This window comes from Dissulfuribacter thermophilus (assembly GCF_001687335.1).
Lineage (GTDB): Bacteria > Desulfobacterota > Dissulfuribacteria > Dissulfuribacterales > Dissulfuribacteraceae > Dissulfuribacter > Dissulfuribacter thermophilus.
Genome location: NZ_MAGO01000001.1, coordinates 173015 through 403700 on the forward strand (window position 1 = coordinate 173015; position 230686 = coordinate 403700).

Below are 230686 nucleotides of genomic sequence, written 5' to 3' on the forward strand. Positions count from 1 at the left end.
TATCAAGAATGCCATGTGCTTTTTAAAGATTGCAAAAGAATTAGACATCGAGCCGTGTAGTGCCCTTCCTATTGGAACTAAGGATGGGACACTATGTGAAAAGGTATTGTGGCATATAAACAATGTTTACCATGAAAATGTTGAGCTCTTAAAAGAACTTAGCTTTACTGATGATGACAAACAGAAGACAGAAATAATTGCTCAGATCAAAAGGAATCTTTCTACTCTTAGAGACCTATTTGACGGTATAAGGATGGAAAAAAGCCTCCTTGATACTGTTATAAGAATATTTAGAGAAGAAATTAAAAGACTCAAAAAGCTATCACAGCAAGAACTTCTATTGGAGACAGGCCTTTCAAAAGACGAGTTAGAGGAGACTGAAAAGGACTTTATTGATGGATTGTCCAATGCCACTTCAGCAAAAAGGCATCTAATACAATCGAATTTGAGATTGGTTGTTAGTATTGCAAAAAGATATGCTCACAGGGGACTTCATCTCTCTGACCTTATTCAAGAAGGTAATATAGGGCTCATGAAGGCCGTAGAAAAGTTTGAATATAGGCGCGGTTACAAGTTTAGTACCTATGCTACTTGGTGGATAAGACAGGCAATTACCAGGGCCATTGCTGATCAGTCTAGAATTATTAGGATACCAGTTCATATGATAGAGACTATGAACAAGGTATTGAGGACTATGAGGGAGATACATCATGAGACTGGACAGGAGCCAGATCTGGCTGAGGTCGCTGAGCTTGTGGGATTAACAAAGGAAAAGGTAGAGCAGATATTAAAAATTGCCAAGGATCCAGTAAGTCTTGAAACTCCTATTAATGATGAAGATGATTCATATCTAATAGATTTTATAGAGGATGAGGAGACTCCTACCCCAGATGAATGGGCAATTAGGATGAATCTTATGGAGCAAATGAGGATAGCACTGGCCACCTTGACTCCAAGAGAGGAAAAGGTCATTCGAATGCGCTTTGGAATAGGGGAAAAAGCCAATCATACCTTGGAGGAAGTGGGTAAGAACTTTTCTGTTACCCGAGAGCGCATTCGTCAAATAGAGGCAAAGGCCCTAAAGAAGCTCAGACATCCAATTCGTGGTAAGGACTTAAAAAACTTCATAGAAAAATGATGTATTTGCTCACAGGGCACCGCATCTACTGCGTTGTCGGGCATTCGACGTACAAGGAGTACTCCTTCATGCCCTTCGCCTTGTATCTGAGGCAATACTACATGACACCACATTTTGCTAATTTACCGTGAAAATACCCGTTGGGGTAATGCGCCTAATATAACAGGTAGAAGGCAGAAGGTAGAAGGAAGCCCTGCATGTAAAAAAGCCAGAGCCCCTACCTTCTACCTCTATTCAGCTTCTGCCTTCTACCTTCTACCTATTCTTATTTTCATCCACGAGGGTGACGAACCAGGTCGTCATGAAGGTTTGGGATGATTGTTTGGTCATGCATATAAATCTATTCTGGTCCCACTTTCGGTTTTTTCATCAGATGAAGTTTGCATTTTGTCTGGATTATTTAATTGATTCATCTCTTTCATAATTTTAACCATGGCTTCTATAGCTTTGGCGGCTGCTAGGACTGCAACGCGTCTGTCCTGGGCAGATGGATGGGCTGGAGCCAAAGCAGCATGCTGGACTGCGTACATCTTTTGGAGCGTTTTTCTTGGGTTGGCTTCTTCAGATACGTCAATAGAGACCTCTCCTGCAACTGCATATCTTTTCCCATCTGGTCCCATTTTATATTCAAACGTCGCTCCTCCTCTAACATAAATGCCACCTGCGGCAATGTGGGCCATTTCGTGTTGTTTGACTTCTCGATCTCTTTGCTTGAGCTTGAAGAGTTCTTGAATCTCTTGAGGAGATAGTTTTTCTCTTTGAAAAACTGAGGCTTTTTTTTGAGAGGCAGATTCTGTCTGAATTTTATTTTTTGATTCTACGTTTTTTAGGCCAACTTGTCCACTTTCTTTATTGGCAGCACTTAGGGAAGAGGGATCTGTCTTGTCTTTTTCCCTCATTATCTGTTGGGAAAAATAGAGATTTGGGAAAGAACTAGAATTTAATGCACCAATTTTCATTTGTATCTTCAAGAGAGACTTTAAATTTTCTAGTCCTTTTTTCGTCAATATTTTGTGTCAACTTTAAAAATGATGTTTAAATGTACATTCTTTCTGCCTTCTACCTGTTATATTAGGCGCATTACCCCAACGGGTATTTTCACGGTAAAAATAATGCTATTTTAAAAGGCTACTTAATTTGATACGATGAAGGCCTGGGGGAATCCTGACTTTTCAAGCTTATATTCAAGTCTCTTGGCCTGATTTAATGAAGTGCCTCCAAAAATTTGGACTCCATATAGAAGTCCATGATGAGACCATCGTTTTAAAATTATTACACGGGCGTATTGTCGAGACAGCCTTTTTTTCAGTCTTATTGCATTTTGTTTATTTTTAAAGGCACCGACTTGTATGTAAAAGTTTCCATGTTTTAAGTCAGGGATGTGTTTAAAATGAGGAGGCCTCCCTACCCTACTCTTAGTTCCTTCACCAAGTGCTGTCACTCTAACTTTTGCAACTCCAGGTCCGACCAAGCCGATAGCCTTTGCAGCAGTATAACTCAGGTCTATAATGCGATTTTTTACAAATGGTCCCCGGTCATTTATCCTTACAATAGTTTTCTTGCCATTTTCAAGGTTTTCCACAAGGCAGTACGTTCCTAGAGGAAGAGTCTTGTGGGCAGCAGTGTAGGCATACATATTGTACATTTCGCCACTTGATGTGGGCCTTCCGTGAAAATTTCTTCCATACCAGGATGCATAGCCAACCTTGCTATAGCCTACTGATGTTGGTAGCGGATAGTAAATGCGTCCTCCAACCACGTAGGGCTGTTGGGTTGGAGGGAGTCCTGGATACCTAGGGGGTTTGGGTCCAGCACAGGACCACAGAAGGTTTATGATGCTTACTATGCAAAAAAGCCTTAATATGGTAGAAGTCTTAGAAAAAATTTTCATGGTATGCCAGTGAGAAAAATATATTTAGACTATAATGCCACTACTCCAGTATCTAGTAAAGCCAAAGAGGCTGCTTTAATTGCAATGCAGGAGGCCTGGGCAAATCCGGGTTGTGGTCATGAGGCAGGTCAAAAGGCAAAAGAATTGGTTGAAGACGCCAGAGGCAAGCTTGCTTCTTTAATAGGGGCGAAATCTAAAGAGATTGTATTTTTAAGTGGAGGAACTGAGGCAAATAATACAGTAGTCCTTTCCATTTTTCCTAATCTGAGACAAACGAGAGGCCATTTTATAACGTCACAAATTGAACACCCATCAGTTCTAAATCCTGCTATTAGACTCCTTGAAATGGGATTTGACTGTACATTTTTGAGAGTGGATAAAAACGGTGTCGTTGATCCTGATGATGTAAAAAAGGCTATAAGGCCTGATACTTGTCTGATATCTATAATGCTTTCAAATAATGAGCTGGGAACAATTGAGCCTATAGAAGAGATTTCAAGAATTACTCGTGAAAGAGGGATACTTTTTCATACAGATGCATCCCAAGCTATTGGGAAAATACAAGTAGATGTCAATCACCTTGGCGTAGATTATCTTACTATTGCAGGTCACAAGTTTTATGCCCCAAAAGGGATTGGAGCGCTATATGTGAGGGATGGCGCCCCCTTCTTTTCGTTGTTTTACGGCGGCGGCCAGGAGGGTGGCAGGAGGCCAGGGACTGAGCCGGTACCACTCATTGCAGCGCTTGGAGAGGCGGCACATGAGGCAAGGGTGCTTCTTCCAGAAGAAATCCGAAGGATAAGGGCTCTTAGAGATACATTTTTTGATCTTCTAAAAGAGAAGGTCTCTACTGATTTGACCAATAACGTGGATCTCAATAGGTGCCTTCCGAATACTCTGAGTGTGAGATTTAAGGGGGTAAATGGAAAACATCTCCTAGCTGCTTCAAAATTGGTGTTAGCTACAACAGGAGCAGCATGTCATGCGCAAAATGATTCTATTTCTCATGTTTTGTCCTCTATAGGACTTGGAGTAGAGGAGGCAAAGGGCACTATTCGTTTCTCGCTAGGACGCTATACCACAAAAGAAGACGTGGAACTTGCAGCTATGGATATAGCCAGTGCAGTAGTTAAAGTTTTGAGTGTTGAGTTTTGAGTTAAAGGAAGAAAATCATTTAAATTTTTTTTGCGCCCCTTGCGCCGTGCATAATTTGGGATAATCCAAGGAAAGGAGTCTCAGTTAGTCACATGGAATTTATAGACTTAAAGAGGCAGTATGCTGCCTATAAAAACGAAATTAACGTTTCTATACAGGAAATACTTGATAAAAGCCGTTTTATCCTCGGAGAACCAGTAAGTGCACTTGAGGAAAAACTCTCTCGATATGTGGGACAAAAGGGTGCTGTAGGAGTAGCCTCAGGTACAGACGGGCTTCTCTTGAGCCTTATGGCACTTGATGTGAGGGCCGGAGATATAGTGATTACTACCCCTTTTACCTTCATTGCTACTGCTGAGGTCATAAGTTTTCTGGGGGCTAGACCTGTTTTTTCAGACATTGATCCTGAAACATTTAATCTTGATGTTGAAAAGTTGGTCCAGACAATAGAAGAGCTCAAAAGTAAAAATAAAAAGCCCAAGGGAATAATAGCGGTAAGTCTTTATGGACAGTGTCCAGATATGGATGAATTGGTGGGTCTTTCAGAAGAAAATGAACTCTTTTTAATAGAAGATGCATGTCAATCCTTTGGGGCTAAATACAAAGGACATCTGTCCTGTGGCCTTACCCCAATTTCAGTGACTTCATTTTTCCCTGCAAAACCACTGGGATGTTACGGCGATGGGGGAATGGTCTTTGCCAAAAATGACGCTATATTGGAGAGGATTGAGTCTCTGAGGAACCATGGGCAAAAAAAGAGGTATCTTCATGAAGAGATAGGCCTTAATTCCAGACTTGATGCCCTGCAGGCAGCGATTCTTCTGGTGAAGTTTAAGTACTTTGAGGAAGAAATAGAAAATAGAAATAAGGCAGCGTGCATATACAATGAGCTGATAAAAGGTACTGGCCTTCCTATTTCTGTACCAGTGGTAAGACCTGACAGGACCAGTGTTTTTGCCCAATACACCATCCGAATTCCAGGGGGGAAAAGAGATAGGGTAAGAGATGTATTGGCCCAAAAAGGCATTCCTACAGCTATCCATTATCCAATTCCTCTTCACCTTCAACCATGTTTTGCAGGACTTGGTTATAAGGAGGGGGCCTTCCCAGAGGCAGAAAGGGCTTCAAAAGAGGTGTTGAGTCTTCCCATGCATCCTTTTATTACAAAAGAGGAACAGGAACAGATAGTGGAAGCAATTAAAGAAGCTTTAACATGAGCGTAAAAAATAGATTGTTAAAAAATACAGTAAAATGGTAAAATTCACTTTTCACCTAAATCCTGCACGGTAAAAGGGGGCAAAAATGATTTTTAAACATTATATTAGCCAGTTGCTTGACAAAAGCCATAGATTTAACCTTCATTGTTTAGGTGAAAGCAGAACTCGTTTGTTTTTGCCCCCATTTGCCGCCCTTCGGGATTGGCGATTTTGCTCGGGTCTCTTTGTTGCTCCTGGCTCGAAGTACCTAAGTACGTCTTCGCCCCTCGCGCCTCGATATCAAAGGGCAAACTCGCCAATTGCAGGATTTAGGTTTCATATGAAACCGGTTTTTGCCGGTGTGCCTCAGATTGGCATACAGGATTTAGGTAACATGCCCTGTGGGGTGGACTAAATGAAAGGAGCATATAAGCAATGATAGAACGCTACTCACGGCCTGAAATGACAAGGATTTGGAGTCAGGAGAATAAATATAAGACCTGGCTCGAGGTAGAGTGTCTTGCAGCAGAGGCCTGGGCAGAGCTTGGGGTTATACCTAAAGAGGCGGCTAAGGCCATACGGGAAAAGGCATCTTTTGATCCCAAGCGTATTGAGGAAATAGAAGAGACCACCCGTCATGATGTAATTGCATTTTTGACTAATGTTGCAGAGTACGTTGGGAAGGATGCTCGCTATCTCCACTGGGGACTTACATCCTCTGATATGCTGGATACTGCCATGGCAGTAATCATGACTCAGGCAATGGATCTCATTTTGAAGGATGTAGATGAACTCCTAGAAGTTATAAAGAAGCGGGCTTTTGAACACAAGGACACAGTGATGATAGGTAGATCCCACGGCATTCATGCCGAACCTATCACATTTGGTCTGAAACTCGCTGTCTGGTATGATGAAATGCGCAGGAATAAGGAACGCCTCAAGAGTGCCAGAGAACGTATTGCATATGGCAAGATATCCGGGGCTGTTGGTACCTTTGCCAATGTGGATCCCAGGGTAGAGGCCTATGTATGTGAAAAACTCGGGCTTAAGCCAGCTCCTGCCAGTACCCAGGTAATTCAAAGAGACAGGTATGCAGAGGTTTTTTGCGCCCTTGCCATTCTAGCAAGTTCAGTTGAGAAGATTGCTGTAGAGATAAGACATTTACAAAGGACTGAAGTACTTGAGGCAGAGGAATATTTTAGACCTGGCCAGAAGGGTTCTTCTGCAATGCCCCACAAGAGAAATCCGATACTTACAGAGAACCTGACAGGGCTTGCCCGTCTAGTGCGCTCATACAGTCTGCCAGCCCTTGAAAATGTGGCTTTATGGCATGAGAGAGATATAAGTCATTCTTCAGTGGAGCGTGTAATAGGCCCAGATGCATTCATAGCTGCAGACTTTATGCTTGCTAGGTTAAAAGGCGTTTTGGAAAAACTAGTGGTATATCCTGAACGCATGAAAAAGAACCTAGAGCTCTTAAAGGGACTTATTTTCTCCCAACAGGTACTTCTTGTACTTACACAAAAGGGGATTTCTAGGGAAGAGGCATATCACCTGGTGCAGAGAAATGCCATGAAGGTATGGGAAGGTGATGGAGATTTTAAGTCAAAGCTCCTCGAAGACCAAGAACTTATGAATCATCTTTCAAAAGAGGAGATTGAGGAGATCTTTGATCTACGCTATCATCTTAAACATGTAGACACTATCTTTAGCCGAGTTTTTGGATAGTAAGTACTGGTGGGGGGATTTTATTTAATCCCCCCTTTTTCATCATTGCAATCTAGTCTTTGTCCATTGTCAGTTGCCCAGTGCCATTAAGGTCCAGGAGTTCCCAATGTACCTTAAGCCCGGTTTCAGGGTGCACGTAGGTGCCTCCGCTTGGAGGAACAGAAAAGGTTATTGGCAGTGGCCAGTCAACAGCGTTGTTGTCTATTATGATACCAAAAACACCACCAAATGATGCATCAGCACTGCCCATGGCTCGTATGTTAGGCTCAAGCCAACTGCCGTCAAAAGAGATCGTCTGTCCAGAAATACCTAGAGTCCCCTGCCAGGTACCGCTATAAGGAATGTTGATTGGGTAGGGACCAATAGGCGTTGACACGGAAGTTTTTATTGAGCCAGAAAATTGTCCTGATGCCGTTCCGGTAATGGTTCCACTAGAGGAAGATGCCCTCCAACTCCCGGATACACTGCCTGTGGTAGGTATTGTATCAGAAAGACTTATTGGGACCTTTATTTCTTGACCCAAGATGGAAGTGGTTACTGTACCACTTACAGAATATTTTATTTGGGCAGTAAATGTCCCGCTTACAGAACCGCTTACTTCAACATCTGGTGCTCCCAATAGCTCTAGTTTGATCACCCCATCAAATGGGAGACCACCATCTGAGGTTGGGATTCGACCATGGACTGGTGCACTGAATCGAATTCCATCTCCTTGTTCCATTGCAAATACTATTGGCTGGGATAGTATTTCACCTTCCATATCTCCCCAACTACCAGTAAGTTGCCCGCTAGATGGATCATAGGCCACTTTGAAAACCCCACTTATTCCTTCTGCTCCAAAGGTGCCTTTTGCTGAGGCTACTAAATTGCCATTTTTGTCAATATTAGCATTCCAGGAGCCGTTGACGTTTCCGTTTACTGATCTACTAGTTCCGTCTGGCATCTTAACTGTGCCAATGAAAACGCCCCCTATTGTACCTTGTAGACTGGATGCATCTGGTGCAAGCACAACAATTTCCAGTGTCTCCTGACTCTGTTGTCCAGACGAATCGGTTACTGTGACTGTGACATGATAGGTGCCCGGTTTATCAAAAATGTGGGTCGAATGATTGACATCAGTAGTATTGTCTACTTGTCCATTTCCATCCCAGTCCCAGTTCCATGTAAGTTTGTCAGTGCCGCTGGCACGACAGGTCACAGTTACCTCAAGAGGAGCATGTCCGGAATATGTATCTGCGCTACACGGTTCAATGGCTGGGGCATTAGCGCTAGTTGACGCCATAATGGATAAAATGCTAGCCGGTTTCTCAAAAGTTCTAACGAAGAATACTAGAGGACCATGGAGAACCTTGGCATTTTGTGAGATTTTTCGGTCGTTAAGATAGAATGATATGTTTCCCTCTTCATCCCATTCTATCTTATAATTTGCACAGAATAGGTCCTCATGCGGAGACTCTCCTTCTATGTATGAGCATGAATCTCCCACACAGGTCTGGATGGCATTTTGATTTTCCCATCTTGTCTGAAATACAGCCTCTCTAAAAATGCCTCCATTGTAGGGCTTGCCTAAGCCAAACATGTTGTAACCATAACGTGTTACAGGTAGGCAACCATTCCATTCAATGGAAGCAGGTGGTGAAAATAGCCTTTTACTAATTAAAAAATCATAGTCTATTTTTGACCCACCTTGCCCGTTGTTGTTATAGTTACCGTCGTTATCTGTGTCACTTTGGTCGTAACCTTTATAATCTCCTATTTTTATTCCTTTGACTGTAAATTCGGCGCTACCCCTTACCTCCCAATCAGACTCGGACTGTACGTCTAAAAGAAGCTTTGCCTCTACAGTTGAAAAAAACAATAGGCTTACTGATAGTAGCAAAAGAATGGTATATTTTTTCTGTGAGACCATTGTCCATTTTTTAGTTTTTTTCATTTTTTCTGTCTCCTCCTTTAAACCATAAATTCATTTAGACAAGATGCCTTCTAAGCTTAAGGCGGCATATAGAAACGAATTTTCAGCAATTGAGTTGAATGGAGAAAAGATCAACATAGCTTTATTTTTAGTATGCTCTAATGAATGATAATGTCAAAAATATTTTCCTTGGTTTAAAAAAATATATCGACAACAATTGACAAAAAAATTAAAAAAAATATTCAGATTATGATGATCTCGATAGTCGATACAATATTTCGATGAATAGGAATGGTAAGTATATGGTGATATTATTTAAAGTCTAATCTAAAAAAATTTTAATTAACGACTCAAAAAAAAGAGAAGCAGTGATAGCGGGCTATTCACGCTCTCAAATGAAAAGCTCTTGGGTTCAGATGCCCAAATACTAGGACTAGCCTTAGGTGGAATGTCTTGAGGCAGAGGCCTGGGCAGAGCTTGGGGTTATGCCTAAAGAGGTGGCTAAGGCCATACGTTTTTAGTCATATCTTAACAGAAGAGATTGAGGAGATCTTTGATCTAGGCTATCATCTTGAACATATAGACACTATCTTTTAGCAAATTTTTTGCTAAAAATATTGAGACCTGAATCCTAAATGTCATAGATATGTCAAAAATGGTAGGATTTAGGAGATATAATTTGTTATGAAATGTTGGTGTGGAGTTTATTATGATAAAAGAGGATTTGTCTTTTGACGAAAAACGAAAAAGGTTGATGGAGATATTAAAGGAGCGTTCTTATAGAGAGGGTGATTTTACTCTGACTTCTGGTAAGAAGAGTCCCTACTATATTGATTGCAAAACCACTACCCTTTTGCCTGAAGGGGCGTATCTTACTGGAATGCTTTTTTTAGAAATGCTTATGAACAAGGGACAAAAGGTGGAAGCAGTTGGGGGAATGACCCTCGGTGCTGATCCCTTGGTGACTTCAGTTTCCGTCCTTAGTTTTTTAAAAGGTTTTCCCTTGCCTGCCCTTATAATTAGGAAAAAGCCCAAGGGACATGGCACTAGTGCCTGGATCGAGGGGACAGACAATGTGCCTCCAGGTTCCAAAGTAGCGCTCCTAGAGGATGTGGTTACAACAGGTGGGACTCTACTGACTTCTGCAAAAAGGCTCCAGGATGCTGGCTACCTTGTAACTAGAGTGCTTTGTTTGGTCGATAGAGAAGAAGGTGGAAAAGAGGCATTGGAGGCCTCAGGTTTCCATCTTGAATCTATCATTACGAGAAAGGAGTTGAGTGAACTATGAGAGAAAAGGTTCAAGAAGCACTGGATAAAGTGAGACCCATGCTTCAAAGAGATGGTGGAGACGTGGAACTTGTAGATGTGGATGAAGAGATGGGAATTGTGCAGGTGAGACTTACTGGTGCGTGTAAAGGATGCGCCATGAGCCAGATGACTCTTAGGATGGGTATTGAAAGGTTTTTAGTCCAAGAGGTCCCAGGAGTCCGTGGGGTAGAGGCCGTTCCTTAAGGCTCAGTGGTGATACGGAAGGCCCTTTTCAATGGTTAATGCCCTGTAGACCTGCTCTAATAGAATTACCCTTGCCATTTCATGGGTAAAGGTCATTGGAGACAGGGATAGTATAAAATCGCCCTTGTCCTTGGTAGCAGGGCTTAATCCGTATGGGCCTCCCAGCAAAAAGACGATGTGATTTGGAGGTTGAGTGAGCCTTTGGGAAATGAATTTAGAAAAGGCCTCGCTATTGAAACTACGTCCTCTTTCGTCGAGTATTACACAAAAAGAGTCCCTGGGGATTGCATCTACTATAGAGGCCTCCCTAGACCTTCCATCTCTTTTAGTGTCTTTAAGAGTATGGACGTCTATTTTTACAAAGTGTTTTATTTTTTTGAGGTAAATCTCAATTCCATTTTTAATCCATGGTTCTTTAGTCTTTCCTACCCAGAGAAAGGAAATTTTTGCCATGACTTACTCCAAGATTCAAAGTGAGTTGTTTAGAAGCCTACCAAAGATCGATGAACTTTCAAAGAATGCTCCACCTTCCTGCCCTCATCAGGTGGCTGTGCGTGCTGCTAGACTAGTTGTTGAAGAATTGAGAGAGCTAATAAAAACTGCCCCGCAAGAGGCGAAGAAGAAATTAGAGAGGGCAAATGTTGAGGATCTTTATCTCTCTCGAGTGAGGCAGTTACTCACGCCTTCACTCAGACCAGTGATAAACGCCACAGGAGTTGTGATACACACGAATCTTGGACGATCTCTTATTCCAAAGGAGATCCTGGAGGAGATGGCCGAGATAGGCTCCCGGTATTCAAACCTAGAGTTTGATCTTGAGAAGGGTGTTAGGGGCTCGCGATATGTTCATGTAGAAGATATCTTATGTGAAATTACCGGAGCTCCTGCTGCTCTTGTAGTTAACAATAATGCCGCAGCGGTTCTTCTGGTGCTTTCTACCTTTGCCAAAGGTAAGGAAGTAGTGGTCTCGAGGAGCGAATTAGTTGAAATCGGAGGCTCTTTCAGGATACCAGACGTAATGAAGCAAAGTGGTGCCATACTTAGAGAAGTCGGTGCCACAAATAGGACTCATCTTAGGGATTTTGAAGACAATATTTGTGAAGACACAGCCTTACTTTTGAAAGTACACCAATCAAATTTTAAAATATTAGGATTTACAAAGTCTGTTAGCGTTAAAGAACTCAGACTACTAGCTGACAAATACGGATTATTGGTGTTTGAAGACCTTGGAAGTGGTTCTTTTGTCGATTTTTCAAAATATGGAATGGAATACGAACCTACAGTTCAAGAGGCATTGAGGGCAGGCGCTGACATTGTAAGTTTTAGTGGCGATAAGCTACTTGGAGGCCCTCAAGCAGGGATCATTCTGGGTTCTGAAGAAGTTATAGCACAGATTAGGAAAAATCCATTGAATCGTGCCTTAAGAATTGACAAATTTACGCTTGCCGCCCTAGAAGGGATTTTAAGACTATATAGGGATGAGGAAAAAGCACGGGCTATTATCCCCACCCTTCGTATGTTGACAGAGGCGCCAGACATTACAAAAAAGAGGGCCACAAGGCTTTTAAGGAGGCTAAGGAGGACTAAAAACAAAGGACTTCGTTTTACTCTTATTCCTTCCATTGGCAGGGTTGGGGGAGGCGCATTGCCTCTTCAAGAACTTCCCTCATACGGGGTGAGAGTGGAAACCGTAGAAGATCAGGGATTGAGCCCACACGAGCTAGAAGAATCTTTACGCTATTTGGACCCTCCAATTATTGCCAGGATAGATGAAAACGGACTCATCCTCGATGCCAAGACTCTCCTTGATGGAGATATTCCTATTATTGAAAAGGTCTTTAGAAGACTATGATGCTCCAACAATCTGATTTATGGCGGCTTGGCCCTGAAATTTTAAAAGAGCTTTGGCAGTCCTTTTCCTTTAAAGAAGGGGCCTGGTATCAGTTTGAAGATCTCGAGGTAGTAGTCCAGGAATCCTTCCCACGGACGAGTTACAAAAGGGCATATGAGAATCTTTTGGAGGGGCGTCCTGTATGGGACAGAGTAAATAATACTGTATGGGTACCCGTAGGCCAGTTCAATGGCAGCAATCTTGTGGGGGTTTTGACTCTAAAAGGAGTAGAACGGACCGTATCTCCAGAAGAAGACTCTAGGTGGCTACCTGTCTTGAGTCAGCTGGTAGATAATCTTTACATGAACAAAAAACAAAAGAGTATTCAGACAAACCATGGGGAGGTTCCACTCTATCTGAAGCTCTGGCTTTGGGCACTGAGGAGGGGGGAACACGAGAAGATCTTTCCTTTTATTCTTTATGTATCAGGAACAGATGTTCGAAGTATAAAACTTTCTAAAATTTTTAAAGAAATTAACTACTTGGGTGGAAATGATCATGAGGCATGGTGGGCAGTATCTGGCTCTCAAGACAAAGGAGCTCTTTATTTTGAGAAGCTTTCAAAGGCAGGAGCAAAGAGGGCCTTTTTATTCGAGATTGAAGTCTTCTTAAGTGAAGAAAGATCAATAGATGAGGAGTTTTCAAGGCTTAATAAGATATCAAAGCGCTTAGCTTTGAGGATGCTTAGCACATTTGGCATAGATGATCTTCTAAAACGGTCTGGCATAGGAGATGACGTAGAGTTCCTAAATGCTTTGGAAAAATTGTCACGCCTTCGAGGCTATTCTAGGATATATGGGGTCTATGGACCAGGATTTAGAGATGAAGACAAAGATGGTCTGAGGTCGATCTTTAGAGGCGAGTCAGTCTTTTTCTTTCTTAAAGAAGATGGGCCTTCTAGGAACTCATTAAATGATGTTGATGAAGCAAACGTCTTTTTTGAAACATCAAAAGAGACCCTCTTCAAGATCAAAGTAAATATTTTTCAGGCCCTATTTTGGACTGCATTGCATGGAAGTCTATTAAAAGAAGGTTCTTTTTTCCAAACAGATTCTGTGACCTTTCAGCTTGCAGGAGATGAATGTTTTGCTCTGGGAGATTTAAAAGCAGCCCAATATTACTATAAAAAGACTGTGAGACTTAATGAACAAAATGTAGAGGCATGGAACAGCCTTGGGGTGTGTTATGCCCGTTTAGGAAGGAAGAAGATGGCTGAGAGGGCCTTTGAAGAGGCCATAAAGCGTGCTCCTTCCGATTGCATGGGCTACTATAATCTTGGGGAGATCTTTTTGACTCGAGGGGAAATTGAAAAGGCTATTGAGGTGTTGGCAAGAGCCCATGAACTCTGTAGAGATGAAGAGGCAATCTCCACCAGATATCTTGAGGCCTTGATTGAAAATTATGATGATAGCGAGGCATCGAGGTTACTGAGTGAAATTAAAGCTAATTTAAACAATACAAAGATACCTTTTAGAATAGAGAGGGCCCTTGCCCGGGCAGAATTTCTTTTAGGGGACTTAAAGGCCGCATCAGTTAGGGCGAGAAGGGTTCTGTCTTCAAGATCAACAGATCCCGAGGCATTATTTATTGTGGCGTTTGCCCTTTTCGCCCTTGAGGGCGAAAAAGATGCAGCTTATAAGTTGTTACGTCCTATTAAATTGTCAAATTTTTCCTCGAATAGAATGCGAAGTAAGTACATTGATTTTTTACGAATAGACGTCCTACCCTCCCAGAAGGGAGGGGATTTAAAGTAGCTATGCCGTTAGCTGATGCGGCATTACCTCAAGACATCTTGCTGGTTCCTGTTTTCGTGAAAATACCCCTCTCATTCTGTACAGGGCCGATAAAAATTTACCTTGAAAATACCCGTTGGGATAATTCGTCTAATATAACAGGTAGAAGGCAGAAGGTAGAAGGAAGAAGTAATCCCTGCCTGTACAAAAGCCAGAGGCTAAAGGGCGAAGACGCTATAAAAAGTTCAAGGTCCAAACTTCTCTTCCTTCAACTCAAAACTCAACACTTTTATACGGGGGTGACGAATTCGTTCGTCATGAAAGTTTGGGATGTAAAAGACAGAATAGGTATATTTTTAAATTAGGATGGGGGCTTAGTTGTGAATTCATTCAGCAAAATAGGAGCGCCTGTAATGAATCCCTGTATATAGTCAACGCCAGTTTCTTCTAATAACCTTAGACAGAGTTCGTCTTCTACAAATTTAGCAACGGTCTTTTTTCCAAGGACATGGGCGACGTCGTTGATGGCCTTTACGACTGCGCGGTCAAGGCTATCAAAGCCTATATCTCTTACAATAGGTCCGTCTATCTTTACCAGGTCTATGGGTAATTCCTTTAAGTATGAAAAGGATGAAAATCTTGCACCAAAATCGTCTAGTGCTGTCAGGCATCCGAGTTTTTTAAGACCATGAAGAAAACGTTTTATGGCCGCCAAATCGGAAAATACCGTTGTCTCTGTGATTTCAAAAACAAGTGTCTCTGGACTAATTAAAAAACCTTGGATTGTTTCTTCGATAACCTTTAGTAGGCCTTCATCATTAATAGCCTGTGCAGACAGATTGATTGAAAGGCGATTTATCTTTTTTTTCGCCTCAGAGTCCACTAGTAGTTTTATAGCATTTTTTATGACCCAGATGTCTATGTCTTTCATGAGTCCAAAACGTTCTGCTGCCGGAATAAAACCACCTGGCATAATGATATGCCCTCGTTCGTCTTTCATACGCAAAAGAACTTCATGGGCATAGATCTCTTTAGACTTTACGTGGACTATTGGTTGAATGGCCAAGAGAAAGGCCTCTTTTTTGAGGGCAGTTTTAATCCTGTTGGACCAATTTATGTCAATTTTGACATGGTCCATTTGATCTTTACTTTCGAGATTAAAGATTTTGACTGTATTTCTGCCTGCCTGCTTAGCTAGGTGACATGCAAAATCTGCTCTACTGAGAACATCTTCAGAATTTTTGCAGTCAGGAGTAATCAATGCGATCCCGATGGAACAACCGATATTTATTTGTTTTCCATTGTATGAGAATACGTAGTCCATGATCCTTTGATGAAAGGACCTTGCAGCAGACTTGGCTCCCTCTTCATCACAATCATATAGTAGTATGGTAAATTCATCCCCTCCAAACCTTGAAGCCAAGCCACTGGAAAAACGGGCAAGCATATCTCCTTTTCTGGTTCTTTCCCTTAAAAGGTCTGCCACCTCTTTTAAGAGCTTGTCTCCAGCGCTGTGGCCAAAGGTATCATTCACAAATTTGAATCTATCTAGATCGATGTACAGTACTGCACCAGAGGGCCTCTGAGACCTTTTAGTCCGTTCGACCAATCTCTCGAGTTCATCGATGAAGTGTTTTCTATTGTAAAGTCCTGTCAGTGGATCCCTTTGAGCCATATAGGTGAGCTTTTCAATAAAGGCCTTTTTCTCTGTAATGTCACTGACGAGAGCAGTCAGACAAGGAACACCATCGAGATTGGTCAGACGTATTTTTGCCTCTATAGGGAATTCGCGTCCTTGGCTGTCTATGCCAATTGCTTCCTTTTCTCTATCATGATGATTCTTGAGAAAATCAAAATAGTCGATGGAATTGGTTTTTTCTAACTGATATTCTACTTCAGGAAAGCGAATATATTTAGTTAGTTGAGTGCCTAACATGTCCTTTTCTTTGCACTTAAACAGTTCTTCTGCCGCTCTGTTGACACTCAAAATTTCTCCATTGCTACCAAAGGTAACAATGCCTTCGGCAACAGAGTTTAGTATGGTTTCAAGCCTCTCTTTTATGGATTTTATCTCTAGATTGTCCGCCTCAAGTATCGCTACCTTTTTAACCTGTTTGATTGTGCTGAGGCTCAAATTGGTTATGAGAAACACGAAAATGCCACCACATCCGAATACCGTGGCAACTAGGAGATGGGTTGCAGTAGCCGTGGCGTCTAAAAAGGAGATTATGAAGGCAAAATAGCCTGAAATAAAAAACAAAATTAGGCAAAAAAGGATTGTCCATCTGTTTTTTCCAGTTTGGATTTCTTTACATATTTTTTTTGTGTTGATTGCTCCCAGGACGAGGAAGATGAGTCCAAGGAGGGTCGATATAAAAATGAGTAGAGTCAGAATAAAATTCTCCTATTTTTTTCTACTTTTCTCTTTGTAAAAAAGATATCGGAAATTTTCTTAAAACACTTTAATCTCCTAATTCCATGTTACAGTCACTTGACAACTTAAATTTTGGCTATTAGATGAATACGAAATTCAGTATTTGGGGGAGCATAAATGAAAGAGGTAAGACTACATGGAAGAGGAGGTCAGGGCGGAGTGACCTCTGCAGAGCTTGTAGCCATTGCTGCCATTGAAGAGGGAAAGTACGCACAGGCCTTCCCCAGTTTCGGGCCAGAAAGAAGGGGGGCTCCTGTAGCTGCCTTCATCAGGGTAAGCGATGAGCCTATTAGAACAAGGGAAAAGGTTTATCATCCAGATATCGTCCTTGTTCTAGATGCCGCTCTTCCCTCAATAGTAAATGTCCAAGCAGGGATGAAGGAAGACGGTATTACGATCTTGAATTCTCATATGAGTGAAAAGGAAATTCGCGAGAAATTTGGCCTTAAGGGAAGGCTTGCTGTTGTAGATGCAAACAAGATTGCAATGGAAGTATTGGGGCTTCCGATTACCAACACTACTATGCTTGGGGCACTTTTAAAGGCTACAGGTATAGTTAGTGTTGAGCCTCTTGAGGCAGCTTTAGAGAAGCGTTTTGGTAGGCTCGCAGAAAAAAATAAGGTTGCCATGAAAAGGGCAATAGAAGAAACAGTTGTAATAGATTAACCGGATTTGAGAAGGAGAAGAATCATGGCTGTGCAAGACGCCATAATAGGCTGGAAGACTATAACACACGGGTGCCATGTGTTAGAGCCTGGCAGCACCAAGAATTTTCGTACTGGGGACTGGAGGTCCATGCGGCCAGTCACGGACAAGGAGAAGTGTATCAAGTGTGGATTGTGCTATATATTCTGTCCGGACATGTGTTACTGCCAGACAGAGGAGGGGTACTTTGAGGCTGACATGGATTACTGCAAGGGATGTGGCATCTGCGCCAATGAGTGCCCTAAAGATGCCATAACCATGGTCCCTGAAGAGGAGGAATAAGATGGCTAAACGTGTTGGTGTAGAAGTATCCATTGCAGTGGCAGAGGCGGTCAAGCTCGCCCAGGCAGAGGTGATAGCTGCATATCCAATTACTCCTCAGACTCACATTGTGGAGCATCTTTCAGAGTTGGTTGCAGATGGAGAACTAGACGCAGAATTCATACCAGTGGAGTCTGAGCATGCTGCACTCAGTACATGCTGTGGTTCAGTAGCAGCAGGGGCGAGGACCTACACTGCCACAAGTTCACAGGGACTCATGCTAATGAGTGAGGTGCTCTATGTGGCATCAGGCATGAGGCTTCCTATAGTTATGACAGTTGCTAACAGGGCACTTTCTGCTCCTATTAGTATTTGGAATGACCATCAAGATATTATGATCCAAAGGGATAGCGGTTGGATCCAGACCTTTGCTGAAAATGGCCAGGAAGCCGTGGATCTTACTATTCACGCATTCAGGGTGGCAGAAGATCGAAAGGTCTCTCTCCCTATAATCGTAAATATTGACGGGTTTACTTTGAGTCACGTGATTGAGCCTATTGAGATCCCAGATCAGGAAGATGTGGATAGATATTTACCACCATTTAAACCTAAATATAAGCTCGATCCTAGAAAACCAATTTCTATGGGCCCTGTAGGAATACCAGAAGTCTATACAGAGGCTAGAATGGCCCATGACCAGGCAATTAGAAATGCAAAGAGATGGATTGTAAAGGCCTGGGATGAGTTTGAGGAAGTATTTGGCAGACGTTATAACCCCGTTGAAGAATACAGGACCGAAGACGCTGAAATCCTTCTTGTTACCATGGGAAGTATTTCTGAAACTGCTATGACGGCAGTGGATAAGATGCGTGAAGAGGGTAAGAAGGTTGGTCTCTTGAGGATCAGATTGTGGAGACCATTCCCAGGGCCTGAATTCAGGAAGGCGGCCAAGGGTGCCAAGGTCCTGGCTGTTATTGATAGGACACTTGCCCCAGGGGCAGCCAGTGGGCCTGTCTGTGAGGAATTGAAGGCGGTGTTCTATAAAGTCCCAGGAGCCCCCAAGATCTTTAACTTCATAGCTGGTCTTGGTGGCAGGGATGTAACGGTTGAACGTTTTGAAGAGATAGTGGATAAGGCTGCTTTCTATGCAAAGAAGCGGCCCAAAGAACTCTATGAAGTGATTGGAGTGCGTGAAAAATGATACCTGAATTCGAAAAATTCAAAGGTTTTTCAGCAAAGAGATTGCCTAAAGAAGAAGGAATTGCCCCAGGGCACAGAGGGTGTCAGGGGTGTGGAGAGGTTCTGGCCTTAAGGATGGTCATGAAGGCCCTTGGAAAAGACATCATTGTATGCAGTGCCACAGGTTGTATGGAGATTATCACCTCTCCTTATCCTCAGAGCGCATGGAATGTACCATGGATCCACATTGCATTTGAAAATGCTGCCGCAGTTGCCTCTGGTGTGGAATCAGCCCTTAAGGTTTTGAAGCGCAAAGGTAAACTCTCAAAGAAACATATAGATGTAGTTGCAATTGGTGGTGACGGGGCTACAGGTGATATCGGACTTCAGTGGATTTCCGGTGCCTTTGAAAGGGGGCACGATATGGTCTATGTATGCCTTGACAATGAGGCCTACATGAACACTGGAGTGCAGCGCTCTGGGTGTACACCCTATGGTGCAATGACCACTACAAGCCCTCCAGGCAAACAGAGTATTGGGCAGGTCACCTGGAAGAAGAATATACCGCAAATCATGGTAGCCCATAATATACCCTATGTGGCCACAGCAAGCCCGGCTTACTATCTTGATCTAATGAACAAGATCAAGAAGGCAGCAATGGTAAAAGGTCCTGCATATGTGCATATTTACGCCCCATGTCCAACTGGTTGGGGTTCTAAAGGAGAGAAATCTGTTGAATATGCACGTCTTGCTGTAGAGACCAAGGTATTTCCACTTTACGAGGTGATCGAAGGAAAATATATTGTGAGCAGAAAGATCACCAAGCCAAAGCCAGTCTCTGAATACTTGAAGGGACAAAGGCGTTTTCGCCACTTGACAGAAGAGAATATTGAATATATTCAAAAGAGGGTGGATGAGGAATACGAGAAGATCCTTAGACTTGCAGAACTGCCATAAATAAGAATATGAAATTTTCATCCACATAATGGATGCATTACTTTCAAGGCCTCCCCAAAAGGGAGGCTTTTTTTTGGTAAGAAGTAGGTAGAGTACAGAAAAACGGGTGCTCTGTAACCGTTTAGTAATGATTTTTTTTTAGGGTGTATTTTAGCGGGGTGCAAACATGAAGCATCTTCTTGGAATAAGGCAGCTTGAAAGAGAAGAAATAGAGGCAATTCTCAGGCAGGCAGAGGCCTTTAAAGAGGTACTCGAACGGCCAATAAAAAAGGTGCCAACCCTCAGAGGAAAGACAGTAGTTAACCTATTTTTTGAACCAAGCACCAGGACGAAACTATCCTTTGAAATGGCTGCAAAGAGGTTGAGTGCAGATACTGTATCTATTTCTAAGTCCATGAGCAGTATTGAAAAAGGGGAAGATCTAATAGATACAGTAAAAAATATCAAGGCAATGAAGACCGATTGTTTTGTGATAAGGCATCCTGCTACTGGTGCAGCACATATGATAGCTCGGTATACAGGTTGCCCGGTAATCAACGCAGGTGATGGCATCAATGAACATCCTACTCAGGCCCTTCTCGACTGTTTTACCATAAAAGAACACTTTGGAGGCTTTAAAGGGCTAAGGATTGCCATTCTTGGGGATATTTTTCACAGCAGGGTTGCCCATTCAGACATCATGGCCCTCAAAAAACTTGGAGCTGAATGTGTTGTTGCAGGACCTGGCACCATGTTGCCCCCGCATATTGAGGTACTGGGAGCAAAAGTTGAATATAGTGTAAAAAAGGCTGTTAAAGGTGCTGATTGCATAATCTGCCTCAGGATTCAGAGGGAGCGCCAGGGGGGAATTCCACTTTTTCCATCTGTCCGAGAATACGCCAACTTCTTTGGCCTTTATCCAGAAGTCCTAGAATTTGCAAAAGAGCAAGCTGTGATCATGCATCCAGGACCAATCAATAGAGGAGTTGAACTTGATCCTCAGCTCGCTGATAGTTCGAGATCTCTCATATTAGACCAGGTGACAGCAGGGGTAGCAGTTAGAATGGCAGTACTTATGATGCTACTGTCGGCAAGAGAAACACTATAGAAGTTTTGAGTGTTGAGTTTTGAATTGAGGGAATAAAAGCAATTTTATAAGTTTTGAGTTTTGACTACGCAATGGAGAACCAAGAAAGATGCTTACAGTCTTTTTGACCAATTGTAGGATAATTGATCCGTATAACCATAAAGATGAAATTGGTTCGATATACATCAAGGATGGAAAGATTGAGGGCGTTGGTCCTGATGTGCCTGAGCCTGAACAATGTCCCAAGCTCGATCTAAAGGGCAAATGGGTTTCCCCAGGACTTATTGATATCCATTGCCATCTTAGAGAGCCTGGAGAGGAATACAAGGAGACCATTGATACAGGCACAATGAGTGCAGTGGCAGGTGGATTTACCACTATATGCCCTATGCCCAATACAAAGCCTCCAAATGATTGCGCAGCTATAACGCGTTTTATTTTGGATAGGGCAAGAGCAGTTGACAGGGCCAGAGTTCTTCCCATAGCAGCCATAACAAAGGGACAGAAAGGAGAGGAAATCACAGAGTTCGGAGACCTTATTTCCAATGGAGCAGTGGCTTTTTCAGATGATGGTGTCCCAGTTAAGAGGGCCAACGTAATGCGCCTAGCCCTTGAGTATTCTCTCAACTTCGATTGTGTCATCATATCGCATTCAGAGGAACTAGAACTTGCTGGCAACGGGGTTATCAATGAAGGGAAGATGTCAATCCTCCTGGGGTTGAGAGGAATACCAAATGCAGCTGAGGATATTTTCGTCTATAGAGATATCCGTCTTGCAGAGACCACCAATGGCAGGCTCCACATAGCTCATGTTAGCACAAAAGAGGCTGTAAAGATCATAAGGGAGGCCAAGGAACGCGGGGTAAAGGTGACATGCGAGACAGCACCCCATTATTTTTCTCTCACTGAAGATGCAGTGGATGGCTACAATACCCTTGCCAAGATGAATCCACCTTTACGGACTGAAGAGGATCGACTTGCTATAATTGAGGGACTCAAAGATGGAACAATAGATTGTATAGCTACAGACCATGCTCCCCATAGCATCCTTGAGAAAGAGTGTGAATTTGAGAGGGCAGCAAATGGCATAATAGGTCTTGAGACTGCGCTGCCTCTGGGGATTGAACTGGTTAGGAATGGCCAACTTTCCCCTCTTAAACTCATTAGTCTATTTACCAAAGGCCCATCAATGGTACTAAACCTCGATTTTAAGGGGTTCAAGGTAGGAGAAATTGCAGACCTAGTAATAATAGATCCAGAAAGGGAGTTTACAGTCACTCCCGAAAGCCTCTATTCAAGGAGTCATAATACTCCATTTCTGGGAAGGCAGCTCAAGGGAAGAGCTATTGCCACAGTTTATCACGGAAAGTGTTCTTTTGACTTGGATGGTATGCTGTCATCATGCGAGAGAAGATCTTAATCGTAGATGATGACAAGAGCCTGAGGGAATTTCTAGAGATATTCCTTGCTAGTGAGGGCTTTAAAACAGAGGCCTGCCATGACGGGATGACTGCCCTCTCTATACTCGAAAAAGGTGGAATAGACGTTGTTTTATCAGACATTAAGATGCCTGGTATGGATGGGGTCAGCCTCTTAAAGGAGATCAAGGCCAAGTGGCCTAAGATCCCTGTAATACTCATCACTGCCTTTGCATCTCTAGATTCGGCAATAGAGGCCATGAAAGAAGGGGCATGGGATTATGTTACTAAACCCTTCCAAATAGACGAACTAAAGGAGATCATTGAAAGGGCCATAGCATCAAAAGAATCGGACACAACATATTCCGAAGAAAGTGAACCTCAGATAGACGAACATCCATATAGGCTTGGGCGAATGATAGCAAAGAGCCCTGCCATGAAGAAGATCTTTGATCTTATTCCTAAGATTGCCTCAAGTCCTTCTAGTGTCTTGATTACAGGAGAGAGTGGTACTGGAAAGGAGTTGGTTGCCAGAGCAATCCATAATTTTGGTGCTAGGAAAGACAAACCATTTGTAGTGGTAAATTGTGGGGGAATACCAGAGACGCTCTTAGAAAGTGAACTGTTTGGTTATGTAAAGGGGGCCTTCACCGGAGCCAATAGTGACAAAGAAGGGCTTTTCCTCAGGGGCCACAGGGGAACTGTATTCCTCGATGAAGTGGGGGAATTACCCCCTACTCTACAGGTAAAGCTCTTGAGGGTACTCCAGGAAAAGAGCTTTTCTCCCCTTGGAAGCACTATTGAAAAAAAAGTCGATGTTAGGATTGTGGCGGCAACAAACAGGGATTTAGAAAAAGAGGTCATAGAGGGTAGGTTTAGGGAAGACCTCTATTACAGATTAAATGTGATTCACATACACATTCCACCTTTGAGAGAGAGACCAGAAGATATACCGATTCTAGTCCAGTATTTTTTGGAAAAATACAGCAGGGAGCAAGGAAAGCCTGTTCAGGGGATCTCAAGATATGCGATGGAGGCCCTAAAGAATTATCCTTTCCCTGGAAATGTCAGGGAATTGGAAAATATAGTGGAGAGGAGTGTGGCACTCTCTCCTACAAATCTCATCCTTCCAGAGAGCCTCAACCTTGCCAGATTTAAAGAGGGAAAAAAGGAAGACACAATACCAGAGGACCCAGAGGAAATTTTGGGCCTGATTTCAATTCCTGAAGGAGGAGTGGATCTGGAAAGGCTCATGGACTGTCTTGAAAGGCATCTTCTTAAGCAGGCCCTTGATAAGGCCGGAGGTTCGAAACAAAAGGCCTCCAAACTCCTTGGTATTAACCTACGTTCTCTTCGATACAGACTCGGGAAACATGGCCTCTTATAATATCTCCCCTCGCCTATTCCATGCCCTTACAGGTGGAAGACTTTTAATACTTTTGATACTCCTTATTGGAACCCTATTTTTTGAAGGATTCGGTCATGAATTACCAACAGGATCTATTTACAAGTTTTCTCTGCTACTTGCATTTGCCTTTTCAGTAACTGCGATTGTTACCATCTGGTATAAAAAAAAGAGGCTTTCATTACCATTTGTATATGCATATATCTTTACTGATCTGCTGATTGTTGCAGGTGTGGTATATCTTACAGGTGGGACACAAAGTCCTTTGACATTTCTTTTCATGCTGGTCATCTTATCGTCCTGTTTTTTTGAATACCATCTAGGACCAAACATTTCAGCTATTGCTGCTACCATAATTTTCATATTGCTTGGGGCCATTGATGCAAAGCGTTTGATGGCCCCAGATGTACTAGCCTTTACATTTTTTACCAATATGGCAGCATTTTGGCTGGCGGCCCTCCTCGGGTCTATCTTGGCAAAGAGGCTTTTGGCTTCGAGAGAAGAGGTAGACAGACTCAAGGCCATACAAGATACAGTGCTGGATTCTCTCTCTTCTGGTCTCATTTTAATCGATGCTGATGGGACAATAATTTTTGTAAATAAGGCTGCTTTAAATATATTGAATGGTGTAATCAAAGTTCAGGTTGGAATGAAGTTGAGATCTAATTGGCATGAGTTGTGGAGACTCAAGGAAGATGCAGAAAAGGATGGATATTTGACCAGGTATGAGTTGACCCTTTCAACTCAACATGGGGAAAAAAAGATTATTGGTATGTCAATCTTTCCTCTATTAAGGCACAACTCCATGGAAGGGGATGAAGGGCAGTACCTAGATACCCTGGGCTATGGATTCATATTTCAGGATATAACTCAATTAAAGGAGCAAGAGCAACGTCTTCAGAGAATGGACAGGCTTGCAGCCCTGGGCCAGATGGCAGCAGGTCTGGCCCACGAGTTGAGAAATCCCTTAGCCTCCATGTCTGGAGCGGCCCAATTCCTTGCAAAAAAGGGGCATATGGATGAAAATTCAAAGAGATTATTGGAAATTATTCAAAGAGAGGCGGAAAGGCTCGATTCCATCGCTGAATCATTTCTTTTATATGCACGTCCTGAAAGGGTTTCCAACGAGGCGGATTCAGACATTGTGGTGGTAATAGAAGAGGTGTTGTCTCTACTTGAGCGAAAGAAGGGACTTCCTGAGGTCATTGTTGAAACAGAATTCAAGGTAAAACAAAGGGTTGCTGTCCCCCAAGGGGCTTTAAAACAGGTTGTTCTAAATCTTCTAATGAACGCCTATGAGGCAATGGGGGAAGATGGAGGCAGGATAAGGATCAGCGCAAGGCACCGCCAGGACAGAGACGATGTTGAACTCATTATAGAAGATTCGGGTTCAGGCATAGAAGAAAAGGATCTTCAAAGGATTTTTGATCCCTTTTATTCCACAAAGCCCAAGGGTACTGGGTTGGGGCTTGCCATTGTGCATAGCTTAGTCACATCCTGGGGCGGGGAAATAGATGTATGGTCTCAAAAGGGCGAGGGCACAAGATTCACCATAACTCTCCCAATGAGCGCCTCACTCGTGGTCCTGTAACTTTCTCTGTGTAACTTGACATAAAGAAAGTCTTCTAACATTATTAGAATAAATAGGTTTGAAAGCAAAATCCTATAGTTTATTTGATCTGTATTAGATTTTTCAATAGCTAAATTGAGAAGAATATTCTGCAACTGGTAAATTTAGCAATTGAAGCATTCCAGATATAAGGAGATCTAAAAAAATGACTGAAAAGATTTTGGATTGCAGAGGACTGTCTTGTCCAAAACCTGTATTGGAGACAAAAGATGCACTTGACACTATAGAGCCTGGTTCAGATACAGTGTTAACAGTCATAGTAGATAACGAGGCAGCAAAGGGAAATGTAAAGCGATTTGCAGAGAGCCAAGGGTGTGAAGTTGAGATTAAAGAGGAAGGAGAAAGACAGTTTAGACTGTTTATAAAAAAGGGAGAAAAATTCAAGAAGACCCCTTTTGAGATTTCATGTGATACCTCCCCTACCCTGGCATCGTCTGCAGTAGTCTTTTCTTCTGATGTTTTGGGCCATGGTGACGAAGATCTGGGCAAAACCTTGATTGACGCATTTTGCCATACCCTTTTAGAGATAAAACCACTGCCCAGTTTTATAGTCTGTTACAATCGAGGGGTCTATCTAGCAGTTCAAAGCTCTATCGTCTTGGATGCATTGAGGGAATTTGAGAGAAAAGGAGTGGAGATCCTGGTGTGCGGCACATGTCTAAGACATTATGGCCTTGAAAAAGATCTGGGAGTGGGCAAGGTTTCGAATATGTTTGAAATACTCGAGGCATTATCAAAGGTCTCTAAGGTCATAAATCCGTGACGGGTACCACATTTAAATTTTTTGCAGCAGTCCCTCCTGGGCTTGAAGATATCGCAAATGCCGAGATTAAGGCCCTTGTAAAAGATACAAACATAGTCCCTGGAGGGGTTGAATTTGCCGGAGATTTAAGGCTACTTTTTAAGGCTAACCTCCTTTTAAGGGTCCCTTCAAGAATCCTTTTGAGGGTGGCCCGTTTCAGAGTAAAGGATTTTAATAGTCTTATTTCAGGAGTTTCTAAGTACCCATGGGAAATCTATCTTACCCATGGGGTTTCAATAAAAATCAGGGTTACTTCTAAAAAGTCCAGGCTTTGGCACTCTGACGCAGTTAAGGAGAGGATACAAAGGGGCATAGAAAGGCGACTCAAGCGCACGATAAAACTAATTGATAATCAGGAACAAATTGAGCCATGGCGTTATCAGTTGATTGTCTGTCGGTTAAATAGAGATATTTGTAGCTTAAAGGTCGATACCTCTGGAGACTTTCTTTTTCACCGAGGATACAAGCTCATCCACGGGCCTGCCCCTTTGAGAGAAAACCTCGCTGCAGCCATTATTAAGGCATCCAAATGGGATAAATTGTCTCCTTTCCTTGATCCATTCGCTGGATCTGGGACAATTCCAATTGAGGCAGCCCTTATAGCCCATGATATCCCTCCAGGACTGAACAGGAGTTATCCTTTTGAGCGCTGGAAGATCTTTGATAGCAGTCTCTGGAAAGGTGTAAAAAAAGAAGTTATTGGCCATATAAAAGACATTGCAGGTGACCCAAAAATAATAGCCCAGGACGTCGATGAAAAAATGCTAAAGGCGCTCAGAGAAAATGCACGTAAGGCACTGGGAGCCTATTGTAGTAATCTTGGAGATATGCTTGAGGTACGAAAGGCCTCCTTTGAAAAGACACTTCCCCCTGTAAAAGGACCTGGTTGGATAGTCACAAATCCTCCCTTTGGAAAAAGGCTTTTTAGCGAAAGAGATGAGAGTAAATTTCTTCTTTCCATAAAGGAACACCTATTAAGACATTATAAGGGTTGGAAAGTCTTTTTACTCGTACCCTCAGAGTATGAGAGACTATTAAATAATAGCCTGGAAAGGCCCCTACGATTTAGACATGGAGGGCTTAAGGTGTCTCTTGTGCAGTTGACATCCTCTCCCCAATAGACCAGCACTCTACTTACCTAATATTTTGAGGCAAAAGTCTGCGATCTTGTCTACTTCATCAAAGGAAAAACTTGGATTAAAGGCAGGGGCCTCTTCATCTGTAACTAAGGCCCTGACGTTTGCTATTTTGTGGAAAAGATAGCCCTCGCTTATTCCCTTTCGATGAACCTCTATCTTGGGGATATGGTCTATGAATTTGAATCCTTCCAAGAGCATTGCTTCTACCTGGAAAATTTGCCCAATTTTTTCTAGATAATCAGCTTCCTTTTCGAGAAAGATCGAGACACCATCTTTTGCAACGATGGCATGAGGGAATAAACCGTCTCTTTTAAATTTTCCGGAATCAGTGTTTCCCGATTCTAGTTCTAGGAGTGAGTGCTTAGTACTCTTTACAATCCCGATCCTGATCCCCTTATCTTTGAGTATCCTCGAAATCGTTCTCAACAGAGTGGTCTTGCCGGAGTTATGAAAACCTACGAATGAAAGGCAGGGAATATTACCAGACACCTCTTAGACCTTCTTCCCTTCTTATTTTGTCCAATCTTCTCTCGAGGTCTATACGCCATTCTGCATGGATTCTGGCCGCAGGTGGAGTGATTAGTTCAGGGAGGCCGTAAACAAGCCTGTTTGCTGCGTGGCTCGCTTCTATTACTGCCTCTATAGACCTTGCCCCAAATTTGTATTTTGCTATTAGGAGCCTTAAAAGTAGGCCCGAGGTCTTTCTCGCTGCCTTTTTCCAGTGGCTATTCATTTGGTGAGCGATTATGAAGGCGCGCTTTAATAGCAGGCGTCTGAGCTCTCTGAGTTCTTCTTCCGAAGCTGAATCCCTTAAAAGTTCATCTGGAATATCAATGCCTTCAATATCCAGTACAACTCTAAGCCTGCTCATAAAGTCTGGGACCTTTAGGGTCTTCATCATCTGGACCGCTTTTTTGTCTTCCTGTACCAGTAGTTTTTCCATGGACTCCCAGGATTCCTTGACTCCGCCAGCAAAGACAAAGACGCTTCTTCCGATGTACCTAGGGATGCCGTGGACAAAGGTGACACCGTCTTGCATACTGGGTAGGAAATAACGCAGATAACCAAATTCATTGCCATCATATCTACAGTCAAATTCGTCCCAGAAGGCAATGGGTACCTTGCCCTTGGCCACTGACGCCCTAACCAAGTCGATGGCAGAGTTGATTTCCTCAGGTCCAGAGAACTGGGTTAGATTGAATTCAAAGAATTCAAACGGATTGTGCTCGAATCGTTTTGATATTACTCGTGCGACCTCTTTTACGGCAAAAGATTTACCTGAGCCTGGCGGTCCAAATACGCCTATACAGAGTGGCCTTTTTACTTCTTCTCTTGTTACATAGTTGTCCATCACCCTTTGAAGGGTTATAACCGGGGCAATTTCCACAGGGTCAGTAGTTCTTAAGTTCCCCACCTGAAAAAGTCTAAGCCCCTCAAAACCTTTATCTCTATTTACTTCCTCCTTTAGGTGTTTAAGAACAGATAGAATAACTCCAATGTATCCTAGCCTTTCCTCAAGATTCTTTTCAGGGACTCCATATGGACACGATGGCTGTATTTCAAAAAAGGTTCGAATAGCGGCCTTCCTATCAGATGTCCAATCTTGACTTGAAACTGCGCTTAGCACCTCGTCAAAATCGCTTCTTATGTAAGAGAGTTCAAAAAAGGCAGGGTCAATCTTTGTTTCTAACAAGGAACAGGGTATCCCCCCTGGATAAGTGGATGAAAAATCCATGTTTGGAAATTCTAATTCGTCGGAGAAGTAGTAGCCATATTGTTCGAGGAGATTCCAATTATTTAGTACGCGTTTTGAAAAATCAAAGAAATAACTCCTATTAAAGGGTATCGTGTCCATTGCAAGGGCATCTACAGTAAGCATTGAGACTATCAAGGTGTCGTAACAGGGCACAGAGCCGTAGCGATGCATTTTCCCTATGCCAGGAAGTGTTCCATCTCTGTGTCTAAATAGGGCTGTATTTGGACCGAGATAGAGAAGCCCGTCAGGAAACATTTCAACAATAATGTGGCATTTGAAGCGTCCTGTCTTCTTGTCCCACAGGCCGACCTCTTCGGATTTTAAGGCCCTGATGGTCATGGCAACAATGGACTCCCATACCACGGCGCTGTCCATTTCCATGCGGGTGGTCTCGAGGTCGTTTAATCTGCAAAAGAGAACGAAATTTTTCCCAAAGGTCTTTGCCCACTTTTCCCAATGGGCTGCACTAATTCCAAGGGCGAAGACCCAGGCCTTAGGACTGAATTTTTTAAGCTCTTGAGCAACTTGAGGTGGATTACCGCTGTCATCTATTATTATAAAGCCATTTGCCTTGGTAAGTTCTTCTTTTTTTATTTCATTTATGGAAAAGGTCTCTGGTTTAGAGGTCCTTCCACCAGGAGGCAGGATCTGATGTACCATAAACCAGCCATGGTTTTTATTTCCAGGGATATCTTTTAGCTTTTTGAAGATTTGAAAGACCTGTCTGTCCTCTCCATAAGTGTAGGTATGAATCTTGGGGGCAAGGCCGGACGGAGTGAGAAATGACGATAACCAAGTGAGGCACTGTTCCAAGCGCCCTTCTTCTTTGGTGACACGTCCTGCAAGCAGTTCAATAAAATCACCAGGATCATAACCATACGAAGGCAGGCTACCCTGGGATAAAAGGCTTACCTCTTTGATGGGAAGGTTTGTTATAGAAGCCCGCGAGCCAATAAGTATTATTTTTTTTTCTTTCATAAGGTGAGATGACCCTGAAATTAATTTTTGGCCAATAATTATAAAAAAATAATAGCATCTTGTGTTATTCTTACAAGGAAAAATACATTACACAGTTTAAAGTATGCATTACCACAGAATGCATTGACCTTGAATGGGGATTTCACACGTGGTAAGAAACAAGATTAATTGGGATTTCTTTTTATATAGGGGGCACTATGGAATTTGAAGCTGTTATAGGTTTGGAGGTACACTGTCAGCTACGTACTAAGAGCAAGATATTTTGTTCCTGCTCTGCAGACTTCGGAGCACCGCCCAATACTCATACATGTCCGGTGTGTCTAGGGATGCCAGGAGTCCTTCCTGTGCTGAATAAAAAGGTGGTAGAATTTGCCTTAAGGTTAGCCCTAGCAACTAACTGTACTATAAACCGTAGGAATATCTTCGCGAGAAAACACTACTTTTATCCGGATCTACCGAAAGGATATCAAATCTCCCAGTTTGAGGCCCCAATAGCCGAACACGGATGGATAGAAATAGAAACGGAAAAGTTGGGTAAGAGAAGGATTGGGATTACCAGAATCCACATGGAAGAAGACGCTGGAAAGCTCATTCATGACGATGCAAGACCTGTTAGCTACGTAGACCTCAATAGGACAGGGACACCTCTCCTTGAGATAGTCAGTGAACCAGACATCCGCACGCCAGAAGAGGCAGGAGAATATCTGAAGCGATTGAGAGAGCTTGTGCGTTACCTTGGGATAAGTGACGGAAACATGGAAGAGGGAAGTCTTAGGTGTGATGCCAATATATCCCTGCGTCCAAAAGGTGAGACAAAGCTTGGTACAAAGGCCGAATTAAAGAATATGAATTCATTCCGTCATGTCCAAAGGGCCCTTGAATACGAGATCAGAAGGCAGACAGGCCTTCTGTTGGACGGTAAGGAAGTGGTTCAGGAAACCAGGCTCTGGGACGAAGCAAGAGGCGTTACTCTGCCAATGCGCGGTAAGGAAGAGGCCCATGACTATCGCTATTTCCCTGATCCAGATCTAGTTCCCGTAGAAATAGATGAGGAATGGATAGATAATGTAAGAGCTGGGCTCCCAGAACTTCCCCATGAGAAGCGTACGAGATTCGTAGAAGAATATGGTCTTGGAATAGATGATGCCAAGGTCTTAACATCTTCACGGGAACTTGCAGATTACTTTGAGGAGTGTGTTAAGGGCTTTAATCAGCCTAAAAAAGTGGCAAACTGGATAATGGTTGAGCTCATGAAATTTCTCAATCAGGATGGTATTGAGATTCAAGACTGCAAAGTCAGACCAAATCACCTTTCTGAGCTATTGAGCCTTGTAGATTCTGGTGCCATCAGTGGAAAGATGGCCAAAGATATTTTGGAAAAAGTTTATAAAACGGGAACTTCACCCAAGGAGATAGTGGAGACCGAGGGGCTTAGTCAGGTAAGCGACGAGGATACCTTAAGAACGGTATGTAACGAGGTGTTGACAGAGAATCCAAAAGAGGTGGAAAAATACAAGGCTGGAAAGACGAAGGTCCTAGGCTTTTTAGTTGGTCAGGTTATGAGGAAGACCAAGGGGAAGGCAAATCCCAAGAAGGTAAATGAACTCTTGGTAGAATTATTGAAATAGAGGTTATGAAAGATCCAATTTCAGTACTGAAAGAAAAGGGTGGTTCTTCTATCTCTCCCTTGAGATGGGAAGGTGGAGTTTTAAGGCTTATTGATCAGCGGTTAGTCCCCTATGAAACCAAGTGGTTAGACCTTAAATCGTGGGAGGAAGTTCGAGATGCCATAAGAGACATGGTGGTGCGGGGTGCACCAGCCATTGGCATCACAGCTGCTTTTGGTATGGCCCTTTGCGCTATTGGATTCGAGGGTGATGGAGGCGATGAACTTTTAGAGGTTTTGGAAGAGGCTGGCAGGGGATTGAATGATGCTCGTCCAACTGCAGTAAACCTCTCATGGGCAGTCAAAAGGATGCTCAATGCGGCTCAAAGCGCCAAAGATGCTGGTCATTCCGTAATGGAAATCAAGGGCCTTTTAGAGAAAGAGGCCATAAATATCTGGATGGAAGATGTGATTTCCAATCTCGAAATGGGGAAATTCGGTGCACAACTTATTAAAGATGGCTCCACTATTCTTACACACTGCAATGCTGGTGCCCTTGCCACAGGTGGCTATGGCACTGCACTGGGGGTAGTGAGGTATGCTCACTTTTCAGGTAAGCGCATAAAGGTACTTGCAGATGAGACGCGGCCTTGGCTTCAGGGGATCAGACTTACAGCATGGGAGCTCTTGGAAGACGGGATAGAGGTAGAGGTGATTTGCGATAATGCTGCAGGCTTCTTCATGAAAAGAGGAGAGGTAGACTGTGTAGTGGTAGGGGCAGACAGGATTGCCCTGAATGGAGATGTTGCAAACAAGATTGGTACCTATTCTGTGGCTGAACTTGCAAAAGCGAATTCCATTCCCTTTTATGTTGCAGCACCTTTTTCAACTATCGATATTTCCACAAGAAGCGGTGAAGACATCCCGATTGAAGAGCGTAGCTCAATTGAAGTGACAACCATTAAAGGTATAACCCTTGGTCCAGAAAACGTCATTGCAAGGAACCCGGTTTTTGACGTTACACCCAATGAGCTTATAACAGCCATTATAACTGATAGGGGGATCCTTAGCCCTCCGTACGAAGATGCAATTGAGCGGTGTTTACGAAAATCCTCTTAAGGTCTTTGTAGAAACTGTCCAGAACTGTTTTGACGCTCATACAGCAGCGGTTTTTGTCAATACTGGCCATGATACTCTTAAACTTTTGGCGTATTCGAGTCTAAGCGACAAGATTATCTCCGAGGCTTTTATAAAAAGTGGCCAAGGTCTAGTTGGGTGGTGTTTTAGGCACAAAAAATTCATACATGCAACAGATTTCAGCCGTGACACTCGTACCCTAGGTTTATACAAAACAGATGTTGGCATAAAGTCCTTTATGGCTGCTCCCATAGGTTCGGCAAAAGGGGTAATCATGGTGGATTCCAAGGGCCAGTATGCATTCTCTGAAAAAAAACAGGGCCAGTTTAAGTCCTTTGCCAATCTATCAGAAAATCTCGTAGATGCCTTTTTCCATGAACAGAGATTAGGGTATCTAAATCGTTTTTTAGAGAACTATTTTTTGCTTAAGGGCCCTCCTTCTAGGATTTTAGAAGCACTTTTAAATATTACAGACCTTGAGATTGCCCTGATGATTAGGTTGAGAGGACATCATATTGGAGTGGAGTATTCACTCCCTCAAGGCATCCTGCGTATAAATGAAGCCCTCTACAGGGATGTAAGGGCCTTTGGAGCATGGTTGTTTAAACACAAAAAGCCTGTTGTAACCAACAGATTTAAGGCATTGACGAGGTTGGAACACCTTAAGGGATTAGGGCCAACTCTTCTGGGACTGTTGACCGAGCCTGATGCAGACGGGATTAATGCATGGGTACTTTCTGGGAAAAAACACCTTTTGGGATGGCCCAAGGGGCTGGAGCAGGTTCTGTGTGATGTTATAAAAGTTTTCGAATAAACTTTAGTTGCTCATCTTTTTTCTTTCTTCCTATGGAAGTCAAGGTCCAATCAATTGATGAAAAAGACTCTCTTCTACATATTTATTTGAACGTGTTTTGCGATAATATATATATGAAGGAGGAGGTACGGGGTAAGTCACTTAAAGGGGCACCAGCAGGTATCATATAATTAGAAACTGTCCTGTAAGCGCTTACAGGGAGTCCCAAATACGAGGGGTATGGCATGATGAGCCTACTTTGAGGAGGATCCCTCGTCGCCGACTGTTAAGAAGAACCAGACCCCCTGTGGATACTTATGCATGAGGAAGGTATACAATGGGATTGTTACGGTCGATAGTGAGAAAAGATCTTGCCATGGATCTTGGGACTGCAAATACCTTGGTCTATGTGGCAGGAGATGGAATTGTCCTAAATGAACCCACATGTATTGAAATAGATCATGAGGGAACTCCAGTTTGTTTTGGGGAAAATGCCTATGAACGTCTGGGCAAGACCCCAGATGGACAAAGGGTGATCCGTCCCTTAAAGCACGGAGTGATCAATGATTTTGAGGCAGCAACTGCACTTGTCCGAAATTTTATTAAAAAGGCAAAGGGTAAGAAGGGAATTCTTCCTCCCAGAGTATTGATTAGTGTCCCATCAAAGATGACGCAACTTGAAAAGCGCTCTGTTTTAGAGGCTGCCAGAGCTGCGGATATCAAGGATCCGTATCTTATTGAGGAGACTATGGCAGCAGCAATAGGGGCCGGACTAGAGGTGTTCGAGACTCATCCCAGGATGGTTGTGGATATTGGCGGCGGGACTACTGAGGTGGCAGTGATTGAACGAGGAGGTTTTGTGGAAAGTGATTCCATTAGAATTGCAGGAGATGAAATGGATGAAGCAATCAAAAGATTCATGAAGCAAACCTTGGGGATTCACATTGGCTCACGAAGTGCAGAGAGGATAAAGTGTGAACTAGGCACTGCAGTGTCCGATGTCTCATGGGATGAATCTATCAGTACTGTTACAGGAAAGGATTTGAATACAGGACTCCCCAAAATCATCTCCATAAGTGCAGCAGATTTGCGCCCTGCCCTTTTGCCCATATTAGATGAGATAGCCTATTTTATCCGAGATTTTATAGGAATATTACCTGAAAGAGTTCGAGACATTATTAAAACAGATGGTTTTCTATTGACTGGAGGAGGGACTCTGCTCAAGGGGATAGACAGATACCTTGCACAAGAGACAGGAATGCCTGTGTGCCACGCCCCTCAGCCTCTGTTGACAGTAGCAAAAGGGGCGGGCCTGGCAATAGAGAACTTGAAAATCTACAGGGGCGTATTTTCAAATTAGCCCCTGTTTATCCCAAATTATGCACTGCGAAAGGGGGCAAAAATGTTTTTTCTTTTTTTTAAACCGTGTGGTTTCTGCATCAATAAATGTTACCGTGAAAATACCCTTTGGGTAATTCGCTAATATAACAGGTAGAAGGAAGACGGTAGAAGGAAGAAGCAAGCCCTGCCTGTACAAAAGCCAGAGGCCGAAAGGCGAAGACATCAAAAAAAGTTAACTCAAAACTTAAAACTCAAAACTCAACAGTTCTGAAGTGCTCAACACTTTTAAAAAGCTTCTGCCTTCTACCTTCTTCCTATTCTCATTTTCATCCACGCGGGTGACGAATTCCGTCGTCACGATCATTTGGGTTTATGTGTTTATGGAGGCGCCTATATATGGCGCCGTTTACCTTCTTTATCCTTAATGCGCCCTTATTTCATCCTGACAGGGCGATGGAAGTGAGAACAAATCCGGTGCCTCTGCAGGGCTAGGTCCTTTAAACAGGCTCTTAGGATCATCGAGCTTCAGGGCCTCTAAAAGGACCTCATCCATGTGTTCCACAAGGACGATTTCTAGGCTTCTAGTGATCTTTTGCGGAATTTCCTTTAAATCCTTTTCGTTTTCTTTTGGAACTAGGACCTTTTTGATTCCCATTCGCCTTGCAGCAAGGAGTTTTTCCTTGAGCCCGCCTATGGCAAGTACTCGTCCCCTAAGAGTGATCTCTCCTGTCATGGCCACTTCGTGCCTTACAGGTATTTTCAAGAGTGCCGAGGTAATGGCAGTGGCTATTGTGATTCCGGCACTCGGGCCATCTTTTGGTATGGCTCCCTCTGGTACATGTACATGAATGTCTACTTTTTGATAAAAGTCCCAGGGGAGATCAAACTGGCAGGCCCTTGCCCGTACGTAACTCATTGCGGCTTGAGCTGATTCTTGCATCACATCACCGAGTTTTCCAGTGATGGTCAGATGGCCTTTTCCAGGCATCACTGCAGACTCTATGTGGAGCACAGTGCCTCCAGTTTCCGTCCAGGCAAGCCCAGTGGCCACACCAACTAGATCTTGGTCTTCTGTCTCCCTATTCTTGTATTTGGGCACTCCCAGGTATTTTTGGAGTGAAGTCTGGTTTATACGTTGGCTCCAATTCTCTTGTTTTTCTTTGTTCTTGACGAATTCTTTTGCAACTTTTCTGAGAATAGACGCAATGGCACGTTCCAGACTTCTAACTCCAGCCTCTCTTGTATAGGAGCGAATTATTTCGAGGAGGGCTCCCTGGCTGAATTGAACCTGATCGGGTTTCAGTCCATGGGCTTCCAACTGCCTTGGAATGAGATAGCCCTTGGCAATTTCCAGCTTTTCCTCCTCGGTATAGCCTGGGATTTCTATTATTTCCATTCTATCTTGAAGGGGTAGGGGTATGGTGTGTAGGGCATTGGCAGTAGTTATAAACAGTACCTCTGAAAGGTCATAATCCAGATCGAGGTAATGGTCGTTAAAGGCATAGTTCTGCTCTGGGTCAAGTACCTCCAATAGGGCAGCAGCAGGATCGCCTCTAAAATCAGCGCTCATCTTGTCCACTTCGTCTAGACAGAATACAGGATTGCTACTTTTGGCCTTTCTGAGGGACTGGATGATTTTACCTGGCATTGCCCCTATGTAGGTACGCCTGTGGCCGCGTATCTCGGCCTCATCTCTTACGCCACCTAGGGAAAGTCGGACAAAGTTTCTCCCCAGTGCCCGTGCAACTGAGCGGGCAAGGGAGGTTTTACCAACTCCTGGAGGGCCAACTAGACACAGTATTGGCCCCTTCATCTTTTTTACTAGACTTTGAACCGCTAGATATTCGAGTATTCGTTCTTTTGGCTTTTCTAGGCCGTAGTGGTCTTCATTGAGTATGCGTTCGGCCTCTTTAATATCGTGTTTATCCTTGGTTTTGTCGTACCAGGGAAGGGCCAAGATCCAATCAATATAGTTTCTTACTACAGTGGCCTCTGCAGACATTGGGGCCATGAGTTTTAACTTTTTAAATTCTTGCCTTACCTTCTGGGCCGCTTCCTTTGGAAGCCTTTTTTTCTTTATTCGGCGTTCAAGTTCTTGAAGATCGTTCTGGGCATCGTCTTTTTGCCCCATTTCCTTTTGAATGGCGCGGATCTGCTCATTGAGGTAGTAGTCCCTCTGATTCTTCTCCATCTGTTTTTTGACCCGCTCTTTTATGCGCTGCTCCACCTGAATAATCTGGGTCTCGTTGCGCATCATAGTGTAGAGGCGTTCCAGACGCTTCCCTGGCTGTGTAATCTCGAGGATCTGCTGCTTGTCGCTCACCTTAAGGGGAATGTGGCCCGCAATGGTATCAGCAAGCCTGTCTGGGTCAGATATGGAGGATATGGACAGGGCTACCTCAGGAGGGATCTTTTTGTTGAGTTTTACATATTCATCAAAGGCCTCAATGGTCATTCTGATGAGGGCCTCTACCTCTGGACCATGGGCCTCAACCCTGGGAAGTGGTTCTACTTCCACTGCAAAATATTCATCTTCAGGGAGAAATCGTAGAATTTTCGCTCGTCTCTGACCCTCGATCAAGGCCTTTACTGTACCATCTGGAAGGCGAAGGAGTTGAAGGATTGTGCCAATGGTGCCGATCTGATAGATGTCTTTTGGCTTTGGATCATCTATCTTGGCATCCTTTTGAGCTGCTAGAAAGATCTCGTGTTTTTCAGCCATGGCCTTTTCAATGGCCTGGACACTTTTTTCTCTACCCACAAAAAGTGGGGCCACCATATTGGGAAAAATGACTATATCTCTAAGGGGTAAAAGTGGTGCAATAATACTTTCCTGGTGTTCTTTCATGGGAAACTATGCGAGTTTTAGGGCTCGCCAGCCCATAGAATTTTTCACCTAAATTCTGCAAACCCAAAGGGTGCTGAATGTGAGTAATCTTTTGGAATATCAAATTCATTTGATTTTAGGATACTAATATAGTTAGCATAAAAACAGTTTTGCCAACCCCTCAAAAACAGGAGACTAAGATGCCTTAGCCTGTTCTTCCTGTTCAAAGAGGAGTATTGGCTCAGCCTTATTCTCTATGACGTCCTCACTAATAATACATTCCTTTACTCCTTCCATAGAAGGCAATTCATACATCAGATCCAACATGGCCTCTTCAAGAATGGCCCTAAGGCCTCTCGCACCTGTCTTTCTCTTCAGTGCTTCTCTTGCAATGGCACGTATTGCACCGTCAGTAAAATTGAGATCAATACCGTCCATTGCAAAAAGCTTTTGAAATTGCTTTATAATTGCGTTTTTGGGCTCTTGGAGAATACGGACTAGGGCCTCTTCATCAAGCTCTTCCAGGGTGGCTACTACTGGTATCCTTCCAACCAGCTCAGGTATGAGACCGTACTTTATTAGGTCTTCGGGCTGGACATGGGTCAATACTTCACCCAGAGTCATGTCTCTAGCACCCTGTACGTCCGCCCCAAATCCTATGGAGCGTTTTCCTAGCCTTGATTTCACGATTGAGTCAAGGCCTACAAATGCTCCACCTGCAATAAACAGTATATTTGTTGTGTCGATTTTGACGTATTCCTGCTGTGGGTGTTTCCTCCCACCTTTCGGAGGGACATTACATAAGGTCCCTTCTATAATCTTTAGGAGAGCCTGTTGGACTCCTTCTCCTGAAACGTCCCTTGTTATGGATGGGCTGTCGCTCTTTCTGGCTATTTTGTCGATTTCATCGATATAGACGATTCCACGGGAGGCAAGCTCTACATCATAATCTGCAGCCTGAAGGAGGTTCAAAATAATGTTTTCTACATCCTCACCAACATATCCTGCCTCTGTAAGGGTTGTTGCGTCAGCAATGGCGAATGGAACGTTTAATATCTTTGCAAGAGTCTGTGCAAGAAGTGTCTTTCCACTCCCTGTGGGACCGATGAGGAGTATGTTGGACTTTTGGAGTTCCACGTCTTCCATGTCAACTGAGCTATCAATTCTCTTATAGTGATTGTGAACGGCAACGCTCAGGATCTTTTTGGCCTGCTCCTGGCCAATCACGTATTCATCTAAAAGGGCCTTAATTTCAGAGGGCTTCAAGATGTAACCGGACTGAGTATCATCTTCGCGTTCTTCATCCTCTGCGATTATGTCGTTACAGAGCTCAACACATTCGTCACAGATGTATACGCTTGGCCCTGCTATGAGTTTTTTAACTTCCTGGTGCCCTTTCCCACAGAATGAGCACTTGAGTTTTTTCAAAAGTTCTAAATCTTGGTCGTTTTGGTTCATATTTAGTTGTCCTCCTGGACTTCTCTTTTTTCTATGACATGGTCTACAATGCCATAGGCTTTGGCCTCGTCACCACCCATGAAGAAGTCCCTTTCGGTATCTTTCTGAATGCGGTCAATTGGTTGCCCTGTATGTTTAGAAAGAATCTCGTTCAAACGCTCTCTCAGTCTTAGTATCTCTTTTGCGTGAATATCAATATCTGTAGCCTGTCCCTGAAATCCACCCATTGGTTGGTGAATGAGAATTCTAGCATTGGGGAGGGAATAGCGTTTGCCCTTTGCTCCAGCTGCCAAAAGGAGTGCTCCCATACTTGCAGCCTGCCCAAGGCACAGGGTTGAGACATCGGGTTTTATGTACTGGATGGTGTCATAAATAGCGAGTCCCGCTGTCACTACCCCACCTGGGGAATTAATATACAGAGTTATGTCTCTTTTAGGGTCTTCTGCCTCCAAAAAGAGGAGTTGAGCGATAATGAGGTTTGCCACCTCATCGTCAATGGCGGTGCCAAGGAATATGATGCGCTCCTTGAGGAGCCTTGAATATATGTCATAGGCCCTCTCACCGCGAGAGCTCTGTTCAATGACCATTGGAATTAAAGGCATTTATTTTTCCTCCTCCACAATTTCCGCATGTTCCAATAAAAAGTCAATAGTATTTTTTGCCCTAAGTTTCGGTAACACATACTCTGAAATAGCAGCTCTTATCTGATTTGGGTCAAGATTTCTATATTCCGGGGCCACTTCCATATAACGCATGAGTTCCTCGTTCGAGACAGTGATGTCCTCCTTGTCTGCGATCTTATCGAGCACTATTTCCATTTTCACCTGGCGCTCAGCATCTTCTCGCATCTTTTCCTTTAATCTTTCTTCGCTCATCCCTGTGCTCTGAAGGTCCATTCCCCTCTCATTGAGGTGAGAAATCACGTTGTCTACCATCTGGACAAGCTTTTTTTCCACAAGGCTCTCAGGCAGCGGGAAATCCACTTCGCTTAAAAGCTTGTCAATCAGCTGTTGTCTGATGGCCCTTTCCTGAGCCTCTTTTTTGTCCTGTTCCAGCTGATTTCTCATCCGTTCCCTTAAATCATCAATGGTCTTGTATTGGGGACCAAACTTTTGGGCAAATTCATCGTCAAGTTCAGGGAGGATTCTCTTTTTGATTTCCTTTACTGTAACTTTATATGTAATGGTCTTTCCTGCTACATTTTCATTTAGGGCGTCTTCTGGATAGGTTACTTCAATCTCTTTTTCCACACCTTTTTCTGTGCCTATGAGCTTGGTTTCAAATTCCTCATTGAAATAGCCTGAACCTACTTCTAGATAGTAATTTTCCTCTTTTAGGCCTTCTACGGGCTCTCCTTCAAAAAATCCCTCGAAATCGACGATAACAAGATCACCCTCTTGTACTGGTCGATCCTCTTCAAGGGATTCAACGGAGCCAAAGTGTTTTCTAAGGGCCTCCATCTGCTCGTCTACTTCTTCTTCTGTCACCTCATATGGTGGCTTTTCGAGCTTTATGCCCTTATATTCTGGAAGGTCGAATTCTGGCCAAAGGTCAAGTAGTGCAGAATAGCTAAAGGGTTCGCCTTCTTTTAGATCCCCGGCATTTTCAAGCCTTGGTTCGGTGATGAGTTTAACGTCTAGCTCTTCAAGGGCCTTTGGAAAGGTCTCTCTAATAAGGCTTTCTAAGACTTCTTCTCTGATGGAGTCTCCATGATACCTTTGAATTAAAGACTTGGGAGCCTTCCCCTTCCTGAAACCCTTAATTTTTACGTGCCTTCCAATTTTCTTGCACGCTTTGTCAAACTCAAGAGCTACTTGCTCTCCAGGTATTTCTACCTGGAGCTTTTTTTGAACAGGGGTTACATCTTCAACTGTTACCTTCATATCTCTTTCCTCTTACACTTTGGGATTTGTATTTGGAATATGTCTTCCCTGGCGGGTCACCTAAGGGACATGTACCATTAAAATGGTGCGAGAGGCGAGAGTCGAACTCGCACGGGTTACCCCACTGGATCCTAAGTCCAGCGCGTCTACCAATTCCGCCACTCTCGCACATCCTGAGAAAATCTAATCTAGGCAAAATTGTACGTCAAGATGTTCTACTACCTTGACTCCATCCTTGTCCATAATTAGAGTCATCCATTGATCATGCTCCGGGAGCTAATCCTCGAAAATTTTGTATTAATTAAACGGGCTCACATCTTCTTAGATGATGGGCTTACCGTATTTACAGGTGAGACAGGGGCCGGTAAAAGCCTTCTCGTCAGGGCTGTGAAGCTCCTTTTGGGTGAAAGACAGGTACCTGGCCTCATATATCCTGGGGCAGAACGTGCAGTTTTACAGGCAATATTTGATCCTCCCCTATGGCTAAGGGAACTAATGGAAGAGTTTGGCCTTTCAACTGATGAAGGGCTCATAATAAAACGTATATTTTCTAGGAAAACAAAGGCTCGCACCTATGTAAATGGTCATGCTATGACCCTTTATGAATTAAAGCAGTTGACTGGCGGACTTTTAAGTATAGCAGGACAGCACGAATATCAGGGACTGTTGAAGAGAGGGAGCTATATTGGATGGCTTGATCGTTTTGCGGGCCTTATCGATGAGCGAAAAAGGCTAAACAAGATCTATGAAGATTTGAGGGCATTAGAGGAGGAGGAAAGAAGGCTTTATTCTAGGATAGGCGATTTGCAGGCTCGAAAAGAAATTTTAGAGGCGGAGCTTGGAGAGATAGAAGAAATCGATCCAAAAGAGGGTGAAGAAGAGGTAATTTTGAGGGAACTAGAGTTGCTTCGTTCATCTTCAACCCTTAAAGAGCTTGGACAAGCCGCATACGCAAAACTGTATTCATCCCGTGGCTCTTGTGAGGAGCTTCTATCTGAGGCAATGGATGCCATTTCGAAGATGTCCAGTATTGATTCGAGGTTAAATGAAATTTCCAAGCGTCTTGACTCTGCCCTCACAGAGATTCGTGAGGTGGCCTATGAGATTAGAGACTATACAGATGACATAACAGGTGACCCGCAGAGGATCGATGAGCTTGAGTCAAGGTTACAGAGGCTTAGGAAGCTGCTTTTGAAGCACGGGCCCACAGTCGAGGATTGTCTGAGGAAAAAGGAGCAGATAAAGGCACAGCTAAGTGCCCTAAACAGCCCCAAGGCCTTCATGGCCGAAATTAAAGCGAGGTTAGAGGAAAAGAGAAAAGAACTTTTAGATGCGGCATTGAACCTTTCCGAGATGCGAAAAGATGCGGCAAGGCAGTTTGAAAGTGCTGTGAATAGAGAGCTGGAAGGTCTCTTCATCCATGATTGTTTGTTTAGCATCCGGATTGAGACCCCAGATGAACCTTCATATAAAGACGTTGGACCGGACGGTATGGACAAGGTGTTTTTTTGTTTCAGGCCAAACCCAGGACTTTCTCCGAGACCCTTAAATGAAATTGCCTCAGGAGGAGAGCTATCCAGGGTTATGTTGGCTTTGAGGGTTGCTCTTTCAGGTAGATTAGAAGGTACAACTATTTTGTTTGATGAAATAGATGCGGGCATTGGGGGGGAGACAGCCAATTTCGTGGGAGAAAAGTTGAGGTCCCTTGGCGAGGCTATGCAGGTACTGTGTGTTTCGCATTTTCCCCAGGTCGCATCAAGGGCAAGTGGGCATTTTGTAGTCAAAAAAATACAGGATAGTAATCAAACATGGACTGAAATTTTCGAGGTGAGAGGCGAAACGAGGGTCCAGGAGATTGCAAGAATGCTAGGGGGAAGTGGGCCTGAGGCACTGGGATATGCCAGATCTCTTTTAGATATGGGGGATAAAGAGTGAAGCGTAGAGGACTTGTACTATTTTCTGGAGGACTAGACAGTATATTGGCCTCAAAGGTCTTAGAGGCCCAGGGAATAGAAGTAATTTGCATAAAATTTATCACTCCTTTTTTTGGTCAGCGGGCATTGAAAGACCCAGAGCGAGAAAAGGCTCGGGTAAAGGAAAAGTATGGTCTTACATTAGAGCTGATTGATATAAGCCAAGAATTCATCGAGATGCTGCATGACCCATCCCATGGATATGGTAAATATCTAAACCCGTGTCTCGATTGCAAGATCCTAATGGTAAGAAAGGCGGTTTCTCTTTTAGAAGACTTTGGAGCATCATTTGTTGCAACAGGTGAGGTCATAGGGCAAAGGCCCATGAGTCAGAGAAGGGACGCCATGAGGATCGTCGAAAGGGATGCCTGTGCAGATGGCCTACTTTTAAGACCTCTATGTGCAAAACACATGCGCCCCACCAAGGCAGAAATTGAGGGGATTGTAGACAGGTCCAGGCTGCTCGGTATCTCTGGCAGGGGAAGAAAGGAGCAGATGCGTCTTGCCGAGACCTTTGGCATTAAAGACTATCCAACCCCTGCAGGAGGGTGCTTACTTGCAGATCCAATCCTTTCAGGCCGTTTCAAGGAGATCATGGATAGATATAGGGATCCTGATACCAATGATTTTCTACTTGCCCAGACAGGTAGGCACTTCTTCCTAGAAGACGGCTCTTGGTTGGTAGTTGGTAGAAATCAGGGAGAAAATCGGCAGATAGAGGCGTTGTCTAGAAAGGACGATATAATAATTAAAGCGAAGAATGCGCCAGGACCAACGGCCTTATGGAGAAACTATAAAGACAAGGCCTCAAAAGAGGAGGTATTGGCGATTTTCCGAAGATATGTAAAAAAGGCCCCAGAAGATCTGTGTATAGTGATGAATGTTTTGTCGGCTGAGGCTAGAGAGGATGATAGCAATCTCGGGCATGAGCAATAGGCTGAATTCGTCCGGTGAGTCGGCTGAATTGATGGTAATTTAACCCTATTTTGGGATTTACAGGGTCCAAAAATTCCTTTAAGATGCGCAAGTCCAAACTTTCATTTGATAAATTATTCTAGATAATATTTTGGGAGACCTCCATGCTTGATGTTATAAGGCGAAATGCTGGCTCATGGCTGCTCAAAATAATTCTTGGGGCCATTGTGGTTGTTTTTGTGTTTTGGGGGATAGGATCATTTAGGTCTCAGAGGATGAGTGTAATTGCCAAGGTAAATGGTGAAGACATCCTCCAAGAACAATATCAACAGGCATATGCTCAAGCTATTGAAAGATACAGTAAGATGTTTGGGGGGAGTATCCCCGCAGGACTTCTAAAGCAGCTTAACATCAAAAAACAGGTCCTTGATTCTCTTATAGATGATGCGCTGGTGCGTCAGGCTGCGAGTGATGTAGGGATTAGGGTGAGCGAAGAGGAGATAAGGAGGGTCATACTCTCATTTCCCAACTTTAAAAGAAACGGCGTTTTTGACAAAAAGCTCTATGATCTGGCATTGAGGGAGGCGCATCTGACTCCTATCGCCTTCGAAGGGCTGATCCGGCAGCAGCTCATTACAGATAAGCTGAGAGAAATGTTGTTTTCTGGGATTATAGTTCCAGATGCAGAGGTAGCAGAATACTATAGATTCCAGAACGAAGAAATAAATGCCGAATTCGTAAAAATCCCCTCCTCCAGTTGTGAAGATGATGTGAATGTTACTGATCAGGCATTGAAGGGTTGGTTTGAAGAAAATAAGGCCAGATACGAGACTAAACCCAAAATCAAGATTAGATATGTGGAATTTTCTCGCGACGAGGTGTTGAAGGGGGTAACGGTTACGCCAGATGCCATACAGTCCTATTATGAAACTCATAAAAAGGATTATGAGGTTAAGGAAAGAAGGCGTGCAAGACATATACTCATAAAGGTTCCACCTGGGGCAGATAATGCAACGACTGCAAAAAAGAGGGAAAAGGCCCTGGAGATACTGAAAAAGGCCAAGGCTGGAGAAGATTTTGCCGAATTGGCCAAAAAGTATTCTGAGGATCCTGGCACTGCAAAGTCCGGAGGAGACCTTGGCTTCTTTACAAAGGGTATGATGGTCAAACCCTTTGAGGAAAAAGTGTTTTCCATGAAGGAAGGGGAGATAGCCGGGCCAATTCGGACTCAGTTCGGATTTCATGTGGTTAAATTGGAAAAGGTGGAGCCATCAAGGGTTAAGAGTCTTGAAGAGGTAAAGGAAGAAATAGAGAAGAAGTTAAAAGACCAGAAGGCCAATGACATTCTCTGGGAGATGGCCAATAAGGCTTATGATGAAATAATTGGTCTTGGTGGTCTTGATGTATATGCCAAGGGTGCAAATATAGAGTTAAAAGAAACAGGACTTTTTTCAAAGGATGCTCCTCCACCATTGGTAGGGTTTTCGCAACAAGTGTTAAATTCGCTTTTTGCTCTTGATAAGGGAGAGTTGAGTTCCCTTCTGGAGGTGCCAAAAGGGATAATAATTGCGGAAGTCGTTGAAAAGCGGCCTCCGGAGATCCCAGAGTTTGACACCATAAAATCGCAGGTGAGAAGGGACTTTGTCAGGGAAAAGGCCCAAGTCGTCTGTGAAGAGAAGGCAAAGGATCTGTTGGCAAAGGCCAAGTCCGAGGGGCTTGAAAAGGCAGCCAAATCCATGGGGTTAGAGGTAGAGGAGACCGGCTTTTTTAAGCGTTCAGGTCTGGCAAAGGCAAAGGGGGTTCCTAGGTCTGTGGCAAAGGCAGCTCTGGCCCTTTATGAAGATAAGCCCCTTTGTGAAGAGCCTATGAAGGTCCAAGACGAATTTTATGTCTTTGCCTTTAAGGAGAGAAAGGCTGTGGATATGTCTGGACTCGACAGCCAAAAAGATCAGATTAGACAGACATTGCTGAATAAGAAGAAGAGCGAGGCCTTTAGCCAATGGCTCAATCATCAAAGGCAAAAGGCTGAGATTGAGATTTTGAGGAACCTTTAGGTCAATCCTTGACAGTTAATTTTTCGGAGTGTATGAAACGACACCCTTTAATTAGAAAAGGAGAGAAGTGGAGATGAAGCGTACATTTCAACCAAGCAATATCAAACGTAAGCGTACCCACGGATTCAGAAAGAGAATGAGTACCAGGGCTGGAAGAAAGGTCTTGGCAAGGCGTAGAGCAAAGGGACGCCATAGACTTACGGTCTAATCCTTGAATCGCCAGACCCTTAGGCCCTGGGAGCGAATTCGAAATAGCGCGGATTTTACCAGGTGTTTTAAGGCTGGAAAGCGTAAGAGGCTTCCAGGGCTTACGGTTGTGTATGCACCAAATTCCAGAGGCTACAGGCGAATAGGATTAAGCGTGGGAAGGCGCATTGGGCCAGCAGTTAAGAGGAACAGGGTTAAGAGGATACTACGGGAAATATTTAGGCGAAATAAGACGATCTTCCCAGACGGCTACGATTTCGTCTTTGTGCCCAGAGAGGACTTTTTAGAGATTAAATGGGAAGAACATATTCGGCATTTAAGAGATGCATTTTACTCTTCATAAGTGCATATAGATGGTTTATAAGCCCAATACTACCAAAAAGTTGTAGGTTCTATCCCACATGTTCTCAATATGCCATGGAGGCAATAGAGACCTTTGGCATAGGCAAAGGTCTCTATTTGGCTATTAAGCGGCTTTTAAGATGCCATCCCTGGAGCCTCGGTGGCTTCGACCCAGTGCCCTTACCCCCAAAAAAAATAAGTAAAAAGAGGAAACAGAAGACTGGATATGGAGTGGAGAGCATTTTTAGCAATTACACTTTCAATTTTTGTTTTATTGGCCTTTCAGGTCTTTTTTCCAGAACAACAAAATGCGACGGCACCTCAAGGGAATAAGGCTAACACAGAACTAGCGCAAAAAGCCCCTTCTAAAGTCGAACATCACACAAATGGGGCGATGAAACAAGAATCCATAGGGACCCGCACCCGTAAGCCCCTTCGTCAACCTAAGGACGTAGTTATTGAAACAGATCTTTATAAGGCAGTCTTTACTGAGGAAGGTGGGGCTGTAAAGGCATTTTATCTCAAAAAATATAGGGAAACCGTAGAAAAGGATTCACCACCTGTAAATTTGGTTAATGCCGTTCCACCAGTTTTACCCCTTGCAATTGGCTTTACTGGTAAAACCTCAGGGTCCTTTGAGCCAATATTCATGGATGCCCAAAAGGGAGAGGATACCCTCACGTTTATAGGGGAAATCGAAGGCGGCACCAAGGTCAAAGAGGTCTTCAAGTTTAAGAAAGATTCGTATTGGATAGATCTTGAAATTGAAGTGCTGGGACAAGGTAAGGATTTTCCAGTAATTGCACTTTCGAACAGGCCGGTATTGAAGAGTTCACGTTATAGCTTTCAGGGTATCTCCTATTACGGAAAAGACGGACTTCAAGAGGTCAAGCTAGATAAGGGCGAGACCAAAACATATCATGGGCCAATTAAATGGTTGGGGATAGGGGATAAGTATTTCATGGCAAGCGTCATCCCCCTAACCCCTGAGGTCCCAGAATGGCAAGTAAGCATGAGCCTGATTGAAGGCGATGGATTAAGTACTGCCTGGCTTTCTCCAAGGTTCGCTGGCAAGGCACCGCAAAAGCTCAGCCTAGGACTCTACTTTGGGCCAAAGGAGATAGATGTCCTAAAGGCCGTGGACCATAGTCTAGCAGAGGCAATAAATTTTGGGTGGTTTGACGTCCTGGCAAAGCCCCTACTCTACTTTCTCAAATTCCTCTATAAATTTACGCACAACTACGGTGTAGCCATAATAATCGTCACAGTGCTAATTAAGATTGCCTTCTGGCCCCTTGCCCACAAGAGCGCAAAGGCCATGAAGACCATGCAAAAACTGCAGCCAAGGCTTCAAAAGCTTAAGGAAAAGTACGGCGATGATAAAGAGCGTTTGAATAAGGAACTCTTACAGCTCTACAAGACATACAAGATAAACCCCATGAGCGGCTGCCTTCCAATGCTACTTCAGCTACCCGTGTTTTTCGCTCTCTATAAAGTCCTTTTGCAGGCAATTGAGTTGCGCCATGCTCCATTCATGCTCTGGATAAATGATCTTTCTGCACCAGATAGGTTAATGATACCCGGCGTTGACATACCGATGGTGCACGGGATCCCGGTCCTCACCATTCTCATGGGAGTCTCTATGTGGGGGCAACAAAAAATGAGCCCTGCATCTCTTGATCCAACCCAGGCAAAGATGATGCAGTTTTTGCCGGTGATCTTTACCTTCATGTTTTTGACATTTCCATCAGGATTGGTGCTTTACTGGTTGGTGAACAACATTCTTTCAGTAGCGCAACAGTACTACATAAACAAGTTTACTGATTAATGAAGCGGGACAAATTGCTAAAGAGGAGTTTAGGGCAATGGAGACACAAAAAATCTTCGAGGGAAAGACCGTTGATCATGCTATTGAAGATGCATGTAAATACTTTAACTGTACCAGAGATGCACTAGATGTAGAAATCATAACAAAGGGATCAACTGGAATCTTTGGAATAGGAGGAAGAAAGGCCCAAATCAAGGTCACATACAAGGCGCCAGAAGAGCCAATAATAGATCTTGAGGAAAAAATAGAGGCTGAGAAAGAGATCCAAGAGGATCAAACTGAGAAGGAGGCCTTTAGTGTAAGCGGCGTTGAAGAGGATGTAAAAGCAGAAGATGCAGGCCAAAAAGATGCCGAGCCTTTGATGGAAGAGGCTCGTAACATACTTGAAGAACTCATCTCAAGGTCCAACATCCAGGGAAAAGTCAAGGTCCACATGGATCCCTCCACTGGACCCTATTTAAATGTCGAAAGTGATGAACTCTCGTTAATTATAGGGAAGAATGGGCAAAACCTTAATGCGTACAAATTTATCGTCAATTTAATATTGAAGAGACGCCATCCAGATTGTCCCAATATCGAGGTCGATGCGCAAGGCTATCTAGAAAAACGTAGGGCTGCAATAGAGAATACGGCCAGGCGCATGGCAGAGAAGGCCAAAAAGATTGGCAGATCCGTATCTCTTGACCCCATGAACGCCAAAGAAAGGCGAATTGTGCACCTTGCAATCAAGAAGATAAAGGGGGTAACCACGAAGAGCGTTGGAGAAGGGGCCTCTAGGCGGGTAGTGATAGTGCCTCAAAGGAGGCGTAGCGGTTCTAGGTCCAGATCGAGGCAAAGGACCATGAATAAATCAAACTATCCTAGAGGCAGGAGACATTGACTTGTCCCTGCTTGAGAGGGAAAAGGACACAATCTGCGCTATTGCAACTCCGGTTGGTCCTGGCGGTATAGGGATTGTCAGGATAAGCGGGGCAGATGCATCCAAAATCCTGAAAAACGTCTTCAAACCTAAGAGAAATATAACGGATTTTGAATCCCATAGGCTTTACTATGGACACGTCCAGGATCCTCATTCCCATGAGATCATAGATGAGTGCATGGCCGTTCTCATGCGTGCCCCGCATAGTTACACCAGGGAAGACGTGGTGGAACTCCAGAGTCACAGCGGCCATGCAGTCCTAAAGCGGATCCTAGACCTTGCCATAGCCCAGGGGGCAAGACTTGCAGAACCAGGTGAGTTCACCAAAAGGGCATTTATAAATGGAAGGATAGACCTTGCCCAGGCAGAGGCCCTGATGGACCTCATTAATGCCCAGACAGAGGAAGAAAGAAGGCTGGCTGTCTCCACCCTCATGGGAAAGGAGGATTCTGAGACTGAGAGGATTCGAAACGTACTCCTAGAACTTCTCGCCCACCTGGAGGTGGCCATTGATTTTCCAGATGAAGACGTAGAAATTCTAGACGAAGGGCATTTGGCCTCAAGGCTGGAAAACGATGTCCTTACTCCAATAAGACAGCTTATTCAATCATATGAGCAGGGTCGAATCCTCAGAGAAGGTGCCCTCGTGGTCTTTGGCGGAAGACCAAATGTGGGAAAATCCAGTATATTCAATGCAATCCTTGGAATGGGCCGCGTTATAGTAAGCCCTATCCCAGGTACCACAAGGGATATTATTGAAGAGGCGGTGGATATCGAGGGGCTTAGGATTGTACTTGTAGATACAGCCGGTATAAGGGCAAAGGAAAAGGTGGGTGAGGATACAGGTGTAGACATAGTTGAGGCCCAGGGGATTGAGCTTTCTTTGAGCAGGCTAAAGGATGCCAATCTTGTATTGGTAGTGTTCGACCTTTCTGAAGACTTAAAAGATGAGGACTTTGAGGTCTTCTCTTATCTACCGGAAGATGCGCCATTTCTCGTGGTATTTAACAAGGCCGATCTTGTAGATGATCCAGAGGGCCGTTTTAAGAAAATGGAAGAGGTCCTGGCATCAATGTTCCCGTCTTATGCAAATAAGAGAGGTTCTATTCTAGTCTCAGCTCAGACTGGTCTTGGACTAAAGGAACTTAAAAAGGCCCTTTTTAAGGCAATTATTGGGGAAGAGGGATCGACTTTAAAGAGGCATGGATTTATCCCCAATCTCAGGCAGAAGGAGTGCCTAGAAAGGGCATTTGCCTTTGCAGAGAGGGCAAAGGAGGGCCTTGATAAGGGAAGGCCCCTTGAAGTGGTTGCAATGGACGTTAGAGACGTCCTAAGGGCCTTTGAGGAGGTAACGGGTAGAGGCATTGAAGGGGATCTTTTAGATAAGATTTTTTCCAACTTTTGCCTTGGGAAATAGCTAAGAAGTGTTGAGTGTTGAGTTTTGACTTTTGAGCATTTCAGAAGTTTTGAGTTATGAGTTTTGAGTTTTGAGTTGAACGAAGAATGATTCAAGGTTCTATGTCCAAGGTTGGAAACATAAAAATTGAACTTTAATCATTGGAATTGGCATATTTTGACAAGGCCTTAGCGGGAGGACTGAATATGGCAAAGCGCTCGGATTATGCCTCTTTTCTGGATTCGCTTACAAAGGGTGCAGGCAAGATCCTTAGAGAACTATTCGGTACCGGAGTGGGTGTTAGACACAAGGGAGAGATAGACCTTGTTACAGAGGCAGATACAAGGAGCGAGGAGTATCTCCTCAAAAGGATCGAAAAGGAAGATCCCCAGGCAAAGGTCTTGAGCGAGGAATTTCACAGTGCCTATGAAGAAGCGAAACATGGAGATGTGGGCCCTGACCTAGGGGACTGTTGGATAATCGATCCCCTTGACGGAACCACTAATTTTGCCCATGGATTTCCGTGGTTCGCAGTGTCTCTTTGCAGATACGAGGCTGGACGTCCGGCAGCCGGCGCGGTTTATCTACCAATGCAAGACGAGCTCTTTTTGGCAGAGGCAGGAAAAGGTGCTTTTCTCAATGGTGCACCAATAAAGGTTTCAAAGGAAAATATCCTTCAAAATGCGCTGTTTGCCACAGGTTTTCCCTACGATATCCATCAGGCCCCAACTCTTGTCATGGAGGCGCTTAAGGTCATGATAACAAGGGTCCAGGGTGTGAGGAGAGCCGGGGCCGCAGCCATTGATATGGCATATGTTGCCTGTGGAAGATTTGACGGTTTTTGGGAACAAAAGCTAAAGCCATGGGATACTGCGGCAGGAATGCTCATTTGTGAAGAGGCAGGCGGTAGGGTTTCTACCTTTTCCCTCAAATCCTATAATCCCTTTGTTCCAGAGGTCCTTGCTACTAATGGCAAAGTTCATGAGGCTGCTGCTCAGATCCTCAAGGATTACTCCATTCTTGAGCAAGAAAAGGCTTTGAGGCCGAAGCCGAGGAATCCTGTCCCCACAGTGGACATAATTATAAGGATCGGCAGTGAGGAAAACATAGTGTTGATTGAGCGAAAGAATCCCCCTCATGGATGGGCGTTACCTGGGGGATTTGTGGACTATGGCGAGAGCCTCGAAGAGGCTGCAAAGAGAGAGGCCTTTGAAGAGACAGGACTCAGGGTTCAGCTCAAGGGCCAGTTTCGTACCTATTCTGATCCAACAAGGGATTTACGTCTGCACACCATATCTACTGTGTTTATCGCAGATGCCGAAGGAGATCCAAAAGGTGGAGATGACGCCAAGAATGCGAGGATTTTTAATATAAAGGAGCTTCCTTCACCTCTATGTTTTGATCATGACAAGATCTTAAAGGACTATAAAGAGAGCATTTGTTAGCACGTCAGGTGAAACGCTCCTGAAACCTGATCTTTGCCGAGTTCCTTAAAGAGTTGATTAAAGACCTTTACTGCTTCAGCGGTGGGAAAAGCGCGACATTCAATTCCAAGAGAATTGAGCTCTTCCATAACCGTGGATGGAATCTTCATAACTCCATATGCCCCTAAGCCCACTATGAGAAGCTTGGGCATTGCTTCAGTGATGTCTTTTATGTCCTCAAGGCATAGACTATGGCCTTCTTTTCGCCACCAATTGGGGTGTATTTCCCCTCTTATTATCTTCAGGTCACTGGTATAGGTGTGGCCTTGAATCGTCATTCTTCCAAAGCTATAAGATTCGATGATCATAATCCCAGATTATGCACTTCAAATGCCTGATAAAAGAATTTTTTCTGAATAATTTAATAGTTACCTGCATCTTTTTTAGTTGGTGCCTTCACCCAAGAGGTGGAACTCTATCAATCAATTTAATCTCAGACATTTGAAGCCGCAAGGGGCTCGCAATTTTACCGAATCTGCTGCGTTGTCGGGAACTTGAAGTACCCTATAGTACGTCTGCGTACCCTCCGCCTCGCATCTTCGGCAAACTTGCGAGCTGCGTAATCTGGGATAATGGACCTCCGTTATCAATTGTCTAAGGGGCTTCTTACTCCTAAAATATTCTTTTTTGCCACATGAGTGTAAATCATCGTTGTCTGAACGCTTTTGTGCCCAAGGAGTTCCTGAACCGTTCGGATGTCATAACCATCCTCTAGGAGATGGGTGGCAAAGCTGTGTCTGAGCGTATGTACTGTTGCATTCTTTGTAATTCCAGAGGATTTTAGTGCCTGTTTGAAAGAACGTTGGACGCCAGTAGGATTAATATGGTGTCTTCTAATAACAAGCGAAAGAGGGTCGACAGAAAGCCTTTGAGATGGAAAGATCCAGAACCACGCCCATTCCTTGCCGGCCTCAGGGTATTTTCGTTCTAGGGCATCAGGCATTTTTACTCCAGCAATACTGTTCTGCCTATCGCTTTTATATAGTTTTTTTACAGTTTTAAGGTGAGATTTCAAATCTTCCAAAATGGCTTCTGGGAGCAACGTGATTCTGTCTTTACCCCCCTTCCCTTCCCTAACATTTATAATCCGTCTTTCTTCGTCAATATCTTTAACCCTTAATCTAATCGCTTCATTGAGCCTAAGGCCCCCTCCATACATGATCCTTCCAATAAGGCCGTAAACCCCTTTCAAATTATTGAGGACCAATTGCACTTCGGTCTTTGTTAATACCACCGGTAGCCTACGCCTTTCTTTTGCTCTAACCGCATCGATATATGGTTCGATTTCCCTATCGAGAACATGGCGGAAGAGGAATACAAGGGCATGCAATGCCTGGTTTTGGGTGGAACCTGCAATTCTTTTTTCAACAACTAAATAGGTGAGGAAGTCCTGAACATCTGTGCCGCTAATTTCATCTACTGGTTTCTTCGAAAAAAGCTTAAACCTATCAATCCATGCTAAATAGGCCTGTTCAGTCCTATATGATCTCCTTTTAAGGCGCAATTTATGTTTCATCTCTTCAACAGTTTTATCCCATTCATTGGACGCAATAATTTTATTTGCCTCTGCTTTGTTAAGCTGTGAAAGAAAATAGTTATATAACTTAATCGCTTCATCTGCCTGTCTAATCTGTTATTCACTAAATTTAGAGGAGATTTTTTTAGAAACCTTTCTTTTTGTGCTGAGGATAAAGAAACGCTGGGTTCAATTTTTGAAAATTTTAGGGCGTTTTCTACCCAAAGTACTAATGTAGATATTGAATAGTAATAATAATGATAAAAATTTTATATTTATACAGATAATATTATAAATATAAGAGTGAAAAATAAGAAACTAACAACAAGTTTGAATTTATAAGAGAAAAATAAACTTTTTATTGTATTAATTAAATTAGTTTCATTATCCATCTAATAATAGCCATAGACGAATGCTTGATTATTTAAAAATTATGATACTCAAAAAAATATTAATTCTAGCAGGAGATGGGAATATCTAATAAACAATATGTTAGCCCCTTAATACAGCTTTGATAATGTCTCTTAAAGAAAAAATCATCGCCAGATGTGTTAAAGATTATGCTGGCAATGAGCCAATTATTGATGTAGGTAGTATCTTCCTAAAATTATTACTCTTTGAGTCATTTATTTTAGATTCTATTAGATTAAAAGAATTTAAAGTCTTAGTTGAGGCAATTGGCATTGAGCAAACATTACTTCTTCTTGATTCAGGAATATTGAAAATCAATTGTGATCCATTAACTATCGGCCAGACTGGTCAAGCAGGAATCCTAGAGAAACGTAAAAAAAAAGGAATATTACCTTTGGGATCATTTTCTCTCGATCTAATACAGATGGCTGATAAAAAAGCATTTATTAGCGACTGTTTACGAAATATACGTCCAAGAATTTTTGTTTCACGAAAGGACTTCAAAAAATTAAAATTAGCTATAGTAAACAAACTGATTGTTACGCCTTCTGGAATAGGGAAGGATGCATTAATCGGTATTAGAACAGATCTGTTAGGAAATGCAAATCTTATTCGAAAATCTATTTCTCTATCAATACTTTCCCATCTCAACAAAAAAATACCCCCGGATTCTTTATCTGTTAAAGTAGAACAGATAGATGACAATGATTATAGGCTTGAGTCTAATCTTGAAAAGAATTTAATGCTCTCAAAAGTAGATGCTCATAAGATTCTCGAACGTGGGATTTTGGGCATAGGTGGCCTCAATCTAAAAATCGCTACAATGAAACATTTTGATGCCTTGACTGGTTTTAAAGAGCAAGAAGTATATCTTTTTGATGAGAAATTAAAATTTTTATTTAATCGAGTGTTTCCTCATGAGTTTGAGAGACGATTCACAAGTTTGCTTTCCATAGTTGATCTGCCAAATTTCGACGGAGTAGGAACAGAATTTACCATAAATATAGAAAAATTTTTGAAGATAAGAGACTCTCAAGAATGCAAAGAATTTAGGTCATGGCTAATAAATTTGGATCAAATTGATGAAAAAGAAATTAAAGAGAGAATTTTATCACTAAGAGCAAAAGTTTCTAGGCTCATAAGCTCGAAAACTGGCACAACAGTCAAGACTCTCGTAATCTCTGGAATAGGCCTTATTCCTGCACCTGCGGCTTCTTTTATAGGCTTAGGCTTAGATTTTTTGAGTTCATTTATAGCGGACAAATTTTTTAAAAAAGATGGAGTTGCCACATTTATTGGCCAGCAATATCCATCTATTTTTATGGAAAAACAATAAGTTATGGCTAACAATTGGGTCCACCTGACCGCCATTCCGCTGCGGGCTTCGCCCTTGCGTCTTGTTGGCAAGTGACCCTCGTCGTTGAGGCTGTAGAAAAATCCTTAAGCGCGCTAGATTATTGCATTTTTTTTCTGGGAGGTGTGGTATATAACTGTTAATGACATTGAGTAAAGGATTGACTAATGGCGCGTTTTAAGAAGTATTCATATAAGCAAGGTAAGTTTATTCCTATACATTTCGAGAAGCAAATTCTTCCAGGTACTTTTGAATATGTACTCCATTATTTGATTGATAATGAAGTAGACCTTTCTGTATTCATACAGCGCTATAAGAATGATGAAGTGGGTGCGCTGCCTATGATCCAGCTATTCTGCTCAAGATTATTTTGTCTGCATATTCTAAAGGAATAGTTTCCAGCAGGAAAATAGCCCAGTGTTGTCGAGAGAATGTAATCTTCATGGCCCTATCTGCTGATACAAGACCTCATTTTACCACCATAGCCAATTTCATCTCTTCACTGGATCAAGAAGTGGTCCAGTTGTTCCGTGACATTCTCCTTGTATGTGACGAGATGGGACTAGTGGGTAAAGAGATGTTTGCACTGGATGGGTGCAAACTTCCATCCAATGCATCAAAAGAGTGGAGCGGTACCAGGGCTGACTTTGAGAAGAAGTGTAAGAAGTTGGAACATGCCATCCAGGCCATGATAGACAACCACAGGGAACTGGACCTGAAAGAGACAGACCATGAGCTTATCTCTCGTGAGAAAAAGTACATAGAAAGCCTTAAAAAGCAGGTAAAGAAGATAAGGGACTGGATGGATAACAATGATGACAAGCCAGGCAGAGGTGGAGGAATAAGGAAGAGCAATATACCCAGATTATGCATTTTAAATGCCTTAGAAAGGGATTTTTTCTGAATAATTCAATAGTTAGCTGCAACTTATCCAGTTCGTTCTTTCACCAAAAAGGTACGGCTTCATCCGGTGTTTATATCTCAGGCGTTTGAAGCTGCAAGGGGCTCGCAATTTTACCGAATCTGCTGCGTTGTCGGGAACTTGAAGTACCCTATAGTACGTTTGCGTACCCTCCGCCTCACATCTTCGGCAAACTTGCGAGCTGCATAATCTGGGATATAAACGACAACGAAAGTGCAAAGATGAAGACCTCTAAGGGAGTGATTCAGGGTTACAATGGCCTGGCCATGGTAGATGCCAAGCATCAGGTGATAGTACATGCAGAGGCCTTTGGAGATGGGCAGGAGCAACACCTGTTGGAGCCCATGATAGAAGGGACCAGCAAGCACCTTTAAGGTGCTGTCTTCTGATAAAGATATTTTTAAAAAAGCAAAGTTGACTGCTGATGCTGGATTTCACACAAAGAAGAACATGGAGATGGTCTTCAGCCAGGGGATAGACGCCTATATAGCAGACAGACATTTTCGCAAACGAGATCCCAGGTTCAGGGATCGAAATCGTTTCAAACAAATAGCTCGAAAGGAGAGAAAATCCCGCTGGTTCACGTCCAGAGATTTTATTTTTGATATGGAGCAACAGATCTGTATTTGTCCTGCCTGGAAACATCTTTATGTAAAGAACAAGAATTTTGTAACTAGAAATGGTTACAAGGCCATAGCCTTTATGGGTAAAAAGACCGAATGCAGGGTCTGTAAGCTTCGTGAGCGATGTCTGCGATATCCAGACAGGACCGAGATTCGGCAGGTACACTTTTTTATGGCAAGGAGAATAGTGCAGGCAGCACCTTCATAGAAAAGATGAAGGGGAAGATAGATTAAAGTCGTGGCCGTTTGTTTACAGCAAGCGCATAGGTACAGTGGAACCGGTATTTGCTCACATCTGTTCAGTGCTTGGTCTTAACCGTTTTACCCTCAGAGGCAAGCGCAAGTAAATACCCAATGGCTTTTTTACTGCATAGTGTACAATACCGTCAAAATTCACCGATATGCACCTGGATTTACTTGATAGGAATATCTTGAACATGAAATGAGGTTGGTATAAAAAAGGAAAAATAAGGATGGAGTTGGGTTCCTCACGGTTCCCACCATTATTTCTGTAACTAGATTTTTTGAGGGGAATAGATGCCCAGAATGGAATCAGGCTGAAATTTATATTTTTATACAGACTTGTTAGGTGAAAGATGAATTATAAGATGATGACAGATTTAGAACTTTTGAAACTTAGTATTCCAGATAGGTACTTTAAATATTCAAAAGCCTATGGTAGTGCTGCGAAAATTCTTGCAGAAAGAATAGTCAAAGATAAGGATCAAGCAACTTGGCCGAACGCCGCTGTAATATTGATGCTCACAGCTCATTCTGTAGAGCTATTTCTCAAAGGCGCCATATTAAAAAAAGATTCAAAAGCCGACCGAAAGATAAGGCATCATCATATTGAGTCTCTATATGAGATGTATTGCGAGATATATAAAGATGAAAAATATAGTTTTAATTTGCCATTTAAAACTGAGTACTTGGGTATGTCTCAAGCGGAAATAGATGTGTTGAAAAAAAATAGAAATAAAAAAAATAGAAATAAATATTCAGAACCGAGTGTATTATACAGGTACCCAACTGCATCAGGTGAGAGCGAATGGGAAGGTGTATATGCATTTGAGGCTTCCTCTTTCTTTTCTAAGATATGTCAATTATTAGAAGATATTCATAGGTTGAGAAAATCTTTCACATAACAAATCGCTATCTTTAGGCTAAATTTGTCACGCCTCGCCTGAGAGGTATACAGAGTTTACATAAATATCTTTCTTTCAAGTCCGAGGGTGAGATGGTTCCAAACTGTCGATGCCACCATGTTTCGTCGGTCATGCCCCTTGGGGTTGGGTAGGTATTGCCATACTTTATCGGGCATGTTGGGAACTCCCGGGCTCAGTGACATGTTGTCCTCTTTATGGTTCTTCTGTCTCGCTGGAAGTATAGAGGCCATTTTCCCATATTTTCTTCACTGATCTATAGCCACTAGCCCAAAGGCGATGGTCCTTTTTCAGGACTGGTCTAATTCATCAAAACTCAATGAGTTAATAAAAAAAACTCCTGATTGTTTAAAATGGTCTTTAAACCGCATTAATTTGGGTTTAATAGTGTTTTTGAAAGGAAAGAAGTCATGGATAGTTCCCGCAGGAAATTTCTCGCACACTCCATTGAAAAAGACAAAAAAATGCCTTTTCTTCCACTTCACATGGCCCACGTTGGGGCATGATTATAGACCTGAGAAAATGCATAGGTTGCCAGGCATGCACGGTGGCCTGTGCCATGGAGAACCAGGTTCCGTTTACCCATTTTCGTACTATCGTTTCCACTTACGAGATAGACACGGATGGGATTGCGCAACGGGCCACCCTCCCCAGGCTGTGTAATCACTGTGAAAACCCACCCTGCGTCCAGGTATGTCCGACTCAGGCCACATACCAGCGGCCAGACGGCATTGTTGTGGTGGACAACACTGTGTGTGTCGGTTGCGGTTACTGCATCCAGGCCTGTCCCTACGATGCCAGGTTCATTAACCCTCAGACGCGTACAGCAGACAAGTGCAACTTTTGTATCCAGCGAGTCGATGCCGGGCTCTTGACCGCCTGTGTGGAGACCTGTGTTGGGGGCGCTCGGATTTTCGGAGATCTGAACGATTCCGATAGCGATATCTCCCGGCTGTTGCGAGAGTACCCAACTCAGGTATTGAAGCCGGCCATGGGTACTAATCCGAGGGTCTTCTACATCGGTCTGGAGGCCTGGTTACAGGCCAAGGTGGTTGGCGAACAGGCCCCGTGGTCCAGAGAAAAACTGCTGGCGGATGTTAAAAATGCAGATGCAAATCTTTGAAATCATAAATGTGACCCGTGAAATAGTCTGGGGTATCGGCGACACGCACTACTTCTTCATGATAGGGGCCAGTGCGGGAGCCCTTTTTCTAGCCTCGCTGTATCACGTCTTTCGTATTGAACGATACAGAGATTCTGCTTCTACTGGGTTGGTTGTAGCCCTGTCACTGGGACTGGCTGCCCCTCTGAACCTTATTGTCAACCTCTATCAGCCGGGTCGTTTCTATTCATTTCTCTATCACACCCATGTCACCTCACCCATGTCATGGGGGACATTCATCCTCTCGTTTTACCTGCTCTCGCTTATCATCTATTCGTGGTGTGTCTTTCGCAAGAAGAGTTTTGAAATCAACCGATGGACAGGAGCGGTGGCGCTTCTTTCCGCCATAGTAGTCATAACCTATACCGGGGTTGAAGTAGCCGCTGTCAGGGCTGTTCCTCTCTGGCATTCGATAATGGTCCCTATTCTGTATCTTTGCACCTCGCTTGTCAGCGCCATCGGGCTGACTGTGCTGGTTTGGCGGGCCGAAGGCGGGATGAAGGACAAAAGCTCTGGAAAGGCCTTGGGTAATCTCTTGCTCTGGTCCCTGCTGGCCGTTTTCTTTTTGCAGATTGTCTGGATCGTTGTGGAAATCGGATTCGGCACTCGTGACGCCCGCATAGCTGGTCAGTATCTCCTTCGCGAGCACTGGATCGCCTTTCTGGTCTCAGGGATGGGCGTGACTGTTGTCTTGCCCGCATTACTGCTTGTTCCAGTTCGGCTGCGGCAGGCGGCAAGAGGCCTTGTGCCGGCATCTCTTCTGGCAGTGCTAGGCGCCTGGTTGTTCCGCTGGAATGTGGTGGTAACCGGGCAGGAAGTCCCAAAAACGTCGGCTGGATTTTACCATTATTTTCCGGCGATTACGGGCCACGATAGCATAACAGAGGTCGTGGCCAATATGGCCTTTGCCTTTTTTCTACTCATTGTCCTGACCTGGCTTGTCCCGGTTGGAAGAGATAACAGGATAAAACACACGGAAATAGAAGAATCATGAAAGTATCCAGACGTAATCTTTTAAAGGGCATAGGGGCAGCTGGTGCCCTGGGTGTCTTCAGCGCCGGCTACAAGGGACCACTGCAATATATCACCAGAGGTTGGTGGGCCGGTGAAAGGCCTCGTAACGCTCTCAGCGGAAATGCCCCTGAACCGGAATTTCGGGTGGATAGTAAGACCGGAAAGGTCATTGTCAATCCAGATCAGTATGTTGCCAACACTGTCTGCGTTGGATGTACAAGCCTGTGTGGCGTTAGGGTGCGGGTGGATAAAAAGACCGGGAGGGTCCTGAGGGTAACAGGCAATCCGTATCATGTCCTTGCGGCATCTCCTGCTCTCCCCTATGAGACTCCAATAATAGAAAGTTACCTCTCTATTAGCAGGTATCGTAACAGTGGGCTCAGGTATCGTGCCACTGCCTGCGGCCGGGGAAATGCGGTGTTGGATAAACTCTATGACCCGTACCGTATCCGGACGCCGCTCAAACGCGTAGGCCCAAGGGGCAGTGGTCGCTGGAAACCCATTTCATTCGAACAACTAGTAAGGGAAGTAGTAGAGGGTGGAGACCTCTTTGGTGAAGGCCAGGTAGATGGCCTGCGGGCCATACGCGACCTGGAAAACCCCATAGACCCGGAGGCCCCTGAACTGGGCCCCAGAGCCAACCAACTGGCGTTCATAGCGGGCTTTCACGAAGGGCGTCTGCCCCTTGCCAAGCGTTTCATCATGTCCTCCTTTGGCAGTATCAACTTTACCGAACATGGGGGCAACTGTGGTCTGAGCATGCGGACCGGTTATGCTGCCCTGCTTGGAGACTGGGACAAGTATCCTCATCTGAAACCCGATTTTCGGAATACTCGCTTTCTCTTGAGCATAGGCACGGCCCCAGCCAACGCTGGAAATCCCTTTCAGCACCAGGGCAAACTGGTCGCCGAGGGACGTAGTGACGGTGATCTCACCTACGTAGTCGTGGACCCGGTGCTGACGAATACCAACAGTTTGACCACAGGGAAACGCAGTCGCTGGATACCTATCAATCCGGGCACGGATGGGGCGTTGGTTATGGGCATGATAAGGTGGATACTGGAAAAACGGCGCTACAATGCCGCCTTTCTAAGCCAACCGGGTGCCAGGGCTGCAGAAAATGCTGGTGAGGCGAGTTGGAGTAATGCCACCCACCTGGTCGTGGGGGATCCAACTGATGAGGACTACGGTAGATTTCTGCCAGCTCATCGGCTCGGGTTGGCTGATGCGAACAGACACGACGTCTTTACGGTCATTGATAAGGCAAGCGGAAGGCCCGTGGCCCATGACAATGCCTCTTCTCCGGCCGTGCTTTTTTATAAGGGCACTGTGGTGGATATGTCGGGTCGGTCTGTGGCAGTAAAGAGCAGTCTCCAACTCCTATTGGAAGAGGCGCAAAGGCACAGTCTGGACGAATACAGTGCTGCCTGCGGTACCCCGGTGGAGACGATCATTGGCCTGGCAGAGGAATTCACATCATACGGACGCCATGCTGTAGCAGACTGTCACGGAGGCACCATGCACAGCAACGGTTTTTACACTGCCTATGCCATCGTGATGCTCAATGCCCTGATAGGAAATCTTAACTGGAAGGGTGGCACCAGTGTGGGCGGAGGCCGCTACGCAGCAGTGAGTCGAGGTCCACGTTATAATATGGTGGACTTCCCAGGTAAGGTAAAGGCACGGGGCGTACGGATTAGCCGCCGAGGCTTCCGTTATGAGGACACCACTGAGTTCAAGCGAAAAAAGCGGGAGGGTCGCTCTCCATATCCGGCCGAGGCCCCATGGTATCCATTGTCTCACAGCCTCCAGTCTGAATATATTCCGTCGGCTTTAAACGCCTATCCGTATTCCATAAAGGCCATTATTTTCTGGAATACCAATCCGCTATACGGCCAGGCTGGTTTATACGACCGTTGCAAAAAAGACCTTGCCGATCCCAAAAAGGTACCTCTGATCATTTCCATAGACCCGTTTATCAACGAGACCAGCGCCTTTGCTGACTATATTGTACCCGACACCGTACTTTATGAAACCTGGGGGGATACCGGACCATGGGGTGGATATTTGACCAGGGCCAATTCTGTTCGCTGGCCAGCTATTGACCCTTCAGTGGACAAGACCCCGGCGGGTGACCCGATCTGTATGGAGAGCTTTCTCATTGCCGTGGCGAAACGAATGAATCTGCCCGGATTTGGCGACAGTGTCATTTCTGATGCCAACGGCGACCTTTATCCTCTGAATCATCCAGAGGACTGGCATCTGCGCGTGGCAGCCAATATCGCTTTTGACGCCGAACCCGTGCCAGATGCACCGGACGAGGAACTTATCATGACCGGCGTGGACCGCATCTGGGATAAGATCAAGGCAGTACTTAAGCCAGAAGAACGTCGTAAGGTGGCATATGTGTTGGCCCGTGGCGGTCGCTTTGAAGGCGAGGATCATGCCTATGATGGCGATTGGTTGACGCACCGCTACGACAAACCAGTGCAGATTTACAACGAGAAATTGGGCACATCGCGCAATAGTCTAACTGGAAAGCGTTTTATCGGTACACCTACTTGGATACCTCCTGTATTCGCGGACGAGACACCTCTTGAGTCAGTTTACAAGCCTGAGGAATGGCCATTTAAGACCGTCTCTACCAAGTCGCAATTGATGTCATCTGGGGTCATTGGCACGCCGAAGCTAGAAGAGATTCATCCAAATAACGCTATCATTATTCATGTAGATGATGCCATGGATTTGGGTATTCGTAGCGGAGATAGGGTGCGGCTCACCAGTCCTGGTGGCAGCGTGGAGGGCATCGCTTCAGTGCGGCGGGGCATTCAACGCGGCGCCATTGGTATTGAGCATGGCTATGGTCACTGGGGATTGGGAGCACGCAAAGAGCAGATCGGAAACAAGGTCTGGCGTGGCAGTGGACTTCGTGCAGCAGGTGTCGCCAACAATCGTCTAGGTATCAGCGATCCTGTCCGCAAGGGCATCTCGACCCTCGGTGACTTTGTTATTGGTTCTAATGCCCGTCAGGGGATACCTGTGAAGGTGGAAAAGGTATGAAGTCAGTCGAATTACTGGGGAAATATTCCCAGTTTGTTCCAATTTTTATATGAATGGCCATCTGCTGGCTTTGTCTAATCCACCATTTTTCGCTTGGCCGACCTACACAGCATCCATGCACGCTCCCCTCTGCCTTCATGGGGCTTCGGGCCTTTTTAGCTCCAAATGTTGGATTCGGCTGAATCGTTTCTTATAGGAGCACATCCGTATTCAGACTACACTACCTGTTGTCTTATCTTGAATCCAAACTGTTCAGCTCACAAGTTTGCCGAAGATGCAAGGTGGAGGGCACACAGACGCACTTATGCACTTAAGCTGCCCGACAACGTTAGCCCCATTCGGTAAAATTGCAAGTCCCTATGACATGAAGTTTGCACTTTTTCTCGGGCACTTGAAGTACATAGTCTGAGGTGAAGGGCTTTGGGATAAGGATAAGGTACACCTCTTTGTAGTTTGATTTGGTTGATAGCAATATCTTGAACATGAGATGAGATTGTTATAAAAAATAATAAGGATGGAGTTGGTTTTCCCATAGTTCCCACCATTATATCTGTAACGATTTTTTTAGTGGAATAGATTTTCAAAAAGGAATCAGGCCTGGAACTTCTATTCTTATTAAGACTCCTTCTCCTTATTCCATTTGCTTGGGGGCAAATATGAAAAAATTATTGATTTTCTTTTCAGCAGGTTGTTTGGGGGCATTGGCCAATAGTTTAACAGTATGGCTGTTTGGATACTTCGGTATTACTTCATTCTTTGGTGTGTCAATTGCCCCGTCCTTATCAGCAAATTGGCTTTATCCCCGAATTGTATGGGGAGGCATTTGGGGGCTTCTTTTTATCCTTCCAATATGGGAATCCAAACTACTACTGAAAGCCACAGCGCTCAGCCTATTGCCTACTGCAGTTCAATTGTTTGTGGTGTTTCCTTTAAAGGCCCACAAGGGTATAGCTGGCCTTGACTTGGGGCTATTGACTCCATTTTTTGTGTTGTTTTTCAACTGGGTGTGGGGGGCTGTTACGGCCATTGCAATAAAGTGTGCAAGATAAATAGACTAATCAGGTAAAGGATGGGGTCGCCTATTCCCCGTACACCTCGCTGGATGTGGGGCCGCACCGGACGTTTGGCTGACTTGGTATGCACTGTACCTTGGATCTAGAGCAAAATATTTCTTATCGAGGCAAGCCCGAGTAGAGTGAATCGTTTGTCATAGCCCTTTGGGTATCCTGCGTATCTGTTGGATTTATTCCATCCCCATCCTAAAAACGCTTGAATTCAGAGAATGTTCTTATGCTGTCATTACTCTGTTTCTTCCAGTTCGCTTTGCATGGTAGAGGGCTATGTCTGCCTGTTCCACCAGGCCTTCTACATCCAGGTCGTCTCCGTCGTAGGCACTAACCCCAATACTTACGGTTATTGGGATCTCTTCACCGCTCTTCACCCTTATGGGGCTTTTTGCCACCTCTTTTCTGACACGCTCTGCCACCTTAATGGCTCCAGGAAGGTCGGTCTCTACCAGAAAGAGAACGAATTCTTCTCCACCGAACCTTGCAAGGAGGTCAAAGTCACGGACACAGGACTTTATTCTCTGGGCCACTGCAATGAGCACCTGATCCCCTATGAGATGGCCATGGACGTCGTTTACTGCCTTAAAGTGGTCTATGTCTATTAGGAGACAAGCGGCACTTCGGCTCTTGCGCCTGAGCTTTTGCATCTCTCGTTCTGCAACAACGAAAAAGTGGCGACGGTTGTGGATCCCTGTTAGGGGATCTGTAAGGGCCATGAGCTGAGTCTCAAGGCTCAGGCGCCTTGCTCTGAGGAGTATTTCGATTCTTGCTGCAAGCTCTACCTTTTCTATAGGGGTGAGTATGATCTCATCAAGGGTGACCCAGAGCTGATTTGTGATGTATCGGACCTTTTCTCGGTTTGTAACCAGGAGGACCGGTAAAAAAACTGGACCCTCGGCCTCCTTCCTGGATTTTATGAGCTCGCGGTGTTCTTCGAATACTTGGCCATCCACGATGAGAAGGTCAAATTCTTTTCCGATGTCCTCGGGTTTCTCCATAACAGCCACCTGGTACTTTGTGCTGATCCAGTTGACCAGGAGCTCGAGATTCTTTTTATTTTTTACGCTCAAAAGTACCTTCATGGCTCAAGATCCCCAAGGAGATTCTTTACAACTGAAAGGAGAACCTTTGGGTTAAGGGGCTTTGTGAGTACGGCGCTGGATCCAACGGGAGCGGTAGCCCTACCCTTTGCCTCTGGTGGGTAGATGACTAGAAAGGGGAGTTTTTTCTCCAATAGCTCGTTTAAGAATGTCCAGATTGAACGGGCATATCCGCTTACATCCACTAGTACCAATGAAACCCCCTTTCCAGATACAGATGAGGCTTCTGTCAAGTCCTGTACGCCAAAGGCATCAATCCCGTTTTTTTCCAAAAAGTCCGTTAATAATTCTAGATTCTTTTTGTTTCTCCCAACCAAAAGGACCCTTCCGCTGTCTTTCATGATCTATTCCTTTTCCCCTACGAAAACCGGAGTACCAGAGAGGATATTTCGAAGGTTTGAAAGGGGTTCTCCCACCTTTATGCCAAAGCGAGTAATTTTGAATTCCCTGAGGGTCTTTTCAAAGTCACTAAATTTCTTTTTGAGAACACCTATGGCGCGCCTCATCTCTCCACCTATCTCTAGGTAGCGGAGGAATACGATGTTGTCTGCAAGATAACTTATGTGGTGGTCAGAGATCTTGAATTCGCCTGTGATGTTCCTTACCTCTGTGGGCAATATGACCAGGACCCCCATGTTGGCAAGGTATCTACAGACTGCATGGAGGTGTGCTCTCGGGTTTTCCCCACCCATGGCCATCTCATAGCCAGAGGTGGAATCTATCATAACAACCTTTGCACCTCCCTCTTCAACGTCCCGTTCTATAATGTTTGCGAATTCGTCTGGAAGCAGCGCAAGCGGCTCCACGTGTCTTATTTTTAGCCTTCCGCTCTCTATCATGGCCCTTGCTGGTATATTTACTGACTCGCACCTCGAGAGTATCTTTTCAGAGGTTTCTTCAAAGGCATAGACCACTGAGTTCTCGCCGCGGCCTGCCGCTTCTTTCAGGAAAATCATGCCCATGGTGCTCTTGCCAACACCGCTTGGGCCGCTTATCAGGGTGACGGTGCCGCGTTCGAGCCCTCCGTTCAAAAGCTCGTCGATTTCTGGTATGCCAGAAGAGAGTAGATCAAAAGAAAATTCAGCAGTGTGGAGTTCAGGCACTAGCCGCGGAAAGATCGTGATCCCCCCATAGCCAATGGTGTAGGAGTGAAGACCAGAGAGGAAGGATGAGCCCCTGAACTTTGTCACCTCGATAGTTCGGATCTCTTCCTTCACTCTGAGGTTTATTATTCCATCGCTCAAAAACATGAGGTCGTCGTCAGGGGCCTCGGCGCTTGCCTCTGAGGTAAAGAGGATGGTGCCGCCGTGTTCAGCAAGATAGCGGATGAAGCTGAGTGCCTGTTTCCTGAATTGGAAGGTGTCGGGAGCAAGGTAGCGGAACTGGGTCATTGAATCTATGAAAACCCTTTGTGGTTTTATGGATTCTACTGCGTTTATGATCATCTTTGTAACAGGCTCTCTTTCCACATCGGCAGGACTGAAGATGTCGTAGCTTTCGACTTGAGCGAAGAAATCAGGTGTTGGACTCAAATCAAGGAACTCCACGCCCTCAAGGTCTAGGCCAAAGGCCGCTGCGTTTTGGATCAGTTGCTCTTTCTTCTCTCCAAGGGTTATGAAAAGGCTCTTTTCGCCTTTTTTTACTCCTTCGGTCAAAAAGTGGTATCCAATTGTAGTCTTTCCAGCACCTGGCCCTCCTCGGAGAAGATAGGCCCTCTTTTCTATAAGGCCACCATTTAAAATCCTGTCGAGACCCTCTATACCTGTTGAGATCCTGACCGGCATTTCATCCCCCTTTTTTATGAGTGTTATTCCAGACAATGCAATCCTCGTTTCTAACTCGCTATGGTCTTTAGTAATATCGGTAAAACAACTGTTTTTTTAAAGAATACCTCCTTTCTTCATAAACGGATTTATTCTAATAGACGTGGAAGGAGGCATCTAGAATGGAAAAGTATATCAGGCAAATGGCAACAGAACCAGATGAAAACTTTTATGAAAAGGATTTTATTCGCTTCGGATGTCTCTGCTTGGTGCTACGTTTTTCTCACCAAGTTGGTGTTTGTCATTTTGCTTTGAATCGTCGCAACTTGTTGCCTCAGAGAAAAAAAGTGGTAAAGCATAATGTTTGAAACACAGTGTTAGTCTTTAATAGAGGACGTATTAACTAATGAAATTTTTTGAAGGAGGAAAGGTTTTATGAAGACAAAAGTAGTTTTTCATGTTAATCGGGACGATCAGGAATCGCTGCTCATTGCTCTTGGCAACATGGAGAATCTCCTAAAGGTGGTGCCCCCAGAGGAAGCAGGGGTCTATCTACTTTCCAATGGTAAGTCTGTAAAATTGTTCCAACGTGACAGGGCTTCTGAATATGCTTCCACTGTAAAAAGTCTGTCTGAAAAGGGTGTGCACTTCTTGGTCTGCAATAATTCACTCAATAAGTTTGGTATAAAGCCCGATGAACTTATAGAGGTATGTGAAGTTGTACCAGCAGGTATTGTGGAACTCATTAAATTACAGTCCGAAGGATGTGCCTATGTAAAACCGTAGTTGAATTTCAAGAAGAATTTTTTGTGATTCTTCGTGTGTATTGGAACTAATTTGTAAGCTGATGGCTCTTCTTTTCAGAAGAGTCCATCAATTTTTTTGAAAATATTGATTGGGATTTTTAAATATCCTCATTGACTATTCTGAGGGAGTCCATCATGGTTAATGTGTTGTTTAATTCATCTTAAATTTTCAGAGAAAATTTACATTTAACCTCGGAGAAGGTTAAAAAATAGCTAAACTTGAAATATACTAATTTTATAGCCTTTATGAATTTAAAAAAAAATATCGTATATGCCATCCTAATATGGACCACCTTAGTAGCCGTTTCATTCACTATCAATTATCTGAACGCAATAAAAGAACAAAAAAGAATAGCCATTGAGACTGCTAGATGCGTTTTCGACATTATTCTCACTACCCGTATGTGGAATGCCAGTCATGGGGGCGTTTATGTAGTTGTTAATGATAAAGTCAAACCAAATCCATATCTCAAAGATCCCATGAGGGATTTAGAACTTGATAATGGATTGAAGCTGACAAAAATTAATCCTGCCCTTATGACCAGACAAATTTCTGAGTTTGCAAAGGGAAAAGAAGGCATAGTATTCCACATTACCAGTCTTCGGCCAATCAATCCTTTAAATAAGCCAACTCCCATTGAAGAACGATTCCTCAAAGAATTTGAAAAAGGTGTAAAAGAGAGGGGCATTTTTATTAAGAGGGATGGAAAGACTTTTTACTTATATATGGCTCCCTTAATAACTAAAAAGACATGTCTTAAGTGTCATGCGCGGCAGGGCTATAAAGAAGGTGATATCAGAGGAGGTATAAGCATAACGCTTCCTTTCGTCATGGAGATGCCATGGCTACCTCTGGTGCTAGGACATATCGTCATATGGGTGGTGGTTTTATGTGGGATTGTAATTGCTGGAAATAAATTAAACAACGCCTATGAAGAATTGAGAAGGCAAGCCGTGTTCGATTCTTTGACAGGTGTTCCCAATCGTAACAGCTTATTTAGACGTCTGGTTGAAGAATACAGACGATGCCAAAGATATAGCCAGCCTCTATCAGTGATTATGTGCGATGTGGACGATTTCAAGGCATACAATGATGTCTACGGACATGTTAAGGGAGACGAATGTCTAAAAAAAGTTGCGCAGACCATAAGATCATCACTCAAAAGGCCTGGAGATTTTTGTGCTCGCTATGGAGGCGAAGAGTTTGTAGTACTTTTACCAGACACATCTCTTGAAGGGGCATTACATGTAGCTGAAAGAATACGAGCGAATGTAGAAAAGATGGCAATTCCACATATAAAGTCGCCTATCCAGGTAGTGACTATAAGTCTCGGGGTCGCTGCTGCTGAATGTAATACTTCAATTTCACACTATGAGTTGATAAAGCGCGCTGATATCGCATTATATCTCGCAAAACAGCAGGGAAAAAATCAGATACAACCCTATATTGAAAGCGATCTAAAAGAGGAGACAGTCAATACCTAATCGGTTCTCATAATTTACCGTGGAAATACCCGTTGGGATAATTCGCCTAATATGACAGGAAGAAGGTAGAAGGTAGAAGGAAGAAGCAAGCCTTGCCTGTACCAAAGCCAGAGACTGGAGGGCGAAGACGTTATAAAAAGTTCAAGGTGCAAAGTTCTCTTCCTTCAACTCAAAACTCAAAACTCAACACTTCTGAAATGCTCAACACTTTTATACGGGGGGTGACGAATTCGTTCGTCATGAAAGTTTGGGATTAACTTCTATAGTCTGCGTTTATTGACACATATTCCCTTGAAAGATCTGTGGTGAGGATTGAGGCCTTGCCTTTTCCAAGCCCAAGATCCAGGATGAGTCGAAAAGAGGTTTTCTCCATGGCGGATCTTGCACGTTCCTCTGCTTCCTTTCCTAGGCCCAAGCCATTGTCAACAAGTAGATGGTCATCAATCCATAGCTTTATCTTGGATTCATCCATGGGAATCAGGGTCTTGCCTGCACTTGCAAGGACCCTACCCCAATTGGGATCCTGGCCAAAAAATGCGGTCTTTACAAGTGGTGAATTTGAGATTGCCTGTGCTATTTTTATGGCATCATCCTGGCTCTTTGCGCCTTTTACAACCACTTCTACTGCCTTTGTCGCTCCCTCACCATCTTCAACAATCATTCTGGAAAGTTCCATACATATTGCATCTAGTGCATCCTTAAAGGCAAATAGATTGTCAGAGCCATCTTTGAGGACGTCCCCACCTGAGAGTCCATTTGCCATCACTAGTACTGTGTCGTTAGTACTTGTGTCTCCGTCGACTGTTATCCTATTAAAGCTCTTTTCACATGCATCTTGAAGGAGCTCTTGGAGAAGACCGCCACGAACTCTAGCATCGGTAACAATAAAGGCCAACATTGTTGCATGCGGCGGACCGAGATTTGGGCCGATCATTCCGGCCCCCTTGGCCATGCCGAATAGGCTGATACTTGTGCCATCAAGGTCAAGGCGCATGCCCTTTGTTTTTTCTCTGGTATCTGTTGTGAGTATTGCCTTGGAAACTTCCAGAAGCCCGTCTTCTGTGAGGTTTTCCAAGAGTTCTGGTATGGCGTTTACTATCTTTTCGGCTGGAAGCTGTTCTCCGATGACGCCTGTGGATGACATCAGGACCATGTCTTGATCCACACCCAATTCCTTGGCTAGGGCATCTAAAATAAGATTAGTCCGCTTGATGCCGAGTTCTCCTGTACAGGCATTGGCATTTCCGCTATTTACCAAAAGAGCCTTGAGGAGTACCTCTTTTTTTTCTTTAAATCTTTGAATACCAATTTTTACAGGGGCTGCCTTTACTGAATTTTTAGTAAAGCATGCTGCAGAGACTGCTGGAACGTCTGATACTATCATGCCTAGGTCTGGCCTACCCTGGTATCTTATGTTTGCGATTGTAGCTGCCCCTCTAAAACCTTTTACTTTAATCGCAGATGTATCCATCAGAGCGTCCTTTCGTAATTATTTCCTGCCGCAGCATTTTTTATACTTTTTGCCACTTCCGCAGGGACACGGGTCATTTCTACCCACTTTTTTCCCTTGGCGCCGGTAGGTTTGTGGTTTTTGAGCTTCTTCTTCGCCATGACTCAATTTTAGTTTTTCCTGCTTGCGACGCCTTTCTTCTTCAAGACGTTCTATCTCCACCTCGCGCATTGGACGTATTCGTAGAAGAAGACTGAGGGATTCCTCCTTGAAGCGATCTACCATATCAAGGAACATCTGGTAACCTTCCCTCTTGTATTCCTGCAATGGGTCCTTTTGACCATATCCCCTCAGTCCAATACCCTCTCTTAAGTGATCCATGCTGAGAAGATGGTCTTTCCAGAGGTTATCAAGGGTCTGAAGCACAATGAAGCGTTCGACTTGGCGCATCTCTTCACTGCCAAATCTTGCCTCTTGTTCTTCATAGGCCTTAAACAAGGCTTCTCTTATGACCTTTTCAAGTTCTTCTTTGGTAAAGGCATCTATTTCCGAAGGCGAAATGGAAAGTTCAACGCCGAATCCACCGTATAGCCTTTCCTTGAGGGCCTTCCAATCCCATTCTGATGGAGGCGTCTTTTCATCTCCGTAGGTGTCTGCAAGTTTTTCTGCTACCTCTTCAGCAAAGCCCAGTACTGTATCTCTTAGGCTTCCTCCTGCCAGGATTTCCCGCCTCTGAGAGTAGACCACTGTCCTTTGAGTATTCATTACGTCGTCGTATTCGAGGAGGTGCTTTCTTATCTCAAAGTTATGGGCCTCAACCTTTCTCTGGGCATTTTCAATGGCCTTGGAAAGCATTGGATGCTCTATGGGCTCCCCTTCCTCCATACCCAGTTTATCCATCATCTTTTGGATTTTGTCACCGCCAAAGATCCTCAAAAGATCGTCTTCAAGGGATAGATAGAATCTTGAGGAGCCGGGATCTCCTTGCCTACCTGCACGTCCACGGAGCTGGTTGTCAATGCGCCTTGATTCATGGCGCTCTGTGCCTAGAATGTGTAGGCCGCCCAGCTCTCTTACCCCTTCTCCGAGGACAATGTCAGTACCGCGCCCCGCCATGTTGGTGGCAATGGTGACTTTGCCTTTTTCACCTGCGTGTTTTACGATTTCTGCCTCTCTTTCATGGTGTTTGGCATTCAATACCTCATGAGGGATGCCACGCTTTTTGAGCATCTTTGAGAGCATCTCAGAGTTTTCCACGCTGGTGGTACCAACGAGGACTGGCCTTCCGATTTTGTGGAGCTCTTCAATTTCCTTTACTGCTGCCTCAAACTTTTCCCTTACTGTCCTGAAGACAAGGTCTGGGTAGTCTTCCCTTATCATGGGTTTGTGCGTGGGGATGACCACCACGTCAAGATCGTAAATCTTTTTGAATTCCTCTGCTTCTGTATCGGCTGTACCAGTCATACCGGCAAGCTTTTCATACATTCTAAAGAAATTCTGAAACGTTATGGAAGCGAGGGTCTGGTTTTCGCTTTCTATCTTTACCCCTTCTTTGGCCTCCAGGGCCTGGTGGAGGCCGTCAGAATAACGCCTTCCAGGCATTAGACGTCCAGTAAATTCATCTACAATTATGACTTGGCCGTCCTTTACTATGTAATCTACGTCTTTTTTAAAGAGTACATGGGCCTTTAGGGCCTGTTGTACGTGGTGTAGGAGTTCTGTATTTGCCGGGTCGTAGAGGTTATCTATCTTTAACAATTTTTCGCACTGAGCTACGCCTTCTTCGGTGAGGGTTACTGTTCTGGCCTTTTCGTCTATGGTATAATGAAGTTCGTTTTTAAGGTGTGGAATAATGCGATCTACCCTGTAATAGAGCTCTGTAGACTCTTCTGAGGGGCCTGAAATGATCAGAGGGGTCCTCGCCTCGTCGATGAGAATACTGTCTACTTCGTCTACGATAGCATAGTAAAACTCCCTCTGTACCATATCCTCAAGGGAGTATTTCATGTTGTCTCTCAAATAATCAAAGCCAAACTCGTTATTAGTGCCGTAGGTTACGTCGCACAGATAGGCCTCTTTCCTCTCTGCATCGTCGAGCCCATGTACGATCACTCCCACTGTAAGGCCAAGGAATTTATAGACGGCCCCCATCCACTCCGCGTCTCTTTTGGCCAAATAATCGTTAACAGTAACAACATGTACGCCACGGCCGGTGAGAGCATTCAGATATACAGGCATGGTGGCCACAAGTGTCTTACCTTCACCTGTCTTCATTTCAGCAATTTTCCCCTGGTGAAGGACAATGCCACCTATTAATTGGACGTCGTAGGGCCTCATGCCCAAGACCCTCTTTGAGGCCTCACGTACAACTGCAAAGGCCTCTGGAAGAAGGGAATCTAAAGATTCGCCCTTTTGAAGGCGTTCTTTAAATTCCTGGGTCTTTTTAGATAACGCAGCATCATCCAGTTTGGATACTTCTGGTTCAAGGGAGTTTATCTTGTCCACTATTGGACGAATACGTTTTAACTCGCGATCGTGCTTTGTCCCTATTATCTTTGTGAGCAGCTTTGCCAGCATATTATGATATTCTCCTGTATTCTCCTAGCTAAATCCTGCATGGTGAATGCGGGAAAAATTTTAACACGATGGGATTCACCCGAAAAGTGAATTATCGTTCTTGGGCCAACAGCTTTTAACCTGTTATGGTTTACTCATTCGCCATGAAGGATCTAGGTCCTATAATTCTATCATGAGAGCCACTTCATCGCAGTCTGGAAATTTAGGGCATTTTAGACAATCTGACCAGACCTTGTGTGGCAGGATCTTTTTGTCCACTTCTTTGAATCCCATTTTTTTGAAAAAGATGGGTTGATAAGTGAGGGTAAAAACTCGATAGATTTCTAGTGTCAGAGCCTCGGAAATAGCAAATTCTACTAGAGCGGAGCCGATGCCTCGTCCTTGAAACTGCTCCATTACAGCGAGGGACCTGATCTCAGCAAGGTTTTCCCAGGATATGTGTAGTGCGCAGGTTGCAACTATGTTACCTTCCTCATTGACGAACACGGAATAGTCCCGTAGGTGGTCATAGAGATCACTTAGGGACCGAGGTAGCAATAGCCCCTTGTCACCAAAGTGAGTCAGGATCGAGTGTATGTTGGGTATGTCACTAATTTTGGCCTTTCTGATCAAGGTTATCTCACAGGAATTATATATGATTTTTGCTTAAATTTTTTTATGAGTTCCTCTGCCCCCTTCTTGGCCTCCTCTATTGATGGATACCTGCCAATACAGACTCTGTGCCAGATGCCCTTCTTTGGACCTAGGTCGATCTTTTTTACAAATGCCTCAAAGCCCCTGTTCCGCCATCGAAGAACCTCTCGTTGCGCATGCTTCATATCACGAAAAGAGGCGACCTGTAATGCAAAATATGGTCTTGGTTTACTTCTGGATAGATTCTTGCTTGGCTTAGAAACCTTGTGAACGATATTTTCCTGAGGCCTCTGCGGGGTCGATTTGACTTCTGGTTTAATATCTTCTGTAATGAGAGTTTCCTGCGATGTATGAGATTCAGCCTGTTTTTCTTCTTTAAGGACCAAAGATTTTGACGTGGAGTCGTCTTTTTTATGGTTGGAAGACGATTCCTTCATTGTAAAGAGAGGTTTTTCCTCAGAAGGCCTGGCATCGTATGATTCTCTAGACTGAATTTGGGACTCAATAGGCGGGTTAAGGAGTTCTCTGGCTGGGGTTGTAACCTTTTTCCCCACCCAAACCCCTAAGACAAAAGTCCAGATAATAGCTGCAAGGCCGCCGGTTATTACAGCCATAAGGCCTCCCCAACCCATCTCAAGCCTAAAGGGCGGCCTTTTTTTTGTCTTTTTTGCCATTTGTTTCGCCTTTTGCCTACATCATATGCTACATTTGTAGCAGGTAACGGTGCAATCCCCGAAAAAATCTATCATATTGAAATGTATTTGCTTTCAGGGGCGCCGTAGATACAAGGCGGAGGGCGCGAAGTCGTACTCCCTGTACGTCGAGCGCCCGACAACGCAATAGATGCGGTGCCCTGGAAGCAAATACTACATTGTTTCTGGCGCTTCTACCCCCAGAAGAGCAAGTCCGTTTCTTAAGACTTGTTTTACTCCCCTGGCCAGATAGAGGCGGGCAAAAGTAAGTTCTTCTTCATCCGTAATGAATCTATGTTTGTTATAATAGCCATGAAGCTTTGATGCAAGCTCGGTGAGGTAAAAGCTGAGTCCGTGCGGTTCAAAATTGATTGCACATGACTCTACTATTTTGGGAAAGGCCTCCAGCGCTTTTAGTATCGTAAGTTCCTCTTTGGTGTTTAAGAGCTCCACTTTGGGCTGGTCTTTGAGTTCATCGGGATTAATTCCCTTTTCTCTTGCCTTTTCAAATACGCTTGAAAGCCTGGCATGAGCATATTGTACGTAATAAACTGGGTTTTCTTGACTCTTCTTCCGAGCGACCTCCAGATCAAAATCTAGGTGGCTGTCTGAGCGCCTGGTGAGAAAGATAAACCTTGCGGCGTCCTTTCCCACATCTTCTAGGACTTCTCTTAGGGTGACAAACTCACCTGCCCTGGTGCTCATGGCCTTCAATTTCCCACCTTCTAGGAGGTTTACAAGCTGAACAAGTATTACCTTTAATCCTTCTGGGTCTTTGCCAAGGGCTTCTATGGCTGCCTTGACCCTTGGAACATAACCGTGGTGGTCAGCGCCCCATATGTCGACGAGTATATCGAATCCACGTTCGCACTTATTTCTGTGATAGGCTATGTCTGCAGCAAAGTAAGTGGTAACGCCATTTGAGCGTCGTACTACCCTATCTTTTTCATCCCCAAAGGCCGAGGATCTAAACCACAATGCCCCGTCCTTTTCATATATATGACCGCTTGCACGTAATTCCTCTATGGTTTGTTCAACAAAACCTGAGTCATGTAAGGTTTTTTCACTAAACCAATTATCAAAAAGACAGTTAAAGTCCTCGAGGTCTTTTTTGATGCCGAGGCTAATGTCTTTTACTGCAACCTCAGTGAAAAAATCGAGGCACTCTTCTAATGGAACGTCAAGAAACTTGTCGCCCTGGGTCTCAACGACCTTTTTTGCAATTTCTCGTATGTATTCCCCTTGGTAACATTCCTTTGGAAATTCGATTTCACGTCCAAAGCATTCTTGATATCTAAGATAAACGCTTTTACCAAGGGTGTTCATCTGATTCCCGGCATCGTTAATGTAGTATTCTCTCTGGACTTCATAGCCGGCAAAGTCAAGGATCCTGGCCAGACTGTCTCCAATGGCGGCACCTCTGCCGTGGCCAACGTGAAGCGGGCCTGTGGGATTGGCGCTTACGTATTCTACTAGTACCCTCTTGCCCTGTCCGGTGTCAGTTCTGCCGTATGCATCGCCTTGGGACAAGATGTTCTTCAAGTGTTGTTGCCAGTATGACTCAGCAATGAAAAAGTTTAGAAAACCTGGACCTGCTATCTCGATTTTTTTGAAGATTGAGTCCTTTTCAAGTAGGCCTTTTAAGATTTCGCCAATGGCCCTTGGGGGCATTTTTAAAGGCCCTGCCATGGCTAGTGCGATATTGCTGGAGTAGTCTCCATGGGCCTCTAGCTTTGGGGTAGAGATTTGGTGCCTGGGTTGAGCACCAGTTTGGGGCAAATCCCCATTTTCTACAGCGGAATTAAACGCCTCTATGACCTTATTATAAATAATTTTTTGTATCATGACGCTTGAAATTAAGATTGTGGCGTCTGAATGTCAAGACTGGATATTTCATATTTGCCCCCTTGAATCTTCAATTGTGCCAACGTGACTTTGACGCATCCCTGAGATTTAAATTAACATTCTTGACATTACAAAAAAAAAACACTATGAGACCAGCATGGCTATTACAGTATATTCATCGCATTTGAAAAAGAAGATCCCTTTCTCCCCTATTGAAGAGGGAAAGGTGCGAATGTATGTATGCGGAATTACCGCATATGACAGGTGCCATATTGGCCATGCCCGTTCCGCAGTGGTGTTTGATTCCATTTTCCGTTATCTCAGAGAAAAGGGTTTTGAGGTAAAGTTTATTAGGAATTTTACGGATATAGATGATAAGATTATTAACAGGGCCAAGGAAGAGGGCATTTCTCCGAAAGAGCTCGCTGAAAGGGAAATAGCCCATTTTTATGAGGATATGGACGCCCTAGGGATTGAAAGAGCAACTTTTGAGCCCAGGGCTACAGAGCATATCCCTGAGATTATTGCCCTGATCGAGACCCTGATTGAAAAAGGTCATGCCTATGAGAGGGGAGGAGATGTCTATTTCAGAGTGCGCACCTTCCCCCAATATGGTGAGCTTTCCGGGAGAAATATAGATGAGTTGAGGGCAGGGGCCAGAATCGATGTAGGTGAGCTGAAGGACGATCCGCTTGATTTTGCCCTTTGGAAAGGGGCCAAGCCAGGAGAGCCAAAGTGGGATAGCCCCTGGGGTGAAGGGAGGCCGGGATGGCATATTGAGTGTTCTGCAATGAGCATGAAATACCTCGGCAATACCCTAGACATCCATGGAGGGGGGCTAGACCTAATTTTCCCCCATCATGAAAACGAAAAGGCTCAGTCTGAGGCTGCTACTGGGAGACCATTTGTCAACTACTGGCTCCACAATGGTTTCGTCACAATAAAAGGCGAAAAGATGTCCAAGTCCTTGGGTAATTTCATAACCATTAAGGACATCTTGAGTGAATTTCACCCTGAGGCCCTGCGTTTGTTCTTGCTGTCCAAGCACTATAGGAGTCCGTTGGACTATAGCCCTGAGGCCCTGCGTGAAAATGAGGCAGCTATATCGAGGTGCTACTATACACTATTTGAAGCCTTAGATGTCATTGAAGCTCCTGTTAAAAAGAAGCGGCCGATAGAAGGTCGGGCCCAGGATGCCCTGAGGGAATTGGAGGGAGTCAAACAGGCATTTTATTCGGCCATGGACGATGATTTCAATACAGCGAAGGCCGTAGGTCATCTATTTGAAGGGATTCGCCACTTAAACACTGTTATAGAAGAGGCAAAACGCCGACCCTCAGCCCTATATAAGGATGAGTTACAAGAGGCACTGAAAACGTTTAGCACCATAGGTAAGGTGCTGGGTATTTTACAGGAAGATCCCAAAGAATTTTTAGAACGTAGAAATATCTCCTATCTTAAGAGTATTGGACTTACCAAGGAATATGTTGAAGACGCCATAAAGAGGCGTGAACTGGCAAGAAAGGCCAAGGATTGGCAGACAGCAGATTCCATTAGGGATGAACTTCAAAGTAAGGGAATATCCCTCATGGATACTCCACAAGGGACGAGGTGGCGGATAGAAAAATAGAGCATTTGGGCCCCCTTTTTCACTTTTGAGAGGGATGGGCCCTTTCCTGAGTTGGAACAATAGGAAGGGAGTTAAGGTTCAAGGCTCTTTTCCAAAACCTTTTGGAGTTCCTCGTCTTCTATTACATCCTCTATCTCTTTGATATCAATATCGATATCGGAATCCCCCAATTCCTCTTCTTCGCCTACGATTAAGTCGGAGACATCTATTTCAGAAAGATCTACAGATGGGGTAGCCTCAGGGGGCTGTGTCTCTGTAACAAGGTCTTGGAACCAGGAAAAGTCGGGTTCTGGCTGTGGGAATTGGCCGAGTTGTTTTTGGACTTCTGTAAGGTCCTCGCCACACGTGTTACAGATGCTAATATGATCCCATGATATGTTGCCGCACTTGGTACACCTCATAAATGCCTCTTGTTTTTTAATGGTTATTCTGTAGTTATTAAATAGTAAGTTATTATTCAAATTTACAAAAGCAAAAACACTTTGTCCATTTGGTAAAGAAATGGATCGGGACTTTTCCCCTCAGTGGCCAATGCCCAAAGAGGGAAAAGTCTGTTTTTGTCTTGAGTGTGGATGTGGCCAATATTTTTTTGTTTGTACCTAAATCCTGCAATTGACGAGTTTGCCCAAGATGCGAGGTGCGAGGGAGGTTTATTTGCCCCCTTTTGCCGTGCAGGATATAGGTTGTAAAGTGTGGACCTATGCTTCAAAAACTTGTGCACTTAATAGGGATTTCAGGGACTGGAATGGGTGCCCTGGCAGGCCTTTTGAAAGAAAAAGGTTTCAGGGTCCAGGGCTCAGATACTGCTTTTTATCCTCCAATGGGGCCGTTTTTAAAGGGATTGGGGATTAGACTATTAGAAGGCTTCTCAGAAAAAAACCTTGATCCAAGGCCAGACCTGGCGATTATTGGCAATGTTGTGAGGGCGGATAATCCTGAGGCCCAAAAGGTGTTTTCCCTGGGAATACCGTATTATTCTTTTCCAGATGCCCTGAGGGAATTTTGGCTCGTTGATAGGACTGTAATCGCGGTTTGTGGTACCCACGGAAAGACTACTACGAGCTCTCTTACTGTCTCCGCACTTAGGAATAGGACCCCTGGCTTTATGGTGGGGGGGATATTAAAGGACTATGGTCGGGGATTTGACCAGGGCGGCCCTCCTTGGTTTATAGTGGAGGGAGATGAATATGACACTGCTTTTTTTGATAAGACCCCTAAATTTCTTCATTATTGTCCAAGGTATGTCATTCTAACAAGCATAGAATTTGACCACGCAGACATATATAAGGACATTAATGAAATTAAAGGGGCCTTTTCGAGGTTGATGGAACAGTTGCCAGAAGATGGGTTGGTGTCTGCCTGTTCTGATTCTAGGCATGTTTTAGATGTAGTGAAAAGGGCAAATTGTAGGGTTGTCACCTATGGGGTTGGAGAAAAAGCCCAATATAGGCTAGTGGACTATGTAGTAGAAAACGGCGAGACAAAATTCGTGGTGCAGACAAAAGGACGCGTAATTGAAGGCAAAATTCGACTTCCAGGGAGACATAATGCCCTAAACGCCACTGGAGTTCTTTGTCTTTTACTCGAGATTGGTCTTGATGAAAAGGAGGTCCTAGATGGCCTTTATAAATGTGGAGGGGTAAAGAGAAGGCAGGAGGTTGTAGTAGAGGCCTCTGGCATCACACTTATTGATGACTTTGCCCATCACCCAACAGCAGTTAAAGAGACCCTTACGGCCTTGAAAGAACGGTATAAACAGAGGCGCCTGGTTGTGGCTTTTGAGCCGAGAACAAATACAAGTAGAAGGAGTGTCTTTCAGAGGGTGTATCCAGAGGCCCTTTCTCTAGGCGACCTTGTCCTCGTACGTTCGGTTCCAGACCCTGAAAAGGCACCTCCTGGAGACAGATTTTCGTCAGAGACTCTTGTGGAAGATCTTAATGCCATGGGCAAGTCCGCGTTCCTTTTTAAGGATGGAGATGAAATATTAGCTTATCTTAAAGACGAGCTTAAGAGTGGAGACGTCGTTGTGGTCATGTCAAATGGTAGCTTTGATGGCTTAATTGAAAAGATGACTGTTTTTTTGAGGGGTAAGAATCATGCCCGATTCCTTTAAAATCCTCCATAGTAGTAAGGACGGTCCTTATCGGACAGGGATTCTCAATCTATTTCACGGTCAAGTAAAGACCCCTTGTTTTATGCCAGTTGGTACTCTTGCCACAGTAAAGGCAGTGAGTCCTGACGAATTAAAAGAGGCAGGGGTAGGGTTCATCTTATCTAATGCATATCATCTGTATCTCAGGCCAGGTCATGAGCTCATAAGAGATCTAGGCGGGCTTCACTCGTTTATGAATTGGGATCGCCCAATTCTTACTGACTCTGGAGGCTTTCAGGTCTATAGCCTGGCGTCCATGAGGAAAATTACAGAAGATGGGGTGGTTTTTCAGTCACATTTGGATGGCTCATATCATAAGTTTACACCTGAAAAGGTGATTGCCATCCAAGAGGCATTGGGCTCTGATGTCATGATGTGCCTTGATTGGTGTACTGGTTATCCTGTGGAACGACAGGAGGTTGAAAAGGCTGTTGAGATAACCACCCTTTGGGCTAAACGTTCCATAGAGGCCAGGGAGAGAAGAGAGCTCAGGCTCTTTGGGATCATCCAGGGAGGCATGCACAAAGACCTCAGAAGAAGGAGTGCTAATGAACTCCTCTGCCTTGATTTTGATGGTTATGCAATCGGTGGATTAAGTGTAGGTGAATCTCAGGATATCATGTTGGAAATGATAGAAGAGGTGGTACCAATTGTCCCTCGTTCTTATCCTTTGTATCTAATGGGTGTTGGGACCCCAGAAGATATTGTAGAGGCAGTACATCGAGGCGTTGACATGTTTGATTGCGTTCTTCCAACAAGAAATGCGCGAAATGGTATGGCATTTACCCGTTTTGGAAATTTAAATATAAAGAATGCCGCTTTTGAAAGGGATTCATCGCCCCTTGATCCAGAGTGTTCTTGCTATACCTGCAGTAGATTTTCAAGGGCCTATCTCAGACACCTTTATAAGTCCAGGGAACTTTTGGTATATAGGCTACTTACTATTCATAACATCTTCTACTATATGGAACTTATGAATTCTATTAGGCAGAGTATAGAAAAAGACACTTTTATGGATTTTAAAAAGAGGTTTTATGAGCAGAGGGCAAACAAAAAATAAATGAAAATGGGTTGAAATGTCAAAAATAATCCAGTCTAATAGGCTAAAATCCTAAAAAAGGAGATAATGATATGGACTTCCACTTGATTCAAGAGGCTTTTGCAATGGCCCCCCCACAAAATGGCCAGGGCGGGGGAAATCCTTTAGTTGCCTTTTTACCCCTTATTATCATTTTTGGAATATTTTACTTTCTCCTTATCAGGCCCCAGCAAAAACGGGCTAAAGAACACCAGAATTTTCTTGCCAACCTTAAAAAAGGCGATGAAGTGGTCACAAACGGTGGAGTCATTGGAAAGATCGTAGGTTTAACAGAAGATGTTGTTACATTAGAAATAGCAGAAAAGGTGCGCGTCAAGGTGCTTCGTAATTCAATAGCTGGTAGTGTGACAGCCAAAAATTAAAAAATTCTTAATGAATTGTTGGCCTTCAGCCGATAAACTGAAAAGATAAGTTATATAATTCGGTTGGAGGCCTTTAATGAAGAAGCAAAATCTGTTTCTTTCAGTCTTAATCTTTTGTGTTTTTCTGATCTCCGGATGCGGATCAAAGGTCATAGAGACAGTATCTCCCTTAACACCTCCTGTTTCTTCAGATACAAGTGGGATTAGTATAGCGATCCTTCCTTTAGCAGATTATACCAATGGCTATTCCATAGATGATGCTGCTAGAAGGCAGATAAAGCTCGAAACCGCTATCAGCTATGAACTCACACGATTGGGGATCTATCCTGCTCTACAAGAAGATGTAATCCAGTGCCTTTCTGATATTGGAGTAATAAAAATAATAGAGACGCCAGAGGTAGGATCATCCCAGAGATTTATTCAACGTGAGCTGTCTTCTGGCTGGTCCGATGAAATGCGTATGGAAGTGCAGAAGATCCTTGCATCTAATAGAGGGAGTTCTCGCTGGAACACAATAAAAACTAAAAAAATTGGTCTTGATCCAGGTACTCTCATGGCAATTGGCCAAAGGCTTGGGGTGGATTATGTCCTCAGAGGGCGGATTGTAGAATACGAGATTAGAGATGACCGTAACCTCAATCCATTGCAAAGGGGAATTCTCCCCTTCTTTTTTGATCTGAGTTCAGCAACTGTGTTTGGAGTTGCAAGATCAGACACTTATGATCTGTGGCATGATGTTAGTGTGGGAGGCCTTTTGGGGGCGGTATTTGGATCGTCAGCCAATCATCCCTTTAATGCTCCATCCAAAAAGACTAGTATTCTGAATGATGGGCATCCAAGGCTTGGAGACTCTGTAGTAAGTGAAAGCGGTGGATTCGATGGTTCCCATGGACTTAACGCCGCATTTTGGGGGGCTGCCGGAGCAGGCGCTGCCTATCTTGCCTACAATGGAGGGAAGGTGCCGGAAGCAGTGGTCCAGGTGACCTTGGCCCTTCAGGATGTCCATACAGGAAAAGTGCTGTGGGCCAACAGGGTAGAAAAAATGGTCCAGCCCAAAAGTGTCTGGTCAGATACTAGTGTTAGAACACAGGTTGATCTAGCTGTTGAAGAGGCAGCCAAGAGTCTTGTCCAGGGTCTCGCGAAGGTTTTAGAAAGTCTTACAAGAGAAGCTTCTAAAGAACACTTCACTTACTCTTTCAAGAAAACACCCAGTTTTGAAGAGGAGCTAAAGGTTATACCAAAGGTTCCAGAGACATTAGAGGAAAAAACAGGAGAGCTTCCTGAAGAATGGGGGTCATAAGAGAAATGAGGAATGCGGGCATTTCTAAATTAAGTTTCGTTATTCTTACCCTTATAACATCTTTGTTTATCCCATTCTTAAAGGCCTATGGTGTGACTTGCAGCACAGAAAATGGCCTTCTTTTTGTGTCCCCTAGTGAGATCGTTTTTTACATAAGTATTGAAGATTCCAAGGATCCTACCCCCGTTACCCTGAATATTGATGGCCAGTTATTTTCAGGAAATGGAACCACTACGACTTTATGTTGGACTGCTGTTTCGAGTACAGATTGGATCGAATTCCAAGGCCTCGACAGTCGAATCGTGAGTGGCCAGGGACAGGGAGGCAGTCTTCAGGTAACAGTGGATATTTCCAAATTGCCTTTTGACCAGATGGCTTATTTAGGGGGAACCTCTACTAGCTATGAAGGAAATATAACCATTTCCAGTAACCTCGTAAAAACCGAAGCCTTGGGTGGAACAGGGATTATTGAAGAAAGGACTATCCCTGTAAAGGTGTATGTGAATAGTCTCAGAATTGTAAAGGAAGAAAACCTTTCAACCTCTCAATCGCTTTCACTACCAATATATATTCCGGTTTCAAAAAATATTCGTGGAGCCCTTTATGTATTACTGGAACATACAAGACTTCTGCCTGATCAGGTGCTTGCATATCGTGTTGATTCAAATAATGAGGCAAGGTATGACCTCTTTAGTGATAGGGGGCATCTCACAGATGAGGCCGGAGATCTATTTTTTGCCCCAGACATTCAAAATGTCCCAGTGATGGTACCTTATAGTTTAGATGACACATTTCCCCCCATGCCATATCAATCTTTTAATTTGCCATCAGCCGATGCCAATTCCTCTTTGAGCAATGTTAAAGGCTATATCCCCGTAAATATTGGTGAAGGATTAAAACTTAAGGGGCTAGAGGGTGACTTGATTGTGCGCGCTCTAGTAGGAGATCCAAAGAATATTAAAAATTGGAGACTCTGGAAAGAGCTCCTTTATGAAGTGGTCCATATTTCGCCAATAACAGGTACTTGGGTTGTCACCGAAGAATTTAATGGAAAGAACTACTCGTACATAAAAGAAGACGGGACAGCGTATCCTTTGGTCCTTACAGAGGGCAATGGATCGTTGGAAGGCAGGTGGCTCATGCCAGATACGACCATCCATCTTAGTGTGCAATATCTGGATAGGCCTCAAGGTGGTTATGAGATATATTTTCAAGAACCAAGCAATTTATTTGGTCTAGTAGAATACCTTTATACAATCGAAACTATTGAAGGGTCCGGATACATTGAAGGCACCTGGCAGTATAGGATAGTAGGAGACTCTAACTGGTCAATACCACAAAAATTTTCAGCAATTCGTCAAGAGGTAGTGATACCCCTCAATAAAGATTGCAATTGTTATTTAGTAGATGGCAAGGTGAATGGCTATCCCATACAGTTCATAGTGGATACTGGAGCATCTACGGTATTGTTAAGTTCAGCCGATGCCCAAAATATGGGAGTGGATTTGAGTGATACCAGTCGGTGTGTGCCTGGTTCAGTTACTGGTGTTGGAGGTCAGGTAAGTGCCGTGTTTTGTATGGTGGATATAGAGCTGGGAGGATGGCTACTGAAGCGCAATGTGTGGGCTGGTTTTTCTGATACCTGGTCTGGCCCTGGGCTTTTGGGGATGACTTTTTTGGATACTATTCATGTTTCAAAAGGTTCTGATGGAACTCTAATTTTAGCCCCATGATGCATCCCACAAGCAGAGTGTGCGTAATTTGTTAGTTTGACAAAAATTGTCAGCATTTGATCAAAAAATGTCATCTTAGGGCTCAATTTGTCAAAAAAAACGTTGTCCATGTGGGTATTGAATGGGAATGGTCTCGAAATTAATCGTGTTTGATTTGGCATAACTGTTGCTTTCTATCTAGTAACGTGAATAAAATGAAAGGAGGAATATATTTGGTAAAAGGTAAACGACACTTTCTTTGGCGGTCGTCACTAAATCATTTAATGACAAATAATAAATTATAGGAGGTGTAATTATGATGATGGAAAAGTTTTTACCCAAGGCACACAGATCAAGATTCTCAGAAGGGTTTTACCCTTGTGGAATTGATGATAGTCATTGCAATTATTGGAATTTTGGCGGCTATCGCACTGCCGCAGTATAATTCTTACAGAAAAAGGGCTAAGGCAAAAAATTTGATCGATATTGCTAGGGCTTGCGCAATGGAACAGGCATCTTACTGTCAGGGTGATAGCAGTGCAGACAATGCGACTCTTATGGGATTACAGTCATGTTCCACTTCCTATAATCTCCCCTCAGGAGAGGCTGTTACACTTAAAGCCAAAACTGGTGGGACAGCTTGTAATGGTTTAGGTGTAAACGCAACAGCGACAATAAGTGGAACAACCTATTCTGCATACTGTTCAGGAACTTATAATGAGTCCGTGACTTGTAGTCTTACCCCATAAAAACATTACACTTTTCAAATTTTCTAATTAAAAAAGTTTTAGCAGGTGAGACACCTGAAAAGGCCCTGATCTCACCTGCTAATTTTTTGATAAAATAATTGCAGTCCTCGGTCAAAAGTATAATTTTTAGCGAATTTCTGAGCAATTTAGATAGTTGAAAGCTCAATAGGTAGTAATGGCCAATCAACACTTAAAATATTCTCTGTACCAACTCACAAACTTAGGAATTCCCTCTTCAAGTGTGGTTTTAGGTTCAAAGCCAACATCACGTTTTAGGTCTTCGATGTCTGCATAAGTAGCTGGGACATCCCCTGGCTGCATGGGGAGAAGATTCTTTTTGGCCTTTTTCCCAATGGCGTCTTCTATTATTTCAATGAACCTCATGAGAGATACAGGTTCGTTATTGCCAATGTTGTAGATCTTGTATGGGCAATAACTTGATCCAGGATCAGGGTTATCACCACTCCATGTAGGATTGGGTTCAGGGATTTTTGCCATTACCCTAACCACCCCTTCTACTATGTCGTCTATATAGGTAAAATCCCTTTGCATATTGCCGTGGTTAAAGACATCTATGGGACGGTCTTCCAAGATAGCCTTTGTGAAGAGAAACAGAGCCATGTCAGGTCTTCCCCATGGGCCATAGACAGTGAAAAATCTGAGTCCAGTCGCTGGAATGCCGTAAAGGTGGCTATAACAATGGGCCATAAGCTCGTTTGATTTTTTTGTGGCGGCATAAAGAGATACCGGATGATCTACATTGTGGTGAACTGAAAAGGGCATTTTGGTATTTGCACCGTAAACAGAGCTTGAACTTGCAAATACCAGGTGCTTTACATCAAAATGTCTGCACCCCTCTAAGATATTTAAAAAACCCATTAGGTTCGTATCCACGTATGAATGAGGGTCTTTTAGACTGTGTCTAACACCGGCCTGGGCTGCAAGGTTAACCACGCAGTCAAATCCCTCATTCTTAAAGAGCTCGTGCATGGCCTCTCTTTCTTTCATGTCCATCTTGTAAAACTTGAAGCCACTATTTTGCTGCAACAATTTTAATCTAGCTTCTTTGATGGATGGATCATAATAAGGGTTCAAGTTGTCTATCCCCACCACTTCTTTTCCCTTTTCTAAGAGCCTTTTAGATAAGTGATATCCAATAAATCCAGCAGCTCCTGTAACCAATACCTTTTTGTAGTCAAACATTGTGTTCTGCCTCCTATTCTACTGTAACGCTTTTAGCGAGATTTCTGGGTTGGTCAACGTCGCAACCCCTTTGAACAGCGATTTCGTACGCAAGTAATTGTAAGGGGATTGTATACAAAAATGGATTAACGTCCCTGTCATCAACCTTCGGGACCTCAATTAATTCCTTGGATAGTTTTTTGAGTTTTTCATCCCCTTTTTCCCCTAAACTTATAACTATGCCGCGTCTGGATCGGACTTCTTCTATATTGCTGAGGAGTTTTTCATAGACATGGTCTTGTGGAGCAAGGCATACCACAGGCATGTTTTTGTCTATGAGTGCAATGGGACCATGTTTCATCTCTCCGGCAGCATAGCCCTCTGCATGAATATAGGATATTTCTTTTAATTTGAGAGCGCCTTCAAGGGCTACGGGGAAATGGAGACCTCTGCCAAGATAAAGAAAATTTGGGTACTGCGAAAATTCACAAGAAAGATCTTTAGCCCGATTGTGCCATGCCTTTAGTTCCTCTTCTATTAGTCCAGGGACTTCAAGCATTACATCAATTTTCTCTTTTATGGCTTTTTGGTCGAGAGTCCCCCTAGCCTTTGCCATAAAAAGCCCCAAAAGATAAAGGGCTGCAAGCTGGCTAGTAAACGCCTTTGTTGAGGCCACTCCTATCTCAGGGCCTGCATGGGTGTATATTGTTCCGTCCGATTCCCTTGTAATGGTACTTCCAACTACATTGCATATGGAAATAACGGTGCTCCCATGGTCCTTTGCAATCCTCAGCCCTGCAAGGGTGTCTGCTGTCTCCCCAGATTGGGATATTGGGATAGTGAGCCAGCTGTCATCGACTAAAAGATCTCTATATCTGAATTCAGATGCAAGATCCACTTGAACAGGAATCCTAACCCATTTTTCTATCCAATACTTTGCCACAAGTCCTGCATGCCAGGATGTCCCACATGCAACAAGGTTTACCATTTTGGTCTTTTTTATTAGATCCTGGGTGATCCCAGACTCTTCGAAGATGACTTCGCCTTCTTCAGGCAGGACCCTACCCCTAAGGGTGTTCAAAATAGCTTGGGGTTGTTCGTAGATCTCCTTTAGCATGAAGTGCTTATAGCCGGCCTTTTCTGCCATTGAAGCATCCCACTTGATTTCCTGGGGAGTCTTGTCAACTATTTTGTCTTCTCTAAGATCATAGATGAGGAGATCCCCTTTTTTGAGGACAGCCACCTCATAATCATCGATAAATATGAGATTATTGGTGTAGGGTAGTAATGCTGGGATGTCTGATGCCATAAAGGCTTCATCTTCTGTTATACCCAGGACGAGAGGGCTTTGTTTCCTCGCTGCAACTATTGTGTCTGGCTGCCCCTTCCATAGCACTCCTAGGGCGTAAGCCCCTTCAACATCTTGGAGTGCCCTTTTTACAGCAGCGAGGATGTCGCCATTCAGATATTTCTCAATGAGGTGGGCAAGGACCTCTGTGTCTGTATCTGATAAAAAATTGTGTCCTTCTTTTTCAAGCTGTTTTTTGAGTGAATAATAATTCTCTATGATTCCATTGTGGACAACTACAAGCTGCCTTTTACAGTCCATATGAGGATGGGCATTGTCTTCGCTTGGTTCTCCGTGTGTTGCCCATCGGGTGTGACCAAGCCCGACAAAACTCTTTGTGTCTCTTACGCCATCGAGTTTTCTGTCGAGGGCCAGTAACTTTCCCTTTGCCTTGACTAGGGAGATCTCGTCATCTTCAAGCCATGCAATTCCTGCGCTGTCATATCCTCTGTACTCAAGCCTTTTTAGGCCCTCCATTAACACAGGAATGCACCGTCTTGTACCTATGTATCCAACTATTCCACACATTGTTAATCTCCCCCTCCATCCATTTTAAATTGGAATTCAAAACCCAGTTGGTGTTTTTTCTTTGCATTGCACTCTTTGCAGGCTGGGACGAGGTTATTTTTTTCTGATCTGCCTCCTCGAATTATGGGGACTACATGGTCTATAGTAAGTTCAGAGGGCGGAAATACCCGTCCGCAATAGTAGCACTTGCCTGAAGAGACCTTTTTTCTCCACCATCTCGTCTTTTTCAAGGCCTTTGCCTTCTGGCGTTCTGCCTTGATAAATTCTTCAGATACTACTGGAATAAAGGTAAAGTTTTTCTTCTCCATATTGTTAATATACATAGCCCAACTTGCCGATATAAGAAAGGGGAAAACTTTGTGTGAAATGTCTATTCAATCTGCAACCAATAATAACGATGAAACTGTAAATTTCTTAAAAAAGCGGAAAAAAGTACTTTCTGTAGCACCTGTCCAATCCTTCCCTGCCCTCCCCTCTACAGTCAGGACAGTGTTGGTACTGTGTGGCTCGCTTTCAAGTGATGCCAATGAGATCCAGCGTGCTGTAAAGTCAGATTTCGGAATGACCTTAAATCTTTTAAAGGCTATAAATTCTGCCTTTTATTCTGTGGATAAGGTCCCTGTGATGTCTATACTACATGCAATAGTACTCCTGGGCATGGACGTAGTGGCCAGGATTGTATTGGATATGCCCCGGGCAAAAGTTAATGCGCTAAAGGGCTCTTCAAAAGACATCCCTAACTGGCTAATACTTTGCGCCCGACAGGTGTTTTCTGCACATCTTGGAGAGGCGTTTGCAAAATACACTGATCATGACCCAGAGGAGGTTTTCTACTGTAGTCTCTTTAAAAATCTTGGAGAGGTCATCCTTTCATACTCTATGGAGGACTCATACCAAGAATACTTGAGGCTATTAGAGGAGAAAAGGAGCTGGTACGCAGCCTCAAGGGCAGTATTTGGTATTACCTTTGATGAATTCACCTTTTATCTTATGAAAAAATGGAATTTACCCAGGCGACTTGCGGATATTTTAGAGGTGAAGAAAAAAGCTCGAAGTGTGCAGATTCTAAACAGGAGAAATCCTATATATTTATCTGTTTTGGTGAATGAATTGATGGATTTTGCTTCAAAAAAAGATTTAAAGGCATTAAAATATCAAGAGGCAAAGAGGGTACAACTTAAAAAGATTCTCAACTTGTCGGAAAATCATATGGGTTTGATCCTCCGTAAAGAGTTAGATAAAATTAATAGATCTTCACCAGTTTATTATGAAGTACTTGAGTCTATAGGTCTTATTCAAAATCTTTTAGTCTAATGACACTAGATAAAGAAAAACGGCATCTCCTAAAGTTAATTCGGACAATCCTTGGAAAGCAGCCTTGGCAGTTTGGAGTCGTCCTCGACAGAGATGGATGGCTGTCAGTTAAGGAGCTTCAAAAGGTCCTACATGAAGAAGGAGTAAAGGGCATTACAGAACAGAGGCTAATACAGTTTTTCGAGCTTTATCGGCCTGAAGGAGTAGAATTTTCCCAGGGGAAAGTGCGCACCACCAAACATGATTTTTCTTTTGATGAGATTTCACAGGCATTGTATCCACCTGACCAACTTTTCATTGGTTTTAGGCAAAGGGCTCTGGAGCATGTGAGACGTTGTGGGCTTAAGGAGAGTGAAAGGGGAAAGGGCCTAATTCTTTGTACCTCTGAGGCCATGGCAGAGAGAATCATTAGACGCGTTACTGGAAAATATTACGTTGTAGAAGTAGATGCCAAGGAGGCCCAAGACAAGGGGGTCTTTTTCAGGAGCTTGGGTGACGGTCTTTTTGCATGTTCTTACCTATTGCCAAAATGGTTGAGGCTCCCTGAACCTTCGAATGATTCAAAAAAGGAACCCAAAAGAGACTATAAAAAAGATAAAAAAAGAGAGGATGCAAAGGAGGATAAAAAAGGGAAAGACCTTCCAGGCTCGTTTTTGCTTGATTTCACACCTATAGACCCGCCATTTTTTGAGGAAAAGACGAAAAGGCGCAATCGCAAGTGGAACAAAAAACATGGAAAAGGGAAAAAGCGAAAATAAAAGAAAAAAAATGAATATTAGAGAAAATTAAGGGCTTGAGGTACTTTCAAAAAAAATAACTTTTTCTGGTTTTTTTTGGGATTTAAGGGCCTTTTTTAAAGCTTGACCAAAAAACGATCTTGTATGATTATCCATAATTAAGGAAAATCAGGATAGGATTACAAAAATTTAATTCTTTTTAACTGCTGTTTGGAGTCCTTAATGCGATAGCTCTTGAACATATTGCTTGATATTTTTGACAGGATTTAAAAATGAGAAAAATAATTTTGTGCTGTTTCATATTTTTTTATTTTCTTTCTTTTATTGGGCTAATATGGCCGGATGTTGGCCACTGTGGAGACAGGCTTAGTCTCGAAGCGGCATTGAGGCATTCTCTAGAGGACAATCCAGAGGTCAAGGCAGTTTTGGCTGAACTTGAGGGGGCTCAGGCCAAGAGGATTCAGGCAAGGAGCGCATTTTTTCCTAAAATTGACATAGAAGAGGATTTTTTGAGGACTAATAACCCAGTATTGGTATTCATGGAGAAATTGGATCAGGAGCTCTTTGGCCAAGAAGACTTTAGGATCGATAGACTCAATGACCCAGCCCCCAGATCAGACTGGGCAATGAAACTCATTTTGACTCAGCCAATATTTAATAGAGGAAAGGAAATTATTGGAAACGAGCTGGCCAAAAAAGCAGAAGAGATCATTAGAGAAAAAAAGAGGGCCATACAAGAACGTGTGGCTTTTGAGACGGAAAGAGCATACCTTCTAGCGATCTTAGCAACCCAAAAAAGAGTTGTGTTAGAAAAGGCCATTGGAACAGCGAAAGAAGGGCTTGAGATTGCAAAAAAACGCTATCGCTCGGGAAAGGCGCTAAAATCTGATGTTTTGTCTTCAGAGGCAAGGCTCATGCGCCTAAAACAGGATTTGGCGCTGGCAAAGAGCAATGAGAAGGTGGCAATGGCTGACCTAAATAGAATAATGGCCCAACCTCAGTCCATCCAATGGGAGCTCGATAATAGGATGTTAGACCAAATATCGGATGTCCCTGAGTTGGAGACTTGGCTAAAAAAGGCCAAGGGTAGGAGGCCTGAAATACTCATTTCAAAAAAGATGGTGGATGTGGCGGCAATTCACAAAAGGGGCGCAAAGTTAAACTTCCTTCCTTCTATTAATCTACAGGGCAATTACGAATTCCACGGCGAGGACCCATTGGCCAGCAGTGGCGAATCATGGTCCATAATGGCAAAGGCTTCCTTCAATATCTTTAATGGCTTAAGTGACAGGGGGAGGTTGCTTGAGGCAAGTGCAGATCTTTTGAGGGCAGAGGCCCAGAGGGATAAGGCTGTGATGCATACAGAATTTGAGGTGAGAGGGGCCTATTATGAGTTTTTGGCCTCAACTGAGGCTGTAGTTGCAGCTCAGGCTGAAGTGGAACGTGCCCAAGAGGCACTGAGGATTTTGAGGAGTCGATATGCTCAGGGGTTTGCGCTTATGGTTGAGGTCCTTGGCGCTGAGGATGCCCTGAAGAAGTCAGAGCTCAGGCTTGCTGAGGCCAAGTATAGGACAAGGCTATCGTATTTAAAGCTTAGACTCTTTTCCGGAACAGTGCTGAGTCATAGGTAAGGAGGACTGGATGAAAAATATCGTCATATATACGCTGGGGCTTTTTTTATCTTTAGGTTTGATCTCTTGTTCACAAAAAGAGGAGGCCAAAAGGGTGCCTCTTGCCCCTAAAAAGGTCAAGGCAGACACAATCTTATTAGAAGATGTGGCGCTTCCTGTTTATTCAAGTTTTTCTGGGGTTGTGGAGCCCAAGGTCAGGGTGAATCTATCTGCCAAGATTCCAGCCTATGTCAAGGTGGTTGGTGTAGAGGAAGGAGATTTTGTAGAAAAAGGGGATCTTCTTGTAAGGCTAGATGATACCGAGATACGCTCCAAGATTAATGGGCTTGTTGAGCAAAAGAAGGCGCTTCAAAAGGATAAGGCCGCACTTGAATCCGATTATTCCTATGCCAAGGCACTACGATCGTTTTAAACGGTTATTCAATGAAGAGGCTGCCACAAAAGATGAATTTGATAGGGCAAAGGCAGATTATCTTGCTGTAAAAAACAGGTTGAGTGCCTTTGATGCACGTATAAAGGCAGTCGATGAGGAGATTAAGGCCCTGAATAATGAACTTCGCTACCTTGTAATAAAAAGTCCTGTTTCAGGTTGGGTGACGAAGAGAACCGTAGATCCAGGAAGTTTTGTAGGTCCAGGTGCCCACCTTTTTGATATTGATTCCAAGGAAGAAGGATTTTGGTTTGTTGCCTCACTTAATGAGTCGCTTCTAAACAAAGTTCGCGAAGGAGATGAGGTTTTTTTAAGCATTGAACAGGCTGCTGGGCTTAAAGTCTTAAGGATTAGCCGTGTGATACCAAAGGTAGACGTCCATACCCATACCTTTAAGGTCAAATTAGATTTACCAGGCAATAATTTAAAGAGCGGCATGTATGGCAAGATTTGGATAAGAACAGGAGAGAAAAAGGGGCTGATTGTGCCACTTGAGGCAGTTGTCAAAAGAGGCGGTATAAAAGGCGTTTATGTAGTAGACAAAGATGGGCAAATACATTGGCGTGTCGTTACTGTAGGGGAACTGTATCTAAGAGGGTCAAAAGGGCTATTCCCATGGTCAGAGGAGCTTGAGCCCAGTGGAAACCAATTTGAACAGGTGGCGTTGATCTCCAGTGGCATAGTCCCTGGTGCAAAGATCATCGTTTCAAATCTCTTTGAAGTAAGGGAGGGAATGAGCCTTGAATAGTCTTCACAGACCCTCCTTTTTGAGATGGGTAACGTCGACTTTTGTGGATTCTAAGCTCACTCCCCTGGTGATAATAGCCAGTCTTTTCATGGGGGTCTTTGCAATCCTTCTTACCCCTAGTGAAGAAGAGCCCCAAATCGTAGTACCAATGATAGATGTGATGGTATCCATGCCAGGGGCCTCTCCGAAAGAGGTGGAAGAGCGAGTCATCAACCCAATGGAGAAGCTCATTTGGGAGATTCCAGGGGTGGAGTATGTGTACTCCACTGCTATGCCTGGCAAGGCCCTTACGGTGGTTCGGTTTTATGTGGGAGAGGAGGTAGAAAAGAGCCTAGTCAAGGTCTATGATAAACTTTATTCACACTTTGACTGGATTCCTCCTGGATGCAGTAAGCCCCTTTTAAAGCCTCGTTCAATAGACGACGTGCCCATTGTTACCCTGACATTTTGGGGCGATGGTTACGATGCAGTGACCCTGCGTTCAATAGTTGCAACTTTGGATGATGAAATTCGGGCCATAGAGGGTGTAAGCGAGACTTTTATTAAAGGCGGGCTAAGACGCCAAGTTCGCATAATCCTTGATCCGTCAAAACTTTCATCCCTTAATTTAGATCCAAAAGACGTTGTAGAGGCAATAAAGGGGCAAAATCAGGCCTCTTTGGTTGGGGCGTATACTGAGGGAAATTATGAATTCAATCTGAGACTAACTAACTTTTTTAAGAATTTAGATGAGGTAAAAAAGGTCGTAATAAAGGTAGTTGATGGTCGTCCTGTTTATCTGGGAGAGATTGCTGAGATAAAAGATGGTCCGGAAGAGCCGAGGTCTTATTGTTTTGTTGGTGCAGGTCTGGCAGCAAGGGAAAAAGGATTAGAACTGGCTCCAGGAGAACTCAGACCCGCCGTAACTCTAGCTGTTGCCAAAAGAAAAGGGCGCAATGCCACACTGATAGCTCGAAAGGTCATAGATAAGGTGGAAAGCCTGCGGGGGCATATCCTCCCTGAAGATGTCCATGTGGTAGTGACTAGAGATTATGGAGAGACGGCAAAGGAAAAATCCAATGAGCTCTTAGAACACCTTGCCATTGCAACAATTTCAGTTGCTGTATTAATGGCAGTGCTACTTGGCGTCAGGGCAAGCCTTGTGGTGCTTGTGGCCATACCTGTGACCTTGGCCCTTACTCTATTTGTTTACTATTTTTATGGATATACCCTTAACAGGGTTACACTGTTTGCTCTTATTTTCTGTATCGGAATTCTAGTGGACGACCCCATTGTTGGGGTTGAAAATATTGTCAGGCACCTAAGACTCCCTGAAAACAAGGGAAGGCGCTTCAAAGATATTATAGTAGATGCTGTAGTTGAGGTCGGTAGCCCGTTAATCCTTGCAACGTTCACAGTTATCTTTGCAATTCTTCCCTTGGCCTTTGTAAGGGGGCTCATGGGACCATACATGCGTCCCATGCCTGTTGGTGCGTCTGTGGCCATGTTCCTTTCAATGGTGGTCTCCTTTGTGATTACACCCTGGACTGCATACCACATTCTGGGTAAGGGCGCCCGCCATGAAGAGGAAAAGGAAGGGTGGTTCTCAAGGCTTTATAGGTGGACAATGGGCCACCTTATTTACAATCGGGTCTGGCGCTATAGTTTTTTGTTTGGCATGGCCATTCTCTTTGTACTTTCATGTGCATTAATTGCCACAAAGATTGTTAAAGTCAAAATGCTTCCCTTTGATAACAAGAGTGAATTTCAGGTGATAGTTGATATGCCTGAGGGAACACCTTTGGAGGAGACCTATCGTGCAGCAGAGGCCCTTGGAGCCGTTCTTTCACAAGAGTCCTATGTTACGGATTACGAGATTTACGTGGGAACGTCTGCCCCCTTCAATTTTAATGGCCTAGTACGCCATTATTATATGAGAGAAGGGAGCAACGTCTGTGATATACAGGTAAATCTTGTACCAAAACACATGAGGGAACTCCAGAGCCACGACATTGCCAAAGCTATAAGGCCCAAACTTGAGGCAGTAGCAAAAAAATATGGTGCAAATATCAAGGTTACAGAGATTCCGCCAGGCCCTCCAGTACTACAGACCCTTGTGGCTGAGATATATGGGCCTGATTATGAGGAGCAGATACGGCTTGCTAAGAAGGTGAAGGAGGTGTTTGAGTCAGTTGACGGGATCGTTGATGTAGATTGGTACATGACCGATCCACAAAAGGAGATGAGACTTGTAATCGACAGAGAAAAGGCCCTTCTTTCAGGGGTAAACCCAATGCGGGTTAGAGAGATACTTGAAACAGCAGTATTTGGTAAGGTTGTTGGACTGTTTCATGATGAAGACTCAAAAGAAGATGTTCCGCTCATAGTAAGGGTTCCAAGACAAGATCGCTCAAGCTTAGAGGAGGTCCTCTCTCTTAAGGTACGTTCAGTCACGGGCAAGGCAGTAAGCCTAAGAGAATTAGTAGGGGTGAAAGAGTCGGTCATAGACCACCCGATATATCACAAAAATCTCCAACCAGTGGTCTATGTAACAGGAGACGTTGCAGGTGCTGAGGAAAGCCCAGTGTATGCGATTTTGAAGGCCAATAAGCTCCTTGATAAGATTGAGACCCCGTCAAAGACCCGTCTTGAACTGCTTTATATCAGCCAACCCTCTTCTACTAAGGAATGGGCCATGAAATGGGACGGGGAATGGCACATTACCTATGAGGTCTTCAGGGATATGGGCGCGGCATTTGCTGTGGTTGTGATAATAATCTTTATACTGGTAGTAGGGTGGTTCAGATCCTATTCTGTTCCACTGGTTATACTTTCGCCAATCCCTCTCTCTTTGATAGGTATTATCCCTGCCCATGCAATGATGAATGCCTTTTTCACAGCTACTTCAATGATTGGATTTATTGCAGGAGCAGGTATTGTCGTTAGGAACTCCATTATCCTGGTGGATTTTATCGAGTTACGTCTAAAAGAGGGGATGCCCCTTGGAGAGGCAGTAATAGATGCTGGTACTATACGTTTTAGACCAATGCTACTCACGTCGTCGGCAGTTGTAGTGGGCTCTTTTGTGATACTCTTTGATCCAATTTTTCAAGGCCTCGCTATTTCGCTGATGGCAGGGGAGGTGGCTGCCACCCTTTTTTCAAGAATGGTAGTGCCAATCCTCTATTATTTGGATCATAGGGTAAAAGATAAATTGAAAAATATATTTAAGTAGCCATTTTATTGTTGTAGTATAATTGAAGTGCAGAGATTCTTTTTAAGATTTAGGCAAATAGATTGGTCTATCTCTTTGGGTATGGTCCAAGTATTTCAGGATCAACTATTGGAAATCCTTCAGTTATTTCCAACTAACAACTATTCGATTATCATCAATAATAGATAAAAATGGCTTTTATTAATTCTTTGTCTCGCAAACTTTGTGTCTTCTTTATTTTCTTTTTGGTGGCATTCCTTCCTGCAGGCTCTTTTGCCATGATGAGTATTGAAAAGGAAAAAGAGCTAGGCAGGAGGCTCCTTGAAGAGATTCGGACTCAGGTGGAATTCGTAGACGATCAAGAGGTCGTCCAATACGTTCAAAGCGCAGGAGAGAAAATCCTCAAATTAATACCTGACCCACTGTATCAATATCGTTTCTTCGTGATTAAAGATGAAGGAGTAAATGCCTTTGCTATACCTGGAGGCTTTGTATTTGTCCATAGTGGACTATTAGAAGTTGTTGATTCAGATGATGAGTTCATATGTGTACTTGCCCATGAAATTGGCCATGTGGAAGGGAGGCATATAGCCCGAAGGATTGAACGTTTAAAACGCTTAAATATTGCCAGTGTTGCCGCCATACTTGCTGGTGTATTTCTGGGAAAGGGAAAGGCAGGGTCCGCCATCCTCGCCACCACAAGCGCTTTAAATGCCTCAATAGGTCTAAAATATAGTAGAGAAGACGAAGAGGAGGCTGACAGAAGGGCATTTCAGTGGCTTTGCAAGGCTGGTTACAACCCCATGGGCCTTGTTACCGTACTTCAAAAGATGCAGCGCATGCGTTGGCTCGGTACAGATGCCATACCAAGTTACTTATCTACGCATCCAGGAACTGCAGAAAGGATTACATACCTTGAAGATCTTATAAAGACATCTAATTGCCATGTTAAGTTCCACAGAGCCAGCCGAGAACTTAGAAGGGTTCAGGTGCGTATAAGCGTATTTACAAAGGATCCCTATTTGCTGATTGGTCGTTACAAGACAGCCCTCAAGGACAGCCCTGGGGACGAATACCTTCAGTACGGACTTTGTCTGGCCTATTTGGAGGCCAGAGAGTTCAACAATGCTATTAATGAATTAAATGCCTTGATAAAAGGGCATCCAAAACGATTAGAGTACAAAAAGGACCTAGGTGTAGCCTATTATTTGAAAGGTGACTATGGCCAAGCTATTGATGTATTGAACAACTATTTGAAATCGAATTCCAAAGACCTTACTGCAAGGTTATACCTTGGAAAATCTTTGTTGGCAGTTTCTAGGCCAAAAGAGGCATTAAAGTCTATAAAAGATGTCTATTATGCCTTGGATGAAGATCCAAGGATTGCCTTTGATCTTGGTCGGAGCCTTGCTGCCCTGCATCAAGAGGGAGAAGCGCACTATTATTTTTATCAGTTTTATCGCTGGAAAGGACAGCTTGATGCAGCATCCTACCATAAGCGTATGGCCATTAGGCTTCTGCCAAAGGATTCACAGCTTTTGCGCAAGATTGGAGAGAGTAGGGATGAATCAGATGAAAACAATAACCAAGACCCCATTTCTCCTGGTGGTTCTAGGGGTAGTGGCCTTGGATCAAGTTACGAAGTGGTACATAGTAAAAAATTTTAATCTTTTTGAAAGTAAAGTTATTTTAGACGGTTTCTTTAATTTAACCTATATCACAAATACAGGCGCTGCCTTTGGTATTTTGAGCGGTACAGAAAAATGGCGGAACATATTTTTTCAGGCCATAACTGTAATGGCCCTATGTGGCATGATATACCTTTATAAAACCATGCGAACTAGAAGCGGTTTATTCCTTTGGGGATTATCGCTGGTATTCGGCGGTGCCCTTGGGAATTTTATAGACAGGGTGAGATTTGGATATGTGGTGGATTTTTTGGATTTCTACGTAGGTAGCTGGCATTGGCCGGCTTTTAATGTGGCAGACTCATGCATAAGCCTTGGAGCAACTATGTTGGCTGTATATTTTTTAAGAGAAACTGTCTAGTCTGTCCTCTATAGGATTACATCTGAAATTTTTGGGGTTTTCCATATTCTATTTGTTGTATGATTATCTAGAGGGAATCGCCTTTATTAGGGCTATTAAAATTTTTTATTAAAAATTGTCCGGCGGCCTACAAAGATTGAAATCCCATTGAATTTAAAATTAGGTCTTTTTTCAATTTTTTTCATAGATAATAGGTGGTTAAAGATTTTTGCTCGGGTCAAAACTGGGAGACGAAAAAATTAAAAAAAGGGGGTTGCATACAAAATTATCGTGCTTATATTAGCACTCGACCATAACGGGTGCTAATAAAGGTGGCCACCTTTTCATCTTGACATCCAAGTTTAAAAAACATTTTTGCCCCTCATAAGAGGGTTAAAAAATAATTTAGGAGGAGACTGAAGGCTATGAAGATCCGTCCATTACATGACAGGATTCTTGTCCAAAGGCTTGAAGAAGAAGAGAAGACCAAAGGCGGTATCATTATTCCAGACACTGCAAAGGAAAAACCCATTGAGGGTAAAGTAATTGCCGTAGGAAACGGCAAGGTACTGGAAAATGGTGAAGTTCGTCCCCTTGAAGTAAAGGTCGGGGATAGGGTTCTCTTTGGTAAGTATGCCGGTACAGATATCAAGATTGAGGGTGAAGAGTACCTCATTATGAGGGAAGACGACATCCTTGGTGTTATTGAAGAGTAAGGCAATTTCCCGTTGAAGAGAAACAAAAAAATAAAATAGTGGAGGTTTAGAACATGGCTGCAAAAGAAATAAAATATGATGTTAAGGCAAGGGAATCCATCCTGAGGGGTGTTAATGCCCTGGCCAATGCAGTAAAGGTTACTCTTGGTCCTAAGGGGAGGAACGTAATCATTGAAAAGTCCTTTGGTTCTCCTGTTATTACCAAGGACGGAGTCACTGTAGCCAAAGAGATTGAGCTTGAGGACAAGTTTGAGAATATGGGTGCCCAGATGGTCAAGGAGGTTGCCTCCAAGACCAGTGATGTTGCAGGTGATGGTACAACCACCGCAACTATACTTGCCCAGGCAATATACAATGAAGGTTCCAAGCTTGTTGCCGCTGGAATCAATCCCATGGCCCTAAAGCGCGGGATTGACAAGGCAGTCGATGCAATTGTCGCGGAATTAAAGAAGATTTCAAAGCCCACCAAGGATCAGAAAGAAATCGCTCAGGTTGGTACAATTTCAGCCAACAATGACGCCACTATTGGAAATATCATTGCAGATGCAATGGATAAAGTCGGAAAAGAAGGCGTCATCACAGTTGAAGAGGCAAAGGGAATGGAGACATCCCTCGACGTTGTAGAGGGTATGCAGTTTGATCGTGGTTACCTTTCTCCATACTTTGTAACCGATCCAGAGAAGATGGAGGCCGTTTTAGAGGATCCCTACATCCTCATCCATGAGAAAAAAATCAGCAACATGAAGGATCTGTTGCCACTGCTTGAGCAGATCGCAAAGATGGGCAAACCACTCCTCATCATTGCTGAGGATGTAGAGGGTGAGGCATTGGCCACATTAGTTGTCAATAAATTGAGGGGAACCTTACAGTGCTGTGCTGTCAAGGCTCCAGGATTTGGTGATCGTAGAAAGGCCATGCTTGAGGATATTGCAATCCTCACAGGTGGCCAGATGATTGCAGAAGATCTGGGCATTAAGCTTGAAAACGTATCCCTAACTGACCTCGGTCGCGCCAAGAGGGTAGTGGTGGATAAGGAAACTACTACCATTGTCGATGGTGCTGGCTCCAAGGAGAAGATCGAGGGCAGGGTACGTCAGATCAGGGCTCAGATCGATGAGACCACTTCTGACTATGACAGAGAAAAACTCCAGGAGCGTCTTGCCAAACTCATCGGCGGTGTTGCAGTGATCAATGTTGGTGCTGCAACTGAGACCGAGATGAAAGAGAAGAAGGCAAGGGTCGAGGATGCCCTCAATGCTACAAGGGCTGCTGTCGAAGAAGGAATAGTACCTGGTGGCGGTACTGCATACCTCAGGTGCTTGAAGGCCCTTGATGACATTGAGATCGACGATCAGGACGAGCAGCATGGAATCAATCTCATTAGGCGTGCTGTTGAGGAGCCACTCCGCCAGATCGCCAATAATGCTGGCTTTGAAGGCTCCATCATTGTAGAAAGGGTAAAGAGTGAGAGCGGTAACATCGGATTTAATGCCGCAAAAGGCGAATTTGAAGATCTTATAGCTGCTGGTATCATTGATCCAACAAAGGTTTCTCGTTGTGCCCTTCAGAATGCAGCAAGTGTTGCCGGACTCCTTCTCACCACTGAGGCCATGGTAGCTGAGGCCCCGAAGAAGGAGGATAAGGCTGCAGCAGCACCGGGTGCAGGCATGCCTGACATGTACTAATAAGAGATCCCATATGATAGGATAAAATTAGAAATAGGGGGCTTTGGAAGCCCCCTATTTTTTATGCCCTGAATTGTAGGATGTAAGACCCTATAGAATCTTAAGTATATATTGGTGTTTGGATTGCTTTTTGTCCAGATTTCTCTTGAAATTGTCTGGGAGTTTTGTCATTTCTCTAGGTATGGTAGGCATAATCACTCCAATTGTAGGAATTACTACATACATAATACTTGCAACTATTGGCCTTTTAATCTCTTTTTTTTCTTCAAAAGGGCCAGATGTTCTCCATAATCTCGGAAGACTTTGGTCGAAGATCATTTTTAAGGCTGCACGATCAAAGATTGACGTAAGAGGGCAGGAACACATCCCGCATGGAACCCCTGTGGTGTTTGCCTCTAACCATCAGAGCCAATTTGATATACCTGCATTGTATCTGGCAATTCCAATCCAGTTTAGGTTTGTAGTGAAGAAGGAACTCTTTAAGATTCCACTCTTTGGTCTGGCTATGAAAAGGGCTGGTTATGTCCCCATAGATAGGACTGGTGGGAAAAAGGCTGTAAAGAGCCTGAGAGCGGCAGTTAGGCGTATTAAATCTGGGACGAGTGTTGTGGTATTCCCTGAGGGAACACGCAGCCCAGATGGAAAACTCCTTCCATTTAAGACCGGGGCTTTGCTGGTGGCGTTAAAGTCCGGTGTCCCCATTGTACCAATTGGGATCAAGGGAACTCATAAAATCCTCCCTAAAGGGAGTCTGTGGGTAAGGCCTGGGGAAGTGCAAGTATCTATTGGGAGACCAATAGATACTACTCTCTTCCAGGGAAGAGATGCCAAGGATGAACTCGTGAGAGTTGTTAGACAAGAGATTGCACGACTTATAGACTGACCAAAACATCTCTAAGGGAATAATCTTTTCATGATGCAATTTATTTTTCCAGCCTTTTTGGTGACATTTGGAATCGTGCTCCTTACTGTTGGGGCAGAGGGGCTTGTAGAGGGTAGCCTACGGTTATCTAGGCGTCTTGGGGTCAGCCCTCTTGTCGCCGGACTTACTGTGGTCGCCTTTGGTACATCCGCCCCTGAGTTAGGGGTCAGCCTTTCTGCGGCATTAAAGGGGGTCTCGGATGTAGCCTTGGGTAATGTCTTGGGCAGTAATATAGCAAATGCCCTATTGATCGTGGGAATTGGGGCAATGTTGCGTCCTTTTTCACCCCATTCAAGCCTTGTAAGGCGTGAGCTACCAGTTTTATTAGGGGTTAGTTTGGTTGCGTGGGCCTTGGCTTATCGTGGGGTGTTGACAGAACTATTTGGGCTTTTAGGGCTATTAACATTTTCGGGTTATATTTTTTATCTCTACAGGGCGAAAGAAGGAGAAGACGAATCCTTAAAGGAAATATCTGAAGAGGTCAAAAAGTCTACTGGCTTAAAAAATTCCTTTATAATAGAGGTGTTTTTAGTGGTAGGGGGGCTTATAGCCCTATTTGGGGGTTCCAAGGTATTTCTTAAGGGGGCCCTTAATATTGGATATCTGCTAGGGGTTCCAGAGCTATTTATCGGACTTACACTGACTGCTGTTGGCACATCCCTGCCGGAGATAGCTGCAACCGTATCTGCAGCAAGGAGGGGGCAGGGAGATATAATAATGGGGAACGTAATCGGGAGCAATCTCGCAAATCTCTGTTTTGTAATGGCGGTCACATCAATTTTTACTCCAATACCAGTACCAAGGCTGGCCTTGATAAGAGATTTCCCAGTAATGGTGGTCTCAGGGGGGCTTTTGTTTTTACTGGTTCAAAAAAAGACGCCAATTTCAAGATTCCAGGGTGGGGCGTTAATATTATTCTATTTTATTTATGTCTTTTTCTTGAAATATTAATAAATATTCCTTTAAACCGTTTTCTGGACACTGTGTTGTTTGTCCCCCCTCTTTGCCCCTTGGCTAGAAAGATTTCCGCGTCTGACTGTGTAGCTGTGTAGGGGGTAAGCTGATTATATATTCTAAATAAATGGTAGCTCGCTCGACGTATGCCTTAACATAGGCTTAAGATGTGGAAATTTAAAAGTGGAAATTTAAAAAATGAGTGTTGTAATATTAGATCTCTACTGATAAAAAAGGACGAAGAATTTTTTAGTGGGTTAGGAAAAAAAATTGCTAGGGAGGGAATTATGTTTCGTTTTGTGACTCAAAGATTTTTGATTGCCCTTGCGGTTGTATTTTTGTTCCTGCCTATTTCGTCAAATGAGGTCAATGGGGCAGGCTTCCAATTGTTCAATGAGTTATCTGCGCGAGGGACAGGACTTGGCGCTGCAATGACCTCGCTTTCAGATACCCCAGAGATGGCCTGGTTCAATCCTGCTGCTACCGCCTCTTTTTCAAAGACCAGGCTTCTTGCTGGAATGGCATTGGTTATGCCAAGCACAGAGTTAAGAACTCCAAATGGAGATGATCCGGATATGAAGAACATGGCATATCCAATCCCATATTTCTATGCCGCTACAACTCTAAGGGACAAGATTGGGCTCGGCCTCTCAATAAATGCCCCTTATGGTCTTACTACTGAGTGGGATAGGGATTGGCCAGGAAGATTTTTTGCAGTCAAGACTGAACTCAGGACAGTCTTTTTTACTCCCTCTATCTCCTACAGGGTAAATCCATATATTTCTCTTGGGGTTGGTGCACAGATTGTAAAGACAACAGCTGAATTGACCCAGGCTATTCCTTCTCGAACTGTGCCAGTAGCACCTGATGTGTCAATTACCACGCCAGAGGTGAGGACAGAGCTTGACGGAGAAGATACGAGCGCAGGCTATATTTTAGCCCTTCAGCTTACCCCGCACAAACACTTTAGGTTCGGGGCAGTGTTTCGTTCTGAAGTGAGTCTCGATATCGAGGGAAAGGCAAAATACAGTGAAAATGTTAGCCTTGGTGGTAGAGAGTTGTTCCCAACATCGGACGCATGGCTTGTGGTAAGGCTACCCGCCACGTTATCTCTAGGGCTAAGCACCACCTATTTTAAGAATTGGCTATTAACATTTGATTATCTGTGGACCTGGTGGTCAAGCTATGACGAACTCGCTATTCACTATGAAAAGGCGCCTGGTACAGGTGTGCCTGGTACTATTACCAAACCAAAGAATTGGAGCGACGACTATGCCTTGAGATTCGGAGCAGAGTATACAGTAAATGAGGCCCTTAAATTAAGGGGATCATATGTTTATGACCGCTCTCCTATCTCAGATACTTTCCGTGACGCAATCCTTCCAACAAATGACAGGCATCTATTCAGTATTGGCTTTGGATATAACCTTAAGGGTATCCAGATTGATGGGGCCTATACATATCTAGTCATGGAGGATTGTAAGCCTTCTCAGTTAGTTACTCCTGGACTGGTGGGTACCTATGAGGGAGGGGCCCATATAGTAAACTTTTCAGTAGGATATTCATTTTAAGATCATGGCTCGTTCACACAAGGGAATCTATACAATTCCAGAGGTATTGGAGCGAAGCGCGAGTTCGTTTGGCAAAAAGCCAGCTCTCATAAAGCGCACAGAGAAAGGAGACGTTGTCACTACCTATGAGGATCTCTTTAAAAAAGTAAATCTCCTGGCCAGAGGTCTACTCAAACATGGCCTCAAACCTGGTGACAAGGTGGCAATTCTTGGGCCCAATTCTCCTGAGTGGGGAAAGGCATATCTTGCAACTGCTACGGTAGGCGGGATTTGTGTACCTCTGGATTCTCTGCTCACCCGAAATGAGATAAATCACCTGTTGGCAGATTCCAGGGTGAAAGTGGCTTTTGTAGCTACAAGATTCCTCGATTGGGTCATGGAAAGAGAGTCCAAGTTCCCTGGACCTGAAAAGATAGTGATCCTTGATTGGGAAAGAGGGGAGCCACCTTCTAGGACAGTGACCATAGACCAGCTCATGAGGGATGGGGAAAAGGGACCTACAATAGAGTCTCGCCCCGCCCTTGAAGACCTGTGCGCCATAATATACACTTCCGGCACTACTGGGCGCCCCAAAGGGGTAATGCTCACCCACAAAAACCTCATTTCAGACTGCGCTGCATGCTACCAGGCAGTAGATATAAGAGATGACCACTTCCTTAGCGTACTGCCAATGCATCACACATTTGAATGTACAGCTGGGTTCCTTCTGCCTATATATAGCGGCTGTACTGTGACGTATGCCCGGAGCCTAAAATCAAAATACATTATTGAGGATCTTAGGGCCTCAAAGGCTACTGTCATGCTAGGGGTGCCCCTTTTATTCCAAAAAATGCTTGAGGGCATTCATAGGGGCATTTCAAAGCAAACCCTTCTCAAACGAGGGGTGGTCCGAGCACTTATGAATGCAGTAAAGACAGGAGAGAAGGTCGGGGCAAAGAATCTTGGGACCACTCTATTTAAAGGGCTCAGAGAAAAGGCAGGACTTGGTCATCTCAGATTGCTTGTAGTTGGAGGTGCCCCTATTCGCCCACAGATTCCAAGGGATTTTAGGCGCCTTGGACTCAAGATGTTACAGGGCTATGGGCTAACAGAGGCAAGTCCTGTACTCACCCTCAATCCTGAACATGCGCCAAAGGATGACAGTATAGGAAAACCGCTCCCGGGGGTTGAGGTAAAGGTGATTGATCCCAATGAGGACGGCGTAGGAGAGCTCGCATTTAGAGGCCCAATGATCATGAAGGGCTACTATAAGAACGATAAGGCCACAAAACAGGTGCTTACAGAGGATGGATGGTTGCTTACAGGGGATTTGGGTTGGATAGATAAACAAGGCTATTGCTATATTTCAGGGAGGGGCAAGAACCTGATCGTTACTTCTGCAGGTAAGAATGTCTATCCAGAAGAATTGGAGTCCCGATTAGTGGAAAGTCCTTACATCCTTGAGGCCATGGTATATGGCAAACCCTTACCTACAGGAGGAGAAGAGGTTAGGGCCATAATAGTGCCTGATTATGAGACTATCGGACAACACTATAAGAAGGGGCTTGCAGAACAGGAAATTCGGCGTCTTCTTTCAAAAGACGTTAAGAGGGTTAACCAAAATCTTTCTTCTTATAAACGTATTAAGGGTTTCCTCATACGGGATGAAGAATTTCCAAAGACATCTACTAGAAAGATTAAGCGGCATTTAGTGCCTAAATCTTAGGCCTAAATCCTGCACGGCAAAAGGGGGCAAAAATGGTTTTTAAACAGTATGTCATCCAGTTGCTTGACAAAAAACATAGATTTAACCTTCACTGTTTTAGTGAGTACAGAATTCATTTGATTTTGCCCCCTTTTGCCGCCCTTCGGGATTGGCGATTTTGCCCAATCTTCTATGTTGCTCGGGGCTCGAATCTTGGGCAAACTCCCCAATTGCAGGATTTAGGTTAAACTATCATGACGACGGAATTCGTCACCCGCGTGGATGAAAATAGGTATAGTAAGAAGGTAGAAGGGAGAAGGTAGAAGCTTTTAAAAGTGTTGAGCACTTCAGAAGTGTTGAGTGTTGAGTTTTAAGTTTTGAGTTGAAGGAAGGAAATTTTGAACCTTTAACTTTTTTGATGTCTTCGCCTTTTGGCCTCTGACTTTTGTACATGCAGGGCTTGCTTCTTCCTTCTACCTTCTGCCTTCTACCTGTTATATTGGGCGCATTACCCAAGCAGGTATTTTCACGGGAAAAATTAAGAATCAGTGGATGTTAATATCAATAGGCATGATAGGTCAGCTCACATTGATTTCCGAGGTCTAAACGAGTCTCAACAGCGGGCGGTCTTCTTTGATGAGGCAAGGCCACTTGTGGTGATCGCTGGGCCTGGCACAGGGAAAACCAAGGTCCTCGCTCACAGAGTGGTATATTTGCTTTGCCAAAAGAATATCCCCCCCAAAACATTCTTGCCATAACCTTCACTAATTATGCTGCAAATGAGATGAAGGAACGTATCTTAAATCTTTTGAAGGAATTGCGCTGGAGCGAAGACCTCTCAGATAAACTGACAGTTACTACCTTTCATTCATGGGCATATAAGTTATTGAAGGAACTCGAAGGAGACAAGGCGCCAGGTGTTATTGACGAAGTAGATGCAAATGTGCTTTTTAAAGAGGCACTTAGGCTCTCAAATATTGATTTGAGAAAGGGAAGAGGGCTGTTTAAGGAAATCAGCAGGATTAGACAGGACTTTCCAGTCTTTGAACCGAGAAATAAAGATCTACGTACCGCCTATTTTTTTTACAAGGGACTTCTTTCAAGGTACGGAGTAGTAGATTTTGATGATTTGATGTTGAGGATTGCGGAACTCTTTAGGGATAAAGATGTCCTTCAACAGATAGGCAAGAGGTGGAGCTATATCCTTGTAGATGAATTTCAGGATGTAAATAGAGTACAATTTGAGCTTGTGAAGGCCCTTTCTACCAACCATGTGACTATAATAGGGGATCCAGATCAGTCAATTTATTCCTTTAGGGGGGCGGATTCTGGATCGATTAGGCGGTTTATTACTGAATTTCCAGATGCAGAGGTGATAACACTTGACATCGCATACAGGTGTCACCAGGAGATACTCGATAGTGGTTCAGCAGTACTTGGGCACTCAGAGTGCAAGGCACGGACTATACGTTCTAACAAAGGCAAGGGCCCGAAGATAGTGGTAAAGGGCTTTAAAAATCCAGATCAAGAGGCCAAGTGGATTGCAGAAACAGTAGAGTCCCTTACTGGGGCCATGAGTTTCGAGGCCATTAATTTTTCCAGATCTAACGTGCCAAATGACGAATACAGACTGCCTGAAATAGCTGTGCTTTTAAGGGTCCATAGTCTGAAAAATCCCATTGAAAAGGCCTTTTTGAGAAAGGGTATTCCATTTCGAGAGACAAAAGGGCGTTCGCCCATGGAAAACGATGATGTCCGTGCTGTGTCAAGACTGATGAGGATTGTCATGGATGAAAATGCGCAGTTTCATAAGAGCAGGCTCATCATGGAAAAGGGCCTAACAGAAAAAGACATCGAATCTTGTGTTAGTGCATGGAAAAAAGGTGATAAGCGTGAGGCCATAAGGCTTTTAGGTGCAGATCCGGAAAATATGCTTTTGAAGATTTTTTTGAAGGGTCTTGAATCAAATGATGTGGAGGAGATTGCCCTACAGTTTAAATCTGATGTAGATCTTCTGGGTATAGACCTTGAGTGTGTTAATCTTATGACAATGCACAGTGCCAAGGGCTTAGAGTTCCCGGTTGTATTTATTCCACGGTGTGAGGAAGATGTTGTGCCCTTGAAGGGTGGTGATGAAGACGAGGAGAGGCGTCTTTTTTATGTGGCTCTTACAAGGGCTGAGAAGATGGTATATATAACTTATTGCTTTGAAAATAAAGGAAAAAGTAAATTTATAAAAAGTTTTCCTAAGGAGGCATACTTAGACGAGATAGTGTTGCCTGTTAGGACTAAAAAAAAGAAAAAACGGCCAAAGCAAGGGAGCCTATTTTAGAGTTTTGAGTTATGAGTTTTGAGTTGAAGGAAAAAGTTGGTCGTATTCTCAACGAGGAGCTTGGGAACGCGGCACCGTAGAACGTTGAACTTATGCCATAGGCATTTTGGGATAAAAATGTTGTTGGCAATGTTTCTTGGCGCACTATATTAAGATGCTAGAGTAACCAAAGTTCAGTATCCGAATTTGGTTTTGATTAATTTGTCTCATGGAGGGCCACGGATGAAGATAACGAGAGGGGAAGTAGAACATATTTCAGAGCTTGCAAGACTAAGCTTTTCTGAGGATGAGTTAGAGGTAATAGCAAATCAGTTGAACGATATTCTTGGATATATCGACAAACTGAACGAACTTGATACAGCTGGCATCGAACCTACAACCCATGCCCAGGAGTTAGTGAACGCCTTTAGAATGGATGAACCACAAGAATCTCTAAATGTGGATGATTCGTTGTCAAATGCTCCCGAAAGGGAGGGAGGCCAGTTTGTGGTCCCAAGGATAATTTAAAAGGAGATGATTGAGATGTCCGCTAATACTGAAATAACTGATCTCACCCTTTGGCAGTTAAGAGAGCTTCTCCTTAAAAAGGAATTGAGCGCAAAAGATGTTGCCAAGGCCTACCTCGAGAGGATAAGCCTTGTGGATCCAAAGGTAAAGGCATATATCACAGTTACAGAGGACCTTGCCTTAAAACAGGCAGAAGAAGCGGATAACCGAATTCTGAAAGGAGATGTTGAGCCGCTTACAGGTATTCCAATAGCCCTAAAAGATGTCCTCTGCACAAAGGGAGTGCAAACCACCTGTGCTTCAAAGATCCTAGAGAATTTTGTCCCCCCATACGATGCAACAGTTGTAAAGAGGCTAAAAGGCCAGGGGGCTGTAATATTGGGCAAACTCAATATGGATGAATTCGCTATGGGTTCTTCTACTGAAAATTCTGCCTTCTTTCCAACCAAAAACCCGTGGAATTTGGAGTGCATTCCTGGGGGGTCCAGTGGAGGATCGGGTGCTGCAGTAGCGGCACGAATAGCCTGTGCTACCCTTGGATCAGACACAGGTGGTTCTATTAGGCAGCCTGCCTCCCACTGTGGAGTCGTTGGGATGAAGCCTACATATGGTAGGGTCTCTCGTTATGGGCTTGTGGCCTTTGCCTCATCTTTAGATCAGATTGGTCCCATGACACGGGATGTCCGTGATTGTGCCATACTTTTGAACGCTATAGCAGGATATGATCCGAAAGATTCAACCTCGCATCCATCTCCTTGCCCTGACTATGAAAAGGCACTTTCTCACACTGTTTCAGGACTGAAGATTGGGATCCCTAAGGAATATTTTGGCCAAGGCTTGGGAGATGAGGTGGAAAAGGCGGTCACCAAGGCAATGGCCCTCCTTAAAGAAAACGGGGCGGAATTGAAGGAAATAAGTCTTCCTCATACAGAGTACGCAGTTGCCACTTATTACATAATTGCCCCAGCTGAAGCGAGTTCAAACTTAATGCGCTATGATGGCGTAAAATATGGGTTACGGGCCGAAGGCTATAAGGATCTATTGGAGATGTACAAGATGACAAGGTCCCAAGGATTTGGCCCAGAGGTGAAACGTAGGATTATGCTAGGGACATATAGCCTCTCTTCTGGATATTATGATGCATATTATAAAAAGGCCTCTCAGGTTAGGACAGTAATCAGAAAGGACTTCATTGAAGCATTTAAGGAGTGTGACTGCATTTTGACCCCAGTTGCTCCCACACCTGCGTTTAAGCTTGGTGAGAAGCTAGATGACCCACTTCAAATGTACCTTTCTGACATTTTTACTATTCCTGTAAATTTGGCTGGGCTTCCAGCGATTTCAGTGCCATGTACTCTGTCTAATGATGGGCTGCCGATAGGGGTGCAATTTGTGGGACCACCTTTTAAGGATGAAGTCTGTATACATGTAGGAGGAGCATTTGAGGCAATACGAGGTCCATTTGCCCCATGGCCTGAGCTGTAAAGGGGAAGAGGCTTGCAGCGTATTCCCATTAAAGCCGCAAAGGAGGGAATGATCTTAGCAAAGGAGGTCCTCTCAGAGGATGGACAGGTCCTTTGTGGCCCTGGGATAAAACTCACTAGTGAGGTGATTAGTCGCCTGGAACGATCAGGAGTAGAGTCAATAGCTGTAAAGGGACATCCTGTTGAGATTCCAGGCGAAAAGCCTTTAAAGGAACGTTTGAGAGAGCTTGAAGATCGATTTTCAAGGGTAATGGATGATCCAGTTCAGAGGGCCTTAATGAAGCTCATAGCAGAGTATTGGGTGAGGTGTTATAAGGAATAATTTATTAGTTATTCGTTAGTTGTTCAGTTGTTATTCGATAGTTATTTGTAGTTGGCGACTAGTACGTCAAAATCTTATAACATAAGAATAAGAAGGGCCTTTTTAGGTGGCATTATGGGGCTTAAGTTGCCAATAGAATAACAACGAATGACAATGAATGACAGGAGTTTAGCTTGACGAAAAACGAAGAAATTAAAAAGAGGTTAAAGAACCTTAAGTCTCTCCCCACGCTTCCCACGATTGTATCAAAGCTTAATGAGATAGTTGACGATGATGAGGCTACTGCCATAAGTCTGGGCAAGATAATAGAAAAGGACCAGGTACTTACTAGCAAGCTTCTTCGCATGGTAAATTCGTCGTTCTTCGGTTTCCCACAGAGAATCAGTACTGTTTCCAATGCCATAGTACTATTGGGGTTCAATGTTATTAAGACCCTGGTTGTGACTTCAAGCATTTTTGAGGTTATGCAATCTTCAGACATAGGACTCTGGGAGCATTCCTTGGGATGTGCAGCCTGTGCTGGTATCCTTGCAAGGAGGAGGGGAATAAACAATCCTGAAGAGGTCTCTACTGCAGCCCTGATCCACGATATAGGGAAGGTAGTTATAAGGGCGGAGATGCCAGAGGATTACTCCAAGATAATGGATTTAGTTCTCACAAGGGATATACCTATGAGGAAGGCAGAGGAGGAGATACTTGGGGTTCAGCATGGAGAGATCGGAAAGTGGCTCTCTATGGAGTGGAATCTGCCAGATAAGCTATCAATTCCAATCGGATTTCACCATCACCCAGATGATGCTCCTGATTTTAAAGACATAGTAGCTATCATACATGTCTCAGACATTTTGATTAGGGCATGGGGATTCGGTTTTGGAGGCGACAAGTGGGTGCCTCCACTAGATCATAGGGCCTGGTCGTTGATAAAGTTTGGTAAAAAAGAAGGTATGGAAATCCTAGAAGAATTAGATGAAAAGCTTGCAGAGCTCAAGAATTTTACTATGGATTTGGCCTAAGGATTCAGAGCTTAAATGGCAAGGATAAGCCTTATTGCCCCCGATTTTTTAAAGAATCCTGATGACAGACTCTGTATAGAGGCCTTTGGACACGTATTGATTGTCAATCAAAGGCTTCAAAATGCCATAGAAGGGCTACTGAATGATCCACCGGAGTGCCTGGTTATCCAAAAGGATCTTCCTGATGAATTGGATAAGACAGTGATCATGGCACTAAAACAAGACCTTAAGCTCTCATTTCTTCCAGTGATATTAGTAGCTCAAAGACGAGATATTATTTCCGGTATAGATTTTGATCAATACCCTGTGGATGAACTCGTTGCCTTAGAGGCGCCACCAGAGGAACTGCTTACGAGGATAGATCTTTCCCTAGCCAAGGCACACAGGGGATATCTGACAACAATCCCCTCACAGGGCTTCCAGGAAACACCTCAATCCTAAAGACTATTCAAGGATATTTGGACAGTGGAACAGAGCGTGCCATCGCCTATGTGGATATAGACAATTTTAAACCATTGAACGACAAGTATGGGTTTTCTAGAGGAGATGAGGTGATCAGAATGGTGGCCAGGATTTTGGTGAACGTGGTATCTGAAGAGGCTAGATCAGAAGGTTTTGTCGGTCATGTTGGCGGAGATGATTTTGTGTTTTCAGTGCCAATAGATAAGGCAGAGGTTGTGTGTCAAAGGATTATATCAAGCTTTGATTCATTAATTGTCCTTTTTCTCGACGAAGATGACCTCAAAAGGGGCTATTTTGAATCAATGGACAGACTGGGAAGGCCTCAAAGATTCCCTTTAACTAGCCTCTCTATTGCAGTGGTTTTATGTAGGCGAGGCCGTTATAGCCATTATGGCCAGGTATCAATGACAGCAGCACAATTAAAGAAGAAAGTGAAATCTATAGAAGGTAGTGCCTATCTTATAGACAGGAGGGAAGAGTGAAAAAGAATCATTTTATTATAGCAGTATTAATTTTTTTGAGCATTTCCTTAGCGAGGGATGGGTGGTCTGGAGAAAATCGGTTCCAGGTTGTATCAACCATACTTCCTTGGGGAGATTTTTTAAATAAACTCTGCGATGGAAGGTGTGCTGTAAAGGTGCTTCTCCCCCCTGGGGCCACACCTCACACTTGGTCACCAAGGCCAGAGGATATAAAGGATGTAAGTAATGCAAGGATCTTTGTCTACACTAGTAGACACTTGGAACCATGGGCAGTGGACTTTGTAGATGGTTTTATAAAAGGACCTAAAAAGGTCCTTGAAATAGATGAGATTCAAAACACAGGGACTGATCCACATATCTGGCTTGATTTTAAATTTGATCAAAAGGTGGTTGAGAAAATGGCAACCCTCCTTTCTCAAGTAGATCCCAGTGGTAAACAGATTTATGAAAAAAAGGCAATGCTGCTTAAGGCATCATTGGAAGAACTTGATTCATCTTATAGAAAACAACTACGAGATTGCAGGTATAAGACCATTGTTGTTGCCGGCCACAATGCCTTTTCCCGTATAGGGAATGCCTATGGATTGAAAGTGCTTTCTGTCATGGGAATAAGTCCTGATGCCCACATAACGCCGAGAGATCTGTCTAGGGTGATTGCATTTGTCAAGAAGGAAAAGGTGCCAGCAATATTTTTTGACCACGCAGTTACAGACCGTATAGCAAAGGTAATATCAACAGAGACTGGTGTAGAGATCAAAGCGATTTCCCCTGGGGTCTCTCTCCGTAGGGAGGACCTTAATAGGGGGATTGATTTTTTCAGACTAATGTTTGAAAACTTAAATGCGTTGAGTTCTGGGCTTTTGTGTAATCAAGAATAAAATAATGCCAACACAAATCATACATAGTGAGAGGATCTGCCCCATGGTCATCCATCCAAATAGGATGAAACCAAGTTGTGGGTCCGGTTCTCTAAAAAATTCTGCAAAGAATCTTAGAAAGCCATAGATTATGAGAAAAAGGGAAAAGAGTCCTCCAGGATATCGGTCCTTTCCTTTTAAAAGGGAGAGTAACAGGAATAGGATTGGGCCCTCAAGCAAGGCTTCGTAGAGTTGTGAGGGGTGGCGTGGAATTGGCCCTCCTCCAGGGAATATCATTGCCCATGGGACATCTGAGGGTCTCCCAAATAATTCTCCGTTAATGAAGTTGGCAATGCGACCGAGTCCCAGCCCTATTGGCGCTGGCCAAACGAACCTGTCTGCCCATTTAAAAAAAGATTCTTTATAACGTTTACAAAAAATCAGTCCAGCAGCTATTGCCCCGATAGCGCCTCCGTGAAAGCTCATCCCCCCGTGCCAAGTGGCAAAGATCTCTAATGGATGCTCAAGGAAATAGTCTAGATTGTAAAAGAGACAATATCCAATCCTACCTCCCAAAATGACGCCAATTATAAGGTAGGCCATTAGGCTCTCAAGATGAGCAAGTTCAAGATTGACACGTTCAGGTGTTACAAGCTGCCTTTTTATTTCCCTTTTTACCAAGATCCAGGCACATAGAAAGCCCACAAGATACATGATCCCGTACCATCTTACTGCAAAAGGACCAATCCTAAAGATTACGGGATCTATATTGGGATACGGGATCATGCTAGACTTTTAGGAACGCTTTTTGGGAAGCGTGATTACCCTAGGACCTACGCTGCCCGGGCCTTTTTTAGGGTCGTCGTCTTTCAAGGATTCTTTGGAGCCTTCTTGTATCACCCCTAATCCCTGAAGTATGGCCTGATATTGTGCTACGATACTTGGAGAAAGTTCATTACCGAGGATAAAACATGACACTTTTGACCTCTGTACCCTTATTGACCCTGTAGTAAGTGCGCTTAAAACATGTGGTCTGACCACAGGACCTTTTTGGGGATCGTAAATTACTGCACAGGGCACATAAAGGTCAAAAAAAGCGGCCTTTTCTAGGGCAAAGATAGCGGTTTCCGTCTGCTTGTTATACCTAATTTCACCAAGTATAAGTCCAAGACCATCTACCTCCAGAAGAACCAATTCTTTAGCATTCTGTCTGAGTTTCATTGGATCATCTCCCTATTTTACTGTATTGCCTATTTTTTCTCTTTTTCCCCCTATCCTTTTTGTTCTTTTTAGGGGTGCCATTTTGCTTGAGTCTTACTTCAAAGATCTCTTTACCCTCAATCTCCCTGATTTTATTATAAAGAAAAAGGGCATCCTTAAATACATGCTTTGACCAGACTCGTTTGGGGAGTCTGCCTCTAGCATGACAAAGGCCTAATGGCCACTGGCTTGAGAGAATTTGGGCAGTCTCATCTCTCACGGCGCGTCTAAAGTCGTAAGGCTGAACGAGTTCATCAATGATACTGCGCACCTCAAATGTAGGCCATTTAAGTTTTTCACTCCTCAAGCCTTCCCACATAGGATGTGCTTTGAGAGCAGGATATAAAAACATCGCCAATCGAAGAGCCTCCTTTGGCTCCTCACCACTTCTTATTTTTTGATCAAGCGTATCCAAAAGGCCATACAAGAGCCTTTTGATGCTGCTTGGCCCATTTAGTATAAGCGAGGAATATACCGGGAAAATGGCCTCAAAAAGACCACTTTTTATCAGATATTCCATCCACTGTCTTGAAAAACCACTCTTTATGTCTTTGAGCCATTCATCCCGAACTCTCGGAATAGAACAAAGACGAATTTTTGAGGCGTTTTGGCAGATAGCCTCCCAAGTCTTTTTTTCAATAACAAAACCTGTCCGTGCTGCATGTCTCACTGCCCTCATCATCCGGACTGGATCTCTTAGAAACCTGTGGTTGGGTTCACCAATGGAGCGGATGATACCCTGCTCTAGATCCTCCATTCCTCCTACATAGTCGATAATACTGAAGTCAGCTATGTTGTAAAATAGACCATTAATAGTCAAATCCCGCCTAAAGGCGTCTTCCATCGGGGTACCATAGATTTCGTCATCACTTTTGCCATTTAATAGCGCCTCTCTGTCGTCACAGTCTGACTGGCGCCTAAAAGTGCTGACCTCAATAATTTTACCGCCTTTGAAATAGACGTGTACGATTCTAAACCGTTTCCCTATGATGCGACTGTATCTAAAAATTCGTCTAATCTCATGGGGACGGGCATTGGTTCCAATGTCAAAGTCTTTGGGTCTTTTGCCAAGCAAGAGGTCTCTTACACTTCCTCCAACTAAATAGGCCAAATATCCTTTTTCCTTTAGTCTGTATAGGACCTTTAGAGCCTCACGGTCCATGGCCTTTCTGCTAATGCAGTGCTTGGGCCTCGGAATGATCTTTGGGCTGTGGCCAAATTCTTTAAAAAGTCTCTTTTGTCGGGGCGTTGGAAGCCCTGCATTTAATATAGATTCTCTGAGCATATCTTTTTACACTTCTTTTCGGATGGGCTTGAATGCGCTAGGATCAATGCCGTATTTTTGAACCTTATAATTTATGATCCTAAGAGTTGTGCCCAATATTTTTGCGGCCTTAGACTGATTTCCCTTGGCTTCTCTTAAGGCATCCAAAATTAATTCCTTTTCAAAGTCTTCTACCCGTTTTTTAAGTGATGTATTTTTTTTATCCCTCTGTTGTTCAGATGACAAGGTCATTATTGTAGGGGGCAGGTGATGAGACCTTATAGTGTCTTCATCACAGATCAATACTGCACGTTCAATACAGTTTTCAAGTTCCCTAATATTCCCTGGCCAGTGATATTGGATGAGGAGATCAATGGCAGAAGTAGAGATCCTCTTTATCTTTTTGTTGTTCTCGGAGGCAAATTTTTCCAAGAAATGCTCTGCAAGTAGTAGTATATCTGTTTTTCTTTCACGAAGTGGAGGAATGTAAATAGGAAATACATTAAGTCTATAATATAGATCTTCTCTGAACTGGCCCTGTTCAAGTGCACGTTCAAGGTCCTTGTTCGTAGCAGCAATTATCCTCACGTCGCATTTTATGGATTTTTGTCCTCCTACTCGTTGAAATTCCCTGTCCTGAATGACATTTAGGAGTTTCACCTGCACTGAATGCGGGAGTTCACCAATTTCATCCAAGAATATGGTCCCCTTGTGGGCCTGTTCAAAACGTCCTTTTTTGGTCTGAATGGCCCCGGTAAATGCCCCTCTTTCATGGCCGAATAGCTCTGATTCTACCAATGATTCAGGTAGTGCAGAGCAATTCACTGTAACAAAAGGTCCCTTGGCCCTTGGGCTGTTGTAGTGGATGGCCTTTGCAATCATGCTTTTGCCTGTGCCGCTTTCCCCACGCAACAGCACAGTGGCATTACTTTGAGATACCCTGTGGGCCATTTCAAAGACCTCTTGCATTCTGGTGCTTTTGCCTATGAGTTTTCCGAAACTGTAGCGTTCCTTTAGGGCTATTTTTAATTGTCTGTTTTCCTCTAGTAGGTTTTCACGTTCGTAATTTGCCTCTTGAAGCTTTTTGACACTTTGCGCAATAAGCCCACTAATGATTGTCAGGAGTCTCAGGTCCTCTTCAAGCCCCTTTTCTCCGGAAAATTTTCTGTCGACGCTGAGGGCACCAATCACCACATCCCCTGCCTTTATTGGGACGCAGATAAAGGAAAGTTCATCTTTGTCTCGTTCTTTTCTGCTCCTTGTCTTATTGAGAAACCTTGGGTCCTCACTGATTCTAGGCACTATTATGGGCTCGCCTGTAGCCACAACTGTGCCTGTTATACCCTCACCAAGTTTGTATCGCCCCCGCTGTTTTGCTTTATGAGTAAGCCCTTTTGCCGCTTCAATCTGAAGTTCCTGGGTCTTTGGGTTAAAAATGGTGATAGTACCCCGTTCCATGCCTGCTCTGTGTGCGAGGATGTCTAGGATATCCCTAAGGGCCTTTTTTATGTCTAATGTGCTGGATAGGGCCCTGGTAACCTCATACAGGCATGTAAGTTCACGTATGGCCTTTTCTGGGTCCTTTATTGGGTCCTGGCTAAAGATGTCTTGTTTATAATTTATTGTTTCTGCTAGCATAGAAGTAGATTTTGCAATATTTTTACAAAAATGTAAAGGACAGTTGTGTTGACATTCTAGTTGGGTATCCCCATAATAGAAGATTGAAGTTTGACTTAAGGTTAAATATGACATCTTTAAGAGGGGAATACCTCGATGACAAATCAGATTTTAGAATAAAAAAACAAAGATCTGTAACTTCTTTCAGGATGGGGTAGAGGCAATTAGGTTAAAGAAGCTCGTCTGTAATTGCTTACAACTTTTTAATAATGCCACATATCAAAAGCCCGTACAATAAAATGCATCGATTTCACAATCATAATGTAGTTAACTGTAAAAGGTGGGGATCTTTTGCCAAAATTTGAGATTTTTTCATAGGAGGTACGTAATGGAAGGAATAGGCATTAGCGTCATAGAACATCTGCTGATTCATCAAAAGGAATCACCCGCGGCAACTGGCCAATTCACTAGGCTATTAAGCGAGCTCATATTCTCTGCAAAGATAATTTCACGAGAGGTAAATAAGGCAGGCTTGGTTGATATTCTTGGGCTTACTGGCGACATAAACGTGCAGGGAGAGCAGGTCAGAAAACTAGATGATTTTGCAAATAAGGTCTTGATCTATAGGATGCAGAGGGCAGGAGTGCTCTGTGCTATGGCATCAGAAGAAAATGCAGACATTATAGAGGTACCTGATAATCTGCCAAAGGGAAACTACATACTTGTCTTCGATCCGTTAGATGGATCCTCCAATATTGACGCAAACGTAAATATAGGCACTATTTTTTCTATATATAGAAAAGTCTCTGATAGGTCTTATGTAACTTTAGAAGATTTTTTGAGGAAGGGTGCTGAGCAGGTGGCTGCAGGCTATTTTATATATGGCCCTAGCACCATGCTGGTTTATACCACTGGAAATGGGGTAAATGGGTTTACTCTAGATCCGTCAGTAGGAGAATTTCTGCTTTCACACCCAGATATTAAAATTCCTGAAGTGGGAAAGGTGTATTCCGTCAATGAGGCCTATACCTGTTATTGGGATGAACCCACAAAGCGAGTTGTAGAATACTTCAAGAGCCCAGACAATGAGAGGGGTAAGCCATATGGAGCTAGATATATTGGTTCTCTTGTAGCTGATTTCCATAGAAATCTATTATATGGCGGTATTTTTATGTATCCTGCAGACAAGCGTGATCCGGCAAAACCCAGGGGAAAGCTAAGGCTCCTTTGTGAAGCCGCTCCGTTGGCCTTTGTAGTAGAACAGGCAGGTGGGGCTGCCACCGATGGAAAAGATCGTATACTGGACATAAAGGCAACAGCACTCCATGAAAGAGTACCTCTTTTCATAGGTAGTAAGAAAGATGTTGAGAAGGCCACAGCGATTATGCAGGGAAAGGCATAAACTCAAACTATATGCTTTAAACTCTAAATAAAAGTCTTTTAAAACGGAAAATGAATGTTGTGTTAAAAATGAACAATGTAACCAATCATGTCGATAATAACATTCGTCAGCTAAAAGTATATAAAAAAATGTTTAAGGAGGAAAAATAGACTATGGTAAATGTCTTCAAGACATTTTTACTCCTGGCAGCACTGACAGCCCTTTTTATGTTTATAGGAGAGGCCCTAGGGGGCAGGACTGGAATGATTATGGCGCTTATGTTAGCCATGGTCATGAATTTTTTCGCCTACTGGTTTAGTGATAAAATGGCCCTTGCCATGAGTGGCGCAACACCAGTATCTGAGGCTGAGGCGCCAGAGTTACATCAAATGGTGGAAATCCTTTCTCAAAAGGCAGGCATCCCTAAACCAAAAGTATATATTATCCCACAGGAGACTCCTAATGCATTTGCAACAGGAAGAAATCCAAATCACGCTGCTGTTGCTGTAACAGCAGGGATAATGAGGATCCTCTCCAAGGAGGAGCTCATGGGAGTGCTGAGTCATGAGCTCGCTCACATAAAAAATAGGGATATCCTCATTAGCAGTATAGCGGCAGTACTTGCTGGTGCCATCAGTTATTTGGCAAATATGGCCCAGTGGGGACTGATGTTTGGCGGCCTTGGTGGAAGCGATGATGAAGATGGCAATCCGTTGGGCATTATTGGGGTCATAATTATGATGATACTTGCTCCAATTGCTGCAATGCTTATCCAGATGGCAATATCAAGGAGCAGAGAATATTTAGCAGATGCCACAGGAGCTAGGATACTTGGAGATCCTGTACCCCTTGCAAGTGCCCTCAAACGTCTAGAAGAATGGAACCACAGGCTTCCAATGGCAGTAAATCCAGCAACAGCTCAGATGTATATCGTAAATCCACTGAGATCTGGCAATATTATGCATCTGTTCAGCACTCATCCACCTATAGAAGAGCGCATAAAAAAGTTACTTTCCATGAAATAAGTCTTGAGTGGTAAACATTGTGTCTCCCTGGTTCGGGCTTGCCCTTATAGCTGCCCTTTCAACTGCAATTACAGATACAATTTTAAAGGGCGCTTTAAGCAAGCTCGAACCAGGGGAAATGGCGTTGGTGCGATTCTTGGCACCACTGCCATTGCTTTTGCCATCTATATTCCTGCAAGATATCCCAAGACTCGATTTCCGGTTCTGGCTCACCTTAACTAGTTTGGTCCCATTAGAGATACTCGCGATGCTCCTTTATATGAAGGCCCTCAGGATGTCTGAGATGTCTCTTAGCATCCCAATGCTCGCCTTTACTCCGAGTTTTATCGTTGTTACCGGTTGGCTCATACTGGGTGAGACGGTTAGTACAAGGGGATTTTGGGGGATTATGAGTACTGTTTTCGGGGCATATTTACTACATTTGACCCCTGGGAAATCAGGGCCTTTTGAGCCTTTTAGGGCGCTTTTAAATCATAAAGGCTCTAGGTATATGTTGGCGGTATCGCTTATTTACAGTGTGACTTCATGTTTGGGAAAGAGGGCAATATTGTATTCATCTCCCCTTTTTTTTGCCCCATTTTATTTTTCATTCCTGGGCATAATTGTTCCCCTATTTTTCTCCCTTTATTGGAATGAAAATGCTCTAAATAGATTGGGAGCTAAGTTTGTAAATGGCGGGATTAGGATGTGGGGTGCAGTTATAAGCATTGGAATCTTACAATCTATTATGGTATATTCCCATATGCTATCAATAAGTCTTTCAAATGCTGCCTATATGATAGCTGTGAAGAGAACGAGTCTACTATTTAGCATATTATTTGGCGCCATTTTTTTTAAGGAGGGCCCGCTTCTACCCCGGGGTATTGGTGGGATATTTATGCTTTTAGGAGTGTATTTGGTAGCGACTTCTAAGTAATGGAAAAATCATTATGAAGTGTGTCCTTATTGCCCCGCCATGGCCGTTATTTAATAGGCCTTCAATCCAGTTGGCCTGCCTTAGCGCATTTCTCAAGAGACACGTTCCAGAGATTGGCTGCGCGGTCTTTCATCCGTACTTAGAACTTTATCAAAAGATTGGGCTCAGGCTCTATGATGTTATTTCAGAGTCTAGCTGGATAAGCGAGGCCTTTGGTGGAATGTTGCTTGAACCAGGCCATGAGCAAAGCCAGATCTGGCTTATAAAAAAGAGCCTTGGGAGGCGCTCAAGGAGAAGGCTATTCAATTCTTCAAAAGAAATCCTCAAGGTGAGAGACTGTTTAAAGGAGACCCTAGATGTTTTTTTAGAAAGACATGATTGGTCTCAATATGATCTTTGTGGGATTACAGTGAGCCTTAATCAGCTTACCTCTGGGTTATATCTTGCAAGAGAGATTAAGGCACTTGCTCCAAGCATTAAGGTTGTTATTGGAGGGGCAGGTGTTCCAGAGGAAGTGGGACAAGAATTATTATCTCAATTTGAATTTATTGACTATATAGTAAGCGGTGAGGGAGAAAAGGGGCTTTTGGAGATTGTTGAGGGGATAAAGAAGGGCAAACCAGCTCAACGAGGAGTAATCCGTGGTGAGATAATTGAGGATTTAAATGAACTGCCAATACCAGACTTCACCCCCTATTTTGCCGAGTTGGCAACTCTTCGCCCCTCTTTACGGTTTTCTCCAGTCATACCCGTAGAATTTTCAAGGGGATGCTTTTGGGGGAGATGTTCATTTTGCAATCTAAATGTTCAGTGGAAGGGCTACAGGCGCAAGTCCTGGCAGAGGCTACTAAAAGAGGTGGACTTCCTTTCTAAGAGATATAAGACCTTAGATTTTGCATTCATGGACAATGCCCTTCCTCCAAAAGAGGCCAAGGAATTCTTTGATCAAGTTTCTTTATTGGGAAGAGATTTCAATTTCTTTGGGGAACTTAGGGCCTCTTTTTCGAGAAAAGATGCCCATTTGATGAAAAAGGCCGGTCTAAATATTGTACAGGTTGGAATTGAGGCACTGAGTAATAGTTTGTTGAAGCGCCTTAGGAAAGGAAGGACGGTAATGGACAATTTGGCCTCAATGCGGCATCTCCTTGAGGCAGGTATAGAATTACAGGGAAACCTTATAATGGACTTCCCCGGGACCTCTCAAGAAGAGGTCGAAGAGACCCTCAGCATTTTAAAGTATGCTAAGTATTTTAGGCCACTTAAGCCAGTATCCTTTTGGCTTGGCTACGGTAGCCCCGTGTTTAATGATCCAAAATCTTTTGGAATAAAGGCTAAAAGACCCCATCGGTTCTATTCTAGGATTTTCCCAGGTCGCACTTTTGATGTGACAATGGTGTGTGAATACAGCGGGACTCTAAAACAGGATAGAATGCTCTGGAAACAAGTTAGGGAATATATACAGGACTGGCAAAAATATTGGGTTGATGCATCGAAAAATGGTCCACCTCTAAGTTTTAGGGACGGAGGTGATTTTGTCCTAATCAGGCAGGTTATGTCACAGGGCCAGGTGCTTCACCATAGATTATCACAGGCCTCGAGGTCAATCTTCTTAGATACCCTTGAACCTATAGCCTTGGAAGAGCTCATCCAGCGTCATTCAGGGATTTCACCAGAGAAGATCCTGTCCTTTTTAAAGGAACTTCAACAAAAGGAACTGATATATTGTGATGGAAATAAAGTGCTCGGATTGCCCGTACGAATAAGGGAAAAATGGTAACTTTTGAGTTAAAATCCTAAGTAGAGACCAAAATGCTTATTTGGATTCATTCTTTCATTTTTGGCTGTTACCTATGGTCTCCAAGAGGCTGAGTTGTTACGAAAAATGCCTTTGAAAATAGTCATACGGAGAATACATGGATGGCAAAAGATTGTATGAATTCTGCATGGTTTAAAGAACATAGGGACTTTTTTGTAACCAGAGTCGTCCAAGACTTTCTCAAGTCCTATGCTTATTTGGCGAGTCTTGAAGATGCCTTTTTTCAAAAGGAACCTCTTTTTAGACAGCTCAATGAGCTTGTTGGGAATCAAGAGGAAAAAGGGATATTGTGGCGTCTTAAAGACAGGTGTCATCAATTGTGGAGAGATATTGATCCAGATGTTGACCCAGATGCCTTCTTTTTTGATTGGATGGTAGGCACGCTCTTTCACGAGGCAATGAAATTAAAAGAAAACGCCTATATGTTGGAACGATATGCACCATCTTATGAGATAGCTCTCATGAAGGTACCAGATGATTCCAATAGCAGAAAATATAAGCGATTTTTTGAGGAGACCCTTCAAGATATGGATCGAGGCATGGAGAGGATTAGATGCCTATATAAAAATGCCGCTCAAAGACTCCTACATTTGATAAAGAGAGAGCGTGAAAATGGGATATTAATTCGAATGCTGTTGGAAGACATAGAGCGCGCCCAGAAATTTCTCATGGAAAAAGGCGATTGTCTCCTGTCTTGGCTATTTCCAGAAGGTATACACCTTGCTTATCTAATTGCAGGAGAAAGTTACCTTGAAGGGGGATGGTACGTGGAGGCACGTATGTCTTTTGAGGAAGTCTTAAAGATCGCCCCCGATTGTTATGAGGCAAAAAAGGGGCTACAACTGCTGGAAAAACGATTAAAAGAAATGGCCCTATATGGAGCAGGTTATTTGGTAAAAGATAGGGTCAAACTAGTATCTTGTACTAGCTCATAACCTTGTCTGATGAGATTATAGCCTTGGCAAGGTCTCTAAGCTTTATGCGTTGGCGCCTGCTCTCCTTTTGCATCATGCTTAAGGCTTCCTCTTCGCTTATATTTAACCTTTTCATGAGGATACCTTTTGCCCTTTCAACCACCTTTCGAGATTCCAGTTCCTGAGACAGATTTTCAACTACGCCTTCAAGGGCATTGATCCTTTGGGCAGCAGAATATGCGAGTTCTACAGCAGGCACGAGATCATCCAAATGAACTGGTTTTACCAGATATCCCAGTACTCCACTTTCCTTGGCCTTTTCTACAAGTTTCTGATCTGCATAGGCGGTTACAAGAACGATGGGAATATACCCTTTTCGATTATTCTGATTTATCCTTCTAGCAGCCTCAAGCCCATCCATTCTGGGCATCTTGATGTCCATGAGGATGAGGTCAGGTGTGGTCTTGATTGCAAGGTCCATGGCTTGGATACCATCATGGGCCAAACCTACAATCCTGTAGCCAGCTTTTTCGAGGATGAGCTGAAAACCTTTGGCAACAGCAACATCGTCTTCAGCTATGAGAATATTGATTCCTTTGGATGACAAAGGGACACCTAGTGAACCATCCACCTTTACCCACCACACAAAAAAAACTGGCTGGGGGACTAGGATTCGAACCTAGATAAGCAGATCCAGAGTCTGCTGTCCTGCCGTTAGACGATCCCCCAGCAACGCCTCAATAGTAAAATAGGTTTTTGAAAAGTCAAGGGTGGCGATAGGATCAATTTGAGGTTTCTGTTCTAAACAGAAATTTTAACCATTTCCCTCTCTGGAACTGGCCAGAGAGGGAAATGTACGTGTTTATCCGTTTGGATTTTTGGCTAATCTAAAATGGGGAATTTCAGTGTTATTGGATTATAAAACTCGAATATCCCACAACCTGCCTGTAGTCACCTGTGATGTCACCACTGGTTGCATATTTGATGAGCCTGGCCTTTGTGGCTCCAAGGCCCATGGCAGCTACAAGGGTTACCACTGTTGGGATAAATCCACACATGGTAATTTGGTTTAATAATACCGTATTATATAGACCTTCAGGATCCATGGAAAGAATGCGTTCTATGGCCAGGCGGTCTTTTTCGTTGGCTACATCACCGGATTCGTAGTGGGTCATGTCAGTACTTGCCACAATGAGCACATCGAGGTCTGTCTCTGAAACGGCTCGACTGATAGCTTCTCCGAGCCTTCTGGATTCTTCGAATGAAAGACGAGAAAGGCAGATGGGGCAAATCTTTAAGTCATTTTGTTTGTACTGCAGGAATGGCACCTGGACTTCAAGGGAGTGTTCATAGAGGTGTGCCTCTACGTCTTCTTCAGCTTCAGGATAATATTCAAGTATTCGTTTTGCCAACGGAGAATCGATTGCAACATCTCCCATGGGCATTTGCCATATACCTTCTGACATGACAGAAATAGGCGCACCAAAGCCTGTATGATTGGGTCCAAGAATGATACAAGTAGGAGGAATCCTGATTTTTGAGAAAACGGCTCCTGCTACATGTCCTGAATACATATATCCAGCATGAGGTGATATGACTGCCACGGCCTTTTCATTGCCACTTTGATCTCCCATGAGTTTACCGATTTCATAGTGAAGCCTATCAGGATCTCCAGGATAAAATTGGTCTGCAACAGCGGGTCTTCTTAAAATCATTTCAAAGCCCCCTTCTTAAAGTATACGTGTACATCCCTTTGGGGGAAGGGTATTATAATGCCTTTTTCATTAAAAAGCTTATAAATACTTTTTAACATGTCGTGTAGGGCAAGGCCTTTTTCAGCAGGCCTCCTAACCCAACAGAGCAGCTCAAGGTCAATTGATGAGTTGGAAAATTTCCTTATTCTCACGCGAGGTGCAGGGTCTTTTGAGACCATTGGATGGGAATTTGCCAGGTCAAGGAGGAGTTTTTCTACTTGATCGAGGTCTGACCCATATGCCACCCCAACAGGTACCCTCAATCTAAATCTAGGTTCTGGTGCACTTTCATTGGTGATTTTGGCATTGGCAAGTATTGAATTTGGAATGGTGATCATCACATCATCTCGTGTTTTTATCTTGGTAGAACGTATCCCAATATCTACAACTTCACCCCGTTCCCCAGAATCCAGTATTATGTAATCTCCAACTTTAAAACTTTTATCTGCAAATATACTGATCCCACCAAAAAAATTGGCTAGCGTATCTTTTGCTGCCAGAGCCACAGCAATACCTGCTATTCCTGCAGAGGCAAAAAGGGGTGTGAGATTTACCTTCCAGAGGGAGAGAACAAAAAAGATGCCTAAGGCAATTAGACTGATTTTGGTAATATTTTTTAAAAGAAAGAAGATATTTTGTCCGAATTTTTCTCCTCTGTGGATCTTTTCAGAACTTTTTTGGATTGCCCAAGTTGCTATCTTGAAAGAGGTAATCCACCAGACTAGAGCGAGAATGGTTTGAAGGGACTTTAGAATAATCTCATTCCAAGGTTCCTTAAGGTCTATATAAAGTCTCGCGTGGAGGCAGCCAATTATAAATACTGTCCATATGATCGGGGCATGTAAAAAACACAGTAGTTCGTCATCATATGTGTATTTTGTCTTTTTTACCAGACGATTTAATATCTTAGTGAGGATAAGATCTACAATCTTTGCGCCTATTGAATAGAGGACGACGATGACAAGGGCCTTAAGCCCTGGAATAGAAATAATATACTGAAGCCACTCAGCTTTTCCCATTAAGATTTACCCCTATCTTGGCTCTTCGAATGGCCCTTCTTCTTTCTTCAGAAAGAAGCATTTGCACTGTAGTGCCAGTACCATACTGGGAGTCAATAATTATGTCCCCTAAAAGTTCATCTATTATTCTTTTGGAAATAGTGAGTCCCATTCCAATGTGTCCTGTTTTTGTCGTATAGAATGGGTCAAAAACCTTTGGAAGGGCCTTTGGGCATATACCCATGCCATTGTCTTTGATTATTATGCTGCATGAAAAACCATCTGTATCTGTAGACGATATCCCCACCTCAATTTTGTCTTTTTTATCCAATTGATTGTAGGATTCACAGGCGTTTTCAACAACGGGGACTACGGCCTTAGGTAGTAATTCCTCATCAACAAGTGCCTTTTTATTAAAGTATACTTCAGAAATATGCCAATTAACTCCCGTAGAAAATTTCTGTGCAGTTTCTTCAACTGGCTCTTTGATGCAGTTGACAACGTCGTTAACAGTCACATGCCTTGGTTTTGGACGTGGAAGTCTGATGAACTCTGTGAGTTTAGAGAGAAGGAGCTCTAGTTTTGAACATTCATGTAAGATAATATCTACATATTTTTTCTGTTTTTTTTCACCCAATGAACTGATGCGTCTAGCAAAGCCTCCAATGGATAGGATAGGATTTCTTATCTGATGGCTTATATCCTCGAGCATTCGTCCCCAAAATATGAGTCGTTCATTCCTTTTTAAAATTTTTTCAACATTTTTGAGATTCGTAATGTCGTGTATTGTGAATACCAATCCCTGTTTATCCTCAATAGGACAGATACTTGTTGAAACGAAAGCAAAAAAACGTCTTCCAGCAAGATCCCTCAATAGGGCCTCTCCCTCAAATTCTCCATAACTCTTGGTAATTTCCAAAATATTTGGCAAGAAAACTTCATGGTCTTCTGGCAAGAACAGAGATTTGATTGGTAGTCCTTCAAGGGCCTCATGTTGGTATCTTACGCTACAGTGGTAGTCTCTGTGATCGGTTACCTTTTTTGTATTCACTTGGGGGCAGAAGATCTCTTTGGCCTTAGTATTGGATAAAATTATGTTCCCTTCATGGTCCACTATCAATATGGCACAATTGATGCTTTCAAGGAGCTTTGCCACAAAATCTGGGTTCATTGACAATACTCCATGAATAAATGCCCCCCCTTTATTGTTATTACCCAATTTTGGGGGCAAAGAATAGTGGTATAATCATCTAGGATGAGGGCAGGTCCCTTCACTGTCATTCCTTCCCTAAGTTTTGATCTTGAGAGACAAGGTGTTAAATAACTGCCCTCTTCAAACTGTATGGGGACTTTGTCAATGTATTCTTCAGAGGATAGGCCCATAAAAGAGGAATAGAAGGTACTATTCCAGCTCTCTCCTTCCTCGGAGTGGAAAGTAAGCTGAACTCTGAGATTTGTCACTTCAATTTCTTGCTCTTCCATGGAGTAGCCATATAGGCGCTCGTGTGTTGCGTGGAAACGTTCTACCCAATCATCATCATATAAAACTGGTATCTCATGGGATTGCCCCCTATACCTTGCTTCAATTATGGCTTTTTCATCAATATTTTTTATATAATCTCCGGCAGCCCCATTTAGACCTGATGAATCCATGAATTCTTTTAAGAGCCTATTTTTTAATGTAGATAGGGCCTCTTTTATAATTTTTTTATTAAATTGGGCCTTTTTCAAGAGAAGAGTGGTCTCTCTTTCCATTGTAATAGATGAGTTGGCCATCCCCATGGCTGAAAATACCCCACCAAATGCAGGGAACAACACTTTTTTGATACCAAGTTCTTGGGCAATATGGGCTGCATGAAGTCCACCAGCGCCACCAAAAGTCACTAGAGTAAAGTCTCTTGGGTCATAGCCCCTTTCTACTGATATGCTTCTGATGGCTTGGATCATGTTGGTATTTACTATTCGTATAATACCCAAGGCAGTTTCTAGAGGGCTCAGGCCAATTTTTTTTGCAAGTGCTGAAAGCCTTGGATTTATACGGTCTTTAAAGAGCTTCATCCGTCCGCCTAAAAAGGCCTCTGGTCTGAGCCTCCCGAGGAAGCAATTTGCGTCAGTTACGGTTATCTGTTCACCTTTCCCGTAACAGACGGGCCCTGGGTTCGCACCTGCGCTTTGAGGACCTACTTTAAGGATTCCTCCTTTGTCAATCCAGGCAATAGAGCCGCCTCCTGCTCCCACTGTATGAATATCGATCAAAGGGACAGAGACCGGATAACCTTCAATGGAATATGATCGTGTATAATTAAGTTCTCCAGGGCAAATGGAGCAGTCAGTGGAGGTTCCACCCATGTCAAAGGTGATGATATCTTTTAGACCTAGGGCCTTTGAAAGGGCCCAGGCCCCTTGTACTCCTCCTGCTGGTCCAGACAGTAGTGTCTGGATAGCATAGTCTTCTATAAAAGAAGCAGGCCCAGCGCCCCCGTTTGATTGCTGGATGAGGACAGATGCACCTTTTAAGTAGTTCTTAAGCCTTTTTACATATCCTCCTACAACTGGTCCAATATAGGCATTTATTAAGGTAGTAGTAAGGCGTTCGTATTCCCTAAACATTGGGAGGACTTTTGAGCTGATGGAGCAATGTAGTCCACTTTCTGAAAGGGCAGATAGAATCAGTCTTTCGTGGGAGTCGTTTGCATATGAGTGAAGAAAAGAACACGCCACACTTTCGGCCCCTTTGTCCCTTATAAATTTTAGGGCCCTTTTAATCTCTTTTGTTTCCAACGGAATTAGAGGTGTCCCTTCCCAGGTCATGCGTTCGTTTAGTCCCAATATATGGTCTCTGGGAATAATGGGCCTCTTTGGTTGGAGAAAAAGGTCGTATAATTTTTCCCGTGCCTGTCTTCCAATAAGTAGACAGTCTTCGAATCCTTTTGTTGTAATCAGTACTGTACGAGCTCCCTTTCTTTCAATAAATGCATTTGTGCCAACAGTTGTCCCGTGTATGCACTCAATATGCTGGGGAACTTCACCATTAAATATGGCGCGAATTCCCTCAAGAATGGCCTTTGTAGGGTCTTCTGGGGTTGAAAGGGTCTTCCATCTCGAAAAAGAACCATTGGGTTCCCTTATTACGAAATCAGTAAAAGTTCCTCCGGTATCAACTCCAATGCGTATTGAGGACCTATTCATTTTCTAATCCCTATAGCTTGGTCTAAATAATCTAGTCATACTACACGACACTACATTCTGCCAATTTGTTTAGGTAGAAGGAAGAAGGTAGAAGGTAGAAGCCTGGCATTGCTGATCCTGTTGCCTGTAGGCCTACGGGTAAAGCCTGGCAAACCCTACTACCAGGTTCCACCCAGTGGCCGATAGGCAGTAGCATCAGCAACTCCTGCTTCTCCCTTTTTCCTTCTACCTGTTACACCATTCGCCATTCGCTATTTCTCCCCTCACCCTCTTTTCACCAGAATATTTTTTCATGATTACAGCACATTATGCCGGTGTCGTGTTGTATGTAATCTAGTATTAGAGGGCAATGCGCCTGACTGCTCCTTCTTTTAGGTCCAGCATGGCCCAGCCTGGTGGCTCTTTTTTTCCAAGTATTTCTCCTGGATTAAGTAAGAGGATATCTCCTACCATTTCTTCGTGCCACCTGTGGGTATGGCCAAAGAGGCAAATATCGTATTGACCTGTCTTTGCTAGTGCATATGCATAGTGAGGGTCATGGACAAAGGCGATTTTCTTACCCTCTATGGTAACTTCTCCAAGGTGACCATGGTGGACTACCTTGCCGTTCATTGCACCTACCTTTTTTAGAAGTAGGTACTGATCTCCTGGATTGTTTCCGAAGACTAGATGCATAGTACCAGTAAATTCCTCTAATTCGTCTAGCATAAATGAGGAGACTAGATCTCCAAGGTGGATTATAAGGCTTATTTCATGATCCGTAATCGATTTGATTGCCTTTTGCATGTTCCATACGTGGTCGTGACTATCACTCATTACAGCTATTTTCATGTTCGAACTCCAACAGGACTGATTTTATTTCCTGGCCTTGTGAGAATCCACCAAGGCCTCCGCCTTTTTTTAGCACACGATGACAAGGGATTAAAAGGGGGATTGGATTATTTTTAAGGGCACGTCCCACTGCCCTGGGTGAAGGACAGCCAATTTTTTGTGCAAGGTCCTTGTAGCTCAAGGTCTTGCCAAAAGGAATTTTTCGAGTTTCGTTTAAAACTTTGTGTTGAAAAGGGCTACAAGAAGACAGATCACAATTATATTTAATGTTTCCCTTTAATATTTCTATAAGTTCACTGCAGGGGGTCAGGTGCGGTGGAGTTTTTTCTGAAATGGAAAGTAATACTCTTATTAATAAATCGTCCCTATATAGAAACTCTACCTGCAAAAAAATTCCCCTAGAGATGGGGTAATGTTTTGTCTCGATACAAATGTTATTATCTGTGTTCATATCCAAGTCGGCCGATTTCCCTGAGTTTCCCGCGGGAGTCTTTTAAGAACACACCTTTACCTTCTTCCACGTAACCTATCTCATAGGGTGGCCTTTTGAGTAATTTTGACGCTACTTTTTTTACTTCTTGGGCCTTGTGGGGTGGAGTAGTCCAGATGATTTCAAAGTCTTCACCACCTGAAATTGCAAAGTCCAATGGTCGAACATGCGCTGCTTTTGAAAGCAGTCTTAGGGGTCTTGAAATTGGAATAGCAGACTCTTCAATTATGCAACGGACTTTGCTTCTCTCACAAATGTGCCAGAGATCCGTGCTCAATCCATCTGAGACATCTATCGAGCTTGAAGCCAGATCCAATTCTAATAATCTCCTGCCAAGCCCCATAGGATAACTGGGATCTAGATGGCTTTTAATGAGATATTTTAATGGGTTGCGCGGGATTGGTGGTTTTATCCTGTTTTGGAGCAGGAATAGTCCCCCCTGTGAGTCTCCGAGTGGTCCGGAAACGAAGATCCTGTCTCCTGGCCGCGCCTTAGCCCTACTGAGGAATTTCCCTTTGGGGACCTCTCCAATTAGGGTGAGGGAAAAAAAGAGCCTTTCCTTTGCACTCACAGTATCTCCACCAACGAGGCCAACCCCCTCTCTCTTAAGGGAACTCAATAGGCCCTTAAAAAAGCTTTGATAAAAAGCTGTGGAAAAATCACTCCTAAAACCTAGGCCTAAAAGCGCCCAAAGGGGCCTTCCACCTGCGGCCCCTATGTCGCTTAAGTTAGAGGTAGCGAGTTTTCTTCCAATGAAATACGGAGTGGTATAGGAGAGATCAAAGTGTACCCCTTCCACCATGCAGTCTTTGGTTACTACAAGATCAGCCTCCTTGGTTGGCCGAAGTATAACACAGTCATCGCCGATGTCGGTTATTACAGATGTAAGGGGTGTTTCACTGCTGACCTCTTTTTTAATGATTTCTATGAGCTTGAGCTCAGTGGATCTCGAGTTCACTGAAGAAGTATGCGATTTCTTTTTGGGCGTTTTCTGGAGAATCAGATCCATGGACAACATTTTTTTCTATGTCAGTTGCAAAGTCAGCCCTTATGGTCCCAGGCTTGGCCTCTTTGTAGTTAGTAGCTCCCATGAGATCCCTATTCCTTTGGATGACGTTTTCGCCTTCGAGTACCATAACTACGATTGGACCAGAGGACATAAAGTCTGTTAGACTGTCGAAGAAGGGTTTTTCTTTGTGTACAGCATAGAAACCCTCTGCCTCTTTTTTGGTTAGATGGAGCATCTTCATGGCGGCAATTTTGATACCTTCTTTTTCAAAACGTTTAATTACTTCACCTATGAGTCCGCGCGAAACGCCGTCTGGTTTGATAATTGATAGAGTCCTTTCCATTTTTTTCTCCTCCAGCAGTTTTTTGAGGGCAAAAGATAACACCTAAATCCTGAAATTGGCAAGTTTGCCAGGTCTAAAGCCAGGGTACTGTTAAAGTTTTGAGTTTTGAGTGATGAGTTTTGAGTTAAAGGAAGAAAATATTTTCAAAAATGCTAGAAATATAGATATTTCCCGTGAAAAATACGTGCTTCCCGCTCTTTACATGAGGTAGAAGGAAGAAGCAAGCACTGCCCACACCAAAGCCCAGCGGCCAACTGGGATCGGTCCTGAAATCTTGAATCTTGAATCTTGAATTTTCTTCTCCCTTCTCCCTCTTTTACCGTTTCATCCTGCGGGGTGTGCTAATTAGTACGTGAACGTTTATGGTGTCAAGTGTGGGTAAAGGTCATGGGTGAGTGGGGTTTTGACTTTAAAATGGTGAAATGGTATTTTCCATCTTGAGGAGAGGTCCAGATGTTCATCTTTCAGAAGATCGCAGAGCAGAGGATTCGCGAGGCCATGGAAAATGGGGCCTTTGAGAATTTGGAAGGTAAAGGAAAGCCACTTGTTTTTGAAGATGATTCATTTATACCCCCTGATCTTCGAATGGCCTATAAAATTCTAAAAAATTCCGGTTTCCTTCCCCCTGAAATAGAGGCAGAAAAGGAGATACAAAAAGCAGAAGACTTGTTACAGGGGCTAAGTGATGAGAAGGAACGATACAGGCAGGCAAAAAAGCTAAATGTCTTAATCACCAAGGCCAATATGCTTAGAAAGCGCCCAATTAATCTTGAGAAACACCAGATCTATTATAGAAAGATCGTTGAGAAGATAACGGTCAGAAAAAAATGACTGGTGCCGAAGGGGGGAGTCGAACCCCCACGGGCGTAATGCCCACTAGATCCTGAATCTAGCGCGTCTACCAATTCCGCCACTTCGGCAACGAGCTAAAGCTAATTTACATTTGTATACTTGCAGTTGTCAAGGAGGTCCATTACCATCTTTGCATTATGCAAATTTTGAGGTCACTTGAGGAAATAAAAAGACCATTTTTTAGGCCAGCTGTTACAATAGGTAATTTTGACGGCGTTCATCTCGGTCATCAGGCCCTTTTTAAAAAGGTGGTAGACCTTGCCTCAAAAAGGGACGGGGATACTATCGCAATAACCTTTGAACCTCATCCTTTAAAGGTATTGAGGCCCAAATCATCATTAAAACTAATATCCACCTTTGAACACAAGGCTGAGCTCATAAAAAAGGCTGGAATAGAATGGCTCTTGTGTTTGCGGTTTGACAAAGAGTTGGCATCTACTCCTGCAAGGGAATTTGTTGAAAGGGTTTTTGTCAGAAAGATAGGGGTGGAGGACCTGGTGGTGGGCTATGATTATGCCTTTGGAAAGGGCCGAGAGGGTGACAGAGAATTTTTGAAGACCATGGGGGACATCTTTGGATTCAAGGTTCATGTGGTGGATCCTGTAATGATAGATGGGGTGATAGTTAGCAGTACTAAGGTGAGAGAATTGGTCTCCAATGGAGAGATGCGCAGGGTTTATAAGCTCCTAGGGCGCTATTACCAGATTAGAGGCGTGGTACGTGTAGGCAAGAGGAGAGGAGGTTCGGTTGTAGGTTTTCCTACTGCCAATCTCGTACTAGAAGAAGACGATCTATGCCCCAAGGTAGGAGTGTATTGCGTCCAAGTAATATTAGATAGCCAGTGTTTCGGAGGCGTTATGAACATTGGCTATAATCCCACATTCGGAGATACGGGCTTGAGTGCAGAGGTACATATATTTGATTTTGATAAGGATATTTACGGAAAGGCTATCAAAGTAAATATAATTCAGCGGATTCGAGATGAAAAGAAATTTAGTGGGCCTTTAGAACTCAGAGAACAAATCTGTAAGGATGTAGAGACAGCAAAGTTAATACTAGCAAAGGAGCAAAATCTCACAAGGGCGTGTTTGGATGAACAAGATGATTAATTGGGCAGGACCTTAAGCCCTGCCCAATTTTCTTTTTCATCACTAGACTTCTTCAACAGTGATGGCGCCTGTGGGGCAGACCTCTACACAGGTCTCACAACCAAGGCAGTCTTCAGCACGAGTTGCAACTGGTTTTCCGTCCTCAAAATCATAAACCTCTGCTGGGCAAGCGTTGACGCATTCTTCATCGCCTTGGCATTTGTCGAGGTCAATAGTGATTTCAAACATGGCTAATCCTCCTTATTTTTTTCTTGTGGCGGTCTTATAAAAATTCAGACAGCCATATAATCAAAATGCTGTATAGACGATTACTATTCTTTTTGTCAAGACCTATTTTACCTGGCTTGAGGAAGCCAGGGCAAAGGCCTCGGCTCAGCACGAAGTCCAGAGTAAGAGGCAGCAACTCTTGTGAGTCTTATACCAAAATCCTTTTGCTGAAGGGCATGCACGTGAGTATATGTGGCAAAGAGATTTTTATATAGTACGCCCTCTTCCTTGCCATCGAAGCCATGACCTCTCATCACTGAACAAGAAAGAACGCTCTTTTGGAGAGTGTTTATTTTTATTGGTCGAGAGTAATGAAATTCATGGCCTTTTAGGGTGAAGCCTTCTTCATAAAAAGGGGTAGGCCTCTCTACCTTGAGAATGCTATATCCATGTCCTTGTGGCCTCTTTTCCACCAAAAAATCGTAGTCTATTGCTCCCACCATTGGATAGGTGTTCCCTTGGTGGGTAATGCTTCGACCGAGATACATCAATCCTCCACACTCTGCATAGACTGGCAGCCCATTTTCAATGGCCTCTTTAACCGATTTTTTGAAGGCCTCGTTTTTTGAGAGTTTCTCTGCCTGGGTCTCTGGAAAGCCGCCACCAATATATAGAAGGTCGATATCAGGAAGTTTTGGTGTATTTATCGCGCTTATGAACTCTATTTGTGCCCCGTTTTTTTGTAAGGCCTCTAGGTTTTCAGGATAATAAAATTGAAAGGCCTCATCCATAAGAACCCCAATTCGGACTCTTTTGGGCTGAGTGAGACAGTGAAAAACAGACTGGGCCTCTAGTCCATCTGATAACGCTAGAGGACCGGCGCTTTTTGCAATATCTATTACAGCATCGATGTCGATATTTTCCTGTATCATCTTGGAGACAGAGCTGATGCTGTTTTCTGCATCTGGGTGTTCTTCTACTGGAGTTACACCAAGGTGACGCATGGGCATGGGGTCTTTTTTGAACCTCGGGATTACGCCCAGGACCTTGATCCCAGTATAGGTCTCAATTGATTGTCTTACTATTCTCTCGTGCCTGGCCCTAACAATGTGGTTGAGGACAATTCCCTTTATCTTTACATCTGGGTCCAAATTTTTTAGGCCTAGGGCCAGAGCAGCAGCAGTGCGGGTCATCTTTGTACAGTCTAGAATTACAATCACAGGTGCATTAATGAGTTTTGCTAGTTCTGCTGTGCTAGAGGTTCCCTCTATGTCAACCCCATCGTAAAGTCCTCTGTTACCCTCGACTATGGCAATGTCAGCCCCTTGGGCCCTTGAAATGAAAGATGCCTTTATGGTCTCATTGTCCATGAGGAATGGGTCGAGGTTGTAGCATGGGCCTCCTGAGGCCAGTTTAAGCCATTTTGCATCAATGTAGTCTGGCCCTTTTTTGAAAGAACTGACTTTTAGACCCAAATCTTTAATGGCTCGTGTGATGCCCAAAGAGGCCACAGTCTTACCTGCTCCACCTCTGAAGGCTGAAATTACGATACGTGGGGTGTAAAGATATTGTTTATCCATATTGGGCAACTTTTGTTCATTGAATGATACTTGTCAACAGGAAATTTGTGTGCTTTTTCACGGTAATATACTACAATTGTCTAGTATTAACCCAAATTATGCAATTGGCGAGTTGCCCACGATGCAAGGGGGACCGGTTTGCCTCCTTTTGCAGTGCATAATTTGTGATTAAGGCACGTCAAAGGTGTAAGGATGATGGTGGGAAAAGATTCAAAATTCATGATTTGGGATTATTCAAATTAGGAGTTTCAAATGAAGACCATTCCTGTCTATCATGAATTTTTAGTAAATGGCCATTCAATGGCTGAAGGTAAGGAAAAGATCAAGAGATTTTTTGACCATTATGAATTGATTTCCTATAGTGAACTTTTTTACTTGGACAAAGCTATATTAAATGGCAAACAATCTGCTTTTTGGGAGAGGCTCGCCTCCAGTGAGGAGGTCAACAGGAGGCTTTTGAGGGACTGGATTCAGGAGATGAAAGGCACTGGGGTAAAGAATCTAGAAGATCTTGAAATGTTGCCTCAGGGTTATCCAAGTAAACTTTTTCACACAATAGCCCATGTTTTAGACGGTTTTTTTGGGGTAGATTCGCACTTTTTTAATCTTATAGAGGACTCTCACTGGGTGAGCCAAAGGCTTAAAGAATTAATTAAGAAAAGTCCTGATTCATATTGGTTAATTACAGTAGAAGTAACCCTTGCGTATGGCTTTCAAGGGTTTGAGAAAAAAGCCCCAAGAAATATAGAGAGTTAATCCAATAAAGATTGTGTCTTGACACACAAGAACAACTTTAATATAGAATGACTCTCAATTCATCGTGAATCTTGTTGAGGGGATTTTTGGGAGAGGTACCTATGGCAGAGGCTCAAATGAGGCTAAGAGAAATTATAAGAACCAAGGAAGCGGATATCCTCAAGGAGTGGAAGCAGACACTGCTTGATACATATCCCCAAGATGCCGTTAAATTTATTCAAGGTCAGAAGAATCAATTTGCCAATCCTGTGGGGCACATTTTTGATACGGGGCTCACAAAGTGTTTTTCCAATCTCATCTTCACCGACGATAATGAAGGGGTTAAGGAATCTCTGGATGAAGTAATACGAGTGAGGGCAGTACAGGATTTCTCGCCAGCAGGGGCTTTGGCATTCATATTCGATCTAAAGGGTATTATCAGGGCCTATTGCCTAGAGCAGATAATGAAAGAAGACCTCTTGGAAGAATTGTGGCGTCTGGATGCGAGGATTGATGAGGCTGTGCTCATCGCATTCAATATTTACGCCTCTTGTAGGGAAGAGCTTGCTGAAATCAGGGTCAACGAGGTCAAAAGTAACGTTTACTTCCTGTTGAGGAAGGCAAAGATGCTGGTAGAGGAGTCTCCTGATAAGGGAGTTTAATATATTAATTTAATTTAAAGTCTTATAAAGCGAGGTAGATGATATGAGAGTTGTCATGCCTTTATTCTTAGTGGTTGGCCTGGCACTGACTGCATGGGTTGGCTGGGCTATTCATCTTCAAGGATTATTTGGTGTCCTGGTTCCTTATTTGGCTGCCCTGATTTTTGTGGTTGGATTTTGTGTGAAGGTGGTAGACTGGGCCAAGTCTGCCGTACCGTTCAAGATTCCGACCACAGCTGGCCAGCAAAAGTCATTGCCGTGGATCAAGCACGCAAAGATTGAGAGCCCATTCACCACAGGTCAGGTGATCCTCAGGATGTTTTTCGAGGTCTTTTTCTTCCGTTCACTCTTTAGAAACGTGAAGGGTGAGCTGAGGAGTGGACCAAGTCTTATTTACGGTCCGACCAAGTGGCTATGGCTTTCAGCGATTATGTTTCACTATGGATTTCTCATGGTCATACTTCACCATCTGAGACTTGCGACATATCCTGTTCCAGGTCCCATCGCATTGCTTGATAAGATAGATGCAATGTTCCAGATCGGTGCTCCACCTATCTATCTTAGTAGTCTACTCCTTCTCATTGGGGTTGTTGCCTTGTTTTTGAGGAGAGTTCTGATACCTCAGGTGCGCTACATTTCGCTTGTCAATGATTACTTCCCGCTGTTCCTTATTTTTGGAATAGTGGTGAGTGGTATGCTCATGCGCTATTTTGTTAGGACTGATATTGTGGCAGTAAAGGCACTTGTCATGGGTCTCGTCACGTTCCACCCTGTGGTACCAGAGGGGATTGGGGCAATTTTCTATATTCATTTGTTCCTCGTCTGTTGTCTCTTTGCCTATTTCCCCTTTAGTAAGCTCATGCATATGGGCGGTGTCTTCATGAGCCCGACTAGGAACTTGCCTAATAACAACAGGGCAGTTCGCCATGTGAATCCATGGAATCCAAAGGTAAAACTCCACACCTACGAGGAGTGGGTTGAGGACTATAGGGATAAACTCGAAGAGGCAGGAATACCAACAGATTAATAAAAAAGGGTGAGAGATATGGCAGTACCAAAACCAAACGAACTTTTAAAAATAGATCATAAACCTCCCAAGAAATGGTGGATGGATACAAAGCCCACTTTTAGGCCTGGGACATATAGTTATCCATCCAAGCCAAAGAACATTGAGATCCTGGACATGTGGAATCCTAGGGAGTGGTCGCCAACTGATGAAGATTGGAAGCTCCCAGAGGATTGGAAGGAAAGGATTCTTGAGGGTTTCAGAGATCTGTTGAAAAAGTATAGATCTCTGAAGGTATTCATGGACATATGTGTTCGTTGTGGAGCCTGTGCAGACAAATGCCATTTCTTCATAGGTTCCGGCGATCCTAAAAACATGCCAGTTCTACGCGCCGAGCTTATGCGGTCGGTTTACAGGGGAGAATTTACTAAGGCAGGTCAGATCCTTGGGCGTTGGGCTGGGGCGCGTGAACTGACATACGACGTCGTAAAGGAATGGTTCTATTACTTCTATCAATGTACCCAGTGTAGGCGTTGTTCTCTGTTCTGCCCATATGGTATTGATACAGCCGAGATCGACCTTGCAGGTCGCCATCTGTTGAATCTAGTTGGTTGTAACATAAACTGGATGATGGAGCCTGCGGCAAATTGTTACAAGGTTGGAAACCATATTGGTATTCAACCTCATTCCTTAAAGGACATGATCGACTTCTTTGTGGAGGATATTGAAGACCTTACTGGGGTAAAGATAGAAGTTCCCTTTATGAAGAAAGGGGCTGAGGTCCTATTCGTGACACCTTCAGGTGACTTCTTTGCCGACCCGGGTACTTACACCTTCATGGGCTATCTCATGCTTTTCCATGAGATAGGCCTTGACTATACCATGAGCTACTATGCAGCTGAGGGTGGTAACTTCGGGTTTTTCACAGGTACCATTGAAAATGCAAAGAAATTGAATGCCAAAATATATGCTGAGGCAAAAAGGCTTGGTGTAAAGTGGATACTAGGCGGTGAGTGTGGGCACATGTGGCGTGTGGTCCACCAGTACATGGATACCCTTACCGGGCCAGCTGACTTCTTGGAAGTGCCCAAGTCTCCCATTACTGGTACTGTGTTTGAAAACGCCAGATCTACTAAGATGGTCCACATTACGGAATTTACTGCAGACCTCATCAAGCATGGTGCCATCAAACTAGATCCAAGCAGAAATGCAGGTATAAAAGCCACGTTCCATGATTCCTGTAACCCATCACGCGGTATGGGATTGTTTGAAGAGCCGAGATACGTGCTCAAGAACGTGGTTCCAGAATTCTATGACATGCCTGAGGATACAATTAGAGAAAAGACTTTCTGCTGTGGTAGTGGATCAGGTCTCAATAACGACGAGTTCATGGAAATGCGCATGAGGGGAGGACTCCCAAGGGCCAATGCAGTTAAGTACGTGCGCGACCGTTACGGCGTCAATACCCTGAGCTGTGTTTGCGCAATTGACAGGGCAGTCTTGCAGCCATTGGTCAATTATTGGGTACCAGGAATAACTGTTACTGGTGTGCATGAACTTGTCGGCAATGCCCTTGTGATGAAGGGTGAGAAAAAGCGCACTGTCAACTTAAGACAGGAGCCCATACCAGGAATGGAGGAGGAAGAAGGAGATGTATGATTCAGGTAAGGTCATCATAGGACTCGTAATATTTGTGGCGATAGCTACCTTCCCATTTTGGTTTGGTATGGGCAAGGCTGCACCCATGCCAGAGCCAGTAATCATGACCAAGGGCCAAAAGTGCGTAGAGTCCAAAGATTACATGCGTGCCTCCCACATGTACTTATTAAATGTGTGGAGAGATCAGGCCTTGAGGGATGGTAATCGTGTATATGAAAATAAGCGTGGGGAGAAGGTTACTATTTCGCTCCAAAATACCTGTATGAAATGTCATTCCAACAAGGAAAAGTTTTGCGATAGGTGCCATGACTATGCAGAAGTAAAACCCTATTGCTGGGATTGCCATTTCGTCCCGAAGGAGAGTAAGCAATGGAATTAAAGAGAAGGGATTTTCTAAAAATAGTAGGTGGATCTGCCTTGATAGGGGGGAGCGCCATTTCGGCGTTGGTTGAAGAGGCAGGAATAGCCCACGCCAGTCCCCACGAGGAACATGGCCATAGTGCCGAGGAAGATCACGGCCATGGCCATATTGAAGAAGCATCGGGGATCCGTTGGGCGATGGTTGTGGATATGCGTAAATGTTCTGAGCAGGAAGGGTGCAGAGACTGCATTAATGCATGTCACTACGTCCATAATGTGCCAAACTTCCCAGATCCAAAGGAAGAAGTTAAATGGATTTGGAAAGATGAATATCACCATGTATTTACAGACATCTCTACACTAGATCCCTATGTGCCAGAACATATTAAAAGGCATCCATTTTTGGTACTTTGTAACCATTGTGACAATCCTCCATGCGTGAGGGTGTGCCCTACAAAGGCGACCTTTAAGAGGCCAGATGGCATAGTCGCCATGGATTACCATAGGTGCATAGGATGTAGGTTCTGCATGGCAGCTTGCCCCTATGGCTCCAGGAGCTTTAATTGGCGAGATCCGCGATTGGGACTCAAGGGGAGAGAGCTAAACTACGAATTCCCCACAAGAATGAGGGGTGTTGTTGAAAAGTGTAATTTCTGCGTGGAGAGGTTAGCTCAAGGCAAGATTCCAGCCTGTGTCGAAGCTTGTAAACATGGGGCTTTGACCTTTGGTAATCTGGCTGATCCTAATTCAGAGGTGAGGGCTCTGTTAAGGGAAAACTATGCCCTTAGACGTAAGCCACAGTTAGGTACCAAACCATCTGTATTTTACATTATCGCATAAGGTGAGGGAGCCATGATAGAAAAAGCATTACAAGGTAGTTCAAGATATTGGACCTGGATAGGTTTCCTGCTCGTCTTAATCGGAGCGGGTTTCATAAGCTATCTTTATCAGCTTAAGACCGGTCTCGGCATAACAGGAATGAGTAGGGACGTGTCCTGGGGTGTTTATATCGCCCAGTTCACCTATCTCGTCGGTGTTGCAGCTGGGGCTGTTATGTTGGTTATCCCAGAGCTCCTACATGGCTATCATCCCTATAGACGTGTAGTTGTATTCGGAGAATTTTTGGCAATTGCTGCTGTCACCATGTGTTTGTTGTTCATAGTTGTGGATATCGGGCAGCCAGCAAGACTCTTTAATGTCCTTTTACACCCGACTCCCAACTCAATTTTATTTTGGGACATGATTGTCTTAAATGGGTATCTGTTAATCAACATTATAGTTGGTTATAATACCTTACTCTGTGACAAGAAGGGAATACCTGTACCCAAATGGGTGAAATTCTTTGCCTACGTTTCCATTCCCTGGGCATTCAGTATCCATACAGTTACTGCATTTTTGTATTCAGGCCTCCCAGGCAGACATGCATGGCTGACCGCTATAATGGCACCCAGGTTCCTTGCTTCAGCATTTGCATCAGGGCCTGCGTTGTTAATCCTGCTCCTCCTTATTGTGAGGAAGGTCAGTAAATACGATCCTGGTGAAAAGGTATTGCAGTCAATAGCAAAGACAATTTGCTACGCAATGATTGCCAACCTTTTCTTTGTGGGGCTTGAATTCTTCACCGCCTTCTACAGTAATATCCCAAGCCATATGCACGGATTGGAATACCTCTTTTTTGGACTTCATGGACATGATCAGCTAGTCCCATGGATGCAGACTGCAGGTGTGTTAGGATTTCTTGGGGTATTTATACTCCTGATTCCGCCTCTGCGTAGAAGGATTGGATTCCTGGCCCTTGCTTGCGCCGCAATAATTGCATCGACATGGACTGATAAAGGTGTTGGATTGGTTATTGGAGGATTTGTCCCAAATCCATTTGAAAAAATAACAGAATACCATCCAACCTTTCCGGAGATTACAATTGCCATCGGGATTTGGGCCGTAGGATTCCTTATACTCACTGTACTTTATAAGGTAGCGATCTCCGTTAGGGAGCAAGAGCTAAACTAGATAAAGAATTTCATAAATGTGAAATAAAAAGGCGGCCCTTTAGGCCGCCTTTTTGTTTGAGCTGTTAGCTCGGGAGTAATTGACACAGAATATTTTAACGTATAATGTGTCTTTTATGGAAACCTGCGATCTTCATACCCACACCACAGCTTCTGATGGCTCAGATAGCCCAAAGGATCTTGTTAAACTTGCTACAGAAGTAGGTCTTAAAGCCATATCCATAACAGATCACGATACAATAGAGGGCTTGGATGAGGCCATATCCATGGGCAACGCCTTGGGTATAAATGTTATACCTGGGGTGGAACTGAGCGTCATTGCCCCAAAGGGTAATATGCACATACTTGGGTATTTTATAAGGCAGGATTCAGAACACCTTAAGGCAACTCTTGGTATTGTCCAACAGGCCAGGGCCAATAGAAATCCAAAGATAATTAAAAAGCTAAATGAATTGGGAATCCCCATTTCCCTTGAGATGCTCGAACAGTTGTCCAAGGGGGGCCAGATAGGACGTCCTCATTTTGCCCGTGCACTGGTAGAACTAGGGGCTGTGAAAAATGTTCAGGAGGCCTTTGAAAAGTACCTTAAACGGGGAGCAAAGGCCTATGTACCCAAATCAGTGTTGAGTCCAGAGGAGGCTATTGAGACCATTCATATGGCAGGTGGTCTCGCTGTGCTTGCACACCCTTTTAGTCTAAAATGTGAAAATATTACGGAGTTGAAGGGTATTGTGGAGGGACTTGTTGAAAGGGGACTAGATGGAATGGAGTGTTACTATAGCGAGCATTCACCTTCTTTCACTCAGTCTCTTATTGAACTTGCAAACTCCTTTGGGTTGGTAGTCACAGGCGGGACAGATTACCATGGTAAGGCAAAACCATATATACATCTTGGCAGGGGAAAGGGTAATCTCTCCATTCCCTATGATTGCGTAAAAGACCTGAATAATAGACTTGAGGAAAAAGCCTTTCATGCGTAAGGGCCTTTTTTCTCTGCTTGCAGCACTCCTCATACTATTTCCCTATAACCTATCAATAACTAATGCCCAAGACTATGGAGATGCTGTTGTAGTAGGCTCTATTGGCGATGCCTCCATTTTAATTCCCATGCTTGCCACAGATGCAACAAGTCACGAAATAGCTGGGTTAATTTTCAATGGACTGGTGAAGTATGACAAGGATCTCAATCTAGTGGGTGACTTGGCTGAATCATGGGACATTTCAGCGGACCGTCTCACCATAACCTTTCACCTAAAAAAAGGGGTTAAGTGGCAAGACGGCGTGGAATTTACATCCAAGGATTGTCTGTTCGGATTTAAGCTCATCACTGACCCCAATACTCCAACTGCATATGCAGGGGATTTTAAAGAAGTTGAAAAGGCCGAGGCACCAGATCCCTATACCTTTAGAGTAACGTATAAAGAACCCTTCGCACCAGCCTTAAGTTCATGGGGAAATCTGGTAGTTCTCCCCGAACATCTTCTTAAAGGCAAGGACATCACAAAGGTTGATTTTGGTCGACATCCAGTGGGACTTGGTCCCTTTAAATTGAAGGAATGGAAGACCCAAGAGAAGATCGTCTTGGAATTCAATCCTCAATACTTTGAGGGAAGGCCTTTTTTAAATGGCTATGTAATGAGAATTATACCAGATCCTGCTACGATGTTTCTCGAACTCAAAAGCGGTGGCCTGGATTGGATGGGGCTTAGTCCGATTCAATATAGACGTCAGACATCAACCCCATTTTTTGAAAAAAACTTTAAAAAGTACAAATATCTTTCATTTTCATATACATATCTTGGATATAATCTTAGGGATCCCCTCTTTAAAGACAAAAGGGTGCGCCAGGCCATTTCCTATGCCATTGACAAAGAGGAGATAGTTAGGGGAGTCCTTCTAGGCATGGGGGTCCCTGCCACTGGGCCCTATAAACCTGATGCCTGGTTCTATAATCCTAATGTGAAACGCTATCCATATGATCCTGAGCGTGCCAGGGCCCTGCTCAAAGAGGCAGGATGGGAAGATCATGACGGTGACGGTTGGTTAGATAAAGATGGAAGGCGTTTTTCTTTTACAATCATTACCAATCAAGGCAATGCCCTGAGGGACAAGACAGCCCAGATCATACAGTGGAGATTGAAGCAGATAGGCATTGAGGTCAAGATACGCACAATTGAGTGGACTGCCTTTATCAATGATTTTATAGACAAGAGGCGGTTCCAGGCAGTTATACTAGGTTGGACCCTTGGACAGGATCCAGATATATACGACATATGGCACTCTTCAAAGACTGGGCCAAAAGAGTTAAATTTTATTGGATATAAAAACAAAGAGGTTGATGAGTTACTTGTTCAAGGCAGACGCACCTTCAATCGTGAAAAGCGAAGACAGATTTATTGGAGAATTCAAGAGATATTGGCTGAGGATCAGCCATATACGTTTTTATATGTGCCAATGAGCCTTCCCATTATTCACAAAAGATTTAGGGGAATTGAACCTGCTCCAGCAGGCATAAGTTACAACTTTATCAGATGGTGGGTCCCCAAAAACGAGCAAAAATATATAATGCCCTAGAATGGAAATATTGAGATTTTTATTAAAGAAAATCCTCTGGCTCATACCCACGTTCTTTGGGATAACAATAATCTCGTTTACTGTCATGCACCTTGCACCAGGAGAGCCCATGGTTATTCAAACGGATTTTAATCCGAAAATGACTCCAGAAATGAGAGAGAGACTGAGAAAACAATATGGGCTGGACAAACCTCTATATGTACAATATCTGAGATGGGTTAAGGGATTGTTGACCCTTGATCTGGGGCGATCATTTGCTCCAGACAGGCGTCCAGTGTGGGATAAGATCAAAGAAAGGCTCCCTATAACTCTCCTTATTAATGCCTTGTCTATCCTACTTATAATTTTAGTGGCCGTTCCCTTAGGGGTTAGTGCAGCAATTAGACACAATAGCCTTTTTGATCATATTACAACAGTTGTCGTCTACATCGGCTATGCAGCGCCGTCATTTTGGATAGCACTTTTGTGTATGATACTATTTGGGGTCAAATTAGAATGGCTGCCAATCTCAGGGCTTCATTCTCTCATGGGCTATGCGTCCATGAGTCCCTGGGAGAAATTCCTTGACTGGATTAAACATCTCATATTACCGGTTTCAGTTTCTGCAATAGGCGGGCTTGCTGGAATGAGTAGGTATATGAAGAGCTCAATGCTAGAGGTCCTTCGTCAGGACTATATAGTGACTGCAAGGGCCAAAGGTCTACCTGAAAGAACGGTCATATACAAACATGCACTGAGAAATGCGCTCCTTCCACTTATAACCATACTAGGCCTTTCCATACCAGGACTAATTGGAGGTAGCGTCATATTTGAGTCCCTTTTTGCCATACCAGGTGTGGGCCAGCTTATGTGGACCAGTGTAATGGCCAGAGATTATCCGGTCCTAATGGGAAATCTTGTTATTGTGGCAATTCTTACGCTCATTGGAAATCTCCTTGCAGATATAGGATATGCATTGGCTGATCCACGGATCAGGACAGGAATGAGGAGTGACTAATGATTCAACCCAAATTATGCAATTGGCGAGTTTGCCCAAGATGCGAGGCGCACCGGAAGCAGACGTACTTAGGTACTTCAAGTCGCAGTGCATAATTTGGGTGCAAACTCAAGGCTAAGATATGAGTTGGACTAGATTATTTAAAGATCTGCTGAGAAATCCTATGTCAGCTACGGGGCTCGTGCTCGTGTTTCTCCTGGCAGTGGTTGCCATATTTGCCCAATATATCGCGCCTTATAATCCTCAACAGATAGATACCTATCACATCTTAGAGGCCCCAAGCGCACTTCATCCCCTTGGGACAGATTCCCTTGGTAGAGACGTGCTTTCAAGGCTCATATACGGTGCAAGGATTAGTCTCCTTGTGGGTATTGTAGCAGTGGGCATTGCAACGGCGATTGGGACAGTACTAGGGGCTATTGCCGGATTCTATGGGGGAATCTGGGACATCCTGATTATGCGTCTCGTGGACATAATGTTGTGTTTCCCAACTATATTCCTTGTAATGGCGGTAATTGCTTTTTTGGAGCCATCCATATGGAATATCATGGTGGTAATAGGACTTACGAGCTGGATGGGGGTGTGTAGGCTAGTTCGGGCAGAATTCATGAGTCTTCGATCAAGGGATTTTGTACTCGCAGCAAAGGTTATAGGCGTAAACGACATGAGGTTACTATTTAGCCATATTCTTCCAAATGCCATTGCTCCAGTCATTGTGTCAGCTACTCTGGGGGTGGGAAGTGCAATATTGACTGAGAGTGCGTTGAGTTTTTTGGGGATAGGTGTACAGCCTCCTACCCCTAGCTGGGGGAATATGTTGACTTCTGGCAAAGACAACATTGAGATAGCCTGGTGGCTTTCAGTATTTCCTGGACTTGCAATCCTCCTCACAGTACTGGCATACAACCTTTTGGGAGAGGGGCTTCGGGATGTGCTTGATCCTAGGATGAAAAAAAGGGGTTAAGACCTCAGTCTTTGGATAATCTCCAGGGCCCATATGCTTATTTCATAGAGAAGTAGGAGGGGTACTGCCAGGAGCGTCTGATTGAGTACGTCGGGGGTTGGAGTAAAGATTGCTGCAATTATAAAGGCCCCAAGAAGGGCATATTTGCGGTTGCGTCGCAGCATGGTGGTATTGACTATGCCCAAGAGACCAAGGAAGACTAATATCAGAGGGAGTTCAAAGGCTAGACCAAACCCTAGAAGTAGCCGTACTACTAGGGTGAAATATTCAGAAATGCTTGGATAGAGGGTAAGCATATCCGATTCATAGCCTGCAAGGAACTTGAAGGCCGTAGGAAATACTACAAAGTATCCAAAGAGGCCCCCTCCAACAAAAAAAGCTGAGCCAAAGATTATGAATGGGAAGAGTAATCTCTTTTCATGGGCATACAGTCCTGGTGCTATGAAGGCCCAGATCTCAAACAGTATCCAAGGGGAGGCCAGAAATATTCCGGTGGTGATCGCAAGTTTGAGATAGGTAAAGAATGCTTCAGGATAGGAAGTAAAGATTAGGCTTCTACCTTCAGGTAATACGTCAAGAAGTGGAATTGAAAGGGCCTTAAAGATGGGTTCAATGAAAGCGTATGAGACGCATGCCAGGATGCTTACAACAACGAGAGACCTTATGAGTCTCTGTCTTAGTTCTCTAAGGTGTTCAGTAAGAGGTAATTCGTTTTGAGTTTCAGAAATCATAAATCCATCTTCCACTTCCCAAAAGTTCGACTCCATCTTCTTTAATCACCACCATGTCCTCTAGCCTAACGCCACCTTCGCCAGGGATATAAATACCCGGTTCTACTGTGACAACACTATTTGTATGTAAGCGCCTCCGGTACCGTGGCGAAAGGTTTGGGGGTTCATGTACAGAAAGACCTACACCATGGCCAAGGCCATGGACAAAGTAATTTCCAAAGCCGTGTTCCTTTATTTTTGCACGGGCTATATGGTCGGCATCTCTTCCAGTCATTCCTGCTCGGATGGCTTTCTGCGCAGTCTCCTTGGCCTCCTTTACGCAGGCATAAATCTCTTTGAATTTGTCAGTAGGCTCTCCAAAGAAAATAGTCCTGGTCATGTCAGATGCATAGCCTTCTATTTTTACTCCCATGTCGATGATAACAGGTTCGTTTTCTTTTATGATCCTGTCTTGAGGTATTGCGTGGGGAAGGGCTGCATTTGGACCAGAGGCAACTATCGGTGGAAAGGAAGGGCCTTCAGAGTACTTGTAAATATTTTCAAGTATTATTACGCTGGCTTCTCTTTCGGTCATCCCTGGCCCCAGCCTAGATAGGGCCTTTTTAAAGCAGAGTTCCCCAACTTCTACAGAGCGCCTTATGAGCTCAATTTCTTCTGGTTCCTTTTGGAGTCTATAGGTTAGTATGAGGTCATCATACTCTATGAATTCTATATTTTTACAGGTTACTTTTATTTTCGTAAATAGTCTTACGTTTATTGAAGATGCCTCAAAGCCAATTCGTTTCACATTTACGTGCTTCAAGATCTTTGCAATGGCCTTGTGAAGACCATTTTTACATACCACTATATTGATGCCACTTGTCTCTTCCTTGGCCTGCAGGTCATAGCGGCCGTCTGTAAATAGATAGGCCTCATCTCTAAGGACCAGGAGGATGCCAGAAGATTCCTTACAGCCAAGATCTTCAGCAGTAAACCCAGAAAGGTAACGCCTTGATTCCGGACTTGTAGCAAGGAATCCGCCAAGTTTTTTCTTGGAAAGGGCCAGACTCAGAGTTTTTCTCCGTCGTGAATAATCCATTTATTTTTTCCTCCAGAAGATCAATCCTTCAATTAAGCATTTATAGTTTATCATATAATATTTTCAACAAGTTGCTTGTAGTGTAAATTAACTCCTAGAATCCGGATTACCCACCCCTTGTTAAATTGGGGCGTGTAACAAAGCTTTTACCCTACAGAAAGTTGGACATGCTATGAAAAGAGAAGTTCACCCTGACTCTATACCCTATTTGGTGTTAGCAGATGAAGAGGGCAATATATTTGATCATCCCCATTTGAGGATGGCAGGGAGATCTGGCAAGGCCCTTCATCCTGTCTTCCCAGAGGATCTGATCCCACTTCCGGAAGGGAGTGAATTGTTTGTGCTTCCTGGTCGGATTCCTGTTGGATGGGACATGGACAGGGATGAGATGGTGGCAACCCATGAAGGACCAAATGGTGAAAAGGTCTATTCAGTAGCGGCATTTATGTCCCCAGCCCATACACAAGTTGCACTTCCCGCCTATTTAAAAGAGGACAATGCCCAGCCCCTTCCACTTTTCGCTTATACTGCAGTTGGTTGGTGGAAGGACAGATTTTGGGTAGCTGGCTTTAGAAGTGATCCAGACAGGCGTCAGGATGTAAGGCTATTTAACCCAAAGAAGATCATTAGTAGGACTAAAAGAAAGCTAAAGGAGTATCCCAAAAATCGTCTGATACAACACCTTGGCAAGTGTTGTCTTACATATGGTTGTCCTGCAGCAAAAAATTTCTTTTTGGAGCGTTTTGAGGCCCCTCTTCCAACTTCTACTGCCTGCAATGCCCAATGCATCGGATGCCTTTCATATCAGCCTAACTGCGACGTACCTTCTACTCAAGAGAGGATGAAGTTCATTCCAACAGTTGAAGAGATTTGTGAGGTGGCTGTACCCCATTTAAAAAACGTAAGACGGGCAATAGCCAGTTTCGGACAGGGGTGCGAGGGAGAACCCCTTATGAATCCAAAGTTGCTGGAAAAGGCAGTAACTCAAATTAAAAAGTCCACTACTACTGGTACGTTAAATCTTAATACCAATGCAAGTCGTCCAGAGGCAGTTGAGCGCTTGAGACGTGCTGGTCTCGATTCAATTAGGATAAGTATGAATTCAGTGAGGCGTCACCTATATGAGCCGTACTATAGGCCCAAAGGCTATAGCCAAGATGACTGTTTCGAAAGCTGGAAACGCATGAAGGAACTTGGTGGCTTTGTATCCCTGAATCTCTTTATTATGCCAGGGATTACTGATGAGATAGAAGAGATTGAGAGACTTTCGGCATTAATTGAAAAGTTTGGACTAGATTTAATACAACTGAGGAATCATAACATAGACCCAGACTGGTACCTGGATTCTATTAATTATGAGCCATCTTCTCAAAGAGCAGGGGTTAAAGGATTTGTAAAGATATTAAAAAAGAAGTTTCCCAAACTGCGATTTGGTTATTTCAATCCATCTCTACGGCCGTGATGCACCTAAAGGATAAATTTAGATGTCTCTAAGATAGTTTGCCCATTGAGCGGCTTCCAAATAGCATTTTGTAATGTCTTCATAGCTAAGATTGAAATATTCACTACATTTTTTTAATCCATTTTCATTAGCCCGTTCATAAGCCAGCATTAGGTAGAGGAATGGAAAGAGTGGCCCGGATTTCTCTACTAATGCCTTAATAATAGAAGGATGAACCTTTATCTTTTTAAAGAGTTCATCCATAGGCCTTCCCGTCATGGTGTCAATTAGGCTAAGTATACCAAGTAAAAAGATTGTAGGAGAAACGTGATGTTGCCCAATCTTTATGGCAATTAGCTCCCCAAAACGGGCCCTGGTACTAGCAATAATAATGAGTTCCTCTGGTTGGTCTTCACATAAATTAGCCATTAATACAAGGGAAAGCCATCGCCTTATTTCCGTTTCTCCTATTAGTGTGATGGCCTGTTCAACGCTTTTGACCTCATTAGGGAGTGAAAAGGCGGCTGAGTTGATCAAATTTAGGAGCTTAAATGCCAGGGCTGGATCGTGTTTGATAATCTTGACTAGCTCTTCGGACTCAATCTCTGGCCTCTGGACTAGAGAAAATAGTTTAAGATAGGTCCATTTGGTAGGAGAGACATCCTCGCCTCTTATTATGGTGGGTTTTTCAAAAAAATATCCTTGAAAATACTTGTAGCCGAGTTCGATAGCATCTCGGTATTCCTTTTCATGTTCTATTTTTTCTGCAAGAAGTGAGACATCATACCTTTTGAGGAACTTTGTGAGCTGTTCTATTTCCTCTATATTTGTGGTCACCCAGTCAACCTTTACGATGTCTGCAATATGGAGGAGCTCCAGTGATCTGTCTTTAAGGAAAAAGTCATCAAGGGCAATCTTATACCCCTTGTTTTTGAGGGTCTTACAGGCATCAAGGACTTCATTGTCGATATCTATATTCTCAAGTAGTTCAATTACTATATGATTTGGTGCAATATCTACAGGAAATTCTTGTAATAGGTTTTCCTTTGTAAAGTTTATAAAAGCCTTCTTCCCACCTAAGATTTTTTGAAAGTCTAAACTGTAAAATAGGCTGTAGAGGACCTGATTTGTGGCCATAGTCCCATTGATTATAGGAAACTCATTGGATTGCTCCCCTGCCCTATAAAGTATTTCATAGGCAACGGTCTCTTTTTTGAGATCTAGTATTGGTTGTCTTCCTATATAGAGCGGTTTAATCATCTGACTTCTTTTCTATTATTGGAGCTATTGCTACTATTCGGGCAAAATAGTCTTGCAAATGGATTTATAGGTCAAACAAGCAGGTCCTTTGACAGGCCAAAGGCCCCTAAGGAGTTCAAGTAAGATCCTTGCCTGGGGGGGAGGAGGCGTCTTAGGCATTGATATTTTTATCTGTATTCTATGATCTCCTCGTTTTCCATTTTCCCCGATCCATCCTCTGCCTTTTAGAACAAATTCATGGCCATCACATGTACCTGGAGGTATCAAGAGGGTTTCATTACCATCAATAGTCTTAACCATTACTTCTCCTCCGAGTAGTGCATCCCATAAATCTAATTCTATTTGAGATGTGACATCAAGTTCAGAAAGCCTCCAGTTTTCTGGAAAACGAATTCCAATTTCAATAAAAGCAGGACCGATTCCCAATTCACTATTCCCATCAATGCGTAATATAGTACCTGGCAAGGTCCCTCTGGGTAATTTAATAAAAACCTCTCTTTGTCTTTTGATATAGCCCCTTCCAAAACAGGTTTTACATTTGACCTGGTCAGAAAATCCTGTAGCACCACATGCTTTGCAAATAATTCGAATGTTGCTTTTCCCCCAGGAAAGCAGCTTATAGCCCTTACCAGCACATTCTTTACAAACAGGCCTTTTCCCGTGCCACCTGTATCCAAGGCCATCACAGGCAGGGCATTTGACCTCTGCACCTTGAAGCTCTATATGGATTCTTTTCCCAAAGAAGGCTTCCTCTACAGACACTTCGATGAACAGAAAAGAATAACCTTCTGAAGTGAAACTCTCAAAGAGAAATGAATCGTCCACAACAATAGCGTCAAGGTTGAGCATCCGACAGAGTTCATGATAGGCTTCGCTAATTTGAATAAAGCGCTTTTGGGCCCAGACATCACCGGGGAACAGGTCTGGGTGGCAAGATCTTAAGAGTCTCCTATACGCTCTTTTTATTGTTGTAAAATTTGCATCTTCTTTTAGGCCAAGTATCTTCCAGGGGTTCAAGGTCCGTTAGTTTACATCCTGCTGTTTTTCTAGCTCGCTCGGCGGTGCCTGAAGATTTTCACTGTCTAATATTATAAGTAGTTTTTCTGGAAGTTTACACACATTTTTTACATATTTTTTTTCTACTCCGTGAATAAGGTCAGGTGGAGCTTCAATCTGTTCCAGCGGAACTGGCATAACATCTCCAATCTGTTCCACCAATAGGCTGATTGGCTCTTCTCTGTCGCCCATGATAAGATTATTTAATTGTTCAACTGGTTTTGGGTCTTTGATTGTAAGGCCTATTCTCTTACCTAAGTGTATGGCAGTAAGTATTTGACCTCTGAGATTCACAACCCCTGCGACGTATTCTGGTGCAAGTGGAACAGGGGTGATGTCCAGGGCCCTATTGATTTCAATGACATCTTCAATTGGAAGGCCAAAGAAATGTTCGCCAAAATAGAATGTTGCAAACTGGGCTGTAAGGTCCCTTACGGCTTCGAGTGACTTGTCACTATTTTTTACTGGGAGGTTTTCCTTTTTTTCAGCCATAGATTCCTCCTTATCCTAAGCTGCCTGGGCCATTTCCTTGGTTTTAAGAAGGTTGCGAATGGATTCGAGCACCATGTCTCTATTTAGTTTAACTTGGTATTCATCTATGCCAGAATCTTTCCCCCTCTTTCTATCTTCTTCCCCTGACAGAGAAGTAACTGCTATGATGGGAATGTGTTTTAGGGACGGATCGTTTTTAACACGTCTTGAAAGTTCAAAGCCATCCATGTTTGGCATCTCTATATCGGTAACGAGTATGTCTATTGGCTCAGAATTTATGATTTCCCAAGCCCGTTGACCGTCCTCTGCTGTGATTACATTGTAACCAGCTGATATTAAATAAGAACTTAGTAGGTTTCGATAGAACGTAGAGTCTTCTGAAAGGAGTACCTTTGCGCCATCTTGTCCGGATACACCCTCTGATCCCTGGTCAAAGAAGTCTGGGTCAAACATCTGGACAATCTGGTATACGTCAATGAAAAGCGTTGTTTTATTTTTTATTATTGCGGACCCCAATATTCCCTCTTGCTTAAAAGTACTTTCATCAACGTCAATTACAATATCCAGACTGTCTTCGATCTGGCTTACTAGAAAGGCTACATCCTGGTGATTCATGTGGAAGATTATTAAGTGATATTCCTCTTGTTCAGGAAGAGGAGATATTGGGAGGAAATTTTCGAGACGAATGACTGGGATAGAATGTCCACGGTACTGGATTACTTCTCTTCCACCTACAAATTCAATCTCAGAGACCTTAATCTTGTCCAAACGGTTTACAAGGGCAAGAGGGATAGCGAAAAATTCTTGGGGAGCTACTGTAAAAAGGAGCAAGAATTGGCGTTCTTCTCCTGATTTGACCTGTTCTTCCATGAGTTGTGCCTGTTTAAGGGGCTCTTCTCCTCTCAAGCTGAGAGCAGAGGTGAGTCCAACGACGTCTAGAATAAGGGCTACCCTTCCATCTCCCATCAGGGTTGTACCTGCAAAGGCCGGTATGTGCTTAAGGTGCTTTCCAAGGGGCTTAACAACTATTTCTTCAGAGTCATGGATACCATCGACCACAAGGCCGAATTGTCTGTCTCCAGAGTTCAAAACCACAATGTTTAAGCCAGTAACAGGTCTCTCATCAGACACAGTTTCAGGGAGCTCAAGTATTCTATTCAAACGGATTAGGGGTAAGATTTCTCCTCTTAACCTGTAAAATTCAGAGTTTCCTATCATCTGGACATCTTTTTCCATTTCATCTGGAGACAGATGAACCAATTCCACTAGATTTACCTGGGGGATACAATAACGCTGGCCCCCACAGCGGACTACTAAGGCTGGGATTATGGCAAGGGTAAGGGGAATCTTGATCCTCACTACAGTGCCCTGGTCCACTTCGCTTTGTAGTTCTACTGTCCCGCCTAATTTTTCGATATTTGTCTTGACTACATCCATCCCAACGCCGCGGCCAGATATATTTGTGACCTTTTCAGCTGTTGAGAAGCCTGGCTGGAATATGAGCATGAGGGCATCACGATTGCCTAAGTTCTGGGCCTGTTCTGGAGTAATTACTCCTTTTTCAATGGCCTTTTTCTTGATCTTTTCAGGATCAATTCCAGCTCCGTCGTCTTGAATCTCTATTATGACTTGCCCACCCTCATGATATGCCCGCATGATGAGAGTACCCGCAGCTGGTTTACCTTTTTGGATCCTTACGTCTGGGGGTTCTATCCCATGGTCTATGGAGTTTCTCACCATATGGGTTAGGGGATCTTTTATTGACTCAATAATTGAGCGGTCTAACTCTGTCTCTGCACCTTCAATCTTTAATTGAACCTGCTTTTGAGCACTCCTAGACAGATCCCTTACAATCCGAGGGAATTTATTAAATACATTGCCAACAGGCTGCATCCTGGTCTTCATTATCTGTTCTTGTATCTCTGTAACGGCAAGGCTTAGTCGCTGACTGGCAGTCAGAAGTTCGGTGTCGCTGAGTTGGCTTGCAATTTGGGTGAGTCTATTTCTTGATAGGACGAGTTCTCCAGCAAGATTCATTAGCTTGTCAAGCAGGTGAACGTCTACCCTAACGTGGGTTTCGGTAAGTTGGGGAGTTGTTGGAGGTGGCCCGGTTTTCTTATTTGCCTGGGCTTTTGAATTCGACGGCTTACTTTCTTCGGATTTTGGAGGTTCTTTGTCCTTTGGGGGCTCTTCCTCTTTATTTGAGAGATCTTCTTTTACCGCTTCTTTAGGAACTTCTACCTTTTCTTCATTATTTTGAGGGAGGGGTTCTGCCTTTACTTCTTTATCTTCTGTGTCAGCTTTTTCCTCTTTTTTTGTAGAGGAGGCGGAGGCTCCTTTTGCGATTTTCTCAGCAAAATTTCTCAATTCAACTATGAAATCCAGGTATTCTATATCATCTGGCTCTTTTCCCGTCTGTTCCAGCGAGGCGAGGATTGCCTTTATGTAGTCCACTGCCTGGAGGAGCATTGTGGCGATGTCTTCATTTATGGTGACTACTCCATCCCTTAACTTGCTGAGGATATCTTCTGCAAAGTGAGCAATACCTTCGAGGGTTGTAAAGCCAAAGAAACCAGCAGTCCCTTTAATTGTGTGGACCGTACGAAATATGCTCTTTATTAGGTCCATATTGTGTGGATCCTGTTCGAGCTCCACAAACTGCTGGTCCAAAAGTTCTAGGTTTTCCTTAGATTCTGCCAAAAAATCTTTGAGGATTTCTTCTTCCATTCCCATTTTTTTTATCCTCCAGCTTTTTTCCAACACACTGTTTTCCCGAAGGTTACTCGTTTCATCGATGGATCAAGCCCTACCGGCGTTTCAGTGGCCCCAAAAAATAAGTAGCCTCCTGGCCTTAGGACCTTAACCAATTTGTCTGTGATTTTCTTTTTTGTCTCTTGGTCAAAGTAGATGAGAACATATCTACAAAATATGCAATCAAACTGCCCCAGCCCTATAAACGGATTTAATAGGTTAAAGGTTTTAAAGTGGACTAACTTTTTCAATTTGTCCTGTGCAATCCAAAAGGCCCCCTGTTGTTTAAAGTACTTGATCAGCATGGTGACGGGCAGCCCTCTGTTTACTTCAACCTGGGTGTATCGGCCTGCCTGTGCCTTTTCAATGGCCTGTCTTGAAATATCAGTCCCTAGTATCTCCACTTTCCAGTTTGCAAGTTGAGGAAAGTGTTCCTGAATAATCATTGCAATGCTGTATGCTTCTTGGCCAGTAGAAGCAGCAGCACTCCAAAAACGAAGTTCCTTTTTGGACTGATTCTTCTCCATTAACTCTTTTATGATGTGGTTTTTCAAGGTATCAAAGGGGTGTTGATCCCTGAAGAAATAGGTTTCATTCGTGGTCATGGCCTCGATGATCTGTTCCTTTAACTTGGGAGTCATTTTGAATTTTGCCTGTTGATATAGGCTATCTATATTTTTGAGGCCTAATACCTTGCAGAGCTCATTTAGTCTGCTTTCGAGAAGATATTCCTTGCCAGTTGAAAGGGCTATTCCGCTTGAATCCTTTACTAGCTGGGAGAAGAATTTAAACTGTTCAGGTTTGATCATCTCTTCGTCCTTTGCCTCACCTTAATTTCTACAAATTTCCAGTATGGACTGTGTAATCATATCAAGAGGACATATTTTGTCTGCGAGTCCTGCTTCCACAACAAATCTGGGCATACCGTAGACCACGCTGGTCTCTTCATCTTGGGCGATTATATATGCCCCCTTGGCCTTTAGGACCCTGCAGCCATTCGTGCCATCTTGGCCCATGCCAGTCATAACGACTCCAACTACTCTTCCCCTATATGCATCTGCTAATGATTCAAACAGTGGGTCAACTGCCGGTCTACAGCTGTTAACAGGGGGATCTTGGGAGAGCCTTACCAGGTGGTTACTATCATTTCTTATAATCTTCATGTGGAAATCCCCTGGGGCAATATAGACAGTACCAGGCTTTACTAATTCGCCGTTTTCTGCCTCTTTGACCAGGAGTTTTGATTTGGAGTTGAGCCTGTCGGCAAGCTGTTTAGTAAAAACAGGCGGCATGTGCTGGACCAAAAAAATAGGTAGTCTGAAATTTGCTGGAAACTTTGGGATTACCTCACTTAATGCATTAGGTCCGCCAGTAGATACGCCGATGGCTACTGCTTCGGGTCGCTGAGCCATTTTGCGTAAATCAGTCACTCTGTTTAAAATTGTTTGTGTTTTGAGTGCTGAGGGAATTGGCCTGGATTTTTGATTGACAGTTTTTGTTGACGGAGGCGTTCTTCTTAACCCCCCTTTTCTATTCATGAAATCTGCACATGCAATAATCTTTGGTATGAGTTCCTGTTCTATTTTCTTTTGACTTTCTGAGAATGCCCTAGTCCCAGTGGGCTTCTGAACGAAATCAAATGCACCTTTTGATAGGGCCTCTAATGTAATTTTGGCCCCTTGAGTTGTTAGGGTGGAAAACATTATTATCCCTACTTGAAGCCTCAACCGCTTGAGTTCATCTAGGGTTTCAATCCCGTCCTTTTGAGGCATCTCAACATCTAGGACAACGACATCAGGTCTTAGGGTGCGAATTAATTTGATGGCTTCAACACCATTTTCTGCTGTACCAATTACTTTTATTCGAGGATTTTTTTGGAGGGTGTCTTGAAGAATACGTCTAAAAATTATTGAGTCATCAACTATTAAAACTTTTATCATAGGCCGAGTACCATTTTTACCTTTTCCTCAAGCATGTCTGGTGTAAATGGTTTCATGAGATATTCATTTGCCCCAGCCATGACAGCCTTGATAACGTTTTCCTGTTGGTTTTCTGTTGTGACCATCATTATTTTCGTGTCTTGCCACTTGGGATTTTCTCTAATTTTTACTAGACAATCATATCCTTCCATCTCTGGCATGTACCAATCCAAGAAGACGATGTCGAATGGTCCCTGGGTTTCAATCTTTTCAAGGGCGATCTTTCCATTTTCGGCCTCAACTATTTCATCAAAGATATTCATATGCTGGAGAGCTGCCTTCACGATGTTTCTCATTGACTTGGAATCATCCACTACTAAAGCCTTCATGTTAAAGACCCCTGTTGATTTTATGTAAAATTTGATAAACCATTTTCGTCTCCACTTTTTGGTTTTATTTTTAAGTAGTAATTCTTTATTCTTTATCGAAAATTCGGAAAAAATATTTAAGCTTTTTTGGAGGCAATCACACTGGAAACAACTACGATATTGTAGTATCTATGGCACTTCAGTGAAGAAGAATTGATTTTGTGCCCACATAAAAAAGTTTCATAGAATTTTAAAGAAATGAGAGGGTATTAAAGAGATGGATTATAAAAATACGCTTAATCTTCCCAGTACAGCCTTTCCTATGAAGGCAAATCTTCCAAACCGTGAACCTGAATTTCTAAATTATTGGAAAGAAATAGGTCTTTATATGCTGCTTCAGTCTAAGCCCAGTCCAAAGGGACATTTTATCCTCCACGATGGACCGCCTTATGCAAATGGGCACATCCATTTAGGGCATACTGTTAATAAGGTCCTAAAGGATATAATTGTGAAATCTGCAGCTATGCGAGGCCTTAAAAGCCCCTATGTCCCTGGTTGGGACTGTCACGGGCTTCCTATAGAGCACAATGTGGAAAAAGAGCTTGGTAAAAAGAAAAGAGAGTTGACACAGGTTGAGATAAGACAAAGGTGCAGAGAGTACGCAAAAAAGTTTGTCGACATACAAAGAGATGAGTTCATACGGCTTGGGGTAATAGGAGACTGGGAAAATCCTTATCTTACCATGGCCAATGAGTATGAGGCCTCTATTGCAGAAGCCTTTTGTGAGATATATCTAAAAGGCCTTGTAAAAAAGAGAAAAAAGCCTGTTTATTGGTGTCCATCTTGTGTAACTGCCTTGGCTGAGGCAGAGGTGGAGTATGGAGATCATACCTCTCCTTCCATCTTCGTAAAATTTAAGGCTGGGGAGGACCTTTTAAGTTTTCTAAAAGAGAGACTGGAACTGTCCTTTAATACCTTATCAGTGATTATCTGGACAACCACTCCATGGACCATACCAGCCAACCTGGCCATAGCCCTACATCCTGATTATGACTACGTAATTGTGGAGGCCTGTGGTGAAGAGTGGATTGTGGCGGAAGAGAGGCTGCTTCCTCTTTTGACGGAACTGTCGCTAGAGCAAAAGGATGTAAAAATTCTTGGGCGTGTAAAAGGAGTGGAACTCGAAGGCCTTCATGCCATTCATCCCTTTTTGCCTCGAGAGAGCCTCATAGTCAATGCCACCTATGTTACTCTTGATGCAGGTACAGGTTGTGTCCATACTGCACCAGGCCATGGAGAAGACGACTATGAAACTGGTCTTCGCTATGACCTCGATATTTATTCTCCTGTTGATGACTATGGACGCTTCACAAAAGAGGTTCCAGATTTTGAGGGCCAAAACATTTTTAAGGCCAATGATGGGATCATTGCGCTCTTAAAGGACAAAGGGGCTCTTGTCCATAGCTCTAAGATTACCCATAGTTATCCTCATTGTTGGAGGTGTAAAAAGCCTGTCATTTTTAGGGCCACAAGCCAGTGGTTTATTTCAATGGAGAATGGGGATCTTAGGAAGAGGGCCCTTGACGCCATTAATGAGGTCAAGTGGATACCTGATTGGGGAAAAGAAAGAATAAAAGGAATGGTGGAAACAAGGCCTGATTGGTGCATCTCGAGGCAGAGGGCCTGGGGTGTTCCAATTACAGTATTTTTATGTGAAGAATGTGAGACCCCTTACCTAGACGAAGCGGCCTCTAAGAGGATTGTTGAGATCTTTAAAGAAGAGGGGGCAGATGCCTGGTTTAAACGACCAGTGAGTGACTATATCAAACAGGGAACTAAATGCCCTAATTGCGGCAGCACGACCTTTAAAAAAGAAAATGACATACTCGATGTGTGGTTTGATTCAGGGGTGAGCCACAGGGCTGTATTAGAAGAGAGAAAAGAGTTGTCATTCCCAGCGGATCTTTATCTTGAAGGAAGTGATCAGCACAGGGGCTGGTTCCAAAGTTCCCTTTTGACTGCTGTTGCTACCCGTTCAGGAGCTCCGTACAAGGCGGTGCTTACCCACGGTTTTGTTGTGGACGGTAAGGGAAAGAAGATGTCGAAGTCTGTGGGAAATGTAATCCCTCCTGAAAAGATTATTAAGCGCTATGGTGCAGAGATCCTAAGATTGTGGGTTAGCGCAGAGGACTACAGGGACGATATAAAGATCTCTGATGAGATTCTCAAACGATTGAGCGAGGCATATAGAAAGATAAGAAATACCATTAGATACATACTTGGAAACATTTCAGACTTTGATCCTGAAAAGGATATGGTCCCCTTTGATGAACTCGGAGAATTCGACAAGTGGGCCATCTTTAGGCTCCAGGAATTGACTGAAAGGGTGAAAAAGGCATACCTTGACTACAAATTCCATATAGTATTCCATAGGTGCTATCAATTTTGTACAGTTGACCTCAGCGCCCTCTATCTCGATGTCTTAAAGGATAGACTATATTGTGAATTAAAAGATGGGAAAAAGAGGCGTTCAGCACAGACTGTGCTCTATATAATAGGTCGTGATCTTCTTAGACTCTTAGCCCCAATCCTTTCGTTTACAACAGAAGAGGCATGGAAGTATTTGCCAGGAAAAAGTGGTGAAGAAAAATCCATATTTCTCCAGGAATTCCCTGAAGGGACATACCTGGATGAAGATAAGGCCTTTTTGGATAAGTGGGATCGCATTTTGAAGATTCGTTCTGAGATTACTAAGGCCCTTGAGATTGCTCGGAAAGATAAACTTATTGGGCTAGCTCTTGATGCGAGGGTTAACCTTGTTACAACGGATCAGGAACTGAGGAGTTTCATAGAGGAGAACATTGATCAACTCAGAGATCTTTCGATTGTCTCCCAGATGGTTACCAGCGATCCTGAAAATGTCTCCTCTTCAGAAGAGGATGGTGGTGAAGTATTCATCTGGAACTCTGAAGAGATCTCTGCTCTTGAGGTCAGAGTTCAAAAGGCCTTTGGTCAGAAGTGTCAGAGGTGTTGGACCTGGAGTGAAGAGATTGGAAAGGATGAGAACTTTAGCGATGTTTGCCCTAGGTGTGCTGGGGTGTTGGGAGTGTTGAGTTTTGAGTTGAAGGAAGAAAGAGCAAATAGAAGTGTTGAGTTTTGAGTGATGAGCGCTTTTAGTGATTGGTGCAGGGGGTGGTCCAAATGGTACCTACTCCCTGTGGCAAAATTTTTGGGGAAAATGGGATTTACCCCAAATGGGGTCACAGTACTTGGAGCAGTTGCCTATCTTATGTGCGGTATAGTACTCGCTACTGGACACAGGGGACTGGCTGGGTGGCTGTTGGCCCTCTTTGGTCCCCTTGACGTGGTAGACGGCCTACTTGCAAGGGAAAAAGGACAGGTGAGCCCTTTTGGGGCATTTTTAGACTCAACAATTGACAGATTTGCAGAGTTTTTTCTGTTTTCTGGGCTCCTCTTCTACTTTTATAAAATAGGGGATCTAAATATCTTTAACTCTTTTCTGATTTTATCTGCCATGACAGGCTCTCTCCTTGTAAGTTACACCAGGGCAAGGGCAGAGGCCCTTGGATTTACATGTAAGGTGGGACTCCTTACGAGATTCGAGCGTCTTCTTATATTTGCATGCAGCTTGATATTTGGATTTGTTGAGGTGGCATTGGTGTTGCTTGCGTTCTTTACCCATATCACCGCTATACAACGAGTGATTCATGTATGGCGTCAGGCCAGGATAAAGGACTGAGCCATGACTACTGATTGTGGCCGCCTGTTTGTGGTAGGTACTCCTATTGGAAACCTCAGTGACCTGACTCTACGGGCAGAAGAGGTCTTAAAAGAGGTTAGGGTAGTAGTGTGCGAGGATACAAGGCGGACCAGAAAGCTACTGTCGCAGTTAGGGGCAAAGGCTAGGCTCATTAGTTGTTTTGAGCAAAAAGAGGAGTTGTGCGCAAAAGATGTGGTCAATATGCTTCTTGAGGGAGTCGATTGTGCCTATTGTTCCGATGCTGGCACCCCAAATATTTCAGATCCTGGAAGGCGCCTGATAGAGGCTGTTTATAAGGCAAATATCCCCATAATACCAGTCCCAGGGGTGTCAGCAGTAACGGCGATTCTAAGTTGCTCGCCATTCAAGGGAGATAGATTCTTCTTTGCCGGCTTTTTACCTGAAAAACAAGGGCCGAGACAGGAGTTCTTAAGGGGAATCAAAGAGGTTGAGTGCCCAATAGTATTTTTCGAAGCACCTCACAGGGTGAAAAGGGCTCTTAGGGACGTGATGGAAATTATTGGAGATAGATCCATTGTAATGGGAAGGGAGCTTACAAAAATACATGAAGAGTTGGTATTTGATCGTGTCTCAGGGCTCATTAAAAGATTTGAACAAATTGAGCCTAGGGGCGAATTCACATTTTGTATGGAGGGTGCAAAAGCTGGGGCAAAAAGTGAGGATTCAGAGACGATCCAAGAGATTGAAGCCCTTTTGGATCTAATAAAACACGGGAAATATGGTACTCGAGAACTTGCCACATTGATTTCAAGGATTTCAGGGATAAAGAAAAGTACCATATACAATCTTGCGGTCAAAAAGGGTTGAAAAGGGATCAACTCAGCTAACTCATTTTAAGATTGGCATACAATAAAAATGGTAACCCCTCACAGGGCACTGACCCGCAAGAAATGTATAACATGCCAATTTGTATTTGCTTGCAGGGTGCCGTAGATACAAGGCGGAGGGCATGAAGGCGTACTCCCTGTACGTCGAATGCCCGACAACGCAGTAGATGCGGTGCCCTGTGAGCAAATACTAAAAATGATGAATGATCCATGGAATGGAGGGACTAACGTGCCGACTGGATGTGAATATTACAAAACATACGCCATTATTCCAGCACGCATTGGCTCAACGCGTCTTCCACGCAAGCCTCTCTTAGAGATAAATGGTCTTCCTCTTATTATCCATTGCCTAAATTCAGCTAAATCTACAGGCCTTTTTAGCGATATAATTGTTGCCACTGATTCAAAAGAGATTCTCGATGTAGTCGAGGCCCATGGCGGTAAAGGGCTACTTACAGACAAAGGGCATCCTTCTGGAACAGACAGGGTCTTTGAGGCAGCTTCAAAGCTGGCTTTGGGAGAAGAAGACATCATAGTGAATATTCAGGGTGATCAACCTGTTGTTCATAGAGATGTAGTAAAGAAGCTAATTGCATTTTTGGAAGATAGACCAGATGTAAAAATGGCAACCCCTGCGTGTCCGGCCCTAGTTGAGGAGGTGCAAAATCCCAATAGGGTTAAGGTGGTGCTGTCAAAGGACGGGCTGGCCCTTTATTTTTCACGTGCTCCAATTCCATATCTGCGGGATGGAGACACTGATCCTGGGTATTTGAGGCACATAGGAATATATGCCTACAGGAATGGATTTTTAAAACAGTTCGTATCTCTCCCCCAAGGCCGTCTTGAGGTAATAGAAAAGCTAGAGCAACTTAGGGCCCTTGAATTTGGCCATAAAATAGGGGTGGTATTGGTGGACAGAGCGCCACTAGATGTTGATACCATGGAAGACCTGAAAGCGGTAGAGGAGTATCTTAAAAAGTTTTGAGTATTGAGTTTTGAGTTGAAGGAAAAAAGGGCGATTAGGCCTTTTTGACCTCTATGGGTTCTTTAATAAAGCGCTTTATGACTTCTTGGGTAACAGGGCCCAGGTCTGAAAAGTAGAATACGTCTTTTTTCTCTGGGATAGTGTCTTTTAGGTCAAAATTGGCCTTCACATGGTTGTAAACTAGTCTTGCTACCTCCTCAGAAGGGTCCACAATATTGGTCCTTTTACCGATCTTCTCCTGAATTATATCTTTTAACATGGGATAATGGGTACAGCCCAAGACAAGGGTGTCTACGCAGCGGAGCTTTAGAGGATGAAGGTATTTTTTAACGATCATTTTTGTTTCCCGTCTGTCGAACCAACCCTCTTCAACCAATGGAACAATGAGTGGGCAAGGTTTAGCAATTATTACATAGTCTTCTGATATCTTTTTTATTTCTCGTTCATAAATTCGGCTTTCTATTGTTGCCCTGGTGCCTATTACGCCAATGCGTTTGTTTTTAGTGACCCTCACAGCTTCTTTGACAGATGGGGTTACAACTTCAAATATTGGGCAATCAAAGGTCTCTTTTAAAAACCCAGTTGCAGTGCTTGCTGCGCTGTGACAGGCAATAACAATAATATTGGCCCCAGCTTCTAGGAGAAACTCGGTATCTTCTTTTGCAAATTGTTGGATGGTCTGGGCGGCCTTGGTGCCATAGGGAGTCCTTGCTGTGTCGCCAAAATAAATAAGAGGTATGTTGGGCAGAATACGTTTAAGTTCCCTGACAACGGTTAGTCCACCAACCCCTGAATCAAATACACCTATGACCGGTTTTTTAGAGTTTGTTGACTGAGTTTTCATGAAATAGTAAACATAGAAGAGAATTCAATGTAATTCAATGGTTATTTGTCGCTGTCCGCAGAGAATGAATAAGTGCTAGAGGCTGATTTGTGCATATATTTTACAACGATTGGAACCAACGGTTTTATGCCTAAAAAAGAGAATTTTAAGGCTGAACAAAAAATAACAAGGAGCAGAAAATGGAAGATGCCTCCGTATGCCCTAGAGACCCAAATGCCTTTTGTAATGTTGACGAAATTGATCTCTATGAGCAGATCGAGACCAAGATAGAAACCCTTGGTCCTACTAAGGTCGAGAGCCCGTATACCAATAAAGGTGAGATCCATTTTGTAAAGGATGATGACCGAGTCCTTGTTCATGTCTCTGAGAAATCAATTAAAAGGCTCATTGAAGAGGGCAAAGAACCGCTGAGCTTTGAATTCGCTGGGCCTAGGGAATGGATATATTTTGATCCTTCCAAGGTAAAAGCCGCTATTGTTACCTGTGGAGGCCTCTGTCCTGGCATAAATGATGTCATACGGGCAATAGTGATGAGTCTTCACTTTGGTTATGGGGTAAAAACTATCTTTGGGATCCGTTATGGACTCAGAGGATTTATCCCCAAGTACGGCCTTCCAGTTATGGAACTAACCCCATCGTTTGTTGAAAAGATCCACGAACTTGGAGGTACAATACTCGGATCTTCTAGGGGGCCTCAGCCCATTGACGTTGTTGTGGATACCCTTGAGAGGCTTAACTGCTCTATACTCTTTATTATAGGGGGAGATGGTACCTTCAGGGCAGGAGCCAAAATCGTTGATGAAATAAAAAAACGAGGTCTTAAGATCTCTGTAATAGCTATTCCAAAGACCATTGACAACGATATTTATCTGGTTTCTAAAACCTTCGGATTTGAAACTGCAGTGGAGATGGCATGTCAGGCCATAAGGTGTGCTCATACGGAGGCCGTGGGAGCCCCAAACTGTATTGGGCTTGTAAAGGTCATGGGAAGACACTCGGGATTTATAGCAGCAGCGGCTACAGCAGCCTTAAGGGAAGTGAATTTTTGTCTGATTCCAGAGAGTGATTTTGACCTTGAGGGAGAAAATGGTCTATTAAATGCCTTGAGAAAGAGGCTTCTTTTGCGCGGTCATGCCGTCATTGTGGTTGCCGAGGGAGCAGGTCAAAAATACGTTTTAGGAGATAAGGTGGAAAAAGACCTTTCTGGTAATATAAAACTTGGAGATATTGGGATATTTTTGAAGGAAAGAATAAAGGCATATTTTGATTCCCTCAATATGGATTGTTTTATAAGGTATATTGATCCAAGCTATATTATAAGAAGTGTTCCGGCAAACGTGGATGATAGGCTTTATTGCGCCAATCTAGGGCAAAACGCTGTTCACGCGGCAATGGCGGGTAAGACAGGGATGTTAGTGAGCCTCTGGAATGACAGGTACGTCCACATCCCACTTAGCTCTGCAATAAAGAAGAGGAAACAGCTGGATCTTTCAAGCAGGCTTTGGTTGAGTGTGCTTGAGTCTACTGGTCAGTCATGTCTGAAAAACTAGACATTAGATCCCTAACGTGTGAGGAATTAGAGGCGCTTGTAACTAGCCAGGGCTTTGAAGCATATAGGGGAAGGCAACTTTTTAAATGGCTTTGGACCCCAGGCGTCCATTCCTTTGATCGAATGTCCAATTTGCCCTTGCGCCTCAGGAGGAGGCTCAAGGAGATTTCATTTATAAATTTTATTGACCCCATAAACATCCAGGAATCAAGAGATGGGACAAAGAAGTTTGCCTCAAGGCTCAAGTGTGGTCAGGTGGTAGAGAGTGTGATCATACCCGAAGACGGTCATAACACCCTTTGTATCTCTAGCCAGGTAGGTTGCCAAATGGGGTGTTCTTTCTGTAGGACCGCTAAGATGGGTTTTATAAGGAATTTGGAGCCTTCGGAAATCGTTTTACAGGCCTTGACTGCTATTGAAATACTTGGCTCTGATAGAAAGAAACTTAGAAATATCGTATTCATGGGGATGGGAGAGCCCTTAAATAATTATGAAAATGTATCAAAGGCGATTTCGATACTTCAAGACAGGGAGGGGCTAGATTTTTCCAAACGGAGGATAACTGTCTCTACATGTGGCATCATCCCTAAAATATTACGTCTTGGAAAGGAACATGAGGTTGGGCTCGCAGTAAGTCTCCATGCATCCTTTGATAAAAAGCGCTCAGACCTTATGCCTGTAAATAGGAAGTATGGTTTGGATGACCTGCTTCAAGCCTTGAAGTCCTATCCACTTCCTAGGAGGCGTAGAATTACAATTGAGTATCTATTGTTGAGAGATATAAATGATAGCTCACAGGATGCGAGAGAGCTTGCCAGGAAATTGTCCTCTTTACGTACAAAGATAAATCTCATCGCATTTAACGAGGTCCCAGGTATACCTTTCAAGGCCCCTAAAAAAGAAGCTGTCCTAGAGTTTCAAAAGGTCCTTCAGGATAAGGGATTTACTGTAACTATAAGAAAGAGTAAGGGGGCCGATATTGATGCTGCATGTGGACAGCTTTATGCCAGGGTAGTAGAAGCTGGGGAGTAGGTATTAGGTAGTGGGTAATGGAATGGTCGATGAAGCCTTGAGACTTAAGGGCATATATCTAGCTTTTGATAATGGCTCCCCTCTTTTTGAAGATTTTAATTTAAAGGTCTTAAAGGGTGAACATGTAGTAATAAATGGACCCTCAGGCTCTGGCAAAACAACCTTGCTCAAGCTCTGTTTGGGGTTCATCGTGCCAGATGAAGGCCAGATTTTTATTGACGGTATCCCTTTAAACGAAAAGACGGTTTGGACACTTAGGTTAAAGATAGGCTACTGCCCTCAGGAACCAATACTAGGAGATGGAACTGTCGAAGATTTTTTAAAAAGGCCTTTTTCATACAAGGCAAATAAGAAAAATACCTATTCAAAAGAGGAGGTAATAGAGCTTCTCAGTCTATTGGGGCTTGACCAAAATGTACTTAAACGTCATGTATCAGCCCTCTCAGGAGGGGAAAAACAGCGGATATGTATTGTTTCTGCCCTACTTCTCAGACGAGATATCTACTTTTTTGATGAGCCTACATCTGCCCTAGACCTAGAATCAAAGAAAAAGGTGTTAAAGCTCTTTTCAAGACTTTCAGAGAAGACAATAATTTATGTGAGCCATGATCCAGAAGTGTTGGACAGTGCTCAAAGAGTGATAAGCCTACCATGAATACCATTGAAATAGATGTCTATAGGTTGTCATTATATTATCTTGTTTTGATCATTCCCTTTTCTATTATCCTATGGCTAAGGCTTCCCATGGTCAAAGAGACCCTTTTGGCCGTAGTCAGAATGACGTTACAACTCACCTTTGTTGGACTTTACCTTCAAGTAGTCTTCAAGCTCAATAATCCTTTTATAAATGCCCTTTGGCTGTGTGCCTTGATATTAGTAGCAGACCTTTCAGTCCTGAGGAGCTGCAAGATAGGCATTCTGAGGTGTCTGATTCCCATTGCATTAGCCATATTAGTTGGGCTTAGCCTACCTCTTTTGGTCTTATTGAAGGTCACCTTGGGTCTTTCTAATCCAATGGATGCAAGGTTTCTCATTCCCATAGGAGGCATGATATTAGGCAATTGTATGAGGGCCAGTATCATTGGGATACGGGATTTTTTTTCCAGGGTAAAAAAGGAGGAAAAGACCTTTTTATTGGCCCTTGGGCAAGGAGCCACCCTCTTTGAGGCCGTAAGACCCTTTATCCGCGAGGCCTTTAAGGCATCTATAATGCCAACTGTGGCCACTATGGCCACGATTGGCCTTGTTTCCTTGCCTGGCATGATGACAGGCGTCATCCTTGGAGGACAAGACCCTGCATATGCAATTAGGTATCAAATTGCCATCATGATTGCCATTTTGTCTGGTACTGCATTAACCGTAGTCTTAGCAATCATATTTAGCCTCAAGGTCAACTTCACTCCCTTTGGTATTTACCGGTCACGGTAATCGTCCTTCAACTCAAAACCCAAAACTCAAAACTTCTAAAGCCATTTTCCTTCAACTCAAAACTCAGAACTCAAAACTCAAAACTTCTAAAACCTAGAGGTGGACAGATTCGAATGCCTCTCTCAGTACAGACACTGGCCTGCCGAGGAGGGCATCGTAGGCATTTTCTTTAAGTGGACAAGATTTTTTTAATTTGTTTCGGAATTCTTGGTCCTTACGTTCTAAATCCATGAGTCCATTAGTATCATGTAAGGCAACGAGTCTCCTTATAAGAGATGGAGCAAATAGTCTGTCGTATTCCTCGAAAATTTCCCGTAGGGTCTTATCCTTAAAAATCATCTTTCTATTTAGGAGATCCTTTAAAAACATGGAAATCAGTGGATCTGGGTTCCAACATTCCAGGGTTTTACACTCAATTGGTCGATTCTCATAGATCAGGCAGGAGTTAGTTGATTCTTTAAAAAAAATACAGGTAAAGCCTCCTATCTTTCCCTTGATTTTGATCATGTCGTAAGGTAGTTCTATGAGCATTCCTTTAACTGGGTGATATGCGAGTTCTCCTTTTCTAAAGGTTACGAGTGCATCTGGACTGAGGACGTCATCCATGACGATTTTGTCTTCGACATGGAGGGTAGGACCGCCTTTTTGGCAACAGGTCCCGCATCTTCTGCATGATTGGATAGTGTTATAAGAAGAAATCATGGAAAAGAACTTTACAACAAATCTGCATCTTTTAAAGGCGCTTGAAGGGCTTTTTGAGAATGCTGATTGGGCATTCTCAGAGATCGCCAAGGCCTTTCCAAATGAGGTTGCATGCTCTAAGGGCTGTTCTGATTGCTGTCATGCAATGTTTGATGTGTCGTTAATAGAAGCGATTCTATTGAAAAAAGAATTTTTGGCGCTTCCAAGAAAAGTCAGACGGGATGTTGAGCGTAATTCCAAAAGGGCATTAAAGGAGTTTAGGGCAGTCTCTAATACTAAAGACCCCTCCACAGTCAAAATCAGATGTCCTCTTCTATCTAAACAGGATTCGTGTCTTATTTATAAGGCAAGGCCAATTAATTGCAGGACCTACGGAGTGCCCACAAATATTGATGGAAAGGCTCATGTGTGCCCCAATAGCAGATTTGAACTAGGGAAAAACTATACGACTCTAAATTTAGGTCCGCTTCAGGCGAGACTGCTTGAGCTATCGATGTCAGCCGGAGGGCCAGTGCTTGGAAGACGTAGGTGGTCTATTGCCGAAGTAATACTTGATCTAGATGAGGTATTCGCCTCACTATAGGCCATTACATAATATTTTTCGTTAAAACATTTTCCTCTCTGGCCCTTAGCCAGAGAGGAAAATACATATTTATCTAGATCTAGTATAAAGAAGGATTTTCAAGATACTGAAAAACAACGTATTTTAATCTATATGTGAATATGTTGAGCTGTTACTGGTCCAGCATGGCCTCCAGCTGAGCTATTCCCTGTTCCAGTATTTTTGCCCTTTCACTGGAGCGCGTTTGTTTAAATATGTTGAGGGCAGTTTTATATGCATCAAGGGCCTTGTTAAGGTCTCCACGCCTTTGATAGACATCTCCAATTCCTGTAAGGTAATAACCAGCCTTTCCGGCATCACCTGCAATTTCAGCTATTTCAAGTGCCCTCATATAATAGGGCATGCATTTATCGAATTCATTTTTTCTCCTGTAAATATCTATTATTTTTTCTATTAATATTACTTCGCTAACTGGATCATCCTTTTTTTGGCAAATGGCAACAGCTCTTTGATATAGTGGTAGGGCGCTGTTTAGATTTCCTCTAAAGCAGTTTAGATCCCCAAGTTTTTCGCAAGCATTGGCTATGCCTTTGTCATAACCCTCTTCTTCAAATACACTCAAGGCCTCTTTGAGCTTGTCCATTGCATCCAGGCTTCTTCCCTGATTGCTGAGGACTTCTCCCTCTTCAAAGAGTTTTTGAGCCTCCTTAATCCTTTCGTTGTCTATATTGTCCATGTCTTCTGTACTCCCTTTAATCCGTGTTAGTGCGTTTTGAGCCAGTTGAGAGACGGTAAACTCTTCAAGGCCTTTTTCCGTCAATAGGTTTACTGCATTTAAATCTTCAATAAGTGCTTCGATTGACCGGACACATTCCGATGCCCTGATAAGACCCAGTACCCAGGCAGCGAGTCCCCTAACTTCAGGGGCTTTTGCATCTAAAAATTGTATTAAATAAAAAAATGCCTTATCTTTTACACGTTCAGGATGTTTTTCTGCGATTCTGCCAAGGGCCCAAAGCACGCTGGCACGCGAATCTTCAAAGCGTCCCAATGCTAGCAACTCCCTTATAAATATATCGAAGGTGTCTGGAAGCTCTCTGATGATTTCACCACTAGCTTCAATTGCCCCCCAGTTTGTGGCAGCAGAATCGCTGGCAGAGTAAAGGAGCCTTCTCAAAAATTCCCCTACAAAATTGGGTTTTTTCTGATAAATAGTCTTGGCCGCACAGCCAATTGCGGTGATGGCGCGCCATCTAATGGTAGGATCAGGGCTGTAAAGTACCTGTTGGAGTCTGTTCAGGACCTTTGGTTCCGAGGCCGCCAAATATCTTATCTTGTAGAGGTAGTCTGGGTCCAGGGATTCTATGATTTTTTTTATCTCCCTTTTGCTAGCTTTTCTTTTATAGGACCCGGCCTTTTGCGCCAGGGATGGCGCTGTATCCATGGATGGTGGGCCTTGGCCCTGTTCATCCTGCACCTCGGTTTCTTTATGAGTTTTTACTGAGGTCTTGTTTTTGATTCCAAGGTCTATTTCAGATTGAGTTTTTAGGGAACGGACTTCGTCGGTAAAACGAATAAATGTAAGTACTCCCCTGACCCTTCTTTCATCCTCAGTCCTACCTGATGGATGGATTAGATGAGTCTTTAAGTCATATTGTTCAATATGTTTTTCCTTATAGTCTTCATCAGGTAGTAGTCCCCATGCCAGATCCCAATCGAAATTGCATCCATAGCCCAGGGCTTCCACAAAGGCAGCTCCCAGGTTATGACCTGTTACATCATAAACGTATACTGCCCCGCAGTCACATTTTCCATATGCGAAATCCCCAAGCCTTTTGGGCTCAAGTTCTGCAGGGGGCTCTATGAGTCGATCACAAAATGGACACCTTGGTGGATAAGGGCCTTTAAGTCGCATTGATTTTTTCTAGAAACTCAGGATGTACTGCATAGCCCAATTCTCTGGCCTTTTGGGCATGTTCTTTGGCCTTTTCAAGGTCTCCTTTATAATAGTAGGCTACTGCCAGGTTATTATGGGCAAGCCCAAAGGACGGAGCGAGCCTAACTGCTTTTTCTCCAGCCTGAACGGCGTCATCAAATTCCTTTAATTCTACGAGTACCGTGGCAAGATTTGTCCATGCAGGTACCATTTCAGGTTTTATTGAAAGTGCCTTTTTAAAGTAATCACAGGCTTTCTGCCACTTTCCCAATTGGAGATAGGCGCTTCCTATGTTTGCATATGCCTCAGCTGCCCTGGGATAAATCTCTGCGGCCTTTTTGTTTTCTTCGATACCTTCTTCAAGGCGCCCCATTTGGAAGTAAAGAGTTCCAAGATTTATGCGTATTTCGAAGGAGTTTGGATCTATTAAAAGGGCCTTTTTAAATGTGCTAATGGCATCATCTAGCCGATCGTTTCTCCAATAAGCAAGGGCTAGTCTGTGGGCCGCGATAGCAGAGTTAGGATGGGCCTTAAATTCTTTTTCAAGGTGTTGGATCATTTCCTCTTCTGTCTTTTTCGGGCTGGTCTTCCCGCTTCCCATGAAATTACTCCTTTATGTATTTTTTGTCTAAACTCGACAATCCCATAGGGTTATGCACGAGACAAAATTTAACATGTTTGAAGCCACATAAAAAGTGAATTGTTGTTGTCCAGCGAAGTTGTATCTCTCTCAAATAATAGTTGGATATAATATTTTTCTCGCATTCCACCTACAAGTTTTAGTTTTAAACTGTTTGTCATGAATAAATAGTTGGATTAAATACCATGAAATAGTAAAAAAATCCACATTATTTATGTTTAATATTTAAGGATTAAGAATTAGAGGAAATGCAATTTATAAAAAGGAGTGAATTTTCTATGGATAATTTTAAATTAAATTGTAAAGTATGCGGAGGCGAGGCTGAAATTCGAGGTCGCTGAGCCTGTGCAAAGGTGGTCTGCAAGGAGTGCGGACTTACTTTTTCCAAAAATGATTATTATGAGGAAATTGAACTGGCTAAAGAGCGATTAATAAGGAAATTTGATGTGAATATCAATTCAGCTCGTACTTGACAAGAAATGCACAAGCAGATTATAAAGGGTTCTACCCTATTTAGGGGCAAAAAATGTGTTTTTCCTGAATGGTGATTCATTATTGCCTAAGGCAAATACTGTATCACCACCTAAGGCATAAAAATATCTAATATAAGGAGGGCGATGTAAATGGCGGATGTCAAAAAACATGACACCCCCATGGTCGACGAGCTTAAAAGCGGACCATGGCCAAGTTTCGCAGATGACATTGAACAGGCAGGGTTAAAAGGCAAGCAGGCCTGCCTCGATCTCTTGGGGCAGCTAGAGCTTTCCTACAAGCACAAGGAAACTCACTGGAAACATGGTGGAATCGTTGGTGTTTTTGGTTATGGTGGTGGAGTCATTGGTCGTTATTCCGACGTGCCAGATAAATTCCCAGCAATTGCACATTTCCATACAGTACGTGTAAATCAGCCAGCAAGTAAATTTTATACCACAGCCTTCTTAAGGAAGATTTGCGATATATGGGATCATAGAGGAAGTGGTATGACCAACCTTCATGGTTCCACTGGTGATATGGTCCTTCTTGGTACCAGTACAGACCAGCTTGAGCCCATTTTCTATGACTTGACACATCAGGTTGGTGCTGACCTTGGTGGTTCTGGTTCAAACCTCCGTACACCTTCATGCTGTGTAGGTAAGGCAAGGTGTGAATGGGCCTGTATAGATACCCAGGATATTTGCTACAATCTCACCATGACCTATCAGGACGAACTTCACAGGCCTGCCTTCCCATATAAGTTTAAGTTTAAGGTATCAGGATGCCCCAATGACTGTGTTGCAGCTATCGCACGTTCAGACTGTGCAATCATCGGTACCTGGAGGGATGATATAAGGATTGATCAGGAGGCTGTTAAGGCCTATATCGGCGGTGAGTTAAAGCCAAATGCTGGTGCTCATAGTGATCGTGACTGGGGTCCATTCGATATACAGAAAGAAGTTATCGATCTCTGCCCCACCAAATGTATGTGGATGGAAGATGGTGAGCTAAAGATCAATAATCGTGAATGTACCCGTTGTATGCACTGCATCAATGTCATGCCAGAAGCGCTTCGTCCTGGTACTGATACTGGTGCTACTATTCTTGTGGGTGCAAAGGCTCCGATCCTTGACGGTGCTCAGCTCGGTACTCTTGCCATTCCATTCATAAGGATGGATAAAGAGGACGATTACGAAGAATTCAAGGATTTCGTAGACAAGATTTGGGATTGGTGGATGGAAGAAGGAAAGAACAGAGAGCGTTTTGGCGAACTCATTCAGCGTCAGAGCCTCCAGGAGTTCATTAGAAGGGCTGAGCTCAAGCCAATTCCACAGATGGTTAAGGAGCCAAGGTCTAACCCATACGTCTTCTGGAGAGAAGAAGAAGTTGAAGGTGGCTGGCAGCGTGATGTGAAGGAATTCCGCGCACGCCACGCAGCATAGTGACATAGAAAATACCGAGGAGGTGACATAAATGGATAACACCAATATTGCAGAACTCGTTGCAAAACCATATGATCCAGAGCTTGCTGAAAAGCTCTACGATCCTAAGAAACCCATGGAGAACCGTATCACTGACATCGGTCCTCCACACTATGAGCAGTTCTTCCCACCTGTCATCAAAAAGAACTACGGAAAGTGGAAGAGCCACGAAATTGTACAGCCTGGTGTCATAAAATATGTGAGTGAGACTGGAGACGTATGCTTTGCTGTGCGTTGCGGGTCTGCTCGTCTTATTACAACAGATCTCATTCGCGAGATCTGCGAAATAGCAGACAAGTATTGCGAAGGCTATGTCCGTTGGACTACTCGTAACAATGTAGAATTCCACGTAACAGATGAAGAGACCCTTAAGGCACTACTTGAGGATCTCAAGAGTAGAAAATTTCCAGGTGGATCCTACAAATTCCCTGTAGGCGGTACTGGAGCAGGTATCACGAATATTGTCCACACTCAGGGATGGGTGCACTGCCACACTCCTGCTATTGATGCATCAGGTGTTGTCAAGGCAGTTATGGACGAACTATTTGACTACTTCGGTAGCCACAAGCTGCCAGCACAGGTAAGGATTGCTCTTGCTTGCTGCCTCAACATGTGTGGTGCTGTGCACTGCTCAGACATTGCAATCCTAGGAATTCACAGGAAACCCCCATTGGTAGAGGATGATCGTATCACAGGTGTCTGCGAGATTCCACTTGCAGTCGCTGCATGTCCTCTTGGAGCCATCAAGCCTGCAACTGTGGAGATTGATGGTGAGAAGAAGAAGACAGTGCGCGTAAACCAGGATAGGTGTATGTTCTGCGGTAACTGCTACACCATGTGCCCCGCAATGCCTCTTGCAGACGGTGAGGGTGACGGAATAGCTATTCTTGTTGGTGGAAAGATCTCCAACAGGGTAAGCGCACCTAAGTTCTCCAAGCTCGTTATCCCCTACATCCCCAATGAACCACCACGTTGGCCATCCGCTGTAAAGGCTGTCAAGAACATCCTCGAAAAATATGCAGAGGGTGCAAATAAGTATGAACGTTTAGGTGAATGGGCTGAAAGGATTGGCTGGGAGCGCTTCTTCGAGGTCTGTGATATTCCATTTACCGAAAAGTCAATCGACGACTACAGACTGGCCTATGACACCTATCGCACTACCACACAGTTTAAGTGGTCTGTGCATACAGATTAATAATTATTTTTATAAGGAGATTAATCATGGCAGCCAACATGGAAGAACTGAAACAAAAGATCTTGGAATTTGCCACTAAAAAGGCAGCACATAAGTCCAAGATGTACATAAAGGACCTCTACAAGGCCGATCCTGATGCAAAACCAAGGGAAATAAAGAAGGCCGCTAATGAACTAGTAAAGGAAGGAAAGCTTGAGTACTTCTCTTCTGGTTCAACTGTTATGTATGGGGTCCCAGGCTTTGGAAAGGGTCTTGAGGAGGCCTTTGAAGAGTAGGCCTGCCTGGCTTTTTGAATTCACCTAGTCATTGTTAATAAAGGCCTGTAGGCATGCATATGCATCCTACGGGCCTTTACTATTTTCACTCCTATTGACTAGCTAATTGATGCTTGAAATTGCCTAAGATTATTCTGATCTAATAATGTTGTAAACTTTTCGAGGCCTAATTCCAGCTACAGAGGCAATATCTTTGATTTTCATATCGGCCGTTGCCTCGATTCCAGCATTTTTTAGTTTTGTTATTGCCTGGTGGGGATCAACATGGAATTGTTGGCACAAAGCCCTTAAAGAGAGCATACCCAGACCTGGTGGTGGAATTTCAGGTAGGGCACTGAGCCCTTTCTTTTTACCTGATGCACTAGAAATGATTTCAAAGAGTTGTCTTGGGGTGGTATTATATTCTAAAGCAAGTTTTTTTAGAGTGGTGTTCGGGGAATTTACCTTGATTCCAGACTTTTCAAGGACCTCAATGGCATCATCTAAGTTGTATCCTAAAAAGCTTGTGAGTTTTGATAACGGTACCAGTTCAGCATGACCAAATGGCGGATTCCCGAGTTTCGACATCTGCCATGATTTGACAGCATTGTTTAGGTTTAAAATTTGTTTCATTGGAGGAAGATTGAGGATCGTACCCACTACCACGAATACTGTTATAAAAATAGAAATGTATAAAGGTAAATTGGGTTTGTTGGATTTACTCTTATTAAATAAATAAGTTATTAAGGGAGACCAATTGAGAAACATGTGGAATAGACTGGTAACGACAAAGAGGACTCCAATACAGAGATGGAGGTCATCCCATTGTCCCTTGGTAAGGCCCATAAGGGTCCAGTTCGACCAAAAGGCAACACGTCCGTGAGGTTCAATGAACAAAATTATGCTAGATATTGTGAGTACAAACCCAGACCAAAAAAGAATCAGTGATGTAATCCGTCGAATCATTTCTCCCTCCTTTATTTTGAAAATATCATGGCAGCTACAATATGCCCAGGGAGAATTACAAACATAAATGATAACAAAATTCAAATTTTCTGAAAGGATATGATGCTTGAGGAATGGAATTTGATAGTGTACTCTCGACCACCTATGATGGAAAAGGTAAACATTGAACGGTTCCTAGACAAAATTATAGGCCCTGCTCGTTATATTGGAAATGAAGTGAATATTAGGAATCGGAGCTGGGATGGGGCCAAGGTCCGGTGCTGTCTGGTATTCCCAGACCTTTATGAGATTGGAATGAGTCACCTAGGGCTCCACATACTCTATCATATAATTAATTCATTGGACTGGGCCCTGGCTGATAGAGTCTATTGCCCTGCTCCAGACCTCGAAAGGGAGTTAAGGGAGACTAAAACACCTCTATGGGGACTCGAGGCAAGAAGACCATTAAAGGAGTATGACTGTTTAGGAATAACTCTACCCTATGAACTGTCATTCCCGAATATTCTGACTATATTAAAACTTGCTGGGATCCCCTTTTGGGCTAAGGACAGACTGGAGACAGATGATCCTATAATCATTGGTGGCGGGAGCACTGCATTCAATCCAGAGCCAGTTTCTGAGCTGTTTGACGCCATAGTCATTGGTGATGGTGAAGAAGCCATTGGGGAGATCCTTTCCCTGATAAGGGAGTGGAAGGAGGGAAATGGGACCAAAGAAGAGCTCCTTCGCTCTTTTACCAAGGTTGAAGGACTTTACGTTCCTCTTTTCTATACCCCTAATTACGGAGACAAGGGTGAGTTTTTAGGGCTTGAACCCACGCAAACGGCCCCTGAGCGTATTAAAAGGCGTTTTGTGAATGATCTTGAGTCAGTGCCCCTCCCTTCACCACCCCTGGTCCCCCTTGCCCGAATAGTGCATGATCGCCTTGGGATCGAGATTGCAAGAGGATGTACCAGGGGATGCCGTTTCTGCCAGGCTGGAATTATCTACAGGCCAGTTCGCGAAAGGAAAATTGAGACCATTGTCTCCTATGCAAAGGAGGCCCTAGCACAAACGGGCTTTGATGAGGTTTCCCTTTTGTCGCTGAGCACTGGGGAATATTCAAAGCTTGAACCTCTTATTTGTTCTATGATGGCCATGTTAAGGCCTGAATCTGTGGCCATGTCTCTTCCATCACTTCGCGTTGGGACCCTTACACCAAAGATTATGGAAGAGATTAGAAGTGTGAGAAAAACTGGTTTTACAATGGCCCCAGAGGCAGGCTCTGAACGCTTAAGAAGCGTCATCAATAAGGGTATAACTGAAGAGGATCTTATTGAGACGGCAAAAAAGGCCTATGAGGCAGGCTGGCAAAGTATGAAACTCTATTTCATGATAGGCCTTCCTACAGAGGAGGATGAGGATGTTGAGGCAATTTTGGACCTTGCTCGAAAGGTAAAAGCCCTCGCTAGAAAAGGGGGAGTGACAGTGAGCGTAGGGACATTTGTCCCAAAACCTCACACCTCCTTTCAATGGGAACCTCAGATATCTATAGAGGAATCTAGACGAAGATTGGATCTCCTCAAGCGTAACAAGAGAAGGGGGATTCGCCTCAAATGGCATGAGCCCAGACAGAGTTGGCTTGAAGGGGTCTTTTCAAGAGGAGATAGGAGGCTTTTGCCAGTCCTGATTAAGGCATGGGAAAAGGGGGCTAGACTCTCTGGATGGACAGATTATCTAGATCTCGATCCATATATTGAGGCAGGAAATTGTCTGGGAATTGACCTCAACATGTACCTGGCTGCGCGTGATATTAATAGGCCGCTTCCATGGGATCACATCGACACTGGCGTAAAGCGTCGCTTCCTTTTGAAGGAGAGGCAGCGAGCTCTCTCACTTGAGCGAACATATGACTGTAGAAAAGGGCCATGTCAGGGGTGTGGAGTATGTGATTTTAAAGAGATACGACCTATTGTCCACAGTGCTCAAGAGGTTGGACAATATGATATAAATGAGACAAAATCTGAAAAAGAAGATTCAACTATTTATTACTATACATTGAGATATGCTAAGCTCAGTGATGCAAGGTTTTTAGGTCATCTTGACACCATGAGGGCATTTCACAGGAGTGCGCGTCGAGCTAGGTTGTCTTTGGCCTTTTCAAAGGGATTTCATCCACATCCCATATTTCAGTTTGAGGAGGCCTTAGCTCTTGGCTTTGAAAGTGTCAATAGTTACTTTACAATTGGATTGAAGCGTTCGATATCCTGTGATGAACTAAAGTATAGACTCAATGAGACTCTGCCTGGAGGATTTATGGTCCTCGAGGCCCAAGGGCCAAGTAGTGTGAAAGGCCTTGCTTGTCCAAAACAAAAGGCCTTTGTTTTGTGGTTTGAAGGTATTGAAAAGATGGATTTAGTAAAATCCATCCTAGCAAAAGGACAAGGATTTAAGGTGGTTAATAAGGGGCTGGATGATCTAGTCAAAGGAATCTCTTTACCCCATCCCTGGAATGGGAGCGGGCCTTTTTGGATATTCAATCCTCCAAAAAGTAATTTTAAAAGACCGGATCGAATACTTAAGGACACCCTTTGGCATGAAGAGAAAACTATGCCGACTATAAGGGTGCTTGTAATTGATTAAATAGATTATATGGGGCATGGTCATCATCAAGATTCTTCGGAAAATATAAAAGTTGCATTCTTACTCAATCTCTCTTTCACTATCCTTGAGTTTCTAGGGGGATATTTTACAAATAGCGCAGCGATATTTGCCGATGCAGTGCATGACCTTGGGGATTGTCTCGCCCTTGCCCAGGCCTGGTATTTTGAGCGCCTTTCTCTGAGAGAGGGAGACGTTCGTTATACCTATGGATATAAGAGATTTTCAATTTTTGGTGCACTCATTAGTAGTGTGGTTCTCCTGGTAAGCTCCACCTTTATCTTGATCGAGTCAATCCCAAGGCTTATTTCTCCGGAGACCACCTATGCTCCTGGTATAGTGGTGTTTGCCGTAGTTGGAGTTATCGTTAACGGGGCGGCAATGTTCAGGTTAAGGCACCTAAAGGGCCTAAATGCCAGGGTTGTAGCCCTTCATTTCCTTGAAGATATCCTGGGTTGGATAGCAGTACTCATCATGGGTACTATCCTGTTGTTTAAGGAAATTTACATACTGGATCCGATCCTCGCTATCATCATTACCGTATATATACTTGTAAATGTCTTTAAGAATATTAAGGGGCTTTTTGCAGTATTCATGCAAGCAGTTCCAAAGGGTCTAGACCTAAAAGAGATAGAGAAAGCTATTAAAGGCATGGGAAAAGTTAAGGACATCCATCACTTGCATCTATGGTCTCTAGATGGTGAACACCACGTGTTAACAGCACATATTGTTGTTGATTGTGACATAACAAAAGAAGACTATTTTTCCATAAAAAACAAAGTAAAAGAAGTAATAGCAAAATTTCCCATATATCATTCCACTATTGAGATAGAACTCGAGGGCGAATCCTGTCGAATGAAATAGGACCGAGGTCCTTGTTCCTCTTTAGACCGGGGTCTTTTCCTTTTAAGATCACCTCATATGTTAGTTCTTTAGATGAAATATGATTTAAAAGTTTAAGTTAGCTTCTTTGACTTTGCTTTATATAGTCTTTATAAAAGGCTATAAAAAAAACTATTCAAGTCTTTTTCTAATATGTCCGATAGTTAACTTAATAATATTATTGATAATCGATGACAACTACGGGAGAACGGAGATAGTTGTATGACGTATCCTATCATATATGTGATAGATGACGACAAAGTATTACTAGAATTCATTAAAGATGTTTTGGAAAGAAAGGGCTATTTTACACGGCTCTATGAAAATGCGGAGGATTGTCTAAAGTCCTTGAATGAACGAGCTCCAGATCTAGTCATAGCAGATCACGCATTGCCAGGCATGGATGGATGCAGTCTCCTAGAACATATGAGAAAACAGTGTCCTAAGGCATGGCGGATTCTCATAACAGGCAAGCAGGTTGACGACCGTCTAGTTAGAGATGCTGTGAACAGGGCAGGAGTCCACCACTTCATTCAAAAGCCCTTTGGGGTAGAAGAGTTTCTATTTGCTGTGGAAAAGGCCCTTGAAGATCAACGCCAATACGTGCAATTACAGGAGCTTTTGAATGAACTAGAGGACCTTGCTCGAAAAAAGGCCAAAGAGGCCCTTTCCTTTCAGAGGCGTTATAAATCGCTATTTGAAAAGCTCCACCTTGGGGTGTTTGTGACTAAATGGGATGGAGAGATAGTAGAACTCAACCCTTTTGGAAGGTGGCTCTTTGGGATCAAAGAAGAAAATTATATAAAGGTTTCAATAAAGGATCTATTACCAACTGAACTCATATTTTCAAATATCCAGAGGCTACTCAAAGAAAAAGGTGAAGTAAGAGGCCTTGAAACAGTATTGATTCAGTCTGGTGAGAAGGAGAAAGAGATCCCCATAGCCATCACTGCATTTTTCCTTGAAGACCCGGATCTCGGGCGCCTAATTTTGGGAATAATAGAGGATCTCACTAAAGATGTGGAATTGAAGGCAAGGCTATTTGAGGCCCAGCTACAACTTAGGTCCACAATCGATGCAATGAAGGACTTAATCTTCACTGTCAATCGAGATCATGAAATTGTCTCCTGGAATAAGGCCATAGTGGATTTTTTGGGTGACGATTATCAGGAGTTAAAGGGAAAGAAATGCTTTGAGGTCTTTGGCGGAATTGATGGACTGTGTTGTGTTAAAGACAACCTGGAAGGTTCTGTCTGTCCATACTTTCAAAAGGTATTTGACCTCGGTCAGGAGGAGAGGAGGACATTTTGTGTCAATAAAGAAAAAGATATCTATTGGGAACACTGGATTTATCCCATTTGTGACATATCGGGCAATGTGATGCAGGCCGTAATCGTATTTAGAGACGTTTCAGAGGACTTCAAGAAGAACCTCGAAATAGAGAGGATGAATAGGGAACTCGCAAGGCTCTATGATGAGGCGAAGAAGAAGAATCAAGAATTTGAAAAATTAATAAAGGAATTAAAAGAGGCCCAGGCCCATCTCGTTCAATCTGAAAAGTTGGCCTCCATCGGACAACTCTCAGCTGGAATTGCCCATGAAATTAATAATCCAGTGGGATTTATTAGTAGTAATTTGAATACACTCAAGGATTACGCGGCAGATCTCGAGGAGTTCTTTCGTAAGGTCATAGAGATCGTGGACAGCGTCCAGGAAAAATGTGGTGAAGACAGCGAGGTAGCAACACTGTTAGGCGAATTTAATGAACTCAAAGAGGAGCTGGATATTGATTTCATATTAGATGACATTGAAAATCTCATTGAGCAGAGTCTTGAGGGGACAGAGCGAGTTCGAAAGATAGTTCAGGATCTCAAAGAGTTCTCGCACAGCGGAAAGGAAGAGCTAGAGTATGCAGACATAAATAAGTGCCTTGAAAGCACCCTTAATATCGTGTGGAATGAACTGAAATACAAGGCAGAGGTTAAAAAAGACTTTGGGAAACTGCCTCTTATGCCATGTTATCCACAAAAACTCAACCAGGTCTTTATGAACATATTGGTAAATGCTGCCCAGGCAATTGAAGATCGTGGTGAAATAAGGATCAAGACCCATGTAGTAGATACTCCAAAACAAGGCATAGAGGTGATCATTGAGGATACAGGAAAGGGTATGACTGAAGAGGTCAAGAAACGGATTTTTGAACCCTTCTTTACCACCAAGCCCGTTGGTAAGGGGACAGGGCTTGGCTTACACGTAAGTTATAAGATCGTAAAGGCCCACAAGGGAGAAATAAGAGTGGAATCAGAGCCAGGGCAAGGCACTCGCTTTACCATCTTTTTACCTATTTTAAATGAAAAAGAACTTGAAAGTGAACAGCAAAATGGAGAAAAATAGTCCGTTAAAACAACTCATTGAGCGGTTTCCTGAACCTTTAATCCTGGTGAATAAAAATGCCTTTTTTTATTGCAATCAGTCAGTTAAATCCCTTTTGGGAGACAGGTTAGACCCCTTAAGGTTATTCCCTGACCATGTTGTCCAAAAATTAGAGTCTGTGACCCAAGAGTCAGGAGTCTTAAAAGGCGAGGAGATTAGCCTTAACCTAAAGGATAAGGAAGAACGTCATATTGCAATATCTGGTGTGGCTGTAGGCGGAACAGGTTTGTTTCTTATTTATGACTTAACGGAAATAAAGACTCTTTTAAGGATTTTAAAAAACAGTAGGGACAAGTTTAGGACAGTCCTTGACGCCCTACAGGATATTGTCTTCGTTGTTGACAACAGCCTTAAAATTCAGAACGCAAACTTGGCTGCTGCTCAATGGTTGAATGAAGACATTAAAAATATAATTGGTAAAGACTGTACCATCATATACGAGAAGAATAGGCTAAAGGAAAGAGAGCCTAGTGTATCCCTTGTCAAAAAGGTTTTTGATCTCAAGGAGCCTCAACAGACTGAACTAAAATTAAATGACCCCAATGGTGAACAACGGTGGTTCTTGCAACTAGCCCTTCCAATATTTGATGACAAGGGACAGGTACGTCAAGTAGCCATTATCTTACAGAATATTCATGATCAAAAGGAAAAAGAGGCATCTATTCTGAGTCTTAATAAGGAGCTTAAAGAGAAAAACGATCGGCTCGAGAAACTTATTAAGAGATTAAAAGAGACCCAGGCTCAATTGATTCAGACTGAGAAGATGGCATCTATTGGACAATTGGCTGCTGGTGTGGCCCATGAGATCAATAATCCAGTGGGTTTTGTAAATAGCAATGTCCAGACTCTCAGAGATTATGTTCAAGATATTTTGGACCTCTTGGTTCTGTATGATGAGTTTAAAAATGCGGTGTTATCAGGAGAAAAGGCCAAAATCAATGAACTGGCTGATGCAATAGAGGCTAAAAAGGATGAGATAGACCTTGAATTTTTGTTGAATGATATATATGAGCTTTTGGAACAATCTGAGGATGGCCTTGAGAGAGTAAAGAAGATTGTACAGGATTTAAAGGATTTTTCCCATGTAGATCAGGCAGAACTCAAGGAAATAGATATTAATTCTGCTATACTTAGCACATTAAATGTAGTTTGGAATGAACTAAAATATAAGGCGAATGTAAAAAAAGAGCTTTCAGAAGACATTCCCTTGATCCTTGGTTTCCCTCAGAAATTGAATCAGGTGTTCATGAATATCTTGGTAAATGCTGCTCAGGCCATTGAAGATAGAGGGGAAATAAAGATAGTGACTAGAAAGGTTGAACATCCCAGATTGGGTGTGGAGATTGAAATATCAGATACAGGGTGTGGCATGACAGAGGAGGTGAAACAGAGGATCTTTGACGCATTTTTTACTACAAAGCCAGTGGGTAAGGGGACTGGGCTGGGGCTAAATATTGCCTACAAAATCGTTAAGGCCCATAAGGGAGAGATTAGAGTTTCTTCACAGCCTGGAAAGGGGACTACAATGACAGTTTTTCTCCCAGTATTAAACGAAGAAGAAATAAAGGATTCCCTTCAACGGGAAGAGGGGGTCGCCAGTGTTTGGATGGGGGCTTTAGAGGAGGAATTGAATGTCCAGAGATGAAGGTAGCAGCAGACAGGCTGTGTTAATAGTAGATGATGAAAAGAACATCCTCCAGGCGCTGAGAAGACTGCTCAGGAAAGAGCCATTCAAGTTGTTTTTAGCTGAGAGTGGGGAAGAAGGCCTCAAGATCTTAGAAAAAGAGAAAGATATCGACCTCATAATTTCAGATCAACGCATGCCTGGGATGACAGGGACAGAATTTCTAGAAAAAGCGGCTAATCTCTATCCTGACACCACCAGGATAGTCTTGAGCGGATATGCTGATCTGTCAACTATTACCGAATCTATAAATCGTGGCCACATCTATAAATTTCTAATGAAGCCCTGGGACGATGAGGAATTAAAGGGCGTGATCAGAGAGTGTCTAGAACTGTCTCGTCTTAAAAAGCAAAATAAAGCCCTAGAACAAGAACTGAAGCAGAGGAATCAAGAGCTTGAATGGTTGAATAAACACCTAGAAAATGAAGTGGAGCGAAGAACTCGCGCCCTACATCAGAGAAATCTAGCACTCCAACAGTATCAGCATATTCTTCACCAATTGCCTATCGGTGTGGTGGGAGTAGGAGACAATGGAAGGATTGCATTTGTGAATAAATGGATCATGGGAAAAATGGCAAAGTGTTGCCCTGATCCTCTGGATGAAGAGCTTCAGCTTGTTTTTGGCGAGAGGATTTCTCAACAACTCCTTTCTTTAGATGAAAAAAAAACGGTCTTTTCAGTAAAGGTGAAGGATATGTGGGGAGGAGATGGGGAAGTAGTTTTAAAGGGCGCAATGATATCATTTCCAGGTGGAGCAAAGGGATATGTCCTTTTGATGGACGACTATTTTGAGGGAGATGAAAAATGAGTGGTGAACATTCGGACACAATTCTTTTTGTAGATGATGAAGAAAATATCCTCAAGGCGATTTATAGGCTTTTGAGGAAAGAGGGCTACGAGATTGTCACCACTACAGATCCCTTTGAGGCGCTGGATATAGTTAGAGAAAAGCATGTCTCGGTGATCGTTAGTGACCAGAGGATGCCTACTATGGCAGGGACAGAACTCCTTGAAAAGGTAAAGGAGATAAGTCCGGATACTGTAAGGATCATCCTAACAGGATATGCAGATATGAATGCGGCTCTTGATGCTATAAATAAAGGAGGGGTCTATAGATTTATAAATAAACCCTGGAATGATGAAGATTTTAAGGCCACCTTGAGGCAGGCTGCCTTTCAGCACTATCTAATTACTGAAAACAAACGATTAATGAAGGTTACCCAGGAGCAAAATAAAAAGCTCCAGGAATTGAATTCTCAACTCGAAAAAAAGGTCCTTGAACGCACTGAACAACTGAGAAAGAAGCATGATCAATTAAAGAAACTATATCATAGGCTCCAGATAAACTTTAGGGACACAGTTAGGGTCTTTATGGAGCTCATAGAGCTTTTTGATACCTTCCTGGGCGGACATTCCAAGAGGGTGGCTACGCTTTCTAGGAATCTGGCCGAGAGGATGAACATCTCAGGAGTGGACCTTGACCTTATTGAAATAGCTGGTGCATTACACGATATAGGGCTCATTGGAATGCCAAAGGAGATCTTTCGATCGAGCTATGAAAAGCTGAGTTCTGCCCAAAAGGCCCTTTTCAGAGCCCATCCAGAGATAGGATATAGCCTTTTATACAAAATAGAGTTTCTCAGGCAAGTAGCAGTAGTGGTTAGGAGCCATCATGAACGATTTGATGGAAAAGGATTTCCAGACAAGCTACCCAATGTGTCTATTCCTATTGGGGCGAGGATTGTCAGTGTAGTGAGCGCATATGATATGTATAAATATAGGGACAAATTTGACAAGGATAAGGCGCTAAAATTTTTGAGAAAAGATGCAGGGACTTTTTTTGATCCAACTGTAGTAAAGGCCTTCGAAGATACTCTTCACACTATTAGTCCTTTGAAAGGAGAAATGGCACTTAGTCTAGATGAATTAAAAGAGGGCATGAGGCTTGCGAGAGAGATAAAAACTGCGTCGGGTAGAGTGCTCATGGCAAAAGATTCTGTATTGACTCAAGGGCATATTGTAAGGTTGAAGAAATTTCATCTAGTAGATCCTATAGTGGATAGGATATACGTATACTATCAGCCTTAGGAGGACTTGATTTGGCTCGAGATGCATTGAAGACAGTGGATGATCTAAAGGAAGGAATGACTCTTTCAAAAGATCTATTTTCACAGACTGGTACCCTACTTTTGAAGGGAGGTGAGGCCCTCACTGAAGATACTATAGCATGGCTCAAGAGGCTTGATATAAAGGCGGTATGGGTGAAGGAAGGAGGACGCGAAGGATTGACCGAAGAAGAAGTAGAACGAATCAAGGAAGAACTTGATTACAGATTTCGACGTGTTAAGGGAGATCCTTTAATGGATGACATAAGATCTTGTATTTTTCAGTTTCTTACTGGTAGGGAAGCATAATGGAGAAAATTGATTTATCTCAGGCAATAGCCAAGGCAAAAGAACTTCCAGTACTCCCTCAAACGATTGCCCAGCTCTTACATGAACTTCAAAATCCAGATCTAGATATTGAAGAATTGTCAAAAGATATTGCTCTTGATCAGGCAATAACTGCAAAGATACTAAGGCTTGTAAACTCTTCTTTTTACGGGATGCCAGGCCAAATTGGCAATCTCAACCAGGCAGTAGTTATTTTGGGACTTGATACAATCAAAAACGTGGTGCTAACCATTGCCATGGTAAAGGCCTTCAAACTTCATGACTTAAGAGAAGAAGGGTTTATGTTAGAAGATTTTTGGCGTCATACCATTGCAACTGGGCTAATCACCCAGGCCCTTTCCAAGTTTTCTGATGCCCCTAATAAGCAGGACGCATTTGTGGCTGGGCTCCTTCATGATATTGGAAAACTGTTACTGCTTCAGGTCGCACCTGAGGGCTTTAAACGGGCATTCAACATGGTGAAAAAAGATGAACTATTTTTCTGGGAGGCAGAGCGAAAGCTTCTCAGTGCTGATCATACTGAATTGGGGGCATGGCTGGGTAAAAAATGGCATTTTCCAGTACATCTCCAGGAGGTTATGTATTTCCATCATAGACCTGAAAAGTCTGAAAATAAACTTGTCCACTCGGTCCATATTGCCGATGGCTTAGCCATTGCCCTGGGGATTGGAAATAGTGGATGTACATTTGTTCCAAAGATATCCCGTAAGGCATGGGATAACTTGGGGTTATGTTCAGTGGCTCTGAGAGAATTGTTGGGAGAGATGGAAGGGATCTTTGAAGAAGTGGGGCAGACTGCCAAAATCCTCCTGGAATAAAAATCATCTTGTTAAATGCTGTATGCCTCATATAATCCCAATTACGTACTTTCCTGCATCTATTGCAAATTATAGTGCGACATGTTGTGGAATAGTTCATTAATTTTTGTGTGGTAGATTGCTTGAATATGGATCTTTCAATGTTTTCAAAGGACGACATAAAGTATATGCGTATGGCCCTTGCCCTTGGAAAAAAAGGGCTTGGAAGGACCGCCCCCAATCCAGCAGTGGGGGCAGTAGTGGTAAATGGCGATGAGGTAGTTGGCAGAGGATATCACAAAAAGGCAGGAACTGCCCATGCTGAGATCAATGCCCTCCAGGAGGCAGGCCCAAGGGCAAAGGGGGCAACCCTTTATGTTACTCTTGAGCCGTGCAATCACTTTGGGAGGACTCCTCCCTGTACCCAAGCAATTTTAAACGCAGGTATTTCAAGGGTGGTAATTGGGGCTCTGGATCCGAATCCAAGGGTAGCAGGTGGTGGGGAGGCATATCTGAGAGAAAAAGGTGTTAGGGTAGAAGTTGGATGCCTAGAGTTTGAGGCCAAGATCCTCATTGCACCTTTTGTAAAGCATACCTTTACAGGAAGGCCGTGGATAAGGGCCAAGGTGGCATCGACTCTTGACGGGAAGATTGCAACACGTACCTTTGATTCAAAGTGGATTACAGGCCCTAAGGCAAGGAGCTTTGGTCATAGGTTGAGACAAATATCCAACGCTATCATGGTTGGGCGCGGCACAGCTCAGTACGACAATCCCTCCCTAACATGCAGGATAAACTCAAAACAGGCTCATGACCCAATTCGTGTGATTTTAGATTCAAGGTTGAAATTGTCTCCAGATCTAAAGGTATTTCACCTGGAATCAAAGGCGCCCACCATAGTATTTTGTAGCAGAGTATCGAAAGACTCTGAGAAGTTCGATCTGCTCCGTAGTATTGGGGTAGAGGTGTTTGAGGTAGACGATGATCCTGGTGGTGGGCTGAGTCTTAAAGAGATTCTAAATATCCTTGGTTCCATGAATGTTCAATCTATGCTTGTAGAGGGTGGATCAGGACTCCTTGGGGCTTTTTTTGATCAGGAACTTGTGGATGAGGTCTTTTTCTTTTTTGCCCCAAAGATTATGGGAGGAAACGATTCAATAACATCTATAGGCGGCCTGGGGCCCCATGTATGTCAAGATGTAAAAAGGCTCTATCATATGGAGATAAGGCGTCTTGGAGAGGACTTTCTCGTACACGGCTTTATGGATGAAGGGGTGTTTTCAAAATGTTTACAGGGATAATCCTCGGGCTCGGAACGATATCTGCAACTACTCCAAAGGGAAGGGGATTAACCTTTTCCATTTTACCAGATTTTCTCCTAGATGATCCAATGGAGGGTGAGAGCATTGCAGTAAATGGGGTGTGTCTTACTGCAACAACCATCAGTGAAAAGGAATTTACAGTTGATGTCTCTCCAGAGACTCTATCCCGTACTACTTTGGGAGAGTTGAGATCAGGGAGCAGGGTAAACCTTGAACGTGCATTAAAGCTCTCAGATAGGCTCGGCGGCCATATCGTGAGTGGTCATGTGGATGGCGTGGGAGTGATTTTAGAACGCAAGGAACTAAGGGAATTTATGGAATTTTCCGTGAGACCGCCGAAAGACCTCATGCGATATATAATTGAAAAGGGATCCATTGCCATTGATGGCATAAGCCTTACTGTAAATGCGGTAACAGATGATACCTTCAGGGTTGCAATAATCCCCCATACCGCTAAGATCACCACTATGGGATATAGGAGGCCTGGAGATAGGGTTAATCTTGAGGTTGACCTTGTTGGCAAGTATATTGAAAAGCTGGTTGCTCCGTGGAATGGTTCGAGCCGGGGCAATACAGAGCTTGATATGGAATTTTTGAGAAAACATGGATTTTTGAGGTGATAGCCATGGCCGTAGCCACAATAGAAGAGGCATTAGAGGATATAAGACAGGGTAAGATGATCATCCTCGTAGATGATGAAGATAGAGAAAACGAGGGTGATCTGACTATGGCGGCAGAAAAAGTGACCCCTGAGGCCATAAACTTCATGGCAAAGTACGGAAGGGGACTCATCTGCCTTTCTCTTACAGAAGAGGACGTTGAAAGACTAAAGCTGCCAATGATGGTCTCAAGAAATACTTCGAGGTTCGGAACGGCATTTACTGTATCAATTGAGGCCAGAGAGGGGGTTACTACTGGGATATCTGCCTATGATAGGGCGCATACGATACTTACTGCAATTGATGAACGAAATGGGCCAGAGGCAATCGCCACACCAGGCCATGTCTTTCCGCTCAAGGCCAGGCGAGGAGGTGTGCTCGTGCGTGCTGGCCAGACTGAGGGGTCAGTGGATCTTGCAAGGCTGGCAGGTCTCAAGCCCGCTGGGGTGATCTGTGAGATCATGAAGGATGACGGTACAATGGCCAGGATGCCTGACCTGGAGGTCTTTGCCAAAGAACATGGCCTTAAGATTGTAACCATTCGTGATCTCATTGAATATAGATTGAGGACAGAATCTTTGGTGAAGCGCGAGGTTGAGACACGGCTACCATCGCGATTTGGTGGCGAATGGCGCTTGATTGCATATTCTAGTGTGCTAGATCCCCATGAGCATCTTGCCCTAATATACGGAGATCCAGAGATCCGACCAGATGAGGAGATACTCGTCAGAGTCCATTCAGAGTGTCTTACTGGTGATGTCCTCGGCTCCCTAAGGTGTGATTGTGGTCCTCAGCTACACAAGGCCATGCTGCAGATTGCCAACGCTGGTAGAGGCGTACTTTTGTATATGCGTCAGGAAGGAAGGGGGATTGGCCTCTTAAATAAACTTAGAGCATATTGCCTGCAGGATAAAGGCAGGGATACAGTAGAGGCGAATCAGGAACTAGGATTTCAGGCGGACCTTAGAGACTATGGAGTTGGCGCCCAAATACTTCGAGACCTTGGAGTTCGTAAGATGCGCCTCATGACTAATAACCCCAAAAAGATTGTTGGCCTTGAGGGCTATGGACTTGAAGTAGTGGAAAGGGTTCCAATTGAGATCCCACCTCATGAGGAGAATATCAATTACTTGAAGTGTAAGAAGGAAAAGATGGGGCATATGTTGAGTATCGTGGATGAGATAACACATTAGTAGGGAGAAGGTAGAAGGGAGAGGTGTGCGAGAATCGATTGGCCGAAGTTATGTTAATTGTTTGATTTTAAGATGAGGAGTTATAGCAGATGGCAAAGGTAATTGAAGGTAAGCTCTCTGCAGAGGGCCTGAAGGTAGGGATAGTAGTTGCACGTTTTAATGAGTTTATTTCCTCAAAGCTTCTTTCTGGGGCCATGGATGCCCTTGTGCGCCATGGGGCCAGGGAAGAAGACGTAACAATAGCCTGGGTACCAGGGGCATTTGAGATCCCTTTGATCGCAAAGAAGATGGCAAAAACTATGCGTTATGACTGTGTCATATGCCTTGGGTGCATTATTCGAGGTGCCACCCCACACTTCGATTTTGTGGCTGCAGAGGCTTCTAAGGGTATTGCTCAGACAGCTCTTGAGGTAGAGTGTCCAGTGGCCTTTGGAGTCCTTACGACTGATTCCATAGAGCAGGCCATTGAGCGAGCCGGTACAAAGGCCGGTAACAAGGGCTGGGAAGCTGCCCTTGCCGCCATAGAGATGGTAAATCTAACAAGGGCTCTAGAGGTAGATGTCAATTAGGAGAAGAGGCAGACAGATAGCCCTTCAAGTCTTGTATCAAATGGAATGGGGGGGCTGGGAGGAGGACGCGAGTGCCTCTATCTCCCGGTATCTTGAAACATCTGTTGCCAATGGGCTATCTATGGATCACCCTTCTGTCCAGTTTGCAAAATCTCTTGTTGAGGGCGTTGCAAAAAATAGATCGGTCCTCGATGAAATTATAAGAAAATATGCGAGAAACTGGCGTCTGGATAGAATGGCTATTGTGGACAGAAACATTCTAAGAATTGGGGTATATGAATTAAAATTTGTCCACGACGTACCACCCAAGGTGGCCATCAATGAAGCTATAGAGCTTGGGAAGAGGTTTGGGTCAGAAGATTCCGCCCCTTTTATAAATGGAATACTAGATGCAGTGAATAAAGACCTAGGGCTTGGGTAAAATACCTAGGCCTTGTCTTTAATCTATTATGAAGCACAGAATGCGGAGCAGAATTATGAGGTACGATTTTTCAGCTATTGAGGATAAATGGCAAAGGATCTGGAACGAAAAAGAGGTTTTTCGTACAGAGGAAGCATCTGATCTGCCCAAGTTTTACTGCCTAGAAATGTTTCCTTACCCCTCTGGCAGAATTCATATGGGGCATGTAAGGAATTATACGATTGGGGATGTATTAGCACGCCTCAAACGCATGAAGGGATTCAAGGTCTTACACCCAATGGGGTGGGACGCTTTTGGCCTGCCAGCTGAGAACGCAGCTATAAAGCACGGTACTCATCCTGCCAAATGGACATATGAAAATATTGATTACATGCGCGATCAGCTCAAGAAGCTGGGTTTCTCCTATGACTGGTCCCGGGAGATCGCCACATGCGATTCCTCGTATTACAAGTGGGAGCAACTGTTTTTCTTGGAGATGCTAGAGAAGGGACTCGTTTATAGGAAGAAGTCTAAGGTCAATTGGTGTGAGGGTTGTCAGACTGTACTTGCTAATGAGCAGGTTATTGACGGAGAGTGCTGGCGTTGTGGTAAAGAGGTAGTCGAACAGGAAAGAGAGGGCTGGTTTTTCAAGATAACTCAATATGCTGAAGAACTCTTGTCGTGTATTGATTCGCTAAAGGGTTGGCCTGAAAAGGTCCTTACAATGCAAAAGAACTGGATTGGCAAGAGTGTTGGCGCCGAGATAGAATTCCCCATCGATGGAAGAGATGAATCCATCAAGATCTTCACTACCAGACCTGATACCCTCTTTGGTGTTACTTTCATGAGCATATCCCCTGAACATCCCATGTGTATGAGCCTGGCCAGTGGCACAGCTGAGGAGGCTAAAGTTAGGGAGTTCTGTGAACGCTGGAAGCGTATCCCTAAACGCGAGCTACAGATGGAGGAAAAAGAAAAAGAAGGGGTGTTTACTGGTGCCTATGCAATAAACCCAGTTACACAAGAGAAGGTACCAATCTTTGTGGCAAATTTCGTCCTGATGGATTATGGCACTGGTGCTGTAATGGCAGTACCAGCCCATGATCAGAGAGACTTTGAGTTCGCAAAAAAGTACTCCCTTCCCATAAAGGTGGTTATACAACCTGAAGGTACGGAGCTGTCGCCTGATTCAATGGAAGAGGCCTGGGAAGGGCCAGGAGTGCTAGTTAATTCTGGCAAATTTTCTGGTTTGAAGAGCCGTGATGCAAAGGAGGCCATAGTAAAATTTCTTGAAAAGGAAGGCATTGGAAGAAAGAAGGTTAGCTTTAGACTAAGGGACTGGGGTATATCAAGGCAACGCTACTGGGGTACACCAATCCCTGTGATACACTGTGACAAGTGTGGCATAGTACCAGTTCCAAAAGAGGACCTACCAGTAGAACTTCCTCTACATGCGGATCTTCTCGAAGGTGGAAGGAGCCCTCTTCCAGAACTGGATGAATTTGTAGATGTTGAGTGCCCCCAATGTGGTGGTCGGGCAAAAAGAGAGACAGATACCATGGACACGTTTGTCGAGTCCAGTTGGTATTTCTTGAGATATTCATGCCCTCATGAGGACTCAAAGCCCCTTGATAGCCAAAGTGTGAAGGCCTGGCTTCCAGTGGATCAATATATAGGTGGAGTGGAACATGCAATACTTCACCTATTGTATTCACGCTTTTTTACTAAAGTACTTAGAGATTTAGGGTATGTGGAAATTGATGAACCCTTTACCAATCTCCTCACTCAGGGCATGGTCTTAAAAGATGGGGCAAAAATGTCCAAGTCTAAGGGTAATGTTGTAGACCCTGATGCAATGATAAAGGCCTATGGCGCCGATACTGTGAGGGTCTTTATACTCTTTGCTGCTCCACCTGAAAGAGACCTCGAGTGGAGTGATACTGGCATTGAAGGGGCCCACAGGTTCCTCACAAGGCTTTGGAGACTTGTTACGGAAAATCTTGATGATTTGAAAGAGGCTAAATGCGACCATGAACTCCTAACAAGTGCCTCAGAGCAGGATAAGAGGCTTAAGGCCTTAAGGCAAAAGACTCATCAGACTATTTTGAAAGTCACTGAGGACTGCGAAAAGAGGTTACATTTCAATACCGCCATATCTGCCATTATGGAGCTTGTAAACGAGCTTTCCGGAGTCCTAGCTGAGGAAAAGACAAAGACCGAAAGAGACAAAGGGTTTTGGGCGGTTATAAAAGAGGCAGTAAATGCAGTGTTATTTTTACTGTCTCCCATGGCTCCACATATTACTGACGAACTCGCAGAGCTTATGGGAGAAGAGGTGCCTTTAGTAAATAGAAAGTGGCCAGTTGCAGATGAAGAGGTAGCAAAGAGCGATTCAGTGCAGATAGCAGTGCAGGTAAACGGCAAGTTGAGGGCAAAAATAGAGATTATGCGTAATGCCACAGAGGATGAAGTGAAACAGATGGCATTGGGAGATGAAAGGGTCAAGAGGCATACTGAGGGCAAGGCCATTAAAAAAGTGATATATGTCCCAGGAAGGTTGATTAATATCGTTGTGGGTGGAAAATAGTACTATGTATTTTAAAAGCAGTAACTTGCCAATATTATTGCTGTTTGCAGTATCTATTATGCTCTTTTCCTGCGGGTACCACGTTGCTAAGAGGTCTTCGGCCATACCATCTTGGATGAAAAACGTGTATATCGAACCATTTGAAAATAATTCAAATGAACTCCTACTGGGTGCCTGGATAACTGAAGATCTCAGGCATGAATTTTTGAGGAGTTCCAGATTTGTATTGACTTCAAGAGATCAGGCCCATGTGATTATTAAGGGCAAAGTGGAAGAGGTTGAGACCAAAGGTCTATCATATGTGCGATATGACAGGGCAATTGAAAGGAGTGTCAAAGTAAAGATCTCCTTTGATCTCATAGATGCAGCCACAGGTCAGTCTCTGTGGGGAGGTGGAGAATTAGAGAGAGAAGAGGCCTTTTCTGTAGGCACTGACGTAATGAAGACCCAGGGCCTCTTGAATGAGGCCCTGAGAAAATTAAGTCAAGATCTCTCTGAGATCCTGTATCACCGGTTAGAGGGAGTATATTAGGAAGCCTTCTTTAAATTGTTGAGCTTCTTATAGAGTCGAGAGATTTTTCTTGCAGCAGTCTTCCAATGAAGCGTCCCTTTGCTTGCTGTCTTATCAATGAATTTCTGTGCTGCCTTCAGTTTCTCTTCTGCTGCGTTTAGATCCTTTGCCTTTAAAGATTCCTCAAAGGCACGAATAAGATTCTTAATCCTAGTCTTTCTAATCCTGTTTCTGAGGCGTCTTTTTTGGTTTTGACGCATACGTTTTAACGCAGACTTATGATTTGCCACGGGTTACCTTCCTCCAGTCATATTGTTAATGTCACGTACTACGTAACTTGGACAGCGTTATATACACCCAAGATGATTTCATGTCAATGAATTGATCCACTAATGGATTTTAAAACGTCTTCGTCTGTTACTTCTGGGGTTATGACAGTCTTTCCAATTCCCTCAAGCAGTACAAAGTGGACTCTCCCCCCTTTGGCCTTTTTATCGTGCCGGATCTTTACGAGGATATCTTCTGGCGAGGTGCTGGCTGGTACTGTGTGGGGAAGCCCAAGATCTTTTATGAGATTAGTCAGCCTGTTGAAATCATCTTGGGCAAGGAGGCCTTTTTCCATTGATATTCTACCTGCCGCCACCATACCAATAGCGACTGCCTCACCGTGGGTAATAGAGAAGTTACTAGATGCCTCTATGGCATGGCCTATAGTGTGACCAAAATTGAGGATCCGCCTAAGGTCTCCTTCTTTTTCGTCAAGGGCTACTACTTGGGCCTTAATCTCACATGATCTCTTTACAATATAGGCTATTACTTCTGGTTCTAGGTTTTTGCATCCCTCATGGTTTTTTTCTAGGAAAGCAAAGAAATCTGCATCCCATATGGCACCGTATTTAATAACTTCCGCAAGTCCGTTGTTTAGTTCCTTTTGGGGTAGGGTAGCCAAAACCCCTATGTCACTTAATACCAAGCGGGGTTGATAGAAGGTACCCACTAGATTTTTCCCCTCTGGGAGGTCCACGCCGGTCTTTCCTCCAACTGAACTGTCTACTTGAGCAAGAAGAGTAGTTGGGATCTGAATAAATGGGATGCCCCTCATGTAGATAGAGGCGACGAAGCCGGCAACGTCACCTGTGACTCCGCCACCAAGCGCAAGGATTACGCTCTGCCTGTCGGCCCCAAGTTCAACAAGCCTTCTTGTAATATCCTCCACTTGTTTAAGGTTCTTGGATTGTTCTCCTGCTGGAAACACTATGCTTTTAACACTTAGACCTTCTCCGTTTAGCATTGCCTCGAGGTCGTGCCCTAATAGATCATAACAGTTGGAATCGGATATTAAAAAAAAGTCTCTTTTCCCGAATATGGACTCTATGTGTTTGCCTGCTTCACTCAGTACCCCTGGGCCAATCAGAATATCATAGGATCTATCGCCCAAATCCACGTTAACCGTGTGCCAAACAAATGAATCTGGAAGTTTCATAGCGCCTCCTTTTAGACCAACTATTTTAAAGCAATTTAGGGCAAGTGCAATTAGCCATCCATCAAAAGGTGCCGGAGGATTTGTAATAAAGGTGAAACCTTGTAATTCACCAAATATGCCTGTTTGGGCGATTTTTGTTATAGAGGACCTTGAGTGGATATAAAATTTCTGAGATCAATTTTGGTGATACACGTCTACTATGACGTGCAGAATTCAGTTATTAGTCTTTTTAAAATCATGTTACATTTTAGAGGCCGTTGAATTTCGATGTCTTTAAAAATTTGATATGTTGTTTGGGTAAAACAACAGGGGATGAAATGGTGTACAGGTATTGGATTTGTTTTTTGTTTATTGTCCTCCAGTTAGTAGCTTGCTCCCCTAAGGCTGACATTGGCAAATACGATCTATTAAAACTACAAAAAAAGGGTGAAGATCTAGATGCCCTGCGGAATCAATCTCTAAAAGTTCAGGCAGTTCATGCCAGGGGCTGGGCTAAGGTCTGGGTAAATGGTAAGGAGAATCCATCTTTAAAAACGGATATCCTATGGGCTAAGGATGAAGATGGCAAAGCTAGATTCAAGGTTTCAGGCTATGGTCCATTTTCTATTACTGTATTTGAGGCCAGTTACCAGGAAGGTATATTTAGTCTGACATTACCCAAGGACCGTGCTGTATTTGTAAATGGTCAAGGGGATAAAGAGGTAACTAGATGTATTGAAGGTATAGTTACTAGATTAATATTTGATCCTTGGGGTATCTCGGTCTATGGAGCTCCAGACATCAAACCACTATCGCCTAATGGCCTGATGGTGCTCTCTAGGGTATGTGACAGCGCTATTGAGGCAAGTTTTAAAGACGATTTAACACCTGTATCATTAAAGATAAAAAATATGGAAATTTCATACAATCTTCCCCGCTTCTTAAAGGCTGGAATTTACGTAAACGACATTTTTATTACCGTATCCTTCGAATTAGATGAATTAGAGTATTTGAAGAGAAGCGAAATTGAATGGGGGGGAGATGAGGTCATTTTAAAAGATTTTCGTGTTTATCCAATATCAGTCCTCTTGGATGAGATCAAGGGAATTAAGCCATAATCTGGGATGATGCCTTGACAACTTTTTCTCAGCTACTATGTTTGGGCCAAAGATCCTATAAAATATGTGGTTAATTTGCCATGGACAAGTCCGATTCAGTCATCAGGATATTAACTACGACTTCTAATAAAGAAGAGGCTGAACGAATAGGAAAGGCCCTTGTAGAAGAGGGGCTATGTGCGTGCGTGCAAGTTTACGGTCCGATCCTTAGTATTTATCCCTGGAAGGGAAATGTTGAAAGGGATGAAGAATGGGTGCTAAGCATTAAAACCCTGGGAGACAAATATAAAGCCTGTGAGGCTGAAATCACTAGGCTTCATTCATACGAGGTGCCGCAGATTCTTGCCTTTCAAGCGGAAGCGGTATCCCAACCGTATTTAGAATGGATGAAGGCCTGGATCAGTGAAAATGAGGGTTGACATGGGAAAAGAGGTCATAAAGCAATTGAATTTCGAAAAAACCGGGGGGCTAATCCCTGTAATTGCCCAGGACTATGAAACTGGCGAGGTCCTGATGCTGGCCTATATGAATGAAGAGGCCTTTAATAAGACTCTTGAAACTTCTAAGGCCCATTACTGGAGCAGATCTAGGGGAAAACTCTGGTTAAAGGGAGAAGAATCGGGTCACGTTCAGCTTGTAAAAGAGATCTTAGTAGACTGTGATGGAGATACACTTTTACTTAAGGTAGAACAGATCGGCGGAGCTGCGTGCCATAAGGGATATAAAAGCTGTTTTTTCAGGCGCATTGAAGATGGAGATGCAAAGATAATTTCAAAACAGGTATTTGATCCAAAGGAGAAATATAAAAAGTGAATAGACTTAAGTTAGGTATACCTAAAGGGAGTCTGGAAAAGGCGACTATTGATCTTTTTGCAAAATCAGGCTGGAGAATAGAGGTACATCATAGGAGTTATTTCCCTGACATCGATGACGATGAGATAGAGTGTAGCATCTGTCGTGCTCAGGAAATGAGTAGATATGTGGAGCAAGGCACCCTTGATGTTGGAATAACTGGTAAGGACTGGATACTTGAGAACGATTCAGATGTGGTAGTGGTATGCGACCTTGTCTATTCTAAGGTCTCCAAGAGACCAGCTCGTTGGGTGCTAGCTGTACCTGGTGATTCAGGGATAGAGAAAGTGGAAGACCTTGAAGGTAAAAAAGTTGCAACAGAGCTGGTCAATTTTACCAAGAGATATTTCAAAGAACGTGGTGTGAACGTCCAGGTAGAATTTTCCTGGGGGGCCACAGAGGCAAAGGTAGTAAGCGGGCTATGTGATGCCATAGTTGAAGTGACGGAGACTGGGAGTACGATCAGGGCCCATGGGTTAAAGATAATTGAAGAACTCATGGAGTCTAATCCCAGGCTTATAGCCAACAAAGAGGCCATTAAAGACCCATGGAAGAGTGCCAAAATTGAACAGATAGCAATGCTTCTTCAGGGTGCCCTTGAGGCCCATAGACTGGTAGGTCTAAAAATGAACTGCCCCAAAGCTACTTTAAATGAAGTTGTTGGACTCCTTCCAAGCCTCAACGCACCCACGGTATCACCGCTCTATGATGAAAAGTGGTGTTCTATAGAGACAGTTGTGGATGAAAAGGAAGTAAGAGAGCTTATACCAAAGTTAAAAGCTCTGGGTGCAGAAGGCATTATTGAATATTCACTGAATAAGGTTCTTTGATTCTTTTAAAGATTGACAGATGGTTGTGCTCTGTGCTTTGAGGGGAAATTTTGACATTATTTACGGCCCCAAGGCTTATTATCCATCCAAGTCGTTTACTTTGCGCTGATCTCTGAGAGCAAATTTCGTGTTTTTGGGGAGGTAATTGAAATTTCCCCTCGTGGCCTATACTTAGCCTGGTCTCGCACGCCTTACTTCAATTTCGTGGCCGATCGGATACATTGTGTGATATGAGGATATTAAGAGCCGATTTAGAGGTTTGTGCCTTTAAGAATAAGCAGTTTCCAGAGAATGATCCAGGGGAGATCGCCTTTGCAGGGAGATCTAACGTTGGTAAATCCTCTCTTTTGAATAAAATTATGGGGCGGCGAAAACTCGTAAAGGTCAGTAGTCGTCCAGGTTTTACCCAAAGCATAAATTTTTTCTCAGTCTCTGTAAGACAGGGGGATCAGGAAGGAAATGGTTATCTCGTAGATCTTCCAGGCTATGGCTATGCAAAGGCTCCACGGTCTGTAATCAAGAGGTGGGAACGCCTTATAGGAGACTATTTTTCCTCTGGAAGAAGAATACTTGCGGTAGTCACAATCTTTGATATACGACGGACTCCGGATCATCTAGACCTTGAATTGGTGTCGTTTTTAAGGTTTCACTCTATTCCTATTGTTCCGGTATTCAATAAATGTGACAAGCTTAGTGGAAGCTCTCTTTTTAAGAGAACAAGGGACCTATGGGAGTCCCTTGGACGCTTCGGATTTGATGAATTCGACGACACCTCTGTCTTCTGCGTATCAGCAAGGACTGGTGCCGGAATTGAGAGGCTAAAACAAGAAATTTTTAGTTCATTTTTATAACGTACTGAAACTGCTGGTGTTTAATCTTTAGTCTTCTTTTTGGGTCGAGACCCGACCTCGCAGCTTGGTGCAGCTCATGTAGGCACCCCAAGGCGCGGAAGTACCCATTTATTTAGGGCAAACCAGCCAACAATAATAAGAATCAGGGTCAAAATCTCGTCCATATCAAGCTCCTTAATATTTGACTGCTTGTTACAATAATAACTTTGACCCCTGATTGCAACTTTCAGGTGTCCGTCTGCCCCAAAATTTAGTGTTTAATGACCCCTTTCCTTGAAGAGGCCATATGCCTTATAGGCAGTGCAGGTCTTTCGTTTTTCCGTGGGACAATTTACGATATTCCAGCACCCAGTAAATTCTAGGAGCTTCTTGATCCCAGCGATGCTTATCCCCTGATCATGAATCATTGAACGAATACAGGTTATCCATTGAAGATCATTGAGAGAAAAATAGCGTCTTCGACCTTTTCTGAGTGGTTTTATCAGACCTTCTTTTTCATATATCCTCAATGTTCTGGGATGAACTTCCAGCATGTTAGAGGCCGTGCCTATTGTGAAGATTGGCTGGTCAGGATCAATTCCTTCAACTGCCTGCCAAATTCCAGCATCTTCGAGTTGTGGGCCAAGATCTCCGTCTCTTTGATTTACTGCTTTTTCAAATGACAAAGCCATCTTGCTTTACCTTCCTTTCCTGGTCTATGGACCTGGGGGAGACCCCAGGTCCCAATGTTTATTTTTTAGTGGTGAGTACCGGCTTTGAATACTTTGCCAAAGAATCTTTCACCAAAGAGGAATAGTGTTGTACACACTCCGATTCCACCCATGACTACTAGAAGTTCTGCTGCAGATGGCACATATCCTAGGTAATCTGGAAGATTGCTCCAACCGTAGTAGATAGGTACCTGTTGTCCGGCCACAACTAGGTCATAGCGTTGGAAGAAGCCACCGACTAGTGCCATTAGGGCTGCAAGGGTCATTGCCGTGACATTTTTCATTTGTGTGCCAACCAAGATTAGAAGGGGCAGTGCAAGGCCAATGACAGTTTCGAAGAGCCAGAAATTGGTTGCAAGTGGTCCCTTGAGGAGATGGTTGGCCGCAATTGTTGCCAATTCATTTCCACCAGTAAAGATTGTAACAAAGCGCCATATAGTAGCCACAGCCAGTAGAAAGAGAGTTAGGGCAAGGATCTTTCCAGCACTTTGCAAGCCGCTCATTGTGTCAGCATCAATCTCTGTGCCACGCATTTTGTGGGCAAGATAGGTGAATAATATGATAGCGGCTGCTCCGCTCGCGAAGGCAGAGCAGAGAAAGAATACAGGAAGCTGTGCACCGTACCAAAATGGCCGTGCAGAGAGCGTGGCAAAGACTGCCCCGAGATTAGTATTGGCGCCTACTTCAGCAAGGGCTCCTATTAGGCCTACTGTTATTGCCAATGACCATTGTCTAGTGAGAATTGCAAAAAATTCTATAAACATGGCACCTACAGCAAGGCCATATAGTGTGCCCATCCACCAGATATTAGAACTAAAATTTGGTGAAATGACGTTGTAGATGAGCATACGCCAGGGGCTTTCAAGTTCCAGGCCAATTACTGAGAAGGCCGCTAGGATGGTCGCAATAGAAAGGTAAACAGCCCTGTTGCCAAGGTGCGCTATTGGCGTTCCTCCAAAGAGGTGACCTATTGCCGCGAGCAGGCAGAGCCCAGTAGATGTAATAGCGAAGAATGCATAGGTACTGATGAGAATGCCCCATGGCACTTCTCTCGTGACACCGTAGAGGTGGTCATGCCCCACTATCATTGCATAGACCCCTGCACCTAGCCCAATCAAGGTAAAAAAGATTGAAAGGACCGTGATAAAATTGACTGTGGGTGTGGCTAATCTTGGTTCTGCTAGTGTTCCCAGAGATAAGTTGCTTGCCATGATATACCTCCTTCTATGAGTTGGCTATTTGATCGATTTACGCCTTATTTGGCAGTGGTTCTTCAGTTTCAATGTGTGAAAGGGAGAAAATTGCGCCGATTACACCTATTGCAGTAAAGGGGCCAGCAGCCACTGAAAGTAAAAATGCCAGAGTGAACCATGCAGCTCTTTGAAGTCTTTTAGTGAATGGCCGTTCTAGTGTGTCTGCCCTTTTGATTCTTTTTTGAGAGCCTAAAATTTTGGGTACTCTAATACTTGTGGCGCTCATGATGCCTCCTTTCTAGCCCCATACCGGTGGCCTTTGAGCTAAATGCTCTGGTAAAGTGAATTTGTACTGGGTTGTAACCCAGTATTTTTTTTCGGGCTTTTGACGACCGCTTGGCTTACTCCCTGAATGAGCCGCCACTCAGTTCAGGGAGTAAGTCATGCGAGTTGTGCTAAAGTCTTCAGTCCCATGTCCTATCTGAATTATTGAATTGCATTAATTGTGCCAAATGCTCGGAGTTTTCTTGGATTAGAGGGATTTAAAAATAAATTTCATGATTTCAAATAGTTAAGAAATTTTAAAAAGGTCTAGTAAAAAAATATTAAAGATTGAGATGAAAAAATAATTGGAAATATAGACGCATTTTGCGCCATACGTTTTGAGGTTTGACGCAAATTAAACATTGCCTAAGAAATGAGCAATAAATTCAAATGATTATTTTGGCTCTCAGGTGAGATTGTGAAAAGAGGGGCTGGTTTTTTGGGCAAATTTTGCGTCATTTTAGAGTTGGTATAGGTATTTTAAATATATATATCTTGTTTCAATTAGCTTGATAATCTGACTATTCCCTTTTGAGCCCATATCGTTTGATCTTGCGTCTAAGTGTGTCCTTTGAAATGCCGAGTTCTTTGCATGTTGCCATCTTCTTCCAGTTATTACGTTCAAGCGCAGCGATAATTGCTTCCTTTTCAATTTCTTCCAAGGTCTTTGGGCCAGAGGAGAAGGGAGTTCTTCCGATAATCTTTGCATTTTCGGGAGCAAAGGGCTCTGGTAGGTGTTCGGGTTCTATGAATTGCCCACGACATAGGATAAATGCATATTCGATGATGTTTTCCAGTTCCCTTATATTCCCTGGATAGTCATAACGCATGAGGAGGTTGAGGGCGGCATCAGAAATTCCTTGAATATCTTTAGCCTTTTCGAGGTTGAGTTTTTTGATAAAATGATCTACCAATAGTGGGATATCCTCAAGTCGTTCTCTGAGTGGAGGGAGGACAATTTTCACGACATTAAGTCTATAGAATAGATCTTCCCTAAATTTTCCTTCCTTTACTAGTTCTGCCAGGTCCTTGTTTGTAGCGGCAAGTACCCTTACATCTGCTTTTATTGATCGACTTGAGCCCAGGGGTTCAAAAGTTTTTTCTTGGAGGACCCTAAGTAATTTTACCTGTAGAGTCATGGAGATGTCTCCAATTTCATCCAGGAATATCGTACCCTTTTCAGCAGCGGCAAATCTACCTGGACGATCCTGCTTTGCATCGGTAAATGCCCCTTTTTTATATCCAAAGAGTTCAGACTCTAGGAGGGTATCTGGAATGGCCCCACAATTGACTGCGACAAAAGGTCCTTTTTTTCTAGGACTAAAATTGTGAATTGCTCGTGCTATAAGTTCCTTGCCTGTCCCGCTTTCTCCGAGAATGAGCACATTGCTTTCACTCTGTGCAATATCAGGAAGGATTTCAAATATTTTTTGCATTCTTGGACTCTTAGAGATTATATCGGAGAAAATATATTTTTGGGTGATGGTTTTTCGTAGCGCAGTTATGGCGCTAATGTCCCTAAAGGTCTCCACGCCTCCTATGAGGTTTCCATCGGCATCGAGGAGAGGAGAGGCACTTATGCTGACAGGGATCTTGGCCCCGTCTGCCCTCTCGATGGTGATGGCCTTATTCAAAATGGGCGTTCTCTGCCCTATGCTTCTGGCCAGTATGCAATCAGGACCACAGATGCTGGATTTGAAGATTTCAGCGCAATGTTTACCAATAGCCTCTTTTGCTTTATGACCGGTAATCTTTTCTGCAGCCCTATTAAAAGAAGTAATACGCCAGTCTTTGTCGACGGTAAACACTCCATCTGCTATGGAATCTACAATTATGTCTTGCTGAAATTTTAGGCTCTGATCTTGGAAGGTCTCCACTCCACCTAATATGTTTCCATTGTGATCGAGGAGTGGCGAGGTGGCTATCCTGATGGGGATTATATGTCCATTTTTGTGCTGTATAAATACAGGGGTTCTTACGTTGGGTCTACCAGTATCAATGCTTTGGGTTAAGGCACATTGAACTCCGCACAAGCTTGATTGAAAGATCTCATGGCACTTTTTTCCAATGGCCTCTTTTGCAGAGTATCCAGTAATTCTCTCTGCAGCCTTATTAAAAGATGTAATTCGTCCAGATCTATCGATAGTAAAGACTCCATCAGTGATATTGTCTAAGATGAGATCGCGTTGAAGATCCTGGGTAATATCTCTAAAAGTTTCGACCCCTCCAAGTACATTGCCTTGGCAATCAAATATTGGGGCTGCGCTTATGTTAACTGGTATTTCAATCCCCTCTTTATTCTTCATGAAGATTTTTTTTCCAGAAACTCGGCGTCCTGACTTTACGCTTTTAAATAGGATGCAGTTTTTCCCGCATATATTTGATCTTAAGATTTCATAGCATGGTCGTCCCAAAACTTCTTCTTTTTTCCATCCTGTCATGCGTTCTGCAGATGGGTTAAAGAATGTAATTCGCCAGTTTCGATCTACAGAAAAGACCCCATCTGCTACGTTGTCCAAGAGCAGTTCAGAGGGGATATTACCCGGTTTGAGGTCCTTTAGGATGATTACAGCGCCCCTGAATTCCCCTTTTGGTCCAAGCTTTGGGATTCCTGCCAGCAGGAATTCGTATGTGCAGCCACTTTCTGAATCTTTTAAATCTAGTTTTAAATTTGAGACTGGGATACCTTGAATTAAGTCCTTTTTAAGGAGTTTAAAAGGTGAATTTTTTAACAGGTCATCTAAGGTGATGTTGGCGATTAATGTGCTGTTGTTTTGGAGTTGGTTTGATAGGTTAATTCTCTCTTTTATTCGCCAATTATGGTCTAGTTCTAAAATTAGGCACTTGTGTTGCTCATCAGTACTTCTATTTGATCTCTTCATAAGCTATTATAGAGTTTGTCATATTTATTTTTAAATTTTTTAAATCTGATTTTATCTTGACGCAATATGTGTTTTTATTTTTTTGGAATTTATCTTGATTATCAAGAGATGCTCCCTTGACAACTAATAAAAGTTCATTAGATTGTACTTGTTTTCTCATAACCCAGGGCGGCTTTAGGTAAGAAATCCATAAAAAATGGAGGAAAAAATGAAAATTGAAGACCTTGAAAGGATGAAAAACGAAGGGCCAGAGTCCCTGCCATCTGAAGAACGACGTAAGTTCCTCAAGATGGGGTTGGTAGTTACAGGGGTATTTGCAGGAGGGTCAGTATTATCGCTCACAAGTGCGCGCAATGTTTATGGTGCATTGGAAGGCATCAAACTTAAAAAGTATCCTTATAAACCTCATTACAGCATGGTAATTCGTCAGGATAGATGCATTGACTGTGAGCTCTGCAAAGAGGCATGTGTAAAAACCAACAATGTACCTGAATATGGCTATCGAACTACTATATTGGAGCGAGAAATCCCCATTGGTCCAGATGAATTTCAGAGAGAATTTATGCCAGTCTTATGTAACCACTGCAATCAGCCACCTTGTGTGAGGGTCTGTCCTACAAAGGCCACATATAAGGACAAAAAGACTGGTATAGTCATGATGGAATATAAGAAGTGTATTGGATGTAAGACGTGTATGGCTGCATGTCCTTATAATGCCCGTTACTTTAATGAAGAAAAACGCGCTATAGATAAATGTAATTTCTGTTTTGATACAAGGCTTTCAAAGGGTGAAAAGCTCACTGCCTGCGCTGCCGCATGTCCTGCGGATGTAAGAATTTTTGGCGATCTTTCGGACCCAGAAAGTAGGGTCTATAAGCTCGTCCATGAGCCGGAACGTGTTGTATGGGTGCTTAGGCCAGAGACTGGCGCCTTGCCCAATGTCTACTATACAAAGGGTTAGAAAAGAGAGGTAGATGAGCCATGAAGAAGAAATTATTGTTAGTTTTAAGCATATTTGTCGTTGCTTTAGGGGGTCAGGGTCTGTTTAGCAATGGTCTTGCAGATGAAGAGGAGGCAGATTATCCAACAGAGCCCATAGTTTTTATACAGCCAGTTAAGGCAGTAATCTTTGACCATAAATTTCATGTTGAAGAAGCAGGTCTTGATTGTGAAAGTTGCCATGACGATCTATTTGAGCAGGCAGCTGGAACTGCTGAGGAAAATGATGATTTCAAGATGCAGGCCCTATATGAAGGAAAGTACTGCGGGGCATGTCATGATGGCGAGACCGCATTCGCATCAAATACAAAGTGTGCTGTATGTCATATCGGCGTAATGGGTTATAATCGCATGCACAAGGTAGATGGTGAAGCCGAAGAAAAAGTGCATCATTAATCTGGTATAGTCATCGGATTATTGGTAGGGCCTTCTCTCAGAGAGAAGGCCCTATTGTATTTTTTGTCTAAGGGCAGGATAAATTAGAGCAAAACTAGTCAGTCGTGTGTAGTATTTGGGCCCCACCCAATTTTTTTCTGCTATTTTCTCAATCCTCGGTGCGAATTCCAAATAGCCTACTAGTGCCTGGGCAATGCTGAGCTTTTGCGTTGTGTTGCGTTATTCGCTGCAAAATGTCTTTTCAAGAGTCCTAAGGGATTTATGATATATTTTTTGACAATAATCATTTACAATTGATCTGACACTAGATAGGTTTTCTGCTTCTTAAAATTAGAATTACGGGCTATTTTTGATCTATGGTGTTCATTTTTATTTTTTGTGGAAAAACAATAAGTTGTCCATCATAATGTCTTAATGTGAGCTGTCTGCGCTGATGAAGTAGGCTTTCTGCGCTCAAAATTTGCCCTCAGCCTCTTTATGTGTTAAAGAAATTATTTTAGATTTTGTTAAAAAAAACTCATAAATTTTAATCAGTTATGTAATAAAAATGAAAGATTTCTACTTCCATATAATGAAATAGATTTATTCGTTTTTTTCTTGACAACTAGAATTTCCATTTTTAGTATAAAGGTAAGAGCAGAAAAAGCCCAAAAACTAGAAGGGGGGTGAAAGAGGCATTTAGGATGATGGATAAGAAAGAAAAATATTTAAGGTTATCACTGATAAATAATTCCCGGCCGCCACTGGGGAAAAGGAGTGAGAAACATGAAAGGAATACTTTTTTTAATTTTTTGGTTGGGTTGTGCAAGTCTTCACACAGTTTACGATCTTAAGATAAAGCCATATATCCAAGAAAAGATGGATGAATGGGGCGAGCATCCGTTTTGAACTAACTATCTAAAGAAAGCAATAAAAGTTTTTTGAAAGGAGAAACAGTCCTATGTCCAAGATGCAGTCTTCAGCCACTACAGCAGAAAAGGGGTTGGTAGCAACGTCATCTGCTACCTATAATATAATTTTGGCCTTTTTGGCTCTGTTCACAGCAATTGGAGTAGCAGCTGGTATTCATGCCTTCTTTATAGGCCATGACCACGCATATGGTGTCACAAGAGAGGTCCCCTGGGGACTCTTGATTGCAACATATATATTCTTTGTTGTTACATCTACGGGGCTTTGTCTCGTCTCCTCTATAGGGCATGTCTTTGGGGTAGAGACCTTGGTGCCAATTGCAAAACGTTCAATATTTCTCTCCATCGCTACTATTGTCAGTGGTTTTCTTGTGATCGGATTTGAGATAGAGAACCCCTGGCGGATGGCAATTTATAATGTGATCAGTCCCAATCTCACATCAAACATTTGGTGGATGGGAACACTGTATGGTGCATATCTGTTCTTCATGTTAATTGAGTTTGCCCTCTTGCAGATAGGCAAGCACCGTGAGGCAGGAATGGCTGGCCTTCTAGGGGTCATTTCTGGTGTGGCAGCTCACAGTAACTTAGGTGCCGTGTTTGGCCTTCTAGGCGGACGTGAATTCTGGCATGGACCATATATGCCTATATATTTTATCGCCTCGGCTATGCTTTCAGGTTGTGCTGCAATCCTCTTTTTCACCTATTTGGCCTATAAGGCCAATGGATGGAAGATGAGTGAATCTTTGGAGCGTGCTCTTAGTGTTACAGGTAAAATTGGCCTTCTGCTCATAGCAGTGCTGGCATTCTTTGATACATGGAAGATTTTGTCTGGTATTGCAGGCCATCCTCCAGGAAAGTATGAGGCAACTATGGCCCTTATCAGTGGACCATATGCTGTCAACTTTTGGATAGGCGAGATAGGTCTTGGACTCGTAGCCCCATTTATTCTAATACTTGCGGCAAGGATGAGAAATACCAAGATAATGTTTGTGGCAGGACTGCTGAGTATTATAGGTATATTCTTCATGCGTTATGACTTGGTGGTTGTTGGCCAGATCGTGCCCCATTATCACGGAATGGACATAGTCGGGCTCCCAACCTTTTACTCCTATTCTCCCAGTCTACATGAGATCCTCATCACTGTGGGCGGTCTCAGCCTTTGCGGTATGCTCTTTCTCATGGGAGAGAGGCTTTTCAGGGGCCACGTGTCTGAAGCACACTCTTAAGGAGAGAATAAATGGCTAAGCGCGAAAAAACAAAGCGCGTCAATCTAGAGGCCGATCTCCCTGTATATCCAATAGGAGTGGCGGCAAGGATGCTTGGAGTTCATCCCAGGACTCTTCGGATCTATGAGGCAGAAGGGCTAATAAAACCAAGATATAGAAAGGCGCGGAGGCTCTACTCTAATAATGATATACAGTGGGTTACCTGTCTGAGGTCCATGATACATGATGAGGGTATTAGCATCCCTGGGATAAAAAAACTGCTTGAGTTTGTACCGTGTTGGAAGATTATGGACTGTCCAAAGGAAATTAGAGACAAGTGTGGTGCAAAGGTCGAAGCTATGAAAGTTCAGAGCCAGTGTGGCCCGCTGGATCTCAAAGGAGACGAGGCCCAGGTTTTGAATTGAAATGAAGCCATGAGGGGCTACTAGACTTCGGGCAGGTCCATTCTGGGGCCTGCCCTTTAGAAGTTTTGAGTTGATGGGGATTTATTGGAGAAGCTGTTGATTGGTTGGTGTTCCGCATGATGCTGCTATTTCCGATAGTATGTTGTTTTCCAGTCGACCACTACTTTTTAAGGAAAGATTTTTGAGGTCAGTGAGCATCATGCGTACTTTGCTGTGGTCTATTATTTTGATCTGAATACCGATAATGAGAATGGGCGAGTGTGCTTTGCATGAACCTGCCCAATTCTGATGGTTATCAACTACTTTTGGGGGAAGGTTTCTAATGATTGAGCCATAGGTTTTACATGAATAGTAGGTCTCGGCGTGATCAAGCAAATCCCTAAGAGAAAAATACTTTTCAAGTATTTCAAGGCTAGTCAACCATACCTCGTCTCTGTCGCCCCATACTTCAACCTCAAAAGATGAGATATTGAACAGGCTCTCAGCCTTTTGGGCATTTTTTATCCCGTAAATACACCTTCCAGCTTCATAGTTCCACACAGTCCATTCAAATAAACGAAGTAGCAGGTGAATGGTAGTCTCATAATCTTCTCTTTCTTGAAAAGGGTTTCTTGGGGCAAAAAGTATTTCCTCAAGGGTCTGGATAATTCCTGTTATGAAGTCAGGCAAGTGGTGTTTAAACAGGACTTCGTCTTCGTGTGTGTCAAATGGAGTGAGCTTTTCTTCAAAAGCTATTCTAGAAAGTAACTTAGTAAAAAGATTTCTAGCTCTATCTTTCCAGGTAGGTTTTAGGCCCTCTTCGAGGAGGCGCTTCAGGGTCTCTTTATATAGAATATCTTCTGGATGTTGGATTAGGTGAAGTTTTTCACTAATGAGTTTAAACAACATAGCTTCAAAAAAAGGGGCCTATAAACTTGTGTTAGGCCCCTTGATGTGCAGTGTCTCTAAATAGACATTTTATTTCTTCTTGTGGCATTCTTTACATTTGGTGGGACCATGATGGGTTTTATGGCAGCCTTTGCAATTTTTATGGAATGCCTTCATGGGTTTGTTGAGTTTTTTATTTGGAAAACTTTTGTTGTGACAAGTTTCGCACTTTTGAATTTTCATCCCTTCGTAATATGGAACTTGCTTTCCGTCTGGGCCCTTTTCATGATGGCATTCTGCACACTTGGTCCTTTCCTGGTGCTTGTGGTGTTGGAATGTGACGGTTCCTTTCTTATTTTCCAATTTAATTACAGCTGGACCTACTCCTGCTAGGACAGTCGATGCCACAAAGGCCATCGTCATAAGTGAAACGAGAACACCCAATCCCTTCTTAAACATTCTGGATACCTCCTTTTTGTGAAAATGTTCGATTTTTATGTACTTCGCTCTCTCTTTTTTGTCAACAATATTAAAACCCCTTTACAAGGCTCTTATCTGGTTGTTATGATGCTTGAGAAAATTCAGCCGGCTAAAATTAGTGGTTTCCGGCTCGAAAAAGGAGGCCTTAGGTTGAAGATCACTTATGACCCAGATCTTCCAATGTCATATCGTCCTCTTATCCACCAGGAGATAAGGAACTCTGATATTGAGGAGTGTGAGTGTGGTTCTGACGAAATATATGTATCATTAGTGAATGAAAATACAATTGACGTCAAATGTTATGATTGTGGAAAGAGTTTCTTTGAGCTAGAAATAGAGATCGAAGATGGAGAATAAAACCATAAAGCTAAAGGCATCTTAGGAGGAATTTATAAGAGATGACCAAGATCAGAATTGCAGTGGTAGGTGTTGGTAACTGCTTTTCATCACTCTGGCAGGGGATCAATTATTATCGCACCAAGTCTCCAGAAGACGCCATTGGTCTAATGCACTGGAATTTAGGGGGCTATCTGCCAGGAGATATAGAAGTTGTGGCTGCCTTCGACATTGATGCCAGGAAGGTAGGTAAGGACGTCAGCGAGGCAATCTTTGCCCCTCCCAATTGTACTAAGACCATTAAAAAGGATGTACCTCTTACTGGGGTAAAGGTGGAAATGGGAAAGATCCTTGATGGAGTTTCCCCTCATATGAAAGATTACCCTGAAAATCAGACGTTTAAGGTTGCAGATGCACCTGAAAAAGATAAAGAAGAGATTGTGAGAATTTTAAAGGAAAGTGGTACTGAAGTATTGTTAAATTATCTGCCAGTTGGTTCTGAGGAGGCAGTTAGATTCTATGCTGAATGCGCCCTTGAAGCAGGAGTTGGCTACATCAATAATATGCCAGTATTTATTGCAAGCGATCCAGCATGGGCTTCCAGGTTTGAGGAAAAAGGGATTCCAATAATAGGAGACGACATAAAGAGCCAGGTAGGAGCCACTATTGTACACAGAGTACTTGCAAATCTCTTTAAAAAGCGCGGTGTAAAGCTAGAGCGTACCTACCAAATAAATACTGGTGGAAATACTGATTTTTTGAATATGCTAAACAGGACCAGGCTATCATCTAAAAAGAAGTCCAAGACTGAGGCAGTGCAGGCGGTATTAGGCCAGCCTCTTTCATCAGAGGACATCCACATTGGTCCTAGTGATTATGTCCCATGGCAAAAGGACAACAAGATTGCCTTTATCCGTTTGGAGGGAAAACTCTTTGGGGATGTACCCATGAATATTGAGTTGAGGCTCTCTGTAGAAGACTCTCCAAATTCAGCAGGTGTTGCCATAGACTCCATTAGGTGTTGTAAGCTTGCTCTGGATAGAGGGATAGGAGGTCCATTGCTTTCGCCATCCGCATATTTTATGAAGCATCCTCCAGAACAATACTCTGATGATGAGGCCTTTAAAAGGACTGAGGAATTCATTTCAGGCAAAAGAGAGCGTTGACAAGATGGCCCTGTTAAGGGCCATTTTTTGTGTCCTTTTTTTAGGGGCTTTCCTAGTTTCATGTGCAAAAGCCCCCATAACTGGAAGGACTCAGCTTATATTGATAAGTCCTGAAGCGGAAAAGGGTCTTGGACTAAAAACCGCGCAGGAGATCCTTGGAAAAGAGCCTATTGAACACGATCCAGCCTTAAACGCCATGTTGATTAGAGTGGGCTCAAGGATTGCCAAGGCCGCAGGCCGACCAGATTTTGAATGGGAATTTCACCTTATAAAAAGAGATGATGTTGTAAATGCCTTTTGTCTGCCAGGAGGAAAGGTATTTGTCTACACGGGTGTGCTCAAATATACAAAAGATGAGTGTGGTCTCGCTACTGTCATAGGTCATGAGGTGGCCCATGCCTTGGCAAGACATGGTGCTGAGCGAATGAGTCTAGCCCTCCTGTCTCAAGTAGGTGAAACGGCCTTGGAGGCAACTCTTTCAAGCCAGGGGCCCCAGACTGTCCAGACATTCAGGATGCTTTATGGTTTAGTAAGTAATGTGGGAGTGATTTTACCATACAGTCGCAAACAGGAGTTTGAGGCTGACTACATCGGCCTTATGTTGATGGCACAAGCAGGATATAATCCAATGTGTGCCCTCTCTTTTTGGGAGCGAATGAAGAAGGCCCAATCTGGAAGGCCAATTATCTACTTTTTGGCAACCCATCCAACAGATGAAGCTAGGATTGAAAGACTCAGGATGGTCCTTCCAAGGGCGATGGAACGTTACAATAGTGCTTTAAAATAGGAGTGTTTGTGATCTTAAATAAATTTTTGATTGAGAAGGCAATAAAAGAAGCGCTAATTGAGGATCTTTCCCCTGGAGATTTGACTACAGACGCCACAATCCCAGAGCCATGGGAAAGGAATGCATATATTTTGGCAAAGGAGGATTTCATACTCGCTGGCTCATTGTGTTTTAAGACGACGTTTGAGCTCTTGGATCCGAGTTTGTCAATAAAATTTAATGCCTTTGATGGTGACTGGATCAAAAAAGGCACGAGGTTAGCGGACCTTAAAGGAAATGTGGCCTCAATTTTAAAAGGAGAGCGGGTAGCTCTAAATTTTCTTCAAAGGCTGTCTGGAATAGCCACTCTCACAAGGCAATTCGTCGATAAAGTTGCAGGATTAAATGTCAGAATATGTGATACAAGAAAGACTACTCCAGGTCTTAGGATACTCGAAAAGTATGCAGTGAGAGTAGGAGGAGGATTTAATCATAGATTTTCCCTGTCAGATGGAATCCTCATCAAAGACAATCATATTGCTGCATGTGGGGGTGTAAGGTCAGCAGTTGAGAGGGCAAGGCTACACAGCCCCCATTCCTATAAGATCGAAGTTGAGGTCTCCACCAAAGAAGATCTCTTAGAGGCTATAGAGGCTGGTGCAGATGCTGTGCTTCTCGATAATATGACTATTGATGAGCTGAAGAGCGCAGTAGAGTTGGCCAGACAGAAGGCACCTGATTTGCTACTTGAGGCCTCAGGTGGAGTAAACCTAGAGAATGTGAGGGCCATAGCAGAGACAGGGGTTGATATTATTTCAGTTGGTGCACTCACGCACTCTGCGAGAAGTGTTGATATCTCCTTAAAAGTAACCACTAATATAGGATAGGGCATTACGAATGGGGTAAGTCCCCTGGACTGTAGAGCTTAGCAGGTTGCTTGAGATTGGGGTTGGAGTGGTGAAATGTCTAATCCTAGAGGTATCTGCTGGCCCCAAATAGTAAAATAAAGGTTTCTACAATCTCCAGGTGTGCTCCGAGACAATCCCCTGTGACGCCGCCAAGCTTTTTCCTGAACCAAGAGGCTGCAAACCAGCCCAATATACAGGCAATAAAAAAGGCAAGGGCCCCCTTTATTCCACCAAGTAAGCCTCCTGCCAATAATGAAACAGGTAGGGCAATTATCAAGGCCTTTTTGGCGTAAAAACCAACAAAATAGGTGCCAAGGCCGCCTGTTTTTCGCGCATAATTGGAAAATGCTGCTAACATGACCAAACTAAATCGGGAAAGTACAGGGGCAAGGATTATCCATTCCAGGCGTTGAAGCCTGGTGGTTTCACAAAGGGCCACGGTCTTTAACAAGATGACAACTACTAGGGTAAGCGCCCCAAGGGCCCCTGTAGAGCTATCTTTCATAATAGACAGCGCCTCATTGGGTGGTCTTGAGCTCAAGATGCCATCAGCTGTGTCCGCAAGACCATCTAGGTGAAGGCCTCTTGTCATGAATGCTAAAAAACAGCAATCGAGCACTCCTCTTACTAGCGGAGGCCACAATTCGCTCATAGCCCAGTCAAACATTGCGCATAGAAAGCCCAGTAGGAGTCCTACCAAAGGGAAATAGGCCAGCGATGTGGAAAGGTCTGTGGGATTGGTCTCAAGCCTAGGAGCAGGCCTCAAAATAGTGAGGAATTGTATTGCTACGATGAATGCCTTAAAATTTTTGTAAGCTCTAATGCGTTCAGGCACTTATTTCATTCATCCCATTCTGTTTGGATCCTTTGGATGATCTTTTGTACTACTTCTAGGTCTTCTGGGCTGGCGATTCCAAACAAGGGCTCTCCCTGTTCTACAATGTCACCTGATTTAAAGTAGAATCTAAATATTATCCCCTTAGGGCCTTCATACTTTATGAAGGTGTCTCTTTTCATGAGACTCATGATGAGGAATTCGTCCCCAGGCCTTAAGGTAATTTCTTTTTTTTGTTCTCGGATGGATTCAAGTTCAGGGACGAGATAGTAGCGGGCGGTCTCCGGGGCCTCAAAGATGTATAACACCTTTTTGAGTATCTTGTTTATTATCTCATCCTTGCTCAGTTTATGTCTTATTGTGAGTACATGAACTCTAGCCTCACAAAAACAGCCCTCTAGGTCGTAGTTAACATAGGAAACCTCGCCATCGCGTTCTGCCTGCACACTTTTTACATTCCTCTCCCTTTCAAGGGTAAAGAGAGTGGTGCCAGGTCGTTCATTCCATTGTCCTGAAGGCCCCTTTACTTTAAGGCCTTCCTTGACCTTAAAAGAGATGATGCCTGTGTGCGGCGTTTCTACTTTAAATTCTTCATATGGATTGGATCTATATTCTCTTAAAAGATCATTAAGATTGACATCAATCATTATACGCAATCCTCAGCACTTAGTTCTACCTAAATCCTGCAATTGGCGAGTTTGCCCAAGATACGAGGAGCGAGGGGCGAAGACGTACTTAGGTACTTCGAGCCCCGAGCGACAAAGTAGATTAGGCAAAATCGCCAATCCCGAAGGGCGGCAAAAGGGGGCAAAAAACACAAAATATGGATTCACCCAAAAAGTGAATTTAGTGAAGAGCCGGATGTAAGCTAATATTCTATAAAATCGTAAATAAATCATTTTTGCCCCCTTTTGCCGTGCAGGATTTAGGTTCTATCTGTAATATAGTTTAGGTCCTCCCATACTAAGAAGCGCCTCAAACAGATTTTTTCTAAACATGCGCCTGTCCCAGATTCCCTGAATATGTCCTCTTTTAAGGGCGTTTTTGGCATTGTGATAGTCTGGAGGCACATCTTGCCCCGTGGTTTCCCGAATTACCCTTGGGCCTGCAAAGCCTATCCTGGAAGATCTTATGGCAAATTGATATGGGGAACAACCGAGAAAACTGGCCACAGGTCCTGCATAGGAATTGTTGTCATAAACTACGATATAGAGTCCTCCAGAATCAATGTATTCCCTGACCGCCATAGTGCACTTTGGCATCTGCACGACCCCAAGAGTGCCTTCATGAATTCTTATTCCACCAGTTGTATGGACGTAACAAAGAAATGGTCTTCTAGTTACTTTGGCTTTGTCGCATGCTCTAACAAACTTTTCTCCTTCAGCAGTACCCACAGTTCCATTTCTAAAGCTTCCTATGAGCATTGCTACAACTACCTTAATACCAAAGATCTCTGCATCAAAGGTAACCATGGCAGTGCGTCTTTTGGTCTTTTTGACATCACGTTTGAGTCTGCTCTCAAAACCTTTAAATCCTAGGGGATTGGCTGAAATGATGTGTTGATTGAATTCCTTTACACTGCCCTTATCAAAGAGATTGTTAAGATACCACTGATATTCAAGTGGGAAATGATGCCCACAGGTTGGACATACACCTGCAAACTCTCCGTACAGGTCCGGCACCCAGAGGTCTAAACAACCGTATTTATGGGCATTGGGACAGCTAACAGTCTTGTCTTCATTTGAAAGAGGGCTAACGTAAGTTTCCCACTCTTGGCAAAAAATGGAGCTGTGGATTGTCTGGTCTGCTCTTTTAAACCTTGTGGGTTTTTTAGGCTCTGCAAAGACGAATTCATATGCTGAACGGACCGGTTCAGTGAAGGTTTTGAGCATTGCAGATCCTTCACTGGACATGTCTTCAAGGATTTGCTGTACACTCTTCTTATGATGTTTTAAAAGCCCATATCTCAATTCATAGTAGCCCTTTGAGATTGCATCTTTGGCCTTGGAGACTGCAGGAATCAAGGGCTTGCGTTCCTTAAAGTAGCCCAGACCCATCTGCCTGTATTTTTTGCTTCTCAGTGCAAGTAATCTTTCTTTCTCGATCCCAATCAGATTCCATTTTATGACAACATCAAATTCATCAGGAATGTCTTTCCCCTCTTCCTTTTGACGATTTAATGCATATGCCCTAAAGGCACGGAAGCTCTTGGTCTTGAGTACTACCTCATCTGTCGCCCTAATCATCTCATAACGGAGTCGTCTGAAAAAAGCATAATCGTCACGTCTGGCCCCAAGTGGAGGTTCCTGTACTATTCTATCTATGGTACCGAGTTTTAGATTGTCTTCTGCAGTAATCTTGAGCTGTTCAGCACAGTGCTGAACAAGTTCTCTTGGAAGGGATTCCCCTTCTCTAATTTTGCCTTCTATGGCAGCGGCTCCTTCTGGGGATATTACGGAGTAGTAGCCGTGAGATGCCATTAGTCTCATGTCTGCAAGACCGACTGCTTCTGCCCCTCCTGAGCCGCCTTCAGATATAAAACTGACCATTGGCACCTTTAGCTTTGCCATTACATAAAGGTTTCTTGCTATTTGCTGAGCCGCTCCTGGAAAATCTTCTATAGGAAATGCCCCTGGTGTGAAAATGTAGAAGTGTATTGGTATACCTTCGGTCTCTGCCACCTTCATGTAGCGCAGAGCCTTTTCATTCCCCCACGGTTTGGCACTTCCACCATTTCTAAATTCTTCACCTTTTCCCTTTTCATGGCCAATAACCATGACCTGGTGAGAATAGATCTTGTTTTTAACTCTCCTCGATATAACGGCCCTGGCCACTACAATAGCTGGATCCACGCTACATTCACCCTCTCCACCTAGTTCTGTGTACGAGTCATACACGTTTTCCAAGATGTCCATGAGGGTGAATCGGTGAATACTCCTCACGATATTTACCCGTTCCATAGGGGTTATGTGTTCTGCGGCCCTATCTTCTAGAAATTTGAGCCGTTCTTCGAGACGTTCCAATTCTCTCAACAGGTCATTTTCGGGAATATCGTAAAAGGAGTCCTTTAGCTCAAGAAGACTACGTTGGATCTCATCAAGCCCTCTCCATGTGGGATCTTGCTTGATGTCTCCAAGATAGGATACTCGTTCTAACAACTGGGATAGAATCTTTCCTGTATCAGCCATACTTTTGAAAAAGGCCTCTCTAAATTATTCAAATCTGAGACTAGCGTCTAACCTTTCTCTCAAATAGGAAAGGTTCGTAATAATTGGTTCACCTTTGGGGCCAACTCCTTCAATTTGGGTGTTGTCTATAAATTCTTTTGCCCTTTGTATTGCCTCGTTTGTGTTTTGTCCCCAAATAATCACTAGGGCAAGATTAGGATCATACTCAGTTGGGATCTTGTAAGGTCGAGATGTTGGGACATGGGTGTGAACCTCCGCCCAATCATAGGATGGAAATTTTAAGGTAGTTATTGTACCACACCACGGTGCAAACCCTCTTTTTGTGTCTTCCGCAACGATTCTGAGCTCGATACTCGTTCCCTCAAATGAGATGTGATTTTGATTATATCCAATTTTCTCTCCAAGGGCACAGCGAATCTGCTCCTTTATGAGATTGGGCTGGCCAATCTTTTTCACCCTGGAAATCCTGGCACTAATACCATTTTCCACCTGGATTCTCGTATTGACTTCTAGTAAATAGGGTTTTCCATCTCTGGTAACTATCCATTCCCACGTACCGACATTGTCGTATTTGACGTGTTTGGCAAGCCTCAGGGAATACTCAACAATTTCATTTAAAACCTTTTTGGCATCGAATGGATAACTAATGGTATCGGGATCAAAGCCAGGAGCAATCTCAATTCGTTTTTGTCTCCCTGTACTCTGTATAGTGCAGTTTCTAGTGCCAAAATGTACGTATTCGCCGTGCTTGGAGCATAAGATCTGGACCTCTAGATGGTGATAATCCCTCAGAGCCTGTTCGATCAACACCCCTTCATCACCGAACTGGCGCCTGGCATAGTTCTGTATTCTCCTATAAGCCTGTCTAAAGGCATCTAGTTCTCTTACTTCCTCTATTCCCATTCCGCCGCCGCCTGCACTTGCCTTGACCAGTACAGAGGGGTGTTGAATGCCCTGTTCTTTTTGAAGGAAGAATAGTTCCTCTGCCAGTGCCTCTGCCTCGATTTCATTATATATTGGAGCGTAAGAACCGGGTATAACGGGAATTTTTAAGGTCTTGGCCACTCGCTTTGTGTTGATTTTACTCCCTAGATCTCTTATGACCTCCCATCTGGGGCCAATAAATGTAATCGGTCTATTTCTGAGGGTTGCACGCCGTGCAAAACGAAAGTTTTCGGAAAAAAAGCCATAACCTGGATGAATGGCCGTGCATTTTGCCTGATCGCAAACTGAGAAAATCTCGTTGGGATCTTTGTAACTGGCAATCCTATATGCCTTGTCTGGGGATTTTCTTATTACCTTTTGTACATGCTCTGAATCCTGGTCTTCTTTTGTATACACAACAACGGTGTCGATGCCGAGCTCTTCGCACGCCTGCATTATCCTAATGGCAATCTCGCCTCTATTTGCTATTAATATTCGATGTCGAGCCATAACTAATCCTTTGACCCCTACAATATAAACTAAAAATAGGCTTTTTCACCCCCTAAGGTTTTACTTTTTGTAACAAAATTGAAGAGTGACAGCTATCAAGGCGTTATTGCTGTCCAACTAATATCCTCTTTTCATGATTTTTTTAAAGACCAGGGCTAGTAAAAATGTCCTGAATGTATAAAATGAAAATAAAAAATATTCAAAGGAGGGGGGAAATGATAGATATCAAAAAAGTTTTATTTCCAGTAGATTTCACGGAAGGTTCTAAGAAAATCATCCCTTTTGTTAAATTTTTTACTGAAAAGTGTGGTGCTGAACTCTATCTCGTTCATGTTATTAGGGGGCCTGAGGAGTTTAGCGGATTTGAGATGGGAGCTGCATGGTTTTCATCATTTGAACAAGAACTTTTAAAAGGGGCTCAAAAGGCTATGGATAGACTCCTTTACGAAGAATTTGGAAACGGTGCCGACATTCATTCTGAGGTGCTCATGGGAGATGCGGTGGATGAAATAGTAAATTATGCAAATAAAAATGAGATAGACATAATCGTAATGGGTACCCATGGTCGAAAAGGGCTTGAGAAGGTCATGTTTGGAAGTGTTGCGGAAGGAGTAGTAAAGTCAGCTTCTTGTCCTGTGTTAACAGTGAATCCACATAAGGTGAAGCTATAGCAGGAAGCTTTTTAGCTCGAGCACTGGGGTATGAGGACTAGCTAAATTTTGCATGGAAGATGCGCGAAGATTTGTTATGTGAGGAGTGGCTGTAAAGTGAATTTATACAGTTATGCTGCCGAGATGCAATATATTGGAATTAAGCTAAAAAAGACCTTGTTTACATTTGTTCTGCAGAATTTAGGCGATAAATCTTTTGAAGACTTGGAGTTCTGAAGTCCGTGGGTAGTAGAAGAGGACAATCTGTCCAGTCCTCAGCCCTTAATCCTAATAGCCTTCAAAAGCCGAGAACCATCATAACAACCCACCTAAATGCGGACTTTGATGCCGTTGCATCGGCCTTGGCCGCTAAAAGGCTTCATCCAAATGCCGTGATTTGCCTCCCTGGTAGCCAAGAAAAAGATATCCGTGACTTTCTTGAAGCCCATCCAAAGATTCGGGACGAGTTTACGCCACTTCGATCAGTGGATATATCCCATTGTAGAGAACTCATTGTTGTAGATACCTGTCAGAGGGAGAGGATAGGAAAATTTGCAGAGCTCTTGGAAAGAGAGGGGGTAAAAGTAATTTTATATGACCACCATCCCGCGGAATCTGATGATATAAAGGCTCACCAAAAGTTTTATAAAGAGGTGGGGGCAAATTCCTCCATCATGGTCGGCCTATTGCGTGAGAAGGGTATTGGAATTAGCCCTGAAGAGGCCACACTTTTTGCCCTTGGTATCTACGAAGATACTGGTTCCTTTCAATTTTCATCTACTACGCCCGAAGATTTGAGTGAGGCTGCCTGGCTTTTAAGGACTGGGGCGGATTTAAAGGAGATATACCGCCTCATGGCTAGGCGGTTTACACCAAAACATATAACTCTTCTAAATGACCTAATGAATACGGCTCAAAAAATGGTCATTCGAGGTATCCCTATCTGTATTGCCAAGACCTCCCATCCAGAATATGTAGAGGATTTTTCAATAGTAGTCCATGAACTCATGGACATGGAGAGGATGCCAGTCCTTTTTGTCTTGGCCCTTTTGGATGATCAGGTGATTGTGATAGGGAGAAGCCGTGAAAGTCAGGTTAATTGCGGGGAGATCTTGAAGGAACTCGGAGGGGGTGGGCATGGAGCAGCGGCCTCTGCCACATTAAAGAATATCACTCTTACTGAAGCAGAAGAAAAATTGGTACAAGAGCTATATAAGGTGTTAGGGGCAGAACCCAGGGTATCTGACATTATGTCCACTCCAGTGCTCCATGTTCCTCCCAATGCTTCCATAGGAGAGGCCCACGATGCACTCACAAGGTATGGGATCACTGTACTGGCAGTACTAGACGGAGACAGATGTGTGGGCTTAATTAGTAGAAGGACTGTGGAAAAGGCTATTTATCATGGGCTAAAGGACCTACCAGTTAGTGAATATATGACCACTGAATTTAAGGTTGTAAGCCCCAATGATCCATTTAGTAAAGTTCAAGACATCATAATCCACGACAGACAAAGGTTTGTTCCTGTGGTCGAGGACGAAAGATGTGTTGGGGTCATTACCCGTACTGATCTCCTACAGATACTCACAGAAGATAAGCTTCGAAAGACTGAACCGCTTTTTGAGGGTAAAGAGAAATATCGATACGTAAATTCACTCCTTAGAGAACGGCTCCCCCTATGGCTTTATGACCGCTTTAAGGAATTTGGTACCATTGGAGATGAACTGGGAATGGGGGTTTATGTAGTAGGTGGGTTTGTCAGAGATCTCCTGCTGCGCGAAGACAATTTTGACGTAGACATCGTCGTAGAAGGCGATGGGGTCAAATTCGCTCAAATCCTTAAAGAGCGTTATGGGGCAAAGATTAGTCCCCACGAAAAATTTAAGACAGCACAGGTAGTATTTAAAGACGGTTTTAGACTGGACGTAGCTACAGCACGCCTTGAGTATTATGAATATCCTGCTGCTATGCCTACGGTTTCCATTTCATCTCTAAAATTAGATTTATACCGGCGCGATTTTACTATAAATACCCTTGCAATAAAGCTGAATTCAAAGGAATTTGGGTTGCTTATTGACTTTTTTGGAGGACAAAGAGATTTAAAGGATAAATGCATAAGAGTGCTTCACAGCCTAAGCTTTGTTGAAGACCCTACGCGAGTCTTCAGAGCCGTCCGGTTTGAACAGCGTTTTGGATTTCAGATAGGAAAACATACACTTAGACTTATCAAGAACGCCAGGAGACTGAATATATTTGACAAACTCACTGGCAAACGCCTTTTTACAGAACTAAAACTCATCTTAGATGATAGAGACCCAGAAGCTGCACTACTTCGATTAAAGGATTTAGACCTCTTAGAGGTAATACACAAGGATCTAAAACTTACTGAAGTTGTCCTAGACAGAATTAGGGCGGCAAAGGGTGTACTTTCCTGGTATGAGCTTTTGTTTAAACCTCAAAAGCCAAGACAATGGCTGCTATTTCTGTTAAATCTTGTGTCAGAATTCAGCTCTCGTTCTATAAAGGGACTGTGCCAACGTCTTGACCTTACAGGTAAGAATGAAGTGCTCTTTACGAAATTACGAGAAGAGGCCATTAAGGTGGCATCCATTTTGGACCGGGAGAGCGATGTCCGGCCGAGCAAAGTGTATAGGCTTTTACGTCCCCTACCTCTGGAACATCAGCTGTTTTGTATGTGTCTTGGGAAGACGCATGTCCCCAAAAAGGAAATAAGTAGATTTATAACGGAATATCAAGATATAAGGCCACATCTCAAAGGAAACGACTTAAAGAGCCTCGGGATACCACCTGGCCCCATCTACAGTGAAATACTCGAAAAGTTGAGAGATGCCCGTCTGGATGGAGAAGTTGAGACAAGAGATGATGAAATAGATTTTGTCCAAAGGCGATGGAAATTTTCTGGCGATCCCCAAAGATTGTAATTTTAAGGGATAGATTTAGTTTTGACTTAATTAATGTCGTATATTGTCGAGTCAAAAAAGTCTAAGAAAAGCGTATTCCATCATACAATAATAAACGTATTGGGGGAGGAACGCTTATGTCTAAAGATATTTTATTAATTCTTTTAGAATTTTTTTTGATTTTTTATTTCATAGGTGAAAGCTCTGCAACCAATTATTATGTGCGAAAAGATGGAGGTAGTGCTGAACAATGTACTGGTATGGTTGATGCAGCGTACCCAGGTTTTGGTGAAAAACAACCGTGTGCTTGGTCTCATCCATTTTGGGCATTGGATACGCAAAGTGGCAAACCAGTATGGCGTATTCACGAGGGAGATTCATTGATTATTCATGAGGGTAGTTACCCCATAGGCTATTCAGCCCCAAATACAGAGAATTGGTGTGATGAGTACGTGGCTTATGATTGTGTGCTTCCTCCTTTACCTTCAGGTTTGGACCCAAATCACCCTACAAAAATTGTAGGCGCAGGCTGGGAAAATGGATGCAATAATCCACCTGAATTGTGGGGGACAGGTAGGGTGTGGCAGGTAATAGATTTAACTAATACTTCCAATGCCGTTATAGGATGCTTGGAGATTACGGATCATGCAAGCTGTGCCTATGCACATCCTGTTGTGCCGTGTGAATATGATGCTCCTCCGTATGGTGATTGGGGCTATGCTGGAATATACGCAGAAAATTCCTCCAACGTCACACTGAAGGATTTAAATATTCATGGGTTAGGCTCTGATGGTATTAAAGCTGGCGGCATATCCAATTGGTATATTGAAAATGTGAGAATTGCAGGAAATGGCTTTACAGGCTGGAATGGAGATCTGGATGTAGGTCTTGATTCTAATGAAGGTATCCTGCACTTTAAAAAGCTTACTGTAGAGTGGAATGGTTGTGTGGAGAGCTATCCCTCAAAAACACCAACTCATTGTTGGGCTCAAAGTCGAGGGGGATACGGTGATGGTTTCGGAGTGCCTCGTACAGGAGGGCATTGGATCTTTGAAGACAGCATTTTTAGATTTAACACCTCAGATGGTCTAGACCTTCTGTATGCAGGAGTAGGTATAGATAGCACACTAATAGAATTACACAGGGTCCAAGCCTACGGCAATGCAGGAAATCAGATAAAGACTGGTGGTCAAACCCATATTATCAATTCTATCATTGTGGGAAGCTGTAATTATTTTACTGGTAAAGCCTTTTCCCAGGAGATGGGAGGCTTGTCTAGTGGGGATGCATGTAGAGCTGGAGGTGCAGCCATATCTATAGAGGCCAATCCTGGAGATAGGAGTTTTATTATTAATTCTACAGTAGCAAGTCAAGGGTGGGCATTGGTAGAGGCCTATTGCCATACGCACGATTTCCCTGACGAGAGCCTGCCATGCGAGGGCACAGAGAAGCTCTATATGCTAAACAATATTTTTATTGCCTATCCCAACGTAACTGCAATAGGCTGGGAAGATTGGACAGATTTGGTAGGCGATGGTGACCCAGATAAACTTACAAGTTCTGATTCGATTGATTTTAACCTCATTTATAGGGCTCAAATCCATGAAAATATGAAGATTGGTACACACAATATCATGGCAAATCCATTAATTGTAAATGATGATATATATACTTTTGATGCACATCTTCAAGACAAGAGCCCAGCAATTGATGCTGGTTTGGGAGTAGGGAGTATAAGTGATCTTGTGCCAGCAAATGACATTGAATTTAAGCCAAGACCCAGTGGAGAGGGAGTGGATCTCGGGGCTCATGAGTATGGAGGCGAAGGGAATTTGATCTATCCAGAACCTAAAATCAAAGTTTTGAATACTGGTGACATTACCAGCGCCTATATTTCTTTAAATCCATGGAGTTTTTTGGGGCAGAGAGCTGATTTATTTATAGTAGCAAATACTCCTTTTGGTTTATATAGTTACATTTATCCCAACGGCCCCTGGGTTCCGGGATTAGTTACTGCATATACTGGGGATATTTCTCAAATATCGGAAACTAGAATACTTAATCATAGCATTCCAGCCGGTCATTATATTTTTTATTTCGGCATAGATCTTTCGCCTAATAGAGGTTTGGATATTGATAATCTCTTTTATACATCTTTTTCTATAGAAAATGTTCCGTAGAAATAGTGTATCGTAAATAATTTTTTCTACTAGAGTGTTCTTATTTGGCGGGCATGACAGTTTAGGTTACAAGAGGTTTCTTGCACTAATTGCCTGTTTGAGTGTCATAGGGTCTGCGTACTTTATGTCCATTCCTATAGGGATGCCGCAGGCGATTCGAGATACTTTTACTCCTTTATTGGTCAAAAGATCAGAGAGATATGATGCGGTGGCCTCTCCCTGGGCAGTGCTGCTAGTGGCAATAATTATCTCTTTGATGGGAGTCCCTTGTTTTTTGCCATTATCGATCCTTATTAGTAATTCATTGATCTTTAGCTCTTGTGGACCAATGCCATCCATGGGAGACAGGGCTCCATGTAGTACATGGTATAGTCCATTAAAAACCCCTGCCTTTTCAATAGCAACGATATCACCTGGGTCCTCTATGATGCAAATTAGGGAATGATCTCGCTTGTGGTCACTACAAATGGAACAGGGGTCATCCTCAGAAAAGGTAAAGCACATGGAACAGAGTTTAATGCGTTCATGCAGTTCTATAATAGATTGGCCAAGCTCCTTGGCCCTGTTTTGAGGCCACCTAAGAATCGTGAGAGCGAGGCGAGTCGCAGTCTTCTCTCCAATGCCTGGTAACATGGAGAGATTTTCAACCAGTCGTTGAAGGGCTGGGGGAAGGGCTTTTGAGGCCATACGCAAAATTAAAACATTCCAGGAATCTTTAGTCCGCCAGTGAGTTTTGCCATCTCTTGTTCAGTCATTTCTTTAGCCCTCTTCAAGGCCTCATTGACTGCTGCTACAATGAGGTCTTGAAGCATATCTACGTCTTCTGGGTCAACAACTTCTTTTTCTATGAAAATGGCCTGGATTTCTGGTTTGCCGTTGGCCACGGCTCTCACCATGCCACCACCAGAAGAGGCCTCTACAGTACGAGATTCGAGCTCTTCCTGTAATTTGGCCATCTTGTTTTGAAGTATTTGGGCCTGACGCATCATTTCTTTAATGTTTGGATTCATAGTATGCTCTCCATTGATTTTATTATTCCCTTATTCATGCAAATGCCGAGTTTACCGAAGATGCAAAAGAGATGGGGGCGACGGTACTCTCTCGGTACGTTGAGCCCACCGTAACGCACCAAATTCGGTAAAATCGGCAATCGCCGATGGGTGACGAATGCGAAAAGATTTTAACATGTTGGAAATCTCTTAAAAAGGCCATTGTTGCTACTGAATTAAAATATTGTAAGCTATTAATATAAAAAGAAAAAATATTTTTCGCATTCGCTGTATGGGATTCAGGTATTTTTTAAACTTGCGTAGAATAGTACTTCAATCTCCTATCTGTCAAGAATTGAGCTATTCAAAAAGTTTTATGTCTTCTACTTTAGCTCCAAATGTCTTTATGGCTTCTTTGACAAGAGGGTGGGCCTTTAAGGCCTCTCTGGCAGATAGCCTTTGTGAGACGGCATTTTTAGCGACTTTTTTTTTGTCCTTTGCCTTTGAGGCACTGGAACCATTGAGCTCAAGAGCAATTTTTTGACCAAAATACGATGTTGAATGTTGTTCTAACTCTTTCTTACATTTGGGATCCTTAAGGCGATTCTCCTGAAAGCTGGAGTTGCAAAAGATTCGTAAAATTCCATTATCGATTTCAAGTGCCTTTACTCTATCAAGGATACTCCAAAGAGGAGGGGAGACATTTTGAAGATATTCCATAAAGCCCTGAACATCTTTTTCTCTAGCTGGAGCATGGTCCACATTTGGGCGAGTAGATGGGGTAACCTTTTTTAGAGGAGTATCTGATGGGGCCTGCGAAGGTGTAGTCTTTGTGGGAACAGTCGACCTGGATGAATTGGTAGCTCCAGGAATAGCTGTGCCAAGGGCCATGGGGGGTGTTTGAGTATATTGGCCTGATTTCAAGACCCCCTCTAATTTGTCAATGACTGTATCGATTTTGACGATTTCTTTTAAGCGAGACATCCTAATGACTATAGTCTCTAACAAGATGCGAGGAGTACTGGAACGTTTTATGGCCTCAAGCGCGTTTGAGAGCATGTGTATTAGCTCAGATATTATTGCTGTATCAATCAACTGTTCATCTACGCCCTGAAGTTCATAGAGGGGATTAGAATATAGAGATTCGCCATCTACTCCCAACTCCTTAAATAACAAAAGGTCCCTCAAGAAGTACAACATGTCATGAGTGAGACGTTGGAGATCTCCTCCGAATCTATGGACTCTGTCTATGGTTAGGATGGCGTCTTTGGGATCTCCATTTAAGATGGCTACAACAATATTCTTTATTACGTCACCAGGAATAAGGCCTAGTGCCTCTGAGATTTGGTCCTTGGTCTTTGCGCCAAAGGCAACCACCTGGTCAAGAAGACTGAGGCTATCCCTCAGACTCCCCTGAGCCGCTTTTGCTACAAGGTCTATGGCCTGTGGCTCAAGACCCAGATTTTCTGCCTGGCAAATCCGTGTAAGGTGTTCACCAATCTCTTTGGGGGTAAGGAGTCTAAATTCATAGTGCTGGCATCTTGAGCGGATAGTGTCTGGTAGCTTTGATGCCTCAGTTGTGGCAAACATGAAATATACGTGGCTAGGAGGTTCCTCAAGGGTCTTTAGCAGGGCATTGAAGGCCTCTCGAGTGAGCATGTGTACTTCATCAATAATGTAAACCTTATATCGGCAGCGTACTGGCTGAAAGAGTATTGTTTCCCTAAGACGCCTGATTTCATCTATGCCCCTATTGGAAGCACCATCTATCTCTACTACGTCAACTGAAGCCCCTTGGGTGATCTCCTTACATATGCCACATTTATTGCACGGTTCTTTCGAAGGTCCATTTTCGCAGTTAATGGCCTTAGAGACTATGCGGGCAATAGAAGTCTTACCAACCCCCCTTGCGCCACTAAAGATGAGCGCATGGGCAAGGCGCCCCTGCTGAATGGCATTTTGCAGGGTGCGAGTAACATGACTTTGGCCGATAACTTCGCCAAAGGTCTGAGGACGCCATTTTCTGGCTAAAACAAGGTATGACATATTGGTTATTAAAAGATGATAGCCAGGCACCCCTGCGGCACACGAATGGCCCTACTACCGTTGCTTCCTTCCGGACCTGGCGGGGTTCGCAGGGTTTCGTTGCGCAGGACCCGGCTATCAAACCAGTATTTACTTATTTGGCGGAGAGGGTGGGATTCGAACCCACGGTACGCCTTGTGGGCGTACACACGATTTCCAGTCGTGCCCCTTCGGCCTCTCGGGCACCTCTCCGGATCATATGTGCATAATACCTATAACCTCTTGACCGCGAATTGGCAACCAAAACCTAAACCCAAATATGATGAACAAGGATGTTTTTTTGTGGCCTAGCTCAAAAAGACTTTAAAATCAGAGCTTGACGGTCAATAAGGCTTCAGCTAAAGAATCCATTGCACATGATGGGAATATCCGTGACGTTAGTTCGTTTTGTCTTTGTGGTACTGTTTAATTTGTTGGTGGGGGCGGGTTCAATCGTCAATGCCTCCTCTATATATGGCAGTATCCCCAAGGCCACCACATCAACATCTGTTACATCTTTTTCCATTCAAAAGGTACGTCCCGGAACTGTAATTATCACCTCTAGAGAGATTGAGGCACTTGGCGTTGAAAATTTAGTCGATCTTTTGAGGATAATCGGCGGAGCCAATGTGTATCGGGAAAATCCTTCTACAGTCAAAATTTCTTTTCCTGGCATACCAAACAGACTAGAGTTGACCCCTAAAATTCTTATCGACGGCATGGAGGTCACAGAGCTTTTTCTGGAGAGAACTCATTTTTACAATCTGCCTGTAGACGTCCAAGATATAGATAGAATCGAGCTTATTAAGGACGTTTTCTCAATTGAAAACGGTTATTTTTATGCCCAAGGTATAATCAATATTATCACTAAGCATCCGGAAAAATTGTCAAAAAACTTTATCAGCGCTTTGGTGGGTAGTCATCAGCTTCGAAAGGGCAGTTTTTCTACTGGAGGACATATAAAAGATGGGCTCTATGTCAAGATGTTTGGTGGTTACAGGGTCATTGATGAACTCCATAAAGATCGTCAAAATAATAGAAAGCAATTTGTAACCTTTGAGTCAGAGAAGTACCTTGCAAGTGGTAAACTCTTTTTAAAGGGCTCTATTGAGAAGGCAAAGGTCAATTTTGTTCAAGAATATGGTGAGAGACTTTCGTTAAAGGATTTGGAGTGGGAAATCCCGCTGAGGTATGAGGTCAGTGTAGACGACCTCCTCTTTAAATATTTTTTAATAAACTACAAATATCCCCTATTTGATTGTTCCCTGTATTATCAAGGACATTCTGGAAATTTTGTGCACAAGACAGCTGCTCTCACTACTGGTGAGTTCTCATCTAATCTCTTTAAATTTACTCTGAGAAAGAGATTTTTCGTAGGGAAACACAATATCCTTTCAGGCTCTGAATTCAGACACTCCCATGCATGGTTCAAATCTCAAGGTAGTTATGAAAGAGATGAGTTAATTTTGTTTTTAGAGGACGAAATTTTACTTAATGAAAATTTGATGCTCAAATTAGCCATGGGGCATAGGAGCACAACTTACGAGGATACGCAGTTGCCGTATATGGCCTATTTGACATACACGCTCAAAGAAAGAGGAATTAAGCTTCAGGCAGGGACAACAAAGACCTACAATGTTGTGCCACTGATCTACAAATATTTCACTATTGAAACTGAAGGCTACCTTCCATATGTCGCCATGATACCAAGCAAAGAGCTAGGTCCTGTGAAGATTTACAGTCATAGTCTCTCTTTTGAAAAGAGTTGGCAGAGATTTTCCTTAAGCGTAAATCTGTCATACAATAAACTATTTGATATCCTTGGTGCAAAAAGCGTGGCATTTGGCTTTTTCCCAAAACCTTTTTACAAGTTTACATTGGAAAACAAGTACGATGTCACTACTAACGTTATCAGTACAAATTTAAACTACAGGTTGAGAAATTCGGATTTCTTCTTAACCCATGTTTATCAAAATAAAATAGACGGCCACACCTTTGATAAAAGAGATCTTGAACTCCCTCACCATACCATTTTGGCAGGGGTTATGTTCAATGGCAAGCTATACAAGGGTAGTCTTACCCTTGAATATATTTCAGGCCTTGATTCGCTTACCACCAAGATCAGAGACGAATTTTTTGTAAATGCTAGCCTGAGTAGATCCCTGTTTAATGATAAGATGAAGTTTTCCATAACTGTAAATAATCTTTTCAATAAATCCTCTGGGACGCCATTTAGGGAAAGTAATTTTGGACGAGAAGCTTTTTTTTCCATTAAATACAATTTCTAGAAAAGTAGCGTCCTTGAGACTCTACTTTTTGTGGTTAGTAGCACTCGTAAATGTGCCTACTATGTTTTTATGCCAGGCCCTTGCCAATGGCACAATTCAGCTTTCTGAACCCACACACGAAGAGTGTCTCGTATTCCTCCAAGGCCTAAAGGTCTCTATGAAAGACTTCCGTTTTGTGGCCCCTGGTAAAGCAGGTATTGATGTCG

General features: G+C 43.4%; 205 protein-coding genes, 4 tRNA genes, 1 other RNA gene and 5 pseudogenes (2 of these 215 cut by a window edge). 140 read left to right on the top strand and 75 right to left on the bottom strand.

Annotated elements, in window-relative coordinates:
• Window positions 1–1138, top strand: partial view of an RNA polymerase sigma factor RpoD gene (gene rpoD, locus DBT_RS00710; protein ID WP_067615447.1) — the 3' portion only. It extends 251 nt beyond the left edge of the window; the window shows 1138 of its 1389 coding nt (coding positions 252–1389); the start codon falls outside the window, past its left edge; its stop codon occupies window positions 1136–1138.
• Window positions 1139–1464: 326 nt separating this feature from the next.
• Here rpoD and DBT_RS00720 read toward each other — a convergent pair whose 3' ends face one another.
• A complete protein-coding gene (locus DBT_RS00720) occupies window positions 1465–2109 on the bottom strand; it encodes a putative metalloprotease CJM1_0395 family protein (RefSeq protein WP_141674176.1) in 645 nt (214 codons plus the stop codon).
• A gap of 161 nt (window positions 2110–2270) precedes the next feature.
• A complete protein-coding gene (locus DBT_RS12595) occupies window positions 2271–3029 on the bottom strand; it encodes a septal ring lytic transglycosylase RlpA family protein (protein WP_067615453.1) in 759 nt (252 codons plus the stop codon).
• 3 nt (window positions 3030–3032) lie between these two features.
• Here DBT_RS12595 and DBT_RS00730 point away from each other — a divergent pair, with 3 nt between their 5' ends.
• The 3 genes from DBT_RS00730 (at window position 3033) to purB (ending at window position 7108) form a co-directional block, all read left to right on the top strand.
• On the top strand, window positions 3033–4184 hold the full coding sequence (locus DBT_RS00730) for a cysteine desulfurase family protein (RefSeq protein ID WP_067615455.1): 1152 nt from the start codon (window positions 3033–3035) through the stop codon (window positions 4182–4184).
• A 92-nt stretch (window positions 4185–4276) separates the two neighbouring features.
• On the top strand, window positions 4277–5401 hold the full coding sequence (locus tag DBT_RS00735) for a DegT/DnrJ/EryC1/StrS family aminotransferase (RefSeq protein WP_067615457.1): 1125 nt from the start codon (window positions 4277–4279) through the stop codon (window positions 5399–5401).
• 414 nt (window positions 5402–5815) lie between these two features.
• Window positions 5816–7108 carry an adenylosuccinate lyase gene (gene purB / locus DBT_RS00745; RefSeq protein ID WP_067615461.1) on the top strand — a complete coding sequence of 431 codons (1293 nt, stop codon included), beginning with the start codon at window positions 5816–5818 and terminating at the stop codon, window positions 7106–7108.
• Window positions 7109–7160: 52 nt separating this feature from the next.
• Here purB and DBT_RS00750 read toward each other — a convergent pair whose 3' ends face one another.
• The gene (locus DBT_RS00750; protein WP_067615463.1) at window positions 7161–9041 is read right to left on the bottom strand and encodes a PKD domain-containing protein; all 1881 of its coding nucleotides are present in this window, start codon (window positions 9039–9041) and stop codon (window positions 7161–7163) included.
• Window positions 9042–9729: 688 nt separating this feature from the next.
• Here DBT_RS00750 and pyrE point away from each other — a divergent pair.
• Entirely contained in the window at window positions 9730–10308 is a 579-nt protein-coding gene (gene pyrE / locus DBT_RS00755; RefSeq protein WP_067615464.1) for an orotate phosphoribosyltransferase, read from the top strand.
• Window positions 10305–10532: a NifU family protein gene (locus DBT_RS00760; RefSeq protein WP_067615466.1), complete on the top strand. Its 228-nt coding sequence runs from the start codon at window positions 10305–10307 to the stop codon at window positions 10530–10532. The genes pyrE and DBT_RS00760 overlap by 4 nt, the downstream gene beginning before the upstream one ends.
• A 3-nt stretch (window positions 10533–10535) precedes the next feature.
• Here the strand turns inward: DBT_RS00760 and DBT_RS00765 are convergent, their stop codons facing one another.
• Entirely contained in the window at window positions 10536–10985 is a 450-nt protein-coding gene (locus tag DBT_RS00765) for a 23S rRNA (pseudouridine(1915)-N(3))-methyltransferase RlmH (protein WP_067615467.1), read from the bottom strand.
• Here DBT_RS00765 and selA point away from each other — a divergent pair.
• From selA to DBT_RS00780, 3 genes are read left to right on the top strand one after another with little or no spacing between them, the layout of a single operon-like run.
• The gene (selA, locus tag DBT_RS00770) at window positions 10984–12384 is read left to right on the top strand and encodes an L-seryl-tRNA(Sec) selenium transferase (protein ID WP_067615469.1); all 1401 of its coding nucleotides are present in this window, start codon (window positions 10984–10986) and stop codon (window positions 12382–12384) included. The genes DBT_RS00765 and selA overlap by 2 nt on opposite strands.
• On the top strand, window positions 12381–14177 hold the full coding sequence (locus tag DBT_RS00775) for a tetratricopeptide repeat protein (RefSeq protein ID WP_067615471.1): 1797 nt from the start codon (window positions 12381–12383) through the stop codon (window positions 14175–14177). Before selA ends, DBT_RS00775 begins: the two co-directional genes overlap by 4 nt.
• A gap of 2 nt (window positions 14178–14179) precedes the next feature.
• The gene (locus tag DBT_RS00780; protein WP_067615473.1) at window positions 14180–14521 is read left to right on the top strand and encodes a hypothetical protein; all 342 of its coding nucleotides are present in this window, start codon (window positions 14180–14182) and stop codon (window positions 14519–14521) included.
• Here DBT_RS00780 and DBT_RS00785 read toward each other — a convergent pair.
• Window positions 14518–16416 (bottom strand): putative bifunctional diguanylate cyclase/phosphodiesterase, encoded by a 1899-nt coding sequence (locus DBT_RS00785; protein WP_067615474.1) that lies wholly within the window; start codon window positions 16414–16416, stop codon window positions 14518–14520. The genes DBT_RS00780 and DBT_RS00785 overlap by 4 nt on opposite strands.
• A gap of 291 nt (window positions 16417–16707) precedes the next feature.
• Here DBT_RS00785 and DBT_RS00790 point away from each other — a divergent pair, with 291 nt between their 5' ends.
• The 10 genes from DBT_RS00790 to DBT_RS00835 all read left to right on the top strand — a co-directional run bounded on the left by DBT_RS00790 (window position 16708) and on the right by DBT_RS00835 (window position 27134).
• Window positions 16708–17256, top strand: a complete 549-nt coding sequence (locus DBT_RS00790) for a 2-oxoacid:acceptor oxidoreductase family protein (RefSeq protein ID WP_067615476.1) — start codon at window positions 16708–16710, stop codon at window positions 17254–17256.
• A 24-nt stretch (window positions 17257–17280) separates the two neighbouring features.
• On the top strand, window positions 17281–17577 hold the full coding sequence (gene porD / locus DBT_RS00795; protein WP_067615478.1) for a pyruvate synthase subunit PorD: 297 nt from the start codon (window positions 17281–17283) through the stop codon (window positions 17575–17577).
• 1 nt (window position 17578) lies between these two features.
• Entirely contained in the window at window positions 17579–18757 is a 1179-nt protein-coding gene (locus tag DBT_RS00800; protein WP_067615480.1) for a transketolase C-terminal domain-containing protein, read from the top strand.
• A complete protein-coding gene (gene porB / locus DBT_RS00805) occupies window positions 18754–19692 on the top strand; it encodes a pyruvate synthase subunit PorB (protein ID WP_067615482.1) in 939 nt (312 codons plus the stop codon). Before DBT_RS00800 ends, porB begins: the two co-directional genes overlap by 4 nt.
• Window positions 19693–19858: 166 nt before the next feature.
• A complete protein-coding gene (locus DBT_RS00810) occupies window positions 19859–20779 on the top strand; it encodes an aspartate carbamoyltransferase catalytic subunit (protein ID WP_067615484.1) in 921 nt (306 codons plus the stop codon).
• An 88-nt stretch (window positions 20780–20867) separates the two neighbouring features.
• Window positions 20868–22178 (top strand): dihydroorotase, encoded by a 1311-nt coding sequence (locus DBT_RS00815; protein WP_067615486.1) that lies wholly within the window; start codon window positions 20868–20870, stop codon window positions 22176–22178.
• A complete protein-coding gene (locus DBT_RS00820; RefSeq protein WP_067615488.1) occupies window positions 22160–23563 on the top strand; it encodes a sigma-54-dependent transcriptional regulator in 1404 nt (467 codons plus the stop codon). Before DBT_RS00815 ends, DBT_RS00820 begins: the two co-directional genes overlap by 19 nt.
• Window positions 23550–25172 (top strand): two-component system sensor histidine kinase NtrB, encoded by a 1623-nt coding sequence (locus DBT_RS00825; RefSeq protein ID WP_067615490.1) that lies wholly within the window; start codon window positions 23550–23552, stop codon window positions 25170–25172. Before DBT_RS00820 ends, DBT_RS00825 begins: the two co-directional genes overlap by 14 nt.
• Window positions 25173–25356: 184 nt before the next feature.
• A complete protein-coding gene (gene yedF / locus DBT_RS00830) occupies window positions 25357–25974 on the top strand; it encodes a sulfurtransferase-like selenium metabolism protein YedF (RefSeq protein WP_067615492.1) in 618 nt (205 codons plus the stop codon).
• Window positions 25971–27134: a THUMP domain-containing class I SAM-dependent RNA methyltransferase gene (locus DBT_RS00835; protein ID WP_067615494.1), complete on the top strand. Its 1164-nt coding sequence runs from the start codon at window positions 25971–25973 to the stop codon at window positions 27132–27134. The genes yedF and DBT_RS00835 overlap by 4 nt, the downstream gene beginning before the upstream one ends.
• Before the next feature lie 9 nt (window positions 27135–27143).
• Here the strand turns inward: DBT_RS00835 and DBT_RS00840 are convergent, their stop codons facing one another.
• Together DBT_RS00840 and DBT_RS00845 are read right to left on the bottom strand one after the other, a co-directional pair.
• Complete coding sequence (locus DBT_RS00840) at window positions 27144–27641, bottom strand: molybdopterin-guanine dinucleotide biosynthesis protein B (RefSeq protein ID WP_067615496.1); 498 nt, start codon at window positions 27639–27641, stop codon at window positions 27144–27146.
• On the bottom strand, window positions 27631–29886 hold the full coding sequence (locus tag DBT_RS00845; protein WP_067615498.1) for an ATPase: 2256 nt from the start codon (window positions 29884–29886) through the stop codon (window positions 27631–27633). Before DBT_RS00845 ends, DBT_RS00840 begins: the two co-directional genes overlap by 11 nt.
• 197 nt (window positions 29887–30083) lie before the next feature.
• Here DBT_RS00845 and gatB point away from each other — a divergent pair, with 197 nt between their 5' ends.
• The 4 genes from gatB (at window position 30084) to mreB (ending at window position 34782) form a co-directional block, all read left to right on the top strand.
• Window positions 30084–31514, top strand: a complete 1431-nt coding sequence (gene gatB, locus DBT_RS00850; RefSeq protein ID WP_067615500.1) for an Asp-tRNA(Asn)/Glu-tRNA(Gln) amidotransferase subunit GatB — start codon at window positions 30084–30086, stop codon at window positions 31512–31514.
• Between the two features lie 5 nt (window positions 31515–31519).
• A complete protein-coding gene (gene mtnA, locus DBT_RS00855; RefSeq protein ID WP_067615502.1) occupies window positions 31520–32611 on the top strand; it encodes an S-methyl-5-thioribose-1-phosphate isomerase in 1092 nt (363 codons plus the stop codon).
• Window positions 32577–33443 carry a GAF domain-containing protein gene (locus DBT_RS00860; RefSeq protein ID WP_067615504.1) on the top strand — a complete coding sequence of 289 codons (867 nt, stop codon included), beginning with the start codon at window positions 32577–32579 and terminating at the stop codon, window positions 33441–33443. The genes mtnA and DBT_RS00860 overlap by 35 nt, the downstream gene beginning before the upstream one ends.
• A 316-nt stretch (window positions 33444–33759) precedes the next feature.
• On the top strand, window positions 33760–34782 hold the full coding sequence (mreB, locus tag DBT_RS00865) for a rod shape-determining protein (protein WP_067615506.1): 1023 nt from the start codon (window positions 33760–33762) through the stop codon (window positions 34780–34782).
• A gap of 402 nt (window positions 34783–35184) precedes the next feature.
• On the opposite strand, the gene lon is transcribed toward mreB, so the two are convergent.
• From lon to DBT_RS00895, 5 genes are all read right to left on the bottom strand, one after another.
• The gene (lon, locus tag DBT_RS00875) at window positions 35185–37611 is read right to left on the bottom strand and encodes an endopeptidase La (RefSeq protein ID WP_067615510.1); all 2427 of its coding nucleotides are present in this window, start codon (window positions 37609–37611) and stop codon (window positions 35185–35187) included.
• A gap of 174 nt (window positions 37612–37785) precedes the next feature.
• Window positions 37786–39048 (bottom strand): ATP-dependent Clp protease ATP-binding subunit ClpX, encoded by a 1263-nt coding sequence (gene clpX / locus DBT_RS00880; RefSeq protein ID WP_067615512.1) that lies wholly within the window; start codon window positions 39046–39048, stop codon window positions 37786–37788.
• A gap of 2 nt (window positions 39049–39050) precedes the next feature.
• Window positions 39051–39650, bottom strand: a complete 600-nt coding sequence (gene clpP, locus DBT_RS12290; protein WP_067615515.1) for an ATP-dependent Clp endopeptidase proteolytic subunit ClpP — start codon at window positions 39648–39650, stop codon at window positions 39051–39053.
• On the bottom strand, window positions 39651–40931 hold the full coding sequence (gene tig, locus DBT_RS00890) for a trigger factor (protein WP_067615517.1): 1281 nt from the start codon (window positions 40929–40931) through the stop codon (window positions 39651–39653). It lies immediately after the preceding gene.
• A gap of 83 nt (window positions 40932–41014) precedes the next feature.
• A tRNA-Leu gene (locus DBT_RS00895) sits at window positions 41015–41099 on the bottom strand.
• Between the two features lie 96 nt (window positions 41100–41195).
• Between DBT_RS00895 and recN the strand changes: the two genes are divergently transcribed.
• From recN to DBT_RS12295, 10 genes and pseudogenes are all read left to right on the top strand, one after another.
• The gene (gene recN / locus DBT_RS00900) at window positions 41196–42866 is read left to right on the top strand and encodes a DNA repair protein RecN (RefSeq protein ID WP_067615518.1); all 1671 of its coding nucleotides are present in this window, start codon (window positions 41196–41198) and stop codon (window positions 42864–42866) included.
• The gene (locus tag DBT_RS00905) at window positions 42863–43840 is read left to right on the top strand and encodes a hypothetical protein (protein ID WP_067615520.1); all 978 of its coding nucleotides are present in this window, start codon (window positions 42863–42865) and stop codon (window positions 43838–43840) included. Before recN ends, DBT_RS00905 begins: the two co-directional genes overlap by 4 nt.
• A gap of 143 nt (window positions 43841–43983) precedes the next feature.
• Window positions 43984–45873 carry a SurA N-terminal domain-containing protein gene (locus tag DBT_RS00910; RefSeq protein ID WP_067615522.1) on the top strand — a complete coding sequence of 630 codons (1890 nt, stop codon included), beginning with the start codon at window positions 43984–43986 and terminating at the stop codon, window positions 45871–45873.
• A 73-nt stretch (window positions 45874–45946) separates the two neighbouring features.
• Complete coding sequence (gene rpmH, locus DBT_RS00915) at window positions 45947–46081, top strand: 50S ribosomal protein L34 (RefSeq protein ID WP_067615524.1); 135 nt, start codon at window positions 45947–45949, stop codon at window positions 46079–46081.
• A gap of 3 nt (window positions 46082–46084) precedes the next feature.
• A complete protein-coding gene (gene rnpA, locus DBT_RS00920; protein WP_067615525.1) occupies window positions 46085–46423 on the top strand; it encodes a ribonuclease P protein component in 339 nt (112 codons plus the stop codon).
• A pseudogene (gene yidD / locus DBT_RS12785) lies at window positions 46375–46641 on the top strand (membrane protein insertion efficiency factor YidD); the annotation flags it as partial. The gene rnpA and the pseudogene yidD, both read left to right, overlap by 49 nt.
• Window positions 46642–46648: 7 nt before the next feature.
• Complete coding sequence (gene yidC / locus DBT_RS00925; protein ID WP_067615527.1) at window positions 46649–48250, top strand: membrane protein insertase YidC; 1602 nt, start codon at window positions 46649–46651, stop codon at window positions 48248–48250.
• Window positions 48251–48287: 37 nt separating this feature from the next.
• Window positions 48288–49130: an RNA-binding cell elongation regulator Jag/EloR gene (gene jag, locus DBT_RS00930; protein WP_067615529.1), complete on the top strand. Its 843-nt coding sequence runs from the start codon at window positions 48288–48290 to the stop codon at window positions 49128–49130.
• A gap of 1 nt (window position 49131) precedes the next feature.
• Window positions 49132–50586, top strand: a complete 1455-nt coding sequence (mnmE, locus tag DBT_RS00935) for a tRNA uridine-5-carboxymethylaminomethyl(34) synthesis GTPase MnmE (protein WP_161939879.1) — start codon at window positions 49132–49134, stop codon at window positions 50584–50586.
• 185 nt (window positions 50587–50771) lie between these two features.
• Entirely contained in the window at window positions 50772–52010 is a 1239-nt protein-coding gene (locus DBT_RS12295; protein ID WP_067615533.1) for an inositol monophosphatase family protein, read from the top strand.
• Here the strand turns inward: DBT_RS12295 and DBT_RS00945 are convergent.
• Together DBT_RS00945 and DBT_RS00950 are read right to left on the bottom strand one after the other, a co-directional pair.
• Window positions 52007–52357: an Mth938-like domain-containing protein gene (locus DBT_RS00945; RefSeq protein WP_067615535.1), complete on the bottom strand. Its 351-nt coding sequence runs from the start codon at window positions 52355–52357 to the stop codon at window positions 52007–52009. The two genes, DBT_RS12295 and DBT_RS00945, sit on opposite strands and share 4 nt — an antisense overlap.
• Window positions 52358–52635: 278 nt before the next feature.
• Complete coding sequence (locus DBT_RS00950) at window positions 52636–53565, bottom strand: integron integrase (protein WP_067615537.1); 930 nt, start codon at window positions 53563–53565, stop codon at window positions 52636–52638.
• 517 nt (window positions 53566–54082) lie between these two features.
• Here DBT_RS00950 and DBT_RS00955 point away from each other — a divergent pair.
• The 10 genes and pseudogenes from DBT_RS00955 to DBT_RS00995 all read left to right on the top strand — a co-directional run bounded on the left by DBT_RS00955 (window position 54083) and on the right by DBT_RS00995 (window position 64323).
• Complete coding sequence (locus DBT_RS00955; RefSeq protein WP_067615538.1) at window positions 54083–55312, top strand: hypothetical protein; 1230 nt, start codon at window positions 54083–54085, stop codon at window positions 55310–55312.
• 388 nt (window positions 55313–55700) lie between these two features.
• A pseudogene (locus DBT_RS12965) lies at window positions 55701–55769 on the top strand (hypothetical protein); the annotation flags it as partial.
• 3 nt (window positions 55770–55772) lie between these two features.
• Window positions 55773–56234, top strand: a complete 462-nt coding sequence (locus DBT_RS00965) for a ferritin family protein (protein WP_067615543.1) — start codon at window positions 55773–55775, stop codon at window positions 56232–56234.
• Between the two features lie 239 nt (window positions 56235–56473).
• On the top strand, window positions 56474–56626 hold the full coding sequence (locus DBT_RS12030) for a hypothetical protein (RefSeq protein ID WP_153304040.1): 153 nt from the start codon (window positions 56474–56476) through the stop codon (window positions 56624–56626).
• A gap of 1 nt (window position 56627) precedes the next feature.
• The gene (locus tag DBT_RS12600) at window positions 56628–57083 is read left to right on the top strand and encodes a transposase (RefSeq protein WP_067615545.1); all 456 of its coding nucleotides are present in this window, start codon (window positions 56628–56630) and stop codon (window positions 57081–57083) included.
• Between the two features lie 400 nt (window positions 57084–57483).
• Complete coding sequence (locus DBT_RS00975) at window positions 57484–58020, top strand: hypothetical protein (RefSeq protein WP_141674177.1); 537 nt, start codon at window positions 57484–57486, stop codon at window positions 58018–58020.
• 508 nt (window positions 58021–58528) lie between these two features.
• Window positions 58529–59161, top strand: a pseudogene (gene dsrO / locus DBT_RS00980) (sulfate reduction electron transfer complex DsrMKJOP subunit DsrO); the annotation flags it as partial.
• Window positions 59133–60194 carry an NrfD/PsrC family molybdoenzyme membrane anchor subunit gene (gene nrfD, locus DBT_RS00985; RefSeq protein ID WP_083186523.1) on the top strand — a complete coding sequence of 354 codons (1062 nt, stop codon included), beginning with the start codon at window positions 59133–59135 and terminating at the stop codon, window positions 60192–60194. The pseudogene dsrO (DBT_RS00980) and the gene nrfD (DBT_RS00985), both read left to right, overlap by 29 nt.
• Complete coding sequence (locus tag DBT_RS00990) at window positions 60191–63274, top strand: molybdopterin dinucleotide binding domain-containing protein (RefSeq protein WP_067615552.1); 3084 nt, start codon at window positions 60191–60193, stop codon at window positions 63272–63274. Before nrfD (DBT_RS00985) ends, DBT_RS00990 begins: the two co-directional genes overlap by 4 nt.
• A 656-nt stretch (window positions 63275–63930) precedes the next feature.
• On the top strand, window positions 63931–64323 hold the full coding sequence (locus DBT_RS00995) for a hypothetical protein (RefSeq protein ID WP_067615554.1): 393 nt from the start codon (window positions 63931–63933) through the stop codon (window positions 64321–64323).
• 239 nt (window positions 64324–64562) lie between these two features.
• Here the strand turns inward: DBT_RS00995 and DBT_RS01000 are convergent, their stop codons facing one another.
• The 3 genes from DBT_RS01000 to DBT_RS01010 are packed head-to-tail and all read right to left on the bottom strand — an operon-like array spanning window position 64563 to window position 67225.
• The gene (locus DBT_RS01000) at window positions 64563–65423 is read right to left on the bottom strand and encodes a GGDEF domain-containing protein (protein ID WP_067615556.1); all 861 of its coding nucleotides are present in this window, start codon (window positions 65421–65423) and stop codon (window positions 64563–64565) included.
• A complete protein-coding gene (locus tag DBT_RS01005) occupies window positions 65420–65782 on the bottom strand; it encodes a response regulator (RefSeq protein WP_067615558.1) in 363 nt (120 codons plus the stop codon). Before DBT_RS01005 ends, DBT_RS01000 begins: the two co-directional genes overlap by 4 nt.
• 3 nt (window positions 65783–65785) lie before the next feature.
• Complete coding sequence (locus DBT_RS01010) at window positions 65786–67225, bottom strand: ATPase domain-containing protein (RefSeq protein WP_067615560.1); 1440 nt, start codon at window positions 67223–67225, stop codon at window positions 65786–65788.
• 161 nt (window positions 67226–67386) lie between these two features.
• Between DBT_RS01010 and DBT_RS01015 the strand changes: the two genes are divergently transcribed.
• The 3 genes from DBT_RS01015 to DBT_RS01025 all read left to right on the top strand — a co-directional run bounded on the left by DBT_RS01015 (window position 67387) and on the right by DBT_RS01025 (window position 69495).
• Window positions 67387–67572, top strand: a complete 186-nt coding sequence (locus tag DBT_RS01015) for a hypothetical protein (RefSeq protein ID WP_067615562.1) — start codon at window positions 67387–67389, stop codon at window positions 67570–67572.
• Window positions 67573–67639: 67 nt separating this feature from the next.
• Window positions 67640–67990 (top strand): DsrE family protein, encoded by a 351-nt coding sequence (locus DBT_RS01020; RefSeq protein WP_067615564.1) that lies wholly within the window; start codon window positions 67640–67642, stop codon window positions 67988–67990.
• A gap of 266 nt (window positions 67991–68256) precedes the next feature.
• Window positions 68257–69495, top strand: a complete 1239-nt coding sequence (locus tag DBT_RS01025; protein ID WP_067615867.1) for a diguanylate cyclase — start codon at window positions 68257–68259, stop codon at window positions 69493–69495.
• A 253-nt stretch (window positions 69496–69748) separates the two neighbouring features.
• Here the strand turns inward: DBT_RS01025 and argJ are convergent, their stop codons facing one another.
• The 5 genes from argJ to argS form a co-directional block, all read right to left on the bottom strand.
• On the bottom strand, window positions 69749–70966 hold the full coding sequence (argJ, locus tag DBT_RS01030; protein WP_083186525.1) for a bifunctional glutamate N-acetyltransferase/amino-acid acetyltransferase ArgJ: 1218 nt from the start codon (window positions 70964–70966) through the stop codon (window positions 69749–69751).
• Between the two features lie 18 nt (window positions 70967–70984).
• Window positions 70985–73522, bottom strand: a complete 2538-nt coding sequence (secA, locus tag DBT_RS01035; RefSeq protein ID WP_067615565.1) for a preprotein translocase subunit SecA — start codon at window positions 73520–73522, stop codon at window positions 70985–70987.
• 159 nt (window positions 73523–73681) lie between these two features.
• Entirely contained in the window at window positions 73682–74134 is a 453-nt protein-coding gene (locus tag DBT_RS01040; protein ID WP_067615568.1) for an N-acetyltransferase, read from the bottom strand.
• A gap of 2 nt (window positions 74135–74136) precedes the next feature.
• Window positions 74137–74829, bottom strand: coding sequence for an SPOR domain-containing protein (locus DBT_RS01045; protein WP_067615570.1), 693 nt, complete (start codon window positions 74827–74829; stop codon window positions 74137–74139).
• Window positions 74830–75021: 192 nt separating this feature from the next.
• Window positions 75022–76692 (bottom strand): arginine--tRNA ligase, encoded by a 1671-nt coding sequence (argS, locus tag DBT_RS01050; protein WP_067615572.1) that lies wholly within the window; start codon window positions 76690–76692, stop codon window positions 75022–75024.
• A gap of 157 nt (window positions 76693–76849) precedes the next feature.
• Between argS and cysS the strand changes: the two genes are divergently transcribed.
• Window positions 76850–78322 (top strand): cysteine--tRNA ligase, encoded by a 1473-nt coding sequence (cysS, locus tag DBT_RS01055; protein WP_067615573.1) that lies wholly within the window; start codon window positions 76850–76852, stop codon window positions 78320–78322.
• 71 nt (window positions 78323–78393) lie between these two features.
• On the opposite strand, the gene DBT_RS01060 is transcribed toward cysS, so the two are convergent.
• Window positions 78394–78723 carry a hypothetical protein gene (locus tag DBT_RS01060; protein WP_067615575.1) on the bottom strand — a complete coding sequence of 110 codons (330 nt, stop codon included), beginning with the start codon at window positions 78721–78723 and terminating at the stop codon, window positions 78394–78396.
• A 299-nt stretch (window positions 78724–79022) separates the two neighbouring features.
• Here DBT_RS01060 and DBT_RS01065 point away from each other — a divergent pair, with 299 nt between their 5' ends.
• The 6 genes from DBT_RS01065 (at window position 79023) to DBT_RS12610 (ending at window position 85696) form a co-directional block, all read left to right on the top strand.
• Window positions 79023–80435, top strand: a complete 1413-nt coding sequence (locus DBT_RS01065; RefSeq protein WP_067615577.1) for a UDP-N-acetylmuramate--L-alanine ligase — start codon at window positions 79023–79025, stop codon at window positions 80433–80435.
• On the top strand, window positions 80419–81534 hold the full coding sequence (tgt, locus tag DBT_RS01070) for a tRNA guanosine(34) transglycosylase Tgt (RefSeq protein ID WP_067615579.1): 1116 nt from the start codon (window positions 80419–80421) through the stop codon (window positions 81532–81534). The genes DBT_RS01065 and tgt overlap by 17 nt, the downstream gene beginning before the upstream one ends.
• A gap of 71 nt (window positions 81535–81605) precedes the next feature.
• Window positions 81606–81935: a preprotein translocase subunit YajC gene (gene yajC / locus DBT_RS01075; RefSeq protein WP_067615581.1), complete on the top strand. Its 330-nt coding sequence runs from the start codon at window positions 81606–81608 to the stop codon at window positions 81933–81935.
• 76 nt (window positions 81936–82011) lie between these two features.
• On the top strand, window positions 82012–83235 hold the full coding sequence (locus DBT_RS01080; protein ID WP_067615583.1) for a hypothetical protein: 1224 nt from the start codon (window positions 82012–82014) through the stop codon (window positions 83233–83235).
• On the top strand, window positions 83223–84968 hold the full coding sequence (locus DBT_RS01085; RefSeq protein WP_067615585.1) for a retropepsin-like aspartic protease family protein: 1746 nt from the start codon (window positions 83223–83225) through the stop codon (window positions 84966–84968). Before DBT_RS01080 ends, DBT_RS01085 begins: the two co-directional genes overlap by 13 nt.
• Window positions 84969–85336: 368 nt before the next feature.
• Window positions 85337–85696 carry a hypothetical protein gene (locus DBT_RS12610; protein WP_067615587.1) on the top strand — a complete coding sequence of 120 codons (360 nt, stop codon included), beginning with the start codon at window positions 85337–85339 and terminating at the stop codon, window positions 85694–85696.
• Window positions 85697–85879: 183 nt separating this feature from the next.
• Here the strand turns inward: DBT_RS12610 and DBT_RS01095 are convergent, their stop codons facing one another.
• From DBT_RS01095 to DBT_RS01105, 3 genes are read right to left on the bottom strand one after another with little or no spacing between them, the layout of a single operon-like run.
• On the bottom strand, window positions 85880–86899 hold the full coding sequence (locus DBT_RS01095; RefSeq protein ID WP_067615589.1) for an NAD-dependent epimerase: 1020 nt from the start codon (window positions 86897–86899) through the stop codon (window positions 85880–85882).
• A gap of 13 nt (window positions 86900–86912) precedes the next feature.
• Entirely contained in the window at window positions 86913–88754 is a 1842-nt protein-coding gene (glmS, locus tag DBT_RS01100) for a glutamine--fructose-6-phosphate transaminase (isomerizing) (protein WP_067615591.1), read from the bottom strand.
• A gap of 2 nt (window positions 88755–88756) precedes the next feature.
• On the bottom strand, window positions 88757–89062 hold the full coding sequence (locus DBT_RS01105; protein ID WP_067615593.1) for an HNH endonuclease: 306 nt from the start codon (window positions 89060–89062) through the stop codon (window positions 88757–88759).
• A gap of 58 nt (window positions 89063–89120) precedes the next feature.
• Between DBT_RS01105 and DBT_RS01110 the strand changes: the two genes are divergently transcribed.
• The 22 genes and pseudogenes from DBT_RS01110 to DBT_RS01215 all read left to right on the top strand — a co-directional run bounded on the left by DBT_RS01110 (window position 89121) and on the right by DBT_RS01215 (window position 113847).
• Complete coding sequence (locus DBT_RS01110) at window positions 89121–90068, top strand: HDOD domain-containing protein (protein ID WP_067615595.1); 948 nt, start codon at window positions 89121–89123, stop codon at window positions 90066–90068.
• On the top strand, window positions 90068–90826 hold the full coding sequence (locus DBT_RS01115) for an RNA 2'-phosphotransferase family protein (RefSeq protein ID WP_067615597.1): 759 nt from the start codon (window positions 90068–90070) through the stop codon (window positions 90824–90826). Before DBT_RS01110 ends, DBT_RS01115 begins: the two co-directional genes overlap by 1 nt.
• Window positions 90827–91077: 251 nt before the next feature.
• Window positions 91078–92436, top strand: coding sequence for a TolC family protein (locus DBT_RS01120; protein WP_067615598.1), 1359 nt, complete (start codon window positions 91078–91080; stop codon window positions 92434–92436).
• Between the two features lie 10 nt (window positions 92437–92446).
• Complete coding sequence (locus DBT_RS01125; protein WP_067615600.1) at window positions 92447–92848, top strand: efflux RND transporter periplasmic adaptor subunit; 402 nt, start codon at window positions 92447–92449, stop codon at window positions 92846–92848.
• A complete protein-coding gene (locus tag DBT_RS01130; RefSeq protein ID WP_161939880.1) occupies window positions 92805–93614 on the top strand; it encodes an efflux RND transporter periplasmic adaptor subunit in 810 nt (269 codons plus the stop codon). Before DBT_RS01125 ends, DBT_RS01130 begins: the two co-directional genes overlap by 44 nt.
• On the top strand, window positions 93607–96828 hold the full coding sequence (locus DBT_RS01135; protein WP_067615603.1) for an efflux RND transporter permease subunit: 3222 nt from the start codon (window positions 93607–93609) through the stop codon (window positions 96826–96828). The genes DBT_RS01130 and DBT_RS01135 overlap by 8 nt, the downstream gene beginning before the upstream one ends.
• A gap of 188 nt (window positions 96829–97016) precedes the next feature.
• Complete coding sequence (locus DBT_RS01140) at window positions 97017–98474, top strand: M48 family metallopeptidase (protein WP_161939881.1); 1458 nt, start codon at window positions 97017–97019, stop codon at window positions 98472–98474.
• Entirely contained in the window at window positions 98428–98856 is a 429-nt protein-coding gene (gene lspA, locus DBT_RS01145) for a signal peptidase II (RefSeq protein WP_244155280.1), read from the top strand. The genes DBT_RS01140 and lspA overlap by 47 nt, the downstream gene beginning before the upstream one ends.
• A 404-nt stretch (window positions 98857–99260) precedes the next feature.
• A complete protein-coding gene (gene groES / locus DBT_RS01150; protein WP_067615608.1) occupies window positions 99261–99551 on the top strand; it encodes a co-chaperone GroES in 291 nt (96 codons plus the stop codon).
• A 53-nt stretch (window positions 99552–99604) separates the two neighbouring features.
• Window positions 99605–101236, top strand: coding sequence for a chaperonin GroEL (groL, locus tag DBT_RS01155; RefSeq protein ID WP_067615609.1), 1632 nt, complete (start codon window positions 99605–99607; stop codon window positions 101234–101236).
• Window positions 101237–101417: 181 nt separating this feature from the next.
• The gene (locus DBT_RS01160; RefSeq protein WP_067615611.1) at window positions 101418–102119 is read left to right on the top strand and encodes a lysophospholipid acyltransferase family protein; all 702 of its coding nucleotides are present in this window, start codon (window positions 101418–101420) and stop codon (window positions 102117–102119) included.
• A 30-nt stretch (window positions 102120–102149) separates the two neighbouring features.
• Entirely contained in the window at window positions 102150–103109 is a 960-nt protein-coding gene (locus DBT_RS01165) for a calcium/sodium antiporter (protein WP_067615612.1), read from the top strand.
• Window positions 103110–103399: 290 nt separating this feature from the next.
• The gene (locus DBT_RS01170; RefSeq protein ID WP_161939882.1) at window positions 103400–104683 is read left to right on the top strand and encodes an OmpP1/FadL family transporter; all 1284 of its coding nucleotides are present in this window, start codon (window positions 103400–103402) and stop codon (window positions 104681–104683) included.
• Between the two features lie 4 nt (window positions 104684–104687).
• Window positions 104688–106388, top strand: coding sequence for an AMP-dependent synthetase/ligase (locus DBT_RS01175; RefSeq protein ID WP_067615616.1), 1701 nt, complete (start codon window positions 104688–104690; stop codon window positions 106386–106388).
• A gap of 605 nt (window positions 106389–106993) precedes the next feature.
• Window positions 106994–108696, top strand: a pseudogene (locus DBT_RS12340) (UvrD-helicase domain-containing protein); the annotation flags it as partial.
• Window positions 108697–108921: 225 nt separating this feature from the next.
• Window positions 108922–109206: an Asp-tRNA(Asn)/Glu-tRNA(Gln) amidotransferase subunit GatC gene (gatC, locus tag DBT_RS01190; RefSeq protein ID WP_067615622.1), complete on the top strand. Its 285-nt coding sequence runs from the start codon at window positions 108922–108924 to the stop codon at window positions 109204–109206.
• 15 nt (window positions 109207–109221) lie between these two features.
• On the top strand, window positions 109222–110691 hold the full coding sequence (gene gatA / locus DBT_RS01195; protein WP_067615624.1) for an Asp-tRNA(Asn)/Glu-tRNA(Gln) amidotransferase subunit GatA: 1470 nt from the start codon (window positions 109222–109224) through the stop codon (window positions 110689–110691).
• 48 nt (window positions 110692–110739) lie between these two features.
• A complete protein-coding gene (locus DBT_RS01200; RefSeq protein WP_083186554.1) occupies window positions 110740–111012 on the top strand; it encodes a hypothetical protein in 273 nt (90 codons plus the stop codon).
• 173 nt (window positions 111013–111185) lie between these two features.
• On the top strand, window positions 111186–112025 hold the full coding sequence (locus tag DBT_RS01205) for an HDOD domain-containing protein (protein WP_067615628.1): 840 nt from the start codon (window positions 111186–111188) through the stop codon (window positions 112023–112025).
• 15 nt (window positions 112026–112040) lie between these two features.
• Window positions 112041–112466, top strand: a complete 426-nt coding sequence (locus DBT_RS11665) for a hypothetical protein (RefSeq protein WP_083186528.1) — start codon at window positions 112041–112043, stop codon at window positions 112464–112466.
• Window positions 112467–112483: 17 nt separating this feature from the next.
• Window positions 112484–112969 carry a GGDEF domain-containing protein gene (locus DBT_RS11670; protein WP_244155270.1) on the top strand — a complete coding sequence of 162 codons (486 nt, stop codon included), beginning with the start codon at window positions 112484–112486 and terminating at the stop codon, window positions 112967–112969.
• Window positions 112966–113847, top strand: coding sequence for a metal ABC transporter substrate-binding protein (locus DBT_RS01215; RefSeq protein WP_067615630.1), 882 nt, complete (start codon window positions 112966–112968; stop codon window positions 113845–113847). Before DBT_RS11670 ends, DBT_RS01215 begins: the two co-directional genes overlap by 4 nt.
• Here the strand turns inward: DBT_RS01215 and lgt are convergent.
• The 4 genes from lgt to nifA are packed head-to-tail and all read right to left on the bottom strand — an operon-like array spanning window position 113806 to window position 117988.
• Entirely contained in the window at window positions 113806–114612 is an 807-nt protein-coding gene (lgt, locus tag DBT_RS01220) for a prolipoprotein diacylglyceryl transferase (RefSeq protein ID WP_067615632.1), read from the bottom strand. The genes DBT_RS01215 and lgt overlap by 42 nt on opposite strands.
• Window positions 114613–114621: 9 nt before the next feature.
• The gene (locus tag DBT_RS01225; protein ID WP_067615634.1) at window positions 114622–115047 is read right to left on the bottom strand and encodes a hypothetical protein; all 426 of its coding nucleotides are present in this window, start codon (window positions 115045–115047) and stop codon (window positions 114622–114624) included.
• Between the two features lie 4 nt (window positions 115048–115051).
• The gene (locus DBT_RS01230; RefSeq protein WP_067615636.1) at window positions 115052–116371 is read right to left on the bottom strand and encodes a tRNA nucleotidyltransferase/poly(A) polymerase-related protein; all 1320 of its coding nucleotides are present in this window, start codon (window positions 116369–116371) and stop codon (window positions 115052–115054) included.
• Between the two features lie 6 nt (window positions 116372–116377).
• Window positions 116378–117988, bottom strand: coding sequence for a nif-specific transcriptional activator NifA (gene nifA / locus DBT_RS01235; RefSeq protein WP_083186530.1), 1611 nt, complete (start codon window positions 117986–117988; stop codon window positions 116378–116380).
• Window positions 117989–118355: 367 nt separating this feature from the next.
• Here nifA and fbp point away from each other — a divergent pair, with 367 nt between their 5' ends.
• From fbp to DBT_RS01260, 5 genes are all read left to right on the top strand, one after another.
• A complete protein-coding gene (fbp, locus tag DBT_RS01240) occupies window positions 118356–119369 on the top strand; it encodes a class 1 fructose-bisphosphatase (RefSeq protein ID WP_067615638.1) in 1014 nt (337 codons plus the stop codon).
• Window positions 119370–119521: 152 nt separating this feature from the next.
• Window positions 119522–120373: a zinc metalloprotease HtpX gene (gene htpX, locus DBT_RS01245; RefSeq protein ID WP_067615640.1), complete on the top strand. Its 852-nt coding sequence runs from the start codon at window positions 119522–119524 to the stop codon at window positions 120371–120373.
• 7 nt (window positions 120374–120380) lie between these two features.
• Window positions 120381–121289 (top strand): DMT family transporter, encoded by a 909-nt coding sequence (locus DBT_RS01250; protein ID WP_083186531.1) that lies wholly within the window; start codon window positions 120381–120383, stop codon window positions 121287–121289.
• Between the two features lie 13 nt (window positions 121290–121302).
• Window positions 121303–123066 (top strand): RiPP maturation radical SAM C-methyltransferase, encoded by a 1764-nt coding sequence (locus DBT_RS01255; RefSeq protein WP_067615642.1) that lies wholly within the window; start codon window positions 121303–121305, stop codon window positions 123064–123066.
• Window positions 123067–123206: 140 nt separating this feature from the next.
• Window positions 123207–124040 (top strand): hypothetical protein, encoded by an 834-nt coding sequence (locus DBT_RS01260; RefSeq protein ID WP_067615643.1) that lies wholly within the window; start codon window positions 123207–123209, stop codon window positions 124038–124040.
• On the opposite strand, the gene DBT_RS01265 is transcribed toward DBT_RS01260, so the two are convergent.
• The 10 genes from DBT_RS01265 to ndk all read right to left on the bottom strand — a co-directional run bounded on the left by DBT_RS01265 (window position 124030) and on the right by ndk (window position 132633).
• On the bottom strand, window positions 124030–124650 hold the full coding sequence (locus DBT_RS01265; protein ID WP_141674180.1) for an ANTAR domain-containing response regulator: 621 nt from the start codon (window positions 124648–124650) through the stop codon (window positions 124030–124032). The genes DBT_RS01260 and DBT_RS01265 overlap by 11 nt on opposite strands.
• Before the next feature lie 24 nt (window positions 124651–124674).
• A tRNA-Gln gene (locus DBT_RS01270) sits at window positions 124675–124748 on the bottom strand.
• A gap of 179 nt (window positions 124749–124927) precedes the next feature.
• Entirely contained in the window at window positions 124928–125734 is an 807-nt protein-coding gene (gene amrB, locus DBT_RS01275; RefSeq protein ID WP_279614729.1) for an AmmeMemoRadiSam system protein B, read from the bottom strand.
• Window positions 125731–126792: a mechanosensitive ion channel family protein gene (locus tag DBT_RS01280; protein ID WP_067615645.1), complete on the bottom strand. Its 1062-nt coding sequence runs from the start codon at window positions 126790–126792 to the stop codon at window positions 125731–125733. Before DBT_RS01280 ends, amrB begins: the two co-directional genes overlap by 4 nt.
• The gene (locus DBT_RS01285; protein ID WP_067615647.1) at window positions 126779–127942 is read right to left on the bottom strand and encodes an ATP-binding protein; all 1164 of its coding nucleotides are present in this window, start codon (window positions 127940–127942) and stop codon (window positions 126779–126781) included. The genes DBT_RS01280 and DBT_RS01285 overlap by 14 nt, the downstream gene beginning before the upstream one ends.
• Window positions 127939–129960 carry a hydantoinase/oxoprolinase family protein gene (locus DBT_RS01290; protein WP_067615649.1) on the bottom strand — a complete coding sequence of 674 codons (2022 nt, stop codon included), beginning with the start codon at window positions 129958–129960 and terminating at the stop codon, window positions 127939–127941. The genes DBT_RS01285 and DBT_RS01290 overlap by 4 nt, the downstream gene beginning before the upstream one ends.
• 339 nt (window positions 129961–130299) lie before the next feature.
• Window positions 130300–130791 (bottom strand): YfcE family phosphodiesterase, encoded by a 492-nt coding sequence (locus DBT_RS01295; protein ID WP_067615652.1) that lies wholly within the window; start codon window positions 130789–130791, stop codon window positions 130300–130302.
• Complete coding sequence (locus DBT_RS01300) at window positions 130769–131179, bottom strand: methylated-DNA--[protein]-cysteine S-methyltransferase (RefSeq protein ID WP_244155271.1); 411 nt, start codon at window positions 131177–131179, stop codon at window positions 130769–130771. Before DBT_RS01300 ends, DBT_RS01295 begins: the two co-directional genes overlap by 23 nt.
• 49 nt (window positions 131180–131228) lie before the next feature.
• A complete protein-coding gene (gene thiL / locus DBT_RS01305; protein ID WP_067615654.1) occupies window positions 131229–132239 on the bottom strand; it encodes a thiamine-phosphate kinase in 1011 nt (336 codons plus the stop codon).
• Window positions 132220–132633 carry a nucleoside-diphosphate kinase gene (gene ndk / locus DBT_RS01310; RefSeq protein ID WP_067615656.1) on the bottom strand — a complete coding sequence of 138 codons (414 nt, stop codon included), beginning with the start codon at window positions 132631–132633 and terminating at the stop codon, window positions 132220–132222. The genes thiL and ndk overlap by 20 nt, the downstream gene beginning before the upstream one ends.
• Window positions 132634–133086: 453 nt before the next feature.
• Here ndk and DBT_RS01315 point away from each other — a divergent pair, with 453 nt between their 5' ends.
• Window positions 133087–133464 carry a DnaJ family domain-containing protein gene (locus DBT_RS01315; RefSeq protein WP_067615658.1) on the top strand — a complete coding sequence of 126 codons (378 nt, stop codon included), beginning with the start codon at window positions 133087–133089 and terminating at the stop codon, window positions 133462–133464.
• A 1-nt stretch (window position 133465) separates the two neighbouring features.
• On the opposite strand, the gene DBT_RS01320 is transcribed toward DBT_RS01315, so the two are convergent.
• A tRNA-Leu gene (locus DBT_RS01320) sits at window positions 133466–133553 on the bottom strand.
• Window positions 133554–133622: 69 nt separating this feature from the next.
• On the opposite strand from DBT_RS01320, the gene DBT_RS01325 reads away from it, so the two are divergent.
• The gene (locus DBT_RS01325) at window positions 133623–134594 is read left to right on the top strand and encodes a bifunctional riboflavin kinase/FAD synthetase (RefSeq protein ID WP_067615660.1); all 972 of its coding nucleotides are present in this window, start codon (window positions 133623–133625) and stop codon (window positions 134592–134594) included.
• A 42-nt stretch (window positions 134595–134636) separates the two neighbouring features.
• Here DBT_RS01325 and DBT_RS01330 read toward each other — a convergent pair whose 3' ends face one another.
• Together DBT_RS01330 and DBT_RS01335 are read right to left on the bottom strand one after the other, a co-directional pair.
• Entirely contained in the window at window positions 134637–134822 is a 186-nt protein-coding gene (locus DBT_RS01330; protein ID WP_067615662.1) for a 4Fe-4S binding protein, read from the bottom strand.
• Between the two features lie 107 nt (window positions 134823–134929).
• Window positions 134930–136381: a cobyrinic acid a,c-diamide synthase CobB gene (locus DBT_RS01335; RefSeq protein ID WP_067615664.1), complete on the bottom strand. Its 1452-nt coding sequence runs from the start codon at window positions 136379–136381 to the stop codon at window positions 134930–134932.
• Window positions 136382–136633: 252 nt separating this feature from the next.
• Here DBT_RS01335 and DBT_RS01340 point away from each other — a divergent pair, with 252 nt between their 5' ends.
• From DBT_RS01340 to DBT_RS01390, 11 genes are all read left to right on the top strand, one after another.
• Complete coding sequence (locus DBT_RS01340) at window positions 136634–137137, top strand: hypothetical protein (protein ID WP_067615665.1); 504 nt, start codon at window positions 136634–136636, stop codon at window positions 137135–137137.
• A 101-nt stretch (window positions 137138–137238) separates the two neighbouring features.
• Complete coding sequence (locus tag DBT_RS01345) at window positions 137239–137778, top strand: RsbRD N-terminal domain-containing protein (protein WP_141674181.1); 540 nt, start codon at window positions 137239–137241, stop codon at window positions 137776–137778.
• Window positions 137779–137821: 43 nt separating this feature from the next.
• Window positions 137822–138805: a sulfate reduction electron transfer complex DsrMKJOP subunit DsrM gene (dsrM, locus tag DBT_RS01350; protein WP_067615667.1), complete on the top strand. Its 984-nt coding sequence runs from the start codon at window positions 137822–137824 to the stop codon at window positions 138803–138805.
• Between the two features lie 18 nt (window positions 138806–138823).
• Window positions 138824–140443: a sulfate reduction electron transfer complex DsrMKJOP subunit DsrK gene (gene dsrK, locus DBT_RS01355; RefSeq protein WP_067615883.1), complete on the top strand. Its 1620-nt coding sequence runs from the start codon at window positions 138824–138826 to the stop codon at window positions 140441–140443.
• The gene (dsrJ, locus tag DBT_RS01360; protein WP_067615669.1) at window positions 140436–140822 is read left to right on the top strand and encodes a sulfate reduction electron transfer complex DsrMKJOP subunit DsrJ; all 387 of its coding nucleotides are present in this window, start codon (window positions 140436–140438) and stop codon (window positions 140820–140822) included. Before dsrK ends, dsrJ begins: the two co-directional genes overlap by 8 nt.
• Window positions 140813–141643 carry a sulfate reduction electron transfer complex DsrMKJOP subunit DsrO gene (gene dsrO, locus DBT_RS01365; RefSeq protein WP_067615671.1) on the top strand — a complete coding sequence of 277 codons (831 nt, stop codon included), beginning with the start codon at window positions 140813–140815 and terminating at the stop codon, window positions 141641–141643. The genes dsrJ and dsrO (DBT_RS01365) overlap by 10 nt, the downstream gene beginning before the upstream one ends.
• Window positions 141644–141655: 12 nt before the next feature.
• The gene (gene dsrP / locus DBT_RS01370; protein ID WP_067615673.1) at window positions 141656–142813 is read left to right on the top strand and encodes a sulfate reduction electron transfer complex DsrMKJOP subunit DsrP; all 1158 of its coding nucleotides are present in this window, start codon (window positions 141656–141658) and stop codon (window positions 142811–142813) included.
• 115 nt (window positions 142814–142928) lie between these two features.
• Window positions 142929–143792 carry a PHP domain-containing protein gene (locus DBT_RS01375; protein ID WP_067615674.1) on the top strand — a complete coding sequence of 288 codons (864 nt, stop codon included), beginning with the start codon at window positions 142929–142931 and terminating at the stop codon, window positions 143790–143792.
• The gene (locus DBT_RS01380; RefSeq protein WP_067615676.1) at window positions 143785–145386 is read left to right on the top strand and encodes a peptide-binding protein; all 1602 of its coding nucleotides are present in this window, start codon (window positions 143785–143787) and stop codon (window positions 145384–145386) included. Before DBT_RS01375 ends, DBT_RS01380 begins: the two co-directional genes overlap by 8 nt.
• A gap of 1 nt (window position 145387) precedes the next feature.
• Window positions 145388–146383, top strand: a complete 996-nt coding sequence (locus DBT_RS01385) for an ABC transporter permease (protein ID WP_067615678.1) — start codon at window positions 145388–145390, stop codon at window positions 146381–146383.
• Between the two features lie 121 nt (window positions 146384–146504).
• Window positions 146505–147347: an ABC transporter permease gene (locus tag DBT_RS01390; RefSeq protein WP_083186536.1), complete on the top strand. Its 843-nt coding sequence runs from the start codon at window positions 146505–146507 to the stop codon at window positions 147345–147347.
• Here the strand turns inward: DBT_RS01390 and tatC are convergent.
• Together tatC and DBT_RS01400 are read right to left on the bottom strand one after the other, a co-directional pair.
• Complete coding sequence (tatC, locus tag DBT_RS01395) at window positions 147344–148078, bottom strand: twin-arginine translocase subunit TatC (RefSeq protein WP_067615683.1); 735 nt, start codon at window positions 148076–148078, stop codon at window positions 147344–147346. The genes DBT_RS01390 and tatC overlap by 4 nt on opposite strands.
• Complete coding sequence (locus DBT_RS01400; protein ID WP_067615686.1) at window positions 148068–149156, bottom strand: M24 family metallopeptidase; 1089 nt, start codon at window positions 149154–149156, stop codon at window positions 148068–148070. The genes tatC and DBT_RS01400 overlap by 11 nt, the downstream gene beginning before the upstream one ends.
• A gap of 172 nt (window positions 149157–149328) precedes the next feature.
• Between DBT_RS01400 and DBT_RS01405 the strand changes: the two genes are divergently transcribed.
• On the top strand, window positions 149329–150618 hold the full coding sequence (locus DBT_RS01405; RefSeq protein ID WP_067615688.1) for a radical SAM family protein: 1290 nt from the start codon (window positions 149329–149331) through the stop codon (window positions 150616–150618).
• Between the two features lie 18 nt (window positions 150619–150636).
• On the opposite strand, the gene DBT_RS01410 is transcribed toward DBT_RS01405, so the two are convergent.
• Genes DBT_RS01410 through DBT_RS01440 form a run of 7 tightly spaced genes read right to left on the bottom strand, consistent with a single transcriptional unit; the run spans window position 150637 to window position 158464 of the window.
• A complete protein-coding gene (locus tag DBT_RS01410) occupies window positions 150637–151857 on the bottom strand; it encodes an EAL and HDOD domain-containing protein (RefSeq protein ID WP_067615690.1) in 1221 nt (406 codons plus the stop codon).
• 33 nt (window positions 151858–151890) lie between these two features.
• Window positions 151891–152874: a DnaJ C-terminal domain-containing protein gene (locus DBT_RS01415; protein WP_067615692.1), complete on the bottom strand. Its 984-nt coding sequence runs from the start codon at window positions 152872–152874 to the stop codon at window positions 151891–151893.
• Window positions 152875–152880: 6 nt separating this feature from the next.
• Window positions 152881–153405, bottom strand: a complete 525-nt coding sequence (locus tag DBT_RS01420) for a chemotaxis protein CheW (RefSeq protein ID WP_083186537.1) — start codon at window positions 153403–153405, stop codon at window positions 152881–152883.
• Between the two features lie 15 nt (window positions 153406–153420).
• Window positions 153421–156138: a chemotaxis protein CheW gene (locus DBT_RS01425; RefSeq protein ID WP_067615693.1), complete on the bottom strand. Its 2718-nt coding sequence runs from the start codon at window positions 156136–156138 to the stop codon at window positions 153421–153423.
• A gap of 5 nt (window positions 156139–156143) precedes the next feature.
• A complete protein-coding gene (locus DBT_RS01430) occupies window positions 156144–156965 on the bottom strand; it encodes a CheR family methyltransferase (RefSeq protein WP_067615696.1) in 822 nt (273 codons plus the stop codon).
• 21 nt (window positions 156966–156986) lie between these two features.
• Window positions 156987–158096 carry a protein-glutamate methylesterase/protein-glutamine glutaminase gene (locus DBT_RS01435; RefSeq protein WP_067615697.1) on the bottom strand — a complete coding sequence of 370 codons (1110 nt, stop codon included), beginning with the start codon at window positions 158094–158096 and terminating at the stop codon, window positions 156987–156989.
• Window positions 158093–158464: a response regulator gene (locus tag DBT_RS01440; protein WP_067615699.1), complete on the bottom strand. Its 372-nt coding sequence runs from the start codon at window positions 158462–158464 to the stop codon at window positions 158093–158095. The genes DBT_RS01435 and DBT_RS01440 overlap by 4 nt, the downstream gene beginning before the upstream one ends.
• Window positions 158465–158720: 256 nt before the next feature.
• Between DBT_RS01440 and ileS the strand changes: the two genes are divergently transcribed.
• The 4 genes from ileS to kdsB all read left to right on the top strand — a co-directional run bounded on the left by ileS (window position 158721) and on the right by kdsB (window position 164057).
• Complete coding sequence (gene ileS / locus DBT_RS01445) at window positions 158721–161603, top strand: isoleucine--tRNA ligase (RefSeq protein ID WP_067615700.1); 2883 nt, start codon at window positions 158721–158723, stop codon at window positions 161601–161603.
• A gap of 78 nt (window positions 161604–161681) precedes the next feature.
• Entirely contained in the window at window positions 161682–162203 is a 522-nt protein-coding gene (locus tag DBT_RS01450) for a CDP-alcohol phosphatidyltransferase family protein (RefSeq protein WP_161939883.1), read from the top strand.
• Window positions 162204–162206: 3 nt separating this feature from the next.
• Window positions 162207–163052: a 16S rRNA (cytidine(1402)-2'-O)-methyltransferase gene (gene rsmI, locus DBT_RS01455; protein ID WP_067615702.1), complete on the top strand. Its 846-nt coding sequence runs from the start codon at window positions 162207–162209 to the stop codon at window positions 163050–163052.
• A gap of 168 nt (window positions 163053–163220) precedes the next feature.
• Window positions 163221–164057, top strand: a complete 837-nt coding sequence (gene kdsB / locus DBT_RS01460) for a 3-deoxy-manno-octulosonate cytidylyltransferase (RefSeq protein WP_244155273.1) — start codon at window positions 163221–163223, stop codon at window positions 164055–164057.
• 34 nt (window positions 164058–164091) lie between these two features.
• Here the strand turns inward: kdsB and murI are convergent, their stop codons facing one another.
• Window positions 164092–164901: a glutamate racemase gene (murI, locus tag DBT_RS01465; RefSeq protein ID WP_067615706.1), complete on the bottom strand. Its 810-nt coding sequence runs from the start codon at window positions 164899–164901 to the stop codon at window positions 164092–164094.
• Between the two features lie 179 nt (window positions 164902–165080).
• Here murI and DBT_RS01470 point away from each other — a divergent pair, with 179 nt between their 5' ends.
• From DBT_RS01470 to DBT_RS01485, 4 genes are read left to right on the top strand one after another with little or no spacing between them, the layout of a single operon-like run.
• Window positions 165081–166451 carry an ATP-dependent 6-phosphofructokinase gene (locus tag DBT_RS01470; protein ID WP_083186539.1) on the top strand — a complete coding sequence of 457 codons (1371 nt, stop codon included), beginning with the start codon at window positions 165081–165083 and terminating at the stop codon, window positions 166449–166451.
• Window positions 166436–167482, top strand: a complete 1047-nt coding sequence (rlmN, locus tag DBT_RS01475) for a dual-specificity RNA methyltransferase RlmN (RefSeq protein ID WP_067615707.1) — start codon at window positions 166436–166438, stop codon at window positions 167480–167482. The genes DBT_RS01470 and rlmN overlap by 16 nt, the downstream gene beginning before the upstream one ends.
• A 10-nt stretch (window positions 167483–167492) precedes the next feature.
• The gene (locus DBT_RS01480) at window positions 167493–168137 is read left to right on the top strand and encodes an ABC transporter ATP-binding protein (RefSeq protein WP_141674183.1); all 645 of its coding nucleotides are present in this window, start codon (window positions 167493–167495) and stop codon (window positions 168135–168137) included.
• Window positions 168134–168910, top strand: a complete 777-nt coding sequence (locus DBT_RS01485) for an ABC transporter permease (RefSeq protein WP_067615709.1) — start codon at window positions 168134–168136, stop codon at window positions 168908–168910. Before DBT_RS01480 ends, DBT_RS01485 begins: the two co-directional genes overlap by 4 nt.
• A gap of 93 nt (window positions 168911–169003) precedes the next feature.
• Here DBT_RS01485 and DBT_RS01490 read toward each other — a convergent pair whose 3' ends face one another.
• Window positions 169004–169612, bottom strand: a complete 609-nt coding sequence (locus tag DBT_RS01490; RefSeq protein WP_083186540.1) for a YkgJ family cysteine cluster protein — start codon at window positions 169610–169612, stop codon at window positions 169004–169006.
• On the opposite strand from DBT_RS01490, the gene DBT_RS01495 reads away from it, so the two are divergent.
• On the top strand, window positions 169611–170195 hold the full coding sequence (locus tag DBT_RS01495; protein WP_067615713.1) for a YkgJ family cysteine cluster protein: 585 nt from the start codon (window positions 169611–169613) through the stop codon (window positions 170193–170195). The genes DBT_RS01490 and DBT_RS01495 overlap by 2 nt on opposite strands.
• Before the next feature lie 151 nt (window positions 170196–170346).
• Here DBT_RS01495 and DBT_RS01500 read toward each other — a convergent pair whose 3' ends face one another.
• Entirely contained in the window at window positions 170347–172089 is a 1743-nt protein-coding gene (locus tag DBT_RS01500) for a DVU0298 family protein (RefSeq protein WP_067615716.1), read from the bottom strand.
• Window positions 172079–172711, bottom strand: coding sequence for a tetratricopeptide repeat protein (locus DBT_RS01505; protein WP_083186541.1), 633 nt, complete (start codon window positions 172709–172711; stop codon window positions 172079–172081). Before DBT_RS01505 ends, DBT_RS01500 begins: the two co-directional genes overlap by 11 nt.
• Before the next feature lie 662 nt (window positions 172712–173373).
• Between DBT_RS01505 and dsrA the strand changes: the two genes are divergently transcribed.
• From dsrA to DBT_RS01520, 3 genes are all read left to right on the top strand, one after another.
• Complete coding sequence (dsrA, locus tag DBT_RS01510) at window positions 173374–174666, top strand: dissimilatory-type sulfite reductase subunit alpha (RefSeq protein WP_067615718.1); 1293 nt, start codon at window positions 173374–173376, stop codon at window positions 174664–174666.
• Window positions 174667–174781: 115 nt separating this feature from the next.
• Window positions 174782–175900 (top strand): dissimilatory-type sulfite reductase subunit beta, encoded by a 1119-nt coding sequence (gene dsrB, locus DBT_RS01515; protein WP_067615893.1) that lies wholly within the window; start codon window positions 174782–174784, stop codon window positions 175898–175900.
• 26 nt (window positions 175901–175926) lie between these two features.
• Window positions 175927–176175, top strand: coding sequence for a dissimilatory sulfite reductase D family protein (locus DBT_RS01520; RefSeq protein WP_067615719.1), 249 nt, complete (start codon window positions 175927–175929; stop codon window positions 176173–176175).
• Window positions 176176–176304: 129 nt separating this feature from the next.
• Here the strand turns inward: DBT_RS01520 and DBT_RS01525 are convergent, their stop codons facing one another.
• Window positions 176305–177120: a DUF4405 domain-containing protein gene (locus tag DBT_RS01525; protein WP_067615721.1), complete on the bottom strand. Its 816-nt coding sequence runs from the start codon at window positions 177118–177120 to the stop codon at window positions 176305–176307.
• A 144-nt stretch (window positions 177121–177264) separates the two neighbouring features.
• Here DBT_RS01525 and DBT_RS01530 point away from each other — a divergent pair, with 144 nt between their 5' ends.
• The 15 genes from DBT_RS01530 (at window position 177265) to lptE (ending at window position 195271) form a co-directional block, all read left to right on the top strand.
• A complete protein-coding gene (locus DBT_RS01530) occupies window positions 177265–179742 on the top strand; it encodes a TIGR03960 family B12-binding radical SAM protein (protein WP_067615723.1) in 2478 nt (825 codons plus the stop codon).
• A 9-nt stretch (window positions 179743–179751) separates the two neighbouring features.
• On the top strand, window positions 179752–180624 hold the full coding sequence (locus DBT_RS01535) for a cation diffusion facilitator family transporter (protein WP_067615725.1): 873 nt from the start codon (window positions 179752–179754) through the stop codon (window positions 180622–180624).
• 240 nt (window positions 180625–180864) lie between these two features.
• Window positions 180865–183036: an ATP-binding protein gene (locus tag DBT_RS12615; protein WP_067615726.1), complete on the top strand. Its 2172-nt coding sequence runs from the start codon at window positions 180865–180867 to the stop codon at window positions 183034–183036.
• Window positions 183023–184720, top strand: a complete 1698-nt coding sequence (locus DBT_RS12620; RefSeq protein WP_067615727.1) for a PAS domain-containing sensor histidine kinase — start codon at window positions 183023–183025, stop codon at window positions 184718–184720. Before DBT_RS12615 ends, DBT_RS12620 begins: the two co-directional genes overlap by 14 nt.
• Window positions 184707–185567 carry a response regulator gene (locus DBT_RS01550; RefSeq protein ID WP_067615730.1) on the top strand — a complete coding sequence of 287 codons (861 nt, stop codon included), beginning with the start codon at window positions 184707–184709 and terminating at the stop codon, window positions 185565–185567. Before DBT_RS12620 ends, DBT_RS01550 begins: the two co-directional genes overlap by 14 nt.
• Window positions 185564–186847, top strand: a complete 1284-nt coding sequence (gene nosR / locus DBT_RS01555) for a response regulator c-di-GMP phosphodiesterase, NosR family (protein WP_067615732.1) — start codon at window positions 185564–185566, stop codon at window positions 186845–186847. Before DBT_RS01550 ends, nosR begins: the two co-directional genes overlap by 4 nt.
• Window positions 186848–186858: 11 nt before the next feature.
• The gene (locus DBT_RS01560) at window positions 186859–187173 is read left to right on the top strand and encodes a hypothetical protein (protein ID WP_067615734.1); all 315 of its coding nucleotides are present in this window, start codon (window positions 186859–186861) and stop codon (window positions 187171–187173) included.
• Window positions 187173–188030: an HDOD domain-containing protein gene (locus DBT_RS01565; protein ID WP_067615735.1), complete on the top strand. Its 858-nt coding sequence runs from the start codon at window positions 187173–187175 to the stop codon at window positions 188028–188030. Before DBT_RS01560 ends, DBT_RS01565 begins: the two co-directional genes overlap by 1 nt.
• A 128-nt stretch (window positions 188031–188158) precedes the next feature.
• Window positions 188159–189310, top strand: a complete 1152-nt coding sequence (gene ribD / locus DBT_RS01570) for a bifunctional diaminohydroxyphosphoribosylaminopyrimidine deaminase/5-amino-6-(5-phosphoribosylamino)uracil reductase RibD (protein ID WP_244155274.1) — start codon at window positions 188159–188161, stop codon at window positions 189308–189310.
• The gene (locus tag DBT_RS01575) at window positions 189295–189951 is read left to right on the top strand and encodes a riboflavin synthase (RefSeq protein ID WP_067615738.1); all 657 of its coding nucleotides are present in this window, start codon (window positions 189295–189297) and stop codon (window positions 189949–189951) included. The genes ribD and DBT_RS01575 overlap by 16 nt, the downstream gene beginning before the upstream one ends.
• A 5-nt stretch (window positions 189952–189956) precedes the next feature.
• Window positions 189957–191183 carry a bifunctional 3,4-dihydroxy-2-butanone-4-phosphate synthase/GTP cyclohydrolase II gene (locus tag DBT_RS01580; RefSeq protein ID WP_067615741.1) on the top strand — a complete coding sequence of 409 codons (1227 nt, stop codon included), beginning with the start codon at window positions 189957–189959 and terminating at the stop codon, window positions 191181–191183.
• An 89-nt stretch (window positions 191184–191272) separates the two neighbouring features.
• Window positions 191273–191752, top strand: a complete 480-nt coding sequence (ribH, locus tag DBT_RS01585) for a 6,7-dimethyl-8-ribityllumazine synthase (RefSeq protein ID WP_067615744.1) — start codon at window positions 191273–191275, stop codon at window positions 191750–191752.
• Window positions 191742–192173, top strand: coding sequence for a transcription antitermination factor NusB (gene nusB / locus DBT_RS01590; RefSeq protein WP_067615745.1), 432 nt, complete (start codon window positions 191742–191744; stop codon window positions 192171–192173). The genes ribH and nusB overlap by 11 nt, the downstream gene beginning before the upstream one ends.
• Before the next feature lie 55 nt (window positions 192174–192228).
• Window positions 192229–194739, top strand: coding sequence for a leucine--tRNA ligase (gene leuS / locus DBT_RS01595; RefSeq protein WP_067615749.1), 2511 nt, complete (start codon window positions 192229–192231; stop codon window positions 194737–194739).
• A gap of 25 nt (window positions 194740–194764) precedes the next feature.
• The gene (lptE, locus tag DBT_RS01600) at window positions 194765–195271 is read left to right on the top strand and encodes an LptE family protein (RefSeq protein WP_161939884.1); all 507 of its coding nucleotides are present in this window, start codon (window positions 194765–194767) and stop codon (window positions 195269–195271) included.
• Here lptE and rpsT read toward each other — a convergent pair.
• Complete coding sequence (gene rpsT / locus DBT_RS01605; protein WP_067615752.1) at window positions 195268–195540, bottom strand: 30S ribosomal protein S20; 273 nt, start codon at window positions 195538–195540, stop codon at window positions 195268–195270. The two genes, lptE and rpsT, sit on opposite strands and share 4 nt — an antisense overlap.
• Window positions 195541–195623: 83 nt before the next feature.
• Window positions 195624–196733: a 3-dehydroquinate synthase gene (aroB, locus tag DBT_RS01610; RefSeq protein ID WP_067615754.1), complete on the bottom strand. Its 1110-nt coding sequence runs from the start codon at window positions 196731–196733 to the stop codon at window positions 195624–195626.
• A gap of 317 nt (window positions 196734–197050) precedes the next feature.
• Here aroB and DBT_RS01615 point away from each other — a divergent pair, with 317 nt between their 5' ends.
• From DBT_RS01615 to yihA, 5 genes are all read left to right on the top strand, one after another.
• Entirely contained in the window at window positions 197051–197830 is a 780-nt protein-coding gene (locus tag DBT_RS01615) for a hypothetical protein (protein WP_067615756.1), read from the top strand.
• A gap of 80 nt (window positions 197831–197910) precedes the next feature.
• Entirely contained in the window at window positions 197911–198249 is a 339-nt protein-coding gene (cutA, locus tag DBT_RS01620) for a divalent-cation tolerance protein CutA (RefSeq protein ID WP_067615758.1), read from the top strand.
• Entirely contained in the window at window positions 198239–198643 is a 405-nt protein-coding gene (gene hisI / locus DBT_RS01625) for a phosphoribosyl-AMP cyclohydrolase (RefSeq protein ID WP_244155275.1), read from the top strand. Before cutA ends, hisI begins: the two co-directional genes overlap by 11 nt.
• Window positions 198640–199512 carry an ATP phosphoribosyltransferase gene (gene hisG, locus DBT_RS01630; RefSeq protein ID WP_067615761.1) on the top strand — a complete coding sequence of 291 codons (873 nt, stop codon included), beginning with the start codon at window positions 198640–198642 and terminating at the stop codon, window positions 199510–199512. Before hisI ends, hisG begins: the two co-directional genes overlap by 4 nt.
• Before the next feature lie 230 nt (window positions 199513–199742).
• Complete coding sequence (yihA, locus tag DBT_RS01635) at window positions 199743–200363, top strand: ribosome biogenesis GTP-binding protein YihA/YsxC (protein WP_067615763.1); 621 nt, start codon at window positions 199743–199745, stop codon at window positions 200361–200363.
• 257 nt (window positions 200364–200620) lie between these two features.
• Here the strand turns inward: yihA and DBT_RS01640 are convergent, their stop codons facing one another.
• The 5 genes and pseudogenes from DBT_RS01640 to DBT_RS12810 form a co-directional block, all read right to left on the bottom strand.
• On the bottom strand, window positions 200621–201034 hold the full coding sequence (locus tag DBT_RS01640; RefSeq protein ID WP_083186546.1) for a MerR family transcriptional regulator: 414 nt from the start codon (window positions 201032–201034) through the stop codon (window positions 200621–200623).
• A 65-nt stretch (window positions 201035–201099) separates the two neighbouring features.
• Window positions 201100–202284: an NrfD/PsrC family molybdoenzyme membrane anchor subunit gene (nrfD, locus tag DBT_RS01645; protein WP_067615765.1), complete on the bottom strand. Its 1185-nt coding sequence runs from the start codon at window positions 202282–202284 to the stop codon at window positions 201100–201102.
• Between the two features lie 37 nt (window positions 202285–202321).
• Window positions 202322–202552 (bottom strand): hypothetical protein, encoded by a 231-nt coding sequence (locus tag DBT_RS01650; RefSeq protein WP_067615766.1) that lies wholly within the window; start codon window positions 202550–202552, stop codon window positions 202322–202324.
• 559 nt (window positions 202553–203111) lie between these two features.
• Window positions 203112–204794: a sigma-54 interaction domain-containing protein gene (locus DBT_RS12625; RefSeq protein ID WP_425248291.1), complete on the bottom strand. Its 1683-nt coding sequence runs from the start codon at window positions 204792–204794 to the stop codon at window positions 203112–203114.
• Window positions 204792–205472 (bottom strand): annotated as a pseudogene (locus tag DBT_RS12810) (PAS domain S-box protein); the annotation flags it as partial. The pseudogene DBT_RS12810 and the gene DBT_RS12625, both read right to left, overlap by 3 nt.
• 208 nt (window positions 205473–205680) lie before the next feature.
• Between DBT_RS12810 and DBT_RS01660 the strand changes: the two are divergent.
• From DBT_RS01660 to DBT_RS01675, 5 genes are all read left to right on the top strand, one after another.
• On the top strand, window positions 205681–206433 hold the full coding sequence (locus DBT_RS01660; protein WP_067615768.1) for a 4Fe-4S dicluster domain-containing protein: 753 nt from the start codon (window positions 205681–205683) through the stop codon (window positions 206431–206433).
• 20 nt (window positions 206434–206453) lie between these two features.
• Entirely contained in the window at window positions 206454–206867 is a 414-nt protein-coding gene (locus DBT_RS01665) for a c(7)-type cytochrome triheme domain-containing protein (protein WP_067615769.1), read from the top strand.
• A 765-nt stretch (window positions 206868–207632) separates the two neighbouring features.
• On the top strand, window positions 207633–207755 hold the full coding sequence (locus DBT_RS12630) for a hypothetical protein (RefSeq protein WP_279614733.1): 123 nt from the start codon (window positions 207633–207635) through the stop codon (window positions 207753–207755).
• 52 nt (window positions 207756–207807) lie between these two features.
• On the top strand, window positions 207808–209004 hold the full coding sequence (nrfD, locus tag DBT_RS01670) for an NrfD/PsrC family molybdoenzyme membrane anchor subunit (protein WP_067615770.1): 1197 nt from the start codon (window positions 207808–207810) through the stop codon (window positions 209002–209004).
• 11 nt (window positions 209005–209015) lie between these two features.
• On the top strand, window positions 209016–209408 hold the full coding sequence (locus tag DBT_RS01675; RefSeq protein WP_067615772.1) for a MerR family transcriptional regulator: 393 nt from the start codon (window positions 209016–209018) through the stop codon (window positions 209406–209408).
• Window positions 209409–209489: 81 nt separating this feature from the next.
• On the opposite strand, the gene DBT_RS01680 is transcribed toward DBT_RS01675, so the two are convergent.
• Together DBT_RS01680 and DBT_RS01685 are read right to left on the bottom strand one after the other, a co-directional pair.
• Window positions 209490–210296 carry a hypothetical protein gene (locus DBT_RS01680; protein ID WP_141674184.1) on the bottom strand — a complete coding sequence of 269 codons (807 nt, stop codon included), beginning with the start codon at window positions 210294–210296 and terminating at the stop codon, window positions 209490–209492.
• Window positions 210297–210365: 69 nt separating this feature from the next.
• On the bottom strand, window positions 210366–210734 hold the full coding sequence (locus DBT_RS01685) for a cytochrome c3 family protein (protein WP_067615775.1): 369 nt from the start codon (window positions 210732–210734) through the stop codon (window positions 210366–210368).
• Between the two features lie 171 nt (window positions 210735–210905).
• On the opposite strand from DBT_RS01685, the gene DBT_RS12260 reads away from it, so the two are divergent.
• The 4 genes from DBT_RS12260 to nadC are packed head-to-tail and all read left to right on the top strand — an operon-like array spanning window position 210906 to window position 213910.
• On the top strand, window positions 210906–211112 hold the full coding sequence (locus DBT_RS12260; protein WP_067615779.1) for a hypothetical protein: 207 nt from the start codon (window positions 210906–210908) through the stop codon (window positions 211110–211112).
• Window positions 211113–211153: 41 nt separating this feature from the next.
• Window positions 211154–212257: an inositol-3-phosphate synthase gene (locus DBT_RS01695; RefSeq protein ID WP_067615780.1), complete on the top strand. Its 1104-nt coding sequence runs from the start codon at window positions 211154–211156 to the stop codon at window positions 212255–212257.
• Complete coding sequence (locus DBT_RS01700) at window positions 212202–213044, top strand: M48 family metallopeptidase (protein ID WP_067615782.1); 843 nt, start codon at window positions 212202–212204, stop codon at window positions 213042–213044. The genes DBT_RS01695 and DBT_RS01700 overlap by 56 nt, the downstream gene beginning before the upstream one ends.
• A gap of 8 nt (window positions 213045–213052) precedes the next feature.
• Window positions 213053–213910: a carboxylating nicotinate-nucleotide diphosphorylase gene (gene nadC / locus DBT_RS01705; RefSeq protein WP_279614735.1), complete on the top strand. Its 858-nt coding sequence runs from the start codon at window positions 213053–213055 to the stop codon at window positions 213908–213910.
• Between the two features lie 85 nt (window positions 213911–213995).
• Here the strand turns inward: nadC and cobS are convergent, their stop codons facing one another.
• The 4 genes from cobS to DBT_RS01725 all read right to left on the bottom strand — a co-directional run bounded on the left by cobS (window position 213996) and on the right by DBT_RS01725 (window position 219388).
• Complete coding sequence (gene cobS, locus DBT_RS01710) at window positions 213996–214766, bottom strand: adenosylcobinamide-GDP ribazoletransferase (protein ID WP_083186548.1); 771 nt, start codon at window positions 214764–214766, stop codon at window positions 213996–213998.
• Between the two features lie 5 nt (window positions 214767–214771).
• Entirely contained in the window at window positions 214772–215413 is a 642-nt protein-coding gene (locus DBT_RS01715; protein WP_067615784.1) for a hypothetical protein, read from the bottom strand.
• Window positions 215414–215698: 285 nt separating this feature from the next.
• A complete protein-coding gene (locus tag DBT_RS01720) occupies window positions 215699–217954 on the bottom strand; it encodes an acetyl-CoA carboxylase carboxyl transferase subunit alpha/beta (protein ID WP_067615786.1) in 2256 nt (751 codons plus the stop codon).
• Window positions 217955–217978: 24 nt separating this feature from the next.
• Window positions 217979–219388 carry a biotin carboxylase N-terminal domain-containing protein gene (locus DBT_RS01725; RefSeq protein WP_067615788.1) on the bottom strand — a complete coding sequence of 470 codons (1410 nt, stop codon included), beginning with the start codon at window positions 219386–219388 and terminating at the stop codon, window positions 217979–217981.
• A 182-nt stretch (window positions 219389–219570) separates the two neighbouring features.
• Here DBT_RS01725 and DBT_RS01730 point away from each other — a divergent pair, with 182 nt between their 5' ends.
• From DBT_RS01730 to DBT_RS01740, 3 genes are all read left to right on the top strand, one after another.
• Window positions 219571–220059, top strand: a complete 489-nt coding sequence (locus DBT_RS01730) for a universal stress protein (RefSeq protein ID WP_161939885.1) — start codon at window positions 219571–219573, stop codon at window positions 220057–220059.
• 221 nt (window positions 220060–220280) lie between these two features.
• On the top strand, window positions 220281–222980 hold the full coding sequence (locus tag DBT_RS01735) for a CBS domain-containing protein (protein WP_083186550.1): 2700 nt from the start codon (window positions 220281–220283) through the stop codon (window positions 222978–222980).
• 116 nt (window positions 222981–223096) lie between these two features.
• Window positions 223097–225139: a right-handed parallel beta-helix repeat-containing protein gene (locus tag DBT_RS01740; RefSeq protein WP_067615792.1), complete on the top strand. Its 2043-nt coding sequence runs from the start codon at window positions 223097–223099 to the stop codon at window positions 225137–225139.
• A 66-nt stretch (window positions 225140–225205) separates the two neighbouring features.
• Here DBT_RS01740 and recR read toward each other — a convergent pair whose 3' ends face one another.
• From recR to DBT_RS01760, 5 genes are all read right to left on the bottom strand, one after another.
• Window positions 225206–225826: a recombination mediator RecR gene (gene recR, locus DBT_RS01745; protein ID WP_067615794.1), complete on the bottom strand. Its 621-nt coding sequence runs from the start codon at window positions 225824–225826 to the stop codon at window positions 225206–225208.
• Window positions 225827–225834: 8 nt separating this feature from the next.
• On the bottom strand, window positions 225835–226149 hold the full coding sequence (locus DBT_RS01750; protein WP_067615796.1) for a YbaB/EbfC family nucleoid-associated protein: 315 nt from the start codon (window positions 226147–226149) through the stop codon (window positions 225835–225837).
• Window positions 226150–226488: 339 nt separating this feature from the next.
• Window positions 226489–228174 carry a DNA polymerase III subunit gamma/tau gene (gene dnaX / locus DBT_RS11680; protein WP_083186559.1) on the bottom strand — a complete coding sequence of 562 codons (1686 nt, stop codon included), beginning with the start codon at window positions 228172–228174 and terminating at the stop codon, window positions 226489–226491.
• Window positions 228175–228191: 17 nt separating this feature from the next.
• Window positions 228192–228290: signal recognition particle sRNA small type (ffs, locus tag DBT_RS01755), an RNA gene on the bottom strand.
• A 22-nt stretch (window positions 228291–228312) separates the two neighbouring features.
• Window positions 228313–228405 (bottom strand) — tRNA-Ser (locus DBT_RS01760).
• A gap of 179 nt (window positions 228406–228584) precedes the next feature.
• Here DBT_RS01760 and DBT_RS01765 point away from each other — a divergent pair.
• Complete coding sequence (locus DBT_RS01765) at window positions 228585–230480, top strand: TonB-dependent receptor plug domain-containing protein (protein ID WP_161939886.1); 1896 nt, start codon at window positions 228585–228587, stop codon at window positions 230478–230480.
• Window positions 230481–230493: 13 nt separating this feature from the next.
• A protein-coding gene (locus DBT_RS01770; RefSeq protein ID WP_141674185.1) for an ABC transporter substrate binding protein crosses the window boundary here: on the top strand, window positions 230494–230686 show its start. The gene runs 593 nt beyond the window's last position; only the first 193 of its 786 coding nucleotides appear in the window; the start codon lies at window positions 230494–230496; the stop codon falls past the right edge of the window.

Coding starts and splice junctions, on each gene's coding strand:
- DBT_RS12595 (WP_067615453.1), bottom strand. CDS start 3,029: ATGAAAATTTTTTCTAAGACTTCTACCATATTAAGGCTTTTTTGCATA.
- DBT_RS00730 (WP_067615455.1), top strand. CDS start 3,033: ATGCCAGTGAGAAAAATATATTTAGACTATAATGCCACTACTCCAGTA.
- DBT_RS00735 (WP_067615457.1), top strand. CDS start 4,277: ATGGAATTTATAGACTTAAAGAGGCAGTATGCTGCCTATAAAAACGAA.
- purB (WP_067615461.1), top strand. CDS start 5,816: ATGATAGAACGCTACTCACGGCCTGAAATGACAAGGATTTGGAGTCAG.
- DBT_RS00750 (WP_067615463.1), bottom strand. CDS start 9,041: ATGAAAAAAACTAAAAAATGGACAATGGTCTCACAGAAAAAATATACC.
- pyrE (WP_067615464.1), top strand. CDS start 9,730: ATGATAAAAGAGGATTTGTCTTTTGACGAAAAACGAAAAAGGTTGATG.
- DBT_RS00760 (WP_067615466.1), top strand. CDS start 10,305: ATGAGAGAAAAGGTTCAAGAAGCACTGGATAAAGTGAGACCCATGCTT.
- selA (WP_067615469.1), top strand. CDS start 10,984: ATGACTTACTCCAAGATTCAAAGTGAGTTGTTTAGAAGCCTACCAAAG.
- DBT_RS00765 (WP_067615467.1), bottom strand. CDS start 10,985: ATGGCAAAAATTTCCTTTCTCTGGGTAGGAAAGACTAAAGAACCATGG.
- DBT_RS00775 (WP_067615471.1), top strand. CDS start 12,381: ATGATGCTCCAACAATCTGATTTATGGCGGCTTGGCCCTGAAATTTTA.
- DBT_RS00780 (WP_067615473.1), top strand. CDS start 14,180: ATGCCGTTAGCTGATGCGGCATTACCTCAAGACATCTTGCTGGTTCCT.
- DBT_RS00790 (WP_067615476.1), top strand. CDS start 16,708: ATGAAAGAGGTAAGACTACATGGAAGAGGAGGTCAGGGCGGAGTGACC.
- porD (WP_067615478.1), top strand. CDS start 17,281: ATGGCTGTGCAAGACGCCATAATAGGCTGGAAGACTATAACACACGGG.
- DBT_RS00800 (WP_067615480.1), top strand. CDS start 17,579: ATGGCTAAACGTGTTGGTGTAGAAGTATCCATTGCAGTGGCAGAGGCG.
- porB (WP_067615482.1), top strand. CDS start 18,754: ATGATACCTGAATTCGAAAAATTCAAAGGTTTTTCAGCAAAGAGATTG.
- DBT_RS00810 (WP_067615484.1), top strand. CDS start 19,859: ATGAAGCATCTTCTTGGAATAAGGCAGCTTGAAAGAGAAGAAATAGAG.
- DBT_RS00815 (WP_067615486.1), top strand. CDS start 20,868: ATGCTTACAGTCTTTTTGACCAATTGTAGGATAATTGATCCGTATAAC.
- DBT_RS00820 (WP_067615488.1), top strand. CDS start 22,160: ATGCGAGAGAAGATCTTAATCGTAGATGATGACAAGAGCCTGAGGGAA.
- DBT_RS00825 (WP_067615490.1), top strand. CDS start 23,550: ATGGCCTCTTATAATATCTCCCCTCGCCTATTCCATGCCCTTACAGGT.
- yedF (WP_067615492.1), top strand. CDS start 25,357: ATGACTGAAAAGATTTTGGATTGCAGAGGACTGTCTTGTCCAAAACCT.
- DBT_RS00845 (WP_067615498.1), bottom strand. CDS start 29,886: ATGAAAGAAAAAAAAATAATACTTATTGGCTCGCGGGCTTCTATAACA.
- gatB (WP_067615500.1), top strand. CDS start 30,084: ATGGAATTTGAAGCTGTTATAGGTTTGGAGGTACACTGTCAGCTACGT.
- mtnA (WP_067615502.1), top strand. CDS start 31,520: ATGAAAGATCCAATTTCAGTACTGAAAGAAAAGGGTGGTTCTTCTATC.
- DBT_RS00860 (WP_067615504.1), top strand. CDS start 32,577: ATGCAATTGAGCGGTGTTTACGAAAATCCTCTTAAGGTCTTTGTAGAA.
- mreB (WP_067615506.1), top strand. CDS start 33,760: ATGGGATTGTTACGGTCGATAGTGAGAAAAGATCTTGCCATGGATCTT.
- lon (WP_067615510.1), bottom strand. CDS start 37,611: ATGAAAGAACACCAGGAAAGTATTATTGCACCACTTTTACCCCTTAGA.
- clpX (WP_067615512.1), bottom strand. CDS start 39,048: ATGAACCAAAACGACCAAGATTTAGAACTTTTGAAAAAACTCAAGTGC.
- clpP (WP_067615515.1), bottom strand. CDS start 39,650: ATGCCTTTAATTCCAATGGTCATTGAACAGAGCTCTCGCGGTGAGAGG.
- tig (WP_067615517.1), bottom strand. CDS start 40,931: ATGAAGGTAACAGTTGAAGATGTAACCCCTGTTCAAAAAAAGCTCCAG.
- recN (WP_067615518.1), top strand. CDS start 41,196: ATGCTCCGGGAGCTAATCCTCGAAAATTTTGTATTAATTAAACGGGCT.
- DBT_RS00910 (WP_067615522.1), top strand. CDS start 43,984: ATGCTTGATGTTATAAGGCGAAATGCTGGCTCATGGCTGCTCAAAATA.
- rpmH (WP_067615524.1), top strand. CDS start 45,947: ATGAAGCGTACATTTCAACCAAGCAATATCAAACGTAAGCGTACCCAC.
- yidC (WP_067615527.1), top strand. CDS start 46,649: ATGGAGTGGAGAGCATTTTTAGCAATTACACTTTCAATTTTTGTTTTA.
- jag (WP_067615529.1), top strand. CDS start 48,288: ATGGAGACACAAAAAATCTTCGAGGGAAAGACCGTTGATCATGCTATT.
- DBT_RS12295 (WP_067615533.1), top strand. CDS start 50,772: ATGGCAAAGCGCTCGGATTATGCCTCTTTTCTGGATTCGCTTACAAAG.
- DBT_RS00945 (WP_067615535.1), bottom strand. CDS start 52,357: ATGATCATCGAATCTTATAGCTTTGGAAGAATGACGATTCAAGGCCAC.
- DBT_RS00950 (WP_067615537.1), bottom strand. CDS start 53,565: ATGAAACATAAATTGCGCCTTAAAAGGAGATCATATAGGACTGAACAG.
- DBT_RS00955 (WP_067615538.1), top strand. CDS start 54,083: ATGTCTCTTAAAGAAAAAATCATCGCCAGATGTGTTAAAGATTATGCT.
- DBT_RS00965 (WP_067615543.1), top strand. CDS start 55,773: ATGGCCCTATCTGCTGATACAAGACCTCATTTTACCACCATAGCCAAT.
- DBT_RS12030 (WP_153304040.1), top strand. CDS start 56,474: ATGAAGACCTCTAAGGGAGTGATTCAGGGTTACAATGGCCTGGCCATG.
- DBT_RS00975 (WP_141674177.1), top strand. CDS start 57,484: ATGATGACAGATTTAGAACTTTTGAAACTTAGTATTCCAGATAGGTAC.
- nrfD (WP_083186523.1), top strand. CDS start 59,133: ATGTTAAAAATGCAGATGCAAATCTTTGAAATCATAAATGTGACCCGT.
- DBT_RS00990 (WP_067615552.1), top strand. CDS start 60,191: ATGAAAGTATCCAGACGTAATCTTTTAAAGGGCATAGGGGCAGCTGGT.
- DBT_RS00995 (WP_067615554.1), top strand. CDS start 63,931: ATGAAAAAATTATTGATTTTCTTTTCAGCAGGTTGTTTGGGGGCATTG.
- DBT_RS01000 (WP_067615556.1), bottom strand. CDS start 65,423: ATGAAGGTACTTTTGAGCGTAAAAAATAAAAAGAATCTCGAGCTCCTG.
- DBT_RS01005 (WP_067615558.1), bottom strand. CDS start 65,782: ATGAAAGACAGCGGAAGGGTCCTTTTGGTTGGGAGAAACAAAAAGAAT.
- DBT_RS01010 (WP_067615560.1), bottom strand. CDS start 67,225: ATGCCGGTCAGGATCTCAACAGGTATAGAGGGTCTCGACAGGATTTTA.
- DBT_RS01015 (WP_067615562.1), top strand. CDS start 67,387: ATGGAAAAGTATATCAGGCAAATGGCAACAGAACCAGATGAAAACTTT.
- DBT_RS01020 (WP_067615564.1), top strand. CDS start 67,640: ATGAAGACAAAAGTAGTTTTTCATGTTAATCGGGACGATCAGGAATCG.
- DBT_RS01025 (WP_067615867.1), top strand. CDS start 68,257: ATGAATTTAAAAAAAAATATCGTATATGCCATCCTAATATGGACCACC.
- argJ (WP_083186525.1), bottom strand. CDS start 70,966: ATGGATACATCTGCGATTAAAGTAAAAGGTTTTAGAGGGGCAGCTACA.
- secA (WP_067615565.1), bottom strand. CDS start 73,522: ATGCTGGCAAAGCTGCTCACAAAGATAATAGGGACAAAGCACGATCGC.
- DBT_RS01045 (WP_067615570.1), bottom strand. CDS start 74,829: ATGGCAAAAAAGACAAAAAAAAGGCCGCCCTTTAGGCTTGAGATGGGT.
- argS (WP_067615572.1), bottom strand. CDS start 76,692: ATGATACAAAAAATTATTTATAATAAGGTCATAGAGGCGTTTAATTCC.
- cysS (WP_067615573.1), top strand. CDS start 76,850: ATGGCTATTACAGTATATTCATCGCATTTGAAAAAGAAGATCCCTTTC.
- DBT_RS01060 (WP_067615575.1), bottom strand. CDS start 78,723: ATGAGGTGTACCAAGTGCGGCAACATATCATGGGATCATATTAGCATC.
- DBT_RS01065 (WP_067615577.1), top strand. CDS start 79,023: ATGCTTCAAAAACTTGTGCACTTAATAGGGATTTCAGGGACTGGAATG.
- tgt (WP_067615579.1), top strand. CDS start 80,419: ATGCCCGATTCCTTTAAAATCCTCCATAGTAGTAAGGACGGTCCTTAT.
- yajC (WP_067615581.1), top strand. CDS start 81,606: ATGGACTTCCACTTGATTCAAGAGGCTTTTGCAATGGCCCCCCCACAA.
- DBT_RS01080 (WP_067615583.1), top strand. CDS start 82,012: ATGAAGAAGCAAAATCTGTTTCTTTCAGTCTTAATCTTTTGTGTTTTT.
- DBT_RS01085 (WP_067615585.1), top strand. CDS start 83,223: ATGGGGGTCATAAGAGAAATGAGGAATGCGGGCATTTCTAAATTAAGT.
- DBT_RS12610 (WP_067615587.1), top strand. CDS start 85,337: ATGATAGTCATTGCAATTATTGGAATTTTGGCGGCTATCGCACTGCCG.
- DBT_RS01095 (WP_067615589.1), bottom strand. CDS start 86,899: ATGTTTGACTACAAAAAGGTATTGGTTACAGGAGCTGCTGGATTTATT.
- glmS (WP_067615591.1), bottom strand. CDS start 88,754: ATGTGTGGAATAGTTGGATACATAGGTACAAGACGGTGCATTCCTGTG.
- DBT_RS01105 (WP_067615593.1), bottom strand. CDS start 89,062: ATGGAGAAGAAAAACTTTACCTTTATTCCAGTAGTATCTGAAGAATTT.
- DBT_RS01110 (WP_067615595.1), top strand. CDS start 89,121: ATGTCTATTCAATCTGCAACCAATAATAACGATGAAACTGTAAATTTC.
- DBT_RS01115 (WP_067615597.1), top strand. CDS start 90,068: ATGACACTAGATAAAGAAAAACGGCATCTCCTAAAGTTAATTCGGACA.
- DBT_RS01120 (WP_067615598.1), top strand. CDS start 91,078: ATGAGAAAAATAATTTTGTGCTGTTTCATATTTTTTTATTTTCTTTCT.
- DBT_RS01125 (WP_067615600.1), top strand. CDS start 92,447: ATGAAAAATATCGTCATATATACGCTGGGGCTTTTTTTATCTTTAGGT.
- groES (WP_067615608.1), top strand. CDS start 99,261: ATGAAGATCCGTCCATTACATGACAGGATTCTTGTCCAAAGGCTTGAA.
- groL (WP_067615609.1), top strand. CDS start 99,605: ATGGCTGCAAAAGAAATAAAATATGATGTTAAGGCAAGGGAATCCATC.
- DBT_RS01160 (WP_067615611.1), top strand. CDS start 101,418: ATGGTAGGCATAATCACTCCAATTGTAGGAATTACTACATACATAATA.
- DBT_RS01165 (WP_067615612.1), top strand. CDS start 102,150: ATGATGCAATTTATTTTTCCAGCCTTTTTGGTGACATTTGGAATCGTG.
- DBT_RS01170 (WP_161939882.1), top strand. CDS start 103,400: ATGTTTCGTTTTGTGACTCAAAGATTTTTGATTGCCCTTGCGGTTGTA.
- DBT_RS01175 (WP_067615616.1), top strand. CDS start 104,688: ATGGCTCGTTCACACAAGGGAATCTATACAATTCCAGAGGTATTGGAG.
- gatC (WP_067615622.1), top strand. CDS start 108,922: ATGAAGATAACGAGAGGGGAAGTAGAACATATTTCAGAGCTTGCAAGA.
- gatA (WP_067615624.1), top strand. CDS start 109,222: ATGTCCGCTAATACTGAAATAACTGATCTCACCCTTTGGCAGTTAAGA.
- DBT_RS01200 (WP_083186554.1), top strand. CDS start 110,740: ATGATCTTAGCAAAGGAGGTCCTCTCAGAGGATGGACAGGTCCTTTGT.
- DBT_RS11665 (WP_083186528.1), top strand. CDS start 112,041: ATGGCAAGGATAAGCCTTATTGCCCCCGATTTTTTAAAGAATCCTGAT.
- lgt (WP_067615632.1), bottom strand. CDS start 114,612: ATGATCCCGTATCCCAATATAGATCCCGTAATCTTTAGGATTGGTCCT.
- DBT_RS01225 (WP_067615634.1), bottom strand. CDS start 115,047: ATGAAACTCAGACAGAATGCTAAAGAATTGGTTCTTCTGGAGGTAGAT.
- DBT_RS01230 (WP_067615636.1), bottom strand. CDS start 116,371: ATGCTCAGAGAATCTATATTAAATGCAGGGCTTCCAACGCCCCGACAA.
- nifA (WP_083186530.1), bottom strand. CDS start 117,988: ATGCTAGCAGAAACAATAAATTATAAACAAGACATCTTTAGCCAGGAC.
- fbp (WP_067615638.1), top strand. CDS start 118,356: ATGGAAGGAATAGGCATTAGCGTCATAGAACATCTGCTGATTCATCAA.
- htpX (WP_067615640.1), top strand. CDS start 119,522: ATGGTAAATGTCTTCAAGACATTTTTACTCCTGGCAGCACTGACAGCC.
- DBT_RS01255 (WP_067615642.1), top strand. CDS start 121,303: ATGAAGTGTGTCCTTATTGCCCCGCCATGGCCGTTATTTAATAGGCCT.
- DBT_RS01260 (WP_067615643.1), top strand. CDS start 123,207: ATGGCAAAAGATTGTATGAATTCTGCATGGTTTAAAGAACATAGGGAC.
- amrB (WP_279614729.1), bottom strand. CDS start 125,734: ATGATTTTAAGAAGACCCGCTGTTGCAGACCAATTTTATCCTGGAGAT.
- DBT_RS01280 (WP_067615645.1), bottom strand. CDS start 126,792: ATGGGAAAAGCTGAGTGGCTTCAGTATATTATTTCTATTCCAGGGCTT.
- DBT_RS01285 (WP_067615647.1), bottom strand. CDS start 127,942: ATGAACCCAGATTTTGTGGCAAAGCTCCTTGAAAGCATCAATTGTGCC.
- DBT_RS01290 (WP_067615649.1), bottom strand. CDS start 129,960: ATGAATAGGTCCTCAATACGCATTGGAGTTGATACCGGAGGAACTTTT.
- DBT_RS01295 (WP_067615652.1), bottom strand. CDS start 130,791: ATGAAAATAGCTGTAATGAGTGATAGTCACGACCACGTATGGAACATG.
- ndk (WP_067615656.1), bottom strand. CDS start 132,633: ATGGAAAGGACTCTATCAATTATCAAACCAGACGGCGTTTCGCGCGGA.
- DBT_RS01315 (WP_067615658.1), top strand. CDS start 133,087: ATGTTCATCTTTCAGAAGATCGCAGAGCAGAGGATTCGCGAGGCCATG.
- DBT_RS01325 (WP_067615660.1), top strand. CDS start 133,623: ATGCAAATTTTGAGGTCACTTGAGGAAATAAAAAGACCATTTTTTAGG.
- DBT_RS01330 (WP_067615662.1), bottom strand. CDS start 134,822: ATGTTTGAAATCACTATTGACCTCGACAAATGCCAAGGCGATGAAGAA.
- DBT_RS01335 (WP_067615664.1), bottom strand. CDS start 136,381: ATGGATAAACAATATCTTTACACCCCACGTATCGTAATTTCAGCCTTC.
- DBT_RS01340 (WP_067615665.1), top strand. CDS start 136,634: ATGAAGACCATTCCTGTCTATCATGAATTTTTAGTAAATGGCCATTCA.
- DBT_RS01345 (WP_141674181.1), top strand. CDS start 137,239: ATGGCAGAGGCTCAAATGAGGCTAAGAGAAATTATAAGAACCAAGGAA.
- dsrM (WP_067615667.1), top strand. CDS start 137,822: ATGAGAGTTGTCATGCCTTTATTCTTAGTGGTTGGCCTGGCACTGACT.
- dsrK (WP_067615883.1), top strand. CDS start 138,824: ATGGCAGTACCAAAACCAAACGAACTTTTAAAAATAGATCATAAACCT.
- dsrJ (WP_067615669.1), top strand. CDS start 140,436: ATGTATGATTCAGGTAAGGTCATCATAGGACTCGTAATATTTGTGGCG.
- dsrO (WP_067615671.1), top strand. CDS start 140,813: ATGGAATTAAAGAGAAGGGATTTTCTAAAAATAGTAGGTGGATCTGCC.
- dsrP (WP_067615673.1), top strand. CDS start 141,656: ATGATAGAAAAAGCATTACAAGGTAGTTCAAGATATTGGACCTGGATA.
- DBT_RS01375 (WP_067615674.1), top strand. CDS start 142,929: ATGGAAACCTGCGATCTTCATACCCACACCACAGCTTCTGATGGCTCA.
- DBT_RS01380 (WP_067615676.1), top strand. CDS start 143,785: ATGCGTAAGGGCCTTTTTTCTCTGCTTGCAGCACTCCTCATACTATTT.
- DBT_RS01385 (WP_067615678.1), top strand. CDS start 145,388: ATGGAAATATTGAGATTTTTATTAAAGAAAATCCTCTGGCTCATACCC.
- DBT_RS01390 (WP_083186536.1), top strand. CDS start 146,505: ATGAGTTGGACTAGATTATTTAAAGATCTGCTGAGAAATCCTATGTCA.
- tatC (WP_067615683.1), bottom strand. CDS start 148,078: ATGATTTCTGAAACTCAAAACGAATTACCTCTTACTGAACACCTTAGA.
- DBT_RS01400 (WP_067615686.1), bottom strand. CDS start 149,156: ATGGATTATTCACGACGGAGAAAAACTCTGAGTCTGGCCCTTTCCAAG.
- DBT_RS01405 (WP_067615688.1), top strand. CDS start 149,329: ATGAAAAGAGAAGTTCACCCTGACTCTATACCCTATTTGGTGTTAGCA.
- DBT_RS01410 (WP_067615690.1), bottom strand. CDS start 151,857: ATGATTAAACCGCTCTATATAGGAAGACAACCAATACTAGATCTCAAA.
- DBT_RS01420 (WP_083186537.1), bottom strand. CDS start 153,405: ATGGCTGAAAAAAAGGAAAACCTCCCAGTAAAAAATAGTGACAAGTCA.
- DBT_RS01425 (WP_067615693.1), bottom strand. CDS start 156,138: ATGGGAATGGAAGAAGAAATCCTCAAAGATTTTTTGGCAGAATCTAAG.
- DBT_RS01430 (WP_067615696.1), bottom strand. CDS start 156,965: ATGATCAAACCTGAACAGTTTAAATTCTTCTCCCAGCTAGTAAAGGAT.
- DBT_RS01435 (WP_067615697.1), bottom strand. CDS start 158,096: ATGATAAAAGTTTTAATAGTTGATGACTCAATAATTTTTAGACGTATT.
- DBT_RS01440 (WP_067615699.1), bottom strand. CDS start 158,464: ATGAAGGCTTTAGTAGTGGATGATTCCAAGTCAATGAGAAACATCGTG.
- ileS (WP_067615700.1), top strand. CDS start 158,721: ATGGATTATAAAAATACGCTTAATCTTCCCAGTACAGCCTTTCCTATG.
- DBT_RS01450 (WP_161939883.1), top strand. CDS start 161,682: ATGGGATTTACCCCAAATGGGGTCACAGTACTTGGAGCAGTTGCCTAT.
- rsmI (WP_067615702.1), top strand. CDS start 162,207: ATGACTACTGATTGTGGCCGCCTGTTTGTGGTAGGTACTCCTATTGGA.
- kdsB (WP_244155273.1), top strand. CDS start 163,221: ATGCCCGACAACGCAGTAGATGCGGTGCCCTGTGAGCAAATACTAAAA.
- murI (WP_067615706.1), bottom strand. CDS start 164,901: ATGAAAACTCAGTCAACAAACTCTAAAAAACCGGTCATAGGTGTATTT.
- DBT_RS01470 (WP_083186539.1), top strand. CDS start 165,081: ATGGAAGATGCCTCCGTATGCCCTAGAGACCCAAATGCCTTTTGTAAT.
- rlmN (WP_067615707.1), top strand. CDS start 166,436: ATGTCTGAAAAACTAGACATTAGATCCCTAACGTGTGAGGAATTAGAG.
- DBT_RS01485 (WP_067615709.1), top strand. CDS start 168,134: ATGAATACCATTGAAATAGATGTCTATAGGTTGTCATTATATTATCTT.
- DBT_RS01495 (WP_067615713.1), top strand. CDS start 169,611: ATGGAAAAGAACTTTACAACAAATCTGCATCTTTTAAAGGCGCTTGAA.
- DBT_RS01490 (WP_083186540.1), bottom strand. CDS start 169,612: ATGATTTCTTCTTATAACACTATCCAATCATGCAGAAGATGCGGGACC.
- DBT_RS01500 (WP_067615716.1), bottom strand. CDS start 172,089: ATGCGACTTAAAGGCCCTTATCCACCAAGGTGTCCATTTTGTGATCGA.
- DBT_RS01505 (WP_083186541.1), bottom strand. CDS start 172,711: ATGGGAAGCGGGAAGACCAGCCCGAAAAAGACAGAAGAGGAAATGATC.
- dsrA (WP_067615718.1), top strand. CDS start 173,374: ATGGCGGATGTCAAAAAACATGACACCCCCATGGTCGACGAGCTTAAA.
- dsrB (WP_067615893.1), top strand. CDS start 174,782: ATGGAGAACCGTATCACTGACATCGGTCCTCCACACTATGAGCAGTTC.
- DBT_RS01520 (WP_067615719.1), top strand. CDS start 175,927: ATGGCAGCCAACATGGAAGAACTGAAACAAAAGATCTTGGAATTTGCC.
- DBT_RS01525 (WP_067615721.1), bottom strand. CDS start 177,120: ATGATTCGACGGATTACATCACTGATTCTTTTTTGGTCTGGGTTTGTA.
- DBT_RS01530 (WP_067615723.1), top strand. CDS start 177,265: ATGATGGAAAAGGTAAACATTGAACGGTTCCTAGACAAAATTATAGGC.
- DBT_RS01535 (WP_067615725.1), top strand. CDS start 179,752: ATGGGGCATGGTCATCATCAAGATTCTTCGGAAAATATAAAAGTTGCA.
- DBT_RS12615 (WP_067615726.1), top strand. CDS start 180,865: ATGACGTATCCTATCATATATGTGATAGATGACGACAAAGTATTACTA.
- DBT_RS12620 (WP_067615727.1), top strand. CDS start 183,023: ATGGAGAAAAATAGTCCGTTAAAACAACTCATTGAGCGGTTTCCTGAA.
- DBT_RS01550 (WP_067615730.1), top strand. CDS start 184,707: ATGTCCAGAGATGAAGGTAGCAGCAGACAGGCTGTGTTAATAGTAGAT.
- nosR (WP_067615732.1), top strand. CDS start 185,564: ATGAGTGGTGAACATTCGGACACAATTCTTTTTGTAGATGATGAAGAA.
- DBT_RS01565 (WP_067615735.1), top strand. CDS start 187,173: ATGGAGAAAATTGATTTATCTCAGGCAATAGCCAAGGCAAAAGAACTT.
- ribD (WP_244155274.1), top strand. CDS start 188,159: ATGGATCTTTCAATGTTTTCAAAGGACGACATAAAGTATATGCGTATG.
- DBT_RS01575 (WP_067615738.1), top strand. CDS start 189,295: ATGTTTACAGGGATAATCCTCGGGCTCGGAACGATATCTGCAACTACT.
- DBT_RS01580 (WP_067615741.1), top strand. CDS start 189,957: ATGGCCGTAGCCACAATAGAAGAGGCATTAGAGGATATAAGACAGGGT.
- ribH (WP_067615744.1), top strand. CDS start 191,273: ATGGCAAAGGTAATTGAAGGTAAGCTCTCTGCAGAGGGCCTGAAGGTA.
- nusB (WP_067615745.1), top strand. CDS start 191,742: ATGTCAATTAGGAGAAGAGGCAGACAGATAGCCCTTCAAGTCTTGTAT.
- leuS (WP_067615749.1), top strand. CDS start 192,229: ATGAGGTACGATTTTTCAGCTATTGAGGATAAATGGCAAAGGATCTGG.
- aroB (WP_067615754.1), bottom strand. CDS start 196,733: ATGAAACTTCCAGATTCATTTGTTTGGCACACGGTTAACGTGGATTTG.
- DBT_RS01615 (WP_067615756.1), top strand. CDS start 197,051: ATGGTGTACAGGTATTGGATTTGTTTTTTGTTTATTGTCCTCCAGTTA.
- cutA (WP_067615758.1), top strand. CDS start 197,911: ATGGACAAGTCCGATTCAGTCATCAGGATATTAACTACGACTTCTAAT.
- hisI (WP_244155275.1), top strand. CDS start 198,239: ATGAGGGTTGACATGGGAAAAGAGGTCATAAAGCAATTGAATTTCGAA.
- yihA (WP_067615763.1), top strand. CDS start 199,743: ATGAGGATATTAAGAGCCGATTTAGAGGTTTGTGCCTTTAAGAATAAG.
- DBT_RS01640 (WP_083186546.1), bottom strand. CDS start 201,034: ATGGCTTTGTCATTTGAAAAAGCAGTAAATCAAAGAGACGGAGATCTT.
- nrfD (WP_067615765.1), bottom strand. CDS start 202,284: ATGGCAAGCAACTTATCTCTGGGAACACTAGCAGAACCAAGATTAGCC.
- DBT_RS01650 (WP_067615766.1), bottom strand. CDS start 202,552: ATGAGCGCCACAAGTATTAGAGTACCCAAAATTTTAGGCTCTCAAAAA.
- DBT_RS01660 (WP_067615768.1), top strand. CDS start 205,681: ATGAAAATTGAAGACCTTGAAAGGATGAAAAACGAAGGGCCAGAGTCC.
- DBT_RS01665 (WP_067615769.1), top strand. CDS start 206,454: ATGAAGAAGAAATTATTGTTAGTTTTAAGCATATTTGTCGTTGCTTTA.
- DBT_RS12630 (WP_279614733.1), top strand. CDS start 207,633: ATGAAAGGAATACTTTTTTTAATTTTTTGGTTGGGTTGTGCAAGTCTT.
- nrfD (WP_067615770.1), top strand. CDS start 207,808: ATGTCCAAGATGCAGTCTTCAGCCACTACAGCAGAAAAGGGGTTGGTA.
- DBT_RS01675 (WP_067615772.1), top strand. CDS start 209,016: ATGGCTAAGCGCGAAAAAACAAAGCGCGTCAATCTAGAGGCCGATCTC.
- DBT_RS01680 (WP_141674184.1), bottom strand. CDS start 210,296: ATGTTGTTTAAACTCATTAGTGAAAAACTTCACCTAATCCAACATCCA.
- DBT_RS01685 (WP_067615775.1), bottom strand. CDS start 210,734: ATGTTTAAGAAGGGATTGGGTGTTCTCGTTTCACTTATGACGATGGCC.
- DBT_RS01695 (WP_067615780.1), top strand. CDS start 211,154: ATGACCAAGATCAGAATTGCAGTGGTAGGTGTTGGTAACTGCTTTTCA.
- DBT_RS01700 (WP_067615782.1), top strand. CDS start 212,202: ATGATGAGGCCTTTAAAAGGACTGAGGAATTCATTTCAGGCAAAAGAG.
- DBT_RS01715 (WP_067615784.1), bottom strand. CDS start 215,413: ATGATTGATGTCAATCTTAATGATCTTTTAAGAGAATATAGATCCAAT.
- DBT_RS01720 (WP_067615786.1), bottom strand. CDS start 217,954: ATGGCTGATACAGGAAAGATTCTATCCCAGTTGTTAGAACGAGTATCC.
- DBT_RS01725 (WP_067615788.1), bottom strand. CDS start 219,388: ATGGCTCGACATCGAATATTAATAGCAAATAGAGGCGAGATTGCCATT.
- DBT_RS01730 (WP_161939885.1), top strand. CDS start 219,571: ATGAAAATAAAAAATATTCAAAGGAGGGGGGAAATGATAGATATCAAA.
- DBT_RS01740 (WP_067615792.1), top strand. CDS start 223,097: ATGTCTAAAGATATTTTATTAATTCTTTTAGAATTTTTTTTGATTTTT.
- recR (WP_067615794.1), bottom strand. CDS start 225,826: ATGGCCTCAAAAGCCCTTCCCCCAGCCCTTCAACGACTGGTTGAAAAT.
- DBT_RS01750 (WP_067615796.1), bottom strand. CDS start 226,149: ATGAATCCAAACATTAAAGAAATGATGCGTCAGGCCCAAATACTTCAA.
- dnaX (WP_083186559.1), bottom strand. CDS start 228,174: ATGTCATACCTTGTTTTAGCCAGAAAATGGCGTCCTCAGACCTTTGGC.